The 230,686-nt window shown below is 63.3% G+C and carries 198 protein-coding genes and 1 pseudogene (1 of these 199 cut by a window edge); 112 read left to right on the forward strand and 87 right to left on the reverse strand.

Features of this window, described 5'->3' with window-relative positions:
- Positions 1-191: 191 nt before the first annotated feature.
- The 6 genes from GC1_RS16300 to GC1_RS16325 all read left to right on the forward strand — a co-directional run bounded on the left by GC1_RS16300 (position 192) and on the right by GC1_RS16325 (position 5,384).
- Entirely contained in the window at positions 192-1,136 is a 945-nt protein-coding gene (locus GC1_RS16300) for a CheB methylesterase domain-containing protein (RefSeq protein WP_052254223.1), read from the forward strand.
- Positions 1,137-1,160: 24 nt separating this feature from the next.
- Positions 1,161-1,730, forward strand: coding sequence for a chemotaxis protein CheD (locus tag GC1_RS16305; protein ID WP_019294499.1), 570 nt, complete (start codon positions 1,161-1,163; stop codon positions 1,728-1,730).
- Between the two features lie 105 nt (positions 1,731-1,835).
- Positions 1,836-2,639 carry a molybdate ABC transporter substrate-binding protein gene (modA, locus tag GC1_RS16310; RefSeq protein ID WP_019294500.1) on the forward strand — a complete coding sequence of 268 codons (804 nt, stop codon included), beginning with the start codon at positions 1,836-1,838 and terminating at the stop codon, positions 2,637-2,639.
- Entirely contained in the window at positions 2,636-3,340 is a 705-nt protein-coding gene (modB, locus tag GC1_RS16315; RefSeq protein ID WP_019294501.1) for a molybdate ABC transporter permease subunit, read from the forward strand. The genes modA and modB overlap by 4 nt, the downstream gene beginning before the upstream one ends.
- Positions 3,340-4,428, forward strand: a complete 1,089-nt coding sequence (modC, locus tag GC1_RS16320; RefSeq protein WP_019294502.1) for a molybdenum ABC transporter ATP-binding protein — start codon at positions 3,340-3,342, stop codon at positions 4,426-4,428. The genes modB and modC overlap by 1 nt, the downstream gene beginning before the upstream one ends.
- Before the next feature lie 125 nt (positions 4,429-4,553).
- On the forward strand, positions 4,554-5,384 hold the full coding sequence (locus GC1_RS16325) for a bifunctional allantoicase/(S)-ureidoglycine aminohydrolase (protein ID WP_019294503.1): 831 nt from the start codon (positions 4,554-4,556) through the stop codon (positions 5,382-5,384).
- Positions 5,385-5,456: 72 nt separating this feature from the next.
- On the opposite strand, the gene GC1_RS16330 is transcribed toward GC1_RS16325, so the two are convergent.
- Positions 5,457-5,825 (reverse strand): winged helix-turn-helix transcriptional regulator, encoded by a 369-nt coding sequence (locus GC1_RS16330; RefSeq protein WP_019294504.1) that lies wholly within the window; start codon positions 5,823-5,825, stop codon positions 5,457-5,459.
- 210 nt (positions 5,826-6,035) lie between these two features.
- Here GC1_RS16330 and GC1_RS22230 point away from each other — a divergent pair, with 210 nt between their 5' ends.
- The gene (locus GC1_RS22230; RefSeq protein ID WP_019294505.1) at positions 6,036-7,199 is read left to right on the forward strand and encodes a glutathione S-transferase N-terminal domain-containing protein; all 1,164 of its coding nucleotides are present in this window, start codon (positions 6,036-6,038) and stop codon (positions 7,197-7,199) included.
- 13 nt (positions 7,200-7,212) lie between these two features.
- Here the strand turns inward: GC1_RS22230 and bhcR are convergent, their stop codons facing one another.
- A complete protein-coding gene (bhcR, locus tag GC1_RS16340) occupies positions 7,213-8,028 on the reverse strand; it encodes an HTH-type transcriptional regulator BhcR (RefSeq protein ID WP_019294506.1) in 816 nt (271 codons plus the stop codon).
- 198 nt (positions 8,029-8,226) lie between these two features.
- Between bhcR and bhcA the strand changes: the two genes are divergently transcribed.
- From bhcA to GC1_RS16365, 5 genes are all read left to right on the forward strand, one after another.
- Positions 8,227-9,417 (forward strand): L-aspartate--glyoxylate aminotransferase BhcA, encoded by a 1,191-nt coding sequence (gene bhcA, locus GC1_RS16345; RefSeq protein WP_019294507.1) that lies wholly within the window; start codon positions 8,227-8,229, stop codon positions 9,415-9,417.
- Complete coding sequence (bhcB, locus tag GC1_RS16350; protein WP_019294508.1) at positions 9,417-10,385, forward strand: beta-hydroxyaspartate dehydratase BhcB; 969 nt, start codon at positions 9,417-9,419, stop codon at positions 10,383-10,385. The genes bhcA and bhcB overlap by 1 nt, the downstream gene beginning before the upstream one ends.
- A 16-nt stretch (positions 10,386-10,401) precedes the next feature.
- Positions 10,402-11,565: a 3-hydroxy-D-aspartate aldolase BhcC gene (gene bhcC / locus GC1_RS16355; protein WP_019294509.1), complete on the forward strand. Its 1,164-nt coding sequence runs from the start codon at positions 10,402-10,404 to the stop codon at positions 11,563-11,565.
- 72 nt (positions 11,566-11,637) lie between these two features.
- Positions 11,638-12,603 carry an iminosuccinate reductase BhcD gene (gene bhcD, locus GC1_RS16360; protein ID WP_019294510.1) on the forward strand — a complete coding sequence of 322 codons (966 nt, stop codon included), beginning with the start codon at positions 11,638-11,640 and terminating at the stop codon, positions 12,601-12,603.
- A gap of 95 nt (positions 12,604-12,698) precedes the next feature.
- Positions 12,699-13,211, forward strand: coding sequence for an AmiS/UreI family transporter (locus GC1_RS16365; RefSeq protein WP_019294511.1), 513 nt, complete (start codon positions 12,699-12,701; stop codon positions 13,209-13,211).
- A gap of 62 nt (positions 13,212-13,273) precedes the next feature.
- Here GC1_RS16365 and GC1_RS16370 read toward each other — a convergent pair whose 3' ends face one another.
- From GC1_RS16370 to puuE, 3 genes are all read right to left on the reverse strand, one after another.
- A complete protein-coding gene (locus GC1_RS16370; RefSeq protein ID WP_019294512.1) occupies positions 13,274-14,710 on the reverse strand; it encodes a uracil-xanthine permease family protein in 1,437 nt (478 codons plus the stop codon).
- Positions 14,711-14,781: 71 nt separating this feature from the next.
- Complete coding sequence (locus GC1_RS16375) at positions 14,782-15,273, reverse strand: ureidoglycolate lyase (protein WP_019294513.1); 492 nt, start codon at positions 15,271-15,273, stop codon at positions 14,782-14,784.
- Positions 15,270-16,685, reverse strand: coding sequence for an allantoinase PuuE (puuE, locus tag GC1_RS16380; RefSeq protein ID WP_019294514.1), 1,416 nt, complete (start codon positions 16,683-16,685; stop codon positions 15,270-15,272). Before puuE ends, GC1_RS16375 begins: the two co-directional genes overlap by 4 nt.
- A gap of 149 nt (positions 16,686-16,834) precedes the next feature.
- On the opposite strand from puuE, the gene uraH reads away from it, so the two are divergent.
- On the forward strand, positions 16,835-17,191 hold the full coding sequence (gene uraH / locus GC1_RS16385) for a hydroxyisourate hydrolase (protein ID WP_019294515.1): 357 nt from the start codon (positions 16,835-16,837) through the stop codon (positions 17,189-17,191).
- Between the two features lie 79 nt (positions 17,192-17,270).
- Here the strand turns inward: uraH and GC1_RS16390 are convergent, their stop codons facing one another.
- The gene (locus tag GC1_RS16390) at positions 17,271-18,179 is read right to left on the reverse strand and encodes a LysR family transcriptional regulator (RefSeq protein ID WP_029204635.1); all 909 of its coding nucleotides are present in this window, start codon (positions 18,177-18,179) and stop codon (positions 17,271-17,273) included.
- 104 nt (positions 18,180-18,283) lie between these two features.
- Here GC1_RS16390 and GC1_RS16395 point away from each other — a divergent pair, with 104 nt between their 5' ends.
- On the forward strand, positions 18,284-19,543 hold the full coding sequence (locus tag GC1_RS16395) for a urate hydroxylase PuuD (protein WP_019294516.1): 1,260 nt from the start codon (positions 18,284-18,286) through the stop codon (positions 19,541-19,543).
- 317 nt (positions 19,544-19,860) lie between these two features.
- Entirely contained in the window at positions 19,861-20,064 is a 204-nt protein-coding gene (locus tag GC1_RS16400) for a hypothetical protein (protein ID WP_019294497.1), read from the forward strand.
- A 58-nt stretch (positions 20,065-20,122) separates the two neighbouring features.
- Here GC1_RS16400 and GC1_RS16405 read toward each other — a convergent pair whose 3' ends face one another.
- A complete protein-coding gene (locus GC1_RS16405) occupies positions 20,123-21,040 on the reverse strand; it encodes a LysR family transcriptional regulator (RefSeq protein ID WP_019294496.1) in 918 nt (305 codons plus the stop codon).
- A 207-nt stretch (positions 21,041-21,247) separates the two neighbouring features.
- Here GC1_RS16405 and xdhA point away from each other — a divergent pair, with 207 nt between their 5' ends.
- The 6 genes from xdhA to GC1_RS16435 all read left to right on the forward strand — a co-directional run bounded on the left by xdhA (position 21,248) and on the right by GC1_RS16435 (position 31,654).
- Entirely contained in the window at positions 21,248-22,711 is a 1,464-nt protein-coding gene (xdhA, locus tag GC1_RS16410) for a xanthine dehydrogenase small subunit (protein WP_019294495.1), read from the forward strand.
- 12 nt (positions 22,712-22,723) lie between these two features.
- Entirely contained in the window at positions 22,724-25,042 is a 2,319-nt protein-coding gene (xdhB, locus tag GC1_RS16415; RefSeq protein ID WP_019294494.1) for a xanthine dehydrogenase molybdopterin binding subunit, read from the forward strand.
- A gap of 3 nt (positions 25,043-25,045) precedes the next feature.
- A complete protein-coding gene (gene xdhC / locus GC1_RS16420) occupies positions 25,046-25,939 on the forward strand; it encodes a xanthine dehydrogenase accessory protein XdhC (protein WP_019294493.1) in 894 nt (297 codons plus the stop codon).
- A gap of 31 nt (positions 25,940-25,970) precedes the next feature.
- Positions 25,971-27,566 (forward strand): xanthine/uracil/vitamin C permease, encoded by a 1,596-nt coding sequence (locus tag GC1_RS16425; protein WP_019294492.1) that lies wholly within the window; start codon positions 25,971-25,973, stop codon positions 27,564-27,566.
- Between the two features lie 74 nt (positions 27,567-27,640).
- Positions 27,641-28,939 (forward strand): guanine deaminase, encoded by a 1,299-nt coding sequence (guaD, locus tag GC1_RS16430; RefSeq protein ID WP_029204632.1) that lies wholly within the window; start codon positions 27,641-27,643, stop codon positions 28,937-28,939.
- A gap of 177 nt (positions 28,940-29,116) precedes the next feature.
- Complete coding sequence (locus GC1_RS16435; protein ID WP_019294490.1) at positions 29,117-31,654, forward strand: AMP-binding protein; 2,538 nt, start codon at positions 29,117-29,119, stop codon at positions 31,652-31,654.
- On the opposite strand, the gene GC1_RS16440 is transcribed toward GC1_RS16435, so the two are convergent.
- From GC1_RS16440 to GC1_RS16450, 3 genes are all read right to left on the reverse strand, one after another.
- Positions 31,651-32,859, reverse strand: a complete 1,209-nt coding sequence (locus GC1_RS16440) for a pyridoxal phosphate-dependent aminotransferase (protein WP_019294489.1) — start codon at positions 32,857-32,859, stop codon at positions 31,651-31,653. The genes GC1_RS16435 and GC1_RS16440 overlap by 4 nt on opposite strands.
- Positions 32,860-33,000: 141 nt before the next feature.
- Positions 33,001-33,888 (reverse strand): LysR substrate-binding domain-containing protein, encoded by an 888-nt coding sequence (locus GC1_RS16445; protein ID WP_019294488.1) that lies wholly within the window; start codon positions 33,886-33,888, stop codon positions 33,001-33,003.
- Between the two features lies 1 nt (position 33,889).
- A complete protein-coding gene (locus tag GC1_RS16450) occupies positions 33,890-34,780 on the reverse strand; it encodes a LysR substrate-binding domain-containing protein (RefSeq protein WP_036761698.1) in 891 nt (296 codons plus the stop codon).
- A 153-nt stretch (positions 34,781-34,933) separates the two neighbouring features.
- Here GC1_RS16450 and amaB point away from each other — a divergent pair, with 153 nt between their 5' ends.
- Entirely contained in the window at positions 34,934-36,436 is a 1,503-nt protein-coding gene (gene amaB / locus GC1_RS16455; protein WP_019294486.1) for an L-piperidine-6-carboxylate dehydrogenase, read from the forward strand.
- The gene (locus GC1_RS16460) at positions 36,426-37,697 is read left to right on the forward strand and encodes an NAD(P)/FAD-dependent oxidoreductase (protein ID WP_019294485.1); all 1,272 of its coding nucleotides are present in this window, start codon (positions 36,426-36,428) and stop codon (positions 37,695-37,697) included. The genes amaB and GC1_RS16460 overlap by 11 nt, the downstream gene beginning before the upstream one ends.
- 182 nt (positions 37,698-37,879) lie before the next feature.
- On the opposite strand, the gene GC1_RS16465 is transcribed toward GC1_RS16460, so the two are convergent.
- The gene (locus GC1_RS16465) at positions 37,880-39,049 is read right to left on the reverse strand and encodes a zinc ABC transporter substrate-binding protein (RefSeq protein WP_052260522.1); all 1,170 of its coding nucleotides are present in this window, start codon (positions 39,047-39,049) and stop codon (positions 37,880-37,882) included.
- A gap of 101 nt (positions 39,050-39,150) precedes the next feature.
- Here GC1_RS16465 and GC1_RS16470 point away from each other — a divergent pair, with 101 nt between their 5' ends.
- Genes GC1_RS16470 through GC1_RS16480 form a run of 3 tightly spaced genes read left to right on the forward strand, consistent with a single transcriptional unit; the run spans position 39,151 to position 41,191 of the window.
- Positions 39,151-39,633 carry a Fur family transcriptional regulator gene (locus GC1_RS16470; protein ID WP_019294483.1) on the forward strand — a complete coding sequence of 161 codons (483 nt, stop codon included), beginning with the start codon at positions 39,151-39,153 and terminating at the stop codon, positions 39,631-39,633.
- Entirely contained in the window at positions 39,630-40,388 is a 759-nt protein-coding gene (locus GC1_RS16475) for an ATP-binding cassette domain-containing protein (RefSeq protein ID WP_019294482.1), read from the forward strand. Before GC1_RS16470 ends, GC1_RS16475 begins: the two co-directional genes overlap by 4 nt.
- Entirely contained in the window at positions 40,385-41,191 is an 807-nt protein-coding gene (locus tag GC1_RS16480; protein WP_019294481.1) for a metal ABC transporter permease, read from the forward strand. Before GC1_RS16475 ends, GC1_RS16480 begins: the two co-directional genes overlap by 4 nt.
- Before the next feature lie 77 nt (positions 41,192-41,268).
- Here the strand turns inward: GC1_RS16480 and GC1_RS16485 are convergent, their stop codons facing one another.
- Positions 41,269-43,554, reverse strand: a complete 2,286-nt coding sequence (locus tag GC1_RS16485) for a response regulator (RefSeq protein WP_019294480.1) — start codon at positions 43,552-43,554, stop codon at positions 41,269-41,271.
- Between the two features lie 17 nt (positions 43,555-43,571).
- Positions 43,572-44,468: a PhnD/SsuA/transferrin family substrate-binding protein gene (locus GC1_RS16490; protein WP_019294479.1), complete on the reverse strand. Its 897-nt coding sequence runs from the start codon at positions 44,466-44,468 to the stop codon at positions 43,572-43,574.
- Between the two features lie 248 nt (positions 44,469-44,716).
- Here GC1_RS16490 and GC1_RS16495 point away from each other — a divergent pair, with 248 nt between their 5' ends.
- Entirely contained in the window at positions 44,717-48,736 is a 4,020-nt protein-coding gene (locus tag GC1_RS16495) for a PEP/pyruvate-binding domain-containing protein (RefSeq protein WP_019294478.1), read from the forward strand.
- Here GC1_RS16495 and GC1_RS22510 read toward each other — a convergent pair.
- Complete coding sequence (locus GC1_RS22510; RefSeq protein ID WP_156131910.1) at positions 48,717-48,893, reverse strand: hypothetical protein; 177 nt, start codon at positions 48,891-48,893, stop codon at positions 48,717-48,719. The two genes, GC1_RS16495 and GC1_RS22510, sit on opposite strands and share 20 nt — an antisense overlap.
- Here GC1_RS22510 and GC1_RS16500 point away from each other — a divergent pair.
- The 3 genes from GC1_RS16500 to GC1_RS16510 are packed head-to-tail and all read left to right on the forward strand — an operon-like array spanning position 48,883 to position 50,375.
- Positions 48,883-49,119, forward strand: coding sequence for a type II toxin-antitoxin system ParD family antitoxin (locus GC1_RS16500; protein ID WP_019294476.1), 237 nt, complete (start codon positions 48,883-48,885; stop codon positions 49,117-49,119). The two genes, GC1_RS22510 and GC1_RS16500, sit on opposite strands and share 11 nt — an antisense overlap.
- Positions 49,112-49,414 (forward strand): type II toxin-antitoxin system RelE/ParE family toxin, encoded by a 303-nt coding sequence (locus GC1_RS16505; RefSeq protein WP_019294475.1) that lies wholly within the window; start codon positions 49,112-49,114, stop codon positions 49,412-49,414. Before GC1_RS16500 ends, GC1_RS16505 begins: the two co-directional genes overlap by 8 nt.
- A gap of 49 nt (positions 49,415-49,463) precedes the next feature.
- Positions 49,464-50,375, forward strand: a complete 912-nt coding sequence (locus tag GC1_RS16510) for a MurR/RpiR family transcriptional regulator (RefSeq protein ID WP_019294474.1) — start codon at positions 49,464-49,466, stop codon at positions 50,373-50,375.
- 299 nt (positions 50,376-50,674) lie between these two features.
- Here GC1_RS16510 and GC1_RS16515 read toward each other — a convergent pair whose 3' ends face one another.
- The 3 genes from GC1_RS16515 to GC1_RS16525 form a co-directional block, all read right to left on the reverse strand.
- Entirely contained in the window at positions 50,675-51,109 is a 435-nt protein-coding gene (locus GC1_RS16515) for a GFA family protein (RefSeq protein WP_019294473.1), read from the reverse strand.
- A gap of 64 nt (positions 51,110-51,173) precedes the next feature.
- A complete protein-coding gene (gene tviB, locus GC1_RS16520) occupies positions 51,174-52,448 on the reverse strand; it encodes a Vi polysaccharide biosynthesis UDP-N-acetylglucosamine C-6 dehydrogenase TviB (protein WP_019294472.1) in 1,275 nt (424 codons plus the stop codon).
- Positions 52,449-52,553: 105 nt separating this feature from the next.
- Positions 52,554-53,237 carry a DnaA N-terminal domain-containing protein gene (locus tag GC1_RS16525; RefSeq protein WP_029204630.1) on the reverse strand — a complete coding sequence of 228 codons (684 nt, stop codon included), beginning with the start codon at positions 53,235-53,237 and terminating at the stop codon, positions 52,554-52,556.
- A 553-nt stretch (positions 53,238-53,790) separates the two neighbouring features.
- Between GC1_RS16525 and GC1_RS16530 the strand changes: the two genes are divergently transcribed.
- Both GC1_RS16530 and GC1_RS16535 read left to right on the forward strand, forming a co-directional pair.
- Positions 53,791-55,095 (forward strand): AAA family ATPase, encoded by a 1,305-nt coding sequence (locus GC1_RS16530; RefSeq protein WP_019294470.1) that lies wholly within the window; start codon positions 53,791-53,793, stop codon positions 55,093-55,095.
- The gene (locus GC1_RS16535; RefSeq protein WP_019294469.1) at positions 55,092-56,219 is read left to right on the forward strand and encodes a ParB/RepB/Spo0J family partition protein; all 1,128 of its coding nucleotides are present in this window, start codon (positions 55,092-55,094) and stop codon (positions 56,217-56,219) included. The genes GC1_RS16530 and GC1_RS16535 overlap by 4 nt, the downstream gene beginning before the upstream one ends.
- Before the next feature lie 707 nt (positions 56,220-56,926).
- Here the strand turns inward: GC1_RS16535 and GC1_RS16540 are convergent.
- The gene (locus GC1_RS16540) at positions 56,927-57,967 is read right to left on the reverse strand and encodes an OmpA family protein (RefSeq protein ID WP_019294468.1); all 1,041 of its coding nucleotides are present in this window, start codon (positions 57,965-57,967) and stop codon (positions 56,927-56,929) included.
- Between the two features lie 199 nt (positions 57,968-58,166).
- Between GC1_RS16540 and GC1_RS16545 the strand changes: the two genes are divergently transcribed.
- Positions 58,167-59,648, forward strand: a complete 1,482-nt coding sequence (locus GC1_RS16545) for a caspase family protein (protein ID WP_019294467.1) — start codon at positions 58,167-58,169, stop codon at positions 59,646-59,648.
- A 313-nt stretch (positions 59,649-59,961) separates the two neighbouring features.
- On the opposite strand, the gene GC1_RS16550 is transcribed toward GC1_RS16545, so the two are convergent.
- The 6 genes from GC1_RS16550 to GC1_RS16575 all read right to left on the reverse strand — a co-directional run bounded on the left by GC1_RS16550 (position 59,962) and on the right by GC1_RS16575 (position 64,153).
- Positions 59,962-61,368, reverse strand: a complete 1,407-nt coding sequence (locus GC1_RS16550; protein WP_029204629.1) for a DUF4384 domain-containing protein — start codon at positions 61,366-61,368, stop codon at positions 59,962-59,964.
- Complete coding sequence (locus tag GC1_RS16555; RefSeq protein WP_019294466.1) at positions 61,365-61,772, reverse strand: ExbD/TolR family protein; 408 nt, start codon at positions 61,770-61,772, stop codon at positions 61,365-61,367. The genes GC1_RS16550 and GC1_RS16555 overlap by 4 nt, the downstream gene beginning before the upstream one ends.
- Positions 61,769-62,182 (reverse strand): ExbD/TolR family protein, encoded by a 414-nt coding sequence (locus GC1_RS16560; protein ID WP_019294465.1) that lies wholly within the window; start codon positions 62,180-62,182, stop codon positions 61,769-61,771. The genes GC1_RS16555 and GC1_RS16560 overlap by 4 nt, the downstream gene beginning before the upstream one ends.
- A 17-nt stretch (positions 62,183-62,199) precedes the next feature.
- Positions 62,200-62,817 carry a MotA/TolQ/ExbB proton channel family protein gene (locus GC1_RS16565; protein WP_019294464.1) on the reverse strand — a complete coding sequence of 206 codons (618 nt, stop codon included), beginning with the start codon at positions 62,815-62,817 and terminating at the stop codon, positions 62,200-62,202.
- 3 nt (positions 62,818-62,820) lie between these two features.
- Entirely contained in the window at positions 62,821-63,240 is a 420-nt protein-coding gene (locus tag GC1_RS16570) for a hypothetical protein (RefSeq protein WP_019294463.1), read from the reverse strand.
- A 64-nt stretch (positions 63,241-63,304) separates the two neighbouring features.
- Complete coding sequence (locus tag GC1_RS16575; protein ID WP_237754622.1) at positions 63,305-64,153, reverse strand: hypothetical protein; 849 nt, start codon at positions 64,151-64,153, stop codon at positions 63,305-63,307.
- 189 nt (positions 64,154-64,342) lie between these two features.
- Between GC1_RS16575 and tssA the strand changes: the two genes are divergently transcribed.
- From tssA to GC1_RS16680, 22 genes and pseudogenes are all read left to right on the forward strand, one after another.
- Positions 64,343-65,410 (forward strand): type VI secretion system protein TssA, encoded by a 1,068-nt coding sequence (gene tssA / locus GC1_RS16580; protein WP_019294461.1) that lies wholly within the window; start codon positions 64,343-64,345, stop codon positions 65,408-65,410.
- A gap of 71 nt (positions 65,411-65,481) precedes the next feature.
- Positions 65,482-65,997 carry a type VI secretion system contractile sheath small subunit gene (gene tssB, locus GC1_RS16585; protein ID WP_039137234.1) on the forward strand — a complete coding sequence of 172 codons (516 nt, stop codon included), beginning with the start codon at positions 65,482-65,484 and terminating at the stop codon, positions 65,995-65,997.
- A 15-nt stretch (positions 65,998-66,012) separates the two neighbouring features.
- Positions 66,013-67,509: a type VI secretion system contractile sheath large subunit gene (gene tssC, locus GC1_RS16590; RefSeq protein WP_019294619.1), complete on the forward strand. Its 1,497-nt coding sequence runs from the start codon at positions 66,013-66,015 to the stop codon at positions 67,507-67,509.
- Between the two features lie 67 nt (positions 67,510-67,576).
- Complete coding sequence (locus tag GC1_RS16595) at positions 67,577-68,077, forward strand: Hcp family type VI secretion system effector (protein ID WP_019294620.1); 501 nt, start codon at positions 67,577-67,579, stop codon at positions 68,075-68,077.
- A gap of 91 nt (positions 68,078-68,168) precedes the next feature.
- A complete protein-coding gene (locus tag GC1_RS16600; protein WP_019294621.1) occupies positions 68,169-68,972 on the forward strand; it encodes a type VI secretion system accessory protein TagJ in 804 nt (267 codons plus the stop codon).
- Entirely contained in the window at positions 68,965-69,462 is a 498-nt protein-coding gene (gene tssE, locus GC1_RS16605) for a type VI secretion system baseplate subunit TssE (protein ID WP_019294622.1), read from the forward strand. The genes GC1_RS16600 and tssE overlap by 8 nt, the downstream gene beginning before the upstream one ends.
- Entirely contained in the window at positions 69,462-71,339 is a 1,878-nt protein-coding gene (tssF, locus tag GC1_RS16610) for a type VI secretion system baseplate subunit TssF (RefSeq protein ID WP_019294623.1), read from the forward strand. The genes tssE and tssF overlap by 1 nt, the downstream gene beginning before the upstream one ends.
- Positions 71,303-72,358: a type VI secretion system baseplate subunit TssG gene (tssG, locus tag GC1_RS16615; RefSeq protein WP_019294624.1), complete on the forward strand. Its 1,056-nt coding sequence runs from the start codon at positions 71,303-71,305 to the stop codon at positions 72,356-72,358. Before tssF ends, tssG begins: the two co-directional genes overlap by 37 nt.
- 1 nt (position 72,359) lies before the next feature.
- Positions 72,360-75,083, forward strand: a complete 2,724-nt coding sequence (gene tssH / locus GC1_RS16620; RefSeq protein WP_019294625.1) for a type VI secretion system ATPase TssH — start codon at positions 72,360-72,362, stop codon at positions 75,081-75,083.
- A gap of 36 nt (positions 75,084-75,119) precedes the next feature.
- Positions 75,120-76,367 carry a hypothetical protein gene (locus tag GC1_RS16625; RefSeq protein ID WP_237754623.1) on the forward strand — a complete coding sequence of 416 codons (1,248 nt, stop codon included), beginning with the start codon at positions 75,120-75,122 and terminating at the stop codon, positions 76,365-76,367.
- A gap of 64 nt (positions 76,368-76,431) precedes the next feature.
- Positions 76,432-77,286 (forward strand): ion transporter, encoded by an 855-nt coding sequence (locus GC1_RS16630; protein WP_019294627.1) that lies wholly within the window; start codon positions 76,432-76,434, stop codon positions 77,284-77,286.
- A pseudogene (gene tssB / locus GC1_RS22885) lies at positions 77,279-77,776 on the forward strand (type VI secretion system contractile sheath small subunit); the annotation flags it as partial. The gene GC1_RS16630 and the pseudogene tssB (GC1_RS22885), both read left to right, overlap by 8 nt.
- A 1,083-nt stretch (positions 77,777-78,859) precedes the next feature.
- Positions 78,860-82,366, forward strand: coding sequence for a type VI secretion system contractile sheath domain-containing protein (locus GC1_RS22995; RefSeq protein ID WP_337589024.1), 3,507 nt, complete (start codon positions 78,860-78,862; stop codon positions 82,364-82,366).
- Between the two features lie 64 nt (positions 82,367-82,430).
- Positions 82,431-84,542 carry a type VI secretion system Vgr family protein gene (locus GC1_RS16640; RefSeq protein WP_039137223.1) on the forward strand — a complete coding sequence of 704 codons (2,112 nt, stop codon included), beginning with the start codon at positions 82,431-82,433 and terminating at the stop codon, positions 84,540-84,542.
- A 10-nt stretch (positions 84,543-84,552) separates the two neighbouring features.
- On the forward strand, positions 84,553-85,161 hold the full coding sequence (locus GC1_RS16645; RefSeq protein WP_039137220.1) for a DUF6931 family protein: 609 nt from the start codon (positions 84,553-84,555) through the stop codon (positions 85,159-85,161).
- 16 nt (positions 85,162-85,177) lie between these two features.
- The gene (locus GC1_RS16650; RefSeq protein WP_039137217.1) at positions 85,178-85,480 is read left to right on the forward strand and encodes a PAAR domain-containing protein; all 303 of its coding nucleotides are present in this window, start codon (positions 85,178-85,180) and stop codon (positions 85,478-85,480) included.
- 8 nt (positions 85,481-85,488) lie between these two features.
- Positions 85,489-86,955: a type VI secretion system-associated FHA domain protein TagH gene (gene tagH / locus GC1_RS16655; protein ID WP_039137214.1), complete on the forward strand. Its 1,467-nt coding sequence runs from the start codon at positions 85,489-85,491 to the stop codon at positions 86,953-86,955.
- A gap of 47 nt (positions 86,956-87,002) precedes the next feature.
- Positions 87,003-88,343: a type VI secretion system baseplate subunit TssK gene (tssK, locus tag GC1_RS16660; protein ID WP_039137211.1), complete on the forward strand. Its 1,341-nt coding sequence runs from the start codon at positions 87,003-87,005 to the stop codon at positions 88,341-88,343.
- A gap of 14 nt (positions 88,344-88,357) precedes the next feature.
- Entirely contained in the window at positions 88,358-89,785 is a 1,428-nt protein-coding gene (gene tssL, locus GC1_RS16665; protein ID WP_039137208.1) for a type VI secretion system protein TssL, long form, read from the forward strand.
- The gene (gene tssM, locus GC1_RS16670; RefSeq protein WP_039137206.1) at positions 89,782-93,354 is read left to right on the forward strand and encodes a type VI secretion system membrane subunit TssM; all 3,573 of its coding nucleotides are present in this window, start codon (positions 89,782-89,784) and stop codon (positions 93,352-93,354) included. Before tssL ends, tssM begins: the two co-directional genes overlap by 4 nt.
- The gene (gene tagF, locus GC1_RS16675) at positions 93,354-94,001 is read left to right on the forward strand and encodes a type VI secretion system-associated protein TagF (RefSeq protein ID WP_039137203.1); all 648 of its coding nucleotides are present in this window, start codon (positions 93,354-93,356) and stop codon (positions 93,999-94,001) included. Before tssM ends, tagF begins: the two co-directional genes overlap by 1 nt.
- The gene (locus tag GC1_RS16680) at positions 94,001-94,723 is read left to right on the forward strand and encodes a PP2C family protein-serine/threonine phosphatase (RefSeq protein WP_052257666.1); all 723 of its coding nucleotides are present in this window, start codon (positions 94,001-94,003) and stop codon (positions 94,721-94,723) included. Before tagF ends, GC1_RS16680 begins: the two co-directional genes overlap by 1 nt.
- 37 nt (positions 94,724-94,760) lie before the next feature.
- On the opposite strand, the gene GC1_RS16685 is transcribed toward GC1_RS16680, so the two are convergent.
- Both GC1_RS16685 and GC1_RS16690 read right to left on the reverse strand, forming a co-directional pair.
- Positions 94,761-96,935, reverse strand: coding sequence for a serine/threonine protein kinase (locus GC1_RS16685; RefSeq protein WP_039137197.1), 2,175 nt, complete (start codon positions 96,933-96,935; stop codon positions 94,761-94,763).
- A gap of 44 nt (positions 96,936-96,979) precedes the next feature.
- The gene (locus GC1_RS16690) at positions 96,980-97,555 is read right to left on the reverse strand and encodes an OmpA family protein (protein WP_039137195.1); all 576 of its coding nucleotides are present in this window, start codon (positions 97,553-97,555) and stop codon (positions 96,980-96,982) included.
- 182 nt (positions 97,556-97,737) lie between these two features.
- Here GC1_RS16690 and GC1_RS16695 point away from each other — a divergent pair, with 182 nt between their 5' ends.
- Entirely contained in the window at positions 97,738-98,580 is an 843-nt protein-coding gene (locus tag GC1_RS16695) for a M15 family metallopeptidase (RefSeq protein ID WP_039137190.1), read from the forward strand.
- Positions 98,581-98,598: 18 nt separating this feature from the next.
- Here GC1_RS16695 and GC1_RS22730 read toward each other — a convergent pair whose 3' ends face one another.
- From GC1_RS22730 to GC1_RS16745, 9 genes are all read right to left on the reverse strand, one after another.
- Positions 98,599-99,333 carry a hypothetical protein gene (locus GC1_RS22730; RefSeq protein ID WP_052265113.1) on the reverse strand — a complete coding sequence of 245 codons (735 nt, stop codon included), beginning with the start codon at positions 99,331-99,333 and terminating at the stop codon, positions 98,599-98,601.
- A gap of 33 nt (positions 99,334-99,366) precedes the next feature.
- The gene (locus GC1_RS16710) at positions 99,367-100,866 is read right to left on the reverse strand and encodes a caspase family protein (RefSeq protein ID WP_019297436.1); all 1,500 of its coding nucleotides are present in this window, start codon (positions 100,864-100,866) and stop codon (positions 99,367-99,369) included.
- A 130-nt stretch (positions 100,867-100,996) separates the two neighbouring features.
- Positions 100,997-101,323, reverse strand: a complete 327-nt coding sequence (locus tag GC1_RS16715; RefSeq protein WP_019297435.1) for a hypothetical protein — start codon at positions 101,321-101,323, stop codon at positions 100,997-100,999.
- A 2-nt stretch (positions 101,324-101,325) separates the two neighbouring features.
- A complete protein-coding gene (locus tag GC1_RS16720; RefSeq protein WP_019297434.1) occupies positions 101,326-101,712 on the reverse strand; it encodes a response regulator in 387 nt (128 codons plus the stop codon).
- Positions 101,713-101,751: 39 nt separating this feature from the next.
- Entirely contained in the window at positions 101,752-102,609 is an 858-nt protein-coding gene (locus GC1_RS16725; protein WP_019297433.1) for a CheR family methyltransferase, read from the reverse strand.
- Complete coding sequence (locus GC1_RS16730; RefSeq protein WP_019297432.1) at positions 102,606-103,088, reverse strand: chemotaxis protein CheW; 483 nt, start codon at positions 103,086-103,088, stop codon at positions 102,606-102,608. The genes GC1_RS16725 and GC1_RS16730 overlap by 4 nt, the downstream gene beginning before the upstream one ends.
- Positions 103,078-105,246 (reverse strand): chemotaxis protein CheA, encoded by a 2,169-nt coding sequence (locus tag GC1_RS16735; RefSeq protein ID WP_019297431.1) that lies wholly within the window; start codon positions 105,244-105,246, stop codon positions 103,078-103,080. Before GC1_RS16735 ends, GC1_RS16730 begins: the two co-directional genes overlap by 11 nt.
- A 1-nt stretch (position 105,247) precedes the next feature.
- A complete protein-coding gene (locus tag GC1_RS16740) occupies positions 105,248-105,622 on the reverse strand; it encodes a response regulator (protein ID WP_019297430.1) in 375 nt (124 codons plus the stop codon).
- On the reverse strand, positions 105,619-105,906 hold the full coding sequence (locus tag GC1_RS16745; protein ID WP_029204938.1) for an STAS domain-containing protein: 288 nt from the start codon (positions 105,904-105,906) through the stop codon (positions 105,619-105,621). Before GC1_RS16745 ends, GC1_RS16740 begins: the two co-directional genes overlap by 4 nt.
- A 413-nt stretch (positions 105,907-106,319) precedes the next feature.
- Here GC1_RS16745 and GC1_RS16750 point away from each other — a divergent pair, with 413 nt between their 5' ends.
- The 5 genes from GC1_RS16750 to GC1_RS16765 all read left to right on the forward strand — a co-directional run bounded on the left by GC1_RS16750 (position 106,320) and on the right by GC1_RS16765 (position 111,514).
- Positions 106,320-108,689, forward strand: coding sequence for a methyl-accepting chemotaxis protein (locus tag GC1_RS16750; protein ID WP_039498739.1), 2,370 nt, complete (start codon positions 106,320-106,322; stop codon positions 108,687-108,689).
- 456 nt (positions 108,690-109,145) lie between these two features.
- A complete protein-coding gene (locus GC1_RS16755; protein WP_052260515.1) occupies positions 109,146-109,877 on the forward strand; it encodes a response regulator in 732 nt (243 codons plus the stop codon).
- An 83-nt stretch (positions 109,878-109,960) separates the two neighbouring features.
- On the forward strand, positions 109,961-110,452 hold the full coding sequence (locus GC1_RS16760) for a response regulator (protein WP_019294839.1): 492 nt from the start codon (positions 109,961-109,963) through the stop codon (positions 110,450-110,452).
- The gene (locus GC1_RS22895) at positions 110,424-110,621 is read left to right on the forward strand and encodes a response regulator (protein WP_019294838.1); all 198 of its coding nucleotides are present in this window, start codon (positions 110,424-110,426) and stop codon (positions 110,619-110,621) included. Before GC1_RS16760 ends, GC1_RS22895 begins: the two co-directional genes overlap by 29 nt.
- Positions 110,622-110,662: 41 nt before the next feature.
- Positions 110,663-111,514, forward strand: a complete 852-nt coding sequence (locus GC1_RS16765) for a sensor histidine kinase (RefSeq protein WP_237754624.1) — start codon at positions 110,663-110,665, stop codon at positions 111,512-111,514.
- Between the two features lie 221 nt (positions 111,515-111,735).
- Here the strand turns inward: GC1_RS16765 and GC1_RS16770 are convergent, their stop codons facing one another.
- Entirely contained in the window at positions 111,736-112,350 is a 615-nt protein-coding gene (locus GC1_RS16770; protein ID WP_019294836.1) for a helix-turn-helix domain-containing protein, read from the reverse strand.
- A 173-nt stretch (positions 112,351-112,523) separates the two neighbouring features.
- On the opposite strand from GC1_RS16770, the gene lpdA reads away from it, so the two are divergent.
- From lpdA to GC1_RS16805, 7 genes are all read left to right on the forward strand, one after another.
- Positions 112,524-113,906: a dihydrolipoyl dehydrogenase gene (gene lpdA / locus GC1_RS16775; RefSeq protein WP_019294835.1), complete on the forward strand. Its 1,383-nt coding sequence runs from the start codon at positions 112,524-112,526 to the stop codon at positions 113,904-113,906.
- A gap of 16 nt (positions 113,907-113,922) precedes the next feature.
- On the forward strand, positions 113,923-114,867 hold the full coding sequence (lipA, locus tag GC1_RS16780) for a lipoyl synthase (RefSeq protein ID WP_029204668.1): 945 nt from the start codon (positions 113,923-113,925) through the stop codon (positions 114,865-114,867).
- A gap of 25 nt (positions 114,868-114,892) precedes the next feature.
- Positions 114,893-116,263 (forward strand): alanine/glycine:cation symporter family protein, encoded by a 1,371-nt coding sequence (locus GC1_RS16785; RefSeq protein WP_019294833.1) that lies wholly within the window; start codon positions 114,893-114,895, stop codon positions 116,261-116,263.
- Positions 116,264-116,332: 69 nt separating this feature from the next.
- On the forward strand, positions 116,333-117,430 hold the full coding sequence (gcvT, locus tag GC1_RS16790) for a glycine cleavage system aminomethyltransferase GcvT (protein WP_019294832.1): 1,098 nt from the start codon (positions 116,333-116,335) through the stop codon (positions 117,428-117,430).
- A 21-nt stretch (positions 117,431-117,451) separates the two neighbouring features.
- Positions 117,452-117,817, forward strand: a complete 366-nt coding sequence (gene gcvH / locus GC1_RS16795; protein WP_019294831.1) for a glycine cleavage system protein GcvH — start codon at positions 117,452-117,454, stop codon at positions 117,815-117,817.
- 61 nt (positions 117,818-117,878) lie between these two features.
- Positions 117,879-120,737, forward strand: a complete 2,859-nt coding sequence (gene gcvP / locus GC1_RS16800; protein ID WP_019294830.1) for an aminomethyl-transferring glycine dehydrogenase — start codon at positions 117,879-117,881, stop codon at positions 120,735-120,737.
- A gap of 71 nt (positions 120,738-120,808) precedes the next feature.
- A complete protein-coding gene (locus GC1_RS16805; RefSeq protein WP_019294829.1) occupies positions 120,809-121,813 on the forward strand; it encodes a helix-turn-helix domain-containing protein in 1,005 nt (334 codons plus the stop codon).
- A gap of 70 nt (positions 121,814-121,883) precedes the next feature.
- On the opposite strand, the gene GC1_RS16810 is transcribed toward GC1_RS16805, so the two are convergent.
- From GC1_RS16810 to GC1_RS16825, 4 genes are all read right to left on the reverse strand, one after another.
- The gene (locus GC1_RS16810) at positions 121,884-123,176 is read right to left on the reverse strand and encodes an ABC transporter permease (RefSeq protein ID WP_019294828.1); all 1,293 of its coding nucleotides are present in this window, start codon (positions 123,174-123,176) and stop codon (positions 121,884-121,886) included.
- Positions 123,173-124,093, reverse strand: a complete 921-nt coding sequence (locus GC1_RS16815; RefSeq protein WP_019294827.1) for an ABC transporter permease — start codon at positions 124,091-124,093, stop codon at positions 123,173-123,175. The genes GC1_RS16810 and GC1_RS16815 overlap by 4 nt, the downstream gene beginning before the upstream one ends.
- Positions 124,094-124,106: 13 nt before the next feature.
- The gene (locus tag GC1_RS16820) at positions 124,107-125,219 is read right to left on the reverse strand and encodes an ABC transporter ATP-binding protein (RefSeq protein WP_019294826.1); all 1,113 of its coding nucleotides are present in this window, start codon (positions 125,217-125,219) and stop codon (positions 124,107-124,109) included.
- A gap of 154 nt (positions 125,220-125,373) precedes the next feature.
- On the reverse strand, positions 125,374-126,498 hold the full coding sequence (locus GC1_RS16825) for an extracellular solute-binding protein (RefSeq protein ID WP_019294825.1): 1,125 nt from the start codon (positions 126,496-126,498) through the stop codon (positions 125,374-125,376).
- 459 nt (positions 126,499-126,957) lie between these two features.
- Here GC1_RS16825 and GC1_RS16830 point away from each other — a divergent pair, with 459 nt between their 5' ends.
- Complete coding sequence (locus GC1_RS16830) at positions 126,958-129,393, forward strand: GcvT family protein (RefSeq protein WP_019294824.1); 2,436 nt, start codon at positions 126,958-126,960, stop codon at positions 129,391-129,393.
- Positions 129,394-129,464: 71 nt separating this feature from the next.
- Here GC1_RS16830 and GC1_RS16835 read toward each other — a convergent pair whose 3' ends face one another.
- From GC1_RS16835 to GC1_RS16845, 3 genes are all read right to left on the reverse strand, one after another.
- A complete protein-coding gene (locus tag GC1_RS16835) occupies positions 129,465-130,730 on the reverse strand; it encodes an ABC transporter permease (protein WP_019294823.1) in 1,266 nt (421 codons plus the stop codon).
- On the reverse strand, positions 130,727-131,533 hold the full coding sequence (locus GC1_RS16840) for a taurine ABC transporter ATP-binding protein (protein ID WP_019294822.1): 807 nt from the start codon (positions 131,531-131,533) through the stop codon (positions 130,727-130,729). The genes GC1_RS16835 and GC1_RS16840 overlap by 4 nt, the downstream gene beginning before the upstream one ends.
- 100 nt (positions 131,534-131,633) lie before the next feature.
- Positions 131,634-132,629: a taurine ABC transporter substrate-binding protein gene (locus GC1_RS16845; protein ID WP_019294821.1), complete on the reverse strand. Its 996-nt coding sequence runs from the start codon at positions 132,627-132,629 to the stop codon at positions 131,634-131,636.
- Between the two features lie 206 nt (positions 132,630-132,835).
- On the opposite strand from GC1_RS16845, the gene GC1_RS16850 reads away from it, so the two are divergent.
- Positions 132,836-133,807 (forward strand): LysR family transcriptional regulator, encoded by a 972-nt coding sequence (locus tag GC1_RS16850; RefSeq protein ID WP_019294820.1) that lies wholly within the window; start codon positions 132,836-132,838, stop codon positions 133,805-133,807.
- Between the two features lie 144 nt (positions 133,808-133,951).
- Positions 133,952-135,229 carry a histidinol dehydrogenase gene (gene hisD / locus GC1_RS16855; protein ID WP_019294819.1) on the forward strand — a complete coding sequence of 426 codons (1,278 nt, stop codon included), beginning with the start codon at positions 133,952-133,954 and terminating at the stop codon, positions 135,227-135,229.
- Between the two features lie 21 nt (positions 135,230-135,250).
- Here the strand turns inward: hisD and GC1_RS16860 are convergent, their stop codons facing one another.
- Genes GC1_RS16860 through GC1_RS16885 form a run of 6 tightly spaced genes read right to left on the reverse strand, consistent with a single transcriptional unit; the run spans position 135,251 to position 142,852 of the window.
- Positions 135,251-135,769, reverse strand: a complete 519-nt coding sequence (locus tag GC1_RS16860) for a nitrous oxide reductase accessory protein NosL (RefSeq protein WP_019294818.1) — start codon at positions 135,767-135,769, stop codon at positions 135,251-135,253.
- Positions 135,766-136,587 carry an ABC transporter permease gene (locus tag GC1_RS16865; RefSeq protein ID WP_019294817.1) on the reverse strand — a complete coding sequence of 274 codons (822 nt, stop codon included), beginning with the start codon at positions 136,585-136,587 and terminating at the stop codon, positions 135,766-135,768. Before GC1_RS16865 ends, GC1_RS16860 begins: the two co-directional genes overlap by 4 nt.
- A complete protein-coding gene (locus GC1_RS16870; RefSeq protein ID WP_019294816.1) occupies positions 136,584-137,480 on the reverse strand; it encodes an ABC transporter ATP-binding protein in 897 nt (298 codons plus the stop codon). Before GC1_RS16870 ends, GC1_RS16865 begins: the two co-directional genes overlap by 4 nt.
- Positions 137,473-138,741: a nitrous oxide reductase family maturation protein NosD gene (locus GC1_RS16875; protein ID WP_019294815.1), complete on the reverse strand. Its 1,269-nt coding sequence runs from the start codon at positions 138,739-138,741 to the stop codon at positions 137,473-137,475. The genes GC1_RS16870 and GC1_RS16875 overlap by 8 nt, the downstream gene beginning before the upstream one ends.
- A 2-nt stretch (positions 138,742-138,743) precedes the next feature.
- Complete coding sequence (gene nosZ, locus GC1_RS16880) at positions 138,744-140,651, reverse strand: TAT-dependent nitrous-oxide reductase (RefSeq protein WP_019294814.1); 1,908 nt, start codon at positions 140,649-140,651, stop codon at positions 138,744-138,746.
- Positions 140,652-140,662: 11 nt separating this feature from the next.
- Positions 140,663-142,852 (reverse strand): NosR/NirI family protein, encoded by a 2,190-nt coding sequence (locus tag GC1_RS16885; RefSeq protein WP_019294813.1) that lies wholly within the window; start codon positions 142,850-142,852, stop codon positions 140,663-140,665.
- Between the two features lie 179 nt (positions 142,853-143,031).
- Between GC1_RS16885 and GC1_RS22525 the strand changes: the two genes are divergently transcribed.
- Positions 143,032-143,373, forward strand: a complete 342-nt coding sequence (locus tag GC1_RS22525) for a hypothetical protein (protein ID WP_156131911.1) — start codon at positions 143,032-143,034, stop codon at positions 143,371-143,373.
- 72 nt (positions 143,374-143,445) lie between these two features.
- Here the strand turns inward: GC1_RS22525 and GC1_RS16895 are convergent, their stop codons facing one another.
- From GC1_RS16895 to GC1_RS16910, 4 genes are read right to left on the reverse strand one after another with little or no spacing between them, the layout of a single operon-like run.
- A complete protein-coding gene (locus GC1_RS16895; protein ID WP_029204667.1) occupies positions 143,446-144,207 on the reverse strand; it encodes an ABC transporter permease in 762 nt (253 codons plus the stop codon).
- Positions 144,204-144,950, reverse strand: coding sequence for an ABC transporter permease (locus GC1_RS16900; protein ID WP_019294810.1), 747 nt, complete (start codon positions 144,948-144,950; stop codon positions 144,204-144,206). The genes GC1_RS16895 and GC1_RS16900 overlap by 4 nt, the downstream gene beginning before the upstream one ends.
- A gap of 9 nt (positions 144,951-144,959) precedes the next feature.
- Positions 144,960-145,724, reverse strand: coding sequence for a transporter substrate-binding domain-containing protein (locus GC1_RS16905; protein ID WP_019294809.1), 765 nt, complete (start codon positions 145,722-145,724; stop codon positions 144,960-144,962).
- A 39-nt stretch (positions 145,725-145,763) separates the two neighbouring features.
- Entirely contained in the window at positions 145,764-146,561 is a 798-nt protein-coding gene (locus GC1_RS16910; protein WP_019294808.1) for an ABC transporter ATP-binding protein, read from the reverse strand.
- 97 nt (positions 146,562-146,658) lie between these two features.
- Here GC1_RS16910 and GC1_RS16915 point away from each other — a divergent pair, with 97 nt between their 5' ends.
- From GC1_RS16915 to GC1_RS16930, 4 genes are read left to right on the forward strand one after another with little or no spacing between them, the layout of a single operon-like run.
- Positions 146,659-147,300 (forward strand): TetR/AcrR family transcriptional regulator, encoded by a 642-nt coding sequence (locus GC1_RS16915; protein WP_029204666.1) that lies wholly within the window; start codon positions 146,659-146,661, stop codon positions 147,298-147,300.
- Complete coding sequence (locus tag GC1_RS16920; protein ID WP_019294806.1) at positions 147,300-148,484, forward strand: pyridoxal phosphate-dependent aminotransferase; 1,185 nt, start codon at positions 147,300-147,302, stop codon at positions 148,482-148,484. Before GC1_RS16915 ends, GC1_RS16920 begins: the two co-directional genes overlap by 1 nt.
- The gene (locus GC1_RS16925) at positions 148,481-150,085 is read left to right on the forward strand and encodes a 5-guanidino-2-oxopentanoate decarboxylase (protein ID WP_019294805.1); all 1,605 of its coding nucleotides are present in this window, start codon (positions 148,481-148,483) and stop codon (positions 150,083-150,085) included. Before GC1_RS16920 ends, GC1_RS16925 begins: the two co-directional genes overlap by 4 nt.
- A gap of 4 nt (positions 150,086-150,089) precedes the next feature.
- The gene (locus GC1_RS16930) at positions 150,090-150,872 is read left to right on the forward strand and encodes an arginine deiminase family protein (protein ID WP_019294804.1); all 783 of its coding nucleotides are present in this window, start codon (positions 150,090-150,092) and stop codon (positions 150,870-150,872) included.
- Positions 150,873-151,246: 374 nt separating this feature from the next.
- On the opposite strand, the gene GC1_RS16935 is transcribed toward GC1_RS16930, so the two are convergent.
- Complete coding sequence (locus GC1_RS16935; protein WP_019294803.1) at positions 151,247-153,544, reverse strand: adenosylcobalamin-dependent ribonucleoside-diphosphate reductase; 2,298 nt, start codon at positions 153,542-153,544, stop codon at positions 151,247-151,249.
- A 194-nt stretch (positions 153,545-153,738) separates the two neighbouring features.
- Here GC1_RS16935 and GC1_RS16940 point away from each other — a divergent pair, with 194 nt between their 5' ends.
- Entirely contained in the window at positions 153,739-154,170 is a 432-nt protein-coding gene (locus GC1_RS16940; RefSeq protein WP_019294802.1) for a DUF1489 family protein, read from the forward strand.
- Between the two features lie 224 nt (positions 154,171-154,394).
- On the opposite strand, the gene hisG is transcribed toward GC1_RS16940, so the two are convergent.
- The 3 genes from hisG to hisS are packed head-to-tail and all read right to left on the reverse strand — an operon-like array spanning position 154,395 to position 157,668.
- Positions 154,395-155,093, reverse strand: a complete 699-nt coding sequence (gene hisG / locus GC1_RS16945) for an ATP phosphoribosyltransferase (protein ID WP_019294801.1) — start codon at positions 155,091-155,093, stop codon at positions 154,395-154,397.
- Entirely contained in the window at positions 155,090-156,178 is a 1,089-nt protein-coding gene (locus tag GC1_RS16950) for an ATP phosphoribosyltransferase regulatory subunit (protein ID WP_019294800.1), read from the reverse strand. The genes hisG and GC1_RS16950 overlap by 4 nt, the downstream gene beginning before the upstream one ends.
- A gap of 2 nt (positions 156,179-156,180) precedes the next feature.
- A complete protein-coding gene (gene hisS, locus GC1_RS16955; RefSeq protein ID WP_019294799.1) occupies positions 156,181-157,668 on the reverse strand; it encodes a histidine--tRNA ligase in 1,488 nt (495 codons plus the stop codon).
- A gap of 197 nt (positions 157,669-157,865) precedes the next feature.
- Between hisS and GC1_RS16960 the strand changes: the two genes are divergently transcribed.
- Both GC1_RS16960 and GC1_RS16965 read left to right on the forward strand, forming a co-directional pair.
- The gene (locus GC1_RS16960; RefSeq protein WP_019294798.1) at positions 157,866-158,060 is read left to right on the forward strand and encodes a SlyX family protein; all 195 of its coding nucleotides are present in this window, start codon (positions 157,866-157,868) and stop codon (positions 158,058-158,060) included.
- Between the two features lie 98 nt (positions 158,061-158,158).
- Positions 158,159-158,782 (forward strand): hypothetical protein, encoded by a 624-nt coding sequence (locus GC1_RS16965; RefSeq protein WP_019294797.1) that lies wholly within the window; start codon positions 158,159-158,161, stop codon positions 158,780-158,782.
- A gap of 190 nt (positions 158,783-158,972) precedes the next feature.
- On the opposite strand, the gene GC1_RS16970 is transcribed toward GC1_RS16965, so the two are convergent.
- Positions 158,973-159,551 (reverse strand): 2OG-Fe(II) oxygenase, encoded by a 579-nt coding sequence (locus GC1_RS16970; protein ID WP_029204665.1) that lies wholly within the window; start codon positions 159,549-159,551, stop codon positions 158,973-158,975.
- Positions 159,552-159,718: 167 nt separating this feature from the next.
- Positions 159,719-163,231, reverse strand: coding sequence for a DNA polymerase III subunit alpha (dnaE, locus tag GC1_RS16975; protein ID WP_019294795.1), 3,513 nt, complete (start codon positions 163,229-163,231; stop codon positions 159,719-159,721).
- Positions 163,232-163,592: 361 nt separating this feature from the next.
- On the opposite strand from dnaE, the gene GC1_RS16980 reads away from it, so the two are divergent.
- From GC1_RS16980 to GC1_RS17015, 8 genes are all read left to right on the forward strand, one after another.
- Positions 163,593-164,954, forward strand: a complete 1,362-nt coding sequence (locus GC1_RS16980; RefSeq protein WP_019294794.1) for a xanthine dehydrogenase small subunit — start codon at positions 163,593-163,595, stop codon at positions 164,952-164,954.
- On the forward strand, positions 164,951-167,245 hold the full coding sequence (xdhB, locus tag GC1_RS16985) for a xanthine dehydrogenase molybdopterin binding subunit (RefSeq protein WP_019294793.1): 2,295 nt from the start codon (positions 164,951-164,953) through the stop codon (positions 167,243-167,245). Before GC1_RS16980 ends, xdhB (GC1_RS16985) begins: the two co-directional genes overlap by 4 nt.
- On the forward strand, positions 167,235-168,170 hold the full coding sequence (gene xdhC / locus GC1_RS16990; protein WP_019294792.1) for a xanthine dehydrogenase accessory protein XdhC: 936 nt from the start codon (positions 167,235-167,237) through the stop codon (positions 168,168-168,170). The genes xdhB (GC1_RS16985) and xdhC (GC1_RS16990) overlap by 11 nt, the downstream gene beginning before the upstream one ends.
- The gene (locus GC1_RS16995; RefSeq protein ID WP_019294791.1) at positions 168,167-169,684 is read left to right on the forward strand and encodes an ABC transporter ATP-binding protein; all 1,518 of its coding nucleotides are present in this window, start codon (positions 168,167-168,169) and stop codon (positions 169,682-169,684) included. Before xdhC (GC1_RS16990) ends, GC1_RS16995 begins: the two co-directional genes overlap by 4 nt.
- A 42-nt stretch (positions 169,685-169,726) precedes the next feature.
- Positions 169,727-170,809, forward strand: coding sequence for an ABC transporter permease (locus GC1_RS17000; RefSeq protein ID WP_019294790.1), 1,083 nt, complete (start codon positions 169,727-169,729; stop codon positions 170,807-170,809).
- A gap of 1 nt (position 170,810) precedes the next feature.
- Entirely contained in the window at positions 170,811-171,731 is a 921-nt protein-coding gene (locus tag GC1_RS17005; protein WP_019294789.1) for an ABC transporter permease, read from the forward strand.
- A 61-nt stretch (positions 171,732-171,792) separates the two neighbouring features.
- Entirely contained in the window at positions 171,793-172,866 is a 1,074-nt protein-coding gene (locus GC1_RS17010) for a BMP family ABC transporter substrate-binding protein (RefSeq protein ID WP_019294788.1), read from the forward strand.
- A gap of 178 nt (positions 172,867-173,044) precedes the next feature.
- The gene (locus tag GC1_RS17015; protein WP_019294787.1) at positions 173,045-173,401 is read left to right on the forward strand and encodes a VOC family protein; all 357 of its coding nucleotides are present in this window, start codon (positions 173,045-173,047) and stop codon (positions 173,399-173,401) included.
- Between the two features lie 66 nt (positions 173,402-173,467).
- Here the strand turns inward: GC1_RS17015 and GC1_RS17020 are convergent, their stop codons facing one another.
- Positions 173,468-174,703 carry an HlyD family secretion protein gene (locus GC1_RS17020; RefSeq protein ID WP_019294786.1) on the reverse strand — a complete coding sequence of 412 codons (1,236 nt, stop codon included), beginning with the start codon at positions 174,701-174,703 and terminating at the stop codon, positions 173,468-173,470.
- Positions 174,704-174,706: 3 nt separating this feature from the next.
- Complete coding sequence (locus GC1_RS17025; protein WP_036761730.1) at positions 174,707-175,156, reverse strand: hypothetical protein; 450 nt, start codon at positions 175,154-175,156, stop codon at positions 174,707-174,709.
- 137 nt (positions 175,157-175,293) lie between these two features.
- On the opposite strand from GC1_RS17025, the gene GC1_RS17030 reads away from it, so the two are divergent.
- From GC1_RS17030 to GC1_RS17040, 3 genes are read left to right on the forward strand one after another with little or no spacing between them, the layout of a single operon-like run.
- Positions 175,294-176,256 (forward strand): aldo/keto reductase, encoded by a 963-nt coding sequence (locus tag GC1_RS17030; protein ID WP_019294784.1) that lies wholly within the window; start codon positions 175,294-175,296, stop codon positions 176,254-176,256.
- A 4-nt stretch (positions 176,257-176,260) separates the two neighbouring features.
- Positions 176,261-177,331, forward strand: coding sequence for an NAD(P)/FAD-dependent oxidoreductase (locus GC1_RS17035; protein WP_029204664.1), 1,071 nt, complete (start codon positions 176,261-176,263; stop codon positions 177,329-177,331).
- The gene (locus GC1_RS17040) at positions 177,331-177,987 is read left to right on the forward strand and encodes a DUF938 domain-containing protein (RefSeq protein WP_019294782.1); all 657 of its coding nucleotides are present in this window, start codon (positions 177,331-177,333) and stop codon (positions 177,985-177,987) included. Before GC1_RS17035 ends, GC1_RS17040 begins: the two co-directional genes overlap by 1 nt.
- 23 nt (positions 177,988-178,010) lie before the next feature.
- Here the strand turns inward: GC1_RS17040 and GC1_RS17045 are convergent, their stop codons facing one another.
- Positions 178,011-178,862 (reverse strand): LysR family transcriptional regulator, encoded by an 852-nt coding sequence (locus GC1_RS17045; RefSeq protein WP_237754625.1) that lies wholly within the window; start codon positions 178,860-178,862, stop codon positions 178,011-178,013.
- A 100-nt stretch (positions 178,863-178,962) separates the two neighbouring features.
- Between GC1_RS17045 and GC1_RS17050 the strand changes: the two genes are divergently transcribed.
- A complete protein-coding gene (locus GC1_RS17050; RefSeq protein ID WP_019294780.1) occupies positions 178,963-179,565 on the forward strand; it encodes an HD domain-containing protein in 603 nt (200 codons plus the stop codon).
- A gap of 69 nt (positions 179,566-179,634) precedes the next feature.
- On the opposite strand, the gene GC1_RS17055 is transcribed toward GC1_RS17050, so the two are convergent.
- A complete protein-coding gene (locus tag GC1_RS17055) occupies positions 179,635-180,555 on the reverse strand; it encodes a LytTR family DNA-binding domain-containing protein (protein ID WP_162183420.1) in 921 nt (306 codons plus the stop codon).
- Between the two features lie 181 nt (positions 180,556-180,736).
- Here GC1_RS17055 and GC1_RS17060 point away from each other — a divergent pair, with 181 nt between their 5' ends.
- Positions 180,737-180,925: a hypothetical protein gene (locus GC1_RS17060; protein ID WP_019294778.1), complete on the forward strand. Its 189-nt coding sequence runs from the start codon at positions 180,737-180,739 to the stop codon at positions 180,923-180,925.
- Positions 180,926-181,264: 339 nt separating this feature from the next.
- Here GC1_RS17060 and GC1_RS17065 read toward each other — a convergent pair whose 3' ends face one another.
- Positions 181,265-182,185: a LysR family transcriptional regulator gene (locus GC1_RS17065; protein WP_019294777.1), complete on the reverse strand. Its 921-nt coding sequence runs from the start codon at positions 182,183-182,185 to the stop codon at positions 181,265-181,267.
- Positions 182,186-182,297: 112 nt separating this feature from the next.
- Between GC1_RS17065 and GC1_RS17070 the strand changes: the two genes are divergently transcribed.
- Entirely contained in the window at positions 182,298-182,921 is a 624-nt protein-coding gene (locus GC1_RS17070) for an FMN-dependent NADH-azoreductase (RefSeq protein WP_019294776.1), read from the forward strand.
- A 156-nt stretch (positions 182,922-183,077) separates the two neighbouring features.
- Here GC1_RS17070 and GC1_RS17075 read toward each other — a convergent pair whose 3' ends face one another.
- A complete protein-coding gene (locus tag GC1_RS17075; RefSeq protein WP_019298483.1) occupies positions 183,078-183,680 on the reverse strand; it encodes a class I SAM-dependent DNA methyltransferase in 603 nt (200 codons plus the stop codon).
- 117 nt (positions 183,681-183,797) lie between these two features.
- On the reverse strand, positions 183,798-184,019 hold the full coding sequence (locus GC1_RS17080; protein ID WP_019298482.1) for a hypothetical protein: 222 nt from the start codon (positions 184,017-184,019) through the stop codon (positions 183,798-183,800).
- A 91-nt stretch (positions 184,020-184,110) separates the two neighbouring features.
- Here GC1_RS17080 and GC1_RS17085 point away from each other — a divergent pair, with 91 nt between their 5' ends.
- Together GC1_RS17085 and GC1_RS17090 are read left to right on the forward strand one after the other, a co-directional pair.
- Positions 184,111-185,022, forward strand: coding sequence for a LysR family transcriptional regulator (locus tag GC1_RS17085; protein WP_019298481.1), 912 nt, complete (start codon positions 184,111-184,113; stop codon positions 185,020-185,022).
- A gap of 58 nt (positions 185,023-185,080) precedes the next feature.
- Positions 185,081-185,650, forward strand: coding sequence for a carboxymuconolactone decarboxylase family protein (locus GC1_RS17090; RefSeq protein WP_029205074.1), 570 nt, complete (start codon positions 185,081-185,083; stop codon positions 185,648-185,650).
- A gap of 69 nt (positions 185,651-185,719) precedes the next feature.
- On the opposite strand, the gene GC1_RS17095 is transcribed toward GC1_RS17090, so the two are convergent.
- From GC1_RS17095 to GC1_RS17105, 3 genes are all read right to left on the reverse strand, one after another.
- The gene (locus GC1_RS17095) at positions 185,720-188,227 is read right to left on the reverse strand and encodes a GcvT family protein (protein ID WP_029205073.1); all 2,508 of its coding nucleotides are present in this window, start codon (positions 188,225-188,227) and stop codon (positions 185,720-185,722) included.
- A 219-nt stretch (positions 188,228-188,446) separates the two neighbouring features.
- On the reverse strand, positions 188,447-188,734 hold the full coding sequence (locus GC1_RS17100; RefSeq protein ID WP_019298478.1) for a hypothetical protein: 288 nt from the start codon (positions 188,732-188,734) through the stop codon (positions 188,447-188,449).
- Between the two features lie 139 nt (positions 188,735-188,873).
- The gene (locus tag GC1_RS17105; RefSeq protein WP_019298477.1) at positions 188,874-190,142 is read right to left on the reverse strand and encodes a hypothetical protein; all 1,269 of its coding nucleotides are present in this window, start codon (positions 190,140-190,142) and stop codon (positions 188,874-188,876) included.
- Between the two features lie 507 nt (positions 190,143-190,649).
- Between GC1_RS17105 and aqpZ the strand changes: the two genes are divergently transcribed.
- Positions 190,650-191,333 (forward strand): aquaporin Z, encoded by a 684-nt coding sequence (gene aqpZ / locus GC1_RS17110; protein WP_019298476.1) that lies wholly within the window; start codon positions 190,650-190,652, stop codon positions 191,331-191,333.
- Between the two features lie 46 nt (positions 191,334-191,379).
- Here the strand turns inward: aqpZ and GC1_RS17115 are convergent, their stop codons facing one another.
- From GC1_RS17115 to GC1_RS17130, 4 genes are all read right to left on the reverse strand, one after another.
- Positions 191,380-192,381, reverse strand: coding sequence for a VOC family protein (locus GC1_RS17115; protein ID WP_019298475.1), 1,002 nt, complete (start codon positions 192,379-192,381; stop codon positions 191,380-191,382).
- 104 nt (positions 192,382-192,485) lie between these two features.
- The gene (locus GC1_RS17120) at positions 192,486-193,889 is read right to left on the reverse strand and encodes an FAD-binding oxidoreductase (protein ID WP_019298474.1); all 1,404 of its coding nucleotides are present in this window, start codon (positions 193,887-193,889) and stop codon (positions 192,486-192,488) included.
- Positions 193,890-194,006: 117 nt separating this feature from the next.
- Positions 194,007-195,788 carry a gamma-glutamyltransferase gene (gene ggt / locus GC1_RS17125; protein WP_019298473.1) on the reverse strand — a complete coding sequence of 594 codons (1,782 nt, stop codon included), beginning with the start codon at positions 195,786-195,788 and terminating at the stop codon, positions 194,007-194,009.
- Between the two features lie 39 nt (positions 195,789-195,827).
- Positions 195,828-196,814, reverse strand: coding sequence for a 2-hydroxyacid dehydrogenase (locus tag GC1_RS17130; RefSeq protein WP_019298472.1), 987 nt, complete (start codon positions 196,812-196,814; stop codon positions 195,828-195,830).
- Between the two features lie 218 nt (positions 196,815-197,032).
- Between GC1_RS17130 and GC1_RS17135 the strand changes: the two genes are divergently transcribed.
- The 3 genes from GC1_RS17135 to GC1_RS17145 all read left to right on the forward strand — a co-directional run bounded on the left by GC1_RS17135 (position 197,033) and on the right by GC1_RS17145 (position 201,260).
- Positions 197,033-197,530, forward strand: a complete 498-nt coding sequence (locus GC1_RS17135; protein WP_019298471.1) for an SH3 domain-containing protein — start codon at positions 197,033-197,035, stop codon at positions 197,528-197,530.
- 364 nt (positions 197,531-197,894) lie between these two features.
- The gene (locus tag GC1_RS17140; protein WP_029205071.1) at positions 197,895-200,108 is read left to right on the forward strand and encodes an NADP-dependent isocitrate dehydrogenase; all 2,214 of its coding nucleotides are present in this window, start codon (positions 197,895-197,897) and stop codon (positions 200,106-200,108) included.
- Positions 200,109-200,264: 156 nt separating this feature from the next.
- Positions 200,265-201,260 carry a capsular polysaccharide export protein, LipB/KpsS family gene (locus tag GC1_RS17145; RefSeq protein WP_019298469.1) on the forward strand — a complete coding sequence of 332 codons (996 nt, stop codon included), beginning with the start codon at positions 200,265-200,267 and terminating at the stop codon, positions 201,258-201,260.
- A 65-nt stretch (positions 201,261-201,325) separates the two neighbouring features.
- On the opposite strand, the gene GC1_RS17150 is transcribed toward GC1_RS17145, so the two are convergent.
- Complete coding sequence (locus GC1_RS17150) at positions 201,326-203,221, reverse strand: methyl-accepting chemotaxis protein (RefSeq protein WP_039498743.1); 1,896 nt, start codon at positions 203,219-203,221, stop codon at positions 201,326-201,328.
- 399 nt (positions 203,222-203,620) lie between these two features.
- Between GC1_RS17150 and GC1_RS17155 the strand changes: the two genes are divergently transcribed.
- The 12 genes from GC1_RS17155 (at position 203,621) to GC1_RS17210 (ending at position 215,463) form a co-directional block, all read left to right on the forward strand.
- A complete protein-coding gene (locus GC1_RS17155) occupies positions 203,621-204,421 on the forward strand; it encodes a transporter substrate-binding domain-containing protein (protein WP_019298486.1) in 801 nt (266 codons plus the stop codon).
- A gap of 73 nt (positions 204,422-204,494) precedes the next feature.
- Positions 204,495-205,157: an amino acid ABC transporter permease gene (locus GC1_RS17160; RefSeq protein WP_019298487.1), complete on the forward strand. Its 663-nt coding sequence runs from the start codon at positions 204,495-204,497 to the stop codon at positions 205,155-205,157.
- Between the two features lie 11 nt (positions 205,158-205,168).
- Entirely contained in the window at positions 205,169-205,831 is a 663-nt protein-coding gene (locus tag GC1_RS17165; protein WP_019298488.1) for an amino acid ABC transporter permease, read from the forward strand.
- Positions 205,828-206,550: an amino acid ABC transporter ATP-binding protein gene (locus tag GC1_RS17170; RefSeq protein ID WP_019298489.1), complete on the forward strand. Its 723-nt coding sequence runs from the start codon at positions 205,828-205,830 to the stop codon at positions 206,548-206,550. The genes GC1_RS17165 and GC1_RS17170 overlap by 4 nt, the downstream gene beginning before the upstream one ends.
- 65 nt (positions 206,551-206,615) lie before the next feature.
- Complete coding sequence (locus GC1_RS17175) at positions 206,616-207,575, forward strand: dihydrodipicolinate synthase family protein (protein WP_019298490.1); 960 nt, start codon at positions 206,616-206,618, stop codon at positions 207,573-207,575.
- Positions 207,566-208,516: a 4-hydroxyproline epimerase gene (locus tag GC1_RS17180; protein WP_019298491.1), complete on the forward strand. Its 951-nt coding sequence runs from the start codon at positions 207,566-207,568 to the stop codon at positions 208,514-208,516. The genes GC1_RS17175 and GC1_RS17180 overlap by 10 nt, the downstream gene beginning before the upstream one ends.
- A complete protein-coding gene (locus GC1_RS17185) occupies positions 208,513-209,763 on the forward strand; it encodes an NAD(P)/FAD-dependent oxidoreductase (RefSeq protein ID WP_019298492.1) in 1,251 nt (416 codons plus the stop codon). The genes GC1_RS17180 and GC1_RS17185 overlap by 4 nt, the downstream gene beginning before the upstream one ends.
- Positions 209,764-209,787: 24 nt before the next feature.
- Positions 209,788-210,891, forward strand: coding sequence for a cis-3-hydroxy-L-proline dehydratase (locus GC1_RS17190; RefSeq protein ID WP_019298493.1), 1,104 nt, complete (start codon positions 209,788-209,790; stop codon positions 210,889-210,891).
- 12 nt (positions 210,892-210,903) lie between these two features.
- Positions 210,904-211,929: a trans-3-hydroxy-L-proline dehydratase gene (locus tag GC1_RS17195; protein WP_019298494.1), complete on the forward strand. Its 1,026-nt coding sequence runs from the start codon at positions 210,904-210,906 to the stop codon at positions 211,927-211,929.
- Positions 211,930-212,070: 141 nt separating this feature from the next.
- Entirely contained in the window at positions 212,071-212,751 is a 681-nt protein-coding gene (locus GC1_RS17200) for a GntR family transcriptional regulator (RefSeq protein WP_019298495.1), read from the forward strand.
- A 128-nt stretch (positions 212,752-212,879) separates the two neighbouring features.
- Complete coding sequence (locus GC1_RS17205; protein WP_019298496.1) at positions 212,880-214,397, forward strand: aldehyde dehydrogenase (NADP(+)); 1,518 nt, start codon at positions 212,880-212,882, stop codon at positions 214,395-214,397.
- A 247-nt stretch (positions 214,398-214,644) separates the two neighbouring features.
- Complete coding sequence (locus tag GC1_RS17210) at positions 214,645-215,463, forward strand: hypothetical protein (protein ID WP_029205076.1); 819 nt, start codon at positions 214,645-214,647, stop codon at positions 215,461-215,463.
- A gap of 453 nt (positions 215,464-215,916) precedes the next feature.
- On the opposite strand, the gene GC1_RS17215 is transcribed toward GC1_RS17210, so the two are convergent.
- From GC1_RS17215 to rpsL, 10 genes are all read right to left on the reverse strand, one after another.
- Positions 215,917-216,213: a 50S ribosomal protein L23 gene (locus GC1_RS17215; RefSeq protein WP_019298498.1), complete on the reverse strand. Its 297-nt coding sequence runs from the start codon at positions 216,211-216,213 to the stop codon at positions 215,917-215,919.
- The gene (gene rplD / locus GC1_RS17220) at positions 216,210-216,827 is read right to left on the reverse strand and encodes a 50S ribosomal protein L4 (RefSeq protein ID WP_019298499.1); all 618 of its coding nucleotides are present in this window, start codon (positions 216,825-216,827) and stop codon (positions 216,210-216,212) included. Before rplD ends, GC1_RS17215 begins: the two co-directional genes overlap by 4 nt.
- On the reverse strand, positions 216,824-217,528 hold the full coding sequence (gene rplC / locus GC1_RS17225; protein ID WP_019298500.1) for a 50S ribosomal protein L3: 705 nt from the start codon (positions 217,526-217,528) through the stop codon (positions 216,824-216,826). The genes rplD and rplC overlap by 4 nt, the downstream gene beginning before the upstream one ends.
- Positions 217,529-217,546: 18 nt before the next feature.
- The gene (gene rpsJ, locus GC1_RS17230) at positions 217,547-217,861 is read right to left on the reverse strand and encodes a 30S ribosomal protein S10 (protein WP_019298501.1); all 315 of its coding nucleotides are present in this window, start codon (positions 217,859-217,861) and stop codon (positions 217,547-217,549) included.
- A 203-nt stretch (positions 217,862-218,064) separates the two neighbouring features.
- The gene (locus tag GC1_RS17235) at positions 218,065-218,502 is read right to left on the reverse strand and encodes a hypothetical protein (RefSeq protein ID WP_019298502.1); all 438 of its coding nucleotides are present in this window, start codon (positions 218,500-218,502) and stop codon (positions 218,065-218,067) included.
- A gap of 418 nt (positions 218,503-218,920) precedes the next feature.
- Positions 218,921-220,096 carry an elongation factor Tu gene (gene tuf, locus GC1_RS17240; protein WP_019298650.1) on the reverse strand — a complete coding sequence of 392 codons (1,176 nt, stop codon included), beginning with the start codon at positions 220,094-220,096 and terminating at the stop codon, positions 218,921-218,923.
- 44 nt (positions 220,097-220,140) lie between these two features.
- Positions 220,141-220,650 carry a hypothetical protein gene (locus GC1_RS17245; protein ID WP_019298620.1) on the reverse strand — a complete coding sequence of 170 codons (510 nt, stop codon included), beginning with the start codon at positions 220,648-220,650 and terminating at the stop codon, positions 220,141-220,143.
- Position 220,651: 1 nt separating this feature from the next.
- On the reverse strand, positions 220,652-222,769 hold the full coding sequence (gene fusA / locus GC1_RS17250) for an elongation factor G (RefSeq protein ID WP_019298619.1): 2,118 nt from the start codon (positions 222,767-222,769) through the stop codon (positions 220,652-220,654).
- An 18-nt stretch (positions 222,770-222,787) separates the two neighbouring features.
- Complete coding sequence (gene rpsG / locus GC1_RS17255) at positions 222,788-223,258, reverse strand: 30S ribosomal protein S7 (protein ID WP_019298618.1); 471 nt, start codon at positions 223,256-223,258, stop codon at positions 222,788-222,790.
- 15 nt (positions 223,259-223,273) lie between these two features.
- Positions 223,274-223,645, reverse strand: coding sequence for a 30S ribosomal protein S12 (gene rpsL / locus GC1_RS17260; RefSeq protein ID WP_019298617.1), 372 nt, complete (start codon positions 223,643-223,645; stop codon positions 223,274-223,276).
- 361 nt (positions 223,646-224,006) lie between these two features.
- Between rpsL and GC1_RS17265 the strand changes: the two genes are divergently transcribed.
- Positions 224,007-224,813 carry a putative rhamnosyl transferase gene (locus GC1_RS17265; RefSeq protein ID WP_019298616.1) on the forward strand — a complete coding sequence of 269 codons (807 nt, stop codon included), beginning with the start codon at positions 224,007-224,009 and terminating at the stop codon, positions 224,811-224,813.
- Here the strand turns inward: GC1_RS17265 and GC1_RS17270 are convergent.
- The 3 genes from GC1_RS17270 to rpoC form a co-directional block, all read right to left on the reverse strand.
- Positions 224,803-225,687, reverse strand: coding sequence for a DMT family transporter (locus GC1_RS17270; RefSeq protein WP_019298615.1), 885 nt, complete (start codon positions 225,685-225,687; stop codon positions 224,803-224,805). The genes GC1_RS17265 and GC1_RS17270 overlap by 11 nt on opposite strands.
- Positions 225,684-226,499, reverse strand: coding sequence for a glycosyltransferase (locus GC1_RS17275; RefSeq protein ID WP_019298614.1), 816 nt, complete (start codon positions 226,497-226,499; stop codon positions 225,684-225,686). Before GC1_RS17275 ends, GC1_RS17270 begins: the two co-directional genes overlap by 4 nt.
- 107 nt (positions 226,500-226,606) lie before the next feature.
- Positions 226,607-230,686, reverse strand: partial view of a DNA-directed RNA polymerase subunit beta' gene (gene rpoC, locus GC1_RS17280; RefSeq protein WP_019298613.1) — the 3' portion only. The gene runs 162 nt beyond the window's last position; only the last 4,080 of its 4,242 coding nucleotides appear in the window; its start codon lies off the right edge, out of view; the stop codon is at positions 226,607-226,609.

Genomic DNA, 230,686 nt, shown 5'->3' on the forward strand with positions numbered 1-230,686 from the left:
GCCCGCGATCTCTGGCAGGACTTCTGAAAACTCACCGGAGGCGCCGCAAAAACCTGCGGTGCCTTCAGACTATGGCAACCTGTGCCTGCAATTCTTAGGGCACTGCAACTTGACTGGGGAACCCATTGTCTTCGCGTAACTTATTGATCATTACCACGGACCGTAACTTTGCCCGCACGTTGCAGGGCTATATGGAGTCCGCCTATCCCGGCATGAAAGTGCTTTTGGCCAACAACCTGATGATGGCTTACAATCAGGCGGAGGCCGCACAGCCGGTGTTTGCCTTCGTTGAGGACGGGTTCACCAAGCTGCCTGAATTTGAGATGATGATGGCGCTGTTTTCCGCCATGGACACCCGCTGGGTCTCCGTGATGGACACTCAGGGCGCCACGCCGGCCCGCAAGTCCTCACCGCTGCTTGATGTCGGCGCCGGTATATTCGAGCTGACCAAATCAGACCACCCAAGCCAGTTTGCGCAGTATTTCGACATGATGCTCAACGCGCCGCGCCGCAGCCCCCGGGCTGCCGCAGGTGCCTCGGCCGCCCGGCCGGCCGCTGCTGCTGGCGGCAGCAAGAAACTTATTCTGATCGGATCCTCAACGGGTGGCGTGGAGGCGCTGCGCAGCGTGCTGGTCGGCTTCCCCTTCGACTGCCCTCCGACCCTGATTGTGCAGCACACCGGCAAGAATTTCGGCTCCGGGCTGGTGTCACTGCTGGACCGCATCTGCCCTGCCCGCGTGCGCCCGGCAGAAGACGGCACCACGCTGGAGCCGGGCCATGTTTACATCGCCGCAGGCCAGCGCCGCCACATGGGGATCACCAGCCGCAAGCCGCTGCGCCTGCGGATGAAGGAAGGCCCCGATATTTCCGGCCACACACCCTCTGTTGACGCTCTGTTCACCTCTGCCGTGCCATATGGAAAGGACGTTGTAGCCACCATCCTGACCGGCATGGGCCAGGATGGGGCCAGGGGGCTCCTGGAACTGCGCAAGGCCGGCGCCAAGACCTTTGCCCAGGATGAGAAATCCTCAGTGGTCTACGGCATGCCACGGGTGGCCTGGGAAATGGGGGCTGCCCAGCAGCAGGTGCCTCTGGCCCGGATGGCCAATACACTACTACAGGCCAGCAAGGTCTGATCGAACCGCAGGAAGGACCTGACTTTGACTACTGTTTTCGCCAATTCGAAATCCGTTACGGTTCTGCAGGGGGAATACCGGGTGAGCACGGATCAGAAGATCATGTTCTCCACGGTCCTTGGCTCATGCATCGCGGCCTGCATTTACGATCCGGAAAATGGTGTGGGCGGGATGAATCATTTCCTGCTCGCCAACGCCCGCCAGGGCGGGGCGGCCAATGCCCGCTACGGCATCCACGCAATGGAGCTGCTGATCAACGGCATCCTCAAGAAAGGTGCCAGCCGCTCCAACCTGAAAGCCAAGGTGTTCGGCGGCGCCAAAATGTCGGCAAACCTGTCGGATATCGGGGCTGCAAATGCCGATTTCGTGCAGCGGTTCCTGCGCGATGAGGGCATTCCCGTGATTTCTTCCAGCGTCGGAGGCACTTCGGCACGCCGGGTACGGTTCCACGCCTGTTCCGGCGCAGCCCAGCAGACACATGTCAAGGACGACCGCAAACTCGGCGAACTGGAACAGCGCGCCGCCGCACGTCCGGCTCCGGTCCCTGCACCGGCAGCGGCAGGCGCTGGCGCTGGCGTGGTGGATCTGTTCTGACCGGCCGCCACCTTCGGCACGCCGCCTAGTCTGCAAGGCCGCTGAGCACAGTGCGTGAAATACCGTTTGCCCGCACCGGCCGGCACAGGTAGTCCCTTAGGGGTCATGAGCGCATACCTGGCTTCATTCTTGAATTCATTGGCTTCGCCGGTTTTCTGGCGGAGCCTTGCTGCAGCAGGGGCGCTGATCTCCGGCTTGGCCGGGCAGCTGCAGGCCGAAGTCACCGTGTTTGCGGCCGCCAGCGCCAAAACCGCGCTGGATGAGGCAGCGGCATCCTACCGGGACAGCACCGGTCAAAACGTAACACTCTCATATGCAGGCTCTCCAGCCCTGGCCCGGCAGATCCAGCTGGGCGCACCGGCAGACCTGTTCATCTCAGCCAACCCCGGTTGGATGGACGTGCTTCAGCAAGAAGGCCTGATCGACGAAACCTCACGTCTGGACTTGCTTGCGAACAGTCTGGTTTTGATCGCGCATGGACCAGGTGCTCTGCCGCTGGACTTAGAGGCCGCGGATCTGGCAGGCCGGCTTGGCGAAAGCCGCCTGGCCATGGCGCTGGTGGATGCGGTGCCTGCAGGCCTCTACGGCAAGGCAGCGCTGATGGCACTGGGGCAATGGAATGAGCTTGCCCCCAAGGTGGCTCAGACCGCCAATGTGCGCGCCGCGCTGGCGCTTGTTGCCTCCGGTGAGGCGTCAATGGGTGTTGTCTATGCCACCGATGCCAAGGCGGAAGATGGAGTCACGGTGATTGCAGCCTTTCCGGCTGACAGCCATCCTCCGGTCATCTACCCGGCTGCTGTCGTCACCGGCGGCAATATGGCTGAGGCAAAGGCGTTTCTGGATTTTCTTAACGGCGCCGCGGCCCGGAGCATTTTTCTGCATCACGGTTTTGGAGAACCCCAAGAGTGAGCGCTGAATCTGCATGGCTGGGTCCCGAGGAATGGCAAGCGGTGATGCTGTCGCTTCAGGTCTCGATCTGGGCAACGCTGGCGGCACTTCCGCCGGCGGTCTTCACCGCCTACGCGCTGGCACGCTGGCAGTTTCCAGGTAAGCAGATCGTCAACAGCCTGGTGCACCTGCCGCTGATCCTGCCGCCGGTGGTGACGGGATACCTGCTGCTGATGCTGTTCGGCACCAAGGGGCCGGTTGGCGGCGCATTGCAGCAGATCGGCATCGTCTTTGCCTTCCGCTGGACCGGGGCAGCGCTGGCCGCCGGTATCATGGCATTTCCGCTGATGGTGCGGGCCATCCGCCTGTCGGTGGAGGCGGTGGACCCCAAGCTGGAACAGGCCGCCGCCACCCTGGGCGCATCGCGCATCATGTGTTTTGCTACCATCACCCTGCCGATGATCCTGCCCGGGCTGATTGCCGGCGCGGTGCTGGGCTTTGCCAAGGCCATGGGCGAATTCGGCGCCACCATCACCTTTGTCTCCAGCATTCCCGGACAGACCCAGACGCTGCCTTCGGCGATCTATACCTTCCTGCAGGTGCCCGGCGGCGAGACCGCGGCGCTGCGGCTGACCCTGGTGTCGATTGCAATCGCCTTGACCGCGCTGCTGCTGTCGGAACTGCTGGCGCGCCGGGCGGCTGACCGGGCCGGGGGGCGCTGATGCTGACCGTTTCGCTGCAACATGCGCTGCCAGGGTTCGGGTTGGACGTGCAGTTTGAGGCGCCGCCAGGGGTCACCGTGCTGTTTGGCCGCTCCGGCACCGGCAAAACGACGGTGATCCAGGCGGTGGCCGGGCTGCTGCGGCCGGATCAGGGCCGGGTGGCGCTGCAGGGCGAGGTGCTGTGCGACACCAGCCGGGGGCAATGGCTGCCGCCGCACAAGCGCCGGATGGGCTGTGTCTTTCAAGAGGGGCGGCTGTTCCCGCATCTGACGGTGCGCCAGAACCTGGCTTTCGGCCAATGGTTCGCGCCCCGGAATGCAAAGCGAGAAAACCTGGACCGGGTGGTGGAGCTCTTGGGCATCGGCCCGCTTCTGCAGCGCCGGCCCGGACATTTGTCAGGCGGCGAAAAGCAGCGCGTTGCCATTGGCCGGGCGCTGCTATCCGCGCCGCGGATGATCCTGGCGGATGAACCGCTGTCGGCTCTGGATGAGGCCCGCAAGGCAGAGATCCTGCCCTATTTCGAGCGGCTGAGGGACGAGATCGGCATTCCGATGCTCTACGTCAGCCATTCGGCGGCTGAAGTCGCCCGGCTGGCGACCACCGTGGTTGTGCTGCAGGACGGCCAGGTTCAGCGGCAAGGCTCCGCGGCAGAGGTTCTGGGTGATCCCGCGGTTATGCCCGCAGGCGTCCGCGCGGCAGGCGCATTGCTGCAGGCACGGGTGGCGCGGCATCACGGCGACGGGCTGACAGAGCTGGATGCAGGCGGCGTGCCGCTGTACCTGCCGCAGATCGCCAGGGCGCCCGGCAGCATGGTCCGGGTGCGGGTTTCGGCGCATGAGGTGATCCTGTCGCGCCAGCGCCCCGAAGGGCTGTCGGCGCTTAACATCCTGCCGGGCACTGTGGAACATGTCCGCACCGGCGGCGGGCCCGGCGCTATGGTCTCGCTGACCACGCCGGCGGGCCGGGTTCTGGCCCGTGTCACCCGACGCTCCGCCCAGGCCCTGGGATTGGAGCCTGGCGCAGAATGCCATGCAGTGGTCAAAACCGTCTCCATTGCGCCGGAAGATATCGGCGGCGGCGGTGGATAGGGCCGCCAGTCACGTCTTCAAAAATACCAAGACAATCCTTCAGGTATTCTTGATACGGAAATAAGTTCGGTTGCGCCGGACAGGCGGGTATCAATGGAGCAGCACTTCAGCAGGAAAGGCAGCCGATGACCAAACGATCCTATTACGCTCCGGAAGGCGGGCTGCCGCCGCAGACCCAGCTGCTGACCGACCGCGCCATGTTCACCGAGGCTTATGCGGTGATCCCCAAGGGCACCATGAGCGATATCGTGGCCAGCCTCCTGCCGTTCTGGGACAAGGCGCGCTTCTGGGTGCTGTCGCGGCCCCTGTCGGGTTTTGCCGAGACCTTCTCGCAGTATATCGCCGAGGTGCAGCCCGGCGGCGGCAGCGACCGTCCGGAAACGGAAGCAGGCACCGAGGCGGTGCTGTTCGTGGTGCAAGGATCAATGACCCTGACCATCGACGGATCCGCGCATGAAATGGAGGAGGGCGGCTATGCCTTCCTGCCGCCGCAAGCGGTCTGGAGCCTGCGCAATAACGGTGACGCACCGGTCCGCTTCCACTGGATCCGCAAGGCTTATCAGCCGGTTGCAGGGCTGGACGCGCCTGAGGCCTTTGTCACCAGCGACAAACACGTCGACCCGACCCCGATGCCGGAAACCGAGGGCAAGTGGGCGACCACCCGTTTCGTGGACCCCAACGACCTGCGCCACGACATGCATGTGACCATCGTCACCTTCGAGCCCGGCGCGGTGATCCCCTTTGCCGAGACCCATGTGATGGAGCATGGCCTCTATGTACTGGAGGGCAAGGCGGTCTACCGGCTGAACCAGGACTGGGTCGAGGTCGAGGCCGGCGATTACATGTGGCTGCGCGCCTTCTGCCCGCAAGCCTGTTATGCAGGCGGCCCGGGCAAGTTCCGCTACCTGCTCTACAAGGACGTGAACCGTCACATGCCGCTGGCGCCGCTGCGCTGACGGGCAGGTCAGGGGAACACAAGCCGTTTTCCGGCATCGGGCTGCTCATACTCAGGCTGGCTGACTCTCAGGTCAGCTGGCCTGTTCGCTGTTATGAAGCACCCACCATTTATGCATTGCATGGAACATATCCGTTAGCGCCATCGCCTTGGCGGTTGCCGTATACTCCACCCTCGGCGGAACCTCGGGAAAGATCTCCCGGCTGACAAGGCCGTCTTTCTCCAGCGCCCTCAGCTGGCTGGTGAGCATGGTCTGGGTGATGCCTTCAACGTCACGCCTCAGCTCGCCAAACCGTTTGGTTCCCTGAAAAATCAGCACTTGAAGGATGATCAGCTTCCACTTGCCGCCAATGAGCTGTGCGATGTCCGGCATCGGACAGCGCTTGCCAAATGCCCCGCCAGATTGCGTCGTCTGGAAATTTTTCGGCGGCTCGGCATTCATTGCAAATCCTCCATGGTACAAAAATCATACTAACATGAATTTGAGGAGTTTCGCAGAAAATCAGAGTTGAGGATGCTATTCAGCCGGTACTTGTTATTGGAAGCAGCCGGGCAATAGTATCGTTTCCCTGACTAAGTAAGAAATTTCTGCCTACTTTTCAATTAATTAGCAGACGCTATCCTCCTCAGAGACACCTGAAGGAGGCACAAAATGACACTCACTATTCACACAATCAGCGGCGCACCCCGCGCCTGGCGTGTTCTCGCGGGCCTGGCACTCAAGGGGCTGAGCTGGGAGCAGAAGGTGCTGTCAGCGTCAGACGGCGAGCACAAGAAGGAACCCTTCCTTTCGCTCAATCCGCGCGGCACGGTCCCGGTGCTGGAAGCAGGCGGCTGCGTCATACGGGATTCCATCGCGGCTCTTGCCTGGCTCGACAGGGCCTTTCCGAAGCGTCCGCTGTTTGGCGCAACCCCGGAAGAAGCCGCAGAAATCTGGCAGATCACGATGGAGGCCAGCAGCTATCTGCGAGATGCCTGCCATGATGTGCTGGCGCCTGTGCTGGTTCAGCGTATCGCTCCGGCCCCCGGCAGTCCTGAAGAAACAGCGCTGAAGACCGCGTCAGAGGCCCTGCACAGAGAGTGCCGCTGGCTGGAAGGGCTTCTGGACAGCAGGCCGTATCTGGCCGGGTATGCCCCCAGCGCCGCTGACGCAGTAGTATTTCCGGAAATCCGCCTGATCCAAAGGGCCGCCGAAACCCGCCACGAGGTGATGGAGAAGCTCGGGTTCGGCTTTCCTCCGGATCTCTACCCACGTTTGGCGGACTGGAAGGAGCGGATGAGCGTGCTGCCCGGTATGGCCGAAACCCTTCCGCTGCACTGGGACGAGCATACCAGACGCCCAGCTGCACGGAATTACAAGCGCAGCATCTCTACCGCAGCCACACCGGACCAGGCATTTCACGCTTTAACCCAAGGGTTCGGAGGCTGGTGGACGGAGCCGGATAATCCCATTCTGCAGCCCGGCGACCGCGCCAAATTCACCTTCCCTCCGGGGCGCTCTTTCTGGATCTTTGAGGCCAAGCGCCTTGTTCCCGGCGAACTTGTCGAGCTGGAATGCGTCGAGGCGCTGCATCTGCACGAAGGGCAGCCCAGCGAAATCGAAACCGAATGGCTCGGCACGCGCGCTATTTGGCGGATTTCTCCGGATCCGCAGGGCTGCCGCATCCGGTTTGAGCATGAAGGCCTCAGGCCCAGCCTGCTCTGCTATGATGTTTGCGAGGCTGGCTGGGACCATTTCTTCGCTTCCAGCCTGAAGGCCTATCTCGACACCGGTCAGGGCAGGCCGCACCGCACCGCGGAGGAATTGCAGCACTAGGCGCAGGGGGGCGTCAGGCGGCCGGCGCCCCCATTCCTTGCGACAGTTTCTGCGCGGCGTCCTTGACCAGGGTGCCGATGCCATAGATGCCGCCGTCCGGCATCCGTGCGGTGGGGCCGGAGATCGAAATCCCAGCCAGGACCTCGCCCTGCATGCCAAAAACGGGCGCCGCGACGCAACGCATGCCCGGCGCCTTTTCCTCATCGTCGAATGACCAGCCGCGGTTGCGGATTTGCGCCAGGTCTGCGCGCAAAGTCTCTGCCGAGGTCAGGGTTTTCTCCGTAAATCGCTCCAGCGTGCGCCCGCGCAGGAAACGGGCCAGCTGATCCTCACCGAAACAGCTGAGCAGCGCCTTGCCGATGCCGGAAGCATGCATGGGAGAAGTGGTTCCAGGCGGAAAGAAAGCCCGGATCGATTCATGGGTTTCCACCTGGCTCACGAACATCACATCGCCGCCACGTTCGATGCCGAGGTTGGAGGTCTCGCCGGTAGCCTCCATCAGCTCCCGCATCACCGGCCGCGCCCGTTCGATCACACTGGAGCGGCGCAGGAAGGCGGAGCCGAGACGGAACGCCATCGCGCCGATGTGCCAGGTCTGCGACTGCGGCTCCATCTCGACAATCCGGCGCGCCTCCAGCGTTGCCAGCACCCGGTACATAGTGGCCGCCGACTGATCGAGCGCGGAGGAAAGCTCCGTCAGCGTCATGCCACTGGCGCCAGCTAGCGCGTCCAGCACATCCAGCGCCCGGTCAAGCGATTGGATCGTGGCCGGCTGACTGGCGGAATCAAAGCTTTTGGGGCGGCCCTTGCGGCGCGGCGGCTGGGACATTTTCAGGTCTTTCTTGGCAATTCAAGCAGCTGCTTATCGATAAAACTGAAAATACCTTCTGTACAGTGAAAAAACTAAAACCATTGAAAATATGGATAAATAACTCGCCTCTCCCATTTTTGAAATCTTTTTTCAAAAAAATATCCCTGCGGGCAGCTGCCCCTTACATTGGAGGAAATCGCCACAGGAGGGCACGACATGAGCTTTCAAAACCCAGTTTTCATTCCCGGTCCGACCAATATGCCCGAAGCACTGCGCAAGGCAGTGGACATGCCGACGCTGGACCACCGCTCGCCGCTGTTCGGCCAGATCCTGCACCCGGCACTGGCCGGTGTGAAGAAGATTCTGAAAAGCGAAACCGCCGAGATCTTCGTCTTCCCGTCGACCGGCACCGGCGGCTGGGAAACCGCGATCACCAACACGCTGAATTCGGGCGACAAGATCCTGGCGGCGCGCAACGGCATGTTCAGCCACCGCTGGATCGACATGTGCCAGCGTCACGGTCTGGACGTCCAGGTTGTTGAAACCCCCTGGGGCGAGGGCCTGCCCGCGGACCGGTATGAGGAAATCCTGACCGCTGACACTTCCCACCAGATCAAGGCGGTTCTGGCGACCCATAACGAGACCGCAACTGGCGTCAAATCCGACATCGCCGCCGTCCGCCGCGCGCTGGACGCCGCAGGCCACCCGGCGCTGCTGTTTGTCGACGGTGTGTCCTCCATCGCCTCGATGGACTTCCGGATGGACGAATGGGGCGTCGATATTGCCGTCACCGGCTCGCAAAAGGGTTTCATGCTGCCGCCGGGCCTGGCCATCGTTGGCTTCTCGCCCAAGGCCATGAAAGCTGCCGAGACCGCGACCCTGCCGCGCACCTTCTTTGATATCAAGGACATGGCCAACGGCTATGCCAACAGCGCCTATCCTTACACGCCTTCTGTCGGCCTTCTGAACGGTCTGAACATGGCTTGTGGTATGCTGCTGGATGAAGGGCTGGAGAATGTCTTTGCCCGCCACCACCGGATTGCCGAGGGCGTCCGCGCCGCGGTCCGCGCCTGGGGGCTGGAGCTGTGCGCCGTGTCGCCGGATGTCTACTCCGACAGCGTCAGCGCCATCCGCACGCCGGACGGCTTTGACGCCAACAAGTTCGTGAGCCTGGCGGCCGAGAAATACGGCGTCGCCTTTGGCACCGGCCTGGGCGAAGTCGCGGGCAAGGTGTTCCGCATCGGCCACTTGGGCAGCCTGACCGATGTGATGGCTCTGTCCGGCATTGCCACCGCCGAAATGGTTATGGCCGACCTCGGCCTCAACATCCAGCTGGGCTCCGGCGTGGCAGCGGCACAGGACTACTACCGCGGCAACACCGCCTCCAGCACCAAGGCTGCCGCCTGATGAAGGATACCGCGATGTATATCCCGACCTATGAGGACATGCTGGCTGCGCACGTTCGCATCCAGCCCCATATCCGCCGCACCCCGGTGCGCACCTCTGCTTATCTGAATGAACTGACCGGGGCCGAGCTGTTCTTCAAGTGCGAGAACTTCCAGGAGCCGGGCGCCTTCAAGGTGCGCGGCGCCACCAACGCGGTGTTCGGGCTGGATGAGGCGCAGGCCGCCAAGGGCGTCGCCACGCACTCCTCAGGCAACCATGCCTCCTGCCTGTCTTATGCGGCAATGCTGCGCGGCATCCCGTGCAACGTGGTCATGCCGCGCACCGCGCCGCAGGCCAAGAAGGACACCGTGCGCCGCTATGGCGGCAAGATCACCGAATGCGAGCCTTCGACCAGCTCGCGCGAGGAGACCTTTGCCAAGGTGCAGGCCGAGACCGGCGGCGACTTCGTGCACCCTTACAACGACCCGCGCGTGATTGCGGGGCAGGGCACCTGCGCCAAGGAGTTTGTGGAGCAGACCGACGGCCTCGACATGGTGGTGGCCCCGATCGGCGGCGGCGGCATGATTTCGGGCACCTGCCTGACGCTGTCGACGCTGGCACCGGAAACTAAGGTGATCGCCGCGGAGCCGGAGCAGGCCGATGACGCCTACCGCAGCTTCAAAGCGGGCTACATCATCGCCGATGATGCGCCCAAGACCATCGCCGACGGGCTGCTGGTTCCGCTGAAAGACCTGACCTGGCATTTCGTCAGCAACCACGTCAGCGAGATCTACACCGCATCCGATGCGGAGATCATCGACGCAATGAAACTGATCTGGAAGCACCTGCGCATCGTGATGGAGCCGTCCTCCGCGGTGCCGCTCGCCACCATTCTGAAAAACAAAGACGCCTTCGCGGGCAAACGCGTGGGCCTGATCGTCACCGGCGGTAATGTCGACCTCGACAAGCTGCCCTGGATGAACAGCTAAACTGGGGAATAGAACCATGAACGCACAGACCAAATTTGAAGAGCTTGAAGTCGGCTATGACGTCCCGGCGATCCCGGGCATGGACGAAGCTGACATCCAGACCCCGGCGCTGGTCCTCGACCTGGACGCGCTGGAGCGCAACATCAAGAAGATGGGCGACTATGCCAAGGCACACGGCATGCGTCACCGGGTGCACGGCAAGATGCACAAGTCGGTGGATGTGGCCAAGCTGCAGGAACGCCTTGGCGGCGCGGTTGGCGTCTGCTGCCAGAAGGTGTCGGAGGCTGAGGTCTTTGCCCGCGGCGGCATCAAGGACGTGCTGGTCTCCAACCAGGTGCGCGACCCGCAAAAGATCGACCGCCTGGCCCGCCTGCCCAAACTGGGCGCCCGCACCATCGTCTGCGTCGATGATCTGGACAACGTGGCCGACCTGTCGGCAGCAGCACAAAAGCACGGCACCGAGCTGGAAGTGTTTGTCGAGATCGACTGCGGCGCAGGCCGCTGCGGCGTGACCACCACCGAAGCTGTGGTTGAGATTGCCAAAGCGGTGAACGCGGCAGAGAACCTCAAGTTCTCCGGCATCCAGGCCTATCAGGGCGCGATGCAGCACATGGACAGCTACGAGGACCGCAAAGCCAAGCTGGACATCGCCATCGCGCAGGTTGCCGATGCGGTCGAGGGCCTGAAGGCCGAAGGCATCGAGTGCGAGCTGGTCTCCGGCGGCGGCACCGGCTCCTACTACTTCGAATCGAACTCCGGCGTGTACAACGAACTGCAGTGCGGCTCCTACGCCTTCATGGACGCGGACTATGGCCGTATCCTGGACAAGGACGGCAACCGGATCGACCAGGGCGAGTGGGAAAACGCCTTCTTCCTGCTGACCCAGGTGATGAGCCACGCCAAGGCCGACAAGGCCATCGTGGATGCAGGTCTCAAGGCGCAATCCGTGGACAGCGGCCTGCCCTTCATCTTCGGCCGCGACGACGTGGAATACATCAAATGCTCAGACGAGCACGGTGTGGTCTCCGACCCGAACGGTGCGCTGAAAGTGGGCGACAAGCTGCGCCTGGTGCCCGGCCACTGCGACCCGACCGCCAACGTGCATGACTGGTACGTCGGTGTCCGCAACGGCAAGGTCGAAACCGTCTGGCCCGTCTCGGCCCGCGGCAAGGCCTACTAAGCAAACGATCCCCGAACTGGCGGAGGTGCGCATGCCGCCCTCCGCCGGCTTTTTTGTTGAGGAGAAACAGACATGTATATCGTTCCGGAAAAGGCGATTGCGGATCTTGTGACCCGCGAAGCCTCGTTCGATGCGGTCGAGAAGGTCTTTGCCGCGATGGCCGCAGGCGATGCCTACAACTTCCCCGTGGTGCGCGAGGCGATCGGCCACGAGGACGCGCTCTACGGCTTCAAGGGCGGCTTTGACCGCGCGGGCCTGACGCTGGGCCTCAAGGCCGGCGGCTACTGGCCGAACAACCTGGAAAAGCGCGGGCTGATCAACCACCAGTCCACCGTCTTCCTGTTCGACCCGGACACCGGCAAGGTGAAGGCGATGGTGGGCGGCAACCTCTTGACTGCGCTGCGCACCGCAGCGGCGTCCTCGGTGTCGATCAAGCATCTGGCCCGCCAGGACGCCAAGGTGATCGGCATGATCGGCGCCGGCCACCAGGCCACCTTCCAACTGCGCGCCGCCCTGGAGCAGCGCCAGTTCGAGAAGGTCATCGGCTGGAACTACCACCCGGAAATGCTGCCCAACATCGAAAAGGTCGCCGCGGAAGCAGGCCTACCGTTTGAAGCAGTGGACCTCCCCGGCATGGCTGAGGCGGATGTGATCATCTCCATCACCTCGGCCTTTGCACCGTCACTGATGGCGGATCATGTCAGCCCCGGCACTCACGTCGCCTGCATGGGCACCGACACCAAGGGCAAGCAGGAGGTCGAGGCCGAACTTCTGGTCAAGGCATCCGTGTTCACCGACGAAGTGGCGCAATCCATCTCCATCGGCGAGGCGCAGCACGCGGTGGCGCAGGGCCTGATCCAGGAGTCTGATGTTGCCCAGATCGGCGCGGTCATCAACGGCACCAATCCGGGCCGCACCTCGGACGATCAGATCACCCTGTTCGATGGCACCGGCGTCGGCCTGCAGGATCTGGCCGTCGCGGCCTCTGTTGTGGAAGTGGCGGTTGAAAAGGGCATCGCCATCGAGGTCGATTTCTAAGCCCCGGCCAGAAACACATTCTGCAAATATCCGCATAGCGGAACGGCAGGAGAGAGGTGTACCTCTCTCCTGTTTTCTTTTGGGGGACTGAAAAAATGTTTCTGGGATTGAGCCTGCTGGTGGTCGGCGTGGTGCTGTGTTTGAACGGCATCTGGCAGATGGGCCGTATTCAGGACCGCGAGATCATCCTGATCAACGCGGTTGCATCACTGGTGTTCTTTGCCATCGTTCTGCTGATCGCGCTGGCGGCGCGGCAGCCCGCGGACCTGCTCGATGCGGGCATGACGCTGTTGTTCGGCTCCACATACCTGTGGGTGGCCTACAACCGCACTTTCGCCTCCAGCGGCGAGGGGTTGGGATGGTTCAGCGGCTTTGTGGCCCTCACCGCCGCGCCGATGGTGCTGCGGGTACTGGCGCAGGCGGACGGTCTGTTCGATGTCTGGCTGGCGGGTTGCTGGGCCGCCTGGTCCGGGCTGTGGTTCCTGTATTTCCTGAACCTTGCCCTCAAACGCGGCAGCCCCCGGCTGACTGCCATTGCAACGCTGTTGTGCGGCATCTTCACCGGCTGGCTGCCGGGTCTGGCAGTGCTGCACGGGCTGGCTGGCTGAAACGAAAAGAACCGGCCCATTGCGGGCCGGCTCGTATTGTCATTTCATTGCATCTGCCTGCGTCAGGCGTGGTCCTCATGCGGCAATGACCCGCGGCCGTGGCCGCTCAGCCCGCCGGAGACTTCCTCGGTGGCCTCCCCCGCCAGTTCCTGCGGCAGCACCAGGTTCAGCACGATGGCAATCAGCGCTGCAGGCAGCAGACCGCTGGTCAGCAGGATGCGTGCGGTGTCCGGCATGTGCTGTAGCGCGCCCGGTTCCAGCTGCAGGCCCAGGCCGATGGACAGGGAGATCGCAAAGATCACCATGTTGCGGCGGTTCCAGTCCACGTCCGACAGCATCGAAACGCCTGCCGCAACCACCATGCCGAACATCACGATCACACCGCCGCCCAGCACCTCGATCGGCACCGTGCGGATCACCGCGCCCACCTTGGGGATCAGCCCGCAGACGATCAGGAAGATGGCTCCGCAGGTCACCACGTGGCGGCTCATCACCCCGGTCATCGCGATCAGGCCGACGTTCTGGGAAAACGACGTGTTGGGGAAGGCGCCGAAGAATCCCGCCACAGCTGTACCTACACCATCGGCATAGGTCGCACCTGCGATCTCCTCCTCGGTGGCCTCGCGGCCCGCGCCGCCCTTGGTCACGCCGGAAACGTCACCGACGGTCTCAACCGCGGAAACAAAGCTCATCAGGCAGAAGCCGATGATTGCTGCGGCGGAGAACTCAATCCCGTATTTGAACGGCTGCGGCAGGGCAAAGGCAGCGGCCCGCTCCCAAGAGCCGGAAACGGCTTCAAACGTCAGCATGCCCGTCATCAGCGCATAGATGTAGCCGACGATCAGGCCCAGCAGCACGGCAGAGACAGACAGCATCCCCTTGGTGAAGAACTTGAGGCCAAGGGTGACGAAAATCACTACCAGCGCCGCCGACCAGTTCAGCAAGGAACCGTACTCCGGCGTGCCGATGGCCGGAACACCGCCCGCGGCGTACTGGATGCCGACCTTCACCAGCGCCAAACCGATCATGGTGACCACCAGTCCGGTAACCAGCGGCGGCAGCGCAAAGCGGATCTTGCCGATCACCGTACCGAGCAGCCCGTGGAAAATGCCTCCAACAATAACACCGGTGAACAGCGCGGCCAGCCCGTCGACACCCTTGCCCGCAACCAGCGGGATCATGATTGGCAGGAAGGCGAATGAGGTGCCCTGCACAATCGGCAGCGCCGAGCCGATGGGGCCCACGGTGATGGTCTGCAGCAGGGTGGCGATGCCGGCAAACAGCATCGACATCTGGATCAGATAGAGCAGTTCGGGGAAATCGGGCGAATTGGAGCCGAAGCCGAAACCGGCGGCGCCGGCCACGATGATGGCGGGTGTCACGTTTGAAACGAACATCGCCAGCACATGCTGGATGCCCAGCGGCACCGCCTTGTGCAAGGGCGGTGTGTAATTGGGGTCGCGCAGCTGTGCTGGCGTCCCGATGGAAGTGTCAGCCATGATTGGAATCTCCTGTCGGTCATGGGGATCTTGCCGCTTCTTGTTTTTGTTGGCGGCTTGAAGGTGTGCGGTCAGTCTGCGACCACGGTAAAAGGCTCCTTGAACCAGTGTTCTTCGAGATTGGGGGAGGTACCGATCCGGTCGACAACGATATATTGGCCGGGTGCTCCCAGCGGGGCGAGCACCCCGTGCCAAGTGCCGCGGTGCAGATTGATGGATTGGCTCGGCTGGCTGATGAAGGCCTGCAGGTTGACCGGCACACCGCCATCGTCGTCCGCGACTACAACCAGCATAGGAACGCCGCTCACTGGCACAAAGGCCTGGCTGCCCTCCGGATGGCGCTCCACCATGTCCACTTTGTGCGGCAGATGGCGGGCCTTGGCGTCAAACAGGCTGATCCCGGCCCGTCCGTCCGGACCGAAATCCAGCGCCGCGCGGTCGTGGTGGCGTCCGCACATGCCCTGATTGATCATTTTGTCCGGCGCGCCCGCGACCTCAATCACATCGCCATAGGGTGCAAAAGCCGCTGCCGTCAGCGGCTTTGCTGTCAGCCGCCCGCTCACGGCAGCAGGTCCTGCAGCCGGAACTGGGCGATGCGCTCGACCTGGCGGCAAGCCTCATCGAACTCGGTGGCCCGGTCATTGTGGATACGCCGGTGGAAGGCCTCCATGATCGACGCCTTGTTGTGGTCGCGCACCGCAATGATGAAGGGGAAGCCGTGCTTCTCCACATACTCGGTGTTGAGCCGGGTGAAGGTCTCGCGCTCCTCATCAGTCAGCATGTCGAGACCAGCACTCGATTGTTCGGAGGTGCTCTCCGCGGTCAGCCGTCCTGCCGCAGCCAGCTTGCCCGCCAGATCAGGGTGCGCGGTCAGCACGCCCAGGCGCTCGTCCTCAGATGCGGTGCGGAAAATCCGGCACAGCGCGTTGTGGACGCCGGCGGCGCAGTCATGCGCGGGCCCCAGCTCCAGATCAAAGGCACGGTCGGCGATCCAGGGCGAATGCTCGAAGATCGAGCCGAACTTGGCGACAAACGCCTCGCGCTCCATTTGGCTGGGGCGCTCGCGCTTCACCGGCGGGTGGGTTTCTGCCCAATGCTCAGCAATGTCGATGCGGCGCGGGCACCAGACACCCTCGAAGCCCTGGATATAGTCGATGAACCGCTTGAGCCCCGCGATCTTGCCCGGACGGCCCACCAGACGGCAGTGCAGGCCGATGGTCATCATCTTCGCAGCACCCGCCTCGCCCTCGGCATAGATCACGTCAAAGGCATCCTTCAGATACTGGAAGAAATGCTCGCCCGTGATCCAGCCCGGCGAATTGGAAAACCGCATATCGTTGGCTTCCAGCGTGTAGGGAATGATCAGTTGATCATGGCCGCCGGTCTCCAGCCAATAGGGCAGGTCGTCGTCATAGGTGTCGGAGATGTAGTCAAACCCGCCTTCCTCGGCCACCAGCCGCACCGTATTGGCGCTGCAGCGCCCGGTGTACCAGCCGCGCGGGCGGGTGCCGGTGACCTCAGTGTGCAGGCGCACCGCCTCGGCAATCGCCGCGCGTTCCTCCTCCTCGGCCATGTCCTTGTGCTCGACCCATTTCAGGCCGTGGCTGGCGATCTCCCAGTCCGCGTCCTTCATCGCCTGCACCTGCTCGGGCGAGCGGGCAAGGGCGGTGGCGACGCCGTAGATGGTCAGCGGAATGCCCGCGCCGGTGAACAGCCGGTGCAGCCGCCAGAAGCCGGCGCGCGACCCGTATTCATAGATCGACTCCATGTTCCAGTGGCGCTGGCCGGGCCATTGCGCGGCACCGGGAATGTCGGACAAGAACGCCTCAGAGGCCGCATCCCCATGCAGGATGCAGTTCTCGCCGCCTTCTTCATAGTTCAGAACAAATTGCACGGCGGCTTTGGCCCCATTGGGCCACTGCGGGTCAGGTGCGGCAGCACCGTATCCGCGCAAGTCACGGGGATAGCGCGTCACGTCAGGTCTCCTGTCTTTTTATTATGTATAGAACAGATAATCCGCTTCGGCTTTCAGTATATTTTTGAAAGAACTTTTTGACTCTTCCTTCTGTATGCAGCGGGCTGATGCGCGCATACCTATGGAAACGGAATTGATAGGAGGCTGGCATGGCCGGATTTCTGACCACCCATGTGCTGGACACCGCCCGCGGCTGCCCGGCGGAAGGGCTGAAGATCGATCTCTACCGGATCGAGGGCAATGAGCGCATTCACCTGCGCAGCCTAACTACCAATGACGACGGGCGCACAGATGAGCAGATCCTGCCCGCAGGCGAATTTGCAACCGGCACCTATGAGCTGGTGTTCCACGCCGGCGGCTATCTGCGCGCCACCGGCCAGGCCGGCGCTGACCCGCTGTTCCTGGACCAGGTGCCGCTGCGCTTCGGGATGAGCGAGGCTGACAGCCACTACCACGTGCCGCTCTTGCTGTCGCCCTACGGCTACTCCACCTACCGCGGCAGCTGAGCCGCACGCCCCAAGATACCTCTCCTCCCGCTTGGCATCTGCCGGCGGTTCCCGTCCCAGGCAACTGGGGCGGGCTTTTTCATTCTGAGGGGAGGGACGCCTGAATGTGGTCCACCATGAAATCCATGAACAGCCGCACCTTGGGGTCCTGGTGGCGGCGGTGGACATAAAGGCAGGCCATCTGGATCGGAATCGGCGGCTCCTCTGCCAGCACCGGCACCAGCCTGCCGGAGGCCAGGTGTTCTGAAATCTCGAACACCGGTTTTAGGATGATCCCATGCCCGTCCAGCGCCCAGTTGGTCAGCACATCGCCGTGATCCGATTCAAACGGCCCGGTGACCGTCACCCGCTTGACCCCGTCCTGGCTGCGCAGCGGCCATTGGAATTCCGGCGCGCCGGGATAGCGCAGGTTCAGGCAGTCATGCGCCTCCGTCTTCAGCTCCTCGCTGTTTTTCGGCTGGCCGCGCTGTTTGATATACTCCGGCGCCGCACACAGCACCCGCGGGCAATCGGCGATCTTGCGGATGCGCAGGTTTGAATCCTCCGGCACGCCCAGGAAAAACGCCGCATCCAGCCCCTCTGCCGCCAAGTCCAGCTTGCGGTCCGACAGCCGCAGCCGGATCGAGATCAGCGGATAAGCTTCCTTGAACTTCGGCACCGCCGGCGCAATCAGCCGCTGCCCCAGCCCCAGCGGTGCGGCCACATACAAGGTACCGCGCGGGGTTTGGGTGACGCTGCTAATGTCAGCCTCAGCCTCATCCACCGCTTCCAGAATCTTGACCGCGCCGTGATAGAACAAGTTGCCCTGTTCGGTCGGATTGAGCAGCCGGGTGGTGCGCTGGAACAGCCGCACATTCAGGTGATCCTCCAGCTGCGAAATCCGCGACGACGCCACCGCCGCTGAGATCCGCATGTCACGTGCGGCTGCAGACATGTTGCCGAGTTCATAGACACGGACAAAGGTGCGGATATTGTCGAGATAGGCCATTCACGTATTCTTTGTGTTATTTTGAAACAGCTTGGATTTTTTACCTAATACATGAAAATAACGCCATGCTCTAGTCTCGGGTCAAAGCTTATGAGGAGAGAACAATGGAAGAGCTCGTGATCATGTGGGACTGGCTGGGCTTTGCGGTCCGCTGGCTTCATGTCATCACCGCCATTGCCTGGATCGGATCGTCATTCTACTTCGTCGCGCTGGACCTTGGCCTGCGGAAGGTTCCGCATCTGCCGGTCGGCGCGCATGGCGAGGAATGGCAGGTCCACGGCGGCGGTTTTTATCACATCCAGAAATACTTGGTGGCGCCGAAGAACATGCCGGACCATCTGATCTGGTTCAAATGGGAAAGCTACGCCACCTGGCTGTCAGGCGCGGGCCTGCTGATGATCGTCTACTGGGCGGGCGGGGAGCTGTACCTGATCGACTCCGCCAAGGCCGACCTGGCCCTGTGGCAGGGCATCCTGATTTCCGGCGCATCGCTGACCATCGGCTGGATCGTCTATGACTTCCTGTGCAAATCGCCGCTGGGGGAAAAACCGACCTTCCTGATGGTGCTGCTGTTCGTGCTGCTGGTCGCCATGGGCTGGGGCTACAACCAGATCTTCACCGGCCGCGCGGTGATGCTGCACCTGGGCGCCTTTACGGCTACCATCATGACTGCAAACGTCTTTTTCATCATCATGCCGAACCAGCGCATCGTGGTGAAGGACCTGCAGGAAGGCCGCACGCCGGACGCCAAATACGGCAAGATCGCCAAGCTGCGCTCGACCCATAACAACTATCTGACGCTGCCGGTGGTGTTCCTGATGCTGTCGAACCACTACCCGCTGGCCTTTGCCACCGAGTACAACTGGCTGATCGCGGCGCTGGTGTTCCTGATGGGCGTGACCATCCGCCACTACTTCAACAGCAACCACGCGGGCACCAGCAACCCGACCTGGACCTGGCCGGTGACCGCCATCCTGTTCATCGGCATCATGATCCTGAGCCAGGCGCCGCTGCAGCAGGACACCTACGAGGAATCCGAGGCGCGGGAGCTGACCAAATCCGAGCAAGTGTTTGCCAGCAATCAGCATTTCGAGGACGTGATGAATGTGGTGCCGGGCCGCTGCGCCATGTGCCACGCGCGGGAGCCCTACTATGACGGCATCCGCCGCGCGCCCAAGAACGTGCTGCTGGAGACCCCGGCCGATGTGGCGAAATACGCCAAGGATATCTACCTCCAGGCAGGTGCTACCCATGCGATGCCGCCCGCCAACGTCACCTTCATGGAGGACGAGGAGCGCGCCCTGATCCGCCGCTGGTACGGCAGCGCCTCCAAGGATCTGCCGCTGACACTGGCCGCGAACTGACGCTGTCAGACACTTTCAAACCGGATGGCTCCGCCCCTGTGGCGGGGCCATTTTTTGTCCGGCACCCTGCATGCACCCCCTGTACACCCCCTGTGCACCGCCAATGCAGCAAAAACCCGGGAACCAATTGCCCAAGCTGCGCGTTAACTCTGCATAGGGTTTGCCCAACTGCGCCGGATCTCCGGGGCTTCCGGCCTGTTCAGCCACAGCGCCACTCCGTTGCGGGCACCCTTCGCTTGGGCGGCACCAGCCGGGGGTGGCCGCCCGGAAATGCGGCAACACTGCCGGGGGGAGTGGACGTTGAAGGAGGAAACACGATGCTTAGGAAACCCATCGCAATCGGATTTGCACTCTGCACCGTTTTGGCCGCCTGTGGCGACACCACCGGCGAGCGGCTGGTCTACGGCGCCGGGGCCGGGGCTGCCGGCGCCGCCGTTCTGGACGGCAATCCGGTGACAGGGGCGGCTGTCGGGGCCGCGGCAAACCTGCTCTACTGCCAGGAAAATCCGCACCGCTGCTAAGGCGAGAACCCTGGTCATTCAAAAGGCGGGCAAGCGGTGCCCGCCTTTTCCTTTGCCTCTAGCCGCCCGCTTCGCTGCGCCGAAAAGCGGCGAGGCCCTGTTTTACCGCATAGTCCACAAACAGGCGGATCTTGGGGTCCTGCAGTTTCCGGTGCGGATAGAGACAGCCGAAAATGGTCGCCTCAGGCGGGGTGTCCGGCAGCACCTCGACCAGCGCGCCGCTCTTCAAATGCGCGGCGACGTCAAAGCGCGGCTTGTTGACGATGCCGCGCCCGTCCAGCGCCCAATTGGTCAGCACGTCGCTGTCATCGGCGTCGTATTTTCCCGAAACCTCCAGCTTGCGCGGCCCCTCAGGCGTGGTCAGCGTCCAGAAATATTCGGGTGAGCGCGGATAACGCAGCAGCAGGCAATTGTGACCGCTCAGCAGATCCTCCGGCACCTGCGGGGTGCCGTGGCGCTCCAGATACTCCGGCGCCGCACATAGCACCCGGGCGCAATCGGCGATCTTGCGCATCTTCAGGGTGGAATCATGCGGGGTGCCGATAAAGAAAGCCACATCCAGCCCGTCGGCCAGGATATCGACCTTGCGGTCCGACATCCGCATGCGGATTTCGGTGGCCGGATACTCCTCGACAAACCCCGGTACCAGCGGCGCGATGATGCGGCGGCCAACGCCCAATGGCGCGGTCACCCGGATCACCCCGCGCGGCGCGGCGGAAAACTGCGAGACCACCGCCTCGGCGTCCTCAATCGATTCGAGCACCTTCTTGGCTTCGGTATAAAACAACTGCCCGGCCTCTGTCGGGGTCAGCGATCTCGTGGTACGGTTGAACAGCCGCACGCCAAGGTGCTTTTCAAGCTCCTTGATCCGCTTGCTGGCAACCGCCGGAGTCAGCCGCAGATCCCGCCCGCCAGAGGTGATGCTGCCCAGTTCGACGACTCGGGTAAAGACCCGCAGGGATTCCAGATAAGACATGGTTCACAGACCTTTACGGGGCGCGTTTCCCGCTTGCCCTGATGAGCAGAGGTCGGCAAACGCACCGGTTCCGGCACCTATTAGCCTAACCATTTTCAACAGAGTGTTGAAAGCCTTTCGCGATTGCAGCCGTTAACCGAGGCAGTCAGACAAGGTAAAAATGACATAAGCGGGCCAGCTCGGCCCAAGAGACATTCGGGAGGCCCCATGGCACATCAAACCGGCATACGCTTTCTTCTGAACGGCAAGGACATTGTGCTGGAGGACGTGAAGGCGACCACCACTCTGCTGGATTTCCTGCGGCTGGAGCAGCGCCTGACCGGCACCAAGGAAGGCTGCGCCGAGGGCGACTGCGGCGCCTGCACCGTGCTGGTGGGCCGTCTGCATAATGGCGCCCTGCGTTATGAGGCGGTGAACGCCTGCATCCGTTTCCTGGCGTCGCTCAATGGTTGCCACGTGGTGACGGTGGAGCATTTGTCCGGCCCGAACGGCCGTCTGCACCCGGTGCAGCAGGCGATGGTCGAATACCACGGCAGCCAGTGCGGCTTCTGCACCCCCGGCTTCGTGATGTCGCTTTATGCGCTGTGGATGGAAAACCCGCAGCCGAACGAGGCTGAGGTGGAAACCGCCGTTCAGGGCAACCTCTGCCGCTGCACCGGCTATGAGCCGATCGTGAAGGCCGCACTTGCGGTGAACCAGTACGGCACCCCGGCCAATGATTACCTGACCACCGAACGCGACGCGCTGACCGCCAAGCTGAAGGCAATCCAGCCGGAAGCCCGCGTCGTGACCGGCCCCGAGGATGACCGTGCCATCCTGCCGCTGAATGCGGCGGATCTGGCAGAGGTGCTGGCCGAGAACCCCAAGGCAACTATCGTCGCGGGCTCCACCGATGTCGGCCTGTGGGTCACCAAATTCATGAAGCCGATCTCGCCGGTGGTGTTTGTTGCCCACCTGGAAGAGCTGAAGGCGGTTGAGCTGACGGATGAAGCGCTGACCATCGGTGCCGGCGTCACCTATACCGAGAGCGAAGCGGCGATCCGCGATGCCTTCCCGCATCTGAGCGCCTACTGGGACCGCATTGCCGGCTGGCAGGTGCGCAACATGGGCACCATCGGCGGCAATATCGCCAACGGCTCTCCCATCGGGGACACCCCGCCGGTGCTGATCTCGCTGGGCGCCGAGGTGACGCTGCAGAAGAAAGGCGGTTCCCGCACGCTGCCGCTGGAAGAGTTCTTTATCGACTACGGCAAGCAGGACCGTGAGCCGGGCGATTTCGTGGCCTCGATCCGCATTCCGCGCCCGGCGGCAGGGCAGATTGATGCCGCCTACAAGATCTCCAAGCGCCGGGACGAGGATATCTCCTCGGTTGCCGCCGGGGTCAGCGTCACCGTGAAGGACGGCACGATCACCTCTGCGCGGATCGCATTCGGCGGCATGGCGGCAACGCCCAAGCGCGCCGCCGGTGCCGAGGCCGCACTGGTTGGCCAGCCCTGGGGCGAGGCCGCGTTTGACGCGGCAGCGGAAGCGGTGAAGCAGGACTTCACCCCGCTCAGCGACTGGCGCGCCTCTGCCGAGTACCGCGCGCTTACGGCCAGCAACCTGCTGCGCCGCTTCTACCTGGAACATGACGCGGGAACCGCCGGTGCTGTCCGGCTGGCCGTCGCCTGAGGAGGATTTAAGATGAAAGACCATCAGACCATCAGCGGCGCCGTGCACCATGACCGCCAGCACGACAGCGCGATCAAGCATGTGACCGGCCGCGCCGAATACACCGACGATATCGCCGAGCCCTATGGCACGCTGCACGCCTATCTGGGTGTGTCCACCGTGGCGCACGCCAATATCAGGAGCATCGACCTGTCAGCGGTGCGCGCCGCGCCCGGCGTGGTGGACGTGCTGACCGCCGATGACATTCCCGGCGTTAACGACATCAGCCCCACCGGCAAGCATGACGAGCCGGTGTTCCCGACCGAGAAGGTCGAATTCCACGGCCAGCCGATGTTTGCGGTGATTGCCGAGACCCGCGATGCCGCCCGCCGTGCGGCGGAGCTGGCAGAGGTGGACTACGAGGTGCTGCCCCCCGCCCTGGACCCGGTTCAGGCGCAGGAGGCGGGCTATCCGATGATCACCGACCCGCTGAAGCTGGAGCGCGGCGACGTTGAGGCCGGGCGCAAGGGTGCTCCGCACCGCATCCAGGCGCAGATGACCGTTGGCGGACAGGACCACATGTATCTGGAGGGGCACATCGCTTTTGCCGTCCCCGGCGAAGATGAGGATGTGACCGTGCATTGCTCCACCCAGCACCCCAGCGAAGCGCAGCATATGGTGGCGCATGTTCTGGGCGTCGCGAACAACGCGGTCACCGTCAACGTGCGCCGCATGGGCGGCGGCTTTGGCGGCAAGGAAAGCCAGATGAACCTGTTCTGCGCTGTGGCTGCGATTGCTGCGAAGAAGCATAACCGCCCCGTAAAGATCCGCCCGGACCGCGATCAGGACATGACCGCCACCGGCAAGCGCCATGACTTCGTGATTGACTATGACGTGGCCTTTGACGATGCGGGCCGCATCCAGGCGGTCGAGGGCGGTTTTGCCGCGCGCTGCGGCTATTCCTCGGATCTGTCCGGCCCGGTCACCGACCGCGCGCTGTTCCATGCGGACAATGCCTATTTCTACCCGAACGTGCTGCTGAAAAGCCGCCCGATGAAGACCAACACCGTCTCCAACACCGCCTTCCGCGGCTTTGGCGGCCCGCAGGGCGTGGTCGCGGCAGAGCGGATGATCGAGGAGATCGCCTATGCCCTTGGCAAGGATCCGCTGGATGTGCGCAAGGTCAACTTTTATGGCGAAGAAGGCCGGGATCTGACGCCCTACCATCAGAAGGTGGAGGACAATATCCTCGACCGGCTGATCGGGGAGCTGGAAGAGAACGCTGAGTACCGTAAGCGCCGGGAAGAGATCATCGCCTTCAACAAGGAGTCGAAGATCATCAAGAAGGGCATTGCCCTGACACCGGTGAAATTCGGCATTTCCTTCACCGCGACCTGGTACAACCAGGCGGGCTCGCTGATCCACGTCTATAACGACGGCTCAATCCACCTGAACCACGGCGGCACCGAGATGGGGCAGGGCCTCAACACCAAGGTGGCGCAGGTTGTGGCCGACGCCTTCCAGGTGGATTTCGAGCGCATCAAGATCACCAAAACCACCACCGAGAAGGTGCCGAACACCTCCGCCACCGCGGCCTCGTCCGGGTCAGACCTCAACGGCATGGCGGCGCTGGATGCGGCGGAGCAGATCATTGCCCGGCTGACCAAGTTCGCGGCGGAGAAGTATGAAGTGGCCGAGGCGGAGGTCGAATTCCTGCCCAACCGCGTGCGCGTTGGCAGCGAAGAGATCCCCTTTGATACGCTGGTGAAAGAGGCCTATATGGCCCGCGTCCACCTGTCGGCGGCGGGGTTCTACAAGACGCCGGAAATCCACTGGGACCGCGCGGCGGGCAAGGGCCAGCCGTTCTTCTACTACGCCTATGGCGCGTCCTGCTCCGAGGTGTCGGTCGATACGCTGACCGGCGAATACCGGGTGGAGCGCACCGACATCCTGCATGACGTGGGCCGCTCGCTGAACCCGATCCTGGACAAAGGCCAGGTGGAGGGCGCCTTCATCCAAGGCATGGGCTGGCTCACTACCGAGGAACTGTGGTGGGACGGCGAAGGCCGCCTGCGCACCCATGCGCCCTCGACCTACAAGATCCCGCTGGCATCCGACCGGCCGCGCATCTTCAACACGCAGCTGGCCCAGTGGTCGGTGAACAAGAAGCGCACCATCAAGCGGTCCAAGGCTGTGGGCGAGCCGCCGTTCATGCTGGGCATCTCGGTGTTCGAGGCGCTGTCGATGGCTGTCGCCAGCACTGCAGATTACAAGGTCTGCCCGCGCCTGGATGCGCCAGCCACGCCGGAGCGCGTGCTGATGGCGATCGAAACCCTCAAAGCGCAGGGCTGAGCCATGACCCGCCGCCCTTCCCTCCAAGACTTTCTGGCCAGCCACAAACATGTGGTGCAGGTCGCGCTGACCCGCGTTCGCGGTTCCTCCCCGCGCGAAACCGGCACCTGCATGTTTGTGGCGCCAAGCGGCCTTTGGGGGACCATTGGCGGCGGTCAGCTGGAATATATCGCCATCGACCACGCCCGGCGGATGCTGAAGCAGGATGTGATCAGCGACACGCTGGATGTGCCGCTGGGGCCGGAAATCGGCCAGTGCTGCGGCGGCCGGGTTGAAATGTCACTGGCGCAGATGCGCCAGGCCGACCGCGACGATGCCATTGCCCGCCAGCAGGCCGAGGAGCAGGCCCTGCCGCATGTCTATGTGATGGGGGCAGGCCATGTTGGCCGGGCCCTGGCGGATCTGTTCCAGCACATGCCGTTGCGCTGCATCCTGATCGACCAGCGCGCCGATGAACTTGCCTTGTGCAACGCGGACGTGGAAATCCGCCAAAGCGCAATTCCTGAGATCGACATCGCCACCGCGCCCGCGGGCAGCGCCTTTGTTGTTCTCACCCATGATCACGCGCTCGACTTCCTGCTTGCCTCCGCTGCCCTGCAGCGCGGCGATGCGGGCTATGTCGGCCTGATCGGATCGGCCACCAAGCGGGAGAAGTTCCGCCGCTGGTGCCGGGACCATTGCGACGGTCTGGGAACCGACCGTCTCATCTGCCCCATCGGGGCAAGCGGTAGCCGCGACAAGCGGCCCAGCGTCATCGCGGCCTTCGTGGCAGCGGAAGTGATTGCTGATTTGACCTCTGAAACTGCCGCGTCCGCTCCATCACGGAGCACTGACCTGCCCCAAGCGGGTAAGCAACCGGACGCAGAGGGAGACACGGCTGGAGCAATCAGCCGGTAAGGACTGCGTCCTCTGATAGGAGGAGGCCGCCATGACCACAGGGCGGAGCTATACGTACAAACTGTTCGCGCGGAATGACTTCAGTGCATTCTGGGCGCTGTTCACAGACAACCTGATCAACCTGATCGTGCTTTCGGGCATCTGTCAGTTTGTCTTCAACATGCCTGCCGACATCGTGTTCGGCCGCATCGTGCCCGGCGCCGCAGTGGCGATCCTGGCCGGTATCGCGGTCTACACCTGGCTGGCCAAGCACACCGCCGAGAAAGAGGGCCGCGATGTGACCGCGCTGCCTTATGGCATCTCGACCCCGGTGATGTTCGTCTATCTGTTCGGCGTGATCGGGCCGATTTACTGGTCCACCAATGACGCCATGCTGGCCTGGCAGGTGGGCATCGGCGCGGGCTTCATGGGCGGCATCGTTGCCGGTCTTGGCGCCATTGTCGGCCCCTGGCTCAAGCGGGTGACCCCGCGTGCCGGCATGCTCGGCACGCTCTGCGGTATTGCGCTGGTGTTCATCGGCACCGTGCCGCTGGCGACGATCTTTGAGAATCCGTTCATCGGCTTTGCCTCGATGATCATCATCCTGTGGGGCCTGGTGGGCCGCCACCGGCTGCCGTTCAACATCCCGGCGGGCCTGCTGGCGCTGATCGTCGGTACCGTTGTGGCGCTTGGAATGGGCGAGGCTTCGGTGTCTCTCGATGGCGTTGGCGTTTACTTGCCGGTTCCTTACATCGGCGACCTGATTGCCGGTATCCAGCATCTGTTTGCCAACCCGGAGCTGTTCCTGGTCCTGGTGCCGGTGCAGATCTACAACTTCATCGAAACCATGAACAACGTCGAAAGCGCCGAAGCGGCGGGCGACCACTATCCGGTCGGCCTGTGCCAGGTGACCGACGGCGTCGGCACCATGATCGGCGCGGTCTTCGGCTCGCCGTTCCCGACCACCGCCTATATCGGCCACCCGGCCTACAAGCGGATGGGCGCGCGCTCCGGCTATATCATCGGCGTTGGCATTGTGATCCCCTTTGCCGCCTTCTTTGGCCTGCTGGCGTTCCTCAACAACCTGATCCCCGTCGCCGCTGCCGCGCCGGTTCTGGTGTTCGTGGCGCTGAGCCTGGTGACCAATACTGCGCATTCGGTCAAGACCGACCACATCGCTGCGGTGACGATTGCAATGATGCCGCATGTCTCGGCCTTCCTGGTGATCAAATGGGGTGCACTGGCAGGCGCGTTGGGCGCACTGGGTGCCACCGGCATGGCCCAGCTGGGCGATCCTGAGCTGACAGCCGCGCTGCTGCAGCAGGGCGCCCATTACGAAGGCCATCTGGCCCTCAGCCAGGGTGCGATCCTAACCGGCCTGATCTGGGGCGCCATCGTGGCCAGCGTGATCGACGGCGACTTCCGCAACGCGGGCGGCTTTGCCCTGGCGGCGGCGGTGATGTCGCTGGTCGGCGTGATCCACTCTGCCAGCCTGCATTGGCCGGAGTTCAGCGGTGTCGCCATGGGCTACCTGATCGCTGCGGCCTTCCTGTTCATCTACCCGATCTTCCACAAGGCGGATGAGCACGAGGAAGCCGAGGACGACGGTGTGAAGCCGCATGTGCCGCACCTGCCGGCGGGCGAATAACCACAAATGACACCCCAATAATAATGGGCAGGGGGCTGCGCGCTCCCTGCCTGCAAACCAAGGACAACACAGATATGACATCGAAACAGACGCTGCTGCGCGGCCGGGTGCTTTCCTTCACCGCCGAGCCGCAAGACCCCCAGGACACCAGCGCCTATGAGTTCATCGAGGACGGCGCACTGCTGGTCGCGGACGGCATGATCCTGGCCAAGGGCAGCTATGACGCGCTGGCCCCGCAGGCCGCGGGCGCCGAGGTGATCGACCACCGCCCGCACATCCTGATGGCTGGCTTCATCGACACCCATTTGCATTTCCCGCAGGTGCAGGTGATCGCCTCCTGGGGCTCGCAGCTGCTGGAATGGCTGAACAACTATACCTTCCCGGAGGAGGTCCGCTTTGCCGACGCTGGCCACAGTGCCGAGATGGCCGGGCATTTCTTTGACCTCCTGACCAGCCACGGCACCACCACCGCCGTTGCCTACTGCTCGGTCCACAAAACCTCTGCCGAGGCCTATTTCACCGAAGCCGCCCGCCGCAACATGCGGATGATCGGCGGCAAGGTGCTGATGGACCGCAACGCGCCGGAGGGCCTGTTGGACACGCCGGTCAGCGGCTATGACGACACCAAGGAACTGATCGCGAAATACCACGGCAAGGGCCGCGGCATGTATGCGATCACCCCGCGCTTTGCCATCACCTCCACCCCTGATCAGATGGAAATGGCGGGTGCCTTGGTGCAGGAGCACCCGGACTGCTACGTGCAGACCCACCTGTCGGAAAACCACGACGAGATCGCCTTCACCGCTGAGCTTTATCCGCAGGCGCGCGACTATCTGGACGTCTACCAGTCCTATGGGCTGCTGACGGAAAAGATGCTGCTGGGCCACTCGATCCACCTGCAGCCGCGCGAGATCGATGCGCTGGCCGAGACCCAGGCCAAGCCGGTGTTCTGCCCGACCTCCAACCTGTTCCTGGGCAGTGGATTGTTTGACGACGCGGGCCTGCGCGGGCGCGGCATCACCAATGCCATCGCCACCGACATCGGCGCCGGCACCAGCTATTCGATGCTGCAGACCCTGAACGAGGGCTACAAAGTCCTGCAATTGCAGAACCAGAGCCTGCACCCCTTGCGCGCCTTCCACTGGATCACCCGCGGCAACGCCGTGGCGCTGGGGCTGGAGGACAAGATCGGCACGCTGGAAGCAGGCACCGAGGCCGACATCGTGGTGCTCGATTCCCACGCCACCCACGCGATGGACCTGAGGATGCAGCGGGCGGAGACCCTGTCGGAGGAGCTGTTTATCCTGCAGACCCTGGGTGACGACCGGTCGATCGCGCAAACCTATGTGGCCGGCCAGCCGATGAAGGCCTGACCTTGCCGCCGCGGGCCAACGCCCGCGGCACTTCTACCTCAATTCTTACCATAATCTCTATTACAATCATTTTTCATACCGCTCTGACGCACATGCAAAAAGGCGGCGACAAGCCGCCCAGGAATAATTGACAAAATTAGTAAATTATAATACCCGCCGCGCTCGAAGGAGTTGCGGATGTTTTTTGACCTGGCACAATTGCGCGCGTTCGGCGCCCGTCCCTGCCTGATTGCGGCGGATGGATCCCAGCTGACCTATGCCGCTTTGGCAGATGCCGCGGAACAGTTTTCCCGCCAGCTGCCGCAGGACCGGCGGCTGATTGCGATTGAGGCCACCAGCGCTCCGCAAGCCATCACCGCCTATCTCGGCGCGCTGGCCGCAGGCCATGCCGTCATGCCGCTGCCCGCCGGGGATCAGGCCACCGCCGAAAGCCTGACAGACCGCTTCCGCCCCGCCGCCAGCTTCCGCTGCACCGGCGGCACCTGGCAGCTGCTGACCCATGCGCACGAAGCGGCGGAGATCCACCCGGACCTTGCCCTGCTGCTGCAAACCTCCGGCAGCACCGGCCACGGGCGCGGTGTGCGCCTGTCCGCCAATGCCGTGGACAGCAACGCCCGCGCCATTGCGCAATATCTGGAGATCCAGCCCCAGGACCGCGCCGCGCTGATCCTGCCGCTGCACTATTCCTACGGCCTGTCGGTGCTGCACTCGCATCTGGCCACCGGGGCCAGCCTGTGGCTCGCACCCGGTTCGGTCTTGGATGCCGGTTTTGCAGGTGCGCTGACGGCTTCCGGCGCCACCAGCCTCGCAGGCGTGCCGCATCACTTCCGGCTGCTGGACAGCGCGGGCCTGTCCCAGGCGCTGCCGGAAACCATCAAGACCCTGACCGTTGCAGGCGGCGCGATGGAGGCGGATCAAGTCCGAACCTGGGCCGCCCGGATGCAGGCCCGCGCTGGCCGGTTCGTCGTCATGTACGGCCAGACCGAGGCCACCGCGCGGATCAGCTACCTGCCGCCGGAGCAGGCATTGGTCCACCCCGGCGCCGCCGGCCGCGCCATTCCCGGCGGCCACTTGCTGCTGCGCGATGCGGGCGGCAATGAAATCACCGCGCCGGAGGGCGAGGGCGAACTGCTCTACAAAGGCCCGAACGTGATGATGGGCTACGCCGAGGGCCATACCGATCTGGCCAAAGGCGCGGAGCTGTCTGAGCTTGCCACCGGCGACCTTGCCCGGCGCGATGCCGATGGGCTGTACCATATCACCGGGCGGCTGTCGCGGATGTCCAAGATCGCGGGCCTGCGCATCGGCCATGACGCCATCGAACGCGCACTGGCTGCCCAGGGGCATGAGGCCGCGGTCTGGGGCGATGACACCCGCATCTCCATCGCCATCTGCGGGCAGGCGGACGGCATTGCCGCGCTGGCCGCCAAGCTGACCGGCGTCGGCCAGCAGCATTTTTGCGTGATCCCGCGCAAACCCCTGCCGCGCCGCGCCAATGGCAAGATCGACTATCCGGCGCTCAAGGCGCAGTCTGCCAACCCTGCGCGGTCCAAGGGCGTGCTGGCCGCCTATCAGGCCGCCTTTGCGCCGCAGACCGTGGGCCGCAACGACAGTTTTGCGTCGCTCGGCGGCGATTCCCTGCGTCATGTGGAGCTGTCGCTGGCGCTGGACGACGCCCTGGGCGGCGCCCCGGCCGGCTGGGAAACCATGCCCATCAAGGAGCTGGAGACCACCGCCCCCGCCCGCGGCAGCAGCCTGCCGTTTGAGCTGGTCGCGCGGGTGATTGCGATCCTCGCCGTGGTCATTGCGCACCAGACCCATTGGCCCACCTACGGCGGCGCCGCCGCGATGGTGATCCTGATGGGGATGAGCGTTGCCGGCTACCGCTGGGAGGCGCTGAGCACCGGTGACATGCGCAGCTTTTTCAAGCCCGTGGCCGCGGTGCTGATCCCCTATTACCTGGTGCTGGCCGGCTATGCCGTGGCCTGGGAGCAGGTGCCCTGGGTCTCTGTCTTCCTGGCCGGGAACTTTGCCCTGACCACGCCGGAAACCCATCTGATGCTGCCCTACCTTTATTGGTTTGTGGAGGCCTACTGGCAGATCACCCTGCTGATTGCCCTGCCCTTTGCGCTGCCGCCAGTGCGGCGCTGGCTGGCCGGCCAGGGCGCCTACCGCGCGGGCCTGTGCCTGCTGGGGTTTGCCGTCGCCCTGCGGCTGATCGCGCCGGAGGTCTGGCAGATCGGCGGCCGCGCGCAGTTCACTGTGCCTTGGGTCCTCTATCTGTTTGCCATCGGCTGGTGCATCACCGCCGCCCGCACACTGCGCCAGCAGCTGGTGCTGCTGGGTGCCGCCTGCGTGATCATGCCCGGGGCGGCCTATCTCGGCGGCAACTGGTACGGCGGCTGGATCAAGTACATGTGGCTGCTGGCGCTGATCGCCGGGCTGATCTTTGTCCAGCGGATGCCGCTGCCGCGCCCGGTTTCCCGCGCCGTCATGCGGCTGGCACAGGCCGCCTTCCCGATCTACCTGCTGCACCGGCTGGTGCCGGAGGTCCTGATGCCGGTGATCGGGCTGGAAGGGCGCAGCGCGCTGGTCAACACCCTCGGCATCCTGGGCGGCATCATCCTGGGGCTGGCTGTGGCCTCACTCCAGCGGCAGCTGGTGCGCGCTTGGGCCAACGCCCGCACCCGCCAGCCTGCACTGGCCGAAGTTTAAACCAGCGCCGCCACGGCTTTGCCAATCCGGCTCAGCGCCTCGCGCAGCTCCGCCTCGGATGTGGCATAGGAAATCCGGAAATAGGGCGAAATGCCAAAGGCGCGGCCCGGCACCACCGCCACATGGTGCTGGTCCAGCAGCCAGGCGCAGAAATCCGCGTCTGTTTCCAGCACCTGCCCCTCCGGCGTGCGCTTGCCCAGCACGCCTGCGCAATTGGCAAATGTGTAAAACGCGCCCTCCGGCACCGGGCAGCTGATTCCCTCCATGCCGTTCAGTGCCTCAACCACCAGATCGCGCCGCATCTGAAAACTGGCCCGCCGCTCGGCCAGCACCTCCTGCGGCCCGTTCAAAGCCGCCGCCGCCGCCGCCTGCGAAATGGACGAGGGATGCGAGGTCGATTGCGACTGCACCACCTTCATCGCGTCAATCAGCGCCTTCGGCCCGCCCGCATAACCCAGCCGCCAGCCGGTCATCGCATAGGCCTTGGAGACGCCGTTGACCGTCAGCACCCGGTCCTTCAGCCGCGGCTCCACCTGTGCCGGCGTTGCAAATTCAAAGCCGCCATAGGTAATGTGCTCGTACATGTCATCAGCCATCAGCCAGACATCCGGGTGCCGCAGCAGCACCTCCAGCAGCGGCTGGTAATCGCTGGCACTGTAGCCCGCGCCCGCCGGGTTCGACGGCGAGTTCAGCAGCAGCCAGCGTGCGCGCGGAGTAATCGCTTCCTCCAGCTTCTCCGCGGTCAGCCGGAAGCCAGTGTCATCCCCGCAGGGCACCAGCACCGGCTCGCCGCCGGCAATGCGAATGATATCGGAATAGGAGGTCCAGTAAGGTGTCGGCACGATCACTTCATCGCCGGGGTTGAGGCTGGCCATGAAGGCATCGAACAGGATCTCCTTGGCGCCGGTGCCAGCGATGATCTCGTCCAGCGCATAGTCCAGCCCATTGTCTCGCTTGAACTTGGCCTGGATTGCCTGCCGCAGCGCCAGCGTGCCGCCGAGCGGGGTGTATTTCGTCTCCCCTGCCCGCATTGCGGCGGCAGCGGCCTCCTTGATGTGGTCCGGCGTGTCGAAATCCGGCTCCCCAGCGCCCAAGATGATCACCGGCGCACCCTGCCGTTTCATCTCTGCCGCTTTGGCACCGATGGAGAGGATTTCCGAGACCTCAAGCGGATCAAGACGGGCGGCGCGGCGGAACTGGGCCATGGCAAAGACTCCCTGCTAGTTGTTTCCGCTAGGTTGAAGCGAAAAACGCACTTCAAAAAACCGACCCTTTAGGACAGAAACCATTCCAGATTGGCATTTGTCGCGAAGGGCAGCGCCCGCCCCGGTGGGGAGCGGAACACCTTAATCCCGCCTGCCCTTCAACTGCTTGCGCAGCCAGGCTTCCAGTTTCTGCACCGCCTCCGGCACCACCCCGTGCGGGCGCACCAGGAAATAGCGCTTACGCGACTCCAGCGCCGGCCCCGGTATCCGCATCAGATCGCCTGCCGCAATCTCCCGCGCCACCATGTCATAAGGCACAATCGCCGCGCCCAGCCCCGCTGTGGCGGCTGCAATCACCATCGAGTGCTGGTCGAAGTAACGCCCGTCCTGACGCGGCGCGCCCGCCAGCCCTGCGCGCTCGAACCACTCCGCCCAGGAGCCCGCGCGGCTTTCCAGATGCAGCAGCGGCGCCTGCGCCAGATTATGCGACTGCTCCAGCTGATGCGCGGCAAAGAAACCGGGCGCGCAGACCGGCACCATTTCCTCTCCGAACAGCGGCGCCATATGGGTGCCGGGCCAATTATCCAGCCCGTAATGCACCGCCAGATCGAAATTCTCGCGGGCAAAATCAAACGGCTCCAGCCGGGTGGAGAAGCTCAGCTCCACCTCCGGGTGGCGGGCAAAGAAATCCGGCAGCCGCGGGATCAGCCAGAGGTTGGCGAATGCCGGCAGCACCGCAATCCGCAAGGCCGATCGCCCCGCCCCGGCAGCGGCGGCCTTTTGCAGGGTGGCGCGCAGCCCGGCCAGATCCAGCTCCAGATCGGCGGCCAGCCCCTGCCCCGCCGGCGTCAGCACCACACCGCGACCTGCCCGCTGGAACAGGTCGAAGCCCAAGTCGCCTTCCAGCTCCTTCACCTTCTTGCTGACCGCGCTCTGGGTCAGCCCCAGTTCCTCGCCGGCGGCAGTGAAGCTTTGATGCCGCGCGGCGCTTTCAAAACAGCGCAGATGGGTCAGGCTTGGCAGCCGCATTTCAAACCTCCTCCAGCTGCATCAGCAGCCACTCGCGGAACTTGATCAGCGGATAGTCCTCTGCCTGATCCGCAGGCCAGACCAGGAAATACTCGCCCAGGCTCACCGCAGCCCCCTCCATCGCCAGCGCCAGCCGGCCTTGCGCAATCTCGTTCTCTGCCAGGAAATCCGGCAGCAGCGCCACCCCCAGCCCATGCACCGCCCCCTGCGTCATGGCGGAGGACTGGTCAAACAGCATCCCCCGCAGCTTTGTCGCGGGCACATCATGCAGGTGAAACCATTGCTCCCAGCAATCAGGGTGGGTTTCCAGATGCAGCAGCGGATAGTTCAGCAGCTCCGCCGGGCTGGCCACCGGCCCCGCCAACAGACCCGGCGCGCAGACCGGCAGCACGTGTTTCGGCATCAGGGGCAGATACTCCACCCCCGGCCAGTCGCGCGTGCCGTAGTGGATCGCCGCCTGCGCCGTCCCCGCGTCAAAGCTGAACGGCAGATTGTGGGTGTGCAGGTTCACCGTGATGCCGGGATGCGAGGCGGCAAATTCCTTGAGCCGCGGCGCCAGCCAATGGAGGCCAAAGGACGGCAGGATTGACAGGGTGAAGCTGCCGCCGTCCGGATTGGCCCTGAGCTTGACCGAAGCCTGCGCCAGCCGGGTCAGGATCATCCTCGCCTCCTTGGCAAAACCGGTGCCCGCCGGCGTCAGCTGCATCCGCATCTGGTCGCGGGCAATCAGGTCCACCCCCATCTGCTCCTCCAGCTGCTTCAGCTGGCGGCTGATGGCGCTTTGCGTCAGCGACAGATCTTCTGCCGCGGCCGAGGCACTGCCCAGCCGGTCCACGGCCTCCAGCGCCAGCAGCGACGGGATCGAGGGCAGAAAGCGGCGCGGGGCAATCATATGATCTTTGCTCATAGCTTCAGGATTTAGTTTCAATAGCAATCCGCGCCGGAGGGTGCAATTTCTATATCCAACCGACGCCCGGCGGGACATCGGCGCAAATCAGGCTAAAGTTTTGCTCATGCCCCGCCCTCGCATCATAAGGACACCGACATGCCCCATTCCGATATCCTCACCGCTGCTGGCTTGACCCAGGCCGAACTGACCGGCGGCAGCCTGACTGTCACCACGCCGGTGGACGGCAGTGAAATTGCCCGCCTGAAAACCCATTCCATAGCGGAGGCCGAAGCGCAGATCGCCGCCGCCAAATCCGCGTTCAAATCCTGGCGCCTGGTGCCGGCTCCGCGCCGCGGCGAGCTGGTCCGCCTGCTGGGTGACGAACTGCGCAAGGAAAAAGAAAACCTGGGCCGCCTCGTCACCCTGGAATGCGGCAAGATCTACCAGGAGGGCCTGGGCGAAGTGCAGGAGATGATCGACATCTGCGACTTTGCGGTGGGTCTTTCGCGCCAGCTTTACGGTCTGACCATCGCCTCCGAACGTCCCGGCCACGCGATGCGCGAAAGCTGGCACCCGATGGGCACCTGCGGCATCATCACCGCCTTCAACTTCCCCGTCGCCCCCTGGTGCTGGAACGCAGCACTTGCGCTGGTCTGCGGCGATCCGGTGATCTGGAAACCGTCGGAGAAAACCCCGCTCACCGCCCTTGCCGTGCAGAAAATCTGCGACCGCGCCATGGCGGCCTTCGGCGGGGACGCACCAGAGGGCCTGATTCAAGTGCTGATCGGCGAGCGTGACCTGGGCGAGGCGCTGACCGCCTCCAAGGACGTCGCCATCATCTCCGCTACCGGCTCTGTCCCGATGGGCAAGGCGGTGTCTGCCGATATGTCGAAACGCCTCGGCCGCACCATTCTGGAGCTGGGCGGCAACAACGCGATGATCGTGGCGCCCTCCGCCGATCTGGAAATGGCCCTGCGCGCCATCGTGTTCTCCGCCGTCGGAACCGCCGGCCAGCGCTGCACCTCGCTCCGCCGCCTGATCGTGCACGAGGACATCTATGACCAGCTGATCCCCCGACTGATCAAAGCCTACGAGGGCCTGCCCATCGGCGACCCGCTGGCCGACGGCACACTGGTCGGCCCGCTGATCGACGGCGCGGCACTGGACGCGATGACCAGCGCGCTGGGGCGCGCCCAGGATGAAGGCGGCACCGTGCACGGCGGCACCCGCGCATTGGCGGACAGCCACGGGGATGCGGCTTATGTGCACCCGGCCATCGTCGAAATGCCCGGCCAGACCGCCATAATGCACACTGAAACCTTTGCCCCGATCCTTTATGTGGTGAAATACTCAGATCTCGACCAAGCCATTGAAATGCAGAACGAAGTGCCGCAAGGCCTCAGCTCCTGCATCTTCTCCACCGACGTGCGCGAATGTGAATATTTCCTCTCGGCAGCAGGCTCCGACTGCGGTATTGCCAACGTGAACATCGGCCCTTCCGGCGCTGAAATCGGCGGCGCGTTCGGGGGCGAGAAGGAGACGGGCGGCGGCCGCGAAAGCGGCTCCGACGCCTGGAAAGGGTACATGCGCCGGCAGACCAACACCGTGAACTATTCGCGCGAGCTGCCGCTTGCTCAGGGGATCAAGTTTGACATCTGATCTGGCGTCCTGCCTCTGGCACCAAACCTGCCAGGAAAACCCCGCCTTCCTGGAGCTTTCCGGGGAGGCTGAAGCGGATCTGGTGGTGATCGGAGGCGGCTATACCGGCTGCTCCGCCGCGCTTAAAGCCGCCGAAATGGGTGCCTCTGTCAATCTGATCGAAGCGGACGAGATCGGCAGCGGCGGTTCGGGGCGCAACGTGGGGCTGGCCAATGCCGGCCTCTGGCTGCCGCCCGAGGACATCAACGCCGCACTGGGCACCGGGACCGGCAACCGCCTGTCAGGCCTGCTGGCCGGCGCGCCGCAGATGGTGTTTGACCTGATCGAAAAACACGCCATCCAGTGCGAGCCGGAGCGCAGCGGCACCCTGCACTGCGCCCATGCGCCTTCAGGCCTGAAAGACTTGCAGCGCCGCCACGCCCAGCTCACCGCCATCGGCGCACCGGTAGAGTTGCTGTCGCGCGAAGAAACCATCCAGCGCACCGGATCCGAAGCCGTGCACGGCGCGCTGTTCGACCCGCGCGCGGGCACCATCCAGCCGCTGGCCTATGTGCGCGGCCTCGCCCGCGCTGCCGCCACGGCGGGCGCGCAGCTGCACCCCCATTCCCCCGCCACAGCCATCAGCCGCGAAGGCTCTGCCTGGCATGTGGCAACGCCCAAGGGCAGCCTCCGCGCCAAGCATCTGATCATGGCCACAAACGCCTATGCCCGCGAAATCTCCGGCTACACCGCGCCGCAGGTTATCCCGGTGCATTACTTCCAGGCCGCCACCGATCCGCTGCCCGCATCCCTGCTGAAAAAAATCCTTCCGGGCAAGGAAGGCTGCTGGGACACCGCGCTGGTGATGTCGTCGTGGCGGCTGGATCAAGCCGGGCGGCTGGCGATCGGCGGCATGGGCGCGCTCAACCATTTCGGCAGCGCCCTGCACCGCAGCTGGCTGCCGCGCAAGCTGGCAGCGCTCTATCCTGAGCTGAAGGATGTGAAACTGCACAGCCACTGGCACGGCCGCATCGCCATGACCACCGAACACCTGCCCAAGATCCTGGACCTGCAAGGCGGCTATGCCTGTTTCGGCTACTCCGGCCGCGGCATCGGCCCCGGCACCCTGTTCGGGGCTGCCATGGCCGAGGCGCTGCTGACCGGAGACTCAGCCTGCCTGCCGGTGCCGCCCGCCAAGGGTCACAGCCTGCCGTTCGCAGGTCTGCGCAGCGCCTATTACGAGACTGGCGCCACGCTCACCCATCTGATCAGCGACAGATAAAGGGCAACCCCATGCGCGGAACAAGGCCGAAGGCCGCCGCGCATCGCCGGCGCGCGCCCACGCGGCGGCGATTTGGCTGAGCCAGGCGTTTCGCCGGCAGGTTCTACGGATTTGGCCGGCATAAACTGCCAGACACAACCGCCGGGATCGCCCCCGCGCGCGCCGTCAATACGCGGCTTGCTTCACTTGCAGCCGGCAATCGCCGCGCCAATCTCTTGCAACAGCGCCGGATAGAACTGCGGCCCCGGTTCCAGCCCCGCCCCCAGCGGATCCAGCACAGCGGTGCCGGCCGCGGTGCCGTCCAGCACGGTGGCAACCAGCCCCGGGTTGAACTGCGGTTCCGAGAACACGCAAGCCACTTTCAGCTCCGCCACCACATCCCGGATTTCCGCAACCCGTGCCGGGCTGGGCTTCACTGCGTCGCTCAGCGAGATCGCCCCGGCCGCGCTCAGGCTAAAGCCTTGCTCGAAATACTGATAGGCGTCATGGAACACGATGAACGGCTTGGCCCGGAAAGGTTCCAGCGTGGCCGAAACGCTTGCCACGGTTTCCGCGATCTCCTGCTTGCCGGCCTCAGCATTCGCCCGGTAAGCGGCAGCGTTGTCCGGGTCGTGCTCTGCCAGCTCCTCTGCGATCACATCCAGCCAGGCCTGCGCATTGGCCGGCAGCAGCCAGGCATGCGGGTCGGCACCCTCATGGTGATGTCCGTGGGCATCGGCGTGATCTTCTTGGCCGTGCTCTCCGGCATGTTCCTCGTGATCATGCCCTTCGTGGCCATCATGACCCGCATGGTCGTCATGGCCTTCAGCGTGGTCTTCATGCCCGTGGTCTTCGTGATCATCATGGCCCGCATGCGCAGCTGCTTCAGCATGCTCCGCATGACCATGATCGCCGTGGCCGTCATGATCTGCATGATCCTCATGCCCGCTGTGGTCATCGTGATCGCCATGCTCCTCCTGATCATCATGCGCATGTGCCTCAAACCGGGCTCCTTCACGGAACGGCAGCACCGTGGTGCCTTCGCTTTCCAGCAGCTCGATCCGGTGCGCATCACCGGCCAGTTCCTCCAACGGACCTTCCAGCCAAGGGGTCAGAGCTCCCCCCAGCCAAAACACCACATCCGCTTGGTCCAACGCCCGCGCCTCGGAGGGGCGCATCGCATAGCCATGCGGCGAAGCGCCCGGCGGCACCACAAGGGCCGGCTCGCCCAGACCCTGCATCACCCGCGCCACCAGCCCGTGCACCGGCGCGATATCCGCCGCCACTTGCGGCACCTCTGCCACCGCGGCCCCTGCCCCCGCCAGCAAAGCCACCACCGCTGCACCGCATTTCAAAACGCCAGATTTCCGCATGTCGCGCCCCATGTAATCTTATAACATCACGCCGCTTGATAAACGTCATAACATAACATATCAAGAGGCAAATCCGCCGCCGCGCAGAAGGACCCCCGCATATGGATTCCATCGGCTTTGCCCCGCACGACCACACGAGCTGCATCCAGGACGGGATTGCCGCTGTGGACGCCCAATGCCGGGCAGAAGGCCTGCAGTTCACCCCGGTCCGGCGCCGGGTACTGGAAATCCTGCTGCAGGAGCACCGCGCGCTGGGGGCTTATGAAATCCTCGACCGGCTGCGCGAGGAGGGGCTTGGCTCGCAGCCGCCCGTCGCCTACCGCGCGCTGGATTTCCTGGTGAAAAACGGCTTTGCCCATAAGATCGAGCGGCTGAATGCCTTCATCGCCTGCACCCATCCGGGCGAAAGCCACGCGCCGGTCTTCCTGATCTGCCGCGCCTGCGACGCCGTGGCGGAGGCGCAGCGCGAACCCACACAGGGCCAGCTTGGCGAGGCCGCCCGCGACGCCGGTTTTGTGATTGAGCGCGCGGTGATCGAGGCCGAGGGCCTATGCCCGAAATGCCAAGAGAAGCCCGCCGCATGAGCAGCCTGATCTCCCTCGACGGCCTCACGGTGGCGCATGGCGGCAACACGGTGCTGTCCGGCGTCAGCCTGTCGATAGCTCCCGGCGAGATCGTTACCGTGGTCGGCCCCAACGGCTCCGGCAAGTCCACTCTCTTGCGCAGCGTGATCGGCGCACAGAAGCCTGCGCGCGGCACCATCACCCGGGCGCCGGGGCTGCGGATCGGCTATGTGCCGCAGAAACTGCACATCGACCCCACCCTGCCGCTGACCGTGCGCCGCTTCCTAAGCCTGCCGGACCGGGTATCTGACACCCGTGCCGCGGAGGCATTGGAGCAGGCCGGCGCCGGAAATCTGGCAGCGCGGCAGATGTCCGGCCTGTCCGGCGGCCAGTTCCAGCGGGTGCTGCTGGCCCGCGCGCTGCTGTGCAATCCGCAGCTGCTGATCCTGGACGAGGCCACCCAAGGGCTGGACCAGCCCGGCTCCGCCGCCTTTTACCAGCGCATCGAAAAGGTCCGGCAGGAGCTGGGCTGCGCGGTGCTGATGGTCAGCCACGAGCTGCATGTGGTGATGGCGGCCTCCGACCGGGTGATCTGCCTCAACGGCCACGTCTGCTGCGAGGGCGCGCCAGAGCATGTCGCCTCCGCCCCGGAATACCGGGCGCTGTTCGGCACCGGCACCCAAGGCGCGCTGGCGCTTTACCGGCATGAGCACAATCACAGCCATGATCACGGCTGCGAACATGATCACGGGCATCATCACGAGGCTGCCGAATGACCTTGCTGGACGATTTCCTGATCCGTGCCGCGCTGGCGGGCATCGGCGTGGCGCTGGCCGCGGCGCCTCTGGGCTGTTTTGTGGTCTGGCGCCGGATGGCCTATTTCGGCGATGCCACCGCGCATGCCTCGATCCTCGGCGTGGCGCTGGCGCTCAGTTTTGACGTCTCGGTCTTTGCCGGGGTGCTGGCGACCGCGCTGGCAATGGCTACTACGGTTTCGGCTTTGGCGGGCCGCGGCTACGCCATGGACACCCTGCTGGGTGTGCTGGCGCACTCCTCGCTCGCCTTCGGCCTGGTCGCGGTCTCCTTTCTGCAGGGGGTGCGGATCGACCTGATGGCTTATCTGTTCGGCGATATCCTGGCGGTGGGCCGCGGTGATCTGGCGGTGATCTGGGGCGGCGCGGTGCTGGTTCTGGCGCTGTTGTGGTGGCGCTGGTCGGCGCTGCTGACGGCAACCCTGAACCCGGATCTGGCCCATGCCGCCGGCATTGACCCCCGGCGCGAGCAGATGGTGCTGACCATTGCGCTGGCGCTGGTGGTGGCGGTTGCGATCAAGGTCGTCGGCGTGCTGCTGATTGCAGCGATGCTGCTGATACCGGCCGCTGCAGCGCGGCCCTTTGCCGCCACGCCGGAACGGATGGCGGCCATTGCGGCGCTGCTGGGCATGCTGTCGGCTGCCGGCGGCTTGCAGCTGGCCTTTGCGCTGGACACCCCCGCTGGACCCAGCATCGTCTGTCTGGCTGCAGGCCTTTTTGCCGCCACCAGCCTCGCCGGTCTGCTGCTGCGGCGCAGCCGCGGCTGATGTTTCTAGCTGCTGGCACGGCTTGACCGGGCTCCAGGCCAGCCGCACGGCAATCCGCTTGCCTGCAAGCTGCAGCCTCAGCTGCCGGTGCGCTGCAGGTCCGGAGCGCCGGTCCATTTGCTGATCGCCTCGGTCAGCGCTTTCTTGTTGATCGGCTTGCTCAGGAAATCATCCATCCCGGCCTGCAGGCACTTTTCCCGGTGCGACTGCAGCGCATTGGCCGTAAGCGCCACAATCGGGCATTTGCTGCCGCCGTTCTCGGCCTCGATCCGGCGCATCTCTGCAGTGGCCTCAAGCCCGTCCATCTCCGGCATCATCATGTCCATCAGAACGATGTCGGGCCGCGCAGCCTCAAACTGGGCAACGGCCTCAAGACCGTTCCTGGCGATGCTGATGTCCAGCGGCGCGTTTTTCAGCATCTTGGTCACAACCAGCTGGTTGGTGCGGTTGTCCTCTGCCAGGAGCAGTTTCAGCCGCTGCTCCGGCGGCTCGCTGCCGCGTTCCTGGTTTGCATCAGGTTCCGCCGTCTGGAGAGGCAGGCTCAGCACCCGGTCCAGCACCTGCCGCAGCTGCACAGACCGCACCGGTTTCAAAGCAAACTCACAGGCGCCGATGGCCTCGCAATCCGACCGGCTTAGCGCATGCTCAACCGACGACAGGATAATCAGCGGCACGGTTTCAAATCCCGGCATCGCCCGGATCCGCGCCGCCAGCGCGCGCCCGTCCATGGCCGGCATCTGGAAATCCAGAATCACAAAATCAAAACGTCGGCCGTCCAGCTGCGCATCGGCCAGGATCTCCAACCCCTCATGCGCCGAGGCCGCCAGCGTGCAGGACACACCCCAGGCGCTCAGCCGTTCGGACAGGATCACCCGGTTCAGCTCCAGATCGTCGACCAGCAGCCCGTGCAGCCCGGAAAAGTTCTGCGGGCTGCCCTGCGGAACCGCAGCCGCCTGGCTGCCGGGCCGCAAGGGGAGCTCAATGGTAAAGACCGATCCTTCGCCCGGAACTGACTCCACCTGCACCGATCCGCCCATCAGCGAAAGCAGCTGCGACGAGATCGCCAGCCCCAGTCCGGTGCCCTCAAAGTTGCGGGTGGCGGCGTTGTCGGCCTGCTCGAAGGCCCGGAAAATCTTGCCGATGCGGTCCGCCTCAATGCCGACCCCGGTGTCACGCACCCGCAGCTGCAGCAGATGGCTGCCGGACTCCTGCGCCTTCCCGGTCACCTCGATATAGACATAGCCTTCGCGGGTGAACTTGACCGCATTGCCCGCCACATTGGTAATCACCTGCCGGATCCGGCCCGCGTCGCCCTCAAAGACCTCGGGCAGCGCCGGGTCATAGCGCATGGTGATCTCGACGCCCTTTTCCGCCGCCTTCGGTGACAGCAGGGTCACCACATCCTCCACCGCGGTCTGCAGATTGAAGGGCTCGATGGCGAACTCGACCTTGCCGGCCTCGATCTTGGAGAAATTCAGAATGTCATTGATGATCGTCAGCAGCGCCGAGCCGGACTTGGCAATGGTCTCTGCATACATCTGCTGATCATCATCCAGCTCGGTTTCCTGCAGCAGTTCCGCCATGCCGATCACCCCGTTCATCGGGGTGCGGATCTCATGGCTCATATTGGCAAGAAACTCTGATTTCGCCCGATTGGCGATATCTGCAGACTCCCGCGCCTGCTCCATCGCAAACTCGCGCTCGTCGCGCTCGGCAAAGGTCTCCTCCAGCACGCCGACCGAGAAATCCAGCGCCCGGAACTCGCGCGAGGCGTACCAGGGCAGCCTTTGCGCCGGGCTGCGCAGGCCGGAAATCGCGTCCGACATCCGCTTGTGGATCATCTGCAGCGGACGCAGTGCCAGCCCGTGCACCAGCAGCAGAACCAGCAGCGACAACACCAGCACCGGCACCACCGTCCAGATGATGATCTGACGCACCGAAGCCGCCACCAGCGCCTCGCCTTCCTGGGTCGACCATTCGACCACCATGGTGCCAAAAACCGCGCCTTCCAGCTCAATCGGGCGTTCATACATCACCCGGCCGCCTTCGGGCGGAGCACCGGCGGCTTCCGCCGACGCCAGCATCTTGCCTGCCGGGCTGCGGATCTGGATGGAGACAATTTGCGGCTTGCGGGTGACGGCCTCAATGAGGCCGGTTTCCAGCACCGGCACATCCTCGACAATAATCGATTCCAGCATCAGACCGCTCAGCAGCGACACCGTCAGGTCCGCCTGCTCCGCCAACTGCTTTTCCAGCCGCTGCGCCTCCTGGCGCTGCGCCAGATCGCCGACCACAAAGCCGACCGCCGAGGCCGCCAGCAAGAGCGACAGCACGATCTGGAAAAGGATGCTTGTACGTTTCATAATCTCAACGCGGCGCTCTAGAAGGCCAGGCTGCGCTCCATCGCCCGGCGGATAATGTCATAATCCTGATCGTCCCCCAGCAGGAAGCCGTTCTTCGAAATCCGGCGCACGATCTCCTCGTTTTCCGAGGACAGCATCACCTTGCGCATCGCTTCCAGCACGTTCTCCGGCATCTCCGGCGACGCCAGCCAGGGCTTGGTCACATTGTCAAAGGAGGCCAGCACCCGGATCGGAACACCCTTGGCAATCAGCTTTTTGTAAGTGCTTTCCTTCAGGGCACCCGCGGTGTAGCGGCCCGCGCCCACGGCCTCGCCCACCAGATCATGGCGGCCAAGATAGGCAAATTCCAGCAGATCGCCGCTGTTGATGCCGGCTTCCAGCAGATGTTCCTGCGCCAGGTAGCGGCCGATGGTCGACAGCTCGTCGCCGAAGGCAAAGCTGAGCCCGGCCAGGTCCGCAACCGACTGCACCGTGCTGTCGGCATGGACCACGATCACCCCCTTGAACCGCTTCTGGCCGTTCTGGGATTCCATCGCAATGATCCGGATCTCAGGGTTTTCCTTCATCACATGCACATAGGACGCCGGGCCGAACCTGGAGAAATCCACTTCGCCGCTGGCCAACTGCCGGATGCCTTCCTCGTATTCCTTGGCGATCTTCAGCCGGATCGTCACCGGCTCTCCCAGCTCCTCGCTCATCCGTTTGGAGAGGAAGGAGAGAAAGGGCTGGTATTTTTTGACCGTTGCGGTTGGTTTATCCGCCGCATAAGTGCCGAAAACCAGATCTGTTCCGGCCAGACCGGCCGTGGGCAATATGGCCGCCATACAGGCAGCCAGAACCGCGGCGGCGGCGGCATGCCTCAGCCGTTTCCGGAAAAGCGCAATGATACCAAAGGTCCACTCAAACAGAATCACGGTTCTCGCCTCCTGAGTCGCATCGGCTCGCACGGCAGGAAGGCCGCGCTTCTTCGTTACATGGCACATGGTTAAGAATACAATGTTAACGCACCTGCAATTCTCGGAAAAATTTTGCGGTTCTTTTATTCTTCGGCCTCTATATTAACCCTTCAGTAAGGTTTTCGTAATCTTTTAGGCAAATTCGCCTTAATTTCGGAACGACACACTCAGCTGGCCCGACAGGAACCACCGTGACGCAGACCCCTATGCTCTCCAGGACCACCCGGTCCCACCGCCGCTCAGCACAAACCATTGTGCTCACGTCCCTTTTATCCGCGCTCCCGGTTGCGGCCTTTGCCATTCCCTCGCCGGAACTGGTGATCGGCTCGGTCTCTTCGCTGTCCCAGGTCCTGGCCGTAGGAATTGCCATGATTTCCGGTTTGGGCGCTGTCATTGCGGCGAAACTGGGTTTTACCCCCAAACCGGGCGCCTCACCGCGGCGCTACCCGGTCAAGCTGATCTCCGTCCTCGTTCTGGCAGCCATGGCTCTGGCTGCAGGCAACTATTGGCAGTATTCCTCGCATGAGCAGGCTGAGCTGGCAAGACTGCAGGCCACTTTGACACGGCCAGCGCAGTTTGACGGCACCACTATCAAGGACGCCTCGCTCAAGGAGACCAGCTTCTCCAAGCAGGAGGATCACCCGCTGGCGATGAGCACCGCAGACGCGGCGGCAGCGCTGGAGGACGGCGCCACCCTGTTCTACGACATCCGCGAAACCGGTGAGAACGCCATGGGCACCCTGCCCGGCGCCACCCATATCCGCTTCCCGGACTTCGTTGAGAGCCAGCCGGTGCAACCCGGCCAGAAGGTCGTTCTGTTCTGCCACAACGGCAACCGCTCCTCGGAAACCTGTGCCAAGCTGGCGGCGATGGGCATTGACTGCAGCTTCATCGCAGGCGGCATCGAGAAGTGGATCGTCGAGGGGCGCGAGTTCTCCGACAAGGACGTGCAATCCCTCTCAGACCTGCGCGCGATCCCGGAATACCCGGGCAAAGACGTGCTGCTCAGCACCGCCGATTTCGAGGCGCTGCTGACCACCGAGGACCTGCAGATCGTCGACACCCGCTATCCCGGCGACTTTGAAACCGGCCACTTGCCCGGTGCCATCAACATCCCGATCCGCAAGATGACCACCGCGGACCTGATGGAGCGCATTGCACAGCTGGACCCGGCCAAACCCACCATCGCCGCCTGTTATGACCGCCGCAGCTGCTTCATGAGTCAGGTGCTGGGGCTGGAGCTGTCGCAGCAGGGCATCGACTTCCGCGGCCGCTATACCCTGCCGTGGGAATACTTCGTCGCGCCGAAGCCGAAACCGCATGTGCAGGAATGGCTGGCAGGTCAGCAATCCACCCTCTGGGACAAGGCGATCTCGGCGCTGGCAGCCGCCCTTCTGTGGGTGCATGGGCGCAGCCACATCCTGCTGGGCCTGCTGGCGCTGTCCATCGTGACCCGCATCCTGGTGCTGCCGGTGGCGCTGAAATCCGAACGCGACCAGATCATCACCAACGAAACCGCGGATGAGATGAAGGCGCTGAAGGCGAAACTGGCCCATGACCCGGTGCGCAAGGCGCGCGCGGTGCAGGCGTTCTATGCCGACAAGGGCCTGACGCCGATGAAGAACCTCACCGCGCTGTTGTTCCTGCCGGTGATGATGCTGGGCGTCTCCGCGGCTCAAGAGGCCAGCGCCTCGCTGCAAACCCCGTTCCTGTGGATGGCTGACCTCGGCCTGCCCGACCCGCTGTTCATCCTGCCGGTGCTGTTCTGCGCGCTCGCTGCCGTCTATCTGCTGTGGGCCGTGGCCAAGACCCCGCGCCAGAAAACCCTGTGGATGGTGCTCGGCATGCCTGCGCTCTTTGCAATGGTGTTCACCCTGACAGCCGCCGCAAACGCCTATCTCTGCTTCAGCCTGACGCTGCTGCTGGTGCAGCGCGCCTACGTCACCGGCATGCACCGCAAGCTGGGCGAAGCCATCGCCCTGCGCGCCCACAAGCGCCGCCTCGCCAAACTGCCGCGCGGCGTGATCCCGATGGGCTACACCGAGGAACTGGAGCACGCCGGCAACAAGGCCCTGCGCCTGTCGATCCTGCGCAACGCCGGCCTGCCGGTGCCGGGCGGCGTGATCGTGCGCTCCGACGCAATCCACGACTACCGCGAAATGTCCGGCGCCAAGAAAGACGCCTTTGCCGCCAAGGTCTTTGCCCTTGCAGGCGGCAAACCGGTTGCCGTGCGCTCCTCCGCCAGCAATGAGGACGGCCACGACCAGAGCTTTGCCGGCGTTTTTGAATCTGTGCTCGACGTGACCGCGGACACCATGCGCGCCGCCCTGGACGAAGTGGTGGAAAGCTTCTCCTCGGACCGCGCCGCCAGCTACTCCGGCGAGGGCGACAGCTCCGATCAGGGCAACATCGTGGTGCAGGAAATGGTGCAGGCGGAATACGCCGGCGTCCTCTTCACCCAGGACCCGATGGCCCCCGGCATGGCAATGATCGAATGGGTCGAGGGCTGCGGCGAAGACCTGGTGTCCGGCCGCGTCACCCCGACCTCCTTGCGCTTTGGCCGCTACACCGGCCTGCCCGCATCCGAAGATCAGGACCAGACGCTGGACATGGCGCCGCTGCTGGCCCTTGGCAAGCAGATCGAGGACACCTTCGGCTGCCCGCAGGATGTCGAATGGGCCTATGCCAACGGCCAGTTCCAGATCGTGCAAAGCCGCGACATCACCACGCTGTCGCTTGGCACCGAACAGGAACAGACCCGTCTGGCCGAATGGCGCGATCTCTTGGACCGCTACGCCGATGCAGACCCGGACCAGACCATCCTGGAACAGGACGAAATGTCAGAGGTCCTGCCCCGCCCCACCCCGCTCTCCTTCTCGCTGATGAGCGAGCTGTGGGCGCCGGGCGGCAGCGTTGACCTGGCCTGCCGCGCCCTTGGCGTGCCCTACGGCCTGCCCGAGGGGCGCGACGGCCATCTGGTCAACCTGTTCGGCAAGACCTATGTCGATGTGGCGCTGAAACAGGGCATGACGCTCAAGCTCACCGCCGCCAAGGCCAAGCAGCTGCGCAAGCAGGCGCATCCGATGATCACCCGCTTCCGCAACGAAGTGATGCCGGAACTGCGCAACAAGCTGGCGATCTGGCAGGCCGTGGACTACACCGCCCTGCCCCAGGACAAGCTGCTGGAGGCGATCTCCACCCTCAAGGACATGTTCATCCGCGAGGTCTATCTGGAAGCGGAGAAGATCAACATCCTGGCAGGCTTCACCATGGGCGAGGCAGGCACGGCGGCGGCCGGCGACCCGGCCTTGCGCGCGCATCTGATGCACGCAGAGCTGCCCAACGCGCCCTCCAGCCTGCTCGCCTCCTGCACCGGCAAGGATGCCCAGTCCCGCGCCATGCAGCTGATGGGCCACCGCTCAATCTTCGATTACGAGCTGTCCTCGCCCCGCTACACCGAGGCGCCGGCGCTGCTGCACTCCCTGCTCGACAGCACGGTGGAGCCGATCGGCGCCGTTCCGGTCCCGGCCAACCTGCCGGATGAGCTGGACGATACCATCGGAATCGCTATCGCCTATCAGGATCTCAAGGAACAGGCCAAGCACGAGGCCCTGCGCGTCGTCGCCGAACTGCGCCGTGCCCTCTTGGCACTGGGCCGGACCAGCGGGCTGGAGGATCTGGTGTTCAGCCTGACCTTCGCGGAGGTTCTGGACAGCAACTGGTCCAACCCGGCCCCCCTGCGCGATCTGGCAGGGGCACGGGCAGAGAAAGAAGCGCTGCGCAAGAAATCCGCACCCACCGACGTCACCCTGACCCTGCGCGACTGCGAGCTGCTGTCGCTCGGCGCCCAGGCCCAGGCGGGCGACGGCACCATGGGCGGCACCTGCGTTGCCGGCAGCGGCAGCGCCACCGCCCGGGTGTTCTGGATGGAGGACGACAGCTGCATCGACCCGGCCGCCTTTGCAGACTTCCAGGACGGCGACATCCTGGTCTGCCGGATGGTCAACCCGGCCTGGCTGCCGTGGGTCCAGCGCTCTGGTGCGGTGCTCAGCGAGGTCGGCGGCTGGCTCAGCCACATGGCCATCGTCGCGCGTGAAAAAGACGTGCTGATGCTGGTCGCCTGCAAGGGCCTCGACAGCCTCAGCCACGGCGAGCAGGTGACCGTCAGCGAAGACGGCAGCATCCAGCCGCTGGAGGAAAAGGGCCTCAAGGTGGTTTCCGCCTGATCCAGCTGGACAGGAAGAACAGAAAAGCCCGCAGCATTTGGCTGCGGGCTTTTTGCATCCGGCGGTCAATCTGCCCGCCATATCCCTTCCCCCTTGCACTTTTGGCAAAGATTGCCATATCCTGTTTCAGCGAAAGGAGCCCGCCCATGGCCACCATGAACGTCTCCCTGCCGGAGCAGATGAAAACTTGGGTCGAGGAACAGGCCCGCACCGGCACCTATGCCAATTCCAGCGACTATGTCCGCGACCTGATCCGCCGCGACCAGGCCCGCACAGCCGCCATTGCCGAACTGCAATCCGCCATTGACGCGGGCCTTGCCAGCGGCCCGGCGGAACAGCTGACAGCCGAAGGTTTCAAGGCCTCCATGCGCCGCAATGGCTGAGCTGCGCTGGCGGATCCGCCCCGCCGCCCGCGCCGACCTTGCCGCGATCTGGCGCTATGGCTTGGAAACTTGGGGCGAAACGCAGGCCGACGCCTATGCCGACAGCCTGTTTGCTCTGTTCGACTTGCTCGCGGACTTTCCCGAAATGGCCCGCGAACGGGCGGAATTCACGCCTCCGGTCCGCATCCACCCCACCGGTGCGCATCTGGTGATCTACCGCATCGAACAAAACTGCCCGGAAATCATCCGCATCCTGCACGCCCGCCAGGACCTGATGGCGTTCCTGTCGGAATAACATCCGTTCCAGCCTTGCCATTTTCCGCACATCTGCTCTGATACGGCACATGGACCCGCATCTCGACCCCCGGAAAACCGCCCGGCTGATCCAGCATCTGAAGGACCAGATGGACGCCCTGCCGCCCAAGCTCAAGGCGGCAGCGAAATACGTGATCGACAACCCCGGCGACTTCGGCCTCGACACCGTGCGCACCTCCGCCGAAAGGACCGGCATCAGCGCCAACGGCTTTGTCCGCCTCGCTCAGCACCTGGGCTATGACACATTCGAAGCCTTCCGCGCCCCCTTCCGCGCTGCCCTCACCACCACGCATGAGGCCGACCTCGGCCAGGACTGGCTGGACCGGATGCAGGACGAAGGCCCGGCAGGCAAGCTGCAGGCCGCCGCCGCGCGCAACCAATTGAACATCACCTCCCGCTCCCTACGGCTGATGACAGCGGAACGGACACAGGCCATCGTGGACACGCTGCTGACGGCCCGCCGCAGCTATGTCACCGCCACCAGGTCGTCCTACGCGCTGGCCTATTACTTCCACTACGTCGGCCGCATGGCCCTGCCCTCGCTGGACCTCGTCCCCCGCCACATGGGCGCCGCGCTCGACGATCTGCTGGACATAGGCCCCGAGGACTGCCTGATCGCCCTCACCTTCGCCCCCTACTCCGCCGGCACCATCCAGGCGCTGCGGCTGGCGGGCGAACGCGGCGCATCGGTGATCCTGATTTCCGACAGCGAGGTGATTGCCCCCGGCATCCGCACTAACCATGTTCTGGCGGTGGCCGCCAACGCGCTGCACCCGTTCGGCGCCGTCGGCGGCGCCATGGCCGTGCTGGAATGCCTGATCACCCATCTGATCGAGGCCGGCGGCGAGGACGCCCGGCGAAGGATCGAAGCCTATGACGCCCTGCGCCAGGACAGCGGCGCCTATTGGAGCGGCCCGAAACTGCCGCGGGTTGGGCGCTGATCAAAGAACCTGTCCACTGTCCGGCAACCAGCTCAAACTGGCCTTTGCCTCACGCTCGCATTCTTCCAAGCTGCCGAAATAGCCAGATATCCCGGAGCAAGCCCAATACCCGTCCCCCAGGACACCCTCGTCCTCATCGCAAGCGGGCCACCAATTATCTACCCAATACCGATAGAGCCTGCTGCCAGCATTGAACTGAAATTCAACCCGGCAGGTTCCGTCTACATTCTCATATGTCCGGCTCACGTCCCAATTATGCAAAACCTGTTCCCTATGCTTGCGGTTCCTGTTTGAAACCCTCAGACATCGCCATCAATAAACGGATTCTGCGCCTCCCACTGGTCCCGGGTGGCCCGCTTGTGACCGCCCTGCAGCCGTACCGCGGCCATCGCCCGGTCGGCATAGATCTCTGACCTCAGCGGCCAGGCCAGCGCGTCATCAAACAGCCCCGGCATCAGGTCATAGGGGCCACCCTCCTTGTCCACGTCCCGCATCCACAGATGCGAACCGCAGGTGCTGCAAAAGGCCCGCTCCGCAAAGGCAGAGGATTGGTACCGCGCCACCGGACCCTCCACGGTCACTGCCTCGGCATCAGCCTCGAAACACAAGAACAGCCCGCCGCTCCAGCGCTGGCACATGCGGCAATGGCAGGCCCCGGGATGCGGATCATGCGCCCCTTCAACACGGATTTTTACAGCACCGCACAGGCAGCGGCCTTCCAGAACATCACTCATAGCCGGACTCCTTGCTGACACCGCCAGGATACAGCAAATCAAGCGTCGGCGGGAGTTTCCCGAGTTAGAGCCGCAAATCCGCCTCGTCCGGCGCCAGAACATATTTCAGGTCATAGAGCAGCGCACCTTCGGACCCCAAGGCCCGGATTGCCTGTGCGCCCATCGCGCGGAACTCGGAATGCGCCACCGCCAGAACCACCCCGGCATAGCCCCCCTGCCCCGGCTCGGATACCAGCGGAATGCCGTATTCCTCCTGCGCCTCTGCCGGGTCCGCATGGGGATCGAACACATCCACCACCGCGCCGTACTCCTCCAGGCTGCGGACGACATCAATCACCCGCGTGTTGCGCAGGTCCGGGCAGTTTTCCTTGAACGTCAGCCCCATCACCAGCACCCGCGCGCCGGCCACCGGCAGGCTGCGTTTCAGCATCGCCTTGACCATCTCGCCCGCAGCATAGGCGCCCATGCCGTCGTTCAGACGGCGGCCCGCCAGCAGGATCTCCGGGTGATAGCCCAGCTGCTCCGCCTTGTGCGTCAGGTAATAGGGGTCCACACCGATGCAGTGCCCGCCCACCAGACCGGGGCGGAACGGCAGGAAATTCCACTTGGTGCCAGCCGCTTCCAGCACGGCCTGAGTATCAATGCCCATCCTGTTGAAGATCTTGGCCAGCTCATTCACCAGCGCGATGTTGATGTCCCGCTGGCTGTTTTCGATCACCTTGGCGGCCTCCGCCACCCGGATGCTTGCGGCCTTGTGGGTGCCTGCCGTCACCACCTCGCGGTACAGCGCATCCACCCGTTCCGCCACCTCAGACGTGGAGCCTGAGGTCACCTTCACCACATCCTTCAGCCGCCGCTTCTTGTCGCCGGGGTTGATCCGCTCCGGGCTATAGCCGGCAAAGAAATCCGCGTTGAATTTCAGACCCGACCGCGCCTCCAGCACCGGCACGCAATCTTCCTCAGTCGCGCCGGGATAGACGGTGGATTCATAGATCACCAGATCACCGGGTTTCAGCACGCTGCCCACAATGGCCGATGCCGCCAAGAGCGGCCCCAGGTCCGGGCGGTGGCTGGCATCCACCGGCGTCGGAACGGTGACGATGTAGATGGAGCAGTCCGCAATCTCCGCCGGGTCCGAGGTAAAGCGCAGGAATTCCGCTGCCGCCAGCTCCTCCGGCTCCAGCTCCCGCGTGCGGTCCGCGCCTTTGCGCAGTTCGGCAATGCGGGAGGGATCAATATCGAACCCCATAACCGCCCGGTGCTGCCCGAACGCCGCCGCCAGCGGCAGCCCGACATAGCCGAGGCCAATGACACAGATCTTGTCTTGCGCGCCGCTCATGTCCGGCTGCTCCTTGTTCCGCGGGGCTGGTTACGCCAAGCCCCCTGCCCGCCCACATAATGCCTTGGCCCCAAGGGGTTCAACCGCAGGCGTGCGGTTTCGGCCTCACGCCTCCACAACAATCGCGGAGACGCCGCTGTCCACATCCCGGCAGGCCGCCAGCAGCCGCGGCATCAGATGGGACATCACGTAGTTCGCATGGAACCGGCTCGGCGCCTTCAGCACCAGCCGCCCCCCTGCCCGGCCCGCGCGCTCCAGCCCCTGCACCCAGGAGGCATAATTCGCCGGATCCTCTGCATGCAGCACCGCCTTGGCAAGGCTCCACTCATGGCCGTCCGACACATCCGGCGCAGGCGGCACCGCACCGGGGCGCAGCGGCACCACATTTGGTGCAGGCTCGTCATTGCTTTGCATCCGGTGCTCAAAGTCCGGCCCGACTGCGCCCCAGCGCTCCTGCGTGTCCGCCAGCAGCCGTTCCAGATCAATGCCGTATTCGGTGACCCGCCCGCGCGCGCCCTGGCGTTTCACCACCAGCCAGCCCCAGCCGCGCAGCTTTGCCATCTCGCGCTTCACCGTACGCTCGTCCACATCCCATAGCCGGGCAATCTCCCGCTGCCCGACGGCCAGCTCATCGCGCTGCCAGTTGTAGCGGGCGGTCATCAATGTCATGAAACGCAGAACCAGCTTCTGCGCCCCCTTGCCCTGGCCAAGCGCATAAGCCCCCATCGCCGTGAGGATGTCATACTTCAATGCAGAGGCGTTGCGCCCCGCAGGCCGTTTGGCAAGCATTGCTGCCCCCGTTTCTCCCTCCCTGCCCTCCTGGGCCGGGATATGCTGCCTCAAGTGCTCCCGGGGTTTTTGCCGGGAATGGCGCTGGCCGGTTTGCCCTGAACTCAACGCTATTTGTTTGTTGTACCTGATTTGCGTCCGGAATTCCGATTCTGTCAAGCGCTGGCGGGAATTGAATTCAGACCCAATCCCTTTTTCGAAAGAAAAATTGGTATCTATGGTATTGGGTGACAGCTTGGATGTCCCCTATTCGCGCCAAAATGTCCCCCAATCTGCTGTATCCCGATCCGGGGTGTCCCCCTAAATCTGGCGTCTGAACCCCAGAAAAATCCAGTAAAACGAATCGCTTGGCGCCTGCCTCACGAATCGCCCCTGCCCTTATTTCACTGGGCCTTTTGCAGATGTGTCCCCGCGGGGACAGGACGCTCATCCCAACCATATTTGCTTTTGCGTTTTTTGCAAATTCGGCGTAAATGGATATTGAGGCTGAATTAGCGTCCTGCAGAAATGGACGCTTTCAAAAAACAACACCGTGTGAGGCTAAGGAGCAGCGATGTTTACGCACGAAGACCTGTCCAAGATGCAGGCCCAATCCCTGAAGATGCAAAGCTGGATCCGCCAGCAGACTTTCTCCCCTGAAATGGAAAAGACCCTGCGCCGGTTCTCTTCCTGGGAAGTGGCGGAGCTGATCTTCCGCGTCAACCAGTCGACCCTGCGGGGACGGCTCGCCACCGACCCCTCCCTGCCCCAGGGCCATGTGGAGGAGGACGGCCGCCAGCGCTGGTATTCGCTGGAGGAGATCAACGAGCTGCGCCGCCGCATCAAGATCAACCGGCAGTCCCTGCTGCCCAAGCGCCCCGCGGGGAAACGGGCGCTGCGGGTGGCAATCTCCAACTTCAAGGGCGGTGCGGGCAAATCCACCGTGGCCCTGCATTTCGCCCATGCCGCGGCGCTGGACGGCTACCGGGTGCTCTGCGTCGACTTCGACCCGCAGGCCACCCTGTCCCACTCCATGGGTCTCAGCGACGTCACCGAGGATTACACCGTCTGGGGCATTATGGCCCGCGACCTGGTGCGCGAGACCACGCGGATGAACGCCTCGCTGCAGGGCGCCGAGTCCGGCACCGCCCTGCCCCAGCGCCAGCTGCCCGAGGCGATCACCGGCATGGGGCTGCAGGACCTGCGGGTCAGCGATTTCGTCAAGCCCACCAGCTGGCCGACCATCGACATCATCCCCTCTTGCGCCAATGCGGCCTTTGTGGAATTCGCCTCCGCCCAGTACCGGCACCTGAACCCGGAATGGTCGTTCTTTGCGGCCGTGTCCCGCTACCTCGACCAGCTGCCGTCTGAGGATTACGACCTGATGATCTTCGACTGCCCGCCTGCCATCGGCTACCAGTCGATGAACGCGGTCTTTGCCGCCGACATGCTCTATATCCCCTCCGGCCCCGGTTACTGGGAATATGACTCCACCACCTCCTTCATCGGCCAGCTGTCCGAGGCGCTGGAGGATTTGTCCGCCTTTAACGGCGTTGTCCCCGCGGGGACATTTGCTTTGCCCAAGGTTTTTCAGGACGTCCGCTTCCTTCTGACCCGTTACGAAAGCGGTAACGATTTGCACCGTGCGATGCGTTCGGCATTTATGAAGGTTTTTGAGGGTAGGATGACGGAGCACCCGATCGAGATGACCCGCGCAGTCGAACAATCGGGCCGCTTCTTAAGTTCCATCTACGAAATCGATTACCGGGATATGACACGCGAAACCTGGCGCCGTGCGCGGGCGTCGTTTGATCAGGCCTATGACGAGTTCAAGGCCTACGCGCTGGAAGCCTGGGAAAAACTGGAGGATGAGGCATGAGTAAACGCAGAGTCTTCGACATCGACTTCCCGACTGAACCAAACCAACCCTCTGAAACAAAAACTGCCCCCGCGCAGACTGCCGTCCAGAAGCCGGACCAGCGGATGCGCAAACCGTCTGAACCGCGCCGCGGGCCGATGGCCACCGCGATCTCCGAGAACGCAGATGCGTTGCGCAGCCGGGCAGAGGCGGAGCAGAAAATCCGCGATGAAAACGACCGGCTGGCGCATGAGTTTGTGCGGCTGAAGAAGCTGGGGCTGGTGGTCGACCGGATCCCGATCGGCATGATTTGCACCAAGAAACTGATCCGCGACCGCAAGGAGGAGCGCGATCCGGACCTGGAGGAGCTGAAAGCGTCGATCAAGGCGGTGGGGCTCTCGAACCCGATCCGGGTCGAGCCATTGGAGAACGGCCAGTATGAGCTGATCCAGGGCTACCGCCGGATGAAGGCCTATTGGGAGCTGCTGAACGAAACCGACGATCACTCCTACGCGCATATCCCCGCGGGTTTGGTGGCCAATGGCGACACGCTGCAGACCCTCTACCGCCGGATGGTGGACGAGAACCTGGTGCGCCGCGACATCTCCTTTGCCGAGATGGCTCAGCTGGCACTGCGCTATGCCGAGGACACCCAGACCGGCGCAGAGACCATCGAGGATGCGGTCAATGACCTCTACGCCTCTGCCGGCCGCCAGAAGCGAATCTATATCCGCCATTTCGCCCAGGTGCTGAAAGCGGTGGGCGACCATCTGAAGTTCGCCGAAGCGATTCCCCGGGCGCTGGGTCTGGAGCTGAAAAAGCGGCTGGAAGCGGACGCGATGAACGCTCAGGTGTTGCGTGACACGCTGGCGCGGGTGCAGCCCGCAACGGAGGAAGCGGAGCTGGAAGTGTTGCGCAGCTTTGCCGAAGGCAAGCGCAAGAACGCGCCGCGCGCGGCTTCTGCACCGCGCCCCGGTGTGGCCAAGACCACCCTGCGCTGCACTGTCCCCGCGGGGACAGTCCGCTGCCAGGCCCGTGACGGCAAGATCGAAATGGCGATGGAGCGCGACTTCTCGGAGATCGACCGGCACAAGCTGGAAGGCGCGATTGCTGCGTTCTTTGCGGCCCTCGAAGAAGACAGCTGACACGCCTGTCCCCGCGGGGACAGCATCGGAAAATGGTGGAGGCCCGGCAGAAATGCCGGGCCTTTTTGTTGCCCGGTGGCGGCGCGAAACGGGTTTTCAGCAGGTGTCCCCGCGGGGACAGGCAGGTCTGATGGGCGGGACGAAGGGATAGATTCAGTGCCTAATCCGCTTGTTTGAGCATGTTTTCATGATGTGTCCCCGCGGGGACAGGTGTCTGGATACCGGTTGCGGTGGGCGGAAACGCCCACCCTGCGATGACGCCATACCCGTCTGGTTGACCGTTTGGGCCTAGCAACCCGCAGCTGGTTCATGGGCGCTCCGCCTGCCGCAGCGTGTCAGGCGGGTAACCTGTCCCCGCGGGGACAGGCGGGTGAAACCTGATTGCTCCGCCCGGGATTTGCGTTTTGTCCCCGCGGGGACAACGCCGGACAGGGTCAGAAAGGCGAGGCTGGCCGCTGCTGAAACCGCTTGCGGTTTTCTTGGAGAGGTTGTTGGCAGCGGGTGGAAACGCCTGCCTTTCTGTGTGGCAGAGCCGCCGTAGAGTGGGGCATTGTATCCCTTGTGTATTCGTTGAAAACCCAGCCTGTCCCCGCGGGGACAGATGCGCAAAACACCTGCGGGATGCAGCGCGGGTCAAAAGAAAGACCCGGCCTGAGGGCCGGGTCCTGCAGGTTTTCAAGTGCTGTCCCCGCGGGGACAGCAGTGGTTCAGTTCAGAACCTTGAACTCAATCCGCCGGTTCCGGGCCCGGTTCTGCACCGTGTCATTGGGCACCAGCGGTGTGGTTTCGCCGTAGCCGACAGCGACTAGGCGCTCTGCCGGGATGCCCATTTGCTGAAGGTATTGGTTCACCGCCGCGGCGCGTTTCTCGCTCAGCGTCATGTTCCAGGCCGCCTTGCCCTGGCTGTCGGTGTGGCCGCCGACCTCAACCACCATGCCGGGGCAGCGGCGGATGATGTCCGACAGGCTGTTCAGGAAGTCGCGGGAATTGGCATCGAGCCGGGCAGTGGAGGGCGCGAAGTTGACGCTGCGGCCCTGCGACAGGATTTCAAACCGGCCGGTGCAGGCCTCGCGGCTGAAATCGCCGCTGGCTTCCAGCGCTGCAGAGGCGCCTGCGGTGACTGTCCCCGCGGGGACAGAGGCTGTGGCTGTACCGGTGCGGTCAAACATCAGGTCCATGCTGACAAGCCCCACCGGGGTGATGGTGACGCCTGCGGCTTCCTCCAGTTTTTCCTTCCCTGCAATCAGGTTGAAGTCTTCCAGCTTGAGGATCACCGGCTGCACGGTGGCGACGGCAACCCGGTTTTCACCCAGCAGTGTTACCGCTACCGGGATGATCAGATCGGCGGTGACGCCATGCAGCGACAGGGTGACGGGCAGGTCGATCTGTTTTCGCTGCACTGCGGCGAGATCAGTGATCTGGTTCGGATCGATCCGGGCTGTGATCACGGCCTCCGGGTAGGTGAAGGTTTCAAAGAACAGGAACCGCATCCGCACGTTGCGCAGGTCGATGGAGGTGTCGACAGAGTCCAGAGCGATGTGGATCTTGGCCTCCCCGGCCTCGGAGATGCTGCCGGAGAAGACGGCGAAGCGGCTGGATTCCGCAATGCTGCCTTTTTTGATCGATATGAATCGGATGGCAGAGGATTCGGGGGTCAGCTGCCAGCCGCCCTCAAACGGGCCGGCGGCCAGTGCCGGGCGGATGAGGAGCAGGAAAATTGTTATGATTGAAAGGGTTAAGCGGTACATGCGGGTCCATCCGGGTTTCTGGAAGTGAGGTCCCGGCCTGCGGGCCAGGGCAGAAATGATGCGCCCAGACTAACCGCAGAGTTGCTGCCGGGCGCAAGGGACGCGATAGTTTGGTAACCAAATACCCTTAAGAATTGGGAAGCAGCCCTGCGCGGACGGATGCTGGGGCGGGAAGTGGAGCAGACAGGTGCAAGTTTTGATGATCCGGGTCCGGCTGATGCTGCTGGCAGTTGCGGCGGCCTGCTGGGGCGCGATGGCGCTGGCTGAGGAGCGGCTGGCGCTGGTGATCGGCAACTCCAGCTATGGCGCGGTCTCAGCGCTGGACAATCCGGTGCGCGATGCGCGGCTGATGGCAGAGGTGCTGGAGGGGCTGGGCTTTGACGTGACCCTGGCAGCGGATGCCAAGCAGATCGAGATGAAGCGCGCGATTGCCCAGTTCGGCCGCAAGCTGCGCAGCGCCGGCGAGGATGCGACGGGGCTGTTCTACTATGCCGGCCACGGGGTGCAGAGCTTTGGCAGCAACTACCTGCTGCCGGTTGATGTGGCGCTGGCGGATGCGGCGGATCTGGACCTTATGGCGATTGAGGCGCAGTCGGTTCTGCGGCAGATGGCCTCGGCCAGGAACCGCACCAATATCGTGATCCTGGACGCCTGCCGCAACAATCCGTTTGAGGCGGTGGCGGATCTGAATGCAAGCGGTCTTGCGGAGATGAAGGCGCCGACCGGCACCTTCCTGGCCTATGCCACCGCGCCGGGTGATGTGGCGCTGGACGGGGAGGGGGCAAACAGCCCCTTCACCGAGGCGCTGGCGCGTGAAATCACGGTGCCGGGGGCGCCGGTCGAGCAGGTGTTCAAGCAGGTGCGCCGGGCGGTGCTGGAGCAGAGCGGCGGCAGGCAGACGCCTTGGGACACGTCCTCATTGGTGAGTGATTTCACCTTTGCGGCGGCGGCGCCGGAGCCAGTGATAAGCGCGGCGGAAATGGAAGAGGCGCAGGTCTGGGCTTCGGTCAAGGCATCGCGGGATGCGATGCAGATCATGCTGTTCCTGCGCGGCTATGGCGATGGCCGCTATGCTGATGAGGCGCGGGTGCTGCTGGCGGAGCTGGTGCAGGAGGAGCTGCAAACAGGTGGGGCGGCGGTTGCAGAGGCGCCCGCGGACCCGGTGCAGGACGCGGAGACGGCAATGTACCAGGCGGCGCAGGGGGATGGCAGCAAGGCGGCTTATGAGGCTTACCTGATGGCTTACCCTGAGGGGCAGTTCGCTGAAATGGCCGCGGCTGAGGTTGCGGCGCTGGCGGCAGGCACCGGGCAGGACCCTGCGGCGGGCGGTGACGCGCCGGCTGTGGTGCCGGAGGTGGAGCAGGAGGCGGTGCAATTGGCAGAGGCTGGGCCTGTGACCTATGCAAGCCCGCTGCACACGGGTGTTGCGGAGATTTCCGGGCTGACGCTGGCGGAGGTGGTGACCCGCTCGCCGTCGTTTCCACCCGTCGAAGGCCTGCCGGACAGCTACTGGAAGGGCCAGTCCTGCGGCAATTGCCACCAGTGGACACGGGACCGTCTGTGCACCCAGGGCAACACGTATCTGAGCCTCAACATGCAGCGCTCCCTGGGCAAGCAGCACCCGTTTGGCGGGGCGCTGAAACAGGTGCTGAAGAGCTGGGCCGCGGGCGGCTGCCAGTAATTTCCTGGTTCTGAACCGGCAGGGCAGGGGAGGACTCCCGCCCGTGCAGGTGCATTTGAAAAATGCACCGCTCTGGTTGGGCGTGGCGCTGTGCTGTGCACAGCGTGGAGCTGGAAGGGCAAGCGGGGTGCCGTGCAGAAGCCTGGGCTGGTATTGCTGAGAAGCGCTTAAGGGCAGGTTTGCCCTTAAGGCGCTATGTCCATGGTGTTCCATCCTTTTTCGCGTCAAGGGTAAACCGCGCGTGCCGCGCGGCTGCTGGCGCAGCCCTTGACCCGGAAAAGGACGGTTCTGCCGGCGCGGGAGAGCTTGGGCGTCACGGGGCGTGGGTGGTGATCAGGAAATAGACCCATTCGCCTTTGAAATCCGCGTGTTCGGCGCGGGCGGCGGCCACTTGGGCGCGCAGGAATTCCAGATAAGGTTCCGCGGGTTCGCTGAGGGGGCGGAGGCTGTCATAGAGCGGATGCGAGGCGGCGAAGGCGACGGCGATTTCCTGGCCGTAGGGCGGCGCGACGGTGATCTGCAGGCCGGGATCTCCGGCCTCCTTGGCACCGACGCGCAGGGCGGTTTTGGGGGCGGCTTCTGCCAGAGGCACCAGCTCGTTTGGAGAGAGGTGCAGCACCGCGCCGCCGGCGTCGAAGTAATCCACGTAGACATAGGCCGGGTAGTCCGGTGCGGTGAGGTCGAAGAACAGCCGCTCGCCGCCTGAATAGTCGAGAACGCGGGCGTGGGCGTCGCTGCCGACCAAGAGCGGATTGGTGATCTGATCGGTGCTTTGCGGCAGGCCGACGTTCGAAATACCCGCCAGAGCGCCGCATTGCGGGCGGGGCAGCAGGCGCATCTGGTCCGATACCGTGATGTCAGCGCCCATCTGTGCCTGAAGCGCGGCCAGGACCGGGCTGCGCAGGCCATCCTCGGGCAGGTGGCCGCGGACCTCCAGCGTGGCGGTTTCAGGGACAAAGGCAACCTGCAGGCGGGCGCAGGGCACGGCGGCAAGGATGCCGGAGACGCCGTCGCGCAGGGGATCGCCCTCTGCCACTGCATCGCCGGGCTGCATGAAGCTTTGGAAGGCGGCGAGGGAGACCGGGTCGATGTCGCCGGAGCCGCCCTGGAACGCCAGTGCGGCCTTGATGCGGGGGGCGTCCGGGGTTGCAGGCGGGGTTTGCTGCGGATTGGGGGCAGTGCCGGGCAGGGCGGTGGCCTGCGGCTGTGCCTGGGGGCTGGGCTGGCTGGCTGGCGCGGTCTGCGGCAGGGCGGCTGTGTCCGGTTGTGCGGCAGGAACGGTGGCCAGCGGAGCTGCGGTACCGGTGAGCGGCAGGGCAGGGGCCATTGCGGCGGCGGGCAGGGCGGCAGCCGCGGGCGCGGCGCTGGCGAGACGGTCTGCCGGTGCCTGGGCGGGCGCGGCGGCGGGAGCCTTGGCTGCCGCCGGGGTGAGAGTGTCCGCGGCTGGGGCCTTGGGCTGCGCCTTGGACTGCGGAATGCTGCCTGCGGCGAGGCCTTGGGATTGGGCTTGGCTTTCAGGGGCTTGCTCACTCTCTGCCGCTTGCGGCACGGCCTCAGACCTTGGGATGCGGTGGGCCTGGAGGTTGAGGCTGCTTTCGGGCGTGGGCTGCTGCGGCAGCGGGTCTGGGGTGAGTGAGATCAGCAGCGCGCCGGCGCCGCCCGCGTGGACCACGGCGGAGGCGGCAAGCCCCAGTGCCCATATGGCCGGGGCGCGGCTCATCCGCCGGTTTCCGGGGTGACCACCAGCACCACGTCAGTGAATCCCAGTGCTTCGCCCTGGGCTACCAGCGGCAGCACGTTGCGCAGTTCGGCTGTGCGGTGGGCGTTGATGCGCAGGCGTAAGGCAGGGTCGTCTGCCAAGAGGGCTGAGAGGGCAGGGGAGAGGGCGTCGCGGGCAATCGCTTCGCCGTCGAGGGCCAGGTCGCCGCTGGCGGAGACCGCGAGGGTGATGCCGCCTGCGGGCATGTCGCGGCCTGTGACCGCAGTGGCGGGGCGCACGTCGAAGGGCGCGGTGGCGTCCATGCGGCCGATCAGCATGAAGAACACCAAGAGGAAGAACACCACGTCGATCAGGGCGATGATGGTCTCAGAATGCGGGTTACGGGCGGGGCGGTTGAGTTTCACTGTGCCGCCTCCAGCCGCAAGACGCGCAGGCGGGTGACCCCGGCCAGTGCGGCGGTGTCCATCACGGTGATCAGCGCCTGGGTCTGCGCGGCACCGGAGGGGAGGATGACCACCTGGGTGAGCGGTTCGTTCGCGACGGCGGCGGAGAGGGTGGATTGCAGGGATGCCGCGTCCAGTGCGGTGCCGCGCAGCACCGGCACGCCGTCAGCGCCAAGGCGGATCATCAGGGTGCCGACCGGGGTTTGGGGACTGCCCGCGGCGGTGGCCTCGGACGGTTTTACAGCGGGGATCATGTCGAGGTTCAGATAGGTGGAGGTCACCATGAAGAACACCAAGAGGATCAGCATGACGTCAATCATCGGCACCAGCGAAATCAGGGCGCGGGGGCGGGCGGGCCGGTTGATCATCATGGCGGCGTTCCCCCGTGTCAGCGTGACCCGTCGATCAGCAGCAGGCGGCCGGCGGCGCTTTCGATGGCTTGCGCGGCGGCGTCAATGCGGGCGGCGAAAAGCCCTGCTGCGATGGCGGCGGGGATGGCGACCAGCAGGCCCGCGGCGGTGGTCAGGAGCGCCTGCCAGATGCCGCCGGCGAGGACCGAGGCATTGGCGGCACCCTGCGCCAGTTCCAGTTCCTGAAATGACTGGATCATGCCGAGGACGGTGCCGAGGAGGCCGAGCAGGGGCGAGACCATGGCGATCAGTTCCAAGAGGCGGATGAGGGAATTCATCCGGCTCACCTCCTCATTGCCGCGACGCTGCAGTTCGTCTTGCAGGAGCGGGCCGCGCAGACCCTCCTGCAGGGCCTGCATGGCGTAGGTCATGACGCGGTCTGCGGGGGATTTGCCGCCCGCAATGCTGTCCTGTGCCTGCTTGCGGTCGCCGTCCTTCCATTGAGTCAGCGCCTGTTCGCGGGCTTGCCCGCCGGAGCGCACCGGCCAGAGCTGGATCAGTTTGACGGCAATCACCGTCAGCGACAGAAGCGACATCAGGGCCAGGATCACGATCACTGGCCCGCCGGTGCCGAGCATATCCCAGGTGCCGGCCATGGCTTATTTCACCAGCGGCGCGGCAGCGCGGGAAGTGAGCTCCAGGATCGGGAAACAGTCCATCTGATCCTCGTTCTGGGGCTGGCAGGAGGTGATGTCGTGCAGCAGGATCTCGGAGATGTTGCTGCAGGCGGTTTCCGGGATCTCAAAGAGTTTCAGGGTGGTGCGCTGGACGGGCAGGGGGGCGGCGTCGATCGACAGCAGGCGGTCGATCACGCCCTGGCCGTCGAGGATCGCCAGCGACATCTCGAAGCCTTCGAAGCTTTTGCCGGTCTGGTTGCGGAACAGGAAGAAGGCGCGGCAGCCGCCGCCCTCGATTTCTTCGGTCTTGTTCAGCTCAACGTGCAGCGGGCCGGTTTCCGCGGCGGCGGTGAGCGGCAGGCAGATCAGGGCGAGGGCAGTCAGCAGGCGGGTCATGGGCATCACGGTCTCCGGGTTCCGGTGGATGCCCGGCCCGCAACCGCTGCGGGCCGGGCTGCGTTCGGGGTCAGACCAGGGCGGTCAGGGCCTTTTCAATCTTGTCCATCGCGTCGCGGGCAGAATCGAGGTCGCGGCGTTTCAGGTGCCGGGCGGCCACATGCAGTGCGCGGCCCAGCCGGTCGCGGGCCTTGCCCGGGGCGCGGGCGACATTGGCCTGCAGCGACTGGGCGCGTTTGACCTGGGCGCCAAGGGAGCGCTGGTCCATTTCGCGCTGGCCGCGCTTCATCGACTTGGACTCATCCTCGCGGTCGGCGCCGATGCGGGCCACGGCGCGTTCGATCACCACGATCATCGTCTCGGCCTCCTGCAGGCGGCCGTCGTTGATCAGGCTGACCGATTTGGCGAGGGCGCGTTTCAGCTTCAGCTCCAGCGGGCCGGGGGCGAGGCCGATGCGCGGCTGGATGCGTTTCAGGCGGCGCTTCAGCGGCGCGATGGCCTTGGCGTCGATGCCGGTGGCGGAAATGTCGGAGGCGTCTTCCTCTGTCACCTGGCCGCCGGAGGCCTCGGGTTTGAGGCTGTCCAGGAGGTTGCCGCCGTCATCGTAGAACAGCACGTTGACCTTGGCCGGGTTGCGCTTGAAGAATTTTTTGAGCTCGGTGACCATGCGCTGCGGCGCGCTTTCGCAGATCATCTCCATGTCGCCGGAACGCACCACATAGGTGCCCCAGGCCATGGGCGGGCCGCCGCCCGCATTCTTCATCGGTGTTTTCAGGGTTTCCGGTTTCTTACCCGGCTGAATCATCAGAAGCGGGTCCTTGCTGGCGTCCAGGCAGAAGGCGAAACTCATCCGCTTCTTCGCCCCCTCGCGAACCATCTCTTTGACTTCTTTGCCAGAAATACGATCAATACTCATCATTCAGCCGCTGTTGAATGCTTGGAAAAGGTTTGACATTAGGATGGCGATAAGGCTCTCTTGGGGTCAAGTTATTGTTTGAGGTTTCCGCAGGTTTAACCACCAGGCCCGAAAAGAGTGGCACCTGCTTTCCGTTACGTTACCACACAGGAACGTGACCAAAAAAGAATGCACCCAGGGGGGCGAAAGAAGATGGATCCTGCAGTATTGCTGCAATCCAAAGGGGATGATGCCCCTAGCGGTGAGAACCTCGAATATGACCCGGCTTTCACCGAGATGGAGCTGGCGGCCCAGCCGGGCGAAGAATCGGTGGTGGGCAACGAGACCATCGAGGCCACCGATCCCGACTACCGCGAAGTTCAGAAGAAGGCGCTTGAGGTGCTGGAGCGCAGCCACGATTTGCGCGCTGCCGTTTTCCTGGGCGACGCGCTGCTGCACTCCGAAGGGCTGCCCGGTTTTGCCGATGTGACCACCTATATCCGCGGCTGCCTGGAAGAGTTCTGGGAGACCTGCCATCCGGAGCTGGACGAGGACGACGGCGATCCGACGATGCGGATCAATGCGATCCAGGATCTGTGCGGCCAGCCGGACGGGATGGCGGGGGCTTCGCCGCTCTACCGGTCGCTGCGCCGGGCGCCGCTGAGCGAGAGCCGCGGCTTTGGCCGGTTCTGTCTGCGCGACATTGAAATTGCCGAAGGGGTGATGGCGGCGCCGGAGGACATGGAACATGTGCCGGACAGCGCCACCATCGGCGCGGCGTTTCAGGACAGCGACGAGGAAATCGTCGCGGCGCGGCTGGCTGCGGTCAAGACGGCGGAGGAGAACGTGCGCGCGATCTCTGCCGTGTTCGACGAGCAGACGCCGGGGCAGGGCCCGGACCTGAGCGCGCTGATCAAGCTGCTGCAGCAGATCGGCAAGCGGATCGGCACCTATGCCAATCTGAGCGCCGAGGATGATGCTGCGGAAGATGAGGCGGCAGAGGACGGCGCGGAGGACAGCGGCGGCGCAGCGCCGGCTGCTGGCGGGCGGGCGATGCCGTCTGCGCCGGGCGCAATCAACTCGCACGCGGATGTGTCCAACACGCTGGACCGCATCATCAGCTACTACCGGCGGGCGGAACCTTCCAGCCCGCTGCCGATCCTGCTGGAGCGGTGCAAGCGGCTGGTGGGGGCCGACTTCCTCACCATCATGAATGACATGGCCCCGCAGGGGGTGGAGAACGTCCACCTGATCGGCGGGATTGACGAAGACGACGACTGACGGACACGGGGAATTTCTGCGGCGGAACCTGCTGCGGACCCCGTGAAAGCAAGACGAGTAAGGAGACCTAGATGGCCGGAAGTTCACAGAAATTCATTGCCCGCAACCGGGCACCAAGGGTCCAGATCGAATATGACGTGGAGCTGTATGGCGCCGAGAAGAAGGTGCAGCTGCCCTTCGTGATGGGCGTGATGAGCGACCTGGTGGGCAAATCCGAAGTGGAGCAGCCCGCCGTTGCGGACCGCAAGTTCCTGGAAATCGACGTGGACAACTTCGATGACCGGATGAAGTCGATGGCGCCGCGCGCCGCCTTCACCGTGCCCAACACGCTGACCGGCGAGGGCAACCTGGCGGTCGACATCACGTTTGAGAGCATGGACGATTTCAAGCCCGCCGCGATTGCCGCCAAGGTGGAGCCGCTGCGCGAGCTGCTGGAAGCGCGCACCCAGCTCAGCAACCTGATGACCTATATGGACGGCAAGACCGGTGCCGAGGATCTGATCTCCAAGATCATCCAGGACCCGAGCCTGCTGAAAACCCTGGCCGCGCAGCCGAAACCCGGCGGCGAAGCCGACAGCGAAGAATAAGAGCGGAGGACGAAGATGGCTGAAGAAGAACTCCAGGCGGAAGCCGCTGCTGGTGAAGCCGCCTTTGGCTCTGCCGAATTCGCGAGCCTGCTGCAGAAGGAATTCCGTCCCAAGTCGGACCAGGCCAAGACCGCTGTTGAAAGCGCGGTCAAGACCCTGGCCGAGCAGGCGCTGGCAAACACCGCGCTGATTTCCGATGACGCGCTGCGCTCGATCGAGAGCATCGTGGCGGCGATTGACGAGAAGCTGACCGAGCAGGTCAACCTGATCCTGCACAACGAGGATTTCCAGCAGCTGGAAAGCGCCTGGCGCGGTTTGCATTATCTGGTCAACAACACCGAGACCGATGAGCAGCTGAAGATCCGGGTGATGCCAATCACCAAGAAGGAAATGTCGAAGACCCTGAAGAAGTTCAAGGGCACGGCATGGGATCAGTCGCCGATCTTCAAGAAGATCTATACCGAGGAATTCAGCCAGCTGGGCGGCGAGCCCTATGGCTCCCTGGTGGCCGACTATCACTTTGACCATTCGCCGCCGGATATCGAGCTGCTGGGTGAAATGTCCAAAATTGCAGCCGCCGCGCATGCGCCGCTGATCACCGGCGCCAAGCCGACCCTGTTCCAGATGGACAGCTGGGCGGAACTGTCGAACCCGCGCGATCTGACCAAGATCTTCCAGACCCCGGAATATGCCGCATGGCGCAGCTTGCGCGACAGCGAAGATGCGAAATACGTCGGGCTCGCGATGCCGCGCTTCCTGGGCCGTCTGCCCTATGGCTCCAAGACCGATCCGGTTGAGGAGTTCGCATTCGAGGAAGACACCGCAGGTGCCGGCAGCGAGAAATACGGCTGGGTCAACGCGGCCTATGGCATGGCGGTGAACATCACCCGCTCGTTCAAGATGTACGGCTGGTGCTCGCGCATCCGCGGCGTCGAGAGCGGCGGCACGCTGGAGAACCTGCCCAGCCACACCTTCCCGACCACCGATGGCGGCGTCGATCAGAAGTGCCCGACCGAGATTGCCATCGACGACCGGCGCGAGGCGGAACTGGCGAAGAACGGCATGATGCCGCTGATCCACCGCAAGAACACCGATGTTGCGACCTTCATGGGCGCGCAGTCGCTGCACAAGCCGGCCGAATACGACGATCCGGACGCCACCGCCAACGCCAATCTGGGCGCGCGGCTGCCGTATCTGTTCGCCACATGCCGGTTCGCGCACTATCTGAAGTGCATGGTGCGGGACAAAGTCGGCTCGTTCAAAAGCCGTCAGGACATGGAGTCCTGGCTGCAGGACTGGATCAACAACTATGTTGATTTCAACGCAGACATCTCTTCGGAGACCGAGAAGGCGCGCAAACCTCTGGCCGCAGCTGAAGTGGTTGTGGAAGAGGTCGAGGGCAACCCGGGGTATTACACCTCAAAATTCTTCCTGCGCCCGCATTACCAGCTGGAGGGGCTTTCCGTCTCGCTGCGTCTGGTATCGAAACTGCCCTCGGAAAAAGGAGGCTGATTTTCCACTCCCCAGCCTTAACCAAGCATAGTGCAGTAGAGTTCAATATTTTTGAAAGGATAGCAAAATGGCTGCAAACATGTTCGTACAGATCTCGGACATCGAAGGCGATGCAACCGAGGAGAACCACAAGAAGTGGATCGTGATCCAGTCGGCGAGCTGGAACGTGGAGCGCGCGGTTGAAATGACCGACCTGGGGTCCACCCAGCGGATGCACGCGAACTCGAACTTCGGCAAGATCGAGCTGACCTCGCAGATGGGCAAAGCGTCCAACGATCTGGCGCTGTCGGTTGCCAACGGCACCGTGCGCCCGGAAATCATCATGCACTGGTGCCGTTCGGGTGACAGCGCCAGCCAGGGCCTGCTGGTCTATTCGGTCTGGAAGATGAAAGACGTGGTTGTCGACAGCTACTCGATCTCTGCCAGCGAAGACGGCATTCCGGAAGAAACCTGGTCGCTGGCCTATGCCGCGATTGAGCATGAGTACAAGTCGACCAACCAGAAGACTGGTAAACTCACCACTGAAGGCACCTTCAAGTGGAACGTGCAGACCGGCAAGGTCGAGTAAACCAATTGGCGGACCCCGGGTATATTACATGCCCGGGGTCCGTTTTTTCTGACGTATTTGCAGCATCCATCCCCGTTGCGGAGTAGAGCCCATGACCCCCGAAGAGCATCTGAAAGCTGGTGATCCCAAGGCGGCGCTGGAGGCGCTGCAAGCCAAGATCCGCGCGGATGCGAGCAATCCGAAGCTGCGGGTGTTCCTGTTCCAGCTGTTGTGCGTGCTGGGCGACTGGAACCGGGCGATTGCCCAGTTGAAGGCCGCCGCCGGGCTGGACGAAGGCGCCACGGTGATGGCGCAGGCCTACCGCGAGGCGATCATCTGCGAGGTCTACCGCGAGAAGGTGTTCGCCGGTGAAAAGTCGCCGCTGATCCTGGGCGAGCCGGAAGAATGGCTGGCGCATCTGATCGAGGCGCAGAAACTGCTGGCAACCGGCAATCCCAAAGAAGCCGCCGAGCTTCGCGCCAAGGCGTTTGATGCAGCTCCGGCCAGCCCCGGTGAGGTGAACGGCAAGCGGTTCGAATGGATTGCGGACGCCGACATGCGGCTGGGTCCGGTGCTGGAGGCGGTGATCAACGGCAAATACTACTGGCTGCCGTTTTCCAAGATCGTCTCCTTTGAAGCAGAGGAACCGAGCGACCTGCGCGATGCGGTCTGGACAGCCGGCACGCTGACCCTGGCGGGCGGCGGTGAAGTGGCGGCGATGATCCCGACCCGTTATCCCGGCAGCGAGAAGGCCGACGGACTGTCGATGCTGGCACGCGCCACCGTGTGGGAGGATGCCGGCGAGGAAACCTATACCGGTCTGGGCCAGCGGCTGCTGGCGATCGGCGATGAGGACATTGCCATCATGGACGTGCGCACACTCCGGATGGATGGGCACGGCGAAGAGAATGGCTGACAAGACACTGGCCGAGCGCCTGCAGCCCTCGCTGCTGGACCGGCTGACCGACAATGCGCCTGGCGATCAGAAGGAAACCCGCGAGAGCCGGGTGATTGATCTGGTGCGGCTGCGGGAAATCATTCAGCGCGATCTGTCCTGGCTCTTGAACACCCAGAATGTCGAAAGCCATTTTGATGCGGAGAAATACCCGTCGGTGTCCAAGTCTGTGCTGAACTACGGGCTGATCGAGGTGGCGGGCGAGGCCTCGACCACCGAGAAGGCGGAGGCGATCCGCCGGTCGATCAAACGGGCGATTGCCACCTATGAGCCGCGGATCATCGAAGGCTCTGTCGACGTGCGGCTGCAGGATGGCACGGATGCGACCGAGATGACCGTGGGGCTGGAGATCCGCGCCGACATGTGGGCACAGCCGATGCCGCTGGAACTGTATCTGCGCAGCAAGGTTGATCTGACCACCGGCGAAGTTCAGATGGAAAGGGCCATGTGATGGATACACGGCTGCTGACCCATTACGAGAATGAGCTGAACTACCTGCGCGATATGGGCGCGGAGTTTGCTGCCGCCTATCCCAAGATTGCGGCCCGGCTGGGCATGGAAGGGGTCGAGGTTCTTGATCCTTACGTGGAGCGGCTGCTGGAAGGCGCCGCGTTTCTGACCGCGCGGGTGCAGCTGGAACTGGAGTTGCAGTATCCGAACTTCACCTCCAACCTTCTGGAAATCATCTACCCGCATTACTTGGCGCCGACGCCCTCGATGATGATCGCGGCGTTTGAGCCGGATGTGGCGAATTCGGCGGTGAAAAGCGGCTATGTGCTGAAGCGCGGATCGACCCTGCGCTCGCGGCTGACTGAGGGCGAGCAGACGCCTTGCGAGTTCCGCACCTCTGCCGATCTGACCATGTGGCCGATCCAGATCACCGAGGCGCAGTATATTGACGGGCGCGGCGAGCTGGTGGCGGCAGGGGTTGCCACCGGGTATGACGCGCGGGCGGGCATCCGGCTGCGGATCAAGCGGATCGACGGCGATCCGATCAGCAAGCTGGAGATGGACAAGCTGTCGCTGTACCTGACCGGCGAGGCGGGCAACAGCTGGCCGCTGCTGGAACTGCTGTGCACGCAGGTGCAGGGGATTGTCGCGCGCTCCACCGACCGGCGGGCCGACTGGCAGCTGCCGCTGCGCGGTGCCAAGGTGGCGCACAAGGGATTCAGCCCCGAGGAGGCGCTGCTGCCGCTGCCGCGCCGGGTCTATGACGGCTACCGGCTGCTGCAGGAATATTTTGCGATGCCGGAGCGGTTCCGCTTTGTCGAGCTGCAGGGGCTGCAGGCGGGTCTGGAAAAATCCGCGGGCGATGAGGTGGATCTTTATATCCTGCTGCGCGAAGGGATGCCGGAGATTGCGCCGATCGTGGTGCCGGAGGTGTTCAAGCTGAACGCGGTGCCGGCCGTGAACCTGTTCGAAAAGCGTTGCGACCGGGTGCGGATTTCGCCGATTGATACCGAGCATCATGTGATTCCGAACCGCACTGCGGGCCTCGATTTCGAGATTTACGGATTGCAGAGCGTGACCGGGATCAGCGGCGAGGGGGAGGATGACGTAATTTTCCGCCCGTTCTATTCCGCCAATGATTTCACCGCAGCAGGCGAGAGCCACCCGGCCTATTACACCGTCAAGCGGCGGATGCGGCAGCGGTCGGAGAAGGAGCGCCTGCGCGGGGTGCGCAGTTCCTATCTGGGATCGGAAGTGTTCCTGACGCTGGTGGACCGGGCGCAGGCGCCCTATTCCGCCGGGCTGGAGCAGCTGGCGGTCAACGCACTGTGCACCAACCGCGATCTGCCGATGCTGCTGGCGACCGGCAATGACGATGTATTCCACCTGCCCGAAGGCGGCCCGGTCAAGAAGGTGACGCTGCCGGTGTCGCCGACCCGGCCGCATCCCACCCTGGCGCAGGGCGATACCGCCTGGCGGCTGATTTCGCATCTGAGCCTTAACTATGTCTCAATCGCGGAAACCGGCAAGGGCCAGTCGGCGGAGGCGCTGCGCGAGCTGGTCGGGCTTTATGCGCCCTTGGGCGACCGGGTGACGGAAAAGCAGCTGGAGGGCATCCTGTCCGTCGGCGCCCGGCCCATCGTGCGGCGCATGACCGACGAGGTGCTGTCCACTGCGGTGCGGGGTCTCGAGATCACCCTGGGCTTTGACGAGAGCTTTTTCGAGGGCAGCAATATCTATGCGCTGGGAGCCGTGCTGGAGCGGTTCTTCCGCGGTTATGCCAGCATCAACTCGTTCACGGAGACCGTCCTGAAAACCGAAAAACGCGGGGAAATTGCCAGATGGCGACCGGAAAAGGGCCTCGGCCGGATGATCTGAGCCTCTATGGCCGGCTGGCCATGGACCCTGAAAAGCACCACGTTTTTCAGGCCCTGAGGGTATTGGAGGCGCATTTCGATGACGCCCCGCGCCTGGGCGAAAGCCGTCGGCCGCGGCAGGACCGGCTGCGTCTGGGGCAAGAGGCGGAACTGGCGTTTCCGCCCTCGACCATTGCCGCGTTCAAACCGGCGGAGGGGGACAAGCCGGCGGTGCTGACCAACCGGTTCTTCGGGCTGTTTGGCCCGCAAGGCCCGCTGCCGCTGCACCTGACCGAATACGCCCGCGACCGCAAACGCAACCACCGCGACCCGACGATGGTGGCCTTTGCCGATATGCTGACGCACCGGCTGATGAGTCTGCTCTACCGGGCCTGGACCCAAGGCTCGCCTGCGGTGAGCTTTGACCGGGCGGATGATCCGATGGCGCGCAAGGTGGCGTCGCTCATTGGCTATAACGGCTTCAAGTTCACTGGCCGCGACGACATGCCGGATCTGGCCAAGCTGCATTTTGCGGGCCATTTGGCCAAAGGCGCCAAGAACGCCGAGGGGCTGGTGTCGATCCTGTCGGCGTTTTTCGAGGTGCCGGTCAAGCTGGAGGAATACGTCGGCAGCTGGCTGGAGCTGGAGCCGGACGACCGCTGGCAGCTGGGATATGGCGAGCTGGGGCAAACCACCAGCATCGGCGACAAGGTCTGGAGCCGCACTGCGAAATTCCGCATCCGCATCGGGCCGCTGAAGCTGGAAGACTATGAGCGGCTGCTGCCGGGCGGTGAGGCCTTGAAGCGGCTGAGGGCCATTGTGCGGTCCTATGCCGGCGATGTGCTGGACTGGGACGTGAACCTGATTTTAGCGGGCGACGAGGTGCCGCGGGCATCCTTGGGCGGCACCACGCGGCTGGGGCATACCAGCTGGGTGCGCTCGCGCCCGGATCCGGATGCGGATCAGCCGGATGTGAATGATTTGTACCTGTACCCGGGATTAGGCGCCGGGGCTGAGATGCCTGTAGAGGGAGGGATTTGAGATGACCGAGATCAGCCGCGTGGCGCTGTTTGGCAAATTGAACAAGCTGGGATACCAGGCCGTCGAGAGCGCAACCGTGTTCTGCAAGATGCGCGGAAACCCTTATGTGGAACTGGTGCACTGGATGCATCAGCTGCTGGCACAGCAGGACAGCGACATGCACCGGATCATTCAGCATTACGACCTGGACACCGGCAAGATTGCCAGCGAGCTGACCCGGGCGCTGGACATGCTGCCGCGCGGCGCCTCGACGATTTCCGACCTGTCGGACCATCTGATGGACGCGATGGAACGCGGCTGGGTCTGGGGCTCGCTGCTCTATTCCGCGGGCCAGGTGCGCAGCGGCCATCTGCTGCTGGGTATGCTGAAGACGCCGGCGCTGCGCAACATCCTGTCCAGCATGTCGCCGGAGCTGGCGAAGATTGGGGCTGATGACCTGGCCGACAATTTCCACGAGGCCACCGATGGCTCGCCCGAGGAACGGCTGGGGGCGCAGGACGGCTCTAATGTCACCGGCGGCGGGGCGGAACCGGGCGAGGCCTCGGGGTCGATGGCGCCGGGCGCGATGGGCAAGGGCGAGGCGCTGGAGCAGTTCTGCACCGACCTGACCGAACAGGCCCGCAATGGCGAGATCGACCCGATCGTGGGCCGGGATGAGGAAATCCGCCAGATCGTCGATATCCTGATGCGGCGGCGCCAGAACAACCCGATCCTGACCGGTGAGGCGGGCGTGGGTAAAACGGCTGTGGTCGAGGGCTTTGCGCTGCGGATCGCACGCGGCGACGTGCCGCCGGCGCTGAAGGATGTGCGGCTCTTGGTGCTGGACGTGGGTCTGCTGCAGGCCGGGGCCAGCATGAAGGGCGAGTTTGAAAACCGCCTGCGCCAGGTGATCGACGAAGTGCAGGCAAGCCCGACGCCGATTGTGATGTTTGTGGATGAAACACACACGCTGGTCGGCGCGGGCGGCGCGGCAGGCACCGGCGATGCCGCGAACCTGCTGAAACCGGCGCTGGCGCGCGGCACCCTGCGCACCATCGGTGCCACCACCTGGGCCGAGTATAAGAAATACATCGAGAAAGACCCGGCGCTGACCCGCCGCTTCCAGGTGGTCAAGGTTGAGGAACCCGGTATCCCGAAGGCGATCCTGATGATGCGCGGCATTGCCTCAATGCTGGAGAACCACCACCGGGTGCAGGTGCTGGACGAGGGGATCGAGGCCGCCGTCAGCCTGTCGGCGCGCTATATCCCGGCGCGGCAGCTGCCGGATAAGTCGGTGAGCCTGCTGGACACGGCCTGTGCGCGGGTCGCTGTCAGCCAGCACGCGGTGCCGGCCGAGGTCGATGACAGCCAGCGCCGGATCGAGGCGCTGACCACCGAGCTGGAGATCATCGGCCGTGACGAGACTGCAGGGTATGAGGTTGCCGACCGGCGCGAGGCGGTGGAAGCGGCCAAGGCTGCCGAAGAGGAACGGCTGGCCGGGCTGACCGAGCGCTGGGACAAGGAAAAGGCGGTGGTCGAGGGCATTCTGGAGCTGCGCGCCAAGCTCCGGGAGGGGGCCGCGCCCGTGGATGCTGCCCCGGATGCTGGGGACGACGCTGCGGAGGGCGCTGCCGATAGCCCGCTGTCGGATGAAGAGCGCGCCAAGCTGATGCAGGAGCTGAAGGATAAGAACGCGGAGCTGGAAACGCTGCAGGGCGACTCTGCGCTGATCCTGCCGATTGTCGACCATCAGGCGGTGGCCTCGGTTGTCGGCGACTGGACCGGCATCCCGGTGGGCCGCATGGTCAAGGATGAGATCGAGACCATCCTGAACCTGGAAGAGCGGCTGGCGCAGCGGGTGATCGGCCAGGATCACGCGATGAAGATGATCGCCAAGCGGATCCAGACCAGCCGCGCAGGACTTGATAATCCGAACAAGCCGATTGGTGTGTTCATGCTGGCCGGTACCTCTGGTGTGGGTAAGACCGAAACCGCGCTGGCGCTGGCCGAGGTGCTGTATGGTGGTGAGCAGAATGTCATCACCATCAACATGTCGGAGTATCAGGAGGCCCATACTGTCAGTTCGCTGAAAGGCGCACCTCCCGGCTATGTCGGCTACGGCGAGGGCGGGGTGCTGACCGAGGCGGTGCGGCGCAAGCCCTATTCCGTGGTGCTGCTGGATGAGGTCGAGAAGGCGCACCCGGATGTGCATGAGATCTTTTTCCAGGTGTTCGACAAGGGCGTCATGGAAGACGGCGAAGGCCGCATCATCGACTTTAAGAACACGCTGATCCTGCTGACCTCCAACGTTGGCACCGAGACGATCATGGACTTGTGTTCCGATCCGGATCTGATGCCGGACCCGGAGGGCATGGCAAAGGCGCTGCGCGATCCGCTCTTGAAGGTGTTCCCGCCGGCGCTGCTGGGGCGTCTGGTGGCGATTCCGTACTATCCGCTCAGCCCGGAGATGATCGGCGAGATCACCAAGCTGCAGCTGGGCCGCATCCAGAAACGGGTGCAGGAGGCGCATGGGGTGCCGTTCGAATACACCGATGCTGTGGTCGAAGAGATCGTAAACCGCTGCCAGGAGCTGGACAGCGGCGGGCGTATGATCGACGCGATTGTCACCAACACCATGCTGCCGGAGATTTCCAACGAGTTCCTGCGCCGCCTGATGGAGGGTGCGGAGGTCGAGAAAGTCGCCATCGATGTCAAGGACGGAGAGTTCACCTACGCATTCGAATGATCACACAATTTGGTAACAAGTGGGGAAGGAGTTCCTATGGTTAAACATGTTGTTATGGACATGAAAAACGTCGATGTCGGCGCGTCTGGGCTGGAGATGGTCAAGCCGCCCAAGCTGTCCTTCAAGGTTGTGGTCGAGCTCGATAAGAAAATGGAGAAGGGGGTCGAGAAAGACCCGCTTCTGCAGCAGGAGTTCCATGCCGGTGCCAGCGAGGTCTTTGAGCAGACCCGCGACACCATTGAGAAGAAGTGCAAGGTGTTCGACAAGGCCTTTGTCGAGATGGCCAACAAAGGCGCTGACAAGAAGGCGATGGAGAAGCAGCTGAAGGGGCTGAACGACGCCATCAAGAACGACATCAAGGTCGGCGAGAAGGCGGCGGAGCTGGCGGCGCAGAAGGCCTGGACGAACCTTCAGAAGAAGAAAAAGGAATGGTCCAAGTTTAAGATCAAGGTGGGGGTGTCGATTGCCGGCACTTTGGCCGGTCTGGCGGTGAGCATCGCGGCAATGGCAACCTCGCCGTTTTCCGGCGGTGCGGGCGCGGCCTTTGGCATCATCGGGCTGATCAAGTCCGGCGTCACGCTGGCCAAGGACATTGGCAAGCTGGCGATCAATATCGACCAGTCCAAGACCATCCTGGTGAAGAACCTGGCGGTGGTGGAAAAGGCGGCCTCCAACAAGGCGCTGAATGCCACCAACGAGGTGTCGGCGGCGGTGTTCCAGGAGTTTCTTGGCATCTCGCAGCCGTCGGTCAAGACGGTCGAGGATGCGGCGGATACGCTGAAGGCCAAGTACGCCCAGATGGTCGTCAAGATGCATGACCTGTCGAAGAACCTGAACAAGATCCTGAAGCAGCAGGAAAAGCTGAAGAAGGAATTCCTGGCCGAGGTCGGCAAGAAGCTGAAGAAACACCCTGTCAAGGATAAGAAGACGCAGCTGGTGATGATCAGCAAGGCGCTGGATACGGCGTTGGCGAAAAACTATGCCGAGGTGCAGAACGCGATCGACAAGATCCAGATCATGTATGCCGATGCCCGCGGCTGGGCCAACAACATCAAGGACCTGATGAAGCGGGTGAAGGCGCTGACGATCAAAGACCCCAAGGCGCTGAAGGTGTTCCGCGAAGGGCTGAAATTTGCAGCTCTGGCACTGTCGCCGATCGACGGCAACTCGATCGCCACCGGCGCCAAGGATCTGGCTCTGGGCGTGGGCGGCGCGGTGGGTGGCTACGCCTATGACAAAATCACCAGCAAGGTGCTGGACGGGACTGTGTTCGACGCGGCCTGAAACTGAAAAAGACCACCGGGCGCATTCTGCGCCCGGACAACTGAAAGACCGGTGGAGAAGTACCTTGGACAGCAGCGCGCAATCCGCAGAGACGCTTCGGGACAAGGCCCGTGAATTTGTCGAGCGCAGGTCGGTGACCAATGCCATTCTGGGCATCATCATCTTTAACGCCATCACGCTGGGCCTCGGCACCTCTGCTGCGGTGCGGGCGCATGCGGGCGGGCTGCTGGATGTGATCGACACCACCGTACTGGCAATCTTTGTGCTGGAGCTGGCGCTGAAGTTGTTTGCCTACGGCTGGCGGTTCTTTTCCTCGGCCTGGAATATCTTTGACCTTGTCGTCGTCTCCTTCGGCCTGTTCCCGGACAGCCAGGGCCTGTCGGCGCTGCGCGGCCTGCGGGTGGTGCGGGCGCTGCGGCTTTTGTCGGTCATTCCGCAGATGCGGGCGGTTGTGCAGGCACTGCTGGATGCCTTGCCGGGCATGGGCGCGGTGATTGTTATGATCTCCATCGTGTTCTACGTCTTCGGGGTGATGGCGACGATGATGTACGGCGCTGCATTTGACGAATGGTTCGGCACGCTGGGCCGGTCGCTGTATTCGCTGTTCCAGATCATGACACTGGAAAGCTGGTCGATGGGCATCGTGCGCCCGGTGATGGAGGAGTTCCCCTTCGCCTGGTCGTTCTTTGTGCCGTTCATCGTGATCACCGCCTTTTCCGTTTTGAACCTGTTCATCGGCCTTTTGGTCAACACCATGCAATCCGCGGTGGAAGCGGATGCGGAGGCAGAGTTCGAGAAGCTGCGCGAACTGGTGAAGTCAGAGACAGATGTGGTGGATGAGCATGTCCGGGAGATGCATGAGGAGATCAAGGCGCTGCGGGCTGAGCTGGCCGAGCTGAAAGGGCAGGGCAATGGCTGACAGCTCGCAGAAATTCATCGCCCGGAACCGGGCGCCCAGGGTCCAGATTGAATATGACGTGGAGCTCTATGGCGCCGAGAAGAAGGTGCAGCTGCCCTTTGTCATGGGGGTGATGAGCGATCTGGTGGGCAAGTCCACGGTAGAGCAGCCCGCGGTGGCGGACCGCAAGTTCCTAGAGATCGACGTTGATAATTTTGATGAGCGGATGAAGGGCCTGGCGCCGCGCGCCGCCTTCACCGTGCCCAACACGCTGACCGGCGAGGGCAACCTGGCGGTGGATCTGACGTTTGAGAGCATGGCGGATTTCGCGCCCGGTGCGATTGCCGCCAAGGTGGATGCGCTGCGCCCGCTGCTGGAGGCGCGCACCCAGCTGCAGAACCTGATGGCCTATATGGACGGCAAAACCGGGGCCGAGACGCTGATCGAGACGATCCTGAACGACCCGTCGCTGCTGGCGGCGGTGTCTGCACCCGCCGCGGATGCAGAGAGTGCCGCGGCGCTGGACAGCCTGCGCAATCTGGAACTGCCGGAGGAAGAGGCGGACACCACGGGTGACGTGCTGGCCGGCCTTGCCGCGCAAGCGCCAGAAGATACCGCGCCTGAGGACACATCCGGCGGGGTTCTGGATGCGCTGCGCGACGCCGCGCCGGAAGCTGCGGAGCCGGAAGACACGTCAGCGGACGTGCTGGCCGGTTTGAGCGCGGCGGCGCCTGAGGACACAGACCAGCCGGATGAAGCCGCAGATGCCCTGGCGTCGCTGGCCGCGGCTGAGGTTCCGGAGACTGTTGAGGAAGATACCTCTGCGTCGGTGCTGGAGGGGCTGGCCCAGGCTGACCTTCCGGAAGAAGAGGAAGACACGTCCGGTGAGGTGCTGGCCGGGCTTTCCGCACAGGCCCCGGAAGAAGCTGAAGCAGAGGATGGCTCCGGCAGCGTTCTGGATGACTTGCGGGCTGCTGAGCCTGAGCAGGCTGAAACGGATGATGGGTCCGCTGATGTGCTGGCGGGCCTGAGCGCTGCCGCACCCGAAGAAGAAGACCAGGGCGATGAGGCCGGAGAGGCGCTGGCCTCGCTCGCGGGCGCTGAGGTTCCTGAGGCTGAAGAGGACGATCAGACGGATTCTGTCCTCGAAGGGCTGGCGCAGGCGGACCTCCCCGAAGAGGACGAGGACACCTCTGGCGATGTGCTGGCCGGGCTGGCGGCGCAGGATGTGGAGGAGGCGGCCGAAGAAGATACCGCGGGAGCGGCGCTGGAAAGCCTGGCGTCCGTTGAAGTGACTGACGCGGAAGAAGAGGATCACGCTGGTGTGCTGGATGCGCTGGCGGATCTGGATGTGCCGGAAGAAGCCGATACGGCGGCTGATGATGCGCTGGAGAGCCTCGCCTCTGTCGAGATTGCGGAGGATGGCGAAGAAGACCATTCCGGCGTGCTGGATGCCTTGGCAGATGCCGCGGTGGAAGAGGATGAAGACACCGCAGCGGAGGATGCGCTCGAAAGCCTTGCCGCTTTGGAGACCGGCGATGACGCGGAAGAAGACACTGCGGGCGCAGCTTTGGAGAGCCTTGCGGCTGCGGATGTGCCGGACGCTGACGAGGAAGAGGACCATGCCTCGGTTCTGGATGAGCTGGCCGCGATCGAGGTGGAGGATGAGGCCGATGATGCTGCAGGCGCCGCGCTGGAGAGCCTTGCAGCCGCAGAGGTGGCAGAGACTGAAGATGAGGACCATTCGGACATTCTGGAGGGGCTGGCAGATCTGGAACCGGACGCGGCTGAGGAGGAGGATGACTCTGGTGCGGCTTTGGAAAGCCTGGCTGCGGTGGATGTTGCCGAAGACGAAGATGACGATGTTTCCGATGTTCTGACCGGGCTTGCAAATACGGATCTGGCAGAGGAAGACAGCGGCGAAGAGGCCGCTGCGGCCCTGGAGAGCCTGGCGGACGCGGTTGTGTCCGATGATGAAGAAGACGCCGGATTGGACGACGTGCTTGACGGGCTGCTGGAGGAGGCGCCCGGGGAGGACGAAACCGCCAGCGATACCGAAGATGCGCTGGAAAGCCTCGCCGCAGTTGAGATCGAAGATGCGGAAGATGACGGCTCCGATGATATTCTGGACGGTCTGCTCGACGCTGCGCCTGAAGAGGATGACGCGGAAGGTGACGACCTGAGCGCCGTTCTGGACAGCCTTGATGCGCCCGAAGAAGCCGGAGAGGCGGAGGATGCCGGGGATATCCTGGCCGGCCTGACAGAGGGCGCGCCTGAGGAAGACACGGATGCCGGCACTGATCTGGATGACATCCTGGGCGGTCTTGAGGAACCGGAGGACGACGCCGGCGAAGAGGATCTGAGCGCGGCGCTGGATACGCTGGAGGCTCCTGAGGCAGCTGAAACCGAAGACAGCGGTCTGGACGATCTGCTTGCGGATCTTGGTAGTGATGAACCGGAAGAGGCTGCGGAGGATGGCGCTGATGATGTGCTGGCAGGCCTCGCGGACGCCGGCATTGAGGAGGATGCAGAAAGCAGCGGGGCCGATTTGGGGGCTTTGCTGGAGGATGACGATGAGGCGGAAGACTCCGCCAAAGACAGCGATCTGGACAGCCTGTTGGGAGACCTGGGCGGCGAGGATGATGCCGCGGACGAACTTGATGCGCTTATGAGCGGTGCGGAGGAAGAGACCGCAACTGAGGCCGCTGACGGCGAAGACGGGTTGGATGATCTTCTAGGCAGTTTGGATGCGGCGGAAGAGGAAGACACAGACAATTCTGATCTTGATGCGCTTTTGGCTGGCGATGAGGACTCTGCTGGGGCTGAGGATGATCTGGACGCCTTGCTGGGCGGTTTGGACGAGCCGGAAGAGAGTGCCCCGGAGGAAACGGATAGCAGCGCGGACGCCGGTGAGGATGGCCTGGACGCGCTGCTTGGCGGTCTGGATGAGGACGAGGCCGGCGGGGACGCCAGCCTGGATGACCTGCTGGGCGATCTTGGCAGCGATGAGGAAGACGACGGCGATCTGGATGGTCTGCTGGCAGGGCTTGGCGAGGAAGCGGAAGCCGAAGAGGCAGAGGACGCGGACAGTGCCGAAGACGACCTCGATGCGCTGCTGGGCGGTCTGGGGGACGCAGATGCGGATCTTGACAGCCTGATGGGCGGTGACAGCGGGGATATGGACCTGGATGATCTGCTTGGCGATTTAGGCGGTGACGACGAGGACACCGCCGAGGCCGGCGGCGATGATCTGGATGCGCTTCTGGGGGATCTGGACGAGGGCGGCGATGAACCGGCTGCGGCGGCAGAGGTCTCGGACGAGCCGGAGTTTGCCTATGGCACCATGAGCGCGGAGCGGCCGGCTGCGCAGAAGCTTGAGCGCAAGCGGTTCCGGATGGCGATCCTGGGCGACTTCTCAGGCCGCGCGGCCAAGGGGATTATCGAAACTGGCGATGCGCTGGCAGCGCGCAAAGCGGTGCTGCTGGATCCGGATACGGTTGAGGACGTGATCGAGAGCTTCGCCACCGAACTGGTGCTGCCGATCGGCAAGGACGGTGCGGGCATTGCGGTCAAGCTGGAGGACCTGGACGGGCTGCACCCGGATGAGCTCTTTGAAAACGTGGAGCTGTTTTCCGAGCTGGTTGGCCTGCGCAAGCAATTGCAAAGCGGCGCAACGGCGGATCATGCGGCGGGGACGCTGAAAGCCTGGGCAGAGAAATTCGGCACCAAAGCACGGGCGCCGAAACGGACCTCGGCCGGGAATTCGGTGCCGGCTGACAAGCGACTGAGCGCCTTCCAGCAACTGATCGGCGACACTGGCAACACGCTGCGCGAGGCCTCGCCGGTGGAGGATTTGCTGGCGCGCGTTGTGGGGCCGCATATCCGGGCACTGCCAGATCCCGATGTGGCGGCGATGCAGAAGGCGGTGGATGAGGCGCTGTCAGATGCGATGCGGCTGGTGCTGCATCACCCGGAGTTCCAGTCGGTGGAAGCGCAGTGGCGCTCGCTGGATCTAATGGCGCGGTCGATTGAAGCGGACGATACGCTGGATGTGATGCTCTATGACATCTCGGCAGAGGAGCTGGCGGCGGATCTGGCCGCCGAGGACGACCTGTCAAAAACCGGTTTCGTGCGGCTGCTGACCGAGGAGCCGCTGGACGAGGAGAACGGGCGCGGCGGCTATTCGGCGCTGATCGGGATGTACCAATTCGAGGAAACCCCTCCGCATGCCGAATTGCTGGGCCGGATCGCGCGGGTGGCGGCGCATGTGGACGCGCCTTTCTTTGCCTCCATTTCGCCGGAGTTCCTGAAAACGCCCAAGGCGGAGCGTCCCAAGCTGGTGGCCGATGCCTGGAACACGCTACAGGGGATGGCGGAGGCAGGCCATCTGGGGTTGGCCAGCCCGCGGTTCCTGCTGCGCCGGCCCTATGGCGAAAAAACCGATCCCTGCTATGAGTTTGATTTCGAGGAGTTTACCGAAACGGAAGGCCTGAAGGGTATGCTCTGGGCCAATCCGGTGGTGCTGGTGGCGATCCTGCTGGGGCGGTCGTTCACGGAACACGGGCCGTCGCTGCAGCTGGGTAAAATTATGTCTCTTGGAGGGATGCCCTATCATTATGTGAACGACAAGTTCGGCGACCAGGTGGCGCTGCCCTGCACCGAGCGCAATATCGATCTGGACAAGATCGCATTGGCGCAGGAACGCGGGTTCATGGCGGTGAGCGCGGTCAAGGGACGGGACGAAGTGCGGCTGACCTCGTTCAACTCTCTGAAGGGCGGCGAGATTCTGGGGCCCTGGACCGGATTGCCGGCGCCGGAGCCCTCGCCGCCGGATCCGCGCGGGCTGCCGAAGCCCAAACCGCCTGCGGATAGCGGCGGTGATGAAGACGAAGACCTGGATCTTGATTTGGATTTGGGCGGAGACGATGAGGACGATCTCGGCCTGGATGATCTTGATTTCGGAGGCGATGACGGGGATGACGATGGCCTCGGGGATCTGGATGACTTGTTGTCGTCGTTTGGGGATGACGATGATGACGACGGTGGGGATGATGATGACGAAATGGATGCGGACCTCGCCGCGCTTTTGGATGATTTGTGATGCGAATGTTTGAGAACACTGCCGGCGATTACCGGCTCCGTTCCCGTCACGGAAAGGAGGAGACATGGTTGTAAGCAAGGGCCATGAAAATGACCTCGCCTGGATGTCGGGGACATATTCCACCGACGGCCTGATGATGAGCCGGGCGATTGTGCGCGAAGGGCTTAGCAAGCTCACCGAGACAACGATCGAGTTTGCTGCGACCAAGGCCCAGCCCAAGCTGGAAGACCTGGTCGGCAAGCAGATGAACGTGCATGTGATGCGCCAGCAGACGGAGCATCAGTTCAACGGCATCTGCGTTTCGGTTGAGCATCTGGGGTTCCGCAATGGGTACGAGATGTTCGTGGCCGAGGTGCGCCCCTGGTTCTGGATGCTGACGCGGACCTGCGATTTGCGGGTGTACCAGGACAAGAGCACGGTCGAGATCATCAAGCAGCTGTTCGGCGAATACGGCTTCAGCGATTTTACTGACAAGCTGAGCGATAGCTATGAGAAGCGGGAATATTGCCTGCAGTACCGCGAGAGCGACTTTGATTTCCTGTGCCGCCTGATGGAGGAAGAGGGGATCTACTACTACTTTGAGAGCCCGGTCGGGGAGACTTCGCGCGAGAAGCTTATTCTGTGCGACGGGGTCAGCGGCCATTCTCCGATCAGCGGCGGATCAACCGTTGAATTTCACGCCCGCGATGACAGCGACAGGCGGCGCGAAGAGCATATTTCCGAGTGGACCAAGGATGAGCGCGTGACCCGCGGCAAGGTTACGCTGAACGATTTTGACTTCCTGACGCCGTCAGCGGATCTCAAGGCCACATCGTCGATCCAGAAGGGCCAGCATTCCTACAAGAGTTACGAGGTCTACGACTACCAGGGGCATTACCGGAAGAATTCCGGCCTGGGCAACAAGCTGGCGCGGGTGCAAATGGAGGCCGAGGCCATCAAGCACATCCGCTGGCGCGGAGCCTCCAGCGTGCCGACTTTGGTCACGGGCTGCACCTTTACCATGAAAGAGCACCCGGTGAGCGAAAACAACAAGGAGTACCTGGTGATTGATGCGGAGCATCACATCAAGGTGGCTTGGGACTATGGCGAGCGGGAAAGCCAGAAGAAGAAGGAAGTTGCGACCAAAGGCGCGATGCGCCGCGACCTGAAGCCGAGGAACATGGAAGTGCCGGAGGAGATGGAGCATGATGTCTATGCCTCCACCTTTGGTGCGATCCTGAAAGCCGATCAGTTCCGGGCGCCGCTGGTGACACCCTGGCCTGAGGTGCAGGGTCTGCAGACGGCCACCGTGGTGGGCCAGAGCGGCGAGGAAATCTGGACCGACGAGCATGGCCGCATCAAGATTCAGTTCCATTGGGACCGCGAGGGCAAGAAAAACGAAACATCCTCGTGCTTTGTTCGGGTGATGACGCCTTGGTCCGGCAAGAATTGGGGCATGGTGGCCGTTCCGCGGATGGGACAGGAGGTTGTGATCCAGTTCGAGGACGGCAACCCTGACCGGCCGATCTGCACCGGCATGCTTTACAATGCCGAAACGATGCCGCCCTATACCTACCCCGCTGATCAGACCCAGCTGGGGATTAAGACCAATTCGTCAAAGGGCGGGGGCGGCTATAACGAGCTGATGTTCGACGACAAGAAAGACAGCGAACTGATGCGGGTGCAGGCCGAGAAGGATCACCAGATGCTGGTCAAGGACCGCTCAACGGTGACGGTGGGGCTGGATGCGCCCGACCCCGAAGTGACCTCTGCGGATGAGAAGAGCTATGTGTTCACGGTCCAGCAGCATATGACTGAAACCGTGCACCAGGGCGACCGGACTGAAGTCGTTGAGACCGGCGACAAGTCCGAGACCATCCAGACCGGCAACATGACCCTGGATGTGGATACCGGCAATCTGACCGAGACCATCGCCAAGGGGAACCATTCGGAAACCGTGTCGCTGGGCAATCTGACAGTGGATGTGACCGCGGGCAAGATCGCGATGAGCGCGGGCCAGGAGATCAAGCTGACCGTGGGTGCGTCGGAGGTGAAGATCGACAACTCCGGGGTCAGTATCAAAGGGCCGATGATCAAGATCGAAGGCACCGGTATGGTTGAGGCAAAAGCGCCGATGACCACCGTCAAAGGCGAGGCCATGCTGACCCTGAAGGGCGGCCTCACGATGATCAACTAGGCGGGTGCAGATGTCGGCAAGATTTGAAAAGCTGGTGAAAATGCCTGCTGACCCGGTGGCCAAGCTGCTGTCGCGGGCAAATGTCATCCTGAAGACCCCGCTGGAGGCGCCGCCTACGGCGCTGGCGGGGGTTGTGCTGGAAGAGCTGGAGCGCAAGGGCGCATTGGTCGATCTCTTGCGCACGCTGGCGGTGCTGCTGCCCCCGCGGGAGCGGGTGTGGTGGGCCTGCCTGGCAGCGCGCGATTACATCGGGCCGCGCTCCGACAAGGACCCTGCCTCGCTGACCGCGTCGGAGGCCTGGGTGTTCGATCCCACGGAAGAGAACCGCGACAAGGCGCGGATCACCCTGGATCATGCCTATGTGGATGATGACACAGTGAATTGCGCGCTGGCGGTGCTCTATGCGGCCGGAACGCTGGGACCCGGAGAATTGAATCAATATCCTGCCCCGGCAGGGGCCTCTGAGGCGGCTGCCTTTGCCATGAATATGGTGGCCTTGGGTCAATTGTCTGATAAGTTTGAAGAACACGGCGCCGTTCTAATAGAGCGGGCGCTGGATATTGCGCGCGGCGGCAAAGGGCAGGTGATCGAGGTCCCGCTGCACGCCGCGCAGGACTGAAAGGGAGGATGAACAGATGGGAATGCCACAGGCCCGGGTGACGGATCTGCATGCCTGCATGCTGCCCTCCACCCCGCCGCCGCCGGTGCTGCCGGTGCCGACACCGATTCTGCCGCCTTGCGCGGTGACTGTGCTGGTGGCCAATCTGCCGGCCGCGCGGCTTACCGACATGTGCACCGCAGCGCCATCACCGCACCCGATCATCAAGGGGTCGGCAACGGTGCTGATCAACAACCTGCCGGCCGCGCGCATCTTGGACAGCACCGCCTGCGGCGGCATGGTTGCCAAGGGTGAAGTCACCGTTCTGGTGGGAGGATAAGCCCAGGCATGGGAGTGACACTGAAATTCCAGAGCTCGGGCGCGATGCCCGGCGATGCGGCCCCTGTTCCGATGCGGGGGCCGAGCCTGACGGTGGGGCGCGGTGCCAGCTGTGACTTGGTGCTGCCGGACCCGGACCAGATGCTGTCGCGCAATCACTGTGTGATCGAGGATCACAATGGCAATGTGGTGGTGGTCGACCTCAGTTCCAACGGCACCTTTCTGAACTATTCGAAGATCCCGCTGGGCCGCACCCCGACGCCGCTGAACAACGGCGATGTGCTGTGCGTCGGCAATTATGAGCTGGTGGTGGAAATCCGCGATGACCTGGCCGATGTCGGCGACATGATCGCGGCACCCGCGGCGCAAGGGGCAGCCTCGCACGGGAATGCGGCCAATGCGCCTGACCCCTTGCAGCTGCTTGAGGATGCGGGTCCGGGCGGCGATTTCCTGGATGACTTGCTGGGCGAAGGGCCGAAGGGGCCTGCGCAGTTCACCCCGGTGGACCCGATCGACGAGCTTTTGCCGCCCTTGGGTGAGGACGAGGATCCATTCTTCCAGAAGGCCAGCGACGGGCGCGAAGGGGAGGGGGCCAGCCTGCCCAATCACAATCCGACCGCCTCGGACGGGTTTTCAGCACCCGCGTCGCAGTCCAGCCTGATCCCCGACGATTGGGATGATGATTTCCTGTCCGGCATCGGCGAGCCGGAAAATCCGGTTCCCCAGCCGGACCCTCAGCCTGCACAGCCCCCGCGCGAGGTGCCGCAGCCGCCAACCGAGGTCCCGCCCACGGCCCCGCCGCAAGAAGCACCGCCCGCGCCGCCGCAAGAAATCCCGCCGCAGCAGGACACAGCAGAGAAGACAATCGCGCCTGCCGCTGCGCCTTCGCAAGAGGCACAGGAAGCGGTAGAAGCGTTTCTAAAAGGGGTCGGCGCAGACGTCGGCCTCGATCCGGCGGAGCACGCCAGCACCATGGCGCGGATGGGCCGGGTGATGAAAACACTGGTCACGGGCTTGCGCGAAATCCTGATGACCCGGACCTCGATCAAGTCCGAGTTCCGGATTGAACAGACGATGATTTCTGCCGGCGGAAACAACCCGCTGAAATTCTCGATCACGCCGGAACAAGCCATCGAGGCGATGGTGCGCCCGGCGACCAAGGGCTACCTGTCGCCTGAGACTGCCGCCGAAGAGGCGCTGCGGGATATCAAGGCGCATGAAGTGGCGATGGTCACCGGCATGGAGGCAGCGCTGAAAGGCGTGCTGAAGCGGCTCGACCCCAAGGCGCTGGAAGCGCAGATCGAGGACAAGGGCGGCTTTACCGGCCTCTTGCGCGGCAAGAAGGCGCGGTACTGGGATGTATACGAGCAGCTTTATGCGGAGATTTCCGACCAGGCTGAGAATGATTTTCACGACCTGTTCAGCCGCGAATTTGCGCGGGCCTACAAGGACCAGCTGGACAGGCTGAAGGAATGACCGGCACCGCGCCCTGCGCGTGTGCCCGCAAGTAAGAGGAGATCCCGGTGTCCTGGGACAGCAAGGTACTTTGGACGGAGGGGCTGTTTCTGCAGCCGCACCATTTCCAGCAGTCCGACCGCTACAATGAGGCGCTGGTCAGCGGACTGGCGCGGCGGCTGAGCCCCTATGCCTGGGGCGTGAACGGGCTGGAAATCGACCATGAGGCGCTGAAGATCGGCCAGTTCGCGGTGAAGTCCTGCGAGGGGCTGACCCATGACGGCACCGTGTTCCGGGTGCCGATGGCGGACCCGCATCCGCCGGCGATGGAAGTGCCGACCACCGTCAAGGACTGCATTGTTTACCTGACCGTGCCGCAGCGCCGGCAGGGGGCGACCGAAGTGGATCTGAGCGGCGCCGAACGTTCGGCCAGCCGCCTGCGCCCCGACAAGGTGGAAGTGACCGATGTGACCTCGACCGAGCGCAAGCCGGTGGAGCTGGACGTGGGCAAGATGCGCCTGCAGTTCGCGCTGGAGGTGGATGATCTGGCTGATCTGCTGGCGGTCCCGGTGGCGCGAATCATCGAGGTGCGCCCCGACAAGGAGATCGTGCTGGATCAGGCATTCATCCCGTCTTGTCTGGACATCAGGGCGTCGCAGGCGCTCAGCGGTTTCCTGCGTGAGCTGGAGGGGCTTCTGGCGCACCGGATGGAGGCGCTGGCGGGCCGCCTGTCAGAGGCGGGCGGCGCCCGCGGTGTGGCGGATGTGTCGGATTTCATGCTGCTGGCAGTGGTGAACCGGATGCTGCCGCAGGTGCGCCACCTGCGCAACATCGAGAACCTGCACCCGGAACGGCTGTTCACCACCTGCGCAGGCATGGCGGGCGAGCTGTCGGTGTTCATGTCGACGGAAAAACAGGCGCCGGAATTTCCGCCCTATACCCACGACAATCTGGTCGAGTGCTTTGCGCCGGTGATCCGGGTGCTGCGCCAGTATCTGAGCTCTGTGCTGGAGCAGACCGCAATTCCGATCAAGCTGGAAGCGCGCAAATACGGCATCTCGGTGGGGGTCATCGCCGACCGCAAGCTGTTGGGCAACGCAGGCTTTGTACTGGCGGTCAGTGCCGACATCCCGGCCGAGGACGTGCGCAAGCATTTCTCCGGCCAGGCCAAGATCGGACCCGTCGAGGAAATCCGCCAGCTGGTGAACTCGGCCCTGCCGGGGATCACCCTGCGCCCCTTGCCGGTGGCGCCGCGGCAGATCCCCTATCATTCCGGCGTGGTCTATTTCGAGATGGATGCGGACAGCCCCTATTGGCGCAAGATGACCACCTCGGGCGGTATCGCGGTGCATGTGTCGGGACAGTATCCGGGGCTCAAGATGGAGCTTTGGGCGATCCGTAATGCATAAGGGAAGGCGCTGAAATGGCTGATTATGACGATCCCTTTGCTGAACCGGGGGATACCGACAAGACGGTGATCAAGCCGAACCCGGGCGGGCGGCGCACGGCCACGCCGATGCAGCAGCCGGAGGTGCCGCAGCAGACCCAGCCAGTGCCTGAGCAGCCAGCGGAGCCGGATCTGGATGCCTATGGCGTCCCGCAGGCGGCAGCCCCAAAACCGCAGGCTGCCGCGGGCGGGGCTAAGGCGCCGAAGATGGCGCTGACGGGTATGAACCAGCTGACGGCCTGCGCCTCAACCCTGTTTGCGCTGATTTCCCGTATCCGCAACCGTGCCCAGCACATGGACCCGGATGGCTTGCGCAAGAACGTGGTGGCCGAGGTGCGCGCGTTTGAGAACCGCGCCCTGCAGGCGGGCATTGCGGCGCAGACCGTGAAGGTTGCGCGCTATGCGCTGTGCGCGACGCTGGACGACGTGGTGCTGAATACTCCTTGGGGCGGGCAGTCCGCCTGGGGGCTGCAGTCGATGGTGGCAACCTTCCACCGCGAGGTTGTCGGCGGTGACCGGTTTTATGACCTTTTGGCGCGGCTGGAGAAGGAGCCTGGTGCCAACATCGACATGCTCGAGTTTCTCTATATGTGCCTGTCACTGGGGTTCGAGGGGCGCCTGCGGGTGGAGCAGGGCGGTTCGGAAAAACATCTGCAGATCCGCGGTGCGCTGGCCCGGATCATCCGCAACCAGAGGGGCCCGGTAGAGCGCGATCTGTCGCCGCACTGGGAAGGCATCGTCAAACCGTTCAAGGCGCTGTCGGTCTGGCGGCTGGTGTGGATCACCATGGCCGCGACCCTGGCCATCCTGGCACTGCAGTTCTTAGGGCTAAGCTGGATGCTGTCGAACCAGACCGAAAATGTGGTCGGGCAGCTGACGATCGTGGATTCCGGCCCCAAGGCAGAGCTGGAACGGCGCGCGCCGCCGCCGCCGCCGCCGCCATTGGCGCCGACGACCGAAGAACAGGTCGCCAAGGTTTCTGGCTTCCTGGAACCTGAGATCAAGGAAGGCATCGTGCAGGTCTTCCAGAAGGGCAACACGCTCATCATCAGGCTGACCGGCTCCGGCATGTTCGGTTCCGGCTCGGACCAGCTGAGCAAGGCGTTCCGTAATCCCGTGAACCGGGTGGCCGAAGCGCTGAATGACGAAAAGGGCAAGATCATCGTGGCAGGGCATTCCGACAACGTGCCGATCCGTTCCTCGCGGTTCCCGTCCAACATGGCGCTGTCGCTGGCACGGGCAAAGTCGGTGATGGCAGGCATGGCCAAGGTCATGACAGACCCGGACCGGCTGTCGGCCGAGGGCCGTGCTGACAAGGAACCGATAGCAGACAACAGCACCCGCGCCGGGCGGGCCAAGAACCGCAGGATTGAAATTCTGCTGGTTCAGGAGGTTCAAGGATGATCCGCCGTTATATCTTTCCCCTGTTCCGGTCGATCTACACCATCCTGCTGATTCTGGCTGCGGTTCTGTCGGCCTGTGTGTGGTATTTTGCACCTTTCATCGGCAGCGATGACTGGCGGCCGTTTGACGGCGTGATGGCGCGGCTGATCACCATCGGGGTGATCTTCCTGCTGTATTTCATCATCATCGGCATCATCTTCTGGCGCCGCCGCCGCAAGGACAAGGAGATGACCGAGGAGATGGCGGAGGCCGTTGATACCTCGGAAGATGATGTCTTGTCCGAGGAAATCGGCGAGCTGCGCGGCAAGTTTAAGGACGCGATGAAGGAGCTGCGCAAGTCCAAGGGCGGGCGGCGGCACCTGAACGACTTGCCGTGGTACATCATGATCGGCCCGCCGGGTGCCGGTAAGACCACTGCCATTGTGAACTCAGGCCTGCAGTTCCCGCTGGCTGAGAAGATGGGCAAGGCCGCCATCGGCGGCGTCGGCGGCACCCGTAACTGCGATTGGTGGTTCACCAATGAGGCGGTGCTGATCGACACCGCCGGGCGCTATACCACGCAGGAAAGCGATGCCGAGGCGGATAATGCGGCCTGGCTTGGCTTCCTCGGGCTGTTGAAGAAGTACCGCAAGCGGCAGCCGATCAACGGTGCGATCATTGCGATCTCGCTGTCGGATCTGTCCTTGCAGGATGAGATCACCCAGAAAAGCCACGCCGCCGCTGTGCGCCGCCGCCTGGCGGAGCTGCGCGAGAAACTGGGCGTGCGCTTCCCGGTCTATGTGCTGTTCACCAAGGCCGACCTGATTGCCGGCTTCCAGGAGTTCCATGACTCTTTAGGCAAGGAGGACCGCGAGCAGGTCTGGGGCTTCACGCTGCCCTTGCCCAAGGGCAAGAAAGAACAGCCGCCAATTGCCGGGTTTGACGAGGAATTCGGCCTGCTGCTGGGGCAGATCAACGCGCAGCTGCTGGAGAAGATGCAGACCGAGACCGACCATCAGCGCCGGGCGCTGATTGCGGGCTTCCCGGCGCAGGTCGCCTCCATGCGCGCAGTTGCGCGCGAGTTCCTGATGGAGGTGTTCCAGGACAACCGTTATGAGCAGCGCCAGATGCTGCGCGGGGTCTATTTCACCTCCGGCACCCAGGAAGGCACGCCGATCGACCGGCTGATGCTGGGTATGGCGCAGACCTTTGGCATCGGGCGCCAAGCGATTGGCACGGGGCAGGGCACGGGGCGCAGTTTCTTCCTGACCCGCTTGTTCGAGAGCGTGATGTTCCCCGAGGCCGGTCTGGTATCGGCGGATGACAAGGTCGAGCGCCGCTACCGCTGGACCCGCCGGATTGCGATTACTGCCACAGTGCTGGTGGCAATTGCGATGGGGGCGCTGTGGGTGCGGTCTTATCTCAAGAACACCGATCTGATTGCTCAGGCTGAAGGCCAGGTTGCGGCCTATCAGGCTGCCGCGGCGCAGCTTCCGCCCAGTCCGGTCGGCGATACCGATCTGGTGCCGGTAGCCGCCGCGCTGAACAACTTGCGCGACATGCCCGGCAACCCGGTGTTGTCCGATCCGGAGCCTGACGGGGCCATGACCTATGGGTTGTATCAGGGCGAAGTGATCGGCACCCAGGCGGCGCAGACCTACCGCGGGGCGCTGAACCGGCGTCTGCTGCCGCGGCTGCTGGTGCGCCTGGAGCAGCAGATCGAGGGGAATATGAACAACCCCGACACGCTGTATGAGGCGCTGAAGATCTATCTGATGCTGGGCCTTCAAGGGCCAATGAACCCCGATCTGGTCAAGGAGTGGATGCGCCTTGACTGGGAGAACATTGCCTATCCCGGTATCGCTCGCAACCAGTTGCGCGCTGATCTGACGGATCACCTCACCGCGCTGCTGTCGCAGCCGATGGAGGAAATCGCGCTCAACGGCCCGCTGATCGAGCAGGCACAGAACATCCTGTCGGAGATGCCCCTGGCCCAACGGGTCTATAACGGCATCCTGAATTCACAGCAGGCGACGGCGCTGCCGAAATGGCGGATCACCGATGTTGGCGGCCCGTCGGTCAAGCGGGTGCTGGTGCGCAGTTCCGGCAAGCCGCTGAACGACGGGATCGAAGGGATCTTTACCTTTGACGGTTTCCACAACGTGTTCCTGCCGGAGGCGGTCAGCGTTGCCGAACGGGTCCACCGTGAGGCCTGGGTGCTCGGCGATAACAATGAAGCGTCCCAGAACGAGGCGGTTCTGCTGAAGCTCAGCCGCGATGTGCTGGATCTCTATTATAACGATTACATCAGCCGCTATGATCAGATCCTGGGCGACATCGACATTGTGCCGCTGGAGTCGCTGTCGCATGCGGTAGAAGTCACCAATGTGCTGTCGGGGCCGACTTCGCCGATCGTCAATATCCTGACCGACGTCAGCAACGAGACCCGGCTGAACGAGGATAAATCCGTTCTGGATGCGGGCACTTTGGCCGCGGGTGCCCAGAACGTGGCCGCGATTGAGGCGCGCTCGAACCTGTCGATCCAGGGACAGATTCTGCTGGAGGCGCTGGTCGGCTCTGCCGAAAATGCACCCGGTCAGGCGGCCAAGCCGCCGGGGGCCTATGTGCAGGAACGGTTCCAGTGGCTGTATGACCTGGTCAACCGGCCCGAGGGGCAGCCCTCGCAGCTGGATGATCTGATGGGGCAGTTGCAACTGGTCTATCAGGAGCTGAACAAGATGTCCTTCTCTGGCGTCGCCACGGGCGGCCAGAGCGGTCAAGCGCTGTTGCAGTTCCAGCAGACCGCCAGCCGGATGGGCGGGCCGCTGCCCCGCTGGGCAACGCAGATTTCGGCCGGATCGTCGGGCATCACGTCGGAAGGCACCCGGGCTTCGATCAACGCGCGCTGGCAATCGGCGGTGCTGCCGTTCTGCGAGAAAGCACTGGCGAACCGCTATCCCTTCAACCGCTCGGCACGTGCCGATGTGGCGATGGCGGATTTTGCCAAGCTGTTCTCCCCGAACGGGATGATCGACAGTTTCTTCAATGAGCATCTGCTGAAATACGTCGACACCCGCAGCCGGCCCTGGACATGGAAGCGCGTCAATGACGTGGATCTGGGCATCAGCCCTGCGGTGCTGCAGCAGATGCAATACGCATCTGAGATCAAGGAAGCCTTCTTTGCCGGCGGGGCGCAGCCTGCGGTGAACTTCCAGATCACCGTCAACGCGCTGGACCCCAAGGCCAAGGAAGTGCTGCTGGAGATCGACGGCACCAAGGTGGCCTACAACCACCGCTCTGGTGCACCGACGCCGGTGGCGGTGACCTGGCCGGGCTCTGTCGGTCTGGCTCGGCTGACTTTACTGCCGCAAAAACGGGATAGCGAGAACGTGCTGTCGCGGGACGGGCCCTGGGCCTGGTTCCGGCTGTTGGATGCGGCGGAGGTGCGGCGCACCAATGTCTCTGACCGGCGGCGGGTGAACTTCCGCGTCGGCGGGCGACTGGCGCTGTTCGAGTTGCAGTCCGGGTCCGTTATCAACCCCTTCGCCCTGCCTGCCATGGCGAAATTCAGCTGCCCGAAGTCAATGTGATGGCGGGGTTCGGCGCATTCGGCAAGATGCCTTCAGCCGGGGATTTCTTCCGGCTGAACACGCCTGGCGGCTTTGTGCGGGTCTGGGACGCCTGGCTGCAGCAGGTTATGCTGGATGGCAAAGCGGTCTACGGCGCAGGCTTCGATGCGCATTACATGACTGCGCCGATCTGGCGGTTCACGCTGCCGGCGGGTCTTGCAGGTGCCGCATCCGTCTGGGGCGTGATGATGCCGTCGGTCGATCGGGTTGGGCGGCGGTTTCCGCTGACCCTGATGGAGGCGCTGCCTAAATCCGGCCCGCCGGCACTGGGCCATCTAAGCGCCGAACCGCTGTTTGAAGGGCTGGAGGATTTGGCGCTGGATGCATTGGAGGACACCATGACCAAAGACAGCTTGGCTGAACGGCTTGCAGCAATGCCAGTCCCTGACGGTGTTCAGCCAGCGGCAACGGACGTGGTGATGGCTGGTCCGCTAGGCCCGGAGCGGCTGAAGCAATCAGACCCGCGACTGGCGGGCTGCAGCCTGTGGACGGCAGTGCTGGATGGGGAGCCCCGGACGCTGGCGTCCAGGGGGCTGCCCTCAGGTGCGGTGGCATTGGCGCTGTTTGATCTGGGCGCGCCGGTATGGTCGGGGGTTGAGGCTGCATGATGAACCAGCTGCGCAAATACCGCTATACCGCGCAGACCCATGTGGGGCTGAAGCGCAAGGTCAACGAGGACTCCGTTCTGGCGCTTCCGGAACATGACATCTGGCTGGTGGCAGATGGTATGGGCGGACATGATGCAGGTGACTTTGCCAGCCGGCTGATTGCCGATGCGGTGGCGATGATCCCGCTGGGCCTGGACCCGGCCGCGCGGATGCATGCGCTGCGCGATGCGATCCAAAACGCGCATAAGGCGATCCGCGCCGAGGCCGAGGCCCGCGGCGGCGGCACCATCGGGTCAACCGTTGCGGCACTGATCATGGCGAACCAGCATTTTGTCGGGCTTTGGGCCGGGGACAGCCGGATCTACCGGCTGCGCGATGGCCATATCGAGATGCTGACTGAGGATCACTCCGCGGTGGCGGAATATGTTCTGGCCGGCAAGATGACCTGGGATGAGGCAGAACAGCATCCGCATTCAAATGCGATCACCCGTGCTGTCGGGGTAGGGGAGGAGCTGGAGATCGACAAAATCCGCGGCGACACGGAACCAGGCGACCGGTTCCTGATCTGCTCTGACGGGCTGACCAAATACGCGACCTTCCAAATTCTGGAGGACGTTCTGGGCAGTGCGCCCCTGGAGACTGTCGGCGACCAGCTGATCCAGATCGCGTTGACGGGAGGCGGCGCGGATAACATCACGGCCATTGTCATCGACGTTTTGTAGGCGGAGGTTTCCCCTGAAGGGAAACCTCGAAAGCCGGTCAGGGTTTGGCCGTCACCAGAATGCGGCTGTCGAGCGAGCGGATGCGGCTGGAGTCCGCCTCGTAACTGGCCTTCAGTGCCTCAGCAAATCCAACAGCACTTTCCGAAGTCGGACGCATACCGTCAAACAGCGGTTCCGCGGAATGCAGCACGAGCACCTTGCTTTTGCCCAATGTGCTGTCGTCGACCTTGAAGGCGATGCCGCCATTGGCCGCCGATTCTTCCAGGCTGTAAGCCACCCGCACAGGGACATCCCCGGCTTCGCCGCCCCGGAGGCTTGAGACTGCGTTGTCCTCGCGCGAGATGTTGGGCAGCAGGTGGAACACATTGCCCGATACATCCAGGATCGAAACCGTCAGATAGCCATCTGTCACATCGTTTGGCAGCACCACGTCGATCACCGGGTTTTCGCCGACAAAGAAACGCCCGGAGGGGTTTGGTTCCACGGGCGTTCCACCCACTGCGAATTCCACTTCGGCACCGCCTGGAGGTGCCTTTGGCAGATGCTGTTCAACCACGCAGAGCGAGTCGTTCAGGACTTCCACATCCAGCACCACCTGCCTTTCATGGGCCAGCGCGCGCAGGGCATCAAACAACTCCAGCCGGGTGGCGGTGCTGGCAACCCGGCCGCTGATCAGGATCGGATCCGTGGGGCCGTAACCTTCAATATGGCCGTTGCCGTCGCGGACCAGCGGGCCGCAGTCGGCGAAGGTGTCCATAATCGCCTTGACTTCCGCAACGGGTAGAACCGGCAGTTCAAACCGGATTTCAGCCTTGCCCTCCAGCGCGCCCGGCAGGCCGTTGCGGAACATTTCATTGAGCATTTCTGCGACGTTGGGGTCATCGGTGCTGCCGCTGAGGCGGGCCTTGTTATTGCTGATCACCAGACGCCATTCGCGCAGGCCTTCCAGCGGCCGCACGGTGTCCAGAACATCGGCGCCCCAGGTCTCGGCAATGGCGCCGGTGGCCAGGGTCAGGTCAGCCTCCTGCGACAGTGCGGCCAATTCGTTGCGCACGGTTTCGGACGGTACATTGCCGACGATTTGCACTGGGCCATCGGGCTGCTTTTCGGCAATCAGCGAATAGGGGCGCACCTCCGGGTAGCTGGGCCCGATGAAACTGTCGAGGAAACCGCCGAAATAAGCGCCGGCTCCGCCGCCGCCCAGCAGCAAGAGAACCGCCAAAGCTGCCCAAAGGCCTTTGCCGCCGCTCTTCTTTGCATCTGCCGGTGCCGGTTTGGAAGAAGGCGGGGGAGGCGGTGCCGGTTTGCTGGTCTGCGGCACGATGATGGTGGCGTCTTCATTTGGTGCATCCAGCACATCGGCCAGGCTGCCGCCATCAGAACCGCTGTCAGGGTTGTCGAGAAACGCCAGTACTTCGCCCGCGTTCTGGAACCGGTCAGCCGGATCCGGTGCGCACATCCGGTCAATCAGAGATTTCAGCGGTTCGGGGACACCTTCGGTGTCCAGCGGCTTTTGCTTGTTTTCAACTACTTCCATCGGGTTTGCACCCAATTTGGGCGCGGCACCGCGGAAGTTGGCCAAGAGCAGGGCCCCCAGCGAGTAAATATCCGAACGGGCATCGGTATTGCCGCTCATCTGCTCCGGCGCGGCATAGGAGTACTTGCCGGCAAATTCATTGCCGACAATGGTTTGGGCACCGGGATTGGTGTCCTTGGCGATGCCGAAATCGATGATCACCGCCTCTGCCGGGTCGCCGCCGCGCAGGATGATGTTGTCGGGGCTGAGGTCGCGGTGAACGATGTTGCGCGCGTGCGCCGCCTGCAGGCCCTGTACCACCCGGCGGCAGACAACTAGCAGATCTTCGGCCGGCATCGGCCCCTGCTTCAGGCGCTTGTCGAGGCCGGGGCCGTCGACATAGTCCATCAGCAGGTAAATATGTCCGTCCGGCGTGCGGTGGTTCTCCGAATAGCGCACAACGGCAGCGTGGCGGATTTCGCGGATGTTTTCCTCGCGCGCCATCAGGACGGTGAAATCCTCGTTGGCTGCGAGTTCCTGCTTCAACACCTTAAGTGCAACCAGGTTACCGGAAATTTCCGACCGCGCCTTGTAGACGTCGGACGTTCCGCCACGACCCAGCAGGCATTCAATCCTGTAGGTATTGTTCAGCAGATCACCCGGCTGGAACAGGTCGCCAGGGCGCGATTCAAGCATGGAAGTCTCCCTGACCTCTTATCCGGCGCGGGTCCGGGCTGTTCTTAGCCCAGAGCCTGGAATTCTACGCGGCGGTTTTCATCGGCGCGTGTGTTGTCTTGGTTGAACGGGGCGGTTTCCCCCATACCGATCGCTTTCAGCATATCCTCCGGCACGCCGCAGGAGCTGATCAGATGGCGGCGCACTTCCTGCGCGCGCAACAGCGACAGCCGTTCGTTATAAGCTGCCGAGCCAGAGCTGTCGGTGTGGCCGATGATCTGGAACACAGTGCCATCCAGAGCCTTCATCGAGGCACACATATTTGCCAGTTTCGGCTCCTGATCGGCGCGCAGGGCGGCGCTGTCGAAGTCAAAGGAGATCTGGACATTGATCTGAGTCTGGCGGTCAACCGGATTGTATTCCTCAGACGCCGCAGCCACGGTTGCGGTCTCCTCAGCTGCGGTTTCGGCTGTGCCGCCGCTGCTGGGCACAATGACCAGGCCGCGGGTCTTCTGCTTCTTGAACGCTTCGGTGATTTCTTCGACCGACAGTTCGCTGCTGTCGGACTGTGCTTGCGCCATCGGCGCGAAAATCAGGCCGGCACCCAGAACACTTGTGAAAATACCTTTCAGGCGGATCATGCTCTGCGCCCTCCCCTACCGTTTGAACATTGCTGGCAGTCTATACCAGCGCTATCTGCCTGCCAATGCCGGGCAGAGCCAAGCGCCGGAAAAAAACACGGTGTTTCCGGCAAGTTGTAAACAGGGGGTTTACTGCCGGGCGGCTAAAGATTGAAATGGGCGCAAACGTACCGGGAGGGAAAATGCGGGTTTTGCCAGCTGTGATAATCGCCATCGGCCTAGTGCTGGCGCCGGCGATCTGGTTCGGTCTCAGCTGGCTGCTGAGCGAAGAGGATTACCAGGGGGCTGGCGGTGTGGATTCCACGGCGCGGATTGAAATCGAGATGCTGCGCCAGCAGGTGGAGGATCTTCAAGCCCGGATGACAGATCTGCAAAATGAGGTTGCCAGCCTGCCCGCAGGAGGGGCAGGCACCGGAAGCCCTTTCACTGATGACGCGGCCGGCGAGGCTGCGATCTGGAACCAGACCGGCGGTGCTGATCTTGATTATGCGCAGGTGGTGCTGATTGCCGACCGGCTGAACGTGAACCGCGGGCTGCGGGTCACGGGCGGCAAATACCTGACCGAGAGGCTGGGCCGCCCGCGCGAGGATCTGAACGACACCTGCCAGCCGATGACCAACCCGGACTTGAAGGAAAAGCTGGTGACCGAACAGGTTGGGCCGATCCGGGTCAGTATGCTGCGCCCCGCAATTGAAAGCCTGAAAGTAGTGTTTGAGAACATCCGCCAGGCCGACCCGGACCTTTATGCCCGCATCAACACTGCCGGGGCACTGTGCGTGCGGCGGATCCGCGGCACCACCAACTCGCTGTCCACACACAGTTACGGGCTGGCGGTGGACCTGAACATTGACGGCAAGCTGGACAATTTCACCGATGGCAAAACCCAGCTGGGCCTCACCATCATGGCGGACTTCTTTTACGATCAGGGGTGGGTCTGGGGGGCCGGCTTCCGGCGCGAGGACAGCATGCACTTTGAGATCAGCCGCCGCCAGCTGGACGCGTGGATCGCTGACGGTCAGCTGTAAAAGGCGTTGCTGTTCTGCTTAGACAGACCGCAACAGCACCTTGCTGGAATCGATCGCAGCTGCGATCCGCTGATAACGCACAACCGACCTTGTGGGTGAGCTTTCAGCTGAGCGCAACAGTTTGGTCTGGGTCTCCTCCAGCACAGCCAATGCCTGAGCGACTGCAGTTGCCTGCCGCTCCGGTGCCACGGCCACAATCGGGCGGTGCGACTTGTCCGTGCTGTTGACGGATCGTGCCTTGCCCCGGGGCTTTGAGGGGTCGCGGTTTTCCCGCGCAATCTGCCGCAGATCGCGGGCAGTGTCTTTGAGAATGGCGCGCAAGGGTTCATGTCCTGGCAAGCCGGCCAAGTCTTTTTCCAGCGCTTCAAACCGCTCAGCCAGACAATCGATCAGATAAGGGCCCACGATGCCGCAGAGATCCTGGAAACCGGCGACCCGGTCCACCACTTGATCGGCAGAGCGAATGCGGTTTCCAAAGAACCGGCCGCTGCCGGACGAACCGCCGAACGTGCTGCCGTCACCCTCGCCGCCGTCACCACCACCACGTGAGCTGACCCCGCCGCCACCGCCGTCACCACCGTCGCCGCCGCCGTCACCACCATCGCCGCCGCCGTCACCACCATCGCCGCCGCCGTCACCACCGTCACCGCCGCCGTCACCACCATCGCCGCCACCGTAACCGCCGCCATAGCCGCCGCCGGCCTGGCCATCCGAGGGGTTGTTCAGGAAGAAAGTGAGGAGAACGAGGAACAAAGCACGATGTAACATCGGCTTGAAGTAGGGCGGTTAGCCCTCCAGTCCATAGGCCTGACGGATTCCGCGCTGGGTTCCCGGGCCGAAGTCTCCGTCTATCGCGCCGGCATAGAAGTTGTTTTCCTTCAGCTTCGACTGCAGTGCCCGTCGGGTTTCTGCCGTGAACATATTGGGCCGTTCGCTTAGGAGGCCCAGCACGTCAGAGCTTCCGCTGCGCAGGGCGGCATAAAGGTAATGCGCTGAATCTTCGGGACCTTTCGAGGGAATCAAGCCGTCATCAATGAGCGCGGCAAAATTAAATTGGGCCTGCGGATGGCGCAGGTCAGCAGCTCGCTCGAAGAAGGTGAGCGCCTTTTTCGGGTTGGCAGGCAGACCCAGTCCGCCCTGATAGTGCAGGAAGCCAAGATCATTGATCGCGTCGGCAAAATCTTGTTCTGCGGCCGCTTGGTACAGTTCCAGAGCCTTGGTTTGATCGGCCTCCACTCCGGTACCGCGCTCATAAAGTTTGGCCAGTTCAAACTGGGCCTCCGGTGAGCCGGCATCCGCGGCGCGCTGCAGGAATTTCACCGCCGCCTTGGGGTCAAACCGGCCCTCATTCGGGTTCAGCCGGATATAAGCCAGACCCAGCATAGAGCGGGTGTCGCCGAGCTCAGCCAGCGCCAGAAGCTGTTCCTCCTGGTCGGGTTTCAGTGCCGCCCAAGCGGCAGAGGCATCGGCCACAGAAACAGGGGCGTCATTTTCTCCGGGACCAGCCAGGTAGAAGGGCACGCCGGTCAGCGAGCCGTAGGTATGCGGCTCCTGAAGGTTGGCGGTGCTCTGCAGCACCTGGTCGCGCACCTGGCGGAACATCAGGCTGATTTCCAGGCCGGGCTGCACCATTTTTTGCATCAGTGCTGTGGCGTAGGGTGAATTGCTGCCGCTGCCATCCAAAGCCACCTGGCCGTCCTTGGCGGCAAAGGCCACCAAGGTGCCGCGGTCCGGGTCTGCCGGGGCCATGCCGCCGCCGCCGCGGGTAGTTTCCGTGGTTTGAGTTGTTTGTTCGCTGCTCTGTTCCAGTGCGATGGAGTCGCCCAGCGGATTGTCGCGGCAGCTGTCCAGGATCACGATCCGCATCTTGCGGGCCCGGTCGACCGCGCCGAGCAGCTGTTTCAAGGACAGCGACTGCCGCTGCACATCACGGTTGCTTGCGACTTTGGCATCTGCCGGGATCAGAAAGTTCTCGCCCTGCACCTCAATCCCGTGGCCGGCAAAATAGACCAGCGCCAGATCGGCGACTTCGGACCGGAAGGCAAAGTCATCCAGCAGCTGTTCCATCTCAGACGTGCCCGGATCCAGCGCCAGGCTGACGTCGAATCCGATGCCTTCCAGTGTATCCGCCATGGCAACGGCGTCATTGCGGGTATTTTCCAGCGGCGGCAGGTACTGGTAGTCCGCAACCCCGATGACCAGGGCTATGCGGTCGGTCGCAGCCTGCGCGCCGGCGGCGAGCAGCAGGCAAGCGGTGAAAATCAGGGGTTTGAAGAGAAACGACATGCGGATACCTGGGTTAGCGAATTCAGCTATGGCCCAATGTAGTCCTTAGCGGCAGAAAAGAAAAAGAAAATCCGCCGCTGGCAATAGCGGCGGACAGACCCTGCCCGAACCCGGACAGGGTCTAACTGTATCAGGTGCTGGCCATGCTGCCAGCCGACCGCAACCGGTCGCGCAGCTTTTCCAGGGTGACACCGGCCGCTGCCGCAGGCAGGTCCGCGGGGCCGGCCTCATCAACCTGGGCCTGCACGCGCCGGTAGAACCCGGAGAGCCCCGACAGTGTCTGGATAACCAGGTCGAAGTCCTGCAGCGAGCGCAGCTCCTGACTGGTCGGCGCGGTTCCCCGCTCCAGAACGTCGAGGACGACGTCCTCCAGCGCTTGCATCTGACTGCGGAGCTGCTCCATTTCCCACGCGGATGCGGCGCAGAGCTCGCCGAGGGCTTTGTCGGGACGCTCCATGATCAGAGCCGCCCGACGACCTGTTCGATGGCCTGCTTCATGGTTGCCACCGTGAACGGCTTGCGGATGATGTTGTTCAGGCCGATCTGCTTGCCAACCTGGATGATTTCCGGTGTCGGCTTGCCGGTGACCAGGATGAAGCCGACACGCTGGGTCACCTGATGGCTGCGCAGCGCCTTCAGCAATCCGAGCCCGTCCATGCCTGGCATGTTGTAATCGGACAGCACCAGATGAACCGGGGTCTGGGTCAGCTTCTGATAAGCGCCCTGACCGGAGTTCTCGACCATGTAGTTCTTGATGCCGATCTCATCCAGGCTCTGTGTGATGATCCCCCGGCTCGTCGACATATCGTCAACAACCATGACGCGGAGAGAGTCTTTCAAGCTCATTTTTCTTTCCTTCTGCTCTGCTTGCAGCCGTGGACAGGGTTACCTGCCAGCGGGTGAGTTGACATAAGTGGTGATCCCGGCCGTCTTCAGGTGCTGCGCCGCCGGGCCTGACATGCGCTCGGAGTGACCGATGAAGAGGGTGCCGCCCGGGTTCAGGGCATTCTGGAAGGCGCTCCAGACCTTCTGCTGGGTCGGGTTGTCGAAATAAATCGCAACGTTCCGGCAGAAAATCGCATCGAACTTCCCCTTGAAAGGGAAGGGTTCAATCAGGTTCAGCACCCCAAAGGTGATCAGCTTGCGCAGGCTGTCCGGCAGCCGCCCGTCCGGGTCGCGCTTGGGCACCAGCTTGCTGTATTTGGCGTCGATCTGGGCCAGCTCGTCCTCGGGGTACTTGGCCGCCTGGGCATGGCGCACCACCACCGGGTCGATGTCGGTGCCCAGGATCTTGATGTCCAGATTTGCGGCTTCCGGACAGACGTCCAGCAGTGTCATCGCAATCGAGTAGGGTTCCTGCCCGTTGGAGCAGCCCGCCGACCACAGCCGCACCCGGCCGCCACGCCGTGCCTGTTCCACCAGCGGCGGCAGCACGTCGTTGCGCAGGGTTTCGAAGTGATGCGGCTCCCGGAAGAAATGGGTCACATTTGTGGTCAGCAGCGACAACAGCCCGCTGCGTTCCTCGTCGGCATTGGGGCCGTCCAGGCTGGCAAGGTAATCCTTGAAGTTGGTGATGTTGCGCTGCCGCAGCTTGCGGGCCAGGCGCGACGACACCAGCGGCTTCTTGCTTTTCGCCATCGCCAGTCCGAAGTTCTTGTGCGCGAATTGCGCAATGGCTTCGAATTCCTGGTCTGACAGCGAAAAGCTGTCCGCGTTGGGAGTGATAGTACCTTCTGCGCTCACGGCATCACCTGCTCCGGAGCCGAGATCACCGCATCCAGATTGATGATGCGCACCATGGTGTCATCATGCGAGATGATGCCCTGGATGTACTCCATCGTGTTGCGGCTATCCACCGGCGGGGTGTCCTGGATGTCGTCCGGGTTAATCGAGATGATCTCGGAGACCGATTCTGCCAGCAGGCCGACCGGTTTCCCGTGCACGGAGACAACGATGACCACATTGCGCTCGCTGGCTTCGGTCTGCTGCAGGCCGAAACGGGCGGAGAGGTCATAAATCGGGATCACCGCACCGCGCAGGTTCATCACCCCGAGCACGTCGGCGGGTGCATGCGGCAGGATGGTCACCGGCGACCAGCGCCGGATTTCCCGGATCTGGGTTATCTTCAGGCAGAACGCCTGACCGGCCACGGTGAAGCTCACAAACTCGCTGTGTTCAGCGTGTTTCACTTCCTGATCGGTTTGCTTCACTTCAGCTTGCATTGCTCATTCTCCGCTCGGTGTCAAAGGCGGCCGCAGTGGGCGAGGCCGCGATGATGCTTTCAGGGTCCAGGATCATGGCGATCTTGCCGTCGCCAAGGATGGTTGCCGCAGCGACGCCCGGGATCTCCCCGCAGACGCCGTCCAGGCTCTTGATCACCACCTGGCGCTGATCGTGGATGTCATCCACCGCCAGGGCGCAGCGCTGGCCGGTTTCGGTCTCCACCAGCAGGTAGACGCCCGCTTGCTGATCGCTTTCGCGGTAGAGCCCAAGGCCGCCGGCCACATCGCAGATCGGCACGAAGTTGCCGCGGATCGACAACAGGGTGCCGTCAGCGCCCAGGCTGTTGATCATGTCGTCGCTGCCGCGCATGGTTTCGACGATCGAGGTGATCGGCACCACCATGGTCTGATCGGCAACCGACACCACCATGCCGTCCATCACTGCCAGGGTCAGCGGCAGGATGATGGTGAAGGTGGAGCCTTTGCCGGGCGAGGATGAGATGTTGATGCGCCCGCCGAGACCGGTCACCGCATTTTTCACCACATCCATGCCAACGCCGCGGCCGGAGAGATTGGAAATCTCCTTGGCCGTCGAGAAACCCGGCGCAAACAGAAGGTTGTCGATCTCGCTGTCGGTCAGTTCCGCATTTTCCGGGATCAGCCCTTTCTCGATCGCAATCTGTTTCACGCGCGGGCGGTTCACACCGGCCCCGTCGTCCTTGATCTCGATGCAGACACTGCCGGAACGGTGGGAGGCAGACAGCCGGATTTCACCGATTTTGGACTTCCCGGCCGCTTCTCTGTCGTCTGGCTTCTCCACACCGTGGTCGACCGCATTGCGCAGGATATGCGTCAGCGGGTCTGACAACCGTTCGATGACCGTCTTGTCGACCTCGGTGTTTTCGCCTTCGGTGACCAGCTTGCAGGTCTTGCCGGTTGCGGCCGAAGCCTCGCGGACGATCCGGGCCATGCGCTGGAACAGCGGCTTCACCGGCTGCGCGCGAATGGCCATGACACCTTCCTGGATGTCGCGGGCCAGGTTTTTGAACCCTTCCAGCTCTGTCTCCACATCCCGGGTATCCGAGACGTTCAGGTTGGCGATCTGCTGGGCCAGCATCGAATGGTTGATGATAAGCTCCCCGACAGCGTTGATCAGCCGGTCCACCCGCTCGAGTTCGACGCGGAGCGTCGGCTTGGGACCGCCGCGCTGCTCCTGCTTGCCGCTCTCGGCTTTCGGGGCCGAGGCCTTTTCTTCGGCAGCTGCCGGCTTGGCTTCGGGTTCAGGTGCGGGGACCGGCGGCTCAAAAGGGGCTGCAGGCGCCTCCCCCTCAGGGGCAGCTGCGGCATCTGCGGCTGGCGGTGCAGCGAACATCGCATCCAGCGCGGCCAACGCATTGGCTTCCGCCTCGGCATCGCCATCACCGTTGATCGACAGCTCGCACAGGCCCTCGACGAATTCGAACACGGCCTCAACCTTCGAACGCGTCTCCTTGGTGACCAGCACCAGATCCCAGGCCAGATAGGCTTCGCTCATGTCCATGGCATCAAAGCCGGGCAGCTCATTCTCGTCCATGGTGACGGTCAGCTCACCCAGATCCTTGAGCGCCTGGAACAGGAAGAACGGCTCGTTGCCGGTGCCATACATTTCCTTCAGCGGCTGGAAGCGGATCCGGTAGGTCTCTTCCTGCGGTTCCGCCGGGGCGCCGCCCAGATCGCCAAGATCCATCATGGGCGCCGGGCCGCCGAGCCCCATCGGCTCGAAGGTGAGGTCTTCCTCTTCTTCCGGAATGTATTCATCCAGCGCCGCCAACAGCGTATCATTGTGCGCTTCGTCTATCTCGCCGCCGTCCCGGGCAGCCTCGACCAGTGCTGACAGTTGATCGCTGGAGCGCAGCAGCAGCTGGATCAGCTTCTCGTCCAGCTCCAGCCGGTTGGAGCGCACTTCGTCAAACACGGTTTCGAACCGGTGGGCGAAAGCCACCAGATCATCGAGGCCAAAGGCCCCGGCGCCACCCTTGATCGAGTGCACGGCGCGGAAGATCGCGTTGACAACCTCAGAGTCGTGATCGCCTCCTTCGATGGCGGTCAGACCCTCATCCGTTGCTTCAAGGAGCTCTTCGCACTCCTCAAAGAAGGTATCCTGAATCGAACCCGACATCTTAGGCCGCAGCTCCAGTCACGCGCTTGAGCGCAAAAATCAGCGAGGCATCATCAAACGGCTTGGTGATCCAGCCGGTGGCGCCAGCGCCGCGGGCACGGGCCTTCAGTTCAGGTGCGCTTTCAGTGGTCAGCACCAGAATCGGAACCTTGGAATTGATGCCGGTGCCGCGCAGCTCCTCGATCACGCCGAAACCGTCGAGGTTGGGCATGTTGATGTCGGTGATCACCACGTCCGGATCCACGTCAGGGTACATGTCCACTCCCTCGCGGCCATCGACCGCGCAGTGGTATTCAAAACCGGCCTCTTCCAGGGTCGCGGCCAGAAGATTCCGGATGGTGCGGGAATCGTCGATTGCCAGAACTTTGGTTTTCATGCTGTTTCCTCGTCTTCAAAACGGTTGGGCTCCAGCCCCAGAAGCGTCAGGGACTTGCGGCAGGATTCTGTGATGTTGGTGACTGCGAAGCCCGCCCCCTCGGACCGCCACTGCTGCTCTGCGCCAAGCAGAAGCTGCAGGCAGCGCGAAGGCATCAGGGCAACGCCGCTGCAGTCGATTTCGACTGCCTTTGCGCGCGCTCCCTGCAGGAAGGCGATCAGCGGATCCAGCTCCGCGAAGGCGTTTGGCAGATCCAAAACGTGCTTTTGCGTTTCCGTAGTCATTTTCGGCGATTCGCACCCCCGTTGTCGGCGATCAGTTCGAGTTCGATGGGGCAATTCTTAGGTGGCGGGACTTAACATTTGATTGCCGTCAGCCGCGCCAGGAGGGGGATTCATAAGGAGACCGGCGAAAATTTCGCGTCAGAAACCCGATCAATTTTTATCTGTGTTCTGACGGTCCGGAGAATCACCTGCGGCGGTTCAGCAGGCGTGTTTTCAGGGCTCCGCACAGCCTGCGGATGCATCTTTACCAGACCTTCAGAAAGTGACGCCGGAGCGCAGCAGAATCCGGCATGTTTCTGCATCGAAATGCGGCATGCGGCATGCGCCGTAAGCGGCAAATTAACACCTGGGACGCATTCTGACTGGCATCACTATTGCGGTGGCCTAGACCGCACTGCTCTTAGGAGGACGGAATGAAAACGTTCAAATCGCTCAAGCTGGCACATAAATTGCCATTGTTTGTTGTTGGGTTCGGTGTGCTTGTGACGGCGATTCTCGTCACCATCAGCACTATCAGCTTCCAAAAAAGCGCCGAAAAAACTGCGGAAGACCAGTTCCGCTCGATGGTGGCGGACCGGAAGTTTTCGGTGCAGACGCTGCTGGACGGAATTCATGCGGATGTGCAGACGCTGGCGGCGGTACCGTCAACAGCCACTGCCATCGAATGGCTGACAATGACCTGGAACGATCTGGATGGAAATCCAGGCCAGATCCTGCGCCAGGCCTATATCGACGACAACCCGAATCCGATCGGGCAGAAGCATCTTCTGGTGCGCGGCAAGGGCGAGTCGCCCTATCACATGCATCACGAGACCTTCCATCCGGCCTATAAGACGCTGATCGAAAGCAAAGGCTACTATGATGCCTTCCTGATCAACCTGGCCGGCGACATCGTCTACTCGGTGTTCAAGGAAAACGACTACGGTACCAACATGATGACCGGCCCGTTCAAGGACTCAGGTCTGGCCGACGTTTACCGTGCCGCCCTTGAAGGCAGCCGCGGCGAGGTCTTCTTTGCGGACATGAAGCCTTATGCGCCCTCCGGCGGCGCAGCTGCCGCTTTTGCAGCCTCTCCCGTGGTGAACGATGCCAATCTGACTGTCGGCGTGCTGGCGGTGCAGATCCCCGTGGATCTGCTGGGGGCCATCGTCAACAACGACCAGGGCATGGGGCAAACCACCCAGATATATCTGGCAGGCTCAGATATGCTTGCGCGGACCACATCGCGGTTCGAGGACGGCTATCAAGTTCTGTCGCAACTGCCTTCGGTCCCTCAGGTTACCACTGCATTTGACGGCGAGTCGCACGTCCAGAAAGGCGTCCCTGGGCTAAACGGCCATGCTGTGCTTGCTTATTCCGAGCCGCTGCCGCTGGAATTTGCAAATTGGGCGATCATCGCCGAGCAGGACTGGGCGGAGCTGATGGCCCCGGCAGCTGAGAAGCGCAACATGCTGCTTCTGGCCTCGCTGATCTGCGCTGGCGGCATGTCCTTCTTCGGCTGGCTGTTTGCCCGGTCGGTGACCAAGCCGATCGACCGGATCTGCAGCGATATGGAAGCGGTGTCCTCCGGCGATCTCGACACCGAAGTTGCGGCGGCCAGCCGCGGCGACGAGATCGGCAAGATCGGCAAAACGCTGGTCTCGATGCAGGACGACCTGAAGCTGGCCCGCGCCGCCGAGGAGGAGCGCGCCGAGATGCAGCGCCAGCAGCAGCAGGTGGTTGAGAAGCTGAGCAGCGGCCTGGTGCAGCTGGCAGACGGCGATTTCTCGCAGCCGATCAACAGCGCCTTCCCGGAGGAATACGAGCAGCTGCGGCAGAACTTCAACAGCACCGTCAGCAACCTCAGCGCCACCGTGCAGCAGGTGATCGAGGCCTCCGGCAGCATCCGCAACGGCGCCGCCGAGATCAGCCAGGCCTCCGACGACCTGTCGCACCGCACCGAGAGCCAGGCGGCCACCCTGGAGGAAACCGCCGCGGCGCTGGATGAGCTGACCGCGTCCGTCAAATCCGCCGCCGACGGCGCCCGCAGCGTCGAGGCGACCATGGCCGAGGCCCGCACCGAAGCGGAAAATAACCGCGAAGTGGTGCAAAGCGCGGTGTCGGCGATGACCGAGATCGAGCAGTCCTCGAACCACATCAGCCAGATCATTTCTGTGATCGACGACATCGCCTTCCAGACCAACCTGCTGGCGCTCAATGCCGGCGTCGAGGCGGCGCGGGCGGGCGAGGCCGGCAAGGGCTTTGCGGTGGTCGCCAGCGAAGTGCGCGCCCTGGCGCAGCGCTCCTCGGATGCGGCGATGGAGATCAAGACGCTGATCTCCGACAGCTCCAAGCAGGTGGAGCGCGGCGTCGATCTGGTCGGCAAGGCCGGCGAGGCGCTGCAGAGCATCGTCGAGCAGGTCACCCATATCTCGCAGCTGGTCTCCGGCATTGCCGAAGGCGCGGCGGAGCAGTCCACCGGCCTCAACGAGATCAACACCGGTGTGACCCAACTGGATCAGGTGACGCAGCAGAACGCGGCGATGGTCGAGGAGGCCACAGCAGCCGGCCACATGCTGAACACCGATGCCGGCAAACTGGCCGAGCTGGTGGCGCATTTCCGGGTTTCCGGCGGCGCGGCCCCCGCCCGCCCGGCGCCCGCAACGGCCCCTGCCGCCGTCCCGGCCGCCAAACCTGCGCCCTCGGCGCATGGCGAGGACAGCTGGGACATCGAAGCCAGCCCGGCGCCCGCAGCGGCAGCTTCCAACGGCAGCGCCGCCCGCGATCTCTGGCAGGACTTCTGAAAACTCACCGGAGGCGCCGCAAAAACCTGCGGCGCCTTCAGACTATGGCAACCTGTGCTTGAACGCGGCTGGCTGCCAGGCCGCTTGCGGCCACCGGACGCCACTCCAGCCGATAAGTTTCCAGGGCCGCGGCACTCGCTTGCAAGCCCCTTCTCCAGCTTGCTGCAACAGCCCCCTAAAAAACGCCAATTTTTCAATAAGTTTTAACTTCCGCACAGCATTCAGATTACCAGCCCGCGTGCAGGCACGCCGCTCCGAAATTTTTCCATAAAAGTTCAGCAAACTGCGAATTGAAACCGCAAAATCCTCCCCCCTCATGCAGCGGCTTAGTGTTCTTTAATCAAATCTCGTCTGATAATAACCCTTAGCGTGATCTTGTGTGATATAAACAATCCAAGCGAGTGCTCGTTCCGAATTATAATTCCGGGCGCTGTGTCAATTCAAAGGGGTACCAGGATGAGTAACAATCGTTTTCAGAAAGTGACTGCACCGCCCTTCATGCCGCCCGTAATCCTCAACATCCTTTCGGTTGATGATGACGAAATAGACCGGTTGCGCCTTAAAAAGCTGTGCCGCAAGGCTGGAATGGAAGCCGAGTTCTTTGAGGCTGCCAATCTGGAGGAAATGCGCAAGCTGCTGGACAAGGAGCAGTACGACCTGGTTTTTCTGGACCACAATCTTGGTATGGATACCGGCCTGGATGCGCTGAAACTTCTGCTGAGCCACGAGGAACAGGTCCAAGCCGTCCCGATCATGCTCACTAGCGTCACCAGCTACCAGACTGCCGTCGAAGCCATGCGCCGGGGGTGCTCCGATTACATCGTCAAGGAAGAGCTTTCTGTGGATGCGCTGATAAAGTCTATTGCCTCCGCCATCGAAAGGCGGGCCCTTTACGGCCAGCTCTCCAGCGCCAAAGCTTCAGAGAAGGAACTGAAGCGGATCTTTCAGCGCTTCATCGTCGGCTGCGGCCCCGATCTGCGCCTGCTGCTGAGCCGGACGCTTGCCGGGGTCAGGATCGTCAAGTCGCAAGCCCGCCAGGATGACAGTTTTTCTCCAGCCGTGCTGTCGGATGTGTCGATGCTTGAACGCAGCTGCAAGGATCTGGTGGCCTTCATGGATGATCTGGACAGCGTGATCGAAGACACCCGCGAAGTGACAGCCCGCGTGTCCCCAACCCTTCTCCAGTAGGGGACCGCCGCGCTTCTTCCAGCCCTCCAGCTGGTGATCGCACCGAACAGCACCAAGCCCCGGCAGAAAGGAGTGTCAGCACGATGCAAAGCCCCCGGAACGCCAGCCGCCCTGCCCTGAACATCATTCTGGTGGAAGATGATGACGGCGACGCAAAGGCCTTGCGGCGCGCCTTTGAGCAGGCCAGGATTGCCAATCCAGTTACCCGGTTTGCTGACGGGGTCGAGGCCTTGGCCTTCCTGCGTGGTGAAATGAGTCAGGTTCCGCCGCCTCATTTCGTGGTGCTGAGCGACATTAACATGCCACGCAAGAACGGGATTGAGCTACTGCGGGAAATCCGCGCGGACCCGGTACTGCACAATATACTATTCATCGTGCTGACAACCTCGGATGACGAACGGGACATTTCTGAGGCTTATGCCAATAATGTCGCCGGCTACATACTGAAATCAAAGGCCGGCGACATGTTTGCCGACCTAATGGCAACGCTCGATAATTACTGGCGGATTGTCGAACTGCCCGAAATCCACATTAGAAAGGTGACCGATGGCGGCGCTCAACATCCTGCTCATTGACGATGACGCCGGCGACCGGAAACTGCTGCGCCGGTTACTAAAGCAGCCTCACCCGGACGCCAGCATCTCCGAAGCCGACAGCGGCGAGAAAGCGCTGGGGTTTGCCGGGCAGCCGGCGGACGTGATTTTCCTCGACTACCTGCTCCGGATGGAACCGGGCTCGACCTGATTGCACGTTTGAATGAAGCCTGGCCACGGGCGGTGCTGTTCATGACAACCGGCCATGGCGATGAGGAGATTGCCAAAAGCGTTATCCTGGTCGGAGCCAGTGACTACATTCCGAAGTCGGCGCTCAGTGCAGAGGCACTGAAACGGATGATCGCAAACGGGCTGAAAGTTTCGGATATGCGCTGGCGCATTCAGGAACAGCAAAACGAGCTGAGGCTTTTCTCCGACGTTCTGGTCCACGACATGCGGGCGCCGTTGCGGGCAATCAAGTTCCTGAGCGATCAGATCCAGGAAGAGTACGCAGACGGTGACCTGGACGAGGTTGCCCGGCAATTCGACCTGATGAAGAAGTCGGTAAACAAGACATCAGAGCTGATTGAGCGGCTTGCCAGCCATATCAACCCGCACAGCGACGGCCGGGCAGAGCGAGTAACCGTTGACAGCCTGTTCGACAGCTTGCGTGCTGTCCTTGCGCAGGATCTGGCAGAATCCGGTGCCCGCATTGATTGGCAGTCCGGTGGGCTGAGGGTGGTCTGTTTTCCACCCGATATTGTGCAGTTGCTGCAGAACCTGATTGGCAACGCAATAAAGTACAGCGGCGGCAAAACACCTGAGATCGTAATAACCGCGGAACCAGCCCAGCCGGGGCTGATGATCTCTGTAGCCGACAATGGCATTGGCGTGCCGCCGGAATACCGGGATAAGATTTTTGAGCCCTTCAAGCGGCTGCAACGCGGCAGCGAGCAGCCTGGCACCGGCCTGGGGCTGGCAACCTGCGCAAAAATCGCCAAGCGGCACAAGGGACTAATCTGGTGCGACCCGCAAACTGAGGCCGGCACCACAATCCGGTTCACGATCAGCCTTGACGCGCTGCCTGCACGGCAATCAGCCTGACATTAAAGGCATTACGTTATAGACAGCCTACACCGCTTCGCGATTGCTGAAGGTTGCGGACCGATCAGCAGAGGGGACGCTCCGCTATCCTACTGCGCCGCGTTTTGCGTCATTGCCGAAAGGCGGGCTGCACCAGGCCAACTGAGGTCGCGCAGGCCGGAAATGCCTGTTTCAGCCGCAGCTGACGGGATGTTTTCACGCCAAAGAGCGCCTTGCTGCGTTTATCCCTCCAACGACACCCAAAGCACCTTGGCGTCTTCTTTACTGACGGAAACACAGCCGTGGCCCATGCCGCTGTCATAATAAACGGAATCCCCGGCCCCCATGCGCAACGGCCGGTAATGCTCCGTATAAAGGATCAGCTCCCCGCTCAGCACGAACATGAACTCCTCCCCCTGGTGGCGCACCCAATTGTCAAACTCGGTCACATCCCGGGCCTTGATGGTACTGATATAAGGCACCATGCGCTTGCTGGTCAGCTCGCTGCACAACAGTTCATGATCATAGGTCGAGGTTTCCTTGTGCTCGCCCTCGCCAGTGCGGGTGAAGTCCCGGCGCCCGGTGACGCCGCTTTGACTGGACTGCACAAACAACTGCGGTGTTTCCAGTTCTAGCGTCTGCATCAGGCGGCGGATGATCTCGAAACTGGGACGGGTCTGGTTGTTCTCGATCTTGGATAAAGTGGACCTGCCAATGGCTGCTGCCTTGGCGGCTTCCTCCAATGTCAGCCCCTTTTCTTTGCGGGCTTCGCGAATCATTTTTCCTAGAACTTCGCCATCCGGGGCCTCCATGGCCTCGGGGCCCAGTCCTGTTTCTTCTGAGGGAATTGGTTCCATTTCTGCGAATTCTCCTGATCCGCAAACACTTTAGCTTTGATGTATTTTCCGGTCAAAATTTCCGTGATCGCACTTTTTGTTTGCAAGAGGGAAAAAGTTTCCTATAGGAGACGCAACGTCGTATACGGCTGAATACGTGCCGGTCCTGAACCGCATTTCGGAGGAGAAACCACATGAGCGCATATGATCTGGTCGTGATCGGAGCCGGTCCGGGCGGTTATGTCGCAGCAATCCGTGCTGCACAGCTGGGCATGAAGGTTGCCTGTGTCGAAGGCCGCGGCTCGCTGGGCGGCACATGCCTCAACGTTGGCTGCATTCCTTCCAAGGCGCTGCTGACTTCGTCCGCCAAGTACGCCGAGCTGTCCCACATCGCCGCGCACGGCATTTCCGTTGAGGGCGTCAGCCTGGATCTGGGGGCGCTGATGGCCCGCAAGGACAAAGTTGTTGGCGACCTGACCAAGGGCATCGCCTTCCTGTTCAAGAAGAACGGCGTCGACCACATCGAAGGCTGGGCCAGCATTCCGGCCCCCGGCCAAGTGCAAGTGAGTGACGTTACCTACACAGCGAAGAACATTCTGATTGCCACCGGTTCGGAACCCAGCCCCCTCCCTGGCGTGGAGATCGACGAGGTGGACGTGCTGAGCAGCACCGGAGCGCTGGCGCTGGAATCGGCGCCAGAGCATTTGGTGGTGATCGGCGCCGGCGTGATCGGGCTTGAACTCGGTCAGGTCTGGTCACGCCTTGGTTCCAAGGTGACGGTGGTGGAATACCTCGACCGCGTCCTGCCCGGCATCGATGGCGAGATCGCCAAGCTGTCCCAGCGCGCACTGAGCAAGCGCGGTCTGAAATTCCAATTGGGCCGCGCGCTGAAGTCCATTGAGAGAGGTGAAAACGGCCTGACCCTGACCCTGGACCGCGTGGGCAAAGACAAAGAAGAGCAAATCGAGGCTGACAAGGTGCTGATCGCCATCGGCCGCCGTCCGGTGACCCGCGGGCTGGGCCTCGAAGGCCTGGGGGTCTCCATCAACGCGCGAGGCTTCATCGAAGTGGATGAAACCTTCCAGACCTCGGTGCCCGGCGTCTTTGCCATTGGCGATTGCGTGCCCGGCCCGATGCTGGCGCATAAGGCCGAGGAAGACGGCGTTGCCTGCGTCGAGATGCTGGCCGGCGAGCACGGCCATGTGGATTACAACACCGTGCCCGGCGTGGTTTACACCGACCCGGAAGTTGCCTCCGTCGGCCAGACCGAGGAAGCGCTGAAAGAGGCCGGCACCGAGTACATTTCCGGCAAATTTGCCTTCATGGCGAACTCCCGCGCGCGCTCAACCGGTGAAACTGACGGTGCCGTGAAGGTGCTGGCAACGCCAGCGGGCAAGATCCTTGGCGCACATATCTGCGGCGCGCATGGCGGCGACCTGATTGCCGAGCTGGTGCTGGCAATGACCAAGGGCGCAACCGTCGAGGAGGTAGCGCGCACCTGCCACGCACACCCCGCGATGGGCGAGGCGGTGAAAGAAGCCTGCCTCGACGCGCTTGGCCGCGCCATTCACGCCTGATCCGGAGGTCCGCCAGATGACGATCCAGCTGCGCCCCCGCCACCCGGAAAAGGCCCACAAGGCCGACAGCGCCATCCCGCGCAAGCCGAAATGGATCCGCAAGAAGAAGATCGAAAGCGCGGAATACTATGAGACCCGCAAGCTGATGCGGGAGCATGATCTGGCCACCGTCTGCGAAGAGGCCGCCTGCCCCAACATCGGCGAGTGCTGGTCCAAGCGCCACGCCACCATGATGATCATGGGCGAGGTCTGCACCCGCGGCTGCTCATTCTGCAACGTGACCACCGGCAAGCCGGACACGCTGGATGTGTTTGAGCCAGGCCGGGTTGCTGCGGCGGTCAAGAAGCTGGGACTGCGCCATGTGGTGATCACCTCTGTTGACCGCGATGATCTGGCGGACGGCGGAGCGGAGCATATCGCCCAAACCATCCGCGCCACCCGCCACCAGAACCCCGGCACCACAATCGAGGTGCTGACCCCGGACTTCCTGGGCAAAGGCGCGGCCGCTGATGCGGTATTCGAGGCTGCCCCGGACGTTTTCAACCACAACCTGGAAACGGTGCCACGCCTCTACCCGCGTGTGCGCCCTGGCGCGCGTTATTACACCTCGCTGCGGCTGCTGGATGACGCCAAACGCGCCAACCCGCAGTTGTTCACCAAATCCGGCATCATGGTCGGCCTGGGCGAAACACTGGAGGACGTGCGCCAGGTGATGGACGACCTGCGCGCGGCCCAGGTCGATTTCCTGACCGTCGGCCAGTATTTGCAGCCCACTCCCAAGCATCACCCGATCGACCGCTTCTGGTCGCCGGAGGAGTTTGCGCAGTTGGAACAGATCGCGCGTTCCAAGGGCTTTTTGCATGTGTCAGCGACACCGCTGACCCGCTCTTCGTTCCACGCGGATGAAGATTTTGCCGCCCTGAAAGAGGCCCGTCAGATGGCCTTGGCAAAGGGCATTTAACCTTAACGCAAGCGGGAGGAGACCCATGGAAGCGTTAAATTCAATCGTAGGAGCCGTAAACGGCGTGGTTTGGGGGCCGATGATGCTGGTCCTCATTCTCGGCGTCGGCTTCTTCCTTCAGGTCGGCCTGAAATTCATGCCGATCCGGAAACTGGGCATGGGCTTCGGCCTGATGTTCAAAGGCCGTGAAGGCACCGGCGAAGGCCAGATCACCCCGTTCAACGCACTGATGACGGCACTGTCGGCCACAATCGGCACCGGCAACATCGCAGGCGTTGCGACTGCCGTTTTCCTCGGCGGCCCCGGTGCGCTGTTCTGGATGTGGATGACCGCGCTGGTCGGCATGGCCACTAAGTATTCCGAAGCTGTTTGCGCGGTGAAATTCCGCGAGCGGGACGAAGAAGGCAACTATGTCGGTGGCCCGATGTACTACATCAAGAACGGCCTCGGCGCGAAATGGGCCTGGCTGGGTGTTGCTTTTGCCGTGTTCGGCTCCATCGCGGCCTTCGGCATCGGCAACGGAGTACAAGCCAACGGTGTGGCGCAAGTGCTGGAAACAAACTTCGGCTTCAACACCTCTGTCACCGGCGTAGTTCTGATGGTGCTGACCGGCGCTGTGATCCTGGGCGGCATCACCCGCATCGGCGCAGTGGCTGGCAAGCTGGTTCCGTTCATGGCGGTCAGCTACATCATTGCGGGCCTGATCGTGCTGGTCATCAACGCAGACGCTATCGGCGCCGCGTTCGGCTTGGTGTTCACCCATGCCTTCACCCCGTCGGCAGCCGAAGGCGGCTTTGCCGGTGCGGCGGTCTGGGCCGCGATCCGCTTTGGTGTGGCCCGCGGTGTGTTCTCCAACGAAGCGGGCCTCGGCTCCGCCCCGATTGCGCACGCAGCGGCTGAGACCAAAGGTCCGGTCAACCAGGGCCTGATCGCGATGCTGGGCACCTTCATCGACACCATCATTGTCTGCTCGATCACCGGCCTGGCGATCATCGCCTCCGGCGCCTGGACCTCGGGTGAATCCGGTGCGGCGTTGACCTCGCTGGCGTTCGAAACCTCGCTGCCCGGCTTCGGTGGCTACCTGATCGCAATCGCTCTGTCGATCTTTGCCTTCACCACCATCCTTGGTTGGTCCTATTATGGCGAGAAGTGCATGGAGTTCCTGTTCGGTGTGAAGGTCATGCTGCCCTACCGCATCCTGTGGATCATCGCGATTTACTTCGGTGCAACCGCCGATCTGGGCTTCATCTGGCTGCTGGCTGACACGCTGAACGCGATGATGGCCATCCCGAACCTGATCGCCCTGGCGCTGCTGAGCCCGATCGTCTTCAAGGTGACGAAAGAGTTCTTTGCCACCGGCGGCAAATCGGAAGAAGCCGGCCACGCTGCCGAGTAAGCTCTCCGGGAGGGCGCGTCCTGCGCCCTCCTCCACCCCGAAACCCTAGTAATTCAAAGGCTGCACAGGATGACCGACGCACCCAAACGCACCCCGCTTTATGACCTGCACGTCGAGCTTGGCGGCAAAATGGTCGACTTCGCCGGCTGGGAAATGCCGGTCCAGTATCCCATGGGCATCATGGGCGAGCACAAGCAGTGCCGTGAAAAAGCAGCGTTGTTTGACGTTTCCCACATGGGCCAGGTGATCCTGCGCGGTGAAAACGTGGGCGAGAAGCTGGAAACGCTCTGCCCGCAGGCCTATGCCACCCTCAAGGAAGGCAAGGCGCGCTACGGCTTCTTCACCAACGAGGGCGGCGGCATCATGGACGACCTGATTGTCTCCAACGCTGGCGATCATTACTTTGTGGTGGTGAACGCCGCCCTGCGCCACCAGGACATCCCGCATATGCAGGCCAATCTGGACGGTGTCGAAGTAACCGAGATCTTCGATCGCGCGCTGGTTGCCGTTCAAGGCCCCAAGGCCGAGGACGTTGTCGGCGAGCTGTGCCCCGCAGCCCGTGAACTGAAGTTCATGGAGACCGCCATTGCCGAGATCGGCGGTGTCGAATGCCGCATCTCCCGCCTGGGCTACACCGGCGAGGACGGCTACGAGATCTCGATCCCGGAAGCCGACGCGATCCGCGTGTCCAAGCTATTCCTGGCCCATGACGACTGCGAGCCCGCAGGCCTGGGCGCCCGCGACAGCCTGCGCTTGGAAGCCGGCCTCTGCCTCTATGGCAACGACATCGACCAGTCGACCTCGCCGATCGAGGCGTCGCTGTCTTGGGCAATCCAGAAGCGCCGCAAGGAAGAAGGCGGCTTCCCCGGTGCCGACCGGATCCAGAAGGAACTGGCCGAAGGCGCCGCCAAGAAACTGGTCGGCATCAAGCCCGAAGGCCGTGCCCCTGCCCGCCAGGGCGTGGAAATCCAAAGCGAAAGCGGCGATACTCTGGGCGCCATCACCTCTGGCAGCTTCGGCCCCACTGTCGGCGGCCCGGTTGCCATGGGCTATGTTGCGGCGGATCACAGCGCCGCAGGCACCAAGGTGAATCTCATCATCCGCGGCAAGGCGCAGCCGGCTGAAATCGTCGCCCTGCCCTTCGTTACTCAGAACTACAAACGCTAAGACATCATCAGGAGAGTCAACATGGCCACCTATTACTCTGAAGAGCATGAATGGATCACCGTCGAAGGTGACGTGGCAACCCTGGGCATCACCCAGCACGCCGCCGACCAGCTGGGCGAAGTTGTTTTCGTCGAACAGCGCGAAGCGGGTGAAGAGTTCGAAAAAGGCGGCGAGATCGGCGTCATCGAGTCGGTGAAAGCAGCCTCCGAAATCTACGCGCCGCTGGACGGCGAAGTGGTCGAGGTGAACGAAGCCCTGGCCGACAACCCCGGCGCCCTGAACGAAAGCCCGGAAGGCGACGCCTGGATCTACAAGATCAAGCTGTCGGACGCGTCGCAGCTGGACGATCTGATGGATCTGGACGGCTACAAAGCCCTGATCGGCTAAGCACCCCCTCCCCGCCGGAACCGTCCGGCGGGGTCCATTGCCCCAGACAAGGACCTCTGTAATGGCCTTCAAACTTACCGATTACGAAGCCTATGACTTCGCCAACCGGCGCCATATCGGCCCGTCTCCGACCGAGATGCGGGATATGCTGCAGGTGATCGGCTTCAAAACCCTGGACGAGCTGATCGACGCCACCGTGCCGCCCGCCATCCGCCAGAAAGAGGCGCTGGACTGGGGCCCGGCAATGACCGAGCGCGACGCCCTCTTCCACATGAAGCAGGTGGCCTCCAAGAACAAAGTGCTGACCTCGCTGATCGGCCAGGGCTACTACGGCACCACCACCCCGGCGCCGATCCTGCGCAACATCCTGGAAAACCCGGCTTGGTACACTGCATATACTCCCTATCAGCCGGAAATCTCCCAGGGCCGTCTTGAGGCGCTTCTGAACTTCCAGACGATGGTCAGCGATCTGACCGGCCTGGATGTTGCCAACGCCTCGCTGCTGGACGAAGCCACCGCCGCTGCCGAAGCCATGGCAATGGCGCATCGCGGCTCGCGCTCCAAGGCGAACAACGCGGCCTTCTTCGTCGACAAGAACTGCCACCCGCAGACCGTCGCCGTGATCCAGACCCGCGCCGAGCCTTTGGGCATCGACGTGGTGGTTGCCGATCCGGACGAGCTGGACCCGGGCGCGGTCTTCGGTGCGATATTCCAGTACCCCGGCACCTACGGCCACGTGCGCGATTTCACCAAGGAAATCGAAGCCATTCACGAGCACAAGGGCATCGCCGTTGTCGCCGCCGACATCCTGGCGCTGGCATTGCTGAAGTCGCCCGGCGAAATGGGTGCGGATATTGCCATCGGCTCCACCCAGCGTTTCGGCGTTCCGATGGGCTATGGCGGCCCGCACGCAGCCTACATGGCGACCACCGACAAGCTGAAGCGCGCCATGCCCGGCCGCATTATCGGCGTGTCGGTCGACGCCCGCGGCAACAAGGCCTACCGCCTGGCGCTGCAGACCCGCGAACAGCACATCCGCCGCGAAAAAGCCAACTCCAACGTCTGTACCGCACAGGCATTGCTGGCTGTCATCGCGTCGATGTACGCGGTCTACCACGGCCCCGACGGCATCAAGGCAATTGCCCAGTCGGTGCACCGCAAGACCTCGCGCCTGGCCGCGGGGCTGGAGGAGCACGGTTTCAAGGTGGAGCCGGAAGTCTTCTTCGACACAATCACCGTCGAGGTTGGCCCGCTGCAGAAAACTGTCATGGAGGCAGCCGTTGCCCGCGGCGTGAACCTGCGCAAGATCGGCGACAGCCACGTCGGCGTCTCGCTGGACGAGCAGACCCGCCCGGAAACCATCGAAGCGGTCTGGGGTGCTTTCGGCATCGAGAAGAAGGACGACAGCGTCAAGAACCGCGCCTACCGCCTGCCGGACTATGCGCTGCGTGAAAGCGAGTACCTGACTCACCCGATCTTCCACAAGAACCGGGCCGAGGCAGAGATCACCCGCTACATGCGCCGCTTGGCCGACCGCGACCTGGCGCTGGACCGTGCAATGATCCCGCTGGGGTCCTGCACCATGAAGCTGAACGCGACCATCGAGATGATCCCGGTCACCTGGCCGGAATTCGGCAACCTGCACCCCTTCTGCCCGGAAGACCAGGCGCAGGGCTACCACCAGATGATCGCCGATCTGAACGACAAGCTCTGCCAGATCACCGGCTATGACGCGATCTCCCAGCAGCCGAACTCCGGTGCGCAGGGCGAATACGCGGGCCTCTTGACCATCCGCAACTATCACGCGGCCCGGGGTGAAGCACACCGCAACATCTGCCTGATCCCGACCTCCGCGCACGGCACCAACCCGGCGTCGGCACAGATGGTGGGCTACAAGGTGGTTCCGGTGAAATCGGACGACAGCGGCAACATCGACGTCGCCGACTTCCGCGCCAAGGCCGAGGAGCATTCCGCAAACCTCGCGGCCTGCATGATCACTTACCCGTCGACCCACGGCGTGTTCGAGGAAACCGTGCAGGAAGTCTGCCAGATCACCCATGATCATGGCGGTCAGGTCTACATCGACGGCGCCAACATGAACGCCATGGTGGGCCTCGCGCAGCCGGGCAAGATTGGCGGCGACGTTTCGCACTTGAACCTGCACAAGACCTTCTGCATTCCGCATGGCGGCGGCGGCCCTGGCATGGGTCCGATCGGCGTCAAGGCGCATCTGGAAGAGCACCTGCCGGGGCACCCGGAGTACGGCACTGCAGTCGGTCCGGTTTCGGCGGCTCCGTTCGGCTCGCCCTCGATCCTGCCGGTCAGCTGGGCCTACTGTCTGCTGATGGGCGGCGAGGGTCTGACCCAGGCGACCAAAGTTGCGATCCTGAACGCGAACTACATCGCAGCCCGTCTCAAGGATGCCTACAAAATCCTTTACACCTCGGAAACGGGCCGTGTGGCGCATGAGTGCATCCTGGACACCCGCCCGCTGAACGATGAAGGCCACGTCACCGTGGACGACATCGCCAAGCGTCTGGTCGACTCGGGCTTCCACGCCCCGACCATGTCCTGGCCTGTGGCCGGCACGCTGATGGTAGAACCAACCGAATCCGAGCCCAAGGATGAGCTGGACCGCTTCTGCGACGCCATGCTGTCGATCCGCTCGGAGGCGCAGGACATCATCGACGGCAAGATCGACCCCGAAAACAACCCCCTGAAGCACGCGCCGCACACGGTGCGCGACCTGGTGGGTGAATGGGATCGTCCCTACAGCCGCGAACAGGCCTGCTTCCCGCCGGGCAACCTCGGCGTCGACAAATACTGGCCGGCCGTGAACCGGGTCGACAACGCCTATGGCGACCGTCACCTGATCTGCACCTGCCCGCCGATGTCGGACTACGAAGAAGCTGAAGCCTGATCAAACAGGCTTTCTGCCCCGCCGGCCTGTCCGGCGGGGCACCCCGCATGACCCGCTCAGAGGAGAGAATGATGTCCCGTCTCGAACCGCTGATCGTGCCAGCGCCCCGGCAATCCGCTGACAGCGCGGCACAGGCCCGCTTCCACGATGTCGAAATCATTCTGCCGCAGCCAGATTCCCCCGCCGCGGCCCAGATGATCTGCGAAATCTTCCGCGCCGCCAATGATCTGTTCCCCGACAGCGGCTACCGCACCGCCGTGCGCAATCTGGCCTCGCATATGCGTACCGTGCCGGAGGGCTGGAAACCGCAGACCGTCATTTTCCTCGGTGGCATTTCCAACCGCTGGCCGCTGAACTCCGGCGAGAAAGCCAGCCTGCAGCGGATCTGCCGCCAGGCACAGCGCTGCCTGTTTGCCGGCAGTGCCATTTTCCTGCTGCCGGAAACCGGCCTGAATGCCGCTATCGAGACCGCGGTACATACAAATTTTGCCGCCGCCGCGGAAGAGGAGCAGATGATCTGCGCTCCGTCAGGCACGTTGACCACCTCGGCAGGCCGCATCAGCACAGCGGTCAGCAGTTTCGCTGCGCTGCGCGTGCTTGCGGCTTTCCTGCGCGCTGACCGCGGCGCCTTCATCGCTGATGCAGTCTGCGACTACCTGGGCCTTGCCTTTGGCCCGGCCTCTGAACAGTCCAAGGTCTCCTTGCAGCTGCGTCAGACAGCCGGCGGCGACGCGCTGGTGGTCAAGATCCTCGACCTGATGCAGCAGAACCTGGAAGAGCCGCTTTTGATCCGCGACATCGCTCAGCAGGCCGGGGTTTCTCCGCGCAAGCTGGAACGCCGCTTCCAGCAGAAAGCACAGACCAGCCCGCTTGCGGCCTACCGAAAGCTGCGCATCGAAAAGGCGCGCCAGCTTTTGTTGCACACCACCCTGCCGCTGGCCGAGATTGTGGCCGCCACCGGCTTTGGCTCGCGCAGCAGCCTGACGGAATGGTTCAAACGTGAGTACAAAACCAGCCCGCAGGCATTCCGCAAACAATATTATGCTGACCGGCATCCGGCAGGCTCGCTGGCCTGAGCACAGCCGGTCCTGGCAACTGAAAAGGCGGCCCCTTCGGGCCGCCTTTGGTGTTTCAGGGCAGAGGAGTTCAGTTTCCGGAGCCGCTGTCCTCGCCGTCGCCTGACAGGGCGTTCGGATCAAAGACATTGCCGAAGCCGGAGTTGTTGCCCTGAGGCGCCTGCTCTGCCTCAGGCTCTGCCTCGCCTTCACCCGACAGACTGCCCGGGGCAAACACACCGCCAAAGCCGGAGTTGTTGCCGGAGCCGGTGGAGGGCGCGGTTGGTTCAGGGGCTTCGCCCTGCTGTTCCTGCAACTGCTGGCGGCGCAGTTCGCGCTGGCGGCGCAGTTCCTGGATGCGCTCTTCGGTCTCCAGGCGCTTTTGCTCCTGCACGTTGGCGATACACTGCTGCGGGCTGTAAACCGTTGCGGTTCCGACAACCGCAACTGTTACACAGGCAACAACCACAAGCGCTACCGCAGCAGCATTTGAGCTGAGGAAACCTGGAAGCCGCAGCTTGCCGCTCTCCAGCTCTTCCACGGTCGCCTTCTTGCGCGCCTCGGCCACCAGCTGCTTGCGGCGGATGCTGGCCTCGTTGAACAGCGCCGCAAAGACCGTCAGCACCACGATGATAAAGGCCAGGGCCGAGATCGCGGGCGTGATGCCGTAACGCACTTTCTGCGCCAGCTCGATGGTCAGCGTCGGGTATTCACCGAAGGTGAAGGTGGTAGTGTTGTAGTTCTCAAAGCTCGCCAGGAACGCCAGCACCGCGGCGGAGGCGATGGCGGGCCGCATGAACGGCAGCAGAACCTTGCGGAAAGCCTGAGCATGGGTGGCCCCCAGATCCAGCGCCGCCTCTGTCAGGGCGATGTCATAGCGCTGCAGGCGCGCCACCAGCACCAGCATGCAATAGCTGGCGATGAAGGTGGACTGGCCGATGATGGTCAGGAACAAGCCGTTCGACAGGAAACTGTCGGCGCCAAGCCCCAGCATCCGGTTGATCCGGTCCCAGAATACCAGCGTCGAGATACCCAGCACCACGCCGGGGATCAGGATCGGCGCAATGATGACGGTGTAGTAGGTCGCCCTCAGCTTGGGCCAGATCTGGGTGAGCATCAGCGCGCCCGCCAGACCCATCGCCACCGACAGCACAACCGTGCCCGCCCCCACAAGGATCGAGTTCCAGATACCGTTCAAAATCCGCTCGTCCTGGAACAGGGCCGAGAACCACTCAAACGTCAGGCATTCCCAGGGGGTCATCCGCGGGAACGATGGCGAGTTGAAGGCGGTCGCCGACATGATCACCAGGGGGCCCAGCAGATAGGCAAAGAAGATCGCCAGATAGACCCAGAGGCTCAGGCGCATAAAGGTGAAGTTCTTCATTTGCCGATATCCCCCATGTTCACCTTGAACAAGCGCATGACCGCCAGCACCAGCAGGATACAGGTGACCAACAGAACCACCGCATAAGCAGCACCCTGCGGCCAGTCGGAATTGTCATTGAACTGCTGATAGATCAGCTGCGTGAACCACAGGGACGACGGGCCGCCGAGGATCTGCGGCGCCGCCAGTGCGCCCGCCGACAGCATGAACACCATGGTGCAGCCCGAAGAAATCCCCGGTTTGGCATAGGGAATGACCACCCGGCGGTGGATCATCGGCCAGCTGGCGCCCATGTCGCGCGCGGCCTCAATTTGGTTGCGGTCAAGGCTCTCGATCACGTTGTAGATCGGGAAGATCATCAGCAGGATGTAGGCATAGCCAAGCCCCGCATAAAGCGCGATGTCATTGCGGATGAAGTCAAAGGGCGTGTCGAAGATGCCGCTGCCCACCAAGAGGCTGTTCAGCACCCCGGTCTCGCCAAAGATGATGCGCAGTGCAAAGGCGCGCAGGATCTCGTTGATCCAGTACGGGATGATCAGCATCAGCGCGAAGATGCGGATATGGTTGCCCTTGGTCTGAGCCAGGTAATATGCGATCGGATAGCACAGGATCAGGTTGAAGATGGTGACGCAGACCGCCGCTACCAGGGTGCGGAAGAACACCTTGAGGTCGACCGCGTTATAGTCCTGGCTTCCGCCCTCCGGGCCGTAGATCAGGTATTTGTAGTTCTCCAGCGTATAGACGTCCTTGGGTCCGCCGATCTCCGGCGGCGGCAGGTTGGGACGGAACGAGAAGTCGAGCATCGACAGCTGCGGCAGAATGATGAGGCCAATGGTCCAGAACAGGACCAGGCCCAGCATCAGACTGCCCATGCCGACGCCGTTGCGTTTGAAAAACTCCCTCAGGAAGCTTGGCATGGTTTGGGCCTCCTTATTCCGCGGCCAGCTCACCGGCGGGAACACAGACGGCGTTCTTCGTCTCGTATTCCAGGGTGATATTCTGTCCGGTGTGATCCTCAAAGGACTGGCCCAGATTGGGGATGGAGACCTTCAGCTCCTTACCGCCGTCGCCTTCCATGAAAATGTTGAAGACGTTGCCCTCAAACTCCTCGTGGTTGACCTTGGCCGTCACGAAATGGTCACCGGACGCGCCTTGCGGCGCCAAGGCAAAGGCCTCGGGGCGGATGAACATCATTGCATCGTCGCCTTCCTTCATCCTGCCCTGGTTGGCAGTGGAGATCCGCGCCACCAGTTCGCCGGAGCGGTTGGTCGCGATCAGAGCTTCATTGCCCATAACGCGCTTGACCTTGCCGCGGAAGACGTTGTTTTCGCCGACGAATGACGCCGCAAATGCGGTTGAGGGGTCGTTGTAGATGGTCTTGCCATCGGCGATCTGGTCAATGACGCCCGCCTTCATCACCGCGATATTGTCGGACATGGTCAGCGCCTCGCCCTGGTCGTGGGTGATGTAGATGAAGGTGATGCCAACCCGCTGCTGAATCTCGCGCAGCTCGGTGCGCATGTGCTGGCGCAGCTTGAGATCCAAGGCCGACAGCGGCTCATCAAGCAGCAGCACATCCGGCTCTGCGCAGAGGGCGCGCGCAATCGCCACCCGCTGGCGCTGGCCGCCTGACAGTTCGGAGGGCAGCTTGTCGCCCTGTCCCGGCAGTGCGATCATGTCCAAGAGCTCATCCGCGCGCTTGCGGCGTTCCTTGGCAGAGGCGCCCTTGATTTCCATGGAAAAGGTGATGTTTTCCCAGATCTTCATCAGCGGGAACAGCGCCAGATTCTGGAAAATCAGCGCGGTCGGGCGTTTGTTCGGCCCGATCCCCTTCATGTCATTGCCGCCGATCAACACACGGCCGTCGCTCGGATCCAGAAAGCCGGAAACCGCGCGCAGGATCGTGGTCTTGCCGCAGCCCGAAGGCCCAAGGAAGGAAAAGAAATCCCCCCCATTGATGTTCACATTGGCATCTCGCACGGCGACAAAGTCACCGAAACGGATCCAGAGATTCTCGAGATCAACGCCGACCCCAGCACTCATTTGGCTTCTCCCCAGGGTGCAGGTCCCCAATCCGGTGGCAAGCCACCGGCCCCGCTAGGCCTGCTTCCTGTTTCTATTCTTTTGTGATTGCGCCGCGCGGCACATGGCTGACCCCCGGAAAAGATCCGGGGGCCAAGTGTTTCAGGCGCAGTTGTTACGCGCTTTTGAACTTGTTGACGAACTCGGTGCGCACGTCGGCGTACCAGGGTGCCTCTGCCGGCCAGGGGTTCAGGTTGGCCAGCGAATTGCCCGGATAAGCCTCGGCAAAGTTCTTCTTGTAGACGTCGCCGGAGAAGCCGTCTGCGCCCAGCACCGGCGAGTTATATCCGTGGCTGTCGATCGCTTTGCCCGCGGGTTCCTGCTCATAGGCATAGGAGATGAAGGCATAGACCTGCTCTTCGTTCTGCGCGCCCACCGGCATCGAGATGCCGTCAACCCAGGCCATCGCGCCCTCAACAGGCGCCTGATAGTGCACCGGCTCCCCTGCGGATTTCAGCGCCAAGGGCGGGCCGTCCCAGGTCTGGCCAACCACCACGCCCTCGTTCAGGAGACCGTTTTTCTGGGTGTCGGCATCGTTCCAGATCAGCTTGATGCGGTTCTTGCGCGCAACGCACCAGTCGGTGACCTGGCCCCAAACTTTCCGCATAGTTTCTTCATCGTCATAGGCCGCCCAGATCGAGCCAGGCTCCATCTCGCCCGAGGCTTCCATGTAAAGGCCCGCACCCAGCATCATCGAATGGGCCCGGCCCATGGTCTTGCCTGCATTCTCTTCGGACCAGACGTCGCCATAAGACGGCGCATCGCCTTCCGGCAGCCACAGGTCGGTGCGGTAGGCGATGCCTTCGGTGCCCCAGATATGCGGCAGCCAGTGCACACCGCCACCGCCGAAGTTCCAGGCGTCGGTGCCGATCTTGGCCATCGCCGGGTTCACCGCGTCAATGTTGACCTTGCTCATGTCAAACGGTTTCAGCAGTTCCAGCGGCCCCCACTGCAGCGAGCGGTTGTTGGTCGGCGAAACGATGTCGAAGCCCTGACCCTTGGTGGCCTTCATCTTGTTGATGATTTCTTCGTTAGACCCGATGCCGGTGTAGTTCACCTTGATGCCCGTCTTGGCTTCAAAACCGGAAATGAATTCCGGCGGCAGGTAGTCCGACCACATCAGGATGTTGATTTCGCCCGAAGACGCCAGCGCGCTTTTCGAATAAAGCGGGGCTGCCAGGGCGGCGGCGCCGGCACTTTTCAGAATGCTCCGCCGCGTCAGCTTACCAGTGTTTGTCATTGATCCAATTCTCCCTTTGGACTGTTAATTGTTGTTCTTGTTGTTTCAACAGTGAAACCTTGCGAAGGCTTGCCCGCCTCCAACAGTGACAGTTTTCAAAAACGATAAGACCAGATCACCCATCAATTTGCGCAACATGGTGCCAGTTTTGGCACGATTTGAGAACACCCGCGACAAAACCGCGATGAGAAACTATCTCTGTAGTAGCACTCTGCGCGCCGCGGGGCGGGCCGTCAACGCTCCTGCGTCTTAGGCCAGCAGAAAGCTGTATCACTCCGGCAGGTAAAAACATCGTGACACAGCTGGGCGTTAACGGAATGCCTCGCAGGCAGTGGCCCTGCGGCACCTTTCAATTTCGCTCAATTCCGCATTCGTTTTTCTGCGAATTCCGGAACGTTTCCTTGCCGCCGCTGCCGTCCTGCGGCCTAGTCGATACGATACTGTTGGGAGGCCCACTTCATGAAATCGCGCACCAAAGTTGTGGTGATCGGCGGCGGCATCGCTGGCTGCTCCACCCTCTACCACCTTACCCAGGAGGGCTGGAGCGATGTCGTTTTGGTCGAACGCAACGAATTGACCAGCGGCACAACCTGGCACTCGGCAGCCCAGGTAACGAATTTCGGCATGAACCAAACGATGGTTGGCCTGAAAAGCCACTCCATCGCGCTCTACAAGAAACTGGCGGATGACCCGGAGTACCCGATCAATTACCACCATGGCGACGGCGGCATCCGCCTTGCCAACACTGCCGAACAAATGTGTGGCTATCGCCACTTTACCTCGATGGCCCGCGGCATGGATGTGCACTTCGAGGTGATTGATGCCGAGGAATGCGCCCGTCGCCACCCGCTGATTTCAACCGTTAACCTGGCCGGCGGGTTGTGGGATCCGATGGACGGCGACATTGACCCGGCGCAGCTATGCCAGGCGCTGGCCTATCACGCCCGCAAGGCAGGCGCTGAGGTCTACCGCAACACGCCTGTGACCGCACTTACCCAGCACAAGGACGACACCTGGACCGTGCACACGGAACACGGGGGCATCGACTGCGACATCGTCGTAAACGCCTGCGGCTACCGGGTGAATGAGGTCGGCGCGATGATGGGGGTGCACCACCCTGTCGCGTCGATGGAACACCAGTATTTCCTGACCGAAGACATCCTCGGAATCGTGGAGGCAGGCCACCGGATGCCGCTGATCCGCTGCCCGATCTCCGACTATTACTGCCGCCAGGAAAAGAACGGCCTGCTGATCGGCTTCTACGAGCAGGATTGCAAGACCTGGGGCATGGACGGGATCGACCCGAACTTTGTCAACGCGCTCTGCCCAGATGATCTGGAGCGGGTGATGGATGTGCTGGAGGGCGCGTTCGCGCGGATGCCTGCGTTGCGCGAAACCGGCATCCGATCCATCGTGAACGGCCCGATCACCTATACCATCGACGGCGCGCCGCTGATCGGCCCAATCCCGGGCAAGCGCAACGCTTTCTGCGCCATCGGTTTGCGCGCAGGACTGGGTGAAGGGGGCGGCCACGGCTGGCTTCTGGCGCAGATGATCGTGCATGGCGAGGCCTGCTACGATACCTGGTGCATCGACCCGCGTCGCTTCACGGGCCATGCCAACGTGGAGCTGACCGCTCTGAAGGCTATTGAGGACTATCAGAACGAATTCCGTTTCCACTTCCCGCATGAGCACCGCCCGGCAGGCCGTCCGGCCAAGACCACGCCGCTCACGCCTGTGATGGCCGCGGAGGGCGCTGAATTCACCGTGGTGAACGGCTGGGAGCGGGTGGACTACATCAAGCCCGCGCCAGACTTTCACCCTTCACTCACCTTCAGCTTCGATGAGGCCTTCAACGTAGTTGCCGCCGAAGTAAAAAACGTGCAGGAAAACGTGGGCCTCTGTGAGGTTAGCGGCTTCAACCGGTTCGAGCTCACCGGCGCCGACCGCCACAGCTTCCTTGATCGCATGTTCTGCGGCACCGTCAACAAACATTCAGGACGGGTTGGCCTCGGCTATCTGCTGAACCACCACGGCATGATCAAAAGCGAAGCCACGATCGCCAACTTGCCCGCTTCTGACCGGGGGCCGGAGCGAGTCTGGTACGGCTCTGCAGCCGCCAGCGAGTTCCACGACATGGATTGGCTCAGCCAGAATGTCCAGCCGGGGGAAGACGTGCGCATCCGGTCCTTGACCAATGACCAGACGATCCTGGTTCTGGCCGGCCCCCGGGCGCGGGATGTGCTTTCGGACTGCGCCCGGGGCAGCTGGTCGGCTGAAGCCTTCCCCTGGCTGTCGGTACGGGAATGCTTCATCGGAATTGCCCCGGCCACGGTGATGGGCGTCAGTTTCTCCGGTGAGCTTGCCTATGAAATCCACGTTTCCAATGCCTCGCTCTATGCTGCCTATCTGGCCTTGCGCAAAGCTGGAGAGGCGCACGGGCTCAAACTTTTCGGCGCCCGTGCGGTCGAGTCGATGCGGATGGAGAAGGGCTTTCTGCACTGGAAGGCCGACCTGATCACCGAGTTCGATCCCTTTGAGACGGGGCTGGAGCGTTTCGTGAAGCTGGAGAAAGGTGATTTTATTGGCAGGAAAGCCCTGCGGAAACGCCAGGCAAAGGGTGCACGCAAGAGGCTGGTCACTCTGAAGGTGGAGGCCAGCCATGCTCCGCCGCATGGCGGCGCTTCGCTGGTTCAAGGGAATAAAGTTGTGGGCACTGTGACCTCCGGCGACTGGGGCCACAGGGTGGGGATGAATCTGGCCTATGCCTTTGTGGATCCGGAACTTGCCGCGACCGGCAGCGCCATGCAGCTTGATCTGTGCGGGGATCTGGTTGCCGCTACGGTTATCGCTCCCTCCCCATATGATCCAGGATTTGAACGCATTCGCAGCTGATCCTGTGCTGAACAGCAAAACGCCCGGGAGCTTCCCCCGGGCGTTGTTTTTTTTGCGCTGCAGTTTTCTGGTCAGCTTCGGCCTTTCCACGGCACCAGCCAGTTCTCTGCCTTGCGCATCAGGATATCAATGCCGTAGCCGATGATGCCGATCAGTACGATGCCCATAATCACGATATCCGTGAGCTGGAACTTGGACGCCGCAATGATCATCATGCCGGCGCCTTTCTGCGCCGCAACCAGCTCAGCCGCCACAACCGTGCCCCAGCAGACGCCCATTGCAACCCGCGCGCCGGTGAAGATTTCGGGCAGCGAGTTCGGCACGATGACATGGCGCATGATCTGCCACTTTGAGGCGCCCAGCGAATAGGCCGCATGGATTTTGGAGATGTTTACGCCCGACACACCAGCCCGCGCCGCAATGGTCATGATCCAGAGCGCCGCCAGGAACAGCAGAACGATCTTGCCGGTCTCCCAGATGCCAAACCAGATGATGACCAGCGGGATCAGCGCCAAAGGCGGCACCGGGCGCATGAACTCGACAATCGGATCGAACCAGCCGCGGAACCAGCCGGATAGGCCCATGGCATAGCCCAGCGGGATACCGACTATTGCGCCGGTCACAAAGCCCGCCACAACCCGCAAGAGCGACCAGCCCAGGTGCTGCCACAGCGAAAAATTCTGATAGCCCTCACTGGCAATCTCAAAGAATCTCGACACCACGGTTTCCGGGGCCGGCAGCCAGATCGGGTTCATCTGCATGCCGCCATGCGGCGTAAAGCTGATTGCGCCCTTTCCGGTCAGCGTCACGGTGCCGTCACCGGTATCGACCGCGCCGCCAATCGCAATCGGCTCACCATTGATCGCCACGATCTTTGCGCCGTCCCGGCGTTTGGCCTCGTCATTCTTGTCGAACAGCAGCGTGGTTGAACGCCCTGCCTGGGCCGCCAGCGCATCATTCGCGGCAAAGCCGCTGCCGCCCTCGACTTCGAACTTCTCGACGTCCTCGCCAAATCCGAAGACCCGCACGGTGACATCTGCGTCATCCGTGGCACCATCCGCGTTCTCCAAGGTATACGTGAATACAGTTTCGCCGGTGAATGGCCCAGGAACGTGAATCGGGAACAGCTTGGAGCCGGTAAACGCCGCCCAGATTACGAAAATCACCAGAACCGATATGATCGACGCCGCACGGTCCGGCGTGACCGCGCTTTCGTCGCCGAAGGTCACGGTCTTGAGGCTGGTGAAGTCCTGCCTCGACTGCATTCCTTTGCGGATAACCTGCACCAGGAAAAAGGCACCGGCAAACAGCGCGATGTAAAACAGAAGTACGCTCATGCCACTTGCTCCGTCCGGCCCATGATCTCCTCTTCCATCTCCCAGATCATCGAGAGGATCTCATCCCGGGTCTCGGCAAAGCCTTCGGATTTCTTGACGTCGCGCAGGTCCGCATTCACTCCGCGCTCAGCAAAGGGTAGTTGGTACTCGCGGTGAATCCGGCCGGGCCGCGGCGCCATCACGATCAGCCGCTCGCCCAGCAGCAGCGCCTCCTCTACCGAGTGGGTGATCAGGATGATGGTCTTTCCGGTCTCCTTCCACAGCTTCAGCACCAGACCCTGCATCTTCTCACGCGTCAGCGCGTCGAGCGCACCCAGAGGTTCGTCCATCAGGATCACATCCGGCTCATTGGCCAGGCAGCGTGCCAGCGCCACACGCTGCTGCATGCCGCCCGACAGCTCGTAAACCGCCTTTTCCTTGAAATCCTGCAGCCCGACGATTTCCAGCAGGTGGTCGGAGATCTTCTCCCGCTCCGCCTTGCCCATCCCTTTCATCCGGGGGCCGAATTCGACATTGTCGCGCACATTCATCCATTCGAACAGCGCACCTTTCTGAAACACCATGCCGCGTTCAGCGTCAGGACCAGTCACCACATGGCCGTTCAGCTCCACCTCGCCTTCGGTGGGGGCCAGGAACCCGGCCAGAATGTTCAGCAGCGTGGTCTTGCCGCAGCCCGACGGTCCCAGCACCGACAGCAGTTCTCCCGCCTGCAAATTCAATGAAACGTCTTTCAGCGCCTGAACCGAGCTGCCATTGGGCAGATCGAAACGCATGGAGACACTCTTGATGTCCAGTCCCGACATCGCTTCCCCTTCCTGTTAGCGCCAGTTTGCAGCCGGTCTGCAAATGCGGATGCGGGCGGCCCGGGATCCGGGCCGTCCGCCTTAGTCAAAACATGACGGCTCAGTTCAGAGCGGCTTCCAGAGGTCCGCTGTCCACGGCACCGTCATAGGAATCCAGCGCCGCTTCGATGCTGCCCGCATTCACGAACACATCCGCCACACCCTTCATGAAGTTCTGCGCGCCGCCGCCCAGCCACTTCTCGGATAGCTGATCCTCAGCCGAGGGGAAGCTGAAGGTTGCGATGGTGGCCTCGGCATCGGCCAGGTCCATACCTGCGTCCTTGGCAATCACCGGCAGCATCTCATCCTTGCTGTCGCCCGCATTCCACATTGCATTGGCATCTGCGGTCACTTTCAGGAACTTGCTCAGAAGCGCACCCTCATCCGCAATGAAACCTGCCGGCGCGCTGGTCACGTCAAATACCAGAATGCCCAGTTCTTCTTTCTCGGCGCCGGTCAGCAGAACATTACCATGCTCCACCATCCGCCGCAGCGCGCCGCCCCAGCCGCAAACCATGTCCAGGTTACCCTGGGCAAATGCCGCTGCGCCATCGGCAGGCGCCATGTCGACGATCTCCATCGAGCCAATATCAACACCGAAGTGCGCCATCTGCGACAGGAATCCGTAGTGCGCGGCGGTGCCGATCGGTACGCCAACCTTCTTGCCGTTCAGTTCGCCCGCGTTGGTCTTGTCGATCTCCAGCGCTTCGGCCACTACGCAGTTGTCGTTGTCAGAGTAGCTGACCGCCACATCCACCGTCTGGATGTCTTGACCGGCCGAAGTCGCAACTACAAACGGCGGAACGCCCTGGCTGACGGCAATCTGCACATCGCCTGAGGCCATCGCCGCAGACATTGCGGTGCCGGTGTCAAATGAGACCCAGTTGATCTTTACACCCATCTCTTCTTCGTAGGTGCCGTTGGCCTTGGCAAACTGGAAGGGCATCGGCCATTCCAGGAAATAGGCCACGGTAATCTCATCCAGAGCTGAGGCCTGTGTTGCTGAAATCGCGGCTGCGGCTGCGCAGGCTGTTGAAAGCAGATACTTTTTGATCATGTTTTTGGTTCTCCCAGTTGTCACGCCTGACCCGTTCTATGCGGGCCTTAAGGCTCTAATTTTTGCACGGCAAACCTTATCCGGGAAGAGAATTCGCTGTAGAATAAAATTACTCATGCACGGAAAGTAAAACTCAGTTTCGATTTCTTCGGATGTGTTGGCGCATTTCTGAGGATAGCATATGCAAACCCTAAGGAGGGCCGCATATGCAAAAAACGCTGAGCCTGCGCTGGCTGGAAGTTTTTCAGCTGATTTCGAAGTCCGGGTCTATACAAAAAGTGGCAGCAGAAACCGGGCTCTCGATCAGCACCGTGTCCAATCATCTGCGCAGCCTGGAAAGCGCGCTTGGCGTTGATCTGGTGGATCACACACGCCGTCCGATGGGTCTGACGCCCGCAGGCGTGGTCTTTGCCCGCTATGTCTACGACGGGCTGATGACGCTAAGGCGGGGCGAAGCAGAAATACGCTCCGGCAGCTGGCAGCACGCAACCGATCTGCGCATGGCCCTATTGGATGACTTCGACAATGAAGTCGGCCCGGAGCTGTTCCAGTTCCTCTCCACCGCGCTGCCCCGGTGCAGCTTCCGGCACTACACCCGCCCCAGCCATGAGATCATCGAAAAACTGCAGGCGCAGAAACTGGATGCAGGCGTTGCCACCCGCCCGTCCGGGCTGCTCCCTGATCTGATCGAATACCCGCTGATGCGCGACCCGTTCATTCTGGTTGTCCCGGCAGGCTATTCCGGCAGCGTCGAGGATCTGACCAAGGCTGACGCGCCGCTGCCCTTCTTGCGCTATTCCCGCGACCACACAATTGGCAAGCAGATCGAAACCCAGCTGACCCGGCTCAAGATCGCTCTGCCCAACCGCTTTGAACTGGAATGCAACCAATCCATCATAGGTCTGGTTTCCGAAGACAGCGGCTGGACCGTCACCACCGCCGCCAGCTACCATCGCGCCCAGCGCTTCCACGACAAGGTCAAGGTCGTGCGCTTTCCTGGTAAAAGCTTTGCCCGCACGGTGTCGCTGTTTACAACCAGCGTCTACCCCGCGGCCACTTCCCAGCTCATTCATGAAGCCCTGCAAAAGTCACTGCGCCTGCATTTCACCGATCCGATCACCCAGCGCTTTCCCTGGCTGGGCGAAGAGTTCCGGACCCTGCCGTCGGGCACCGGCTGACCGCTATTGCTATTCGAAACAAACATCCGTGTTTTTCGAAACCCGCCGGCCACGGGTTGACCATGAAGCCTGTCAGCAGCTGTCTTAGGCGCAATCCGCGCCGTGCGCTCCCCGCGCATTCTGCGGCCCTTCGAGGAACATGACATGGCAATCACTTATTTGAAAAAGGCCCAGGCACGTCCTGCCACCGAAAGCAACGACATCCGCGATACCGTTGCAGTGATGCTGGCCAATATCCAGCGCGAGGGCGAGGAGGCCGTGCGCCGCTATGCGGAAAAGCTGGATGGCTGGACCGGTCCGATCGTGGTCACAGACGCCCAGCGCCGTGCCGCTTGCAACCGGGTATCGCAGCAAACCAAGGACGACATCCAGTTTGCCCATGCCAACATCCGCCGCTTCGCCGAGGCGCAGAAATCCACGATGGGTGAATGCGAGGTGGAGGTGATCCCCGGCCTGATCGCAGGCCAGAAGCAGATCCCGGTATCCAGTGCCGGCTGTTACGTGCCGGGCGGCCGCTACAGCCATATCGCCAGCGCGCTGATGACCATCACCACCGCCAAGGTGGCAGGCGTGTCCCACATCACAGCGGTGTCGCCGCCGCGCTCCGGCAGCGGCATCCCCGATGCTATCGTCTATGCCATGGACCTATGCGGCGCAGACCTGATCCTGAACCTCGGCGGGGTGCAGGGCATTGCCTCCATGGCCCAGGGCCTGTTTGGCGCCCAGCCTGCCGACATTCTGGTCGGCCCCGGCAACTCCTATGTGGCAGAGGCCAAACGGATGCTGTTCGGAGAGGTTGGCATCGACATGTTTGCAGGTCCAACCGACTCGCTGGTGATTGCCGACCACACCGCCGATGCAGAGACCGTCGCCTGGGATCTTGTCAGCCAGTGCGAACACGGCGCCGACAGCCCGGTTTGGCTGATCACCACCAGCGAACTTCTGGCAACTGGGGTCATGGCCCGAGTACAGGGCCTGATCGACAGGCTGCCTGAACCCAACCTTTCCGCCGCCCACCGCGCCTGGCACGAACGCGCAGAGGTCGTTCTGTGCGAAACCCGCGAGGAGGCCGCCCAAGTGGCCGACCGCTATGCACCCGAACATCTGCAGGTGCAGGCCGAAGACCTAGATTGGTGGCTCGACCGCCTCTCCGCCTATGGCTCGCTGTTCCTGGGCAAGGAAACCACGGTATCCTTCGGCGACAAGAGCTCAGGCCCCAACCACGTGCTGCCGACCAGCGGCGCGGCGCGCTATACCGGCGGGCTGTCAGTGCACAAGTTCACCAAGACCGTGACCTGGCAGCGCTGCAACGCCGCCGCCTCGCATGAACTGGCCCAGCGCACCGCGCGGATCAGCCGGATGGAAGGAATGGAAGGCCACGCCATCGCCGCCGAAATGCGGCTGATGCCCGAGACGGTTTAAAACCCTAGGGAGGCGCCGTTCTCAGGACGGCGTCTCCAGCTGCTGGTCCAGATCAACCGGTCCAAGCACCGCCTCGTCCGGGATGCTGTCAAACCCGGCAACAGTGCCCCCATACCGCTTGGCAAACCGCGCAGCTTCTTCCGGCGAGGAAAAGGGCACAACCTCCGGCGCGCCCATGCCGCCAGCGGCGTTGGATCCGACCACGAAATGCGCACCCTTGGCATCAATCCAGTTTTCAGTGCCGGGATGTTCCCAGCTTCGTGCTGCGCCCATGTCGCTCACATATATCGCGGTGATCTCCGCATCACGTTCCGGGCTTTTCACATAGGCCGCCAGATCGCGCACCTGGGCAAAGAACAGCGGTGTAGGGAAACCGTCCAGATGGATCTGCCCCTTGGGTCCGCCATGTTCAGCCACATTCATCTGGCAGAAGTAGCTGAGCGCCGCTTCGGTCAGCTCCACCGGCGCAGGCGGTGCCTTGGCCTCTTCTTCCTGGCAGGCAGGCAGGACCAGCGCAGCCGCAAGGATCAGGCGTTTCATGGCTCTACCCTCCGGAACGCGGCACAGGCCAGCAGGAAGCCCAGCGCGGGCCACAGCACCAGCGACAGTGGTGCGGCCCAGCCGGGCAGCGCTCTGGCAGCCCCAGCCATACCACTGGAAAGGGCCACGCTTTCGGAGGCTGCGACATTCCACAGCCGGAACGCATCCGCCGGGTTGGCAACCATCACCCAGGGGAAAATCTTCTGGGTAAAGACCCCGCCGCTGTCCATCACCACGGCCCCTAGCAGTCCCAGGTCATAAAGCACCACAAACACCAGCCACACGCCCGCAGACAGACCCGCGGCAGCTGTTGCACTGCTGCTGAGCGCCGACAGCGCATAGCCCAGCACCAAGAACACCGCACCCAGCAGGATTGATGTCAGCACCAGCCGCCCCAGCGCCATAAAGCTCTCTGTACCTGCACCGCCGAACCAGGCGGCCACGGCCCCTGCCGCGCCAAAGCCGATGCACATGGCAACAGACAAGGCGGCCAGATGCGCCATCAGCTTGCCCAGCAGGATCTCCGCACGGCCCGCAGGATAGGCCAGGAGCAGGGCAAGACTGCCCCGGTCCCGGTCGCCCGCCACCGTGTCAAATCCCATCATCAGAGCCAGGAGCGGCGCCAGGTAGACCGACAGCGTGGTCATCGAGGCGACCGAAACGGTCAGCATATCCACCCCCAGCGTTCCCGTCGGCGCCGATCCGGCAAAGGACAGCGCCAGCGCAAAGGCCAGCATGATCAGCGTCGCCATGAAAAGCCAGCGGTTGCGGCGCAGAATCAGCATCTCGGCGCGGGCAATGGCAAAGGCACGTCTCATTTGCGGTCCTCCCCGGAGTAATGGCGATAGAGGTCTTCGAGCCGCGGCGGCACCATGTCGATATCGGCCACCGCATCGCCCATGGCTGCGATCTTGCGCAGCTCGGCCATTTTGTCTTGCGGTGAACACAGGACCTCGACCGAGGCGCCGTTGATCCGCCGCCCGCCTGTCTCAACAGCAATCCGGTCGGCGTGCGCGCCGCTGGCCTGCACCCGCAGCTTGACCGGCAGCCCGGCCTGGGCCGACAGGCCCGCCAGCGTGTCATCCGCCACTTTCACACCCTTGCGCAGAATGGCGATGCGGTCGGTGCGCGCCTCCACCTCAGTCAGCGCGTGGGAGGCGATCAGCACCGCCGCACCCTGCTCTGCCAGCTCATTGATGATGGCATAGAGGTCCTGGCGCGAGATCGGGTCCAGCCCGCTGGTGGGTTCGTCCAGCAGCGCCAATTTCGGGCGGCCCAGCAGCACTTGGGCTAGCCCCAACCGCTGCCGCATCCCCTTGGAATAGGCGCCGATGCGGCGGTGCATGGCTTCGCCCAGACCAACCCGCTCCAAAAGGCCATTAATGTCGGCGCGTTCGCCCGCAAGCCGGGCAAACAAGGACAGCTGTTCATGCCCGGTCAATGCCGGGTGAAAGCTGACGGCTTCCGGCAGAAAAGCCGTGGCAGCCCGTGCTGTGGCACTGCCAGGTGCCGCGCCGCAGATGCGGATGCTGCCGCCCTCATGCCGGATCAGGCCCAGAACGGCCTTGATCAACGTCGACTTGCCCGCGCCGTTGTGGCCCAACAGCGCCAGCCGTTCGCCCGGCGCGATGTCCAGGTCGATGCCATGCAGCACTTGTGTCTTGCCTCGGAACTTGTCCAGCGCGCGGATCTGCAGCGGAGAGTTATCCATCCTGTTCAACCTTTCTGGCGGCCCCAGGCCGCTCTGGCCGCATCAGCGGGTGGCTGTCGATCACCCCGCCGGGCAGCAGCGCCGGGAACGCCGACTGCGACCAGCGCACCAGCTGCACCGCGGGCGATCCCATCAGCAGTTTCGCCGCCGGCTGTGTCCACAGCACATGGTCCATGCTGTCATTCGGACGGTAGGGCGCATCGGCGATGCCATCCCCGTCCACGTCGAAACCCGCGAAGTCGGACCAGTAGTTGCCCTGGCCGGCCTCGCTCCACTCCACCCATTTGGTGGAGACAAATTTCACCTGATGCCGATTGCCGACAAAGGCGTTGCCAACCATCCGGTTGCCGTCGCTGCCCGCGGTGAAGTGGATGCCGATGCCGCAGCCCTCGAACCAGTTGCCGGAGAAATCATTCTTGTGCGCGTTGTAGAGGAAGGTGCATTTGTCCTTGGCGCCTTTCACATAGTTGCCGCGCACCTCGCCCTGGTTGGCATAGTTCAGCATCACCCCGTGATCGCGGTCATTCAGCGAGACATTCCCGGTCACCTTGACCCGTTTCGAGAACATCACCGCATAACCCAGGTGATTGCCGATCGAGACATTGCCCGAAACCTCGGAATTATCGGCGTACATATAATGCACCGCGAAACGCAGGTCGCGGAAGGTGTTGTTTGTGAAGGCGTTCTTCTTGGAGCTGTTCACAAAGATCCCGTCGCGGCCAAAACGGATATCGTTGCCGTCGACCACCGCGCCCGGCGCGTTCCACACATAGACCCCGTTGCCGCGGGCGTTCATGTGCCGGTCCAGGCGTCCCTCGATCCAGTTGCCCTGCACCAGACTGTCTGTGGCGCCATGAATATCCACGCCGTATAGGTTGCCCAGCAGCACATTGTTGAGGATCTGCGGCGCCTGTGCGGTCTTGGTAAGCTTGATGCCGCTGTCGATCTCCTGATGCGAGGAGCCGGAGCCAGCAACGGTCAGGTTCTGAACGGTCACGCCCGGTCCGGTCACAGTGATCACCGATCCCTTGCCCTGTCCGTCCAACGTGGCATGGCCTTGCCCGTCCAGCGTCACCGGCCGGTCCAGCACCAGGGTTTCGGCGTATTCGCCGGGGGCGAGGCGGAGGGTGTCGCCATCCGCCGCCTGCGCCAGTGTTTCAGCGATGGCCCCTGCCCGATTGGGCACATCCCAATCCGCCGCCCACGCGGGCGCCAGGCCGGCAAGGGCCGCAACCAGGGATATGGGCAGGAGCCGTTTCATGGTTACGCGCTCCGCGGCTCGACCAGCATCCGGCCGCGCATTTCCATGTGCAGCGCGTGGCAGAACCACTGGCAGTAGTACCAGTGCACGCCCGGGCGCTCCGCCTTGAAGGTGACAGAGGCAGTTGCCAGCGGCCCGACTTCCATAGCGATGCCGAAGTTCGACAGGCAGAAGCCGTGGGTCAGGTCGTCGATGTCGTCCAGGTTGGTGACATAGACAGTGACCTCGTCGCCTTGCTTCACCGTGAACTTCTCCAGGCTGAAGTTCGGCGCCTGGCTCGACATGTAGACCCGCACCTTGTCGCCGTCGCGGATGATGGTGTCCTGATAGTCGTCCAGATCGACGCCATCCGCCTCTGCCTGCTTGCGCGCGTCTTCCCACATTGGGTCGTTGCGCTGCCAGGTGCTGGCCGGGTTCACCTTGGAACGGTGAACAAGGATCGAGTCATGCGGCTCGGCAAAGGTCGGGCCATCGTGCACTACCTTCATCTTGTCGCCGGAGATGTCGATCAGCTGCTCGTTCTCGGGCTTCAGGGGGCCGACGTTCAGGAACCGGTCCTTGGAGAACTTGTTCATCGAGATCAGCCACTTGCCGTCTGCCTCGGCGGTTTCACCCATGGAAGTCGAGTTGTGGCCCGGCTGGTACTGCACATCAACCTTGTCCATAATCGGGTCCACATCGGCGCCGGCATAGGCCTCGATCGCCTTGGCGATGTCCCATTTCACCACCTGGCTGTCCAGGAACAGGGTGGTGTAGGCATAGCCGCGGTTGTCGAAGGCGGTGTGAAGCGGGCCAAGGCCCAGCTGCGGTTCCGCCACAATGGCAGAGCGCGGATCGGCGTTGTCGCTGAACAGCGCATCGACCTTCTCAACATCAATGACCGAAACCGTCGGCGACAGCTTGCCGTTGATCATGATGTGCTTTTTGTCGGGTGCAGCGTTCACACCGTGCGGCGAGTTCGGGATCGGAATGTAGCGGGTGAAGTTCTTGCCGGACTCCTTGCGCCCGTCCACGACTTTGGCCCCGTTCAGCTCCTGATAGTCGCCTGCCGCAATTGCCTCTTCAATCGCCTTGATGTTGAAGACAACAACGTGGTCCAGCTCGCTCTCGGTCATCTCGGCCAGGTTCATGCCCATTTCCGAGTTGTAAGAGGTCGAGAAGGCGTATTTGCCCTGATAATCGCAATCAGTGTTGTCCAGGTTGCCCGAGACGATCACCTGCCAGGCGACTTCCATGGTGTCGCCGTCGATGGCCGAGAAGATGTTCACATATTGCGACGGATCATCCAGGATCTGGCCGTCGTTGATCAGCGGCGCCTCGTGCTCGCCGTTGGCAAAGACATAGCCGGTGCGCGGGAACTTCTGCGGGCGCAGGCCGTGGATGTCCTTGGCGTTCGGGATCTCGATGATCTTGTCGCACTTCATCACGTCGCAGCGTACGCGGGCGACGCGGGTGTTGGCCTTGTCGTTCATGAACAGGTAGCGGCCGTCATATGTGCCGTCAGTGAACGACATATGCGGGTGGTGCAGGTCGCCGTTGTCATAGGTGACTTTGCCGTTGGCGGCCAGGAATTCCTTGGTCTCCGGCAGCAGGCCTTCGGTCAGGATCTTCAGCGATTCATTGGTCTGGCCCCAGCCGGTGGCGGAGCAACGGTTGAACACCGGCACCCTCATCAGCTCGCGCATGGACGGCACACCCATGATGCGCAGCTCGCCTGTCTGGCCGGAAGACCAGAAGCCGTAGTATTCGTCCAGCTCGCCCGGCTCCAGGCCGAAACCGGCAGCCTGTGCAGGCTTTGCGCCCAGCAGCGCAGAGCCGGCACCGGTGGCCGCCAGAACGGCACCGGAGGCGGTGGCCCCTAGAAGGCCGCGGCGGGTGACGGGCAGTTTGTTTTTCAGTTCTTCAGACATAACGTCCTCCTTCAGGAAACTTTTGTCCTGTTCGCGTTGGGGTGATTGGCAGGCGGCCTGCCCAGAGCAATCTCCGGACCCGGGCTGCCGGTCTTGGCCCGGCGTTTCAGCTGTTTGATCACAACCGGGCATTTGGCTTCGGATTGGTACAGAACCTGGCAATGCAGGCAGTTCACACATTCGTTCGGATTGATCTCACCGGTCGGGTGGATGGCCTGAACGGGGCACTCGTTGGCACAGGTCTGGCAGGGGCTGCCGCATTCCTTGTAGCGGCGCAGCCAGTCGAACATCCGCACCCGCGCCGGGATCGCCAGCGCCGCGCCCAGCGGGCACAGGTAGCGGCAGTAGAAACGCTCGATGAACAGCCCGGCCAGCAGCAGCAGCAAGGCAAAGACAACAAACGGCCAGTCGCGCACGAATTTCAGAATGATCGCGGTTTTGAACGGCTCCACCTCGGCATAGGTTTCGGCCAGCGGGATCGATACCATCGAGAGGCCGAACAGGCCGAGAAAGATCATGTATTTCGCAGGCCACAGGCGCTCATGCAGGCCCCACGGCAGAGTGATCTGCGGCACCTTGAAGGCGCGGGCAACCTTATTGGTCAGCTCTTGCAGCGCGCCAAACGGGCACAGCCAGCCGCAATAAGCGCCCCGCCCCCAGAACAGAAGTGCGGCGGCAACGGCAAACCACTGAATGAAAACCAGCGGGTCCAGCAGAAACGCATCCCAGGAAAACCCGCTGCGCAAAGACCCCGCCAGCGCCATCAGGTTCACCACGCTCAGCTGCGCATTGGCATACCAGCCCAGGAACACCAGGGTGACAGTCAGGTATCCGATGCGGAACCAATAAAAGATGCGCGCATTCACAGTGGCCTGGAATTGGAAGAAGAACACTGCCGTCAGCACCAGCAACATCACACCCAGCACACTGATTTCCAGCGTCCGGTCCTTCCAGATCCGCTGCCAAAGCGCGGCCTTCGCAGCCGCCTCACCGGTGTCGTCTTCCACCACTTTGGGCGCAGGCGCGGCAGGCAGCAGATATTGTTCCGGCAGCTTGTAGCCCAGATCAAACGTCAGGAACGTCCGCTCCAGCGCGCCCACGGACCGCTGCACCAGCAATTGCAGGCGGAAGGGTTCAGCCGGGTCGAACTCCGCATCTGCCGGGATCTTGAACAGGTCCAGCTCTGCAAAGCTGGGGCTGTCACCAGTTGCCAGTTCCCCCAGCCGCTTGTGCTGCTTGTCAAAGAACCGCACCGAGGCATCACCCTGGATCAGCTGGATGCGGTCGAAGATGCCCCCGCGCACATAGCCCGAGCCTTTGAAGCTGTAGCTGCCCCGTCCCAGCACCAGAATGGCGTGCTCGCCTTCCTTCAGCCAGGATTGCAGGTTCCGGTACTCCGCCTCGCCCAGCAGCGACTTGCCGACGGAGGGAACGGAAACCAGCGCCATATGCATGTCGATGAAAGTGTCGTCCGGGGCACCCGGCTCCGGCCGCTTGATCGCGCGCTGATCGCCAGTGGCCTCAAAGGCCGCGTTGATCTGACCCACGTCCAGCGTCATCCGCCGAACAGAGCCGTCGCCTGCCAGTGTGGTCCAGTCCGAAACTTCTTCGCGGGCCATATCAACCTCGCGCTTCGGCCCGTCGGCCTGCACCGGTGACAGGCCGCCCAGCCCCAGCGCGCGGGCCACTTTAATACCTGCCCGCACCAGGCTGTCGTCGATCACCATGATCGTGACCGTCGCGCCGGAGATGATGTCGAGGTCATGGGCATCACCGCCCGCCACCGCCTCGGCCTTTAGATCCAGCCCGGCATAGCCTTCGGTCAGCTTGACCATTTTGGAATTAGGAATGCCGATCAGCACAATCGGCTCGGAGTGTTTGACCAGCTTCACGCCGGTCAGCACCGCATCGTTATCAATCGCGGCCACCACGTGGATCGGCTTGCCGCTATAGCCGGTGGTGCCCACGAAATCTGAGGTCAGGAAGGCATAGGCAACCGTCTCGCCCGCCTTCAAAACCGGCGCCACCGGCACATCGGCGCGCACCGGGCCAAATGCCTCGGCGCCGGGCACCAGATCAGCGGGTGTCAGTTCTGTCAGGAAGGAGTCGAGGCTGTCTGCCTCAGCGGTCACCGCACATACAGCGGTGAGTGTCATCACAAGGGCTGTCAGCCAGCCCCGGAAGGCGCGTGTCAGGACCATGGCGCCTCTCCTTTGTTTTGAGTGGCAGCCACGGACGCGCGGAAGGCGCGTTCGGATTCTATCTTTTTCACCAGCGGAGGCCCGCGGCCATCATGCCAGTGCTGCGCCGGGTTCGGCGGCACTGCAGCGCCCGTAGGCAGCAAAACTATGCGGCCTGCCACCCGGCTGGCACCGAATGCATGAAGGAATACCGGCCCGGCCCCGGTTTCAGCAGCGCAGAGGGCACAAGTGCTGCACTTAGGGCAATACTTGTTGTCTTCGCGGTCTCCGGCAGCGACCTGAATCTCAACCACACCGAACTCGCCGCAGATCTCGATCCACTCACCGCCGACAGCAGCCTGAGCTGCGCCGGGAAAGGCGGTTTGAAGAACCAGCATGAAGATGGCGCACACACCCGCCAGCCGCCGGAACAGTCCGGCGCAGCAAACGGAGGGTATGAAGACGGTACGCGGCATCTGTTACAAGAATCTCTTGCTGCATTCGCCGCTGACACTAGAGGGAACTTTAGTGCCGTTATTTGATGTATGTCAGATAAATCAGAATTTTCGGACCAAAATCATCCGGTCCGGAAAACGCGCTAAACACCCGTCTTTTCAGCCTTTCTCAAACCGGCGGAAAGCGAATGCGATCACCCCGGCGATGGCCATGTAAACCAGCGCCAGCAGCAACAACGGCTCATAGACGATAAAAGTATCGGCCCGCACGCGCGAGGATACCGCATAGATTTCCATCACCGTGATCGTCGCCACCAGCGGCGTCGCCTTCAGCTGCAGGATGGTTTCGCCGCCTAAGGTCGGCAGCACGTTGCGCACCGCCTGCGGCAGCCAGATCCGGCGGAACATGGTGAAGCGCGGCATACCAAAGGACTTCGCAGCCTCCAGCTGCCCCTTGGCGACGCCGGAAAACGCGCCGCGCATCACTTCGCCTTCATAGCCCGCATAAGACAGGGTCAGCGCCAGCACCGCATAAGGCCAGGCCTGCCGCAGATAGGGCCACAGCTCAGACGAACGAATCCACGGAAACTGCGGGAACAGCGACCCCAACCCGTAATAAAGCAGCCAGATCTGCAAGAGCAGCGGCGTGCCGCGGATGATGGTGCAAAAGGTGCGCGCAGGGATCGACAGGTACCAGGGTCCCACCGCCTGCGCCAACCCCAGCGGCACCGCCAGCATGAAGCCGAGGAAAGTAGAGACCGCGAGGATCCAGATCGTGGCCCAAAGCCCCTCCAGCGCCAGCGGCGCGTATTTCGGGATCCAGTCCCAGCGCAGCGCAAAGGCGCACCAGATCACCAGCGCCGCAAAAACCAGCATCATCACGATACGGTGCGGCTGCATCAGATCCTTCAAACCGGTCATCGCGCGCCCCCCTTCAGCGAGGGCTGGCCGCGCCGTGCCCATTTCTCAACCCGGGCAAAGACCGCGCCGGAGCACAGCGTCACCATCAGGTACAGGAACCCGGCGGCCAGGAAAAAGGTGAAATAGGCCCGCGTGCTGCTTGCCGCCTGACGGGTTTCCAGTGTCAGCTCGTTGAAGCCGACCACCGCCAGCAGCGCCGTGTCCTTGGTGGCGATCAGCCAAAGGTTTGCTAGCCCCGGAACCGCAAAGCTCATCATCGCCGGGATCGTCACCCGCCGCATGATCATGAAGGCGGGCATGCCATAGGATTTCGCCGCCTCGATCTGGCCCACCGGCACCGCCTTGATGGCGCCGCGCAGAACCTCAGTGGCATAGGCCCCCTGCACCACGCCCAAGACCCAGATCCCGGCCGCAACGCCGTTGATCTCAACCCGGCCGCCGCCCAGACCTTCAGAGATCTTGTTGATGATATCGCTGCCCACGTAATAGAGGATCAGGATCAGCACCAGTTCCGGCACCGCCCGGATCACCGTGGTGTAGATGGCGAGAAGATCACGCGTGACCTTCCCGCCGTAGAGTTTGCCATAGGCCCCGAACAGCCCGATCACCAGCCCCAGCCCAAAAGCGCCAAAGGCGATCTGGAGGGAGTTGGCAAGCCCGCGCAACAGGTTGCCTCCCCAGCCCGACAGCGACAGCAGCTCTGCGCTGGCGCCGAGGCCCAGTAGTTCGAACAGTCCGGTCACGGCAGCACCTTAGTAGATGCTGGTGGTGAAGTATTTGGCGGTGATCTTCTCGTGGGTGCCGTCGGCCAGGATCGCCGCGATGCCCTTGTTCAGCGCCTCGCGCAGTTCGTCGTCACCCTTGCGCACGCCCGCACCGACACCGCGGCCCAGGATCGCCGGGTCATCCGCAACCGCGCCCTTGATCTCGCAGCAGCTGCCGGTGTCCGAGCCAACGAAATCCGCCATCGCGATGCTGTCCGCCTGGGTCGCGTCGATGCGGCCCGCAAACAGATCCTGGTTGGCTTCATCCTGTGTCTGGTAAACCTTCAGCTCAGCATCCTTGAAGTATTCCTGCGCATAGGCTTGGTGGATGGTCGAGGCCTGAATGCCAACAATCTTGCCCGCCAGCGATTCCGGGGTTGCATCGATCTCCATCGACTTGTCTGCCACGATCACCGCAGGGGTGTTGTAATAAGGGTCGGAGAAATCAATGGTTTTCATCCGCTCCTCGGTAATCGACATGGAGGCCATGATGGCGTCGATCTGCTGGCCGGTCAGCGACGGGATGATTCCGTCCCAGGCCACCGGCGTGATCACGCAGTCCAGTTCCGCCGCGGCACAGACCGCACCGATCACCTCGACCTCCCAGCCGACCCAGTTGCCCGAGCTGTCGAGCGAGGCAAACGGCGGGTAGGGTTCCGCGGCGATGCCGATCTTAACCTGTTCCGCAGCGGCGGCACCAGTAGTCAGCGCGGCAGCTGCGGTTGCAGCAGCAAGCAATGCTTTCAGTTTCATCTTAGTCTCCCAGTTGGTTATTATTTTGGTGGTAGAGGATCAGGCGACCGAGCTTAGGAATTGCTTCAGCCGCTCTGATTGCGGATTGCCAAAGACCTCGGCAGGCGGCCCCTGCTCTTCAATGCGGCCCTGGTACAGATAGACAACGTGGTTTGCGACTTCGCGCGCGAATTTCATTTCATGGGTGACCAGCAGCATGGTACGCCCCTCGGCGGCCAGGTCGCGGATCACCGTCAGCACCTCGCCCACCAGTTCCGGGTCCAGCGCCGAGGTCGGTTCGTCAAACAGCATCGCCGACGGGTCCACCGCCAGCGCCCGGGCAATCGCCGCCCTCTGCTGCTGACCGCCGGACAGATAGGCAGGATAGGTGTCCTCCTTGCCGCCCAGCCCCACCCGGTTCAGCAGCTCGTGCGCCCGCGCGATAGCCTCGGCCTTGGGCACCTTCAGCACATGCACCGGCACCTCGATCACGTTTTCCAGCAGCGTCCGATGGGTCCACAGGTTGAACTGCTGGAACACCATCGCCAGCTTGGTCCGGATACGTTCAATCTGTTTCTGATTGGCCGGGCTGCCGTCGCCGCGCATCGCCACTTCCTCGCCGCCGATCACGATCTTGCCGGAGCTTGGCGTCTCCAGGAAATTGATGCAGCGCAGCATGGTGGATTTGCCGGAGCCGGAGCCGCCGATGATGGCCACCACATCGCCCTGTTGCGCGGTCAGATCAACGCCCTTCAGCACTTCCAGATTTCCGAACGACTTGTGCAGGTCCTCGACCCGGATTGCCTCCCGGCGCGTGTCTGTCTCCGGTGAGGATGCGGCTGCTGTGGCTGTGTCCATCTTTGCGTCTTCCCGAATTTTCCGATTGCAGTAAGCCGCGACTCGCGTAATTATGCAAGTGTATAATTTCTCCGCCAGCACAAAAACAGGAGCTGAGGTGACCGACGAGCGCCGCAAATTCAAACGCGAATCCGCCGAAGCCCGGAAGGAAGCGCTGATTCTCGCCACGCTGGAGCTGGTGGCGGAGAACGGTGTGCGCGGCGCCACGGTGCGGGGCATCGCCCAGCGCGCCGACGTCACCCAGGGTCTGATCCGGCATTACTTCAGCTCCAAGGAAGAGCTGATCATCTCGGCCTATGAACACCATATGAACCAGATGACGGACCTGACCTTCGCCCCCGGTGCGGCGGCAGGCAGCGCCCGGGCGCGGCTCAGGGCTTTTGTCGATGGCTCGCTGACGCCGCCGGTGGTTGATCCGCGCGCGCTGGCGTTGTGGGCCAGCTTCCTGAACAAGGTGCAGAACGACCCGCAGATGAAGGAAACCCACCAGCGCACCTACGCCTACTTCCGCGACCGGCTCGAGGCGCTGATCGCCGCCGCGCTGGAAGAGGCCGGGCGCCCCGCCCCGGCGGCCCGGCTGCGCCAGCTCGCGATTGCCTGCAACGCGGTGATCGACGGCCTGTGGCTGGAGGGCGGCGCCCTGCCGGATGCCTTTGCGCAAGGCGAACTTGTTGAAATAGGACGGCAATCGGTTGCCGCCATCACTGGATTGGATTTGGAGCAGGAGGCTGAAACCTGATGAGGCTGACAGCAATCACCGAACGGCTGGCCGGGCTTGGCGGCGGCAAATGGGAAGTGCACGCACGGGCACGGCAATTGGCTGCAACAGGCGCCGACCTGGTGGAAATGACCATCGGCGAACCGGACGTGCCAACCCCGCCCGAACTGGTCGAAGCCGCCGCGCAGTCGATGCACGCAGGCCGCACCGGCTATTCCGACGGCCGCGGCGAGGCGCATCTGCGCGCCACCTTGGCCGAGGCTTATTCCGACAGCCGCGGGCGGGAATTCGGGCCGGAAAACATCCTCTGCTTCCCCGGCACCCAAACCGCGCTTTATGCCGTGCTGCAAGGCGTGGCCGAGACCGGCACCGAAGTGCTGGTGGGCGACCCTATGTATGCCACCTATGAGGGTGTGATCCGCGCATCCGGTGCGGACATGGTGCCGGTGCCGCTGCGGCCCGAGGCCGGGTTCCGGATGCAGGCCAGCGACATCGCTGCCCGCATCACTCCCCGCAGCCGCGCCATCCTGCTGACGACGCCGCACAACCCGACCGGGGCCATTCTGACACCGCAGGACCTGCGCGAAATCGGCGAGCTGGCAATGAAACACGACCTCTGGATCATCTCCGACGAGGTTTATGAGCACTTGGTGTTTGAGGGTGCTGAATTTGTCTCACCCCTCTCCGACCCGGCACTGGCGGAGCGGGTGATTGCAGTCTCCTCGATCTCTAAGTCCCACGCTGCACCGGGTTTCCGCAGCGGCTGGTGCGCCGGGCCAGAGGCCTTCTGCTCCGCCCTGCTGCCGGTTTCGGAAACCATGCTGTTCGGCAACCAGCCCTTCATCGCCGACATGACCGAAAAGGCGGTGCGCGAAGGCTCCTCTGTCGCCGCAGGCATGACCGCCCGCTTCGCTGCCCGCGCCGCACTGCTGGAACAACGCCTGCACGCCGAAACCCGGCTGCGCGTCCACCACCCCGAGGCAGGCATGTTCGCGCTGATCGACGTCTCCGCCACCGGCATGGATGGCGACACCTATGCCTGGAGCCTTCTGGACAGCGGCGTTGCGGTCATGCCCGGCTCCGCCTTCGGCGAAAGCCTCGGCAATTGGGTCCGCGTTGCCCTGACGATTGATGACGACAGCTTTGCGACCGCGCTTGACCGGATCACCGCCCACGCAAACCGCACTGCAAGAGGCGCCGCATGACCGCAAAAACAGTTGGCGAAGCCCTGGTTGACGGGCTGAAGGCGCGCGGGGTGACTTGCGTGTTCGGTATCCCCGGCGTCCACACGGTGGAACTGTACCGCGGCCTGGCCGCCTCCGGCATCCGCCATGTCACCCCCCGCCACGAACAGGGCGCGGGCTTCATGGCCGATGGCTATGCCCGGGTGTCCGGACAGCCGGGGGTGGCCTTTGTGATCACCGGCCCTGGCCTCACTAACACGCTGACTCCGATGGCCCAGGCCCGCGCAGATTCAGTCCCCATGCTGGTGGTGTCCGGCGTCAACGACAGCGCAACCCTGGGCAAGGGGCTCGGCCACCTGCACGAATTGCCCGACCAGCACGCACTAGCCAAGACCGTGGCGCTGACCTCAGAACATGTCGCCCGGCCCGAAGAGCTGGAGCCCGCCCTGGATCGCGCCTTCGCGCCCTTTGCAATTGGCCGCCCCGGGCCCACGCACATCCAGGTGCCGCTGGACGTGGCAGGTGCCACGTCGCTAAACGGCATTTCCAAGCCCGCCGAAGCGCAGACGGCGCCGGATCCGGCCAAGATCGCCGATGCCGCGAAACGGCTGAGCGCAGCAGGCAAAGTTGTGATCCTGACCGGCGGCGGCGCCAAAACCGCAGACCAATACTTGCAGGCCCTGGCCGAACGCCTCGACGCGCCTGTGGTGCAAACCGTCAACGCCCGCGGGCTGATGCACGGCCACCCGCTGACCGTCCCGGCCAGCCCCAGCCTGCAAGCGGTCCGGGAACTGATCGAAGACGCCGATTGCGTGCTGGCGCTGGGAACCGAGCTGGGGCCGACAGATTACGATATGTATGCCACCGGCAGCATGGCTGACATGGCCGGGCTGATCCGAATCGATATCTGCGCCGCGCAACTGGCCCGTCACGAGGCTGAACTTGCCATCCAGAGCAACGCTGATGCGGCCATCGCCGCGCTGCTTGATGCGCTGCCCGGCACAGCAAAGCACAGCGAAGGCGCGGCCCGTGCCGAACACACACGCGCCGCCGCGCAGGAAGAGATCGGCCCGGACTACCGCCGGCAAGTGGAAGTGCTGAACGCCATGCGTGACACGGTGCCCAATGCCCTGATGGTGGGCGATTCCACCCAACCGATCTATGCCGGCAACCTCTCCTACGACCACGACCGCCCAGGTGGCTGGTTCAATGCTGCCACCGGCTATGGCGCGCTTGGCTATGGCATTCCCGCCGCCATCGGCGCCTCGATTGCCGATCCATCTGCGCATGTGATCTGCATCGCCGGCGACGGCGGCGCCCAGTTCTCTCTGCCTGAGATCATGGCCGCGGTTGATGAAGGCCTGCCCATTACCTTCGTGATCTGGAACAATCGCGGCTATGGAGAGATCGCCTCCTCAATGAAAGCCGTGGACGTTGCGGTTGTCGGCTGCGACCCCACCCCGCCGGATTTCGCAGCCACAGCGCAGTCTTTCGGAATTCCGTTCAGCCGTGTTCCCATGACCCCGCAGACCGTTGCCGTTGCTCTTCAGGAATGCGCCGCACGCGGCACCCCCTCCATCCTCGAAATCGACATCCCCGGACCCGTTCCGGGACAGGAGTAACCTCATGCGAAACCCAACCTTTGAGTTCACCCGCGCCATCACCCGCCGCCCCGCCTCTACCATCGCTGCAGGCCTGCGTGCCGAAGATACCGGCAATCCAAGCCTCGACAGCATGCTGGCCGCCCACACTGCCTATGTCACCGCTCTGCGCAGCACCGGCGCCGAGGTGATCGAACTGGACCCGCTGGAGGCCTTCCCCGACGCCCAGTTTGTCGAGGACACCGCCCTCTGCTTGCCGCAGGGCGCGATCCTGATGCGTCCCGGCGCGCCGTCGCGGCTGGGTGAGGTGTCGGAAATGGCCCCCACCCTGCGCGCTTGCTACGATGATGTCCGCAAAATCACTGGACCCGGCCACATCGAAGGCGGCGACATTCTGGTGACCGGCAAGGAGATCCTGGTCGGCCGGTCCGACCGGACCGACGCGGAAGGCGTTGCCGAGCTTGCTGAAATCACCGCCGAATGGGGCCATGCCTTGCGCGAGGTGTTCACTCCAGAAGGCGTTCTGCACTTCAAGACCGATTGCTCGCTGATGGACGCCGAGACCATTCTGTCGACCAAGCGCCTCGACGCCTCCGGCTGTTTCGAAGGCTACCGGGTGCTGCATGTGGCCGAAGGTGAGGAAGCCGCCGCCAACGCCATCCGTTTCAACAACCTGGTGCTGATGGCCGCAGGCTTCCCGCGCACGGCAGAAGTTCTGGACAAGGCCGGATATGAGATCGTCGAGATCGACAACACCGACTGCGCCAAGCTGGACGGCGGCATGTCCTGCCTGTCGCTGCGGTTCTGATCCCGCCCGCGCCACGCAAACGCTCCGAGGCGGCGTGGAGCTCCATCCGGCTAGGCTGGCGGTGGCTTCGCCCTTCAGCCAAGCCGGAGTCTGAAGCGGCGCCGCACTCGCCAAGCGACAGAACCAGACGTTAGAAAGCCTTGTATTGCCCGGCGCCATCGAGTTGCTTTGCAGACGAGATCCGAAGGCACCATCAAGAAGAGCCGCGGGAATACCGCGCGCACCAATAGCTAACAACAAGGCCAGTGTAAGAACGAATGAGGGCGGAGCATTGTGCTCCGCCCTTATTTTTATGGTTCATTTTTCAGGCTGGAAAACCGAAATTGTGGAATCCGGAAAAGGCACGGTGTGTCCGAAAACAGGACAAAGCCCGCTCACCCGCATTTCGAATGACCGCAGCTGCGGCAGGTCATGCAACCTTCGACCATCTGCATATCGAACTGGCCGCAGCTCGGGCAGGCTTTGCCGCGGGGCTGGTTCAGGTTCACCACCTGCGCCTGCGGGTCGGACTTCAGGCCCATGCCCTCGCCTTCCAGGAAACCGGTTTTTACCATATGGGTCTCGATCACACCGCCGATCGCCGCCAGGATCGAGGGAATGTACTTGCCCTGCACCCAGGCGCCGCCGCGCGGGTCGAACACCGCCTTCAGCTCTTCGACGACAAAGGACACGTCCCCGCCGCGGCGGAACACGGCTGAGATCATCCGGGTCAGCGCCAGCGTCCAGGCGTAATGCTCCATGTTCTTGGAGTTGATGAACACTTCGAACGGGCGGCGGTGGCCGTTGATGATGATGTCGTTGATGGTGAGGTAGATCGCGTGCTCGCTGTCCGGCCACTTCAGCTTGTAGGTATGGCCCTCAAGGCTCTGCGGGCGGTCCAGCGGTTCGGACATGTAAACCACTTCGGCCCCGTCTTCACCCAAACCGCTTTCATGCGGCGCCTGCGCGGTCTCGCCCGGAGCGGTGTCGGCGCTCTCGCTCACCGACAGGACCGAGCCGGTCACGTCGTTCGGGCGGTAGGTGGTGCAGCCTTTGCAGCCCTGATCCCAGGCCTGCATGTAGACGTCCTTGAAGTCGTCAAAGGAGATGTCTTCCGGACAGTTGATGGTCTTGGAGATCGACGAGTCGATCCACTTCTGCGCCGCCGCCTGCATCTTGACATGGGCCGCCGGGCTCAACGTCTGGGCGTTCACGAAATAGTCCGGCAGCTTGGCGTCCGCGCCAAACTTCTCACGGTACATCTGCACTGCGTAGTCGACCACTTCCTCCTCGGTGCGGCTGCCGTCCTTCTGCAGCACCTTTCGGGTATAGGCATAGGCGAAGACCGGCTCAATGCCCGAGGACACGTTGCCCGCATAAAGCGAAATGGTCCCGGTCGGCGCGATGGAAGTCAGCAGCGCGTTGCGGATGCCGTGTTCGCGGATGGCGTCGCGCACGTCTTCGTCCATGTTCAGCATGTTGCCGGAGTTCAGGTACTTGTCGGCGTCGAACAGCGGGAAGGCGCCTTTTTCCTTGGCAAGGTCCACCGACGCCAGATAGGCGGCGCGTGCGATCGCGTGCAGCCATTCGTCGGTCTGGCGCGCTGCCTCGTCGGAGCCGTATTCCAGCCCAAGCATCAGAAGCGCATCGGCGAGGCCGGTCACGCCCAGGCCGATCCGGCGCTTGTTCTTCGCTTCCTGCGCCTGCGCCTCCAGCGGAAACTTGGAGACGTCGACCACGTTGTCCATCATCCGCACTGCGGTGGCGACCAGTTCCTGCATTGCGGCCTGGTCCAGCTGGGCGTCTTTCTCAAACGGGCTGGCCACCAGCCGCGCCATGTTGATCGAGCCCAGCAGGCAGGCACCATAGGGCGGCAGCGGCTGCTCGCCGCAGGGGTTGGTGGCGCAGATATTCTCGATGTAGTTGAGGTTGTTGGCCTTGTTGATGCGGTCGATGAAGATCACGCCCGGTTCGGCATAGTCATAGGTCGCCTGCATGATCTTGTTCCACAGGTCGCGCGCCTCGACGGTGTGATAGACCTTGCCGTCGAACTGCAGCTCCCAGGAGCCGTCGGATTTCACTGCGTCCATGAAGTCATCTGTGACCAGCACCGACATGTTGAACATGCGCAGGCGGGCAGAGTCGGATTTGGCGGTGATGAAGGCCTCGATATCCGGGTGGTCGCAGCGCATCGTTGCCATCATCGCACCCCGGCGGGAGCCTGCGGACATGATGGTGCGGCACATCGCGTCCCACACATCCATGAACGACAGCGGGCCGGAGGCATCCGCCGCTACGCCTTTTACATCGGCACCGCGCGGCCGGATGGTGGAGAAGTCATAGCCGATGCCGCCACCCTGCTGCATGGTCAGCGCCGCCTCTTTCAGCATGTCGAAGATGCCCGACATGCTGTCCGGCACCGTGCCCATCACAAAGCAGTTGAACAGGGTCACCTGGCGCGCGGTGCCGGCGCCTGCGGTGATGCGGCCTGCGGGCAGGTATTTGAAGTCCTCCAGCGCGCCATAGAACTTCTCTTCCCACACGTCCGGCTTCTTCTCCGCCCGCGCCAGGTCGCGCGCGATGCGCCGCCATGTATCCTCGACAGTCACGTCGATCGGCGCGCCATCGGCCTGCTTGAAACGGTATTTCATATCCCAGATCTGCTCGGCGATGGGGGCGGCAAAGCGGCTCATGTGTCGGTCCTTCGGCTCGTTCGGGCTTCATGAAAACGGCTCCGCTGCGGCAGCTCTTTCCGGGCACCGTGGCGAATCCATTTTTTGTTAAGGCTTACTTGCAGCAATAGCGTGGAGAAACACAATACCTTGAAGTCGGTGATCCGTAAACTACTATATACTGTCAAAGCTCTGGACGACTCTGTGGGGAACCTGTGGATAAGCGCGTGAATCTTGTGAAGCTTTCGGTCGGCACCGAAAGCGTCGACAGCCTGATGGCCTGGCAGGAAATGCGCCGTGCGGAACTGCCGGAGGGCCTGCCGCGGCACGTCACCCGCATGTGGCCCAAGCGCGAGGCAGAGATCCTGAACGGCGGCTCGATCTACTGGGTGATCAAGGGGCTGATCCAGTGCCGCCAGCGCATCCTGCGGCTGGATGAGGTCATCGGCGAAGACGGCATCCGCCGCTGCGCCATCATCCTGGACCCGGAGCTGCAGCGCACCCACACGGCGCCGAAACGCCCGTTCCAGGGCTGGCGCTACCTGAAGGCTGAAGACTCCCCTGCCGACCTGCCCGCAGGTAAAAAACAGGAGGAGCCGTTGCCGCTGGAACTTTCCCAGGCACTGGCGGAAATCGGGGTTATCTGAGGCAATCCGCTCCCCCCGCGGCAGCCTCGCCAGCGCCGGGCGTCAGCCCGGCGCACGGCCCAACCGAGGCGGAAACATCTGTGAAGTTTCCAGCAACGGGCGGGAGCACCCCGGCATACGGCATGCACCCGGAACCAAAAATGCGCTCCCGCCCCCTTTTCAGGCATCCATAGATGCCTTGAAGGCGTTGGGCCAAGCCCGCGCGGGCGCGCGGGCAGCAGCGCTTATTTGCGGTGTTCCAGCAGGTCCAGCAGCGTGTTCAGCGCCGCCTTCTCATCGGTGCCGTACTTCGCCACCCGGCTGCGCCACAGGGTGGCCTGCGACTTCAGCACCAGACCGTCGTTCAAGAGCTTCAGGTGATTGGCCCGCAGCGTCTCGCCTGTGGAAGTGATGTCGGCCACCATTTCGGCGGTCTCGTTCTTCACCGTGCCTTCGGTCGCGCCCTGGCTGTCGACCAGCTGGTAATCCGCCACTCCGGCGTCGGTCAGGAACTCCCGCACCAGCCGGTGGTATTTGGTGGCGATCCGCAGCCGGTGGCCATGCGCCGCGCGGAACGCCGATGCGGCAGCGTCCAGATCATCCAGGGTGTCCACGTCGATCCAGAACTGCGGCACCGCCAGGATCAGATCGGCATGGCCGAAGCCCATTTCCGCCAGATCTTCCACCTGCTGCTCGAACCGCGGCAGCTTCTCCTGCACCAGATCGGTGCCGGTCACGCCCAGATGGATCCGCCCCGCAGCCAGTTCGCGCGGGACCTCTCCCGCCGACAGCAGCACCAGCTCCATATTCGACACACCTTCAACCGCGCCCGCGTATTCGCGGTCCGACCCGGTGCGAGACAGCGTCACGCCGCGTTTGGCAAACCAGTCAAAGGTCTTTTCCATCAGCCGCCCCTTGGACGGCACTCCCAGCTTCAGGGTCATTTGCGCGCCTCCTCAAGCTGCAGCATCAGGTCCGGGCGCAGCACACCACCCACTGCGGGGATCTCCTCGCCCTCCCCCAGCTGACGGGTCAGCGCATCATAACGCCCGCCGCTGGCAACCGGCGGCAGATCGGGGCGTGCTTCTGCATAAAAGCCAAAGACAAACCCGTCGTAGTACTCCATCGAGGTGCGCCCGTAGGAGGCCTCGAAATCGAGGTTGTCCACATCCACGCCGCGCGCCTTCATTGCCGCGGTGCGCGCATCCAGCCGGTCCAGCGCCGGGTTGATCTGCGGCAGATCCACCGCGATGTCGCGCATCTGCTCAGTGGCAAAGGGCACAGTTTCCCGCACCGCCATCAGCGCTTCCAGCGCCAGCAATTCGTTTTCGGCTATTGGCGGATGCTTGGCATCCTCGCGCAACGCCTCCACCCGCGCCTGCACCTCTGCCGCACGGCGCTTGCCGATCTCCACGGCAGAGCCGGTCAGGTCGCCCTCGGTTTCCAACAGCTTCCTGCGGCTTTCCGGCACCGGGCTACGGCCTGCAAAACGGTCCAGCAAGGAGCGGAAGCGGCGCGGCCGCCAGATATGGCGCATCAGCGCCGCCTTGCGCTTCTCGGTGGTGTTCAGCCCTTCGACCGCCGCCATCAGAATGCCGATGTCACCGGTCGCTGCGCGCAGCGGCAGCCCGCGCACCTGCAGCGCAAACAGCGAAAATACTTCCGCGTCCGCCGCCGCGGCACCATCACGCTCGAACACCTCATAGCCAACCTGCAAGTATTCGTTGGGCCGGTCCGGGTCGATCTCCTGGCGCCGGAACACCTCGCCGGAATAGGTATAGCGCGCAGGCTCGGCACCATGGCGCATATGCGCCTCCACCACCGGCACGGTGAAGTCGGGACGCAGCATCTGTTCGCCGCGCAAGGCGTCAGTGGTCACATAGGCACGCGCCCGGATGTCCTCACCGTAAAGATCCAGCAACGTGCCGGCCCGCTGCAGCAGCGGTGTGTCCACCACCTGCGCCCCTGCGGCCTCAAAGCGGACCCTCAGCTGGGCGGCGCGGGCCTGTATGTCGGAACGAAGCGTCATGATCAGCCCTGCCCGTCCAGGATTTCGCGCACCTTGGCGACCAGTTCGGTGCGGGGCACTTCGAACTGGCTGGGGCGTTCCTTCCACTCTTCCAGCGTCGCGCTTTCGGCGATCTTGGCGCCCAGGATCAGGTCCTTGATCTGCACCACGCCATTGGCCTTCTCGTCACCGCCTTCAATCACCGCGACCGGAGAGTTCCGCTTGTCCGCGTACTTCAGCTGGTTGCCGAAGTTCTTGGGGTTGCCCAGATAGACCTCAGCCCGGATACCCGCATTGCGCAGCTCTGCCACCATCGCCTGATAATCCGCCATCCGGTCGCGGTCCATCACTGTGACCACAACCGGGCCGGTTGCCTCGGCGCTCAAACGCCCCTTGGCATGCAGCGCCGCCAGCAGCCGGTCAACGCCGACCGAGACACCCACCGCAGGCACTTCCTGCCCTGTAAAGCGCTTGACCAGCCCGTCATAACGGCCACCACCAGAGACCGAGCCGAACTGCCGCTTGCGGCCTTTCTCGTCGAGGATCTCAAAGGTCAGCTCCGCCTCGAACACCGGCCCGGTGTAATAGCCCAGCCCGCGCACAACCGAGGGGTCAATCTCGATCCGGTCCTTGCCGTAGCCGCCCGCGGCCAGCAGCTCACCGATCTGCTCGAGCTCGGCAATGCCGTCCTGACCGACCTTGCTGTCGCCCACGGCAGTGCGCAAGTTGGCGATGGTGCCCGCCGCATCTGCCGCCTTGGATGTCAGGAACGCCAGCACCGGCGCTGCTTGATCGTCCGACAGGCCAACCCCGTCGATAAAGGCGCCCGAGGCATCCAGGCGGCCTTTAGTCAGCAGTTCGCGCACGCCGGCCTCGCCCACCTTGTCGAACTTGTCGATGGTGCGCAGAACGTCGTCACGCTTGGCATCGCCATCACCCAGGCCCATCGCCTCCAGCACGCCGTTCAGAACCTTGCGGTTGTTGACCCGCACCAGGTAATCGCCGCGCGGAATGCCAACGGTTTCCAGCGTGTCGGACAGCATCGCGCAAATCTCTGCATCCGCCGCCATCGAGGCCGTGCCGACAGTATCCGCATCGCACTGATAGAACTGGCGGAAGCGGCCCGGTCCTGGCTTCTCGTTGCGCCAGACCGGCCCCATCGCATAGCGGCGGTAAGGTGTCGGTAGGTCGTTGCGGTGCTGGGCATAGACCCGCGCCAGCGGCGCCGTCAGGTCATAACGCAGCGCCATCCAGTCGCCGTTGCCGTCCTCTTCGGTCTCCTGCCAGGCAAACACGCCTTCGTTCGGGCGGTCCACGTCGGGCAGGAATTTTCCCAAAGCTTCAACGGTTTCCACCGCCGAGCTTTCCAGCGCCTCAAACCCGTAATGATGATACACACCCGCGATGGCCCGCAGCATCTCGCTGCGCTGGGTCACCTCCGCACCGAAATAGTCACGGAACCCCTTCGGCGTCTGCGCCTTGGGGCGGGGCTGTTTCTTCACTTTGGCCATATCCGGCCTCCTCACGGGTAGCGGTTTCACTCGCGTGGCGGTCTAACGGAAGCAGCCCCGCGCGGCAAGGCTGCGAAGGGTCCAGCACCTGCGTCCTTTCACCCGAAATTCTCATCTTGAACATGCGCGCGGCTTGGTGATGGACGCAGCCCGCCAAAGCGCCTATCTAAGCGCATCCGCAATCAAAGGTGTGACCCATGCAGCATCTGGAAGAGCAAATCGCCCATCTGACCCGCAGCGTGGACGAAATGAGCGACGTGATCGCCCGCCAGCAGCAGGAGATCGACGTGCTGACCCGCCGCGTTGCCATGCTGATGCAGCGCGAAGCCACCCGCGAGCAGGAAGGCACCGGTGGCGTGGTCTTCGCCGACGAACGCCCGCCGCATTACTGACGCCTGCCCCGAAAACCACGGTTTCCCTTGATCCAAGCGCCCGCGCCGCGCAGGCTGTCACATGTGTATTCTGTGACAAGTGATTGGGGGACACGGCCATGGCACCATCCAACGACCCGGTGGAATTCGTCGAAAAAGGCATCGATAGGCTCCACACCCGCGTGCTGTTTTACCTCAAGAAGGTCTGGAAACGCGTCCGCTCGCTGTTGATGCCCCTGCGCAAGTTCATGAAGAAAATGCTCTCGGCGGCCAAGTCCATCGCCAAGACCGCCGGCAAGAAGGCAGTCGCGCAGGTCACCTCTGCCGGGCAAACGGTGCTCAATCTGCTGGACCGGGTGGAGCAGATGCTGAAGACCATGATCAAGCTGGGCCAGCGCATCCTTGATACCATCCGCAAGAACACCGACCGTTCCCGTCTGGTCCGGGTGCTGAAAACCGTGGTCCGCAAATACGTCGAGATGTTCCGCCAGGTCTGGGGCTGGGTGCAGGAGATCTGGGAGCAGATCGGCCTGCTCGACACCGCGCTGTCGATCCTGAACCGCTTTGCCTCAGTGCTGCAAATCGTCTTTGGCTGGATCAAGGAGCTTACCACGATCCTGGGCGGCGTGAAGAAGGTGAAGGGGATGCTGAAAAAGGTGGTAAAAACCCTGCGGCTGGAAATGAAGGATGCCATCCGCCTGCTGAAAGACACCGCCAAGCTGCCAGTGCCGAAGGAGGCCTAAGCCCGCGCCTGCCTCAAACGGGCCTGCGGCAGCCCGTGGGATGGCGCCCCGGCGGTTGTGTTTGGCAGTTTATCCCGGCCAAGTCCGTAGAACTTATCCGGCGGAGCACTTTGCCTCACCAGTGCGCCAGCCCGCCCGAACGGTCTGCCGCAGGCCCGGAGCGCTCCGCGCCGTTGTTCCGGGCCTGGGTTTATTCGTCCGATTCAAACATTACATCTGTGCGCAATGCGTATTTCACGCCAGACACCACAGGGTCCCCGCGGTGCGACAAAGGGTGATGAAAGAAAAGAGCCTTGCCGGTTGCAGGCTGAATGGTGAAATCCGCAAAACGGAAAGGCGAAAACACATCCGCGAAACTGGTTCCGCCACCCTCAAAGCCTTCGTTGAGATAAAGCATCATTGTAAAACGGCTCACGGTGCCATGTGCGCTGCGGTACTCCCCATCCTGATGCCAGTCGAAGAAATGGCCGGGATGATACCTGTACAATCGGAACCGCTCATTCACTCCAACCACCGCAGCGCCTTTGAACGGAGCAGAGAAGAATGGGCTCACTTTTTGCCACAAAGCTGCTGCAAGCACTGGGTCATCAAAGATCACCCGGTCATTGTTCCGGATATCCGGAACCGCTTTGACACCGCATTCAGTGTTGATCGTCGCCCTTTTGAACCCAAGTTCATACGCCTTGGCGATCATCTGTGTGCAGAAATCTGAGGATACAAATTCAGCCGCCTCGAAAACACGGCCATTCAATACATCGGGAATGTTCACTGTTTTTACTCCGGTTTGACAGTACGAAAGGTCGTCCAAGTCATGCCGGAGGCATCAATGGTGTCTGCCCCGTAAAAGCACGTGGTGACAACAAGGTTTATGCAGTAGCCGCTCCATGCTGCCACCGCTAACCGCTGTCTAACCTGCTGTCAATCTTTGCGGGAATCCTAGATCTCCTCCACATCCATCACCCCGTCCAGCGACTTCAGCGCGCCCTTGATCTGCGGGTTGATCGGGAAGGGCTGGCCCAGGTCCATCTCCACATCACCGGGCAGGCCGGGATCCTGCAGGTACATGTAGACCTCCCCGCGCGAGGCATTGCGGGCCGCTGCCTTGGCGTCCTCCAGCACCTGCGCCACGGTGCCAACCGCCGCCGCGTCACTCAGGTAGACCCGCAGGGAACAGCGCCCGGCGTCGGCAATGGCGCTGTCCACCGGACCAACCGAGCGCACCAGCAGTTTCAGCTGGTCGCTTTCCATTGTCGCCTCAGCCGTAATCACCACCTTGGCGCCGGTTTCCAGAAACTCGCGGGACTTCTCCAGCACCTCGGAGAACAGCGTCACCTCATAGGCGCCTGAGGGGTCGCTGAGCTGGGCAAAGGCAAAGCGGTTGCCGCGGGCGGATTTACGCTCCTGCCGGCCCGCAACGACGCCGCCCATCTTGGCCATGAACGGCCCGCGTTCGGCCTTGGCTGTCACCTCGTCCAGTGTCATCACCTTCTTGCGCTTCAGCGCGGGCATGTAGTCGTCCAGCGGGTGGCCCGAGAGGTAAAAGCCGATCGCCTTGAATTCCTCAGACAGGCGCTCGGCCGGCAGCCAGTCCGGCACATTGGGCAACCGCGGCTCCGGCAGGTCCTCGCCCGCTTCTCCGAACAGCGACACCTGGCTGGAATTCCTCTGGTCATGCACCGCGGCGGAGTAATCCACCAGTGCGCCCAGGCTCTCAAACACCCGGCGGCGGTTGCTGTCCAGCTGGTCAAAGGCCCCCGCCCGCGCCAGCATCTCCAGCGGCCGCTTGCCGACCTTCTTGAGGTTCACCCGGCGGGCAAAGTCGTAGACGTTGACAAAGGGCTTCTCGTACTCGCCCTCCTTGCGCGCCTCGGCCACCAGCCGCATCACGTCCAGGCCGACGTTCTTCAGCGCGCCCAGCGCATAGACCAGCTCACCGTTGACCACGTTGAAGGTCGCCAGCGAGCGGTTGATGCAGGGCGGCACGTATTTCAGCCCCAGCCCCTTCTTCACTTCCTCGAAGTAGATCGCCAGCTTGTCGGTCAGATGGATATCGCAGTTCATGACGCCGGCCATGAACTCCACCGGGTGGTTCGCCTTGAGCCAGCCGGTCTGGTAGGACACCACCGCATAAGCCGCGGCGTGGGATTTGTTGAAGCCGTAGTTGGCGAATTTCTCCAACAGGTCGAAGACCTCACTGGCCTTTTTCTTGTCGACGCCGTTTTCCGCCGCGCCCTTCTCGAATTTCGGGCGCTCGGCGTCCATCGCCTCCTTGATCTTCTTACCCATCGCCCGGCGCAGCAGGTCCGCACCGCCAAGGGTATAGTTCGCCATCACCTGGGCGATCTGCATCACCTGTTCCTGATAGACGATGATGCCCTGGGTTTCCTCCAGGATGTGGTCGATCAGCGGGTGCACCGAAGTGATCTCGCGCTGGCCGTTCTTGACCTCGCAATAAACCGGGATGTTCTCCATCGGGCCGGGACGGTACAGCGCCACCAGCGCCACGATGTCCTCGATACAGGTGGGTTTCATGCGCTTCAGCGCATCCATCATGCCGGTGGATTCCACCTGGAACACCGCCACCGTCTTGGCGCGCGAGTAGAGGTCATAGGTGACCGTGTCGTCCAGCGGAATGGCGTTGATCTGGTTCTCCGCCCCCTCCGGCGGCTCATAGAGCTGGGTGCCGTCCTCGGCGATATGCAGATCGCGCCCTGACTGGAAAATCAGGTCCATGGCGTTTTGAATGACGGTCAGCGTCTTCAGGCCCAGGAAGTCGAACTTCACGAGGCCCGCCTGTTCCACCCATTTCATGTTGAACTGGGTCGCAGGCATGTCCGAACGCGGATCGCGGTAAAGCGGCACCAGCGCGTCCAGAGGCCGGTCGCCGATCACCACACCCGCCGCGTGGGTGCCGGCAGAACGCAGCAGGCCTTCGACCTGCTGGCCATAGGTCAAGAGCCGATCCACCACCGGCTCGTTGCGGGCCTCCTCGCTGAGGCGCGGCTCTTCCTTCAGCGCGTCGGCGATCGACATCGGCTTCACGCCTTCGACCGGGATCAGCTTGGACAGCCGGTCCACCTGGCCGTAGGGCATCTGCAAGACCCGCCCCATGTCGCGCACCGCCGCCTTGGACAAAAGCGCGCCAAAGGTGATGATCTGCCCCACCTTGTCGCGCCCGTACTTTTCCTGCACGTATTTGATCACCTCTTCCCGGCGGTCCATGCAGAAGTCGATATCGAAGTCCGGCATCGAGACCCGTTCCGGGTTCAGGAAGCGTTCGAAAAGCAGGGAGTAGCGCAGCGGGTCAAGGTCGGTAATGGTCAGCGCATAAGCCACCAGCGAGCCCGCACCGGAGCCCCGCCCCGGCCCGACCGGAATGTCGTGGTCCTTGGCCCATTGGATAAAGTCGGCAACGATCAGGAAGTAGCCGGGGAAGCCCATCCCCTCGATGATGCCCAGCTCGAAATCGAGCCGCTCCTGGTATTCCTCAACGCTGACAGCATGCGGGATCACTGCAAGACGCTGCTGCAGGCCTTCGTTAGCGATGCGGCGCAGCTCCGCCACCTCGTCATCGGCGAACTTCGGCAGGATCGGATCGCGCCGGTAGGCCATGAAGGCGCAGCGCTTGGCGATTTCAACCGTGTTTTCAATCGCCTCCGGCAGGTCGGCAAACAGCGCAACCATCTCCTCCTGGCTCTTGAAGTAATGCTGCGCGGTCAGCCGCCGGCGCGGCTCCACCTGATCGACATAGGCGCCCTCGGCGATACAGATCATCGCGTCATGCGCCTCGAACATCTCCGTGCTGGGGAAATAGACGTCATTGGTGGCGACCAGCGGCAGCTCCATGGCATAGGCCATCTCCACATGGCCGCGCTCTGTCTGCTTCTCTGCCTCGGGCTGGCCGTGCTCGCCCGGGTGGCGCTGCAACTCGACATACAGGCGGTCCGGGAAAATTTCTTTCAGCCGCTGCATCAATGCTTCCGCTGCCGGCCGCTGCCCCATCTGCAGCAGCCGCCCCACTGGCCCGTCCGGCCCGCCGCTGAGGCAGATCACATCACCGGCATTCGCCTCAAGCTCCTCCAGCGTCACATGCGGCAGCTCTCCCCCCTGCCGCAGATACAGGCAGGAGTTCAGCTTCATCAGATGCTCGTAGCCTGCCTCGCTCTGCGCCAGCAGCACCAGCGGCGCGGGCGGCTTGGGCCGCTCGCCCGGGGCCGGTTCGGTGAAGCGCAGATCCACCTGGCAGCCGATGATCGGCTGCACCCCGGCACCGCTGGCAGACACGGAAAACTCCAGCGCCGAGAACAGGTTGTTGGTGTCCGTCACCGCAATCGCGGGCATTTCATGCTTCTTGCACAGGTCCGGCAGCTTCTTCAGCCGCACAGCGCCTTCCAGCAGCGAATATTCGGTATGGGTGCGCAGGTGAATGAATCGGGGAGAGCTTGTCATGCCGCCACGCTATCTTATTGACACGCAGGGGTGAAAGGGCGATCTGCGCACTGAACACCCGCCAAAACCGGTGTGGTGGGCGCTGCATTTTATCCATTTTGTTGAAACTCTTTCGCATCCAGCGCGTAAAGCCCCCGCAAACATGCGGATAAAACGCATAAATATGAATGTTCTACCCGCATAGCCCGCAATTTTCTTGCTCCGCAAAATACTGCAGCGCAGCACCGGTTTTCCTTGCTTTGGTAACGGGCCGCTCCCTAGGCTGTTGTCAGCAAGCAATAAAACAGCCCGCTTCCCCCTCTGCGCCGCATCGAGGGGGCGGCACAGAGGGTCAACAGGGTAAAGCGGCGGTATCGGGAAGATGGCACTCACCTTTCGTCTGAATGGTGAAGAGGTCCGCATTCCGGACGCAGATCCGTCGGCAACTTTGCTGGACTGGCTGCGCGACGAAAGGGGGCTTACCGGCACCAAAGAAGGCTGCAACGAGGGCGATTGCGGCGCCTGCACCGTCATGGTCACCGACGCGCGCGGTTCCAAGGCTCTCAACGCCTGCATCCTGTTCCTGCCGCAGCTGAACGGTAAATCCGTCCGAACCGTCGAGGGTGCCGCAGGCCCGGACGGCAGCCTGCACCCAATGCAGCAGGCAATGGTGGACCATCACGGCAGCCAATGCGGCTTCTGCACCCCCGGCTTCATCATGTCGATGGTGACCGCCCACGCAAATGGCGCCACGGACTTCGACGACCAGCTGGCAGGTAACCTGTGCCGCTGCACCGGCTACGCCCCGATCATTCGCGCGGCTGAGGCCGCCAAGGATGCCCCGGTGCCGGACTGGATCACCCGCGACCGCCCGGTTGCCCCCGGTCCGCAGCCGCTAATGCCGCAGTCGGCAGACGAACTGGCGGAACTCTGCGAACAAACCCCGGATGCAACGCTGATCGCCGGCGCCACTGACGTCGGCCTCTGGGTCACCAAGCAGCTGCGCCACCTGCCGCAGATGATCTTCCTTGATGGCTGCGCGGACCTGAAGGGCATCGAGGTCACCGGCACCACCGTCCGCATCGGTGCCATGGCCGACATGAACGCCCTGCGCGCCGCGATGGAACCGCTGCATCCCTCCTTTGCTGAAATGCTGCGCCGCTTCGCCTCCCAGCAGGTGCGCGCCGCGGCCACCGTCGGCGGCAATATCGCCAACGGCTCCCCCATTGGCGACACGCCGCCCGCCTTGATCGCGCTGGATGCCACCCTGCACCTGCGCAAGGGGAACAGCCGCCGCGAACTGCCGCTGGAGGATTTCTTCCTCGACTATGGCAAGCAGAACCGCCAGCCCGGCGAGTTTGTCGAGGCCGTCAGCTTCCCCCGCCGGCCTGATACCCTCAAGGTTTACAAGCTGTCCAAACGCTTCGACCAGGACATCTCCGCCGTGCTCGGCGCTTTCAATATCACCGTGGAGAACGGCCGGATCACCGCCGCCCGCATTGCATTCGGCGGCATGGCAGGCATCCCAAAGCGCGCCCCCCATGTGGAGGCCGCGCTGACCGGCCAGCCCTGGGATCAGGCCTCGATCCAATCCGCCGCCGCCTCGTTTGATCAGGACTTCACTCCGATGACCGACATGCGCGCCTCCGCCGGCTACCGGCTGGAAACCGCGCGCAACATGCTCACCCGCTACTTCGCCGAGAAGGACGGCCAGGCGGTTTCGGTGCTGGAGGTCCGCCCATGAGCGTCTCCAAACCCCTTCCCCATGACGCCGCAGATCTGCATGTGACCGGCGCCGCCCGCTATGTGGACGACATTCCCACGCCCGTCGGCACCCTGCATCTGGCCTTTGGCCTTTCCCCCATCGCCCGCGGCCATATCACCGGCATGCACCTGCACGATGTGCAGCACAGCCCCGGCGTCGCTGCGGTGATGACCGCCAAGGGGCTGCCGTTTTCCAACGACGTCTCCCCTTCGATTCATGACGAGCCGCTGCTGGCGGCGGGCACCGTCAACTACGTCGGCCAGCCGGTGTTTCTGGTGGTCGCCGACAGCCACCGCAATGCCCGCATCGCCGCCCGCAAGGGTAAGGTCGACTATCAGGAAGAACCCGCCCTGCTGACCCTGGACGCGGCGCTGGCCGCCGACAGCCGGTTCGAGGAAGGCCCGCGCATTTATCAGAAAGGCGACGCTGCTGCCGCAATCGACGCGGCCCCGCGGATCGTCGAAGGCAGCTTCGAACTCGGCGGGCAGGAGCATTTCTACCTCGAAGGCCAGGCGGCCATGGCCTGGCCGCAGGAGGACGGCGGCATGCATGTCTTCTCCTCCACCCAGCACCCGACCGAGATCCAGCACAAGGTCGCCGACGCTATCGGCCTGCCGATGCACGCCGTGCGCGTCGAGACCCGCCGCATGGGCGGCGGCTTCGGCGGCAAGGAAAGCCAGGGCAACGCTCTGGCTGTCGCCTGTGCGGTTGCGGCGCGGCTGACCGGCAAGCCCTGCAAGATGCGCTATGACCGCGACGACGACATGGTCATCACCGGCAAGCGCCACGCCTTCCGCATCTCCTACCGTGCCGGGTTCGGTGACGATGGGCAGCTGCAGGGCATCGAGTTCCTGCATCTGGCCGATTGCGGCTGGGCCCAGGACCTGTCGCTGCCGGTCGCTGACCGGGCGATGCTGCACGCCGACAACGCCTATCTGATCCCCAGCATCCGCATCGAAAGCCATCGCCTGCGCACCAACCGGCAAAGCGCCACCGCCTACCGCGGCTTCGGCGGCCCGCAGGGCATGGTGGGGATCGAGCGGGTGATGGACCACATTGCCCATGACCTCGGGATCGACCCGGCGGAGCTGCGGCAGCGGAACTATTATGCGGCACCGGCGGAGGCGAAGCCGGACAACACCACGCCCTACGGCATGGAAGTCACGGATTTCGAGCTGCACGGGATGACGGCGGATCTGCTGCGTTCCTCGGACTACGCTGCCCGCAAGGCGGCGATTGCCGAATGGAACAAGACCCAGACCCACCTGAAGCGCGGCATCGCCTTCTCCCCCGTGAAATTCGGCATTTCCTTCACCCTCACCCACCTCAACCAGGCCGGCGCCCTTGTGCATGTCTATCAGGACGGCTCCGTGCATCTGAACCACGGCGGCACCGAGATGGGCCAGGGCCTGTTCCAGAAGGTGGCGCAGGTCGCCGCCAGCCGCTTCGGCATCCCACTGGAGAAGGTCAAGATCACCGCCACCGACACCGGCAAGGTGCCCAATACCTCTGCCACCGCCGCCTCTTCCGGCTCCGACCTCAACGGCATGGCGGTGAAGGCCGCCTGCGACACCATCCGCGCCCGCATGGCCGAGCATCTGGCGCTGCAGCATCAGGCGAGGCCCGGCGATGTGGTGTTCAAAAACGGCCAGGTGCGGGTCGGCCAGGACGTAATGACCTTCGATCAGGCCGCCATGGCCTGCTACCAGGGCCGCATCAGCCTGTCGGCCACCGGCTTCTACAAGACACCCAAGGTCGAATGGGACCGGATCAAGGGCCAGGGCCGCCCGTTCTACTACTTCGCCTATGGCGCCGCAGTGACAGAAGTGGCGGTGGATGCCCTGACCGGCGAGAACCGCATCCTGCGCTGCGATATCCTGCATGACGCCGGCGCCTCGCTGAACCCGGCGCTGGACGTGGGCCAGATCGAAGGCGGCTATGTGCAGGGCGCCGGCTGGCTGACCACCGAGGAGCTGGTCTGGGACGACGCCGGCCGCCTGCGCACCCACGCGCCCTCCACATACAAAATCCCCGCCTGCTCAGACCGGCCCGATGTGTTCAACGTGAAACTCTGGGACGGGCAGAACCGCGAGGACACCATCTACCGCTCCAAGGCGGTGGGCGAGCCGCCCTTCATGCTGGGCATCTCCGCCTGGCTGGCGCTCAGCGATGCGGTCGCGGCCTTCGGGCCGGCCTACCCGGCGCTGAACGCGCCCGCGACGGCAGAGGAAGTCTGGCGCGCAATCCGGAGGGTGCGCGATGGGATTTGACCTGCAAGCCCTCCGCGCGGCAGTTGCCGAACATGGCCGCGTGACCCGCGTGGTCATTGCCGCCATCCGCGGCTCCTCCCCGCGCGAGCCGGGCACCGCCATGCTGGTCTGGGAATCAGGCCAGAGCGGCACCATCGGCGGCGGCACCTTGGAGTTCGAGGCTGCCGAAGCCGCGCGGGATCTGATCGCCCCAAAACGTTTCAGCACCCACGCGCTGGGTCCGGACCTGGGCCAGTGCTGCGGCGGCGCTGTCACCCTGCTGAGTGAAGTCTACGAGGCTTCCGATCTGGACAGCCTGGACAGCGAAATCATTGCCCGCCCCGCCGCCCCCGCGCCGATGCCGATGGCGGTGAAACGCATCCTTGCCGCCGCCCGCAGCCAAGGCATCCCGCCCGAACCGCAGCTGGTCGATGGCTGGATGATCGAACCGGTTCACCATCCCAGCCGCGCGGTCTGGATCTGGGGCGCCGGCCACGTCGGCCGTGCGCTGGTGAACGTTCTGGCGCCGCTGCCGGACATGGCAATCACCTGGGCCGACACGGCGCCAGAACGGTTCCCGGCTGACGTCCCAACCGGTGTCACCACGGTTCCGGCTGCTGACGTTGCGCTCCTTGTGCCGCATGCACCTGAAAACGCTGCGCATTTGGTGCTGACCTATTCCCACGCGCTGGATCTGGCGCTATGCCACGCCTTGCTGGGCCACGGCTTCGCTTTTGCCGGGCTGATCGGCTCCAGAACCAAATGGGCGCGGTTCCGCTCCCGCCTGGCGGCCCTGGGCCACAGCCCGGAACAGATTTCACGGATCACCTGCCCGATCGGCGATCCGGAGCTTGGAAAACATCCGCAAATGATTGCGGTCGGCGTTGCGGCCCAGCTGCTGCGCCACAGTGCAAAAGATGAACTGAGAGAGGGCGCACGCGCGTGACTGTACCACTGTTGAGCCTGCAGGGCCTGACCAAGGCCTACCCCGGAGTGGTGGCAAATGACACCGTCTCCTTTGACATCGGCGAGGGCGAAGTGCATGCCCTCCTGGGCGAAAACGGCGCCGGCAAGTCGACGCTGGTCAAGATGATCTACGGGCTGGTCAAACCCGACAACGGCAAGATGCTGCTGCGCGGCCAGCCCTATGAACCCGCCGAGCCGCGCCAGGCGCGCGCCGACGGCATCGCCATGGTGTTCCAGCATTTCTCGCTGTTCGACGCGCTCAATGTTGCCGAAAACATCGCGCTCGGCATGGAAAACCCGCCGGAGATGCGCGACCTTGCGGCGCGCATCCGCGAGGTGTCGGAAACTTATGGCCTGCCGCTGGATCCGTTCCGCACCGTCGGCGACCTGTCGGCAGGCGAGCGCCAGCGGGTCGAGATCATCCGCTGCCTGCTGCAGGACCCGAAACTGCTGATCATGGACGAACCGACCTCGGTGCTGACCCCGCAGGAGGTGGAGATCCTGTTCAAGACCCTGCAGAAGCTGCAGTCCGAAGGCACCTCGATCCTCTATATCTCCCACAAGCTGGAGGAAATCCGCACCCTCTGCGACCACGCCACCATCCTGCGGCTGGGCAAGAATGTGGGCGAATGCATCCCCTCCGAGACCTCCGCCCGCGACATGGCCGAGATGATGGTCGGCAGCACCCTGCAGACCCCCGAACGCGGCAGCCGCGAGTTCGGCGCTGTGGCGATGGACATTTCCGGCCTGTCGGTCCCTGCCCCTTCCGCCTTTGGCACCGCGCTCAAGAACGTGCATCTGACCGTGCGCAAGGGCGAGATCCTCGGCATTGGCGGCGTGGCCGGCAATGGCCAGGACGAGCTGCTGGGCGTGCTGTCGGGCGAAACCCTGACCGAGGCGGATGCGGTAAAACTGCACGGGGAGCCGATCGGCAAGCTTGGCCCCACCGCCCGCCGCAAGCTCGGCGTGCTGGCCGCGCCGGAGGAACGCCTCGGCCACGCCGCCGCCCCGGACATGAGCCTCACGGAGAACGCCATGCTCACCGGCTCGGTGCGCGAGGGGCTGGAGAAAAACGGCTTCCTCGACTGGGGCGCCACCAAGGATTTTGCCGAGCGCATCATCAAGGCGTTTGACGTCCGCACACCGGGTCCCGGCAATGCTGCGCGGTCGCTCTCAGGTGGCAACCTGCAGAAATTCGTGATCGGCCGCGAGGTGCTGCAGGACCCGGATGTGCTGGTTGTGAACCAGCCGACCTGGGGCGTCGATGCCGCCGCAGCCGCCGCCATCCGCCAGTCGCTGCTCGATCTGGCCGCCAAAGGCGCCGCGGTGATCTGCATCAGCCAGGATCTGGATGAGCTGATGGAAATCTCCGACAGCTTTGCCGCCCTCAATGAAGGCCGCCTCAGCGCCCCGCGCGAAGCCGCAGGCCTGACGGTGGACGAGATCGGCCTGATGATGGGCGGCGCCCACGGCATGGAGGTGGCGCATGTCTGACCTCCGCAACAGAAATCATAAGAAGAAACAGGGAGCCGCTGCATGATCCGGCTTGAGAAACGGCCGCAACCGTCGCGCGCCTGGTCAATGGCGACACCGCTGGTGGCGGTGATTGCCACCATGATCGTTGGCGGGCTGCTGTTCGCGGCGCTTGGCAAACCGCCGGTGGAGGCGATCCGCACCATTTTCTGGGAACCGCTGTTTGGCGAGTTTTCCTTCTACTACCGCCCGCAACTGCTGGTCAAAGGCGCGCCGCTGGTGCTGATCGCCATCGGCCTGTCGCTGGGCTTCCGCGCCGGCATCTGGAACATCGGCGCCGAGGGCCAGTACATCATGGGCGCCATCTTTGGCGCCGGGGCGGGCCTTGCCTTCTACCCTTCCGAGTCCTTCCTAATCTTCCCGTTCATGGTCCTCGCAGGCGCCTTTGGCGGCTGGATCTGGGCAATGATCCCGGCGGTGCTGAAAACCCGCTTCGGCACCAACGAAATCCTGGTGTCACTGATGCTGGTCTATGTGGCCGAGCAGTTCCTCGCCTCGGTCTCCCTGGGCCTTTTGAAGAACCCCGAAGGCTTCGGCTTCCCCGGTTCCCGCAACCTGCAGTCCTGGGACGCCGCCCATAACGCCGAGCTGATCGCAGGCACCGGTATGCACTGGGGCGTGGTGGCGGCGCTGATCGCGGTGATCTTTGCCTATGTTCTGCTGAACCGCCACATGACCGGCTACCACATCCGCCTGACCGGCGAGGCGCCCCGCGCCGCCAAATTCGCCGGTGTGAACCCTACCCGCCTGGTGCTGTTCTGCCTCGGCACCTCCGGCGCGCTGGCAGGTCTTGCCGGCCTGTTTGAGGTCTCCGGCCCCTCCGGCCAGATCTCCATCGACTTCAACGTGGGCTATGGCTTCACCGCGATCATCGTCGCCTTCCTGGGCCGCCTGCACCCCGTCGGCATCCTGCTGGCAGGCGGGCTGATGGCGCTGACCTACATTGGCGGCGACATCGCGCAATCGAACCTGCAGCTGCCCGCCGCAGCCATTCAGGTCTTCCAGGGGATGCTTCTGTTCTTCCTCCTGGCCTTCGACCTGCTCACCAATTTCCGCATCGCAATCGGCAAGCCGGAGGTGGCGTAACATGGATCTTTCTGCAATCAATCCGGTCCTGCTCATCGCCTCGCTGATGGTGGCGGCAACCCCGCTTTTGCTGGCGGCCATCGGCGAACTGGTGGTCGAAAAGGCCGGCGTGCTGAACCTCGGGGTCGAGGGGATGATGATCGTCGGCGCCATCGCAGGCTTTGCCACCGCGGTGGAAAGCGGCTCGCCCTTCTTCGGCTTCATCGCCGCCGCCATCGCTGGCGCGGCGCTGTCGATCCTGTTTGCCATCCTCACCCAGTTTGCCCAGGCCAACCAGGTGGCCTCCGGCCTGTCACTGACGCTCTTTGGCCTCGGCCTCTCGGCGCTGATGGGGCAATCCTATGTCGGCATCAAGCCGCCGCAGATGGGGGATATCCATATCCCTGTGCTCAGTGATCTGCCCGTCGTCGGCCCGATCCTGTTCGGCCATGACATCATCCTCTACTTCGGCATCGCGCTGACCGCCGCGGTCTGGTGGATGCTGAAATACTCCCGCCTAGGCCTGGTGCTGCGCGCGGTGGGCGAGAACCACGACGCCGCCCATGCTCTCGGCTACAAGGTGCTGAAAATCCGCCTGCTGGCGATCATGTTCGGCGGTGCCTGCGCGGGCCTCGGCGGCGCCTACATCAGCCTGATCCGCGTGCCGCAATGGACCGAAGGCATGACCGCCGGCATCGGCTGGATTGCGCTGGCACTGGTGGTCTTTGCCAGCTGGAAACCCTGGCGCGCACTGCTGGGTGCCTATCTCTTTGGCGGCGTCACTGTGGTGCAGCTCAATCTGCAGGCCGCAGGCGTTGCCATTCCGGTCGAGTATCTGGCAATGTCGCCCTATCTGATTACAATCATTGTGCTTGTTATCCTTTCGGCGGACAAAAGCAGCGCACCTGCCTCGCTTGGCCGCAACTTCCACGCCTCCCGCTAGACGGGGGGCTTTTCACTGCCCCCTCTGCCGGGGCCAATAGATGTAAACTGGGGAGAACCTGATGAAACTGACCAACCTTCTGACCAGCGCCGCCGTGGCGCTTGGCCTGGCCGCAGGCGCGGCGATGGCCGACACCACCAAAGTGGGCTTTGTCTATGTCGGCCCCGTCGGCGACGGCGGCTGGACCTACGAGCACGACCAGGGCCGCAAGGCGGTTGAAGCCGAGTTCGGCGATCAGGTCGAAACCGTCTACGTGGAAAACGTCGCCGAAGGCCCGGACGCCGAGCGCGTGATGACCCAGATGGCGCTGGAAGGCGCCGACCTGATCTTCACCACCTCCTTTGGCTACATGGATCCAACCATCAACGTCGCCAAGAAGTTCCCGAACGTGAAATTCGAGCACGCCACCGGCTACAAGCGCGCCGACAACGTTTCGACCTATTCCGCCCGTTTCTATGAGGGCCGCGCGGTGCAGGGCACCATTGCGGGCCATATGACTGAGTCGAACATCATCGGCTACATCGGCTCCTACCCGATCCCGGAAGTGATCCGCGGCATCAACTCTGCCTATCTCCACGCCAAGAAGGTGAACCCGGACGTCCAGTTCAAGATCGTCTGGGCCTTCACCTGGTTCGATCCGGCGAAAGAGGCTGATGCCGCCAAGGTGCTGATCGAACAGGGCGCCGACGTGATCCTGCAGCACACCGACTCCACCGCGCCGCAGGCCGCCGCACAGGCCGCCGGCAACGTGATCACCTTCGGCCAAGCCTCCGACATGTCGGAATACGCGCCGAAACCGCGCGTCTCCTCCATCATCGACGACTGGGCGCCCTACTACATCGCCCGCACCAAGGCCGTGATCGACGGCACCTGGGAATCGGTTGATACCTGGGACGGCATTGGCGCCGGCATGGTTGGAATCGGCGAAATTTCTGATGTGGTGCCTGCGGACGTCAAAGCCGCTGCACTGGCAATCAAGGACGCACAGGCCAACGGCACCTACCACGCCTTCACCGGCCCGATTAACAAGCAGGACGGCTCTGCCTGGCTGGCAGAGGGCGAAACAGCCGATGACGGCACCCTGGCCGGCATGAACTTCTATGTCGAAGGCATCGAAGGCGACATTCCGCAATAAGCGGAACCTCCTATGACACACAAAGGCCCGCCATTTGGCGGGCCTTTTTTGTTGCCCCAAGAACGTCTGAGCTCAGCAAAGCCTGCTGACACACCCTGTCACTGCCCTGATGTACTCCCCGCTCCACAAGCCCGCGGGATCCTGCCCGCGGCGCGCTCAAGCACTTTGGAGATTGCTTTTGAAACTGAATTACTTCGTTGTCGGCACCAACAACATGGACGCCGCGGTCAAATTCTATGACGCGCTTTTTGAAAACCAGGGGTTCACCCAGGTCCGGCCCAGCGAACGGATGACCTATTGGCTGAAGGACGATTTTGCCTTTGCCGCCGCCCTCCCCTTTGACGGCGCACCGGCCGCCAATGGCAATGGAACCATGGCAGGCTTCAGCCTCGGCTCCGCAGATGAGGCCGCCCGGCTGCACAAAAAGGCGCTCGAACTCGGCGGCACCTGCGAAGGCGCGCCGGGTCAGCGCGGACCGCGGTTCTCAGCCTATGTGCGGGATCTGGACGGCAACAAGCTGTGTTTCGCGGACTGAGCAAGCCGCAATGGCAAAAGGCGGACCCGCAGGCCCGCCTTTCCTATTCTTTCGGCAAGCCCCGCCTCAGTGCCCGGACAACACCAGCGTCTGCACCGGCATCAGCAAGAGCCGCAGCCGCAGGCCCGCCGCATGGACCACGCCGATGGTGTCCACCACATGCAGGAAGGCCCATTCAGCCGTGCCGATGCTGTCGTCATGCTCCAGCCGCTCGTGGTTGCTGGTATAGACATTGGCCAGGCAATTGCTGCCCGGCGGCAGCGCCTCTGCAGTGCCTTCGTAAAGCGGCTCCATAAAGACGGTGATGGTGCCGGGCTTGCGCATGTTCCCCAAGTCGCGCAACTCATCCGTCGGGCGCAGCTGGCCGGTTGCGATCACGTCCTGCACTTCGACCACCACCATAGGGATCACCGTGAAGGGCTTGGTCATGCAGCCGATCTCACCAATCATGCCGGGCTTGATCACCTGCGCCGACATCTGGTTGAACCCCGCCTGGAAGCGGTTCCTGCCAGAGGCCAAAGGCACCAGAATGCCTGCCGGGCGCAGCACCGGACTGACGTAGTCGCCGACCTGCAGCGCGAACTGCTCCACCCGGCCATCGACACCGGCACTGATCAGCGTTTTGTCCAGCTCCGCCTGCGCCAATTGCAGCTGCGCCTCGGCGCTGGCCATCTGGGCCGGGATCAGCACCTCGATCTGCTGCTCCACTGCTGCCTTCTGCGCCCGCGCAGCCTCAACCGAGGCCGCCCTCTGGTCCACAAGGTTCTCCAGCCGTTCGATCTCAGCCGGCCGCACCGCGCTGGAGCCCTGGTCCCGCAGCGTCTGGTTCCGTTCCAGATCATCGCGTGCCTGCGTCAGCGCCGCCTGCGCCTGGGCAATGCCCGCATCTGCCTGGGCCAAGTCTGTATCTGCCAGCTTGCGCGAGGCTTCAACCTGGGCAATCGCCGCGTGGGCGGATTCAAGGGCAGCCTTTTGCGACAGCCCCTCCAGCCGCAGGATCGGATCGCCCGCCTTCACTTCCTGATTGTTGACGACATAGACCTCTGCCACCCGCCCGCCGACCTGCGGCAGGATGGTGACGGTGCGGAAGTAGGAGGCCACCGTATTGGTCGCCGGATGGAAATAGAACAGCGTGGTCAGCACCGTCAGGGTCAGCATCACGCAGGCCGTCAGACCCCAGCGCAACTCGTACCAGACAGAAAACAGCGTCAGCTCCTGGCCGACCCGCTTGCCCTGCACAAAGCGGCGGAACAGGAAGTCCGGCAGGATGGTGACCAGCGCGCACAGAAGTGTCTCGATCATGGTTCAGTGCCCCTCTGCCACGGGTTCGCCTTGCACCGGCACAGGCGCGTCCGGTTTCTCCGGCTGCGGATCGGGATCGCCACCGCCCTGCGCCGCAGGCGGCTCAGGCTCCCGCCCCAGACCGCGGACCGCATCGGCAATGGACCGTAGAGGCGCGGCCAGATCCGGGATCTGGAACCCCGCCATCAGGATCGCGGCCACCCAGAAGATATTGTTGTGGGTGAACAGCGCCAGCAGCGCCAGAATGCCCACCAGCTGGAATTGCGGGTGATTGCTCTTGTGCGCCATCTTCTCCGGCAGCGCGTGCAGGGTGAAATAGGCCACCCCGATCAGCAGGATCAGCACAATCGTGAACACCGCCATGAAGGTAAAAAGGAAATCGCTTCCGTCCGCCGCAGTGACATAAGAAGGAATATGCCCCGCAGCCATCGGATGTGCATTGGGCGTCGTCATCGTCCGTCCCCCGTTTCAATTTATTTTCTTGAACTGCATCCGATAGTTGCACTGCCCGGCCCTTTGACCAAGCATTTTGTCTGGCCGGCGCCGGAATTGCCCTTTGCCTGCCCTTCCTTGCGTGCCACTCTCCCGCCATGACACAGAGCCCCCGCACGCCCCTCACCAGCCCCGACGGCACCCCCGCCAGCCGCTTTGCCTTTGGCTGCATGCAATTCGGCGGCCGCGCCACCGAGGCGCAGTCGGCAGAGATGTACGCCGCCTGCCGCGCCGCCGGCATCACTCATTTCGACACCGCCTGGGTCTATACCGAAGGCAAGTCCGAACAGATCCTTGGCCGCCTCATCAAGCAGGAGCGCGACCAGCTTCTGATCGCCACCAAGGCCGGTTACGAGGGCGGCGCCGGCGCTGCCAACCTGCGCGCCCAATTGGACGAAAGCCGCCGCCGGCTGGATCTGGACATGGTCGATGTCTTCTACCTGCACCGCTTCGACCCACACACCGACCTGCGCGAAACCATGGACTGTTTCGCGGCACTGAAGGCAGAGGGCCTGATCCGCTATGCGGCGCTGTCGAACTTTGCCGCCTGGCAGGTGATGAAGGCGCAAATGGCCGGGCTGGCCTCCGGCGTTTCCGTCGACATGCTGCAGCCAATGTATTCGCTGGTGAAACGCCAGGCAGAGGTGGAGATCTTGCCGATGTGCGCCGACCAGGGCATCACCGCGGTGCCCTACTCGCCCCTCGGCGGCGGACTGCTGACTGGCAAATATGCCACCGGCGGCACCGGCCGCATCACCGAGGACAAGGGTTATGGCATCCGCTACAGCCCGGCCGCCATGCACGAAACGGCCACCGCGCTGACAGAGCTTGCAGCCCAGCGCGGCACCCATCCCGCCACCCTCGCCGTGGCCTGGGCCGCGGCCCATCCTTCCGCGCCGGTTCCGATCATCTCTGCCCGCAACGCGGAACAGCTTCAGCCCTCGCTGGCAGCGCTGGACTACGCGATGGACGCAGACCTCTACCGCGCGATTGAGGCGCTCAGCCCGCGCCCCGCGCCCGCCACCGACCGGCTGGAAGAACAACAAGACGACAAGGACTAGACCCATGCAGGATTTCATCGTCATCGGCGGCGGCATGGGTGGCACCAGCGCCGCCGCCCGGCTGGCCGGCCTCGGCAGCGTCACCCTGCTCGAAATGGAGGACGCGCTTGGCTACCATTCCTCCGGCCGCTCCGCTGCGCTGTTTGAGGAAAACTACGGCCACGGCCCCACCATCGACCTGAACCGCGCCAGCGCCGCGCACCTGCGCGAGAACGGCTACCTGTCGCCACGCGGGCTGATGCTGGTCGGTGCCAAGGACGAAGGCGATCTCTTTGCCCGCGACGTGGATGAACTGGGCATGGCCACGCTGGAGCCGGACGAGGCCCGCGCCATGGTGCCGATCCTGAACCCGGAAACCGTAGGCTTCACCGCCATCAGCGGTGCCGCCGAGGACATCGACACCGACAGGATGCTGCAGGACTTCGCCAAAACCCTGCGCGCTGCGGGCGGGCAGACTGTGACCAAGGCACCCGTCACCGCCATCACCCGCATTGCAGGCGGCTGGCAGGTCACCGCGGGCGGCACCGTTTATGAGGCGCGCAACCTGGTCAACGCCGCGGGAGCCTGGGCCGATAAGGTTGCCGCGCTTGCCGGGGTCGCCGCCATCGGCCTGCAGCCCAAGCGCCGCTCGATGGCACGGCTGCCCGCCCCCGGCGGCCATGATGTCAGCGGCTGGCCGATGCTGCTGGGCGCAGGTGAGACCTGGTACGCCAAACCTGATGCCGGCAAGCTGCTGGTCTCCCCCGCCGACGCCGATCCGGTGGAGCCGCATGACGCCTATGCCGACGACATGGTGCTGGCCGAAGGGCTGGCCCGCTATGAGGAGATGGTGACTGAGCCGGTGACGCGGGTCGAAAGCAATTTTGCCGGCCTGCGCAGCTTTGTCGCTGACGGCACCCTGGTGCTGGGGCCGGATCCGGATCAGCCGGAGTTCATCTGGTGTGCCGGTCAGGGCGGCTACGGCATCATGACTGCCCCCGCCGCCTCGCAGCTGATTGCCGATCTGGTGGCAGGCCGCGCGCCGGTGCTGGATGCCGCCACCGTCGCCGCGCTGTCGCCCGCGCGGCTGCGCTGATGCCAGTGCGCTCCGTTCCCGGCACGGCCTCTGTCGCGGAACCGCAGGGGGGCAAGCTGTTTGCCCCCTCCGCCGCCCGCAATGCCGGCGCGATCTGCGATCTGCTTGCAAAAGTGGCCCCGCCACAGGGCCGCGCCCTGGAAATCGCCAGCGGCACTGGCCAGCATGTGATTGAATACGCCGCCCGCCTGCCCGGCTTGACCTGGCAGCCGACCGAGGTGGACGCCACCCGCCGCGCCAGTATCCAGGCCTATGCCGAGGAGGCAGGCCTGCCCAAGATCGCACCGCCCATCGAGCTGGACGCCACCGCCCCCGGCTGGTGCGCGGATCATGCAGGCCAGGATCTGATCGTTCTGGTGAACCTCTTGCATCTCATCAGTGAAAGCGAGGCCCGCACCCTGATCCAAGAGGCCGCTGCTGCCCTCGCCCCCAGCGGGCGGTTTGTGATCTACGGCCCCTTCATGCGCGGCGGAAACCTCATCAGCGAAGGCGACCGCGCCTTCCACGCCGCCATCACCGCCCATGATCCGGAAACCGGCTACAAGGATGATGCTGAGGTCATCCGCTGGCTGCAGGCCGCCGGACTGGAGCTGGTTCAAACCGTGGACATGCCCGCCAACAACCTGGCGCTGGTTTCGGAAAAACGCGCAATCTGATTTCCGCGCCGGAATATTCTCCCTTAGCCGCCGCCCCTCACCTCCTGCAGCCCCCGGACCACCTGCCGGATGTGCTCCAGCGCCGGATTGTCGGGCAGATAGAGCGCCCGGCAGCCGAGGCTGATCTCCGGCGCACCCTCGACTGCATGCAGCGCACCCGCCGCCAGCGCCTCTGCTGCCATATAGGCCGGGAAATATCCTATGCCGCCGCGTTTTTGCAGATAGCGCAGCCCCATCAGCGCATTCCCCAGCACGATGTGCTGACGGCTGCGGGCGGGCAGAACATCATGCAATTGCGCATCGTACTCAGCGCCGAATTCCAGGTTGATGAACAGGGGCAGCGCATCCCGCCCCAGCCGCAGGGGCTGGTCCGCCACCAGCACCAGCCGCTCGGGCGGCAGCTCCTCAACCGATAGCCGCGCACCCGCCGGCACCTCGTTCACAATCGCCACGTCCAGCAGACGGCGCGCCACCGCCTCGCCCATGTTCATCGCGTGGTCATAGTTCAGCGTGAAGGGCACCGTGCCCTGCACCTCCTCCAGCCACACCGCCACATCCACCAGAAGCGGGTCCCAGACCGACAGCTGCGCCCCCAGCCGCAGCGGCACCCGGCCCGCCAGGCTCGCCTTAAGATCACCCGCGACAAACTCCCACGTCCGCATCATCTGCTCGGCATAGGGCAGAAACTGCCGCCCCGCCGCGCTCAGCCGCGTGCCGCCGGGTCCGCGGTCGAACAGCGGCGTGCCCAGTGCTTCCTCCAGCGCCTTGATCCGGGCACTGACGGCAGTTTGCGTCACACTCAGCGCCCGCGCCGCGCCGTGAAAGCTGCCCGCGGCCTCGATCGCCAAAAAGGTTTTGAACGCGCTGATCTGCATGGCGATCACTATTTCCTTTCGTCTTGAGCAAATCAATTCGTTTTCCTGCTCAGGCCAAACTCGCTAGCCTGCCTGCAGATCAACCAAAGGACCCGCGCCAATGCTGGACAAAAGCCACAAGCCAACCTGGACCAGTTTCACAGAAGCCACCGCCGAGGACTGGAAAGCCGTTGAAGCCTACGAGGAGGCCTATAACGCCGCCCTGCCCGACCGCATCCTCGACGCGATCCGCTCGCTGGACGAGGACTGGACCCCCTACCCGGTGAACCGCTACCAGCACAGCCTGCAGGCCGCGACCCGCGCCTGGGAAGACGGCGCCGATGACGAGATCATCGTGGCCGCGCTGGTGCATGACACCGGCGACATCCTGTCCCCCTACAATCACGGTGAGCTGTCGGCGGCGATGATGAAGCCCTATGTCAGCGAAAAGACCTACTGGATCCTCAAGCATCACTGCGTTTTCCAGGGCTTCTACTACAACCACCACTTCGGCGGCGACCGCAACGCCCGCGACAAATACCGCGACAGCCCCTATTGGGAGGACTGCCGGTACTTCTGCGAAACATACGACCAATGCGCCTTTGACCCGGAGTATCCCACCAAACCGCTGGAGTTTTTCGAGCCGATCCTGCGCAAGGTTCTGTCGCGCGGCTGGGGCCATATGGAGCTGGCCGAAACAGCAGAGGAGCAGCCTGCGGGCTAGACCCTTTGCCAATCAGGAACAGCACCCCGCCCGGCCAGGTCCAGGCGGGGTGTTTCTGTCAGCGGCCCGTCATTCCGTTCCGATCTGCCAGGCCTGCAAAATCTCCCGCACATGGGCGCGCCGGCCGCGGGCCACCGGCACCTCACCGCCATCCGCCAGCAGCAGCACATCGCTCTGCCCGCCGCGCCTCAGCCCCGCGACCGCATCCCGGGCCACCCACCAGGACCGGTGCGGCTGCAGGCCCGCATCCTGCGGCATCTGCGCCAGCAGGTCGGCAAGCCGCCCGCGCAGTGTCAGCTCGCTGTCTCCTGCCGATATCCGCAGGTAATGCTCCTCTGATTTCACGTAATGCAGCTGGTCCAGCGCGAACTTCTGCCCGCCCAGGACAACTGCGGTCCCGTTCAGACCGGCAGTTGCATCGCCAGCGTTTTGCGCGGCCGGCTCCGGCTGCGTTGAGGCAGGTTCGGGCATTGCTGTCACGGCAGGTCTACCGATGCCCCGCGGCTTGCGCCCGTACAGGTCCAGGCCCAGCGCCGTATTGGCCTGCGGCAGGATGAACAGGAACAAAAGCGTCTCGAACGTATAGCTGAGCACAACATTGTAGGGAAAGAGCTGCAGAACCACCCGCCAGCTGACACCCGTTCCAGTATAGGGCGCGGCCAGCGCCACCACCATCACCGTGACCAGTGCCATGGACACAATATTCGGCACCGCACGCAGCATCCGCACAACCCGCCCTCCCGGTGCCAGTGCGATCCAGGCTATCAGGATCCCTGCATAAGCACTTACAAACCCTGCAACGCAGATCACCCACAAAAGCAGGTTCACGTGCAGCGGCATGCCGGCCTCCCGGTATCCGTCTGTGTCAAACGCCGCCAGCAGCACCACTATTGCCGCGGCGTATTTCAGAAACACTCCGCTGCGCAAAACCAGCGTCATTTCATGCACCGTGAACTGCGGCGGTTCACCGAACATGTCAAAAAGCTGCATTTCGCGGCTTTGGAGATTGTCCTTGATCGTCCCCAAACCTATCAGCCCCCCGTTATCAGGTTTTCTGTTGATGAGTGGCCGGAGATGGCTTCTTTCCTTGTATTGCCGCACAAAGGAAGCTGTCTCCGCGCTCACCCGTTCGCTTTCGTCAATTCCTTTCCCCATCCATGGCAGATCCAGAATGCGCCAGTTTGTTCCCGCAGATTTCGACAAGGCCGCCAGCGATCTCGACCGTCTCAAAGATATCTATTTCGCTGCCGGCGCAGACCCGGCCGCGCGCGATACTGCCGAAGCGGCCCTCGCTGCGGCGATGCGGTGGATTGGCGTGGCCCTGGACAGCTATCCGCTGCAGGGTACCCGCCGGGACTAGGCCCTGCGCCCGCACCCGCGCTATGTGCAGTCCGTAAAACCTCCGTCCGGGCATCGGCCCCGCAGAAGCCCGGCATTGCGGCTGTCTGATACCTCCGGTTTCCATGCTCCAAGCTTAGCCAGAGGCATTCCGGATTGTGAATGGGTAAATGCATGTTTTCGCAGGGAAACTGGCGGATTTTTCCCTCTGGCGGATTCTTTTGATTGTGGTAAAATTCGCCCCAATCCACCCGGGCTCTGATTTATTGTCGCCATCTGCGATCCGCAGGCGGGCCACTGCCACCCCCTTGCGCACGCAGCGGACAGGTAAACGCGCCAGCCTTACAGCGCCAAACTTTGCTTAGCGCCTGCCGCGGCGCTGCCCGGCCCGCCCGCCTGGCAACGCACTGGCCAGGTGGTCCGCAAACGCCCGCGTCTTGGGCTCAAGATGGCGCCGCGACGAATAGACCGCATAAACCGGTGTCGATGCCGGAATGGCGCCGAAACCAGCCAGCACCGGAACCAGCGTGCCGCTCTCCAGCTCCCGGGCAGCCGCCCATTCCGGGATCATCACAATGCCGCAGCCGGAAACGGCCAGGCTTTTCAGAAACGCCAGCCCGTTCGCCTGAACCCTCCCGGCAACCGGTACGGCGCATTCGCCTTGCGGCGTCTGGAACCGCCACACCACCTTCTGCGCCTCAGAGCGGAAGGAGAGGCATTGGTGGCCGGCGAGTTCCTCCGGATGGTCCGGAGTGCCGAAGGCCTCCAGATACCCGGGGCTGGCATAAAGCTGAGAGCGGCTATCGAAGATCTTGCGGGCAATCAGGCTGGAATCCTTCAGCTGCCCCATGCGGACGGCCACGTCGATCCGGCCTTCCACCAGATCCTCAAGCGCTGAGGAAAACTGAAGCTTCACCTGGATATCCGGATGGGCGGCCAGAAAGCCGGGCATCAGCGGCGCGATCAGGGCCGTGGCCAGATCAGGCTCTGCCGTGACCGTCAGCACCCCCGCTGGCGCGCCGGACAGCCGGGATATGGCAGCCCGGGCGGTCTCCAGCTCTTCCACCGCGCGTTTTGCGTGCCGGTAGTAAAGCTCGCCAGCCTCAGACAGGCTCTGTTTGCGGGTGGTGCGCTGAAACAGCCGGGTGCCGAGCCCGTCCTCCAGCTGCTTGATCTGGCGCGCCACCGATGACGGCGCCACGCCCAGCACCCGGGCCGCTGCCGAGAAGCTGCCCTCCTCGACCACCTGAACAAACAGACTGGCGCTTGCCCCCTGAATCATCTTTGCACTCTGCGCACAAATCCTTTGCATTTCAAACTGTTTTCGCCAAGGTCAAGCGCCCTCATGTTGCTCCTGTGAAACCCCGCAGTATTTCAGACAGGAGACCCTGAATATGACCAAACTGCTGTTTATCAAGGCTTCGCCCCGCGGCAGCCAGTCGAAGTCCAGCGCACTCGCCAGCGCCTATCTTGCCCGGCTGCAGGAAACGGACAGCCGGATCGAAATTGACGTGCTGGACTTGTCCAGCGAGCCGCTGCCGGATTTTGACGGTGACAAGGTTGCCGCAAAGATGAACGTTATCACCGGCCAGAACCACGATGGCAGCCAGCGGACGGCCTGGGACGAAATCACCACTATGGCCAGCCGGTTCGCTGCCGCCGACATCTACCTGATCGCCGCGCCGATGTGGAACGGCAGTATTCCCTACAAGCTCAAGCAGTACATCGACCTGATCCATCAGCCCGGCCTGCTGTGGGGGCTTGATCCTGAAACAGGATACTTCGGCCTGCTGGAGGGCAAGAGGGCCGTGCTGGCGCTGACCAGCGGCGCCTACGGGCCGGACATGCCGTCGCCAGCCTTTGGGGTGGATCACCAGTCCGCCTATCTGAAGTTCTGGCTGAACCAGGCCGGAGTGGAGGACATCGCGGAACTCCGCTTCCAGCCAACGCTCCTGACGGCCGACCCGGAGGCCGGTTTCCAGGCCGCCATTGCAGAGGCGGAAAAGCTGGCCTCCTGAGGGTTGCGCCGCGCGCTGCGCGCCGCCACGGGGGCCAGGCAGGCCGCGCCTGCGGCGCGGCCTGCCTGGCCCAACCGGGCCCTTCGGATTTCAGATCCGAAGCGGGACGGGCGGGAGTGCTCCGCGCCGCTTTGCCCCGCTACCGCGGGGTGCGGCTTACTCCGCGGCGCGGGTGCCTGAACCCATCAGCACCGGCATCGCCTGACCGCCGCTCTCCATCTCAAACACCCGTTCAACACGCACAGCCTCAAGACCCGCGGCGCGCAGCGCCTCCCGCACCTGCGGTTCCGTCAGCCCGGAGCCGCCCGCGTCCGCGGCCAGCCAGTCCCACTGCACAAAGACGCCGCCGTTATTCAGAAGCCCAGCCAGCACCTCCACGGCGCCGCGGTAGTCCGGCAGGAAGCTGCAGACGGAGGACGCGCAGATCATGTCGAAACCGCCAAGCATGCACGCTGCTTCCCGTGCGCCGCCGTCCAGAATATCCGTGCACAGCGCCCTGACCTTGGGCAGCGCCTTCTCCTGCAGCACCGCAATCATCCGCTCCGAAGTGTCAGCAGCCACCACTTCCCGCACATGCGGCGCCAGCTTTTCACTGAGAAGCCCGGTGCCGCAGCCGAAGTCCAGCACCCGCTTGTCCTGCCAGCCGCCGCCGGTGATGCCGGCCGAACCATCCAGCGCGGCAAAGGCCCGGTCCGCATAAAGCCGGACATCGCTGTTGCCGTCCCAGCCGTCGGCGTAGTCATTCCAGTCGTCGCTCATTTGCCTGCGTGCTCCGCCTTGGTTGTTCAGATCCGGGACCGTGACCCGGCGGGCGGGCAGCGTCAACAGACAGGGCACCTGGAACAGGAAGAAAATCGCCGGTCCTGGCGGCTGCGTTCAGAATCGGGACGGATAGTGTTGCATGACGTATTGAACGTCCAAATCGCTGTGAAAGGCCTCCGGGTGGCTTTGCATCATATCAAGGATGAATTCCCGTTCATTCAAAGCATCTTCTGCGGGTGCTGCTTGCTGCGCAGGCCTGCCTGCAGGGGCGGATGGCTTGAACAGAAACTGCAGAAAACTCCAGTTTCCAATCTGCGGGATGCCGGGCGAAAACATGGTCAGTCCTCCATTCAACGGGTTCTGACAACAGGTTACCCGCCTGCCGGGGTGTCTGGTATCAGCCGTGAAATTGTGCTGTTCTTCAAAAATGCAGAGCCAAAACTGGAACTGGTCGGACCTCCGTGTCTTTCTGGCGGTTGCCAGGGAAGGGTCGACCCTGGCAGCCTCCCGCAAGCTCGGAATGGCGCAGCCCACTGTGGCGCGGCGGATCGATGCGCTGGAACATGCCACCGGCCTGGTGCTGTTTGAGCGGGACACCCGCGGCTTCCGGCTAACGGCAAATGGGCAGGATCTGGTCATTGGCGCCGAGGCCGTTGAAACCGCGGCCCGGGCCTTTGCCAGCCAGGCGGCAGAGCTGGCGGAGGTAAAACCGATCCGCATCACCGCCTATTCGGCGAACTTTTCCCCGCGAATGATTGATATCGTGAACGGGTTCTCCGCCGAAAACCCGGGTGTGGCCTTTGAGTTTCTGCCCTCCGTCAAAACCCTGGACCTGGTCGCGGGTGAGGCGGACATTGCGCTGCGGCTGGCCCGCACCGAACCCTCCCCCAGCCTGATCGCGCGGAAGATCAGCGACGCCAAATGGTCTCTGTTCGGCGGAACGGACTATGCGGCTCGGTTCGGGCTGCCCGGCACTCCCGGCGACCTGAAAGGCCACAGGTTTGTCACTTTCCAGCGCGGCGATGTTCCGAACGTGTTTCACGAATGGCTGATGGAGCGTGTCGGCCCTGACCAGATCGTGGCCAGCTACAGCGAGCTGGACCTGATGCATGCGGCCATCCGGTCTGGTCAAGGGCTGGGTATTACCAATGTCAAACTGGTTGAGCCGGACACCTCCCTGATCCGGTGTTTCGACGAGATCAAGGAACTTTCCGTTCCGCATCTGATGCTCATCTCACCGGACGCCTACAGGCGGTCTGAGGTTCGCGCTTTCGTCAAATACTTCGCCCCCCGCTATGCGGCGATTTACAAGGAAAGCGGCGAAGAAACCAAAGATTGATAAGCTGCACAGCCCGCCCCGCAGGCGGTTCCTGCCAAGCCACAACGGAGGTATGAAAATGAAGCGCTTGTTCCCGTCCCTGCCCGAAGACGCCACACTTGGCAGCGTCTACCGCGCCTTCCCGGAGAAGCTTGCGCCGCTGGCGGAATACACAAACCGGGTGATGCGGGGGCAAAGCGATCTCTCCGTTGCGGAGCGGGAATTGATCGGGGCATTTGTCTCCGGTCTCAACGCCTGTGCGTTCTGCCATGGTGCGCATACGATCTTTGCCAGGGCCTATGGGGTGGCACCTGAAACCATTGACGCCCTGATGCAGGATCTGGAGACGGCACCGGTTGAGGCGAAGCTCAAGCCTGTGCTTGCCTATGTCCGCAAGCTCACCCTGACACCGTCCCGCATGACCGAAGGGGATGCCAATGAGGTTTACGCGGCGGGCTGGAGCGAAAGCGCGCTGTTTGATGCCATTCAGGTCTGCGGGGTCTTCAGCCTGGCAAACCGCTTTGTGGAGGGAACCGGCATCAATGAGTACCACATGGACCCCAAGGCCGTAGATGAAGCGATGCTGGACGAATGCCGCAGCGACACCAGCTACACGGATTTCGGCCGGGAGAATGGCCTGGACATGTAACCGTCACGCCCTCACCCAACAAAAAGCCCCGGCCAATGACCGGGGCTTCTTCATTTCTTCCGTCTGGGCTTAGCCGTTCTGACGGATGGTCTCGTTCTTCGGATCGTAGGGGCTGTCGCAGGTGACAACCGCATCCCACAGCTTGTCCTGGATCTTGACCTGCAGCTTGGTGCCTTCCACCGCGTAGTCGGGCTTCACGTAGCCCATGCCGATGGATTTCTCGAAGGCCACCGAGTAGCCGCCGGAGGTCAGGCGGCCCACACGGGTGCCGTCTTCGGCATAGAGCGCCTCGCGGCCCCAGGGATCGGCATCGGCGGGGCCGTCGATCAGCAGGGTGCAGCACTTCACGCGGACGCCGGTCTCGACCAGTTTGTCCTTGCCGTGGAAGTCCTTCTCCAGATCGACAAAGCGCGGCAAGTCGGCTTCCAGCGGGGTCGCGTCGCGGCCCAGTTCGTTGCCGAAGGCGCGGTAGGATTTCTCCTGGCGCAGCCAGTTCTGGGCGCGCGCACCCACCAGCTTCATGCCGTGCTTCTCGCCCGCTTTTTCCAAGAGGTCAAAGAGGTAGTTCTGCATCTCGATCGGGTGATGCAGTTCCCAGCCCAGTTCACCGGTGTAGGCCACGCGGATCGCATTGACCGGGCACATGCCCAGTTCGATCTGCTTGGCCGACAGCCAGGGGAAGCGCTTGTTGGACAGTGCGGTTTCCGGATCGGCGTCGACGATCACCTCTTTCAGCACATCGCGCGACTTCGGACCTGCGATGGCGAAGACGCCCCACTGGGTGGTCACGTCCTGGATCTCGATGTAGCCGAACTCCTCCATCTTGTCCTCGGCCGCCTTGCGCAGGAAATCGGCGTCATATTCGGACCAGGCACCGGCAGAGACGAGGTAGTAGTTGTTCTCGCCGTTGCGGACGATGGTGTATTCGGTGCGGGTGGTGCCGAATGCAGTCAGCGCGTAGGTCAGGTTGATGCGGCCAACCTTCGGCAGCTTGTTGCAGGTGAACCAATCCAGGAACTGGGTCGCACCGGGGCCTTTGACGACATGTTTGGTGAAGGCGGTCGCGTCAATGAGGCCAACGCCTTCACGCACGGCTTTTGCCTCGTCCACGGCATGCTGCCACCAGCCGCCGCGGCGGAAGGAGCGGGCATCGTGGTCGTAGTTCTGCGGTGCATCGACGGGGCCGAAGTAGTTCGGGCGTTCCCAGCCGTTGACCCAGCCGAACTGTGCGCCGCGGGCCTTTTGGCGGTCGTATGCCGGTGCGGTACGCAGCGGACGGCAGGCTTCGCGCTCTTCGTCCGGGTGGTGCAGGATGTAGACGTGCTCATAGCACTCTTCGTTCTTGCGGGCCGCGAACTCGGTGGTCATCCAGTTGGAGGAGTAGCGTTTCGGGTCGAGCGACGCCATGTCGATCTCGGCCTCGCCGTCCACCATCATCTGGGCCAAGTAGTAGCCGGTGCCGCCTGCGGCGGTGATGCCGAAGGAGAAGCCTTCCGCCAGCCACATGTTGCGCAGGCCCGGGGCCGGGCCGACCAGCGGGTTGCCGTCGGGGGTGTAGCAGATCGGGCCGTTGAAGTCGTCTTTCAGACCGCTCTCGGCACAGGACGGAACGCGCTCTGCCATCGCCATGTACTGTTCGGCGATCCGGTCCAGATCCAGCGGGAACAGGTCAGCGCGGAAGCTGTCCGGCACGCCGTGCTCGAACTGGGCGGGCGCGCCGCGCTCGTAGATGCCCAGGATCCAGCCGCCGCGCTCTTCGCGGGCATAGGATTCATTGTCGGCGTCGCGCACAACGGGGTGCTCGGGGTTGCCGGCTTCACGCCATTTGACCAGCTCGGGGTCCTTGTCCATGACGATGAAGGTGTGCTCGACCGGGATGGCCGGCATCTTGATGCCCAGCATTTTCGCGGTGCGCTGCGCGTGGTTGCCGGATGCGGTCACGACGTGCTCGGCGGTGATTACCACCTGCTCGTCGGAAGGAACCAGGTTGCCGCCCTTTTCGACCATCTTGGTGCAGGTGACTTCCCAGTGGGTGCCGTTCCAATGGAAGGCATCGGCCTGCATCTTGCGGACGATATCGACGCCGCGCTGACGGGCACCCTTGGCCATCGCCTGGGTCACGTCTGCCGGGTTAATGTAGCCGTCCTCGGTGTGGTAGATCGCGCCCTTCAGGTCGCCGGTCTCGATCAGCGGCCAGCGTTCCTTGATCTGATCCGGGGTCAGCCACTCATAGTCCACGTCGCAGGTCTCTGCGGTGGAGGCATAGAGCATGTACTCGTCCATGCGCTCCTGGGTCTGCGCCATACGCAGGTTGCCGACCACGGCGAAACCTGCGTTCAGGCCGGTTTCCTCTTCCAGGGTCTTGTAGAAATCGACCGAGTACTTGTGGATGTGGGTGGTCGCATAGGACATGTTGAACAGCGGCAGCAGGCCCGCCGCGTGCCAGGTCGAGCCGGAGGTCAGCTCGTCACGCTCGATCAGCATGACGTCTTCCCAGCCGGCTTTGGCCAGGTGATAGGCAATCGAGGTGCCGACGGCGCCGCCGCCAACAACAAGTGCTTTGACTTGGGTTTTCATTCTCCCGCTCTCCAGCTTAATGAGATTCTTGGCGACGGTTATGCCCGCGCATTGAAATCCGCGCAAAATCAGGCCGACGCAAAAACACTCAAAACCGACCTTGCGCGTCACAGCATACCGGATTCTGCGGGCGGCAGTGCCGGAAATGGCGTTTTTCTGCGCAAGCAAAAGGGGGCCGCGGCCCCCTGAAGTCTGTGTCTTACGCTGTTCTGCCAGGCGTCAGCATTCGGCCTCATTGCTGCGGCGGATGCAGACCGGCTGGTCGCCTGAGGTGCTGCTGCCCAGTGCGGCCAGCCTGTCCCAGCTGCCGGCATCTCCCCCGCTGCGGGCGGCGTGCTCCTTGGCGGCGCGGGCGCGGGCAAAGCGCTCCTGCACGATGGTGCCGTAGTCGGTGGCGCTCAGATCGCCCCAGCCAAGGCCTGCGTCACGGGTCTGGAAGTAATAGTCGGCACCAATCACCGCCTGGGTGCTGAACACCAGGATGCCCATTGCTTTCTTCAGTCCCATTTCCGTCCTCCGGGTCCGCATGTGCCTTGCTGTTCACCTCAGATTCAAACCTGGCGCAGAATTGCGGCAGCATTCCGGCAATTCGGGGAAAAGCCCATGCAATTGCGCGGACCCTGCCGTGCCGCTTGCCCCGCCGGGATCAGTCGCAGGTCCGCGTGGTGCCGCGCCGGATGCAGCCGCTGCCTTCGCCGCCGTCACCCGCCAGCCCCTTGCTGACCTTGACCGGCGACACGCCGCTGCTGTCCTGCGGTGCCGGGCTGCCTTCCTGACTGGAGCCGCCCGTGAAGACACCAAGCAGCGAACCCGCCAGCCCTGCCAGTTTGCCGGAGGTGGCGCCGCTGCTGTTCCCGCCAGCCTCCAGCGCGGCGGGGTCTTCCGCTTCGATTGCTACGCCGTCCCTAACCGCACCGGCCTCTGCCATCAGCCGGGTCAGCCGTTCGCGGTAGGCCGTTTCCAGCACCGCACCGGGGTCCGGCACATCGCCGCTGGTCACATCAATAAAAGCTGTGGTGCCTGTCACCGCGCCGGCCAGCAGTTTGCCGGGATCAATGTTTTCGATCTTCAGCTGCGCGGCCTTGGCTTCGATGCTCTGCAACTCACTGCGCAGCCGGGTGATATCCCTTGCCAGTTCCTGCTCAGCGGCGGCGGGCACGGTCACGTCATTGCCGACCGTGGGAACCGGCTGTTCCAGCAGGCCGTTCAGCCCGTCATAGTCGATGGCCGCCAGAACCTCCCTGATGGTGCTGTCCGGCGCATCCGCATGGACCACGATAATGGCGCGTTCGCCGAAGCCCAAAACCCCTTCGAATTTGCGCATCTTGCCGCTGCTGCGCTTGTAGATGCCCTGATCGCGGCCAAAGGCGACACCGCCGATGACGGCATAAGGTTCCTCAGGCAGCCCCATGCCGCGCATCGAGGACACAACCATCCCCCCCAGGGTGTTCGGGTTCTGCAGGCCGCGCAGATGGACGCTGAGCACGACCACTTCACCGTCCTTGGCGTAGCCCCAGCTGTGCGGGTCCATCTTGGCTGCCCGTTTCTGCAGGCGGACGCTATCCAGCGCCTGATCCAGTTCCGCCAGCGGATCGCTCTCCGCCTCCGCGCCGCCACCCCCTGCCGCCAGCACTTCTGGCCGTTCAAGCAGGCTGAAACGCTCCATGCCGGCAGGCGCTTCGGGCAGATACGCCTTGCCGCCCTGCCGCCAGCGGTCTCGGCGCTCCTGCTCCAGATCCGCCAGGCGCTGCTCTGCCTTATGGCCCAGGTAGCGGCTTTCGATGGTGCCGGCATAGCCGGAAAGGCTCAGACTGCCGAAGTCCAGCCCTGCCCGGCGGGTCTGCTGTTCATAGTCAACGCCCAGAAATACCAGCCCGCACACAGCTGCGAAGCCTGCCAGATGCTTGATGCTCATAATGTCCTCATGGAAATGCCCGAAATCTTTCCATCCGGCTAATGGGCATTTGGGGCGGGATTGCGGCGCAAACGCGAAAAGAACGCGCGCCACGCCCGCACAGATTGAATCTGCCGGACCGGGTTCCGTTCTGCTGTTTCTGTCTGGCCTGTTCCGCTGTGCTGTATCGTCTGTGTCTGCCAGCGGTAAGGAGTGGCGGCGCCGCCAAGGGGCGGAGGCGGGACGGGAGGGTTGCTCCCGCACGCGAAACGTCGTCTGTGCGTGCCCGTGCCAAAGGGCCCTGTTCCTGGATGCCGGGGGTGTCAGGCCCGGCGGTGACCGCGATCGGGAAGCAGTGTGGCATAAGGAGCTTAAAAGGCCGTAAGCTATGCGTACGCTGCCGACGCAACGGCTGGCAGGCGGGCAGAGCTCCCCTGCCCCTGACATCCAGACCGGATATTTCCCCCTGTGCCGCCGCCCCGCCCTGCTACACTGCAAGCGGATGGCAGCCTCAGAAGGGGATTACCAATGAAGAAACAAGTTGCAGAATTTCTGGGTACTTTCACGCTTGTCCTGTTCGGGTGTGGTTCCGCGGTGATCGCGGGGGCCGACATCGGGCTGACAGGTATCAGTCTTGCCTTCGGGCTGGCCCTGACCGGCATGGCCTATGGGATCGGGCCGGTGTCGGGCTGTCATATCAACCCTGCGGTTTCCCTTGGCATGGTGGCGGCAGGCCGGATGCCGCTGCCGGAGGCGGTGAAATACATTCTGGCACAGATCGCAGGCGCAATCGCCGCGGCATTGGTGCTGCTGATCATTGCCAGCGGCAAGGCGGACTACGATGTTGCCGTCAACGGGCTGGGTCAGAACGGCTGGGGCGCAGGCTATCTGGGAGAGTACAATATCCTGGCCGCCTTCTTGTTCGAGGCCGTGGCGACCTTCCTGTTCATGGTTGTCATCCTAGGGGCCACGGGCAGCCGGGCGCCGGCCGCGCTGGCCGGGCTTGCGATTGGCCTGGCGCTGGTTGCAATCCACCTCGTGGGCATCAACGTCACCGGCGTTTCGGTGAACCCTGCCCGTTCCATCGGGCCCGCGCTGTTTGCCGGTTCAACGGCCTTGTCGCAGCTTTGGCTGTTTATCGTCGCTCCGGTTCTGGGCGCGGTTGCAGCAGGGGTGCTGTTCAAGTCCGGCCTGCTTGATCAGTCTGAATGAAGCACCGGCACCGGCTAGGCGCATTCCGGTCCGGTTCAGGCCAAGGCTACAACGCCCCCAGCGCCCCGGCAATCGCCCAGAGGCTTAGCCCGATCCAGGTGCCGGTCAGCCCCCAGAACAGCAGCGGATGGGTGCTGCGGCGGACGGGTTCGATGAAATCGGCCCGTCCCGTGCGCAGCGCGGGCCAGCTCCAGAGCAGGAAAAGCACGCCCCAGAACAGCGGGATATCCAGCACCACCGCCAGCCAGATGCACAAAAGGCCCAGCCCGGCCTTCCACGGCATTGCATCGCTGCTGCCAGCCGCGGCCTCCGGTTCCAGAGCCGTGAACATAAAGGCAGCCCCCTGCGGATCAGCCCCCATCAGGCGCCCGTCCTGCAGGTCCACCGTGACCTCGCCGCCCAGCGCGGACAGTTTCTCCGCCGCCTGTTCCAGCGAGCCGACAGCGAAACAAGGCATCCAGTACCGGAACTTGCCGCGGATTTCCTCCGGCACCTCCTCGGCGACGGCCACCAGGCTGCCGTCCGGGTGACGGATATCATAGACCGGCCAGGGCGCTTCCGCCGTCTTGTGGAAGGTCCAGCCGAACAGGTCCTTGTAGAAATCCGCAATCAGCGCGATATCCGGCAGGTGGTGGAAACGGCGGACCGCATGGCCGGGCTGCGGCGGCCCTTCCGGCGGCGTAAGGCTGCTGCCCTCCACCATGGTGAAGCCGGCGCCGGAGGGATCACGCACCAGCGCGATGCGGCTGTGTTCGTCAAACGGCTGCGGCTCGATCTCGATGATTGCGCCCTCGTGGCGGCGGGCGGCTTCGACCCTGGCGTCCAGATCCTCGACATGCACATAGGACATCCAGAAGGACGGCATGTTTATCTTCACCAGGAACTCCGGCATCGGGAACACTGCGGCGGCGGCCTGTGTCTTGTCCTGGGCAAAGTCGTAGCTGTCATCGCCGTCGAACGACCAGCCGAACAGGTCCGCATAGGTCTTGCGCGCCAGCGCCATGTCGAAGGTGGAAAGATCGGTCCAGATGAAATGCCCGATGGTCATTGCGGCCTGCTCCCTCGTGTTATGCCTGATCATGATCTAGGCATTGGGACGGGAAAGCGGAACGCACAAATCTTGCTGTTTTGCAGCCGCGCCGGGCCGGGGGCCTACATCTCCACGATTTTCCCGGGGTTCAGGATGTTCTCCGGGTCCAGCGCCGCCTTGATCGCCGCCATATACCGGGTGGCCTCGCCCAGTTCCTGCTGCAAATAGGGGCGCTTGCCCTGGCCGATGCCGTGCTCGCCGGTGCAGGTGCCGTCCATCTCAATCGCCATCTCATTGAGCCAGCCGATGTACTCGTCCGCCTTCTGGCGCTCTGCATCGCTGTCCATGTCAATGAGCAGGAGCGCGTGGAAGTTGCCATCGCCCACATGGCCGACCATTGGCGCCAGCAGCCCCATGCTTTCGGCCTTTTCCCGCGCTGCGCCGACGCATTCCGCCAGCCGCGAGATCGGCACGCAAACGTCGGTGGACAGCCCCTTGGCGCCGGGGCGCAGCTGCAGGCTGGCCCAGTACATGTCGTGGCGCGCCTGCCAGAGCTTGCTGCGCTCCTCCGGCGTCGAGGTGGCGGAGATGTCGAAGCCACCGAATTCTTCGGCGATGGAGGCGAACATGTCGGATTGCTCCACCACGCCGGCATCCGAGCCGTGAAACTCCAGCAGCAGCAGCGGCGTTTCCGGCAGGTCGAGGCCGGAATAGGCATTGGCGGCACGCACGCTCATCTCATCGAGCAGTTCGATGCGGGCCACCGGGATGCCGTACTGGATGGTCATCATCACCGCGCGGCAGGCCTCATCCACGGTGCGGAAGGAACAGCGGGCAGAGCGGATCGCCTCCGGGATGCCCTGCAGTTTCAGGGTAAGCTCAGTAATCAGCCCCAAAGTACCCTCGCTGCCGACCAGCAGACGGGTGAGATCATAGCCAGCGGAGGATTTCTTGGCCCGTTGCGCAGTGCGGATCACGGCGCCGTCGGCCATTACCGCCTCCAGCCCCAGCACGTTGTCCTTCATGGTGCCATACCGCACCGCGTTGGTGCCGGAGGCGCGCGTCGCCGCCATGCCGCCGAGCGAGGCATTGGCGCCGGGATCAATCGGGAAGAACAGGCCCTGATCGCGCAGGTAGGTGTTCAGATGCTCTCGGGTGACACCGGGCTGCACCACCACGTCCAGATCCTCGGCATGAACCGCGATGATCTGGTCCATCCGCATCATGTCCACGCAGATGCCGCCAGCGGGCGCGTTCACATGCCCTTCCAGCGAGGTGCCGGTGCCGAAGGGAATGACCGGCACGCCGTATTCGGCGCAAACCGCGACGATCTCCGCAACCTCGCGGGTGGTCGTGGGGAACACCACCGCATCCGGCGCCTGGTTGGTGATCCAGGTGGTGGTGTGGCCGTGCTGCTCGCAGATCGCCTGACCGGTCTGCAGCCGGTCGCCGAACTGCTGGCTCAGCGCATCAATCGCGGCGGCGATCCCGGCCTCGTTGCGCGGCAGTGATGTGGCTTGGACCATGGCGGCCTCCCCTGGCAGCGGGGCGCGATGCCCCGGAACAATTCACCTGTTAACTTACGGCCAGCCACCGGAGTTCAGCAATACCCAGAACCCCGTAGCCGCCCCAGCCCACCCGGCCTATCCGCCCAGTGCGATCCCTTCCCGCCGCGGATCCGCCGCACCTTTCAGCCCATCGCCGATTTCAATCGCATGCAGGCCGGAGGTCAGGTCGCGGGCATTGACCTCATAGCCCATGTCTGTCAGCGCCTCTGACAGCTCCTCTGCGCTGGTGCCCGCCTCCACATCATAAGTGCCAAAACGGTTGACCAGATGCGGCAGTGCCAGCGCGGCCTGGATATCCATCCCCCAATCCGCCCAGGCGATGATCGACTTGGCCACATAGCCGATGATGCGGCTGCCGCCGGGGGATCCGATGGCCAGTACCGGCTTGCCATCCTTCAGCACAATCGTCGGCGCCATCGAGGACCGCGGCCGCTTGCCCGGCTCCAGCCGGTTGGCGATGGGCACCCCGTTCGCATGGGTCCGGAAGGAAAAATCCGTCAGCTCATTGTTCAACAGGAACCCGGCCGCCATCAGCCGCGAGCCAAAGGCATTTTCAATCGTCGTGGTCATCGACAGCACGTTGCCGTACTGGTCCACAATCGAGATATGGGAGGTCGAGGGCAGCTCGATCGACTCATCATCCGCCAGCATCAGCGCGTGATCAAATTCCGGGGCGCCCGGCGCCACTTCGGGCAGTGCATCATCGCCCTGCAAGAGCTCTGCCCGGCCCGCCAGATAGTCCGCCGCCACCAGCCCATGGGTGGGCACCGGCACATAATCGCTGTCCGCCATGTAGCGGCCCCGGTCGGCAAAGGCGAGGCGCGAGGCATCGCCGATCAGCCGCCAGGCCTCGGCGCTTTCCGCCCCCAGCTCCGCCAGATCGTAGTTGCCCAGCATCCCCAGGATCTGCCCCACGGTCAGCGCACCAGAGGACGGCGGCCCCATGCCGCAGGCTTCGAAATCGCGGTAGGCTGCACAGACCGCCGGGCGCTCCTTGACCTGATACAGCGCCAGATCGGTAGCGGACAGCACGCCGGGGTTGCCCTCAGCCGTGGTCACTGCGCGCACGATCTCTGCCGCGATGGGGCCTGCGTAGAACGCCCCCGCTCCGCCCTCTGCCAGCGCCCGCAGGGTGGCGGCATAGTCCGGGTTCAGCAGGGTTGCGCCCTCGGCAATGGGTTCACCCTCAGGCAGGAAATAGGCGGCAGTGGCCGGGGCACGTGCGAGCCGTTCGGCGTCCCCTGCCACCAGCGCAGCCAAACGCGGCGAGACGGCAAAGCCATCCTCCGCCAGCCGGATGGCCGGCTCAAACAGCGATGGCCAGTTGGCACGGCCCCAGCGGCGGTGCGCCTCTTCCAGCAGCGCGGGCGTGCCAGGCGTGCCGACAGACCGGCCCCCGACCACCGCGTCAAAGAATTGCAAAGGCGCGCCATTTTCATCCTGAAACAGGGTCGGCGCCGCCGCCAGCGGCGCAGTCTCGCGCCCGTCAAGCGTGGTCAGTTCACCCGTGGCGGCGTCATACCAGACCAGAAACGCGCCGCCGCCCAGGCCGGAGGATTGCGGCTCCACCAGACCCAGCACGGTTTGCACCGCCACCATCGCATCCGCCGCAGTGCCGCCCGTGCGCAGCACGGCAGCACCGGCCTCCACCGCATGCGGGTTGGCAGCCGCGACCATCCAGTTGTCCGCTTCCACCGGCTGGCCTTCGGCCTTGGCCTCCAGCGCGGCGGCCACCTCGGGGGAAATCGCCTCAAAGGTGCCTGCGGTTGCCGCTTCGGGGGCAACCGCATCTGCGGCCTCCTGCGCGGCGGCAGGGCCAGCAGCAAATGCGGCAGCGGCCAGAATCAGATACTTCATGAAAAGTCCTCCTTGATAATTCCAGCCCTGCAGCCGCGGTTACAGCATGGACGGCACAACCTGATCCGGCGGCCGGTGGCCGTCTTCAAACGTCTTGATGTTCAAAAGCACTTTCTCGCCCATCTCGATCCGCCCCTCGATGGTGGCCGACCCCATATGGGGCAGCAGCACCACATTGGGCAGCTCGCGCAGGCGCGGGTTGATGTCGGTGCCGTGCTCATAGACGTCCAGCCCCGCGCCCGCGATCTCATCCGAGCGCAGCATCCGGGTCAGCGCGTGCTCGTCGATCACCTCGCCGCGCGACGTGTTCACGATCACCGCCGAAGGTTTCATCAGCTTCAGCCGCCGCGCGTTCATCAGGTGGAAGGTGGAAGGCGTCGAGGGGCAGTTGACGGAAATCACATCCATCCGCGCCACCATCTGGTCGAGGCTCTCCCAATAGGTGACCTCCAGCTTCTCCTCAATCTCCGGGCGCAGGCGGCGGCGGTTATGGTAGTGGATCTGCATCCCGAAGGCGGCGGCGCGCTTGGCGACCGCCTGGCCGATCCGGCCCATGCCAAGGATACCCAGACGGCGCCCTGCGATGCGTCCGCCGAGGAACGCGGTCGGTGCCCAGCCCTGCCAGTCGCCCTTCTGCATAACCGCCAGCCCTTCTGGCATCCGGCGCACCACCGCCATGATCAGCGCCATGGTCATATCAGCGGTGTCATCGGTCAGCACGCCGGGGGTGTTCGACACCAGGATGCCGCGCTGGCGGGCTGTCGCCACGTCGATGTGATCCACGCCGGCGCCGTAATTGGCGATCAGCTTCAGCCGCTCGCCGGCCTGGCCCAGCAGGCCCGCATCTATGGTATCGGTGACCGTCGGCACCAGCACATCGGCGTCCTTCAGCGCCGCGGCCAGCTCGCTGCGGGTCATCGGCGTGTCATCCTCGCGCAGGCGCACATCGAACAGCTCGCTCAGCCGGGTTTCCACAGGTTCCGGCAACCGTCGCGTAACGACAACACTCAATCGGTCTCTTGGCACTTGTGCTCTCCCTTGGGCTTTTCAATCCGCACGCCTCCATGGCATCGTGGCGCAGGATGCGCAGAGGCACAAGAACCCAACCGCATTCCCTTGCCTCTCGGCCGGAAATTTCCCGGACGCAGCAGGGGCATAACCAGACGGGCGGAAGACCGGAACAAGAGGCTGGGCATAACCCGGCTGGGCAACGAAGAGGCGAGCAGGCAGTGAGAAACGCGGCAATGGCACTCCGCCATCTGGCAGCGGCAGCAGCAGTTACATTGCTGACGGCCACCGTTTGCGCGGCCGAATCCCGCGGCCCGGTCACCAACCTGCCCCTGCCCCGCTATGTCTCGATGAAGGCCGCCACCGGCAATGTGCGCCGCGGCCCGTCGCTGACCCATAAGATCGACTGGGTGTTCAAGCGCCGCGGCATGCCGCTGGAGATCACCGCGGAATACGGCCACTGGCGCCGGGTGCAGGACCGCGATGGCGCCGGCGGCTGGGTGCATTACGCGCTCCTGTCCGGCGTGCGCACTGTGCTGGTCGAGGAGGACATGCTGACCGTGCACGCCCGCCCCGATACCCGCGCGCCGGTAACGGCCGCCTTTGAACTGGGCGTGGTGGCGCGGCTGGGCGAATGCGCCAGTGACTGGTGCGAGATCTCCGCCGGCGGCTACAGCGGCTGGGCGCCGAAGAAAAAGCTCTGGGGCGTCGCCCCGGACGAGCTGCGCGAGTAACCCCGGCGCTTTCATCTTTCCCGAAATACTCCGGGGTGAATTGGGCCGGCGGCCCAAGAGGGGCAGCGCCCCTCTTTAAATCAGGCCTGCGGGGCAGCGCCCCTCTTTAAATCAAGCCCTGGGGGCAGCGCCCCTCACCGCCCTCCATTTCAGCGTTGCGGCAATCCGCGCGGGGGCGCAGATGCGCCAAACCATTGCACCCGCAGCAATCGTGTTCTACATGGGGGCCACACACATGGCTGCCCAGGCCGGTCCCGCCCGAAACACGGGCGCCGCTGCGGCAGCACCGGACTACCCGAAACCGGCGCGGCCTGTCTGCGCTGATGCCCTATAAGCCTCCGAGATCGCTGAAAGGTTGTGGAACATGGCAGAAAATCAAACCCCGGACATATTGTATACCATTGTAGACGAAGCGCCCGAACTGGCCTCGGCATCCTTCCTGCCGATCATTCGCAAGTTCGCCGCCGCCGCCGGTGTCACTGTCGGCACCAAGGACATTTCGCTTGCCGGCCGCATCATCGCCGCCTTCCCGGAGAACCTGACCGATGCGCAGCGCCAGAGCGACGACCTGGCCGATCTGGGCCAGCTGGTGAAAACCCCGGACGCCAATGTGATCAAGCTGCCGAACATCTCCGCCTCGGTGCCGCAGCTGACCGCCGCCATCAAGGAACTGCAGGCCCAGGGCTATAACCTCCCGGACTACCCGGAAGAGCCCAAGAGTGACGCCGAGAAAGACGTGCGCGCGCGTTACGACGCGATCAAGGGCTCCGCGGTGAACCCGGTCCTGCGCGAAGGCAACTCCGACCGCCGTGCCGCCAAGGCCGTGAAGAACTTTGCTCAGAAGAACCCGCATTCGATGGGGGAATGGTCGGCAGACAGCAAGACCAAAGTGTCGTCGATGCCGGGCAACGATTTCTATGCCAACGAGAAATCCGCCACCATCACCGCCGCCCAGGCCGGTGCCGCGAAGATCGAGTTCGTGGCCAAGGATGGCGCCGTCACCGTGCTGAAAGACGGCTGGCCGCTGGAAGAGGGCACCGTGGCCGACGCCACCTTCATGTCGGTGAAGGCGCTGTCGTCCTTCCTCGGCGAAGCGATTGCCGACACCAAGGCGGACGGCACCATGTTCTCGCTGCACATGAAGGCCACCATGATGAAGGTCTCCGACCCGATCATCTTCGGCCACGCGGTCAAGGCCTGGCTGGCACCGGTGTTCGAGAAATACGGCGCCGAGCTGGACGCGCTGGGTGTGAACCCGAACTCCGGCATGGGCGACCTGTTGGACCGCGTCAAAGGCAACGCCGAAATCACCGCCGCCATCGAAGCGGTGCGCGCCGAGCGCCCCGACATGTACATGGTGGACAGCGACAAGGGCATCACCAACCTGCATGTGCCGTCGGATGTGATCATCGACGCCTCGATGCCTGCGGTGATCCGCGCCGGCGGCAAGGGCTGGGACCAGGACGGCAACAAGGGCGACACCAACTGCGTGATCCCCGACCGCTGCTATTCCACCGTCTATGACGAGACCATCAATTTCTTCAAGGCCAACGGCGCGCTGGATGTGACCACCGCAGGTGCGGTCGCCAACGTCGGCCTGATGGCGCAGAAGGCTGAGGAATACGGCTCCCACCCGACCACGTTTGAGGCGCCCGCCGACGGCACCATCCGCATCGTGCTGGCGGGCGGCGAGACGCTGCACAGCCATGACGTCGAGACCGGTGACATCTGGCGCTCCTGCACCGTCAAGAAAGCCCCGATCGAGAACTGGATCCTGCTGGCAATGGACCGCCAGCGCCTGACCGGCTCCGAGGCGATCTTCTGGCTGGACGCAAACCGCGCCCATGACGCAGAGCTGATCAAATACGTGAAGCCCGCGCTTGAGGCGGCCGGCGTTGCGGACAAGTTCCAGATCATGGCGCCGCGCGAAGCGACCCGCCAGAGCCTGGAAACCATCACCGCAGGCAAGGACAGCATCGCCATCACCGGCAACGTGCTGCGCGATTACCTGACCGACCTGTTCCCGATCCTGGAACTGGGCACCTCTGCCAAGATGCTGTCGATCGTCAAGCTGATGCAGGGCGGCGGGCTGTTTGAAACCGGCGCCGGCGGCTCTGCCCCCAAGCACGTGCAGCAGCTGGTCGAGGAAAACCACCTGCGCTGGGATTCGATGGGCGAGTTCTGCGCCCTCGGCGAGTCGCTGAACTTCCTGGCCGATGTCAAAGGCAACACCAAGGCCGGCGTGCTGGGCCGTGCGGCTGAGGACGCGACCCAAGGCATCCTCGACCACAACCGCTCTCCCTCGCGCAAGGTCGGCCAGCCCGACAACCGCGACAGCCACTACTGGTTCGCCCGCTACTGGGCCGAGGCACTGGCGGCGCAAACCGAGGATGCAGCCCTGGCGGCGCATTTCGCCCCCATCGCCGAGGAGCTGGGCGCCAAGGAAGAGCAGATCATCAGCGAACTGGCTGCGGCCCAGGGCGCGCCCGCCGATATCGGCGGCTACTTCCGCCCCAGCGTGGAGCTGAAGGCCAAGGTGATGCGCCCCAGCGCCACGCTGAACGCCATCATCGGCTGATCCCAGCGGATCTGAAAACACGGATGCCCGGGGCTTTCCCCGGGCATTTTCTTTGCGCTGCCGCCGCCGCCCGGCTTGACCGGACGGTCTGTACTGCCCAGAAATTGAGCCTGCGGCCCGACACCGCAGCACAGGCAGGCAGAGAAACAGCATCCCATGCAGAAACGGGGCAGCTTCAAGAAGCTCAATCACTTGCGCCAGCTGGACAGCCGCAAGCAGCCGCTGATCGTGCATGCGGAGGAGGCCTGGTTCCGGCACATCCTGGAGGGCGGCTGCGAGTTTTTCGAGAAGATCGGCGCCAGCGCCCATGCGCGGGGCTGCAAGCCACTGCTGATCCACGCCGAGGATGTCCTGTCCTTCGGGCTTCTGGGGTCAGATCATCTGCAAATCGTCATCGGCCCGAAACGCACGCAGGGGCCGCGCATCTTTCACGCCCAGCCCAGCTATCTGCGCGGCTTCTGGTATCTGGACCCGCAGGGCTATTACTGGAACTCCAGCCTCTCCGGGCAGCTGTTCGACCCGCAAGCGGTGGATGGCGCCGCAGCAGAGCATTTCTTCAACGGCGTGCGCGGCCATGCGCTGCGGCGCAACGTCTCCAAACGGGCGCAAAGCGCGCGCACGCCCGGCGGGCTGGCGCCTGCAGACGCCGCCATTTTCGTGCAGGACATCGAGAAATACCGCGAGCCGGTGCATTACCTGACCACAGCGGAGATGATCACAGCCGCCTGCGCGGCGGTGCCCGGCAGGGTCTACGTCAAGCCGCATCCGCTGCAGGATGCTGCCGCGCTGCGCGGGCTGGAAGAGCTCTGCGCCGGGATTGCCAATGCAGAGCTGAGCCGTGCCAGCGTGCATGACCTGATCGCTGCCTCAGCTGCGGTTGTATCGCAGAACTCGGCCGTCGGGTTCGAGGCGCTGATGCACCGCAAGCCGGTGCTGACCTGCGCGGCGTCCGACTATCATCACGGCACGCTGGTCTGCCGCACTGGGGCGGAGCTGCAGGAGAACCTGAGCCGGGCTGGGGAGGCCTTTGCCGCCTTCCCGTTTGAACGCTATTTCTACTGGTTTCTGGGGCTGCACATGCTGGAGCCGCAAAAACCGGACTTTGCGGACCGCGCCTGGAACCGGCTGCTGGCGCCCGCCCCGACGAAATGAACAGCGCCCGGGTTTGCAGCCCGGGCGCTATGCTTTTCAGGACCCAGCGGGATCAGGCAGGCGGATCAGAAATCCTGCCACAGGTCGCGGGCGGCGTTGCCGCTGGCGGCCGCCGCGGCGGGTTGGGGCGCGGGCTGCATGTCCCAATCATCGCCGCCATGGGCGGTCGGCGCCGGCGCTGCTGCCGGGGTGCTGGAGGCCTTGGCCGGGGCGGCCAGCTGGCTGCCGCCCGCGATCTTGAAGTGGGCCACCAGATCGGCCAGCTTGCCAGCATCGGTCTTCAGCATGTGGCCCGCTGCCGTTGCCTCCTCGACCATCGCCGCGTTCTGCTGGGTCACCTGATCCAGCTGCGTCACACCGGTGTTGATCTCATTCAGACCGGTAGACTGCTCCGCCGCGCCCTCGGCAATGCCGGAGACCAGCTGCGAAATATGGGTGACCTGGCTGACGATGCTTTGCAGCGCGTCGCCCGCCTTGCCCACCAGATCCACCCCGCGGGCGACCTGGCCGGAACTGTCGGAGATCAGCGTCTTGATCTCCATCGCCGCGTCCGACGAGCGCTGCGCCAGCGCCCGCACTTCGCTGGCGACCACCGCAAAGCCGCGGCCCGCCTCGCCGGCCCGCGCGGCCTCAACGCCCGCGTTCAGTGCCAGAAGGTTGGTCTGGAAGGCGATGTCGTCGATCACAGAAATGATCTGGCTGATCTTGTTGGAGCTTTCCTCGATCTCGGTCATCGCCGAGACCGCGCTCTGCACCACTTCGCCGCTGGTGCGGGCCTCTTCCTTGGCCTCGTCCATCGTCGCCTCGACACTGCGGGCGCCGTCGGCGGCGGATTTGACGGACGCGGTCAGCTCATCCAGCGCCGCGGCGGTCTGTTCCAGGGTGGCCGCCTGGCTCTCGGTGCGGTGCGACAGGTCGTCGGAGGCCTGGCTGATCTCGGTGGCGCCGTTGCGGATGCTGGCGGCGGCGGCAATCACCTGCTCCACGGTGGAGCTGAGGTTCCGCGCGGTGGTGTTGAAGTCCTGGCGCAGCTGTTCGTAATCCTGCGGGAAGGTCTCGGTGATCTGCGCCGTCAGGTCGCCCTGCGACAGCGCCGACAGCTTGCTGCTGAGCGCCGCCACAACCTTGCTGCGCTTCTCGTTCAGCGCATGTTCGGCATCCTCCAGCTCCTGCTGCCGGATCAGCGCCTGGCGGAAGACATCCAGGGTGCGGGCCATCTCGCCGATTTCGCTTTTGTTGGCGGTGGCCGGAATGGCGCTGGCGGTGTCGCCCTCCGCCATCGACTGCATCCGCCCGCGCAAGGCGCTGACCGGCCCGGTGACGCTGCGGGTGATCAGGGTCGCGCCCGCCATCAGAACCGCCAGGGTCACAAGCAGACCTGTCACGGTTGTGATGATGTTTTCCTGCACCTTGGCCTCGATATCCGACACATAGGCACCGGTGCCGATGATCCAGCCCCAGGGCTCATAGACCCGGATATAACCCATCTTGGCCTCGATCACGCCGGTGCTTGCGTTGGCGAAATGATAGATCAGCGAGCCCTGGCCGTCCGCCTTGGCAATCTTGAGCATCTCCTGATAGATCTTGACCCCGTTTTCATCGGTCAGGCCAGGCTGGCGCGTGCCCACCCACTCCGGCAGGAAGGCATTTGCGGTGATCACCAGATCGAAATCAAAGGCGTGAAAATCGCCGGCGGTGCCGAACCTGAAGGTCTCCAGCGCCGTGCGCCCCATCTCGCGGGCCGCGGCCTCATCCAGCTGGCCGTCTTCGACCTGGCTTTGCAGCGCGTCCAGCTGGCTGAAGGCCAAGTCGGTGATCTGATGCAGCTCGCGTTCGCGGCTGGCGTATTCGTCGTTATTCGAGCGGACCAGCAGGAAGATGGTCAGCATCGCAAACAGCAGAATCGCCAGGGCAGCCAGAGCGTAGATCCGGACAGGCAGACGGTAGAGAAATGCAGGCATAGTGATTTGGTCCCTTAGTTACAGGCCTAAGCTCTCCTCCCTAGAGACCTGCTCCTAAGAAATTCCTAGCTCGCAGACGATTGCAGCCGCCCGGATGCTGCAGGAAGCCGGCTTCCCCGAGGGGGTTTCAGTGACATTCAAATGATATCAATGGATTATATGGTCTGCACGGCTGCGCAGCGCGCGCGCAAAATGCCGCAGGCAGATCGTTCTGCGACGCCTTCGGGCCGCTTTGCGCCCTGCCGGTTCGGCCGCACAGGCCCGCAGTTCGAGCTTTGCCTGCCGCAACAGATGCGCAGGGAACCGGCCCCCAGAATCGGCGTCCTCACATACATGTGGATTTTGTATCCATTATCCTGTATCTGATTCTCCACAACAACACACCGACAGGAGGATCTCATGTTCAAATCGCTGACCGCGGCTGCGGCGCTTGCCCTGGTGCCCTTGGCACCTGCCCTTGCGGATACGCTCGATGATGTGGTGGACCGCGGCACTTTGCGCTGCGGCGTGGTGCTGGATTTCCCGCCGATCGGCTACCGGGATGCCAACAACGAACCGGCAGGCTTTGACGTCGATTACTGTAACGATCTGGCGGCGGCGCTGGAGGTTGATGCCGAGATCCTGCCGGTGACCTGGGCCGAGCGCCTGCCCGCCATCGTGACCGGCCGTGCAGACGTGGTCTTTGGTGCCACCTCCGACAGCCTGGCGCGGGCGCGCACCGTCGGCTTCACCATCCCCTATGCGATCTATTTCGCCCAGGGCGTCGTGAACACCGAAAGCGGCATCGAAAGCTTTGAGGACATCAAGGGCAAGCGGGTGGCCGGCGCCATCGGCACCGTGCCGGAGCAGGAATGGCTGAAGATCGCTGCCGAATGGGGCGAGGAAGGCAACTATCAGGGCTACCAGTCCGAGAACGAGGTGTTCCTGGCGGTGGCGCAGGGCAAGGCGGACATCGGCCTGACCACCAACACCGCGGTGCTGCCGGTGACCCAGCAATATGAAACCCTGGCAGCCGGCCCGCGGATGCCCTGGACTACCGACTATACCTCAGTGGTGGGCAAGCGCGAGGATGTCACCTGGATCAACTTCCTGAACCTGTTTGTGACCCATCAGGTGCGGTCGGGCCGTTATGCGGAGCTGTGGGGCAAATACGTCGGCGGCGACGCGCCTGAGCTGCGCATCCCCGGCGTGCTGTACTGATCCAACGGTGAAACCCGCCCCTGCCTGCCGCGCTCTCCCGGCGGCTGGCAGGGGCTAGGGAGCATAACCCCACATGTTCGACTATAATTTTCACTGGCGGCCGGTGATGAAAAGCCTGCCGGACCTGCTGGAGGCGGCCTCCCTGACGCTGCAGGTGGCGGTTCTGGCGATGGTGCTTGGCATCGTGCTCGGCCTCTGCCTGGCGCTGGCGCGGCTGCACCTGAAGGGGCCGGTCTACTGGTTCGCCACCGCCTGGGTGGAGCTGGCCCGCAACACGCCGGCGCTGTTCCAACTGTTCTTCTTCGGCTTCGGCCTCGGCGCCTTCGGGCTGCATCTGTCGCCCTATCTGATCGTGCTGGCGGGGCTGACCTTCAACTGCGCGGGCTATCTGGCGGAAAACTTCCGCGGCGGCTTCAAGGCGGTGCCGGAGACCCAGATCCGCGCCTCCCGCAGCCTTGGCATGACACCATGGCAGGCCTACAGCCGGGTGGTGATCCCGCAGGTGTTCCGCATCGTCTACCACCCGATCACCAACCAGATGGTCTGGGCGGTTCTGATGTCCTCGCTGGGGATGCTGGTGGGCTTCCGCGAATTGTCGGGCGAAACCCAGTTCTTCGCCTCCCGCACCTTCCGCATCTTTGAATATTTTGCGGTCACGGCGGTGATCTACTACGCCATCGTCAAGGTGATCCTGCTCAGCTCGCGGCTGATGGCCGCCCGGCTGTTCCGGTACTGAGGGGGAGAGCCATGGAACCGACACTCAAGTTTTTCAGCGGCTTTGCCCCCAATGACCTGTGGTTCATGGGCGAGGCCGCGTTGCGCACTCTATGGATTTCCGTCCTGTCGATCTCGCTTGGCACGGTGCTGGGCACCCTGTTCGGCTGGATGCTGTACGAAGGCCGCCGCGCCGCAACCCTGACGCTGGCGCCGGTGCTGGACGTGTTCCGCTCTGTGCCGCTGATCATCCAGCTGGTGCTGTTTTACAACTTCGCCCCGATCGTCGGGCTGAACCTTGATCCCTTTGCCTCCGGCACCGTGATCCTGACCGTCTATACCGCGGCGCTGGTGGCCAATGTCGCCCGCGGCGGGATTGAGGCGGTGGGCGCCCCGATGCGCCGCGCCGCACGCAGCCTCGGGCTTAGCTACTGGCAGGACCTGCGCCATGTGGTGCTGCCGATCGGCGGGCGGGCGGTGTTCCCGTCCTGGGTCGGCGTTGCGCTGGGGGTGATGAAGGACAGCGCGCTGGTTTCCGTGCTCGGCTATGTCGAGCTGCTGAAGGCCAGCCAGATCCTGATCACCCGCACCCAGGAGCCGTTCCTGATCCTGGCCCTGGCCGGCGCCTTCTATTTCGCGCTGTCCTATCCGGTCTCCCGCTACGCCACACATCTCGAAAACAGGTGGGCCCAATGATTTCCATCCGCGACCTTCACAAGTATTTCGGCGCTCTGCACGTTCTGAAAGGCATCGACCTGGATGTGCAGAAGGGCGAAGTGCTCTCTGTCATCGGCGCCTCCGGCTCCGGCAAATCGACGCTACTTTACTGCATCAACGGTCTGGAGATGATCCAGGACGGCGCCGTCACCGTCGACGGCACCGACGTCCATGCCAAGGGCACCGACATCAACAAGCTGCGCCAGAAGCTGGGCATGGTGTTCCAGCAGTGGAATTCCTTTCCCCATCTGACGGCGCTGGAAAACGTGGCGCTGGCGCCGCGCATCGTCAAAGGCAAATCCAAGGCTGAGGCCCGCGACATTGCAGCGAAACAGCTGCAGCACGTGGGGCTGGGCGAGAAGCTGGATGTCTACCCCAGCGCCCTGTCCGGCGGCCAGCAGCAGCGTCTGGCAATTGCCCGCGCCCTGGCGATGGAGCCGGAATACATGCTGTTTGACGAGGCGACCTCTGCCCTTGACCCCGAACTGGTGGGCGAGGTGCTGGATACCATGCGCCTGCTCGCCGATGAGGGCATGACGATGATCTGCGTCACCCATGAGATGGGCTTTGCCCGCGATGTCTCCGACCGGGTGGCCTTCTTCCATCAGGGCGTGATGGAGGAGATCGGCCCGCCCGCGCAGATCTTCGGCGACGCCCGGTCCGAACACACCCGCAAATTCCTCGCCAACGTGCGCTGACCCCTTCCCCCGCAGGCTGCCGTGCCTCCCAGCGGCAGCCTGCCCCTAACTGGAGAAATTGGATAATGTCTACAAATGTCTTCACCGGCACCATGCCGGCCCTGATGACCCCCTGCAACCCGGACCGCACGCCGAACTTCGACGCGCTGGTCAAAAAGGGCGAAGAGATGATCGCCGCGGGCATGTCGGCGGTGGTCTACTGCGGTTCGATGGGCGACTGGCCGCTGCTGACAGATGAACAGCGGATGGAGGGCGTCGCCCGCCTCACCGCCGCCGGTCTGCCGGTTGTGGTCGGCACCGGTGCGATCAACACCAAATCCGCCGTCGATCACGCCCGCCACGCGCAGGAAGTCGGCGCGGCCGGCCTGATGGTGATCCCGCGTGTCCTGTCCCGCGGCACCTCGGTGGCGGCGCAGAAAAACCACTTCAAGGCCATTCTGGACGCAGCACCGGACGTGCCCGCGATCATCTACAACAGCCCCTACTACGGCTTTGCCACCCGCGCTGACCTGTTCTTTGCTCTGCGTGCGGAGCACAAGAACCTGATCGGCTTCAAGGAGTTCGGCGGCAAGGACGACCTGCGCTATGCGGCGGAGCATATCACCTGCCAGGACGACCAGGTGACCCTGATGGTCGGTGTCGACACCGAGGTCTACCACGGCTTTGTGAACTGCGGCGCCACCGGCTCGATCACCGGTATCGGCTGCGCCCTACCCAAGGAAGCGCTGCTGCTGGCGCGTCTGTCCAAACTGGCCGCCGAGGGCAGCGCCGAGGCCCGCGTCCGCGCGCAGGAGCTGACCGACGCGATCCACGTCCTGTCGACCTTCGACGAGGGCCCGGACCTGATCCTCTACTACAAGCACCTCTTGGTGCTGAACGGCGACGATGACTACCGCCTGCATTTCAACGAGACTGACGAGCTGTCGGACGCCCAGCGCAACTATTGCGAACAGCAGTACAAGCTGTTCCGCACCTGGTTTTCGGACTGGTCGGCGCAGGGCGGGATCATCGCCGAATGCATGTAGTCGACAGCCACACCGGCGGCGAGCCGACGCGCGTGATCCTGGAGGGCGGTCCCGATCTGGGCACCGGCCCGCTGGCAGAGCGCGTGCGGCGGCTGGCAGAGGACCACATGGGCTTCTGCCACGCCGTGATGCGCGAGCCGCGCGGCCAGCCCGCCATGGTCGGCGCGCTGCTGGTGCAGCCCACCGATCCCACCTGCGCCGCTGGCGTCATCTATTTTGATGCCGATGCAGTGCTGGGCATGTGCGGCCACGGCACCATCGGGCTGGCGGTGACGCTGGCCCATCTGGGCCTGATCACCCCCGGCAGCCACCGCATCGAGACCCCCGTTGGCGTGGTGACGGTGCTGCTGGAGGATGCCAATACCGTCACCGTCACCAACATCGAAAGCCGCCGGGTGACCGCGGCGGTCAATGTTACCCTGCCGGACGGCAGCACAGTGACCGGCGACGTCGCCTATGGCGGCAACTGGTTCTTCATCATTGAGCCCAGCCCGCTGCCCTTGCAGACAGAGAACATCCGCGCCCTGACCGATCACGCCATCGCCATCCGCACCGCCGCCAATGCCCAAGGCGTCGGCGGCGAAAACGGTGAGCCGATCGACCATGTGATCTTCCAAGGCCCCTCCCCCCGCGCGGGCATCCACAGCCGCAACTTCGTGCTCTGCCCGGATGATACCTACGACCGCTCCCCCTGCGGCACCGGCAGTTCCGCCCGGCTGGCCTGCCTGGCAGCAGCGGGGCGGCTGCAACCGGGCGAGGAGATCATCCAGGAAAGCATCATCGGCTCCCCCTACCGCCTGTCCTATCAACCGGGGCCGGATGGCGGGGTGATCCCCACCCTCAGCGGCCAGGCCTTTGTGATGGGCGAGGGCAAGCTGTTCTTCAGCCCCGATGATCCGTTCAAGGGCGGTATCCTTGCCGGTTCGGAGGAACCTGCATGACCGCGCCCGCTTCGGACAGCGTGCTGGTGATCGGCGCCGGCATCATCGGCCTCAGCGCCGCGCTGGAGCTGCAGAAACAGGGCCGCCGCGTGCGCATCCTCGACCGCACTGGCGTCGCGGCAGAGGCCTCGGCGGCCAGCGCCGGCGCCTTCGCCTTTACCGACATCGTGCCGCTGGCGACGCCCGGCATCATGCGCAAGGCCCCCAAGTGGCTGCTGGATCCGCTGGGCCCCTTGTCGGTGCCACCCGCCTATGCGCTGCAGATCGCGCCCTGGATGCTGCGCTTCTGGCGCGCCAGCTGGCGCAGCCGCTACCAGGCCGCTCTGCAGGCGCAGGTGCTGCTGATGGCGCATTCCCGCGCTGCGCTGGAACGCCAGATCGCCGATGTGGACGGCGAGCCGCTGATGCAGCGCGAGGGGCAGTTGCAGCTCTACGAGGGTGAGAGCGCCTTCCGCGCCGCCCTGCCCGATTGGCAGCTGCGGCGCACGCACGGCATCCGCTTCGACCTGCTGCGCAGCCCTGAGGCGATTGCCGAAGTTCAGCCCGGTCTGGCCTCGCGCTTCACCCATGCTGCCTTCACCCCCGACTGGATGAACACGGTAAACCCCAAGACCTGGGCGGAACATCTGGCGCAGGCCTTCGTGACCCGCGGTGGCCGCATAGACACCGCTGAAGTGACCGCGCTGCACAGCGAGGGCAGACAGACCATAGCGCAGACCAAGGACGGCCCGGTCTCCGCCAGCCAAATCGTGGTCGCCTGTGGGGCCTGGTCGCACCACCTCGCCCGCACCCTGGGCGAAACCTTCCCGCTGGAGACCGAACGCGGCTACAACACCACCCTGCCCCCCGGCGCCTTCGGCCTGAAGACCCACCTGACCTTCCCGGCGCATGGCTTTGTCGTCAGCAAGATCAGCGGCGGCGTGCGGGTTGGCGGCGCGGTGGAGCTTGGCGGGCTGAAACTGCCGCCGAATTACCGCCGCGCAGACATCCTGCTGCAGAAGGCCAAACAATTCCTGTCGGACCTCGACACCGCGGGCGGCAGCCAATGGATGGGCTTCCGCCCCTCGATGCCCGACAGCCTGCCGGTGATCAGCCGCTCCGCCCGCTCGGACGGCGTGATCTATGCCTTCGGGCACGGCCATCTGGGCCTGACCCAGGCCGCTGGCACTGCCGAGCTGGTGGCCGCACTGGCCGCAAACACTCCCGCCGCGCTGCCGATGCAGCCCTACGCCGCTACCAGGTTCTGACCCGCAGCTGAAAGGAGCCGCGCCATGAAAATCACCCAGCTCACTGTCTATCAGGTCGACCTGCCGCTGAAGGAAGGCCGCTACAGTTGGTCGAACGGCAATTATGTCGATGTCTTCGACAGCACCGTGCTGGAAATCACCACCGACGAGGGGCTGACCGGCTATGCCGAGTGCTGCCCGCTGGGCTCCGCCTACCTGCCCTCCTTCGCCCGCGGCGTGCGCGCCGGGCTGGCGGAACTGGCGCCGCATCTCATTGGCCAGGACCCGCTGAATATCGGCGGCATCAACCGCACCATGGACGCCGCCCTGCGCGGCCACCCCTATGCCAAGGCGCCGGTCGACATTGCCTGCTGGGACCTTCTGGGCAAGGCCACCGGTCAGCCGGTATACACCCTGCTGGGCGGCGCCGCGCAGGACGATGTGGTGCTCTACCGCGCCATCAGCCAGGAAGACCCGGACACCATGGCCCGCAAGATCGAGGGCTATGCCGCGGAGGGCTATACCAAGTTCCAGCTGAAGGTCGGCGGCGAGGCCAATGACGACATCGACCGCATCCATGCCACCCGCGCGGTGCTGAAGAAATCCGACCTGCTGGTGGCCGACGCCAACACCGGCTGGACCCGGCACGAGGCGGCGCGGGTGGTTGGCGCCATCGCGGGCCTCGACGTCTATGTGGAACAGCCCTGCCTCACCTATGAGGAAAGCGTCTCAATCCGCCGCCGCACTGCGCTGCCCTTTGTGATGGACGAGGTGATCGACACCCCCAACACGCTGGTGCGCGGCATTGCCGAGGATGCGATGGACGTGATCAACCTCAAAATCTCCAAGGTCGGCGGCCTGAGCAAAGCACGGCTGATGCGCGACCTCTGCGTGGCGCATGGCATTCCGATGACCATCGAGGACACCTGGGGCGGCGACATCACCACCGCCGCCATCGCCCATCTGGCCCGCTCCACCCCGGCCGAGTTCACCTTCTCCGCCACCGACTTCAACAGCTATGGCACCGTTGACATTGCCAGCGGCGCGCCCAAGCGTGTGAACGGGCGGATGACCGCCCCGGACACGCCCGGCCTGGGGATCACCCCGATCTTCGAGGCCCTGGGCGAACCGGTTGCCCGCTATTCCTGAGGAGGCCTGCGGATGCGCAGCAGCAAGACCATCCATGTGATTTCCGCCCATGCGGAGGGCGAGGTGGGCGACGTGATCGTCGGCGGCGTCGCCCCGCCGCCGGGCGACACCCTGTGGGAACAGCGCGCCTTCATCGATCGCGACCAGACCCTGCGCAACTTCGTCCTGAACGAACCCCGCGGCGGCGTGTTCCGCCATGTGAACCTCTTGGTGCCGCCCAAGCACCCGGAGGCCGACATGGGCTTCATCATCATGGAGCCGGAATACACCCCGCCAATGTCCGGCTCCAACTCGATCTGCGTCTCCACCGTGCTCTTGGACGGAGGCATCCTGCCGATGCAGGAGCCGGAAACCCATCTGGTGCTGGAGGCCCCCGGCGGGCTGGTGCGGGTGCGCGCCGAATGCCGGAACGGCAAGGCAGAACGGATCTTCGTGCAGAACGTGCCCAGCTTCGCTGGGGAGACCGGCGCGGCGCTGGATGTGCCGGGTATCGGCACGCTGACCGTCGACACCGCCTATGGCGGCGACAGTTTCGTGGTGGTGCAGGCCGCCGATCTGGGCGTGGAGATCACAGAGGCAAACGCCAAGCAGATCGCCCAGCTCGGCACCCGCATTCTGGAGGCCGCCAACGCGCAGCTGGGTTTCACCCACCCGGAGAACCCGGACTGGACCCACATCTCCTTCTGCGCCTTCTGCGGCCCGCTGGAACAGACGGAAACCGGCCTCCGCAGCCGCTCCGCCGTGACCATCCAGCCGGGCAAGGTCGACCGCTCCCCCACCGGCACCGCGGTTTCCGCCCGGATGGCGCTGATGCTGGCCAAGGGGCAGATGACGCCGGAGCAGACGTTTGAGGCCGTGTCCATCATCGGCTCCCGCTTCACCGGACGCATCGTCGAACAGACCACCGTCGGCGGGCGCGCGGCGATCGTGCCGGAACTCAGCGGCCGCGGCTGGATCACCGGCATCCACCAGCACATGCTGGACCCGGACGACCCCTGGCACGGCGGCTACCGCCTCAGCGACACCTGGGGCGCCTGACGGCCCGGGTTTTGGATACAATATGCCAATACCGGATCCAGCCCGCCCGCGCGGCCAGCTGGACCGGGCCGGCGGCTTGTACAGACAGGGAAAACCCACTAGCGTATCCAAAATACGAACAGCAGACCCGACGAGGCCCCCATGGCAGGCAAACGCGCCGTTACCCGCAGCTCCCTCCCGGAAGTGATTGCCGACGACCTGCGCGAACGCATCCTGAGCGGTGAGCTGGCAGAGGGCGAAACCATCCGGCAGGAGGCGCTGGCAGAGGAATACGCCGTCTCCCGCATGCCGATCCGCGAGGCGCTGAAGCGGCTGGACGCCGAAGGGCTGGTGCAATTCACCAACAACCGCGGCGCCTCTGTCACCAAGCATTCCCTGCGTGAAATCGCCGAGATCTTCGACCTGCGCATCCTGCTGGAGGTGGACCTGTTCCGCCGCGCGATCCCGGCGATGACTGCACAGGATTTCACCCGCTGCACTCAGATCCTCAAGGACATGGACGCCTCATACGATGCCAATGACGTGGCCAAATGGGGCGCGCTCAATCACAAATACCACTCGGCGCTTTATGCCGCTGCGGACCGCAAGCTGACCAACGAGGTGCTGCAGGGCATCAGCCTGCATTGCGACCGCTTTATCCGGATGCACCTCAGCGTGATGAAACAGCGCGAACCTGCCAAGAAGGAGCACCACGACCTCCTGGACCTGGCCCAGGCCCGCGATGTGGAGGGCGCCTGCGCCGCGCTGACCCATCACATCTCCCGCACCAAGGAGGAACTGCTGTCGCTGGTCGCCGAACACCGCGCCACTGCCGACAGCTAACCCGCCCTATTTCAGCTTCTGACACGTGAAACGCCCGGTTTTCTCCGGCGCTCCTCTTGCACAATTCGTATTTTGTATCCATTATCCTGTATCAAGATTCACTGATCCCACCAGACAGAGGCCCGCCCATGTTCACACCGCACGGAAACCACCTGATTGCTGGCGCCTGGGTGCCCGGCGGCACCCGCTTCCCCTCCGCCCCCGCCACCGGCCCCAGCCACGATTTCTCCGTTGGCCGCGTCAGCGACGTGAATGCCGCGGTAGAGGCGGCAGAGGACGCCTTCGCCAGCTACAGCAGCACCAGCCGGGCCGAGCGCGCCGCCTTCCTCCACGCCATCGCGGATGAGATTGAGGCCCGCGCGGAAGACATCACCGCCATCGGCACCCAGGAAACCGGCCTGCCCGAGGCCCGCCTGCAGGGCGAGCGCGGACGCACCACGGGTCAGCTGCGCATCTTTGCCGAGCATATCCTCAAGGGCGATTACCTCGACCGCCGCTATGACGCCGCCCTGCCGGACCGCGCGCCCCTGCCCCGGCCCGATATGCGGATGATGCAGCGCCCGCTGGGGCCGGTCGCGGTCTTCGGCGCCTCCAACTTCCCGCTCGCCTTCTCCACCGCCGGCGGCGACACCGCCGCGGCGCTGGCCGCCGGCTGCCCGGTGGTCGTCAAGGGCCACAGCGCCCACCCCGGCACCGGCGAGATCGTCGCCGAGGCCGTGCTTGCCGCGATCACCAAATGCGGGATCCACCCTGGCGTCTTCAGCCTGATCCAGGGCGGCAACCGCGAGGTCGGCGCGGCGCTGGTGCAGCACCCGCTGATCAAGGCGGTGGGCTTCACCGGCTCGCTTGCAGGCGGCCGCGCCCTCTTTGACCTCTGCGCCGCCCGCCCCGAGCCGATCCCCTTCTTCGGCGAGCTGGGGTCCGTGAACCCGATGTTCATCCTCGCCGCCGCCCTCGCCAGCCGCGGCGCGGAAATCGCCACCGGCTGGGCCGCCTCGCTGACCATGGGCGCGGGCCAGTTCTGCACCAACCCCGGCATCGCCGTGCTGCGCGCAGGCCCCGAGGCCGACCGTTTCATCGACACCGCCACCGCCGCCCTGTCAGCGGTCGCCCCCCAGACCATGCTGACCGAGGGCATCGCCAGCGCCTACCAGGACGGCCAGCGCCGCGTCGCCGCCACCGTGGGCGTGCGCGAGCTGCTGACCACCAGCTGCAACACCCGCACCGCCGCGCCCTACCTCTATGTCACCGAAGCCCGCACCTGGCTCGACAACGAGATCCTGGCCGAGGAGGTCTTCGGCCCGCTGGGTCTGGTGATCACCGCCGGGAGCGATGCCGAAATGCTGGAGATCGCCCGCGCATTGCAGGGCCAGCTGACCTGCACCCTGCACCTGGATGAAGCCGACACCGCCCAGGGCCAGACCCTGCTGCCGGTGCTGGAGCGCAAGGCCGGCCGGGTGCTGGCCAACGGCTTCCCCACCGGGGTTGAGGTCTCCGGCACCATGGTTCACGGCGGCCCCTACCCGGCCTCCACCAACTTCGGCGCGACCTCGGTGGGCACATTGTCCATCCGCCGCTTCCTGCGCCCGGTGTGTTATCAGAACATCCCCGAAGCATTGCTGCCGGAGGATCTGCGGGAGGGGTGAAGGGGCTGCGTTGAGGCCGTAGCCGTCCCGGCAAATACAGAGGCCCCGGGGGTGATCCGGGGCCTCTCTACTTCCGGGAGACAAACGAGAGAACTGCAGGCTCGGGTCAAAAATGTAATGAGTTGTTCACCCACAATATTATCAATATCCTAGCCCCCAGAGCACCCCGTATAGTTGAATAGGCTGCTAGAACCCCGCATCATTGGTCAGCAGTGACATTTAGCTAAATCTGATAGGCCTTCCAAACATGTCCGAAAGAACCAAGAAATTTTCCGATCAATTGAGTAAGCTAATAAAACAGGGTGAAGCCCTGCATATGGCAATGAACTATAACTGCCACAGAGAAACCTTCGTCGAAGCAGTTAGAAAGAAGTTCGACGACGACAATGATCAAATAGAGAAATATTTGAGTGGCTTACCGGACTTTCGTGATACTTATCAAAAGTGGTACTCAGAAGCACAAGCCGTTATAAAGCAGGTACTACCGGACCGACTTGCAGATTTTCGCAACTACTACGAATACCCTCGCGTCCGGAAAGAAACGACTTTCCAAAACTACATGATCAAAGACTACTTACAGGGCCTCCAAATCACTAGAGGCGGTGGATACGAAGTCATTGCCGACGGGTCAGCTGCTATTCCAGAATTTATTCAACAGCTGAACATGGTCAAGGCAGCAAGGGACACCTTAGACTCAACTTTGCTCGATCTATCAGAAGTCCTTCAAGCTGACTTATTCGATACCGAAATAGATTCCGCTGAAGCCCTAGCAAAAGCGGGCCATCTTCGAGCGGCAGGGGCAATTTGTGGAGTAGTTTTGGAGAAGCACCTCAGCCACGTTTGCAGCAAACATAATCTTACGATAAAGAAGAAAAACCCTGGCATCTCCGATCTCCTACAAATTTTGCGAGCTGGAAACGTCATCACCTTAGCTCAAGAGCGCTTCATACAGAGCTTGGCAGATACTCGAAACGTTTGCAGCCACGCCAAAGGGCGAGAGCCCAAAAAGGAAGAAATTGAAGAACTCATTGAGGGCACTGGAAAAGTGTTAAAAACGATTTTCTAATCTTTCTGCGCCAGCGCCGTCCCGCGGGGTGGCGCTCGCAACGTGGCGTTAGGCAGTTTATCCCGGCCACATCCGTACGACCTCACCGACACACAGAACATCAGCCAAAGCGCCGCCCCATGGGGGCGGGTCATGCCGAAGGCATGCCTCCGGCATGACGCTGGCGCGGCGGCCTGCGGCCTTTATTCCGCGCCGGGGTCCAGGCTCCGCTGCCGCGCTTTGAAAACTTGGCTCGCCAGGCTTTGGGCTCCACCCAAACCACCCGTTGCGCCCCCACCGTACGCCCCGCTTCCCGGATCTTAACCGCCAGCAACTAAACAGGACCGGAGATCCCGGAAAGGACCCCGCCATGACCGCACCCGCACCAGCCGCCCTCTCCCCCATCAACGATGGCCCCAACGAAAAAGGCCCCCGCTTTCGCGAGGGCCTTCCAATTTGTCAGAGAGGCAAATCTCAGAGTCCGGTGGACACGTCGATGGTGTTGCCTTCTTCCAGGGTCACATAGGCTTTTTTCACGTCTTTACGCTTGCCCAGCTGGCCGCGGAAACGCTTGACCTTACCCTTGGTGACGGTGGTGTTGACCGCTTTCACCTTGACGCCAAAGAGAGCCTCGACAGCTTCTTTGATCATCGGCTTGTTGGAGTCGATTGCCACTTCGAAAACCACTGCGCCGTTTTCGGACGCCATGGTGGATTTCTCGGTGATGATCGGCTTGCGGATCACGTCGTAGTGTTCTGCCTTCACGCTCATTTCAGACGAGCCTCCAGTGCTTCGACACCCGCCTTGGTGATCACCAGGGTGTCACGCTTCAGGATGTCATAGACGTTGGCACCGATGGTCGGCAGGATGTCCAGACCTTCGATGTTGCGCGACGCTTGCAGGAAGCCTTCGTTGACCGCTGCGCCGTCGATGATCAGCGCGCGCTTCCAGCCCAGGTTCTTCACCTGCTTGGCCAGAGCTGCGGTCTTGCCTTCGGAAGCAGCGTCCTCGATGATGACCAGCTCGCCCGCTTTGGCTTTGGCGGACAGCGCGTGGCGCAGGCCCAGCTTGCGGAACTTCTTGGTCAGCTCGTGGCCGTGCGAACGCGGGGTCGGACCCTTGTAGATACCACCCTTGCGGAAGATCGGCGCGTTGCGGTCACCGTGGCGTGCGCCGCCGGTGCCCTTCTGGCGGTAGATCTTCTTGGTCGAGTAGGAGGTCTCGGAGCGGGTCTTCACCTTGTGGGTGCCGGCCTGCGCGTTGTTGCGCTGCCAGCGGACCACGCGGTGCAGGATGTCCGCACGCGGCTCCAGGCCGAACAGGTCTTCGGACAGTTCGATGTCGCCCGCTTTGCCGCCGTCCAGTTTGATCACGTCAAGTTTCATGCTTCACCACCTTCCGCGGCAACTTCCGCAGTTTTCAGAGCGGCCGGGAAAGGCAGACCCTCGGGGGCTTTCTTCTTCACGGCGTCCTTGACGGTAACCCAGCCGGATTTCGGGCCCGGTACGGCGCCCTTGATGAAGACCAGACCGCGCTCGGCGTCGGTTTTCACCACTTCCAGGTTCTGGGTGGTCACGCGGGCTGCGCCCATGTGGCCGGCCATTTTCTTGCCTTTAAAGACCTTGCCCGGGTCCTGACACTGACCGGTCGAACCGTGCGAACGGTGCGAGATCGACACACCGTGCGAGGCGCGCAGGCCGCCGAAGTTGTGCCGCTTCATGGCACCGGCGAAACCTTTACCGATCGAGGTGCCGGTCACGTCCACTTTCTGGCCAGCCAGGAAGTGTTCGGCCGAGATCTCGGCGCCGACTTCGATCAGGCCGTCCGCGGGAACGCGGAATTCGACCAGCTTGCGCTTGGGTTCAACCTTGGCAGCTGCAAACACGCCGCGCATGGCTTGCGAGGTGCGTTTTGCCTTGGCGGAGCCAGCACCCAGCTGAACGGCGGTGTAGCCGTCTTTTTCCTCGGTGCGCTGAGCAACGACCTGCAGGCCGTCCAGGGACAGAACGGTCACAGGGATCTGCTTGCCGTCTTCCATGAACAGGCGGGTCATGCCCACTTTCTTAGCGATAATTCCGGAACGCATAATCTATACCCTCCGAACTTACGACTGCAGCTTGATTTCGACGTCAACGCCGGCAGCCAGGTCGAGCTTCATCAGCGCGTCCACGGTCTGCGGGGTCGGGTCGACGATATCGAGAAGGCGCTTGTGGGTGCGGATCTCGAACTGGTCGCGGGATTTCTTGTCCACGTGGGGGCCACGCAGAACAGTGAATTTCTCGATCTTGTTCGGCATCGGGATCGGGCCGCGCACTTGCGCGCCGGTCCGCTTGGCAGTGTTGACGATCTCTTGCGTGGACGCATCCAGCACGCGATAGTCAAATGCCTTCAGCCGGATACGGATGTTTTGGCTTTGCATCGTACAGCCTTTTATTCAGGCGTTGGGGTTGAGAGGAGGGCCTGCGACCACCGCAACCCCTCATCGAACCCAAAAGGCGGGAATCATCCCGCCCCTATTCGCACGCGGCGAACTCGCGCCCTATACGCCCTATGGCCCCATGAGGCAAGGGGTTTCGCCGCGAAACAGTTGCGTTTGCGGCGCACGGTGCGTTTGGGGTTTGTTTACCAAAAAGCAGAGGCGATGCCCACTAGCCCGCCAACGAAACCAATGATTGAAGAAGGCCACAGAAAAGCTAACTCCAAACGCTCCCGCCTTTCTTGCCGTACTTCGCGAGCAAGAGCGGAAAGTGCAGCTTCATTCAGCCGCCAGAAACCGTCAAATTGAGATTGCTCCCACTCACCGTCTTTGGTCTTAAATTTTGGCATAGGTATCAAAAGACGCTCAGCTTGCTTTTGAACATACCTGTGCTGAAGGTTGTGTATCTCGTCTCGAACTTGATCGCTCTCCCAAAAAGCCTCGGATGCAATCAACTGCTCTTCCTCAAACTGTTTCGCTTCTCGGGCGGCGTCGATTTTTGGGCTAAAGTGATCCCAGACCTTTTTGTTCGACTTCTGAAGCTCTCTCAACTTCAACTGAAATTTAGCATCCTCAAGAAACATGCATCCCCCAATAAGAACTTCATTTAATCGGTTTTTTGAAAGTGGTTCCTTGCTCCATAGCCCGCAAGGGGTACCTCGCAAAAGAGACACTCTGATGGAAACTCTCTCAATCTCCTTACGCAGAAATCGGTGATTTTGGGGCACTCCGCCCGGACGCCCCGCGTTCGGGCCGCGCCCGGCCTGCCCGAATGGGCGGGCGCGATTGCATCGCACCCGGAGCTGGCGCTCCCTGCGGCCTCAAAAGCTCCACTGGAGCTTTTGCAAGACGGCCTTCGGCCCCAGGCCGGTCCCGGCCCTGTTCTGAGGTTGGCGCATGGAAAAAGGGCCTCCCAAGGGAGGCCCTTTCTTAGATCAGAACCGTGTGGGCTCCCGGCGATTTTCTAGCGAAAACCGCCTGCCGCCCACTGGCCCAAAGTCATTACTCGATGATCTTCGACACAACACCGGCGCCGACGGTGCGGCCGCCTTCGCGGATGGCGAAGCGCAGGCCGTCTTCCATCGCGATCGGTGCGATCAGCTCAACGCCGAACTTCAGGTTGTCGCCCGGCATCACCATCTCGGTGCCTTCCGGCAGGGTCACGGTGCCGGTCACGTCGGTGGTGCGGAAGTAGAACTGCGGACGGTAGTTCGCGAAGAACGGGGTGTGGCGGCCGCCTTCTTCCTTGGTCAGGATGTAGGCTTCGGCTTCGAACTTGGTGTGCGGGGTCACGGAACCCGGCTTGCACAGCACCTGGCCGCGCTCAACACCGTCACGGTCCACACCGCGCAGCAGCGCGCCGATGTTGTCGCCGGCTTCACCGCGGTCCAGCAGCTTGCGGAACATTTCCACACCGGTGCAGGTGGTGGTGGTGGTGTCGCGGATGCCGACGATCTCGATCGAGTCGCCCACGTTGATCACGCCGCGCTCGACACGGCCGGTCACAACGGTGCCGCGGCCGGAGATCGAGAACACGTCTTCGATCGGCATCAGGAACGGCTGGTCAACCGCACGCGCCGGGGTGTCGATGTACTCGTCGACAGCCGCCATCAGCTCTTTGATTTTCTCTTCGCCGATTTCCGGCTTGTTGCCTTCCATCGCCGCCAGAGCGGAGCCTGCAACGATCGGGATATCGTCGCCCGGGTAGTCGTAGGAGGACAGCAGCTCGCGGATTTCCATTTCCACCAGCTCCAGCAGCTCTTCGTCGTCGACCTGGTCAACTTTGTTCATGAACACGACCATCTTCGGGATGCCAACCTGGCGGCCCAGCAGGATGTGCTCGCGGGTCTGCGGCATCGGGCCGTCAGCTGCGTTCACAACCAGGATCGCGCCGTCCATCTGGGCCGCGCCGGTGATCATGTTCTTCACGTAGTCGGCGTGGCCGGGGCAGTCGACGTGCGCGTAGTGGCGGTTGTCGGTCTCGTATTCCACGTGCGCGGTCGAGATGGTGATGCCGCGGGCTTTTTCTTCCGGGGCGCCGTCGATCTGGTCGTAGGCTTTGAAGTCACCGAAGTATTTGGTGATAGCCGCGGTCAGAGTGGTCTTGCCGTGGTCAACGTGGCCGATGGTGCCGATGTTGACGTGCGGTTTATTACGTTCAAACTTTTCCTTAGCCATGATGGCCTCCTTTTGCTTTCGCTGCCATTGCCTGTGAATGGCGATTATTCTCCGAAGATCGCAATCTTCATGCTGTTGGCGAGACTATCAGTAATCTCGTCGAGCTCTTTTTCCGGCGCTCCAATCATTGCAGCGCCAAACAAACCCGGCCGTACTTCTTGCGTTCCGCCATTTACGGTAAACTTGTCTCCGACGGGCTCACCGGTTTCAATGTCAATCAGAGAAACCTCTGTATTGATCCCGCTGTTCGTGCTTCCGATCAATGCCCCGAGACCAGGGTTGGCAATATAGAACTGCACCACATCAACGTGTGCACGTACCGGGCGGCTCCCCGCCCGGCTTGCGCTTGACAGCACGGAAAACGACTTGGCCTGAACCGTGTCCAGAATCTGTTGTTTTGGAACAGCCGTTTTCTCGCGCGCCACCTGCGTGCTAACCGAAACCTCGGTAACACGCAGGCTGGAAGCAGTCTGCGTGTCAACCAGCTGCTGTTGCGAGCAGCCAGCCAACACGGCAAAAGTGCTTGCCAAGACAAAATTGCGCCGATTGATCATCTTACGCGTATTTCGCCTGGATCTCTTCCGAGATGTTCTGCGGAACCGGATCGTAGTGATCGAACTGCATGGTGAACTGGGCGCGGCCCGAGCTCATCGAACGCAGGGTGTTGATGTAGCCGAACATGTTCGCCAGCGGCACAAACGCGTCGATCGCGATTGCGTTGCCGCGGTTCTCCTGGCCGGACACCTGGCCGCGGCGGGACGTCAGGTCGCCGATGATGCCGCCGGTGTATTCTTCCGGGGTGATCACTTCGACCTTCATCACCGGCTCGAGCAGTTTCGCACCAGCCTTGCGCATGCCTTCACGCATGCCCATGCGGGCGGCGATTTCAAAGGCCAGAACCGAGGAGTCCACGTCGTGGAACTTACCGTCGATCAGGGCAACCTTGAAGTCGATCACGGGGAAGCCGGCCAGCGGGCCGCTGTCCATGACGGACTGGATGCCTTTTTCGACGCCCGGGATGTATTCCTTCGGAACCGCACCGCCGACGATGCGGGATTCGAAGGAGTAGCCTTCGCCTGCTTCTGTCGGCGAGATGATCAGCTTCACCTCGGCGAACTGGCCCGAACCACCCGACTGTTTCTTGTGGGTGTAGGAATGCTCGACCTCTTTGGAGATGGTCTCGCGGTAGGCCACCTGCGGCGCACCGATGTTCGCCTCAACCTTGAACTCGCGCTTGAGGCGGTCCACCAGGATGTCCAGGTGAAGTTCGCCCATGCCCTTCATGATGGTCTGACCGGACTCGATGTCGGTCTCGACGCGGAAGGACGGGTCTTCGGCGGCCAGACGGGCCAGACCCTGGGACATCTTCTCCTGGTCGGCCTTGGTTTTCGGCTCAACCGCGATCTCGATCACCGGATCGGGGAAGGTCATGGTTTCCAGAACGACCGGGTCGTTGACGGCGCAGAGGGTGTCACCGGTGGTGGTGTCCTTCAGGCCTGCCAGCGCGATGATGTCGCCTGCGAACGCTTCCGTGATTTCCTCACGGTTGTTCGAGTGCATCATCATCATCCGGCCAACGCGCTCTTTCTTGCCCTTGGTCGAGTTCAGCAGGGTGTCGCCCTTGTTCAGCACGCCGGAGTAGATCCGGGTGAAGGTCAGGGAGCCGACAAACGGGTCGTTCATGATCTTGAACGCCAGGCCGGAGAACGCCATTTCGTCGTCCGCACGGCGGGCGATGTTGCGCTCTTCGGTTTCGTCACCGGGTTTGAAGCCCATGTAGTCGACAACGTCCAGCGGGCTGGGCAGGTAGTCGATCACAGCGTTGAGCAGCGGCTGAACGCCTTTGTTCTTGAACGCGGAGCCGCCCAGGACCGGAACGAAGGCCAGTTCCAGGGTGCCCTTGCGCAGCAGGGCGCGCAGGGTCGGAACGTCGGGCTCTTCGCCTTCCAGGTAGGCTTCCATCGCGTCGTCGTCCATTTCGACGGCCGCTTCGATCATCTTGCCGCGCCACTCGTCAGCCATGTCTTTCAGGCTGTCGCGGATCGGAGCTTTGACCCAGGATGCGCCCAGGTCTTCGCCCTGCCACAGCCATTCTTCCATGTTGACCAGGTCAACCAGGCCTTCCAGCTCGTTCTCGGCGCCGATCGGCACACCAACCGGAACCGCGCGGGCGCCGGTACGGTCTTCGATCATGTTGACGCAGTTGAAGAAGTCAGCGCCGATCTTGTCCATCTTGTTGACGAACACCATGCGCGGAACCTTGTAGCGGTCAGCCTGACGCCACACGGTTTCGGTCTGCGGCTCAACACCGGCGTTGGCGTCCAGAACACAGACCGCACCGTCGAGAACCGCCAGCGAACGCTCAACTTCGATGGTGAAGTCAACGTGGCCGGGGGTGTCGATGATGTTCAGGCGGTGCTTCGGAGAGTCAGCGGTCTTGCCGTCTTCGGTGCGTTCCCAGAAGGTGGTGGTCGCAGCCGAGGTGATGGTGATGCCGCGTTCCTGCTCCTGCTCCATCCAGTCCATGGTGGCTGCACCGTCGTGCACCTCACCGATGTTGTGGGATTTGCCGGTGTAATACAGGATGCGCTCGGAGCAGGTGGTTTTACCTGCATCGATGTGCGCCATGATACCGAAGTTACGGTACAGATTGAGGGGATATTCGCGTGCCATAGGTCTATGTCCTCTAGCTTACCAGCGATAATGGGAGAAGGCTTTGTTGGCCTCTGCCATCTTGTGGGTGTCTTCGCGCTTCTTGACCGCGGTGCCACGGGACTGGACGGCGTCCAGCAGCTCGCCTGCGAGGCGCTCTTCCATGGTGTTTTCGTTGCGGTTGCGGGCGGCAGCGATCAGCCAGCGGATGGCCAGCGCTTCGCGGCGCTCGGGGCGGACTTCAACCGGAACCTGGTAGGTTGCACCGCCAACGCGGCGGGAACGGACCTCGACGGACGGTTTGATGTTGTCCAGCGCTTCGTGGAAGACTTCAACCGGAGCGCGCTTGATCTTGCCTTCAACGCGGTCGAATGCGTTGTAGACGATACGCTCTGCGACCGACTTCTTGCCGTCGATCATCAGGTTGTTCATGAACTTGGTCAGAACGCGGTCGCCGAACTTTGCGTCGGGCAGAACTTCGCGTTTTTCAGCGGCGTGACGACGTGACATATCAGCCTCTCCTTCTTACTTAGGACGCTTCGCGCCGTACTTCGAGCGGCGCTGCTTACGGTCTTTGACGCCCTGGGTATCCAGAACACCGCGCAGGATGTGGTAACGGACACCCGGAAGGTCTTTTACACGGCCGCCGCGGATCAGAACCACGGAGTGTTCCTGAAGGTTGTGGCTTTCACCGGGGATGTAGGAGATCACTTCGTAACCGTTGGTCAGGCGGACCTTCGCAACTTTCCGCATAGCGGAGTTCGGTTTCTTCGGAGTGGTGGTGTACACGCGGGTGCAGACGCCGCGCTTTTGCGGGCACTGCTCGAGGTGCTGGGACTTCGAAACTTTACGCTTCGGCTGACGCGGCTTGCGGATCAGCTGCTGGATCGTTGGCATTCAGGTATTCCCCGTTTAGCAACTTGTCATGCACGCCGGCGCGTGCGGGTGATTTCGCTGCACCTGTGCGTCCACAAGCGCAAAAACCGCAATCGCTCCCATTCCGAGGTGAGACGACGCGGTGTGTTTACAGAGGATCCGGGTGGTAAAAGTGCCCGGACCTTGAGCCACTGCAATTTTGAATTCGGCTTTCGAAGCATACACTCCGGGTGCCGGATAGGCGCGCGTATATGGGGAGTCGCGGGGGTTGTCAACAGCAGCCGGGCGCTGCGGGCCGGGCCGCACCGGCGCGGCGGTTGCCAGAGGGCTGCCGGCCCGCCATAGTCGCCGGCGCAGGCATTTGCAACAAACGGATTTCAGTATGCAGGTCATCGGGCTGTGCCGGTTCTCTTACCCGGCCATCGGCGGGTTTCAGGTCGAGCATGAGACAATGGAGGAGCGGATCGCCTATCTCTACTCTGACGCGCGGATGGAGGAGCGGTTCCGGCTGTTCGAGACTGTCGCCCTGCCGTCCCTGCGGGCGCAGAGCGACCCCGGTTTTGACCTGATCATCGTGACCGGCGACAGCCTGCCCCGGCAGCACCATGACCGGCTGCGGGATCTGACCTCGGACATGCCGCAGGTTCAGATCGTATCCCAGCCGCCGCGCCGCCACCGCGAGGTGATGAAGGAGCTTCTGAACAGCGCTCGCAAGGATCCCGGTCAGCCCTGCCTGCAGTTCCGCTTTGACGACGATGATGCGGTAGCCGGTGAGTTCATCGAGCGGCTGCGGGAGGCCGCGGCGGACTGTGCGCCGCTGCTTGCCAAGACGGACACTGCCGCGATTGATTTCAACCGCGGCTATATCGCCGAATTCAGCGCCGATGGGATCGCCGCCTCGGAACCTGCCGTGCGGCCCTATTTCACCGCGGCGCTGGCGATGTATGCGGCGGGCGGCAGCCGCAAGACGATCATGAACTTCGCCCATAACCGCATCCACCACCACATGCCAACGGTGACCGTGACCGATGTGCCGATGTGGGTGCGCAGCCACAACCGGTTCAACGATTCCCGCCAGGACCGGGCCAAGCCGGTTGAGGTAACCCGGCTGACGCCGAAGCAGGAACGCGAATTCGCAACCGTCTTCGGCATCCGGGCAGACCGCGTGCGCGCAGCGTTCAGCGCGTGACCGGGCGGCGTTTGCGGGCGGCCTGGCGCTCCCGGTAGAAGGTGAAGACCCCGGCCCCGGCCACGATGGCCGCGCCCAAGAGCGTCACCGCATCCGGCCATTCGCCGAACACCAGCCAGCCCAACAGCAGCGCCCACAGCAATCCGCTGTAACGCAGCGGCGCAATCACCGCGATTTCCCCCACCCGCATGGTCATGACTGAGCACAGGTAGCCCGCAAAGATAAACAGGGCCGCGCCGCCCAGGATCAGCAGCTCGCGCCCGCCCATCGGCTGCCATTCCACCGCGGCAGAGCCCGCAATGCCGAAGGCCAGCACCGACAGCGAAGACATCAGCGTCACCGTCATCGACGGCACCTCCGGCGGCATCCGCCGGGTCACCAGGTCGCGGGCGGTGATGCAGGCCACCGACGCCAGCGCATAAAGCGCCCCCTCGCTGAACCCCTCCGGCCCCGGCCGCACAATCAGCAGCATGCCGCAGAAACCCGCGGCAATTGCCGCCATCCGCCGCCAGCCCACCGGCTCTTGCAGGAACAGCGCAGCACTCAGCGTCACCGCCAGCGGCAGCACCTGCAGAACTGCGGTGACATTGGCAATCGGCATCACCATCAGCGCGGTCAGGAAAAGGTAGGTGGCCGAGACTTCGCCTGCGCAGCGCAACGCGATCATGCCCCAGGCGCGGCGCGGCAGGCGCAGCTGCAGCCCGCCCATCCGCCGCACCAGCAGGTAGATCAGCACGCTGGCCGCCAGCCCGCGCACCGTCAGGATCTGCGGCAGCGGCAGCGCCCCGCCGATCAGCTTGACCAACGCATCGTTGAAGGTATAGGCCGCCATCGCCCCCATCATCAAAAGCGCGCCTGTCTGGTTTGGTGTCATGGCAGCAATGCCCTCACTTGATCGCCGGTGCGGCCGAAGTGCCGCTCCAGTGCCTCTTCAATTTTCTGCGGGGGCCATTTTCGGGCGTCGCCGATCTGCACCGGGTCGGATTTGTTGTCGCCATGAACCGTCCGCAGGAAGGCCGGCACCGAGATGTCGGAGACCGTGTTGAGGTGCTGGGCGATACGGCGGTGGTTGTAGGTATAGGGGTTTACCGTCTCCCCCGCAGGCGCCACCACTGTCAGCCCGGCGGACAGCGGCAGCCGTTCACAGGCGTCATAGACGTCTGCCCCGCTGGCCCCCTTTTCCAGATAGAAACCGCGATTGTGGGCAATTGCAAAGGGCGCGCTGCCGCCGCCCTGCAGCGGGATCAGGCCGCGGGCGAGGCGCTTGGTGCGGCGGACAAAGTCCCCGTCCACCGCATCATCGTCATCCAGCCGGAACAGCACCCGATGGGTCGCCTGGGGCAGCGGGAGCAGAGCGAGGGCCTGCTTCAGCTGCTGGTAGTGGATTGCCGGCGCCGCGGCATGGCAGAAGATATTGGCATAGGGTTCGGTCAGGTCCAGCAGCCGCTCCAGATAGGGCGGCGGCAGGCTGTCGGAGGTCAGCACGATCAGCCGGAACCGCGGGTCGCTCTGCCGGGTCAGCGCATGCAGGCACAGGTTTTCAAACAGCCGGAACCGCAGCTCCATCCGTTCCGGGCTGAACAGATGCGCGGCCTTTTCCTCCAGCGTGCCGAAGCGTTCCGAATAGTAATCCGTGCTCAGCACGGAAAAGCGGACCAGCCCGGCCATCCGCAGCCTGATGTCCATCCCTGCACCCTCCCTGCCCTGCAACAGATAGCCCCGGCAGCAGATGTGAAAAAGCCCCCGCATCAGCAATGCGGGGGCTTTTCTGTTTTTCGATCAGCTGCCGGAGCTTAGTCGCGGCTTTCCGGGGTATCGACCAGGTTGTCCAGACCAGCGTCCATCGCGTCCTCGTCCATCACCGGCGCAGCCAGGGCTGCAGCGGCTTCGGCTTCCTCGCGGCGGGCTTCCAGCACCACGTTGTCGCGGCCCTGGGCGATCTGGCGCACCCGCTGAGTGGCGCCGCCGGTGCCGGCCGGGATCAGGCGGCCCACGATGACGTTCTCCTTGAGGCCGACCAGCTTGTCCTTCTTGCCCTGCACCGAAGCCTCGGTGAGAACCCGGGTGGTCTCCTGGAAGGAGGCCGCCGAGATGAAGGAGCGGGTCTGCAGCGACGCCTTGGTGATACCCAGCAGGATCGGTTCGCCCTGAGCCGGACGCTTGCCGCGGGCAAGGGCCTTCTCGTTGGCGGCGTCGAACTCCTGCTTGTCCACGTGTTCGCCTTTCAGCAGCGTGGTGTCGCCAGAGTCGGAGATCTCCCACTTCTGCAGCATCTGGCGGACGATCACCTCGATGTGCTTGTCGTTGATCTTCACACCCTGCAGGCGGTAGACGTCCTGGACCTCGTCGATCATGTAGTTCGCCAGTGCCTCGACACCCATGATGGACAGGATGTCATGCGGCGCCGGGTTGCCGTCCATGATGTAGTCGCCCTTCTGGACAAAATCACCTTCCTGAACCGGAATGTGCTTGCCCTTGGGCACCATGTATTCGACGGCTTCCATCGACTCGTCGCTCGGCTCGATCGCGATACGGCGCTTGTTCTTGTAGTCGCGGCCGAAGCGCACGTAACCATCGATTTCGGCGATGATCGCGTGATCTTTCGGACGGCGGGCTTCGAACAGTTCCGCAACGCGCGGCAGACCACCGGTAATGTCCTTGGTCTTGGCGCCTTCACGCGGGATACGCGCGACAACGTCACCTGCCATGATCTGCTGGCCGTCTTCGACCGACAGGATGGCATCCACGGACATCGGGTAGGTCAGCGGGTTGCCTGCGTCGTTGCGCACCGGTTCGCCGTTGCCGTCCACCAGGATGATTTCCGGCTTCAGGTCAGAGCCCTTCGGCGCCGCACGCCAGTCGATCACGATCTTCTGGGTCATGCCGGTGGCTTCGTCGGTCTCGTCGCGGACCGCCAGGCCCGAGATCAGGTCGACATACTTGGCGGTACCCGGCTTCTCGGCGATGATCGGCAGGGTATAGGGGTCCCATTCGAACAGCTTGTCGCCGCGGTTGACCATCTGGCCTTCCTTGACGAACAGCTTGGAGCCGTAGCCCAGCTTGTGGCTGGCGCGCTCTTCGCCGTGCTCGTCCTGGATGATCAGCTTCATGTTGCGGCCGACAACCAGGGTCTCGCCATTGGCGTTCTCCAGGGTCTGCGGCATTTCGAAGACGATCTTGCCGGACTGCGAGGCTTCCAGGAACGACTGCTGGCCACCCTGGGCAACGCCGCCGATGTGGAAGGTCCGCATGGTCAGCTGGGTACCGGGTTCACCGATCGACTGCGCCGCGATGATACCGACGGCCTCGCCGGTGTTCACGCGGGTGCCGCGGGCCAGGTCACGGCCGTAGCACATGGCGCAGACGCCCTCTTCCGACTCACAGGTCAGCGGCGAGCGGATGCGGGTCGACTGCACGCCGGCCTCTTCCACTGCGTCGGCCATGCGCTCGTCGATCAGCTGGCCTGCGGCCACGATGATCTCTTCGGTGCCGGGCTTCTTGATGTCATCCGCAGCCACACGGCCCAGGATGCGCTCGCCCAGCGACGCCACGACTTCACCATCGTTCACAGCCGCTTCTGCGGTGATCGCACGCTCGGTGCCGCAATCGATCTCGCGAACGATGCAGTCTTGCGCCACGTCCACCAGACGGCGGGTCAGGTAACCCGAGTTCGCCGTCTTAAGCGCGGTATCCGACAGACCTTTACGGGCACCGTGGGTGGAGTTGAAGTACTCCAGAACGGTCAGGCCTTCTTTAAAGTTCGAGATGATCGGGGTCTCGATGATGTCGCCGTTCGGCTTGGCCATCAGGCCGCGCATGCCGCCCAGCTGTTTCATCTGGGTAACCGAGCCACGCGCACCGGAGTGGGCCATCATGTAGACCGAGTTCGGTTCCATCACGGCGCCGTTCTCGTCCCGCTTGTCAGCGGAGATGGTGCCCATCATCGCTTCGGTGACCTTGTCGTTACACTTCGACCAGGCATCGACAACTTTGTTGTACTTTTCGCCCTGAGTGATCAGGCCGTCCATGTACTGCTGTTCGAAGTCTTTCACCTGCTCGCGGGTGTCGTCGACGATGGTCCACTTGGTATCCGGGATCACCATGTCGTCCTTGCCGAAGGAGATGCCGGCCTTGAACGCCTCGCGGAAGCCCATGGTCATGATCTGGTCGCAGAAGATGACCGACTCTTTCTGGCCGCAGTAGCGGTAGACGGTGTCGATGACCTGCTGAACCTCTTTCTTCCGCAGAAGACGGTTGACCAGTTCAAACGGCGCCTTGGCGTTTTTCGGCAGCAGCGCGCCCAGACGGACACGGCCCGGGGTGGTCTCGAAACGCTGGAGAACCTCGTTGCCTTCCTCGTCGATCTGGGTGATCCGCGCGGTGATCTTGGTGTGCAGATGCACTTCGCCGGCGTCCAGCGCGTGCTGAACCTCGTCGATGGTGCCAAAGATCTTGCCTTCGCCGGGCATGCCTTCGCGTTCCAGGGACACATAGTAGAGACCCAGGATCATATCCTGCGACGGAACGATGATCGGCGCGCCGTTGGCGGGCGACAGAACGTTGTTGGTCGACATCATCAGGACGCGCGCTTCCAGCTGGGCCTCAAGGCTCAGCGGGACGTGCACAGCCATCTGGTCACCGTCGAAGTCCGCGTTGAACGCCGAGCAGACCAGCGGGTGCAGCTGGATGGCCTTGCCTTCGATCAGCGTGGGTTCGAACGCCTGGATCCCCAGACGGTGCAGCGTCGGTGCGCGGTTCAGCATCACCGGGTGCTCGCGGATCACCTCATCGAGGATATCCCAAACCTCGGGACGCTCTTTCTCGACCAGCTTCTTCGCCTGCTTCACGGTCGAGGACAGGCCCTTGGCCTCCAGACGCGAGTAGATGAAGGGCTTGAACAGCTCCAGCGCCATCTTCTTGGGCAGGCCGCACTGATGCAGCTTCAGCTCAGGACCGGTCACAATCACCGAACGGCCGGAGAAGTCGACGCGCTTACCCAGAAGGTTCTGGCGGAAGCGGCCCTGCTTGCCTTTCAGCATGTCCGAGAGCGACTTCAGCGGACGCTTGTTGGCGCCGGTGATGACGCGGCCGCGGCGGCCGTTGTCGAACAGCGCGTCAACAGACTCCTGCAGCATCCGCTTTTCGTTGCGGACGATGATGTCCGGCGCGCGCAGTTCGATCAGCCGCTTCAGGCGGTTGTTCCGGTTGATCACGCGGCGGTACAGGTCGTTCAGGTCGGAGGTCGCAAAGCGGCCGCCGTCCAGCGGAACCAGCGGACGCAGTTCCGGCGGAATGACCGGGATCACGGTCATGATCATCCATTCCGGACGGTTGCCCGATTCCAGGAAGGATTCCACGACTTTCAGGCGCTTGATGATCTTCTTGGGCTTCAGTTCACCGGTCGCTTCGGCCAGTTCGGCGCGCAGCGTTTCGGCTTCCGATTCCAGGTCGATCTGGGCCAGCATGTCACGGATCGCTTCAGCGCCGATGTTGGCGGTGAAGGCGTCCATGCCGTAGGCGTCCTGGGCGTCCATGTACTCTTCTTCGGTCATCATCTGACCATAGGTCAGGTCGGTCAGGCCCGGTTCGATGACAACGTAGTTTTCAAAGTAGAGAACCCGTTCCAGGTCGCGCAGGGTCATGTCCAGCATCAGGCCGATGCGGCTGGGCAGCGACTTCAGGAACCAGATGTGCGCAACCGGCGCGGCCAGTTCGATGTGGCCCATGCGCTCGCGGCGCACTTTCTGCAGGGTGACCTCGACGCCGCATTTTTCACAGACGACGCCGCGGTACTTCATCCGCTTATATTTGCCGCACAGGCATTCGTAGTCTTTGATCGGGCCAAAGATCCGGGCGCAGAACAGGCCGTCGCG

This window comes from Leisingera sp. ANG1, from assembly GCF_000203975.2.
In the GTDB taxonomy this organism is placed as follows: Bacteria; Pseudomonadota; Alphaproteobacteria; order Rhodobacterales; family Rhodobacteraceae; genus Leisingera.

Coding starts and splice junctions, on each gene's coding strand:
- GC1_RS16710 (WP_019297436.1), bottom strand. CDS start 100,866: ATGTCGTTTCTCTTCAAACCCCTGATTTTCACCGCTTGCCTGCTGCTC.
- GC1_RS16470 (WP_019294483.1), top strand. CDS start 39,151: ATGGATTCCATCGGCTTTGCCCCGCACGACCACACGAGCTGCATCCAG.
- GC1_RS16735 (WP_019297431.1), bottom strand. CDS start 105,246: ATGTCGGGTTCGATTCAGGATACCTTCTTTGAGGAGTGCGAAGAGCTC.
- GC1_RS16500 (WP_019294476.1), top strand. CDS start 48,883: ATGGCCACCATGAACGTCTCCCTGCCGGAGCAGATGAAAACTTGGGTC.
- GC1_RS16510 (WP_019294474.1), top strand. CDS start 49,464: ATGGACCCGCATCTCGACCCCCGGAAAACCGCCCGGCTGATCCAGCAT.
- bhcD (WP_019294510.1), top strand. CDS start 11,638: ATGTATATCGTTCCGGAAAAGGCGATTGCGGATCTTGTGACCCGCGAA.
- bhcC (WP_019294509.1), top strand. CDS start 10,402: ATGAACGCACAGACCAAATTTGAAGAGCTTGAAGTCGGCTATGACGTC.
- GC1_RS16400 (WP_019294497.1), top strand. CDS start 19,861: ATGCTTAGGAAACCCATCGCAATCGGATTTGCACTCTGCACCGTTTTG.
- GC1_RS16695 (WP_039137190.1), top strand. CDS start 97,738: ATGCGGGTTTTGCCAGCTGTGATAATCGCCATCGGCCTAGTGCTGGCG.
- GC1_RS16645 (WP_039137220.1), top strand. CDS start 84,553: ATGTCGGCAAGATTTGAAAAGCTGGTGAAAATGCCTGCTGACCCGGTG.
- GC1_RS17205 (WP_019298496.1), top strand. CDS start 212,880: ATGTTCACACCGCACGGAAACCACCTGATTGCTGGCGCCTGGGTGCCC.
- GC1_RS16905 (WP_019294809.1), bottom strand. CDS start 145,724: ATGAAACTGAAAGCATTGCTTGCTGCTGCAACCGCAGCTGCCGCGCTG.
- GC1_RS16330 (WP_019294504.1), bottom strand. CDS start 5,825: ATGAATGCCGAGCCGCCGAAAAATTTCCAGACGACGCAATCTGGCGGG.
- GC1_RS16545 (WP_019294467.1), top strand. CDS start 58,167: ATGATCCGGGTCCGGCTGATGCTGCTGGCAGTTGCGGCGGCCTGCTGG.
- GC1_RS16930 (WP_019294804.1), top strand. CDS start 150,090: ATGCGAAACCCAACCTTTGAGTTCACCCGCGCCATCACCCGCCGCCCC.
- GC1_RS16365 (WP_019294511.1), top strand. CDS start 12,699: ATGTTTCTGGGATTGAGCCTGCTGGTGGTCGGCGTGGTGCTGTGTTTG.
- GC1_RS16815 (WP_019294827.1), bottom strand. CDS start 124,093: ATGCCAAGCTTCCTGAGGGAGTTTTTCAAACGCAACGGCGTCGGCATG.
- GC1_RS16865 (WP_019294817.1), bottom strand. CDS start 136,587: ATGAGACGTGCCTTTGCCATTGCCCGCGCCGAGATGCTGATTCTGCGC.
- GC1_RS17155 (WP_019298486.1), top strand. CDS start 203,621: ATGTTCAAATCGCTGACCGCGGCTGCGGCGCTTGCCCTGGTGCCCTTG.
- GC1_RS16850 (WP_019294820.1), top strand. CDS start 132,836: ATGCAAAAAACGCTGAGCCTGCGCTGGCTGGAAGTTTTTCAGCTGATT.
- GC1_RS16685 (WP_039137197.1), bottom strand. CDS start 96,935: ATGCTTGAATCGCGCCCTGGCGACCTGTTCCAGCCGGGTGATCTGCTG.
- GC1_RS17195 (WP_019298494.1), top strand. CDS start 210,904: ATGCGCAGCAGCAAGACCATCCATGTGATTTCCGCCCATGCGGAGGGC.
- GC1_RS17095 (WP_029205073.1), bottom strand. CDS start 188,227: ATGAAAACCCAAGTCAAAGCACTTGTTGTTGGCGGCGGCGCCGTCGGC.
- GC1_RS16485 (WP_019294480.1), bottom strand. CDS start 43,554: ATGAAACGTACAAGCATCCTTTTCCAGATCGTGCTGTCGCTCTTGCTG.
- GC1_RS16515 (WP_019294473.1), bottom strand. CDS start 51,109: ATGAGTGATGTTCTGGAAGGCCGCTGCCTGTGCGGTGCTGTAAAAATC.
- GC1_RS16820 (WP_019294826.1), bottom strand. CDS start 125,219: ATGAGTGCTGGGGTCGGCGTTGATCTCGAGAATCTCTGGATCCGTTTC.
- GC1_RS17170 (WP_019298489.1), top strand. CDS start 205,828: ATGATTTCCATCCGCGACCTTCACAAGTATTTCGGCGCTCTGCACGTT.
- GC1_RS16425 (WP_019294492.1), top strand. CDS start 25,971: ATGACCACAGGGCGGAGCTATACGTACAAACTGTTCGCGCGGAATGAC.
- rplD (WP_019298499.1), bottom strand. CDS start 216,827: ATGAAACTTGACGTGATCAAACTGGACGGCGGCAAAGCGGGCGACATC.
- gcvT (WP_019294832.1), top strand. CDS start 116,333: ATGACCGACGCACCCAAACGCACCCCGCTTTATGACCTGCACGTCGAG.
- GC1_RS16925 (WP_019294805.1), top strand. CDS start 148,481: ATGACCGCAAAAACAGTTGGCGAAGCCCTGGTTGACGGGCTGAAGGCG.
- GC1_RS16840 (WP_019294822.1), bottom strand. CDS start 131,533: ATGTCGGGACTGGACATCAAGAGTGTCTCCATGCGTTTCGATCTGCCC.
- GC1_RS16530 (WP_019294470.1), top strand. CDS start 53,791: ATGTTTACGCACGAAGACCTGTCCAAGATGCAGGCCCAATCCCTGAAG.
- GC1_RS17135 (WP_019298471.1), top strand. CDS start 197,033: ATGGCACTCCGCCATCTGGCAGCGGCAGCAGCAGTTACATTGCTGACG.
- tssH (WP_019294625.1), top strand. CDS start 72,360: ATGACCGAGATCAGCCGCGTGGCGCTGTTTGGCAAATTGAACAAGCTG.
- hisG (WP_019294801.1), bottom strand. CDS start 155,093: ATGACCCTGAAGCTGGGAGTGCCGTCCAAGGGGCGGCTGATGGAAAAG.
- GC1_RS17060 (WP_019294778.1), top strand. CDS start 180,737: ATGCGCCAGTTTGTTCCCGCAGATTTCGACAAGGCCGCCAGCGATCTC.
- GC1_RS17035 (WP_029204664.1), top strand. CDS start 176,261: ATGCAGGATTTCATCGTCATCGGCGGCGGCATGGGTGGCACCAGCGCC.
- GC1_RS17160 (WP_019298487.1), top strand. CDS start 204,495: ATGTTCGACTATAATTTTCACTGGCGGCCGGTGATGAAAAGCCTGCCG.
- GC1_RS16525 (WP_029204630.1), bottom strand. CDS start 53,237: ATGCTTGCCAAACGGCCTGCGGGGCGCAACGCCTCTGCATTGAAGTAT.
- GC1_RS16465 (WP_052260522.1), bottom strand. CDS start 39,049: ATGCGGAAATCTGGCGTTTTGAAATGCGGTGCAGCGGTGGTGGCTTTG.
- GC1_RS16640 (WP_039137223.1), top strand. CDS start 82,431: ATGGTTGTAAGCAAGGGCCATGAAAATGACCTCGCCTGGATGTCGGGG.
- GC1_RS16405 (WP_019294496.1), bottom strand. CDS start 21,040: ATGTCTTATCTGGAATCCCTGCGGGTCTTTACCCGAGTCGTCGAACTG.
- GC1_RS17010 (WP_019294788.1), top strand. CDS start 171,793: ATGAAACTGACCAACCTTCTGACCAGCGCCGCCGTGGCGCTTGGCCTG.
- bhcR (WP_019294506.1), bottom strand. CDS start 8,028: ATGTCCCAGCCGCCGCGCCGCAAGGGCCGCCCCAAAAGCTTTGATTCC.
- GC1_RS17265 (WP_019298616.1), top strand. CDS start 224,007: ATGCAGGTCATCGGGCTGTGCCGGTTCTCTTACCCGGCCATCGGCGGG.
- GC1_RS17120 (WP_019298474.1), bottom strand. CDS start 193,889: ATGGTCCAAGCCACATCACTGCCGCGCAACGAGGCCGGGATCGCCGCC.
- GC1_RS16770 (WP_019294836.1), bottom strand. CDS start 112,350: ATGGAACCAATTCCCTCAGAAGAAACAGGACTGGGCCCCGAGGCCATG.
- GC1_RS16910 (WP_019294808.1), bottom strand. CDS start 146,561: ATGGACACAGCCACAGCAGCCGCATCCTCACCGGAGACAGACACGCGC.
- bhcB (WP_019294508.1), top strand. CDS start 9,417: ATGAAGGATACCGCGATGTATATCCCGACCTATGAGGACATGCTGGCT.
- GC1_RS17235 (WP_019298502.1), bottom strand. CDS start 218,502: ATGTTTCTTGAGGATGCTAAATTTCAGTTGAAGTTGAGAGAGCTTCAG.
- GC1_RS17275 (WP_019298614.1), bottom strand. CDS start 226,499: ATGGACATCAGGCTGCGGATGGCCGGGCTGGTCCGCTTTTCCGTGCTG.
- GC1_RS16745 (WP_029204938.1), bottom strand. CDS start 105,906: ATGACTACGGAAACGCAAAAGCACGTTTTGGATCTGCCAAACGCCTTC.
- bhcA (WP_019294507.1), top strand. CDS start 8,227: ATGAGCTTTCAAAACCCAGTTTTCATTCCCGGTCCGACCAATATGCCC.
- GC1_RS16575 (WP_237754622.1), bottom strand. CDS start 64,153: ATGATGAGTATTGATCGTATTTCTGGCAAAGAAGTCAAAGAGATGGTT.
- GC1_RS16570 (WP_019294463.1), bottom strand. CDS start 63,240: ATGCCCATGACCCGCCTGCTGACTGCCCTCGCCCTGATCTGCCTGCCG.
- amaB (WP_019294486.1), top strand. CDS start 34,934: ATGCCCCATTCCGATATCCTCACCGCTGCTGGCTTGACCCAGGCCGAA.
- GC1_RS16625 (WP_237754623.1), top strand. CDS start 75,120: ATGGTTAAACATGTTGTTATGGACATGAAAAACGTCGATGTCGGCGCG.
- GC1_RS16730 (WP_019297432.1), bottom strand. CDS start 103,088: ATGCAAGCTGAAGTGAAGCAAACCGATCAGGAAGTGAAACACGCTGAA.
- GC1_RS16875 (WP_019294815.1), bottom strand. CDS start 138,741: ATGAAACGGCTCCTGCCCATATCCCTGGTTGCGGCCCTTGCCGGCCTG.
- GC1_RS16755 (WP_052260515.1), top strand. CDS start 109,146: ATGAGTAACAATCGTTTTCAGAAAGTGACTGCACCGCCCTTCATGCCG.
- GC1_RS16480 (WP_019294481.1), top strand. CDS start 40,385: ATGACCTTGCTGGACGATTTCCTGATCCGTGCCGCGCTGGCGGGCATC.
- GC1_RS17140 (WP_029205071.1), top strand. CDS start 197,895: ATGGCAGAAAATCAAACCCCGGACATATTGTATACCATTGTAGACGAA.
- xdhB (WP_019294793.1), top strand. CDS start 164,951: ATGAGCGTCTCCAAACCCCTTCCCCATGACGCCGCAGATCTGCATGTG.
- GC1_RS17215 (WP_019298498.1), bottom strand. CDS start 216,213: ATGAGCGTGAAGGCAGAACACTACGACGTGATCCGCAAGCCGATCATC.
- GC1_RS17020 (WP_019294786.1), bottom strand. CDS start 174,703: ATGATCGAGACACTTCTGTGCGCGCTGGTCACCATCCTGCCGGACTTC.
- tviB (WP_019294472.1), bottom strand. CDS start 52,448: ATGAGCGGCGCGCAAGACAAGATCTGTGTCATTGGCCTCGGCTATGTC.
- GC1_RS17165 (WP_019298488.1), top strand. CDS start 205,169: ATGGAACCGACACTCAAGTTTTTCAGCGGCTTTGCCCCCAATGACCTG.
- gcvP (WP_019294830.1), top strand. CDS start 117,879: ATGGCCTTCAAACTTACCGATTACGAAGCCTATGACTTCGCCAACCGG.
- GC1_RS22230 (WP_019294505.1), top strand. CDS start 6,036: ATGACACTCACTATTCACACAATCAGCGGCGCACCCCGCGCCTGGCGT.
- GC1_RS16595 (WP_019294620.1), top strand. CDS start 67,577: ATGGCTGCAAACATGTTCGTACAGATCTCGGACATCGAAGGCGATGCA.
- nosZ (WP_019294814.1), bottom strand. CDS start 140,651: ATGTCTGAAGAACTGAAAAACAAACTGCCCGTCACCCGCCGCGGCCTT.
- GC1_RS16750 (WP_039498739.1), top strand. CDS start 106,320: ATGAAAACGTTCAAATCGCTCAAGCTGGCACATAAATTGCCATTGTTT.
- GC1_RS17185 (WP_019298492.1), top strand. CDS start 208,513: ATGACCGCGCCCGCTTCGGACAGCGTGCTGGTGATCGGCGCCGGCATC.
- GC1_RS16560 (WP_019294465.1), bottom strand. CDS start 62,182: ATGATGATCAACCGGCCCGCCCGCCCCCGCGCCCTGATTTCGCTGGTG.
- dnaE (WP_019294795.1), bottom strand. CDS start 163,231: ATGACAAGCTCTCCCCGATTCATTCACCTGCGCACCCATACCGAATAT.
- GC1_RS16845 (WP_019294821.1), bottom strand. CDS start 132,629: ATGATCAAAAAGTATCTGCTTTCAACAGCCTGCGCAGCCGCAGCCGCG.
- tssA (WP_019294461.1), top strand. CDS start 64,343: ATGGATCCTGCAGTATTGCTGCAATCCAAAGGGGATGATGCCCCTAGC.
- GC1_RS17150 (WP_039498743.1), bottom strand. CDS start 203,221: ATGCCTGCATTTCTCTACCGTCTGCCTGTCCGGATCTACGCTCTGGCT.
- lpdA (WP_019294835.1), top strand. CDS start 112,524: ATGAGCGCATATGATCTGGTCGTGATCGGAGCCGGTCCGGGCGGTTAT.
- GC1_RS17050 (WP_019294780.1), top strand. CDS start 178,963: ATGCTGGACAAAAGCCACAAGCCAACCTGGACCAGTTTCACAGAAGCC.
- GC1_RS17030 (WP_019294784.1), top strand. CDS start 175,294: ATGACACAGAGCCCCCGCACGCCCCTCACCAGCCCCGACGGCACCCCC.
- GC1_RS22525 (WP_156131911.1), top strand. CDS start 143,032: ATGAAGGAATACCGGCCCGGCCCCGGTTTCAGCAGCGCAGAGGGCACA.
- tagH (WP_039137214.1), top strand. CDS start 85,489: ATGGGAGTGACACTGAAATTCCAGAGCTCGGGCGCGATGCCCGGCGAT.
- tuf (WP_019298650.1), bottom strand. CDS start 220,096: ATGGCTAAGGAAAAGTTTGAACGTAATAAACCGCACGTCAACATCGGC.
- xdhB (WP_019294494.1), top strand. CDS start 22,724: ATGAAAGACCATCAGACCATCAGCGGCGCCGTGCACCATGACCGCCAG.
- GC1_RS16950 (WP_019294800.1), bottom strand. CDS start 156,178: ATGACGCTTCGTTCCGACATACAGGCCCGCGCCGCCCAGCTGAGGGTC.
- GC1_RS17085 (WP_019298481.1), top strand. CDS start 184,111: ATGCAGAGCCAAAACTGGAACTGGTCGGACCTCCGTGTCTTTCTGGCG.
- GC1_RS16300 (WP_052254223.1), top strand. CDS start 192: ATGGAGTCCGCCTATCCCGGCATGAAAGTGCTTTTGGCCAACAACCTG.
- GC1_RS17000 (WP_019294790.1), top strand. CDS start 169,727: ATGATCCGGCTTGAGAAACGGCCGCAACCGTCGCGCGCCTGGTCAATG.
- modC (WP_019294502.1), top strand. CDS start 3,340: ATGCTGACCGTTTCGCTGCAACATGCGCTGCCAGGGTTCGGGTTGGAC.
- GC1_RS16445 (WP_019294488.1), bottom strand. CDS start 33,888: ATGCGGCTGCCAAGCCTGACCCATCTGCGCTGTTTTGAAAGCGCCGCG.
- GC1_RS17245 (WP_019298620.1), bottom strand. CDS start 220,650: ATGATCAATCGGCGCAATTTTGTCTTGGCAAGCACTTTTGCCGTGTTG.
- xdhC (WP_019294493.1), top strand. CDS start 25,046: ATGACCCGCCGCCCTTCCCTCCAAGACTTTCTGGCCAGCCACAAACAT.
- GC1_RS16395 (WP_019294516.1), top strand. CDS start 18,284: ATGGAAGAGCTCGTGATCATGTGGGACTGGCTGGGCTTTGCGGTCCGC.
- tssL (WP_039137208.1), top strand. CDS start 88,358: ATGGCTGATTATGACGATCCCTTTGCTGAACCGGGGGATACCGACAAG.
- tagF (WP_039137203.1), top strand. CDS start 93,354: ATGGCGGGGTTCGGCGCATTCGGCAAGATGCCTTCAGCCGGGGATTTC.
- GC1_RS16600 (WP_019294621.1), top strand. CDS start 68,169: ATGACCCCCGAAGAGCATCTGAAAGCTGGTGATCCCAAGGCGGCGCTG.
- aqpZ (WP_019298476.1), top strand. CDS start 190,650: ATGAAGAAACAAGTTGCAGAATTTCTGGGTACTTTCACGCTTGTCCTG.
- tssB (WP_039137234.1), top strand. CDS start 65,482: ATGGCCGGAAGTTCACAGAAATTCATTGCCCGCAACCGGGCACCAAGG.
- xdhC (WP_019294792.1), top strand. CDS start 167,235: ATGGGATTTGACCTGCAAGCCCTCCGCGCGGCAGTTGCCGAACATGGC.
- GC1_RS16535 (WP_019294469.1), top strand. CDS start 55,092: ATGAGTAAACGCAGAGTCTTCGACATCGACTTCCCGACTGAACCAAAC.
- GC1_RS16690 (WP_039137195.1), bottom strand. CDS start 97,555: ATGATCCGCCTGAAAGGTATTTTCACAAGTGTTCTGGGTGCCGGCCTG.
- GC1_RS17180 (WP_019298491.1), top strand. CDS start 207,566: ATGCATGTAGTCGACAGCCACACCGGCGGCGAGCCGACGCGCGTGATC.
- GC1_RS16885 (WP_019294813.1), bottom strand. CDS start 142,852: ATGGTCCTGACACGCGCCTTCCGGGGCTGGCTGACAGCCCTTGTGATG.
- GC1_RS17190 (WP_019298493.1), top strand. CDS start 209,788: ATGAAAATCACCCAGCTCACTGTCTATCAGGTCGACCTGCCGCTGAAG.
- GC1_RS16325 (WP_019294503.1), top strand. CDS start 4,554: ATGACCAAACGATCCTATTACGCTCCGGAAGGCGGGCTGCCGCCGCAG.
- GC1_RS16550 (WP_029204629.1), bottom strand. CDS start 61,368: ATGAGCCGCGCCCCGGCCATATGGGCACTGGGGCTTGCCGCCTCCGCC.
- GC1_RS16715 (WP_019297435.1), bottom strand. CDS start 101,323: ATGGAGCGTCCCGACAAAGCCCTCGGCGAGCTCTGCGCCGCATCCGCG.
- rplC (WP_019298500.1), bottom strand. CDS start 217,528: ATGCGTTCCGGAATTATCGCTAAGAAAGTGGGCATGACCCGCCTGTTC.
- GC1_RS17270 (WP_019298615.1), bottom strand. CDS start 225,687: ATGACACCAAACCAGACAGGCGCGCTTTTGATGATGGGGGCGATGGCG.
- GC1_RS16960 (WP_019294798.1), top strand. CDS start 157,866: ATGCAGCATCTGGAAGAGCAAATCGCCCATCTGACCCGCAGCGTGGAC.
- GC1_RS17080 (WP_019298482.1), bottom strand. CDS start 184,019: ATGTTTTCGCCCGGCATCCCGCAGATTGGAAACTGGAGTTTTCTGCAG.
- GC1_RS22895 (WP_019294838.1), top strand. CDS start 110,424: ATGGCGGCGCTCAACATCCTGCTCATTGACGATGACGCCGGCGACCGG.
- GC1_RS16825 (WP_019294825.1), bottom strand. CDS start 126,498: ATGACAAACACTGGTAAGCTGACGCGGCGGAGCATTCTGAAAAGTGCC.
- tssC (WP_019294619.1), top strand. CDS start 66,013: ATGGCTGAAGAAGAACTCCAGGCGGAAGCCGCTGCTGGTGAAGCCGCC.
- rpsJ (WP_019298501.1), bottom strand. CDS start 217,861: ATGCAAAGCCAAAACATCCGTATCCGGCTGAAGGCATTTGACTATCGC.
- xdhA (WP_019294495.1), top strand. CDS start 21,248: ATGGCACATCAAACCGGCATACGCTTTCTTCTGAACGGCAAGGACATT.
- GC1_RS16450 (WP_036761698.1), bottom strand. CDS start 34,780: ATGATTGCCCCGCGCCGCTTTCTGCCCTCGATCCCGTCGCTGCTGGCG.
- GC1_RS17025 (WP_036761730.1), bottom strand. CDS start 175,156: ATGACGACGCCCAATGCACATCCGATGGCTGCGGGGCATATTCCTTCT.
- GC1_RS17055 (WP_162183420.1), bottom strand. CDS start 180,555: ATGCAGCTTTTTGACATGTTCGGTGAACCGCCGCAGTTCACGGTGCAT.
- GC1_RS16650 (WP_039137217.1), top strand. CDS start 85,178: ATGGGAATGCCACAGGCCCGGGTGACGGATCTGCATGCCTGCATGCTG.
- gcvH (WP_019294831.1), top strand. CDS start 117,452: ATGGCCACCTATTACTCTGAAGAGCATGAATGGATCACCGTCGAAGGT.
- GC1_RS16785 (WP_019294833.1), top strand. CDS start 114,893: ATGGAAGCGTTAAATTCAATCGTAGGAGCCGTAAACGGCGTGGTTTGG.
- GC1_RS16680 (WP_052257666.1), top strand. CDS start 94,001: ATGAACCAGCTGCGCAAATACCGCTATACCGCGCAGACCCATGTGGGG.
- GC1_RS16370 (WP_019294512.1), bottom strand. CDS start 14,710: ATGGCTGACACTTCCATCGGGACGCCAGCACAGCTGCGCGACCCCAAT.
- GC1_RS17210 (WP_029205076.1), top strand. CDS start 214,645: ATGTCCGAAAGAACCAAGAAATTTTCCGATCAATTGAGTAAGCTAATA.
- GC1_RS16720 (WP_019297434.1), bottom strand. CDS start 101,712: ATGAGCTTGAAAGACTCTCTCCGCGTCATGGTTGTTGACGATATGTCG.
- rpsL (WP_019298617.1), bottom strand. CDS start 223,645: ATGCCAACGATCCAGCAGCTGATCCGCAAGCCGCGTCAGCCGAAGCGT.
- fusA (WP_019298619.1), bottom strand. CDS start 222,769: ATGGCACGCGAATATCCCCTCAATCTGTACCGTAACTTCGGTATCATG.
- GC1_RS17105 (WP_019298477.1), bottom strand. CDS start 190,142: ATGAGCATCAAGCATCTGGCAGGCTTCGCAGCTGTGTGCGGGCTGGTA.
- GC1_RS16540 (WP_019294468.1), bottom strand. CDS start 57,967: ATGTACCGCTTAACCCTTTCAATCATAACAATTTTCCTGCTCCTCATC.
- GC1_RS16895 (WP_029204667.1), bottom strand. CDS start 144,207: ATGACCGGTTTGAAGGATCTGATGCAGCCGCACCGTATCGTGATGATG.
- GC1_RS16760 (WP_019294839.1), top strand. CDS start 109,961: ATGCAAAGCCCCCGGAACGCCAGCCGCCCTGCCCTGAACATCATTCTG.
- uraH (WP_019294515.1), top strand. CDS start 16,835: ATGGCCGGATTTCTGACCACCCATGTGCTGGACACCGCCCGCGGCTGC.
- GC1_RS17040 (WP_019294782.1), top strand. CDS start 177,331: ATGCCAGTGCGCTCCGTTCCCGGCACGGCCTCTGTCGCGGAACCGCAG.
- rpsG (WP_019298618.1), bottom strand. CDS start 223,258: ATGTCACGTCGTCACGCCGCTGAAAAACGCGAAGTTCTGCCCGACGCA.
- guaD (WP_029204632.1), top strand. CDS start 27,641: ATGACATCGAAACAGACGCTGCTGCGCGGCCGGGTGCTTTCCTTCACC.
- GC1_RS17075 (WP_019298483.1), bottom strand. CDS start 183,680: ATGAGCGACGACTGGAATGACTACGCCGACGGCTGGGACGGCAACAGC.
- GC1_RS16935 (WP_019294803.1), bottom strand. CDS start 153,544: ATGAGCCGCTTTGCCGCCCCCATCGCCGAGCAGATCTGGGATATGAAA.
- GC1_RS17005 (WP_019294789.1), top strand. CDS start 170,811: ATGGATCTTTCTGCAATCAATCCGGTCCTGCTCATCGCCTCGCTGATG.
- GC1_RS16980 (WP_019294794.1), top strand. CDS start 163,593: ATGGCACTCACCTTTCGTCTGAATGGTGAAGAGGTCCGCATTCCGGAC.
- GC1_RS17100 (WP_019298478.1), bottom strand. CDS start 188,734: ATGGGACTGAAGAAAGCAATGGGCATCCTGGTGTTCAGCACCCAGGCG.
- tssE (WP_019294622.1), top strand. CDS start 68,965: ATGGCTGACAAGACACTGGCCGAGCGCCTGCAGCCCTCGCTGCTGGAC.
- tssF (WP_019294623.1), top strand. CDS start 69,462: ATGGATACACGGCTGCTGACCCATTACGAGAATGAGCTGAACTACCTG.
- GC1_RS17045 (WP_237754625.1), bottom strand. CDS start 178,862: ATGCAGATCAGCGCGTTCAAAACCTTTTTGGCGATCGAGGCCGCGGGC.
- GC1_RS17175 (WP_019298490.1), top strand. CDS start 206,616: ATGTCTACAAATGTCTTCACCGGCACCATGCCGGCCCTGATGACCCCC.
- tssG (WP_019294624.1), top strand. CDS start 71,303: ATGGCGACCGGAAAAGGGCCTCGGCCGGATGATCTGAGCCTCTATGGC.
- tssM (WP_039137206.1), top strand. CDS start 89,782: ATGATCCGCCGTTATATCTTTCCCCTGTTCCGGTCGATCTACACCATC.
- GC1_RS16765 (WP_237754624.1), top strand. CDS start 110,663: ATGACAACCGGCCATGGCGATGAGGAGATTGCCAAAAGCGTTATCCTG.
- lipA (WP_029204668.1), top strand. CDS start 113,923: ATGACGATCCAGCTGCGCCCCCGCCACCCGGAAAAGGCCCACAAGGCC.
- GC1_RS16835 (WP_019294823.1), bottom strand. CDS start 130,730: ATGAGCGTACTTCTGTTTTACATCGCGCTGTTTGCCGGTGCCTTTTTC.
- GC1_RS16965 (WP_019294797.1), top strand. CDS start 158,159: ATGGCACCATCCAACGACCCGGTGGAATTCGTCGAAAAAGGCATCGAT.
- GC1_RS16475 (WP_019294482.1), top strand. CDS start 39,630: ATGAGCAGCCTGATCTCCCTCGACGGCCTCACGGTGGCGCATGGCGGC.
- modA (WP_019294500.1), top strand. CDS start 1,836: ATGAGCGCATACCTGGCTTCATTCTTGAATTCATTGGCTTCGCCGGTT.
- GC1_RS16805 (WP_019294829.1), top strand. CDS start 120,809: ATGTCCCGTCTCGAACCGCTGATCGTGCCAGCGCCCCGGCAATCCGCT.
- GC1_RS16505 (WP_019294475.1), top strand. CDS start 49,112: ATGGCTGAGCTGCGCTGGCGGATCCGCCCCGCCGCCCGCGCCGACCTT.
- GC1_RS17070 (WP_019294776.1), top strand. CDS start 182,298: ATGACCAAACTGCTGTTTATCAAGGCTTCGCCCCGCGGCAGCCAGTCG.
- GC1_RS16870 (WP_019294816.1), bottom strand. CDS start 137,480: ATGGATAACTCTCCGCTGCAGATCCGCGCGCTGGACAAGTTCCGAGGC.
- hisD (WP_019294819.1), top strand. CDS start 133,952: ATGGCAATCACTTATTTGAAAAAGGCCCAGGCACGTCCTGCCACCGAA.
- GC1_RS17065 (WP_019294777.1), bottom strand. CDS start 182,185: ATGATTCAGGGGGCAAGCGCCAGTCTGTTTGTTCAGGTGGTCGAGGAG.
- GC1_RS16440 (WP_019294489.1), bottom strand. CDS start 32,859: ATGGCCCAGTTCCGCCGCGCCGCCCGTCTTGATCCGCTTGAGGTCTCG.
- GC1_RS16435 (WP_019294490.1), top strand. CDS start 29,117: ATGTTTTTTGACCTGGCACAATTGCGCGCGTTCGGCGCCCGTCCCTGC.
- GC1_RS16920 (WP_019294806.1), top strand. CDS start 147,300: ATGAGGCTGACAGCAATCACCGAACGGCTGGCCGGGCTTGGCGGCGGC.
- GC1_RS16740 (WP_019297430.1), bottom strand. CDS start 105,622: ATGAAAACCAAAGTTCTGGCAATCGACGATTCCCGCACCATCCGGAAT.
- GC1_RS16495 (WP_019294478.1), top strand. CDS start 44,717: ATGCTCTCCAGGACCACCCGGTCCCACCGCCGCTCAGCACAAACCATT.
- GC1_RS16565 (WP_019294464.1), bottom strand. CDS start 62,817: ATGGCCGGCACCTGGGATATGCTCGGCACCGGCGGGCCAGTGATCGTG.
- hisS (WP_019294799.1), bottom strand. CDS start 157,668: ATGGCCAAAGTGAAGAAACAGCCCCGCCCCAAGGCGCAGACGCCGAAG.
- GC1_RS22510 (WP_156131910.1), bottom strand. CDS start 48,893: ATGGTGGCCATGGGCGGGCTCCTTTCGCTGAAACAGGATATGGCAATC.
- ggt (WP_019298473.1), bottom strand. CDS start 195,788: ATGAAGTATCTGATTCTGGCCGCTGCCGCATTTGCTGCTGGCCCTGCC.
- GC1_RS16390 (WP_029204635.1), bottom strand. CDS start 18,179: ATGGCCTATCTCGACAATATCCGCACCTTTGTCCGTGTCTATGAACTC.
- GC1_RS16830 (WP_019294824.1), top strand. CDS start 126,958: ATGAAATCGCGCACCAAAGTTGTGGTGATCGGCGGCGGCATCGCTGGC.
- GC1_RS16860 (WP_019294818.1), bottom strand. CDS start 135,769: ATGAAACGCCTGATCCTTGCGGCTGCGCTGGTCCTGCCTGCCTGCCAG.
- GC1_RS17090 (WP_029205074.1), top strand. CDS start 185,081: ATGAAGCGCTTGTTCCCGTCCCTGCCCGAAGACGCCACACTTGGCAGC.
- GC1_RS17115 (WP_019298475.1), bottom strand. CDS start 192,381: ATGACCATCGGGCATTTCATCTGGACCGATCTTTCCACCTTCGACATG.
- GC1_RS17145 (WP_019298469.1), top strand. CDS start 200,265: ATGCAGAAACGGGGCAGCTTCAAGAAGCTCAATCACTTGCGCCAGCTG.
- GC1_RS16810 (WP_019294828.1), bottom strand. CDS start 123,176: ATGAAGAACTTCACCTTTATGCGCCTGAGCCTCTGGGTCTATCTGGCG.
- GC1_RS17200 (WP_019298495.1), top strand. CDS start 212,071: ATGGCAGGCAAACGCGCCGTTACCCGCAGCTCCCTCCCGGAAGTGATT.